Here is a 221,068-nt window from a genome sequence, read left to right as displayed (position 1 = left end):
TCGCGGACCGCCTGCGCGACCTGCACGTACGTGAGCGGCCACGCAGGGTCGTACGGGACGACAGTGACGCCTCCCTCGACCTTCGGCTCTGCTCCGGCGACGAACGCCTCGTCGGTCGTCTCCTGGTCGGGGACCTCGTACGGGCGCCAGAGGGGGTGGGTGCTCACGAGCCGATCGTACGGACGGCTTCGACGAGGAGGATCAGCGCAAGCGTCGCGTACACGCATGCGGCGACCACCGTCAGACCGGTCCCGGCGCGGCCGCGCGAGTCGAGGGCCCGTCCGAGGCGCCCGGCGACGATGCCGATCGTCACGTCGCAGACCAGGCCGACCACGAGGAAGAGCGTGCCGAGGGTGAGCATCTGGACGACGGTGCTGCCGTGGCCTGCGACGACGAATCCCGGGAGGAACGCGGCGAAGAACACGATGACCTTCGGGTTCGTCAGGTTCGTGAGCGTCGCCCGGACGAGCACGTCGCGGGTCGCGGGGACCTCGCCTGCTTCCGAGGTGTGGGAGAGGCCTCGGAGGGTGTCGACGGCGAGCCAGCCGAGGTAGGCCGCGCCGACGAGCTGGATCACGACGATGATCTCGGGGTTGAGGCGCAGCAGCGCGGCCAGGCCGAGCGCCGCCGCCGTCACGTGGACGACCATCCCGCACGCCATGCCGAGCGCCGAGACGACGCCGGCCCGCGGCCCGTGCCGCAGTGCGACGGCCGCGATGTAGGTGTTGTCCGGCCCCGGCGCGATCGTCACGGCGACGACGGCCAGGACGAAGGCGGGGAGGACGGACGGATCGACCATCGTTCTATTGTAACGCTTTTCAGCATGATGAGCGTTACACTCTCCGTATGCACGCTCTCGAGTCGGACGACCTCGTCACCCTGGTGAACGAGTGGGGCACCCGACCCCGCGAGGAGGCGGGCGAGGGCGATGAGGCGTTTCCGGACCCTCGTACGGCCGGCCTCGCCGCCAGCGAGGACACCGACGTCCTCGTCCGCACCGCCGACCGCCTCCACCCCGTCTTCGCCGCGCCGACACCGCGCGATCGCGTCCGGCAGCTCGACCGGCTCATCGCCGAGACCGGCGTGACCGTCCACCTACGAAGCGACGACGCCGGGCATGCCCACGAGGAGTGGGTGCCCGCGCGATCGGCCGACGCGTTGCTGGTCGCCGCCCTGCGCACGCTCGCCGACGTGGTGGTGCTCCGCGGGGCGCAGACGATAGGGGTGTGCGGCGGTCAGGAGTGCGTCGACGCCTGGATCGACAGTCCTCGTGGTCGACCGCGACGCTATTGTTCGACGCAGTGCGCGGGGAGGGCTCGCGTTGCTGCCCACCGCCGTCGATCGCGAGAGGACGCACGATGAGCGCGCTCCCGGAGCCCGTGTGGCCGGTGGTCGTGCTGGCGCTGATCAGCGCCGCCGACGCCGTGATGTGCATCAAGCCGGCGGCCTTCGTCCGCGAGTGCCTCGCCGACGTCCGGTTCCCTCAGCGGTTCTGGAGGCTTCTCGCGCCGGTCAAGGCCGCCGCGGCCGCCGGCCTCGTCGCCGGCATCTGGATCCCGTACGTCGGCATCGTGACGGTCGCCGCCTTGATCGCCTACTTCCTCGTCGCGATCTCGATGCACGTGCGCGCACGTGACCTCGGCCGCAACCTGTTCGTCAACGCCACAGGCATGCTCGTCCTGTGCGTCGGCACGCTCTGGTGGTCGTTCCTGTGAAGTACGAGGTCAAGGTCGACGTCAAGGCGCCACCCGAGGTGCTGTGGTCGGTCCTTGCCGACCCGAGCCACTGGCCGCTGATCAGCGACAGCTTCATCAAGGTCGAGCCGCAGGGCGCGGGTGGTCTGGAGCTGGGTGCGGTCTATCTCGTCCGGCAGCCGAGCATCCGGCCTATGAAGTGGACGGTGACCGAGCTCGAGCCCGGCACGGCGTTCACCTGGCGGATGTCGGTGCCGGGAGTGACGAGCACCGGCGCGCACCGGGTCGTCGCGCAGCCGGGGGGCTCGCGGCTCGAGCTGGTCCTCGAGCAGACAGGCTTGCTGTCGCGGGCGATCTCGGCGATGGGCGGTGCGCACTATCGCGCGCTCGTCGACCGTGAGGCCGCGACCTTCGCCGGGGCTGCGGAGCACCGCGCGCGCTGACGCCGCCTGCTCGGTCGACCGACCGCCGTGGTTAGTGTGGCCGGATGAAGACGACCGGCAGCACCGACCCGTTGCTCGGGTCTCGCGTGCACATCGCCGTGAAGGCCGCCGTCGCGGCCGCCGTGGCGTGGCAGGTCGGCAACTTGGTGCCGCCACCGGTCGGCGACTACGCCTACTACGCGCCGCTCGGCGCCGTCCTCGCCGTGCACCCGAGCGTCGCAGCCTCGCTGCGTGACTCGGCTCACCTGTTCACTGCCCTCGTCATGGGAGCGAGCGTGGGTGCCGGGTTCCATCTCCTCCCGGTCCCTGGCTGGGCGGCGATCGGGCTCCTGGTGCTGGTCGCCGTGCTGCTCGGCGGCTGGGACCGCCTGGGAGACCAGCGCAGCTGGGTGATCACGGCGGCGCTGTTCACCTACATCCTGGGCAACATCGACACCTCTGACTTCGTGTCGGGGCTCGTCGGGCAGGTAGCGATCGGCGCCGCCATCGGCTTCACCCTCATGCTCCTCCTTCCGCCGGTGCCTGTACGGGTGTCCGTGAAGCGGCTCGAGAACGTCGCGGACCTGGTCGCCGACCAGCTCGACGCGCTCGCAGACGCGCTCGTGACCACGCGGGACGATGAGGGAGCGCCGTGGCACGACCTCCCGCACGAGGTCCAGCCCGAGGCGCTGCGCCTGCGGGAGAGCTACGCCGCGCTCGACGACGCGCTGCGCGGCAACCTGCGTGCGGGCAGGTGGCGCGCGGTCGTCGCCCAGCAGCGCAGGACCGCGGACGTCATCGAGCGGGTCGCCGACCTGGCCGAGAACCTCACCTTCATGATCAGCGAGGTGCAGCAGTCGGACGGTCCGTGGCTGCGCCCGGGCGGGGATGCCGCGCGGACCGTCGCCGACACCCTCCACGACCTCGCGGCGGTCGTTCGTACGCTCGCGCGCGACCAGCAGGTGGCCGCAGCCGACGCCGCGACCGTGACGCGCTCGGTCGAGCGTGTCTCGGCTCTCGTGGCACAGTCCCTCGACCGCGGCGAAGAGGCCTTCCCTGGTGCGGCCGTGGTCGTCTCGCTCCGCCGGATCCTCGGTGCGCTGCCGGTCACCGAGGGCGCCGAGCCGCCGCCCGGCATCAGGCCGCTGTCGGCACCCGCCTGGCCACCGGGGCGGCGCCGTCGCTCACCCGGCCGTTGACGCGTCTTGTCAGCGCTCGACGGCCGAGCCACGCCGTTTGGCCTGCTTGCGGAACTCCTCCATGAAGACCTTGCGGATCATCGCGCTGTCGAGGACGCCGCCGACGCCCTGAAGCTCGCCCTGCGTGAGGCGCTCGCACACGCGTGTCCACGCGTGACCGACCGCGTAGGTGAGCGTGCCGGCGACGGCCGCGCTGATCGTGCTACCCACGATCGTCCCGGCGCCTGGGATCAGCTTCACCAGGCTCGTGACGGCCGTACGCCCAGCGACCGTCGCCGCCGCGGTGGCGGCCAACGACGCCGCCGTCGAGCGCTCCAGGCTCAGCCCGTACGTGTTCGCGATCGAGGCCATCATCGTGATCTGGATCGGGACGAGGACAGCCGCGTCGGAGAACGGGATCGGGCTGGCTCCGGCGGTCCCGGCTGCGCTCGTCGCGACCTTGATCGCGTCACCAGCCCGCTTGCGCTTGCGGGCGAGGTCGATGCGCTGTGCCGCGGTGATCGCCTCGGCTACTCCTTCTGGCGCACAGCGAAAGGTGGCATCGAGCAGCTCCAGGAGCCCGTGCGCGTCGTGCCCGGAGAACGGGTCACCGACGGCCATCGTGAGGAAGACCTTGCTGCGGTGGACCGGAAGCTCGCGCGCCTCGATCTCCGCGGCGAGCGCCAGTGCGTCCGGGTGGATGCGGCCGCCGACCTGTGGGACCTGGGTCATCACGAGCATGACTGGAACCCCGAGCCGCGCGAGCGCGCGGACGAACTCGGCCTCGGTGTCCTCGAAACGCCGGTCGCCTGCCCGTACGCAGAACCACGCGACGTGGAGCTGCTCCTCGAGCGGACGTCGTCGCATCCGCGAGACGTGGTCGGCGACCTCGGCGAGGATGGCGTCGTTGTCCACGCCGACCTCGAGCCCACGGGTGTCGAGCACGCCGAGGGTGCCGCTGCGGTGGAGATAGAGGTGCTCCTCGCGGGTCACCGGCTCGCCGATGCCCGTGGCGGCGATGTCGTCGCCGAAGATCGCGTTGACGAGCGTGCTCTTGCCGACGCCCGTCTTGCCGAAGATCGCCAGGTTGAAGCGTCCCAGCTTGCGCTGCTCGTTCTCCCAGGCTCCACGGAAGGCGTCGGCGAACCAGCGGTCGGTCGGTGTCTCGGGCACGTGACCAGCCTGCCAGAGGCGCGGTCACCTCACTGCGCGACGACGACCGGTCGCCGCAGGCGTCGCGGAGCGCGCAGGCCGATCGCGAGCCCGGCGACGACGACTGCGACGCCGACCCATACGAGCGCGCTCGGAACGTCTCCCGTGACGACGACACCGACGGCCGCCGCGGCGACGGGGGCGAGTCCGGTGAGCAGACCTGCGGCCGCGCTCCCGACGCGCGCCACGGTCGCGTACCAGAGCACGAAGGCGACCGCGGTCACCAGGACGGACAGGTACGCGATTGCGGCCCAGTCCACCGCGTCGAGGCGTCCGGCGGCGGTGGGGCCTTCCGTGACGAGTGCCAGCGCGGTGAACATCAGCGTCCCGATCACCACCGAGTGCACCGAGACACCCCATGGCCCGAGCCGAGGGAGCAGGGGGACGGCGAGAAGGGTGAAGGCCGCCTCGCATGCCAGCGCGAGCACGGCCCACGCGACACCTGCGCCGTCGGTGCGGCCTCCCCCTTGGACGAGGACGCTCCCCGCGGTGACGACCACCGCCGCGACGAGGATCCGGGCCGTCGGTGAGCGTCCCTCGAGGAGCGGGCCGACGACGCCGAGCACGACCGGGACTGAGGCGACCGCGACGGCGATGGCCGCGGGCTCGGCGTGCTCCGCGCCTCGGACGAGCGCGACGTTGAAGAGGACGAGCCCGGTGGCCGCGAGCAGACCGAGGAGGGCCCACTCGCGCCCTCGCGGCAGCGGGACGGGACGGCCCAGGATCCGGGCGATCCCGACGAGGACCGCAGCCGCGGCGGCGTACCGGAGAGCTTGCGGGGTCATGAGCGGTGCGTCGGTCAGGACGTGCGAGACGGCGACGCTGCCGCCGACGAGCGCCATGCCGAGGGCGCCAGGCAGGTATGCGGAGGCGTGGGGTGTGCTCGCGAGGTGCATACCTCCAGCGTCGAGGCCACAATGGACCGGTGGCCAGGTCCAAAGACTTTCCGTACGAGGAGACCAAACCGGGCGCGGACTTCCTCGGGCTCGACCTGACGGGCGTGGCGTCGGGGTCGCTCGCGACGTACCTCGCGGCGCAGATCCGCGAAGCGATCCTCGATGGTTCGCTGCCGATCGGCGCCCGACTCCCGGCGTCCCGGACCCTCGGTCAGGACCTCGGCGTGTCTCGGGGGGTGGTCACCGAGGCGTATCGGCGACTCGCCGACGAAGGGCATGTCGAGGGGCGCGGGCGGGCCGGGACGGTCGTCGTCTCGAGCCCCGTACGGCCAACGCCTGCGGCCGGTGGACGGGCGGCTTCACCGATCGCCGGCGCCGAGACGGCGGTATTCTCCGATCTCGACGGCGCCGACTTCGTCGACCGGCTCCGTGCCGCCCCCGCCCGGATCGACCTCTCGCCCGGTGTACCCGACCTGACGGCCTTCCCGAGAGCCGCCTGGCTGCGCGCCGAGCGGGAGGTCCTGACCGGCCGGAGCGCCGCCGACCTCGGGTACGGCGACCCGCGTGGGACCGCCGCTCTGCGCACCGCGGTCGCGCGCTGGCTTGCCCGCAGCCGGGGCATCCGCGTCGACCCCGCCGAGGTGCTCGTGGTGGCGGGCGCCGCACAGGCGTTCTTCCTCCTGGCGCACGTGCTCCGCGACGAGGGGGTCGTCAGGATCGGCGTCGAGGACCCGGGCTCGTTCGGCGCGCGGCAGCAGCTGCGTCGCCAGGGGGCCGACGTGGTCTCGGTGCCGGTGGACGACGACGGCGTACGGGTGGATGCCCTGCGGTCGAGCGGGGTCGGAGCCGTGATGCTGACACCGGCGCACCAGTTCCCGACCGGCGTCGTGCTGAGTGGGCCGCGCCGCCGCGACCTGGCCGGATGGGTCGCCGACGGCGGGCTCGTGGTGGAGGACGACTACGACGCCGAGCACCGCTACGACCGAGCGCCCGTGCCCGCGCTGCGCGGCACGCTGGGTGAGGCCGTCGCCTACGCTGGCAGCGTCTCGAAGCTTCTCGCGCCGGCGCTCCGTACCGGATGGCTGCTCGTCCCGCCGCGGCTGCACGCGCGCGTGCTCGCCCTGAAGCGCGACGTCGATCTCGGCAACCCCGTCCTCGGCCAGCTCGTCCTCGCCGCGCTGATGGAGTCGGGGGCGATGGAGCGGCACCTGCGGATCTTGCGGTCCCGCCACCGCCGGCGCCGCGACGCGATGGTGGCCGCGCTGGCCGAACGGCTCCCCGAGGCGCGTGTGCAGGGCGCGGCGGCGGGCCTGCACCTCGTCGTGACCTTGCCCGAGGGGATCGACGACCGGGCGGTCGCGGAGGAGGCGCTCGCCGGGGGAGTCAAGACGCACCCGCTGTCGTTGCACCGCCAACGGCCCGGCAGGCCTGGGCTCGTGCTCGGCTACGCGGCCAACGGGGCGGGCGCGGTCGACGACGGGATCGCCGTCGTCGCCGAGGCCGTACGGGGGGTACTGGACAAAACATGAGGGGAACCTCAGATACTGGGGGGGTGCAGCCACGTGAGATCACCTTCCCCTCCGTCGACGGACGGCGACCCTCGACGCCCGCCGTCCGGGGCGTCCTCGCCGATGCGACCCGCGACGTCGACCCGGACCTTGCGGACGACGTCGCCGCGGCGTCGTCGTGGCGCGCCGACTACGTCGGCCTGGTCGGACGCGCGACGGCGGCGTCCGCGCAGACGCCCAAGGCCGCGCTCGCGATGGCGCAGGCGGGCCTGAGGTCCGTCCACGAGCGGATGGTCGTCTCCGGGGCGGGAAGCGAGGTTCCGCTACGGGACTGGAGTGGTGACGGCGAGCCGTTCGCGACCGAGACCGTACGGGGCACGGCTCCTCGTGTGCCGGAGCTGCGCGTGCCGTACCGCGGACGCTCCCTCAGTGGCGGAGCCCTGCGCGACCAGCTCGCCCGGTGGCAGGCCGACGGGATCGTCGAGCCGTCCTTCGCCGAGGCGGTCGGAGAGGTCGTGGACCACCCCGAGTGGCTCGCGCTCGGCGGCCGTACGGTCGCCCTGCTCGGCGCGGGCGCGGAGATGAGCCCGCTCGGCCCGCTGTGCACGTGGGGCGCCGACGTCCTCGCCGTCGATGTCCCGGCCGCGCGTGTCTGGGACCGGGTGCGCGAGACCGCGGAGGGCGGTGCCGGCACTGTCTCGTATCCCGTCGAGGACGGCACCGCGGGGGCAGACCTGGTCTCGCGGACCGGCGACGTCCTCGCCTGGCTCCGGGAGGCGCATGACGCACGCGGTGAGGGGAGCATGGTCGTCGGGATGCACGCGTACGCCGACGGCGGCGCCCACGTCCGCGTCACGGCCGCCGTCGACGCGATGCTCTCCCGACTCACCGACGAGGACCCGGGCACCGCACTGGCCTACCTCGCGACACCCACCGACGCGTTCGTCGTGCCGGCCGACGTCGTGGCCGCAAGCACGCAGGCGTTCCGCGAGCGCGGCGCCGTCCGCTGGCTCCAGGCACCGTTGCGCGTGGCGAGCCGTGGACGGCTGTTCCTCCCGAACTATGCGACCGTGCTGCCGGACGGCACCGGTGTCGCCGACATCCTCGTCCCTCAGCAGGGCCCGAACTACGCGATGGCGAAGCGGATCCAGCGCTGGCGTGGCGTGGTCGCCGAGGACGCCGGGCAGCGCGTCTCGTTCAACGTCGCTCCCGCGACCTGGACGCGCTCGGTGACCAAGAACCGCCTGCTCGCAGCCGCCTACGCAGGGGCGCACCGGTTCGGCGTCGAGATCTTCGCACCGGACACGACCCGCACGCTGATGGCGGCGCTGCTCGTCCGCGACCTGAACCGGCCCGTCCCGGTGCGCGAGCACCCCGAGGAGCTCTTCGCCGACGGCGCGGCGCACGGGGGCCTTTGGCGTGTCGCGTACGAGCCGCGCTCGGCGCTCGGCGTGGCTGCCGTCGGTGGGCTTCCGTCCACGCTGCGACGCCGCTGAGAGCGCCGCAGGCGCGGCCGCCGAGGCTTGTCGGACCCTTCCCGTACGCTCACTGGCACGTCGGCGGAGAGGAGCGGTCACGTGTTCGTGCTCGAGGGTCACGTGGTCTGGAGTGCGTCCGACCTGACGCTCGCCTCGGAGTGCGAGTTCGCGTTCCTGCGCAGCCTCGACGCCCGTCTCCGGCGGGCTGCGCCGGTGGCGGCCGGCGACGACGCGATGCTGAGCCACATCGCCCGGTTGGGCGACGCTCACGAGGCACGTGAGCTCGACCGGCTCCGGCGTGCCCTGGGGGCGGACGCGATCGCCGAGATCGACCGTGTCGGTCCGCCGACCGTCGAGCGGCTGCGTGCGTTGCAGGAGACGACGCTTGCCGCCCTCTCGTCCGACGTCCAGGTGGTCTCTCAGGCCGGCTTCTTCGACGGCGAGTTCCACGGCTACGCCGACTTCGTCGAGCGCGGTGACGACGGCTGGGTGGTGTGCGACGCCAAGCTCGCCCGAGAGGCCCGGGCCAAGGCCCTGCTTCAGCTCGCCGCCTACGCCGACCAGCTCGAGCGCGCGGGCCAGCCGGTCGCCGCCACGGTCGTCCTGCTCCTCGGCGACGGCCGCAAGGAGTCGTTCCCGCTCGCCGAGGTGCTCCCGGTCTTCCAGGCCCGCCGAGAGCGGCTTCGTCGGCTTGTCGCCGAGCACCACGCCGAGGACGGACCCGTGGTGTGGGGCGACGAGCGCTATGTCGCGTGCGGTCGCTGTGAGGCGTGCGCCGAGGCAATCGCTGCCACCGGTGACGTCCTCGTGGTCGCAGGGCTGCGTGTTGACCATCGCAAACGGCTGCGTGCAGCCGGCATCTCCACCCTCGACGCGCTCGTCGCGTCCGCCGAGCCACCTCCTGGCATGCCGCAGGCGGTCTTCTCCCGGCTTCACGCGCAGGCCCGCCTCCAGCAGGCCCAGCGTGACGCGGGGCCCGGCGCCGACGGCCGGCCGCAGGTCACGTACGAGGTCGTCGCCCCGACCCACCTCTCGGCGTTGCCGCCACCGTCGCCGGGCGACGTCTTCTTCGACTTCGAGGGTGACCCGCTTTACCACGAGAGCGACCTGACCGAGTGGGGCCTCGAATACCTCTGGGGCGTGATGGAGGCTCCTGCGCCAGGGGAGAGCCGCGGCCCGTTCCTGCCGTGGTGGGCCCATGACCGCGTGGGGGAGCGGGCGGCGCTGGTCTCGTTCCTCGACTACCTCACCGAGCGGCGCGCGCGCTTCCCTGACCTGCACGTCTACCACTACGCCCCGTACGAGACGAGCGCCCTCAAGCGGCTCGTCGCCCGCTACGCCACCCACGAGCGCGAGCTCGACGCGCTGCTGCGCGCGGGAGTCTTCGTCGACCTGTACGCGGTGGTGCGAGGGTCCGTGCGCGTCTCGCAGCCTTCGTACAGCATCAAGAAGCTCGAGCCCCTCTATATGGGCTCCGACGAGCTGCGCGCCGGCGAGGTCCAGGCCGGCGACGCGTCGATCGTCGAATACCACGCCTATCGCGCGATGATCGAGGACGAACGGCTCGACGAGGCCGCCAAGAGGCTCGCCGAGCTCGCCGACTACAACGAGTACGACTGCCTGTCGACGCTGCGGCTGCGTGACTGGCTCCTGCGGGTCGGCGACGAGGCGGGAGTCGAGCCACGGCCCGCCCCGGTGCCGCTGCCGGCGTTCGACGCCGAGGACGAGGAGCCCGGAGACGACGCGGTGCTGGTCAAGGGCCTGCTCGACCGCGCCGGTCCCGTTGACCGTGGGGAGCGCTCGGCCGAGCAGCAGGCGTACGCAATGCTCGCCGCTGCGCTCGGCTACTACCGCCGCGAGTCGCTGCCCTTCTGGTGGGCGCATTTCGACCGGCTCCGCGCGCCGGCCGACGAGTGGGCGGCATCTCGTGACGTGTTCGTGGTCGAGTCGGCCGAGGTCGTCGAAGACTGGCAGGTCGAGGGCCGCAAGCTCGCCCGCCGCACCCTGCGCCTTGCCGGCGAGTGGGGTCCCGGCACGACGATCGGCAACGGTGACGGGGCCTTCCTCCTGTACGACCTGCCCGGTCCTGAGGGTGGCAAGACGTCGGTCGACGGCATCCGCGCTTACACACCGACTGTCGACGGCATCACGCCCGCCCCGCACGACGGCAACGACACTGACGCCTCCGACGCCGTGCTCGTCCGCGAGAAGGCGACCCGCGCGATCGGCCCGCACCCGTGGCTGCCGACCGCGATCACCCCGGGGCCACCGCCCCCCGCAGAGTCGATCACGGCCGCGATCGGCGAGTGCGCGGCTGCGTCCCTCGGGGGAGCGACGCTGCCCGCCGGACCGGCGTACGACGTGCTGGCACGTCGCACCCCACGGATACGGACACTCGACCGCCTCCCGCAGACAGGGGACGCGGTCGACGATCTCGTAGCGACGCTGCGTGACCTCGACTCCTCCTACGTCCCCGTCCAGGGGCCACCCGGCACGGGCAAGACCCACACGGCGGCGCGGGTGATCCGGCGCCTCGTCGAGGAGCACGGCTGGCGGATTGGCGTCGTCGCCCAGTCCCATGCGGTGGTCGAGCACGTGCTCGACAAGACCGTCGAGGCCGGTCTCGAGGCGGCGCGGGTCGGCAAGCCCAAGGCCAAGACGGCAGTCCCGGCGTGGACACGACTGCCCGACAACGGCGTGGCCGCCTTCCTTGAGGAGTCGGAGGGCACGGGCTGTGTGCTCGGCGGCACCGCGTGGGACTTCACCAACGCCGACCGCGTCCCGCGCGGCTCGCTCGACCTGCTCGTCGTCGACGAGGCCGGGCAGTTCGCGCTCGCGCCGACGATCGGGGTCTCGGTGGCGGCCCAGCGCCTGCTCCTGCTGGGCGATCCCCAGCAGCTCCCGCAGGTGAGCCAGGGCACCCACGGCGAGCCGGTCGACACGTCCGCACTGGGTTGGGTGATGGAGGGGCGCGCCGCGATGCCGGCCGACCTCGGCTACTTCCTCGGCACCACCTACCGCATGCACCCGCGGCTCTGCGAGGCCGTCTCTCACCTCGCGTACGAGGGAGCGCTCACCGCGCACCCGTGCACCTCTGAGCGCGACCTCGCAGGCATCGCGCCAGGCGTGGCGACCCAGCTCGTCGACCACCACGGCAACCGCACCGCCTCCGTCGAGGAGGCCGCAGAGGTGGCGGTGCGTGTGCGGGCGCTGCTCGGTACCTCGTGGAGCCCCGGCGGCGACGAGGCGCCGCGCCCGCTGGGCGAGGCCGACATCCTCGTCGTGGCTCCCTTCAACGCCCAGGTCCACCTGGTGCGTCGTGTGCTCGACGACACTGGCATCGACGGCGTACGCGTCGGGACCGTCGACAAGTTCCAGGGGCAGGAGGCGCCCGTCGTCCTCGTCTCCATGGCGGCGTCCTCACCCGATGACGTGCCGCGAGGGATGGGGTTCCTCCTCGACCGCCACCGCGTCAACGTCGCGATCTCGCGCGCGCAGTGGCGGGCCGAAATCCTCCGCTCCGACGCACTGACCTCCTACATGCCTCGCACGCCCGACGGTGTGCTCGAGCTGGGGGCGTTCCTGCGCGTGTGAGCGGACCATGAAGACGTCGATCGCGTCCTCGCCGTCGACGACGAACCCGTGCGCCTCGTACAGGGCACGGGCTCGGCTGCCTTGGAGGACGTTCAGCCTGAAGGGTCGCTCGTCGCCGTGCTCGGCGAGGGTACGTCCGAGCACCGCTGACCCGATCCCGAGGCCCTGGTAGTCCGCGCGGACGTAGAAGTGCTCGATCCACTGCGCGCCCTCCGTCGGCCGCAGCGCGATGAGACCCGCATCGACGCCGTCGACGACGATGACTCCGGTGTGCGCGGCGTCGAAAGCGTCCAAGAACCGGCGGCGCACACGCACGGGGTCGTACCGCCCGAGCCGCTCCAGATCGTCGCGCATCACCACAGCCCGCAGCTCGGCCATCCACTCAGCGTCCTCGGCTCGGCTTCGGCGCAGCGTCCACCCTGTCGTCACGGCACCATAGAACCAGGTCGCCCGCCGGGCGCGGCCGCGGAGCGACTCTTTGGTCGCGTACCGTATGCGCGTGAGCGATCAGTGGTCAGGCCAACCCTCGAACGGCCCTCAGCCCCCGTACGGACAGCAGCCGCCCCAGGGCCAGCCTCCCCAGGGGGGTCAGCCGCCCCAGGGTCCGCCCCCGCAGGGACCGCCACCCGGGTACGGGCAACAGCCTCCTGGCCCCTACGGCCAGCCCCAGCAGCCGTACGGTCAGCAGCCCCAGCAGCCGTACGGTCAGCAGCCGCAGCAGGCCTACTACGGTCAGGGCCAGCCGCCCACGGGCTCGGAGCCGAAGGGCAAGAACAAGGGCCTCCTCATCGGCCTCATCGGTGGCGCTGCCGTCCTGCTGATCGCCGTCGTGCTGGGCGCCGTGCTCCTGTTCGGTGATGGGGGCGGCGGCGCGTCGAACCCCGAGGACGCCACCAAGGAGTTCATCGCCGCGATCCAGGACGGCGATTGCGAGGCGCTCGTCGCGATCACGACCGACGACTTCCGCAACGGTGAAGGCGCCGACAAGTGCAAGGAGTCCCTGAAGGAAGAGGAAGGCAGCGAGGGCATGCTCAAGGCCCTGCGCGACGCGAAGTTCACCGTGAAGGACACCAAGGTCGACGGCGACGAGGCCACCTCGAAGGTCTCCCTGTCGGTGATGGGGACTTCCGTCGATCAGGAGGTCGAGCTCGTCAAGGAGGGCGGCTCCTGGAAGGTCGACGAGTTCGGCACGGCCGACACGCCTGACGTCGACGACCTGCCCGACACCGACGATCTCCCCGATCTCAACGAGGTCGAGCCGCCGACCCCCTGATCTCGATCGGACCGCACGACCTGACGCGCGCCGCAGCCGAGAAGGCTGCGGCGCGTGTGCAATTCCCCACCATGCCGCCGCTCGCGGCCAGAGACTGGTCCGATGGTGGCCGGGCGAGGGGTCGTGTTGTTGACGCTGGCGTCCGGCCAGTTCCTCATGACCCTGGACAGCTCGGTCATGAACGTCTCGATCGCGCAGGTCGCCGCCGACCTCGACACGACGGTGACCGGCATCCAGACCGCGATCACGCTCTACACGCTCGTCATGGCGGCGTTGATGATCACCGGCGGCAAGGTCGGCACGATGATCGGACGGCGCCGGGCGTTCGCGATCGGGTGCGTCATCTACGGCGCCGGGTCGCTGACGACCTCGCTCGCGCCCAACCTCGCCGTGCTCCTGATTGGTTGGTCGCTCCTCGAGGGCCTCGGGGCTGCCCTGATCATGCCTGCGATTGTCGGCCTCGTGGCCGCGAACTTCCCCTCCGAGGAGCGCCCCCGCGCGTACGGACTGGTCGCGTCCGCCGGCGCGATCGCCGTGGCTGCGGGCCCGCTCATCGGCGGCGCCGTGACCACCTACCTCACGTGGCGCCTGGTGTTCGCCGGCGAGGTCGTCCTGGTCGTCGGGATCCTCGCGCTGACCCGGCGGATCCACGACAGCCGTCGCGAAGGCTCTGTCCGCCTCGATGGGATCGGGTCTGTCCTCTCCGCGACGGGCCTCGCGCTCGGCGTGTACGGCGTCCTGCGGTCGGGGGAGTGGGGATGGGTCCGCCCCTCGCCCGACGGACCGTCCCTCCTCGGGATGTCTCCGACCGTCTGGTTCGTGCTCGGCGGCCTCCTCGTCCTGCGGGTGTTCTTCTGGTGGGAGGCTCGTACGGCCGCCGTGGGGCGTGAACCTCTCGTCGACGTGGCGATGCTGCGCAACCGCCAGCTCACCGGCGGCTTGACGATGTTCTTCTTCCAGTTCCTGGTCCAAGCGGGGCTGTTCTTCACGATCCCGCTCTTCCTGTCCGTTGCGCTGGGTTTGAGCGCGGTCGAGACGGGCGTCCGCATCCTCCCGCTCTCGCTCACGCTCCTGCTGGCGGCGGTCGCCGTCCCACGCCTCTGGCCGGGGGCCTCTCCGCGGCGGGTGGTCTCGTGGGGGCTAGGCGCTCTCCTCGCCGGGGTGACCTCGCTCGTGCTCGCCCTCGAGGCGGGTGCGGGGCCGGAGATCGTGACCGTACCGCTCCTGCTGGCTGGCCTCGGCGTCGGCGCTCTGTCGTCGCAGCTCGGCGCTGTGACCGTCTCGGCTCTGCCCGACACCCTGAGCGGGGAGGTGGGTGGTCTCCAGAACACCGCCACGAACCTCGGGGCATCGCTGGGCACGGCGCTCGCAGGCTCGGTCCTCATTGGCGCGCTGACGGCTTCGTTCATGGGCGGGATCCAGGCCAACTCCGCCGTCTCCGACGATCTCTCGGACCGCGCGGAGGTGAGCCTCGCGAGCGGGGTTCCGTTCGTCTCCGATAGCCAGCTCGAGGACGGCCTGGCGGAGGCAGGGATCCCGACGGCAGAGGCGAACGCGATCGTCGAGGAGAACACCGACGCGCGGATCGCGGGCCTGCGCGCGAGTCTGCTCGTCCTCGCGTTCTTCATCATGGCGGCGCTCTACTTCACCCGGCTGCTGCCGACTGTGCCTGCGGGTGCGCGGACCACCCAGGTGAGCGAGCCGTGATGGGTTGGCGGGGTGGGGCTCTGCCTTCGATCGCTGACGACCTGCGGCACCGACATGATGCGCGGCTGGTCCGAGCAACTCAATCGATCGGCCTTAATAACAGGCCCAGTGCCGCGCGCGAGGCACAGGGTGACCCAACAGGTCGAGGTAGGCGCGCATCCAAGAAGGCCCTCCGTGATCAGAAGGATCTGCGTGGCGCTCCCACACATAAAGGTTGCACTAAACCGGGGCGGCTTTCGGCTGAGCTGCGAGGATGTCGGCCATGTTCTGGCGAACTCTGACCCACCCCAGTGTGCGGGGCAGCATTGTCACGTTGGGGATTCTCGCGGCCCTTTCGACCATCCGTCCGATGCCGTGGTGGCTGTGGACCATCTCGGGTGGACTGACCGTTGCGTCGGTCGTCCAGGCCGTGCGAGCCGGAGACGTTGTCGACGCTACGTGAAATGCTCGCGGGGGAGGCCCTAGGCCAGGAGGGGAGGCGTGATGATCGGACGACGCCACCACCTCGTCGTCGACGCACCTGACCCGCAGGGGAGCGCCGCATTCTGGTCGGCGGTGCTCGGCGAGCCGGTCACCTACGACGACGGCGACTTCGTGGTCGTCTCGGTGGACGACCAGACCTCGGAGATGGCGTTCCAGCGGGCGCCCGGACTGCCACCGTCGACCTGGCCCGGCCCGGGGGTGCCGCAGCAGATGCACGTCGACGTCATGGTCGAGGACGTCACCTCCGCGGGGGAGGAGGTGCTCCGTCTCGGCGCCCGAGCGCTGGGGGGTGACGTGTACGCGGACCCGGCGGGCCACCCGTTCTGCCTCGTTCGGCGGCCGTCGTGGGCGACGCCGATCGAGAGTGACTCCGCCAGGTGACGCTGCGGCCGCCCGTGCCTGCAGCAACAGCCTCAAGAGGCAGGCGGGTCGAGACGAATGCCGTCATCCCAGGGGGCAAGTCTCTGAAACATGATGTCATCGCGCCATCGCCCGTTGATGTGGATGTGTCCTCGCGACAAGCCCACCTTCTTGAACCCATTCTTCTCCAGCACTCGACACGACGCGGCATTCTCCTCACGCGCAAACGCGTCAACTCGGTGCAGGCCGAGGGAGCCAAAGGCGATCTGCATCGCCTGCCTGGCCGCTTCGGTGGCGATGCCGCGGCCGCTGTACGGCTGTGCGACCCAATAGCCGAGTGAACAGCTCCGAAAGGGAGCTTGGAGGATGTTGTTCAGACTCACTCGCCCCACCAGACCTCCGTCCTCGAGGACTACTCCCGACCACATACGACCGCTCGTACATTCGCGCAGAGTGGTCTCGATCGCGTCAGCCTGACCGCTGTCCGTGTAGAAGGCATCGGGACGCTGCGGGTCCCAGTGCTTCAGGAAGTCCCGGTCACCCCGATACATCTCGGCGAGGCGTCGGCTGTCGTCACGATCGAGCGCACGGATCACGATGTCGGTCACTGCCCACCCGCCTTCTAGGGGTTTGTCGTTGTCATCAGACACTCTGGCGCTCCCGCCCCGGCAGGTCGTCGCCTGGGGGAGTCCTCGCACGCCGTCGAGGCAGCGGGGCAGGGCGAGGGGAGCGAGGCCGAACCTACACGGGGAGCGGGGACCGTCAGGCCCCACCTCAACTCGGGCGTGGCTGAGGCCCGAGCGGCAAGACGTGTGGGTCCTAGAACGACAGAAATAACAGGCCCAGCGCGACCTTTCGCCGGTGGTGCGCTCCACGAGAGGAGGCCAGCACCATGCCTCGCGCCATACATGCTCAGGGCGTCGCATCGAGGGCCTACAGGGTGGCCGCCGTCGTGTTCTGCCTGGTCCGACAGCCGGCGCGGAAGAGGCGAGCGACAGCACTGCTCCAAGTGGACCCTCCGCGAGGAGAGGTCGTCACAGCGACCGCTAACCTGATGCGACCTTTGGGAGGGAAGACGTGTCGGAGCTGGACCTGTTTCACGTTGCGCGGTGGGAGGATGCCGAGGAGAACGCCGCCCGGTGGCTCCGCCACTGGGGGTATCACGATGCGCTTGCGTCGCCGGGCGGGGCGGACGGCGGGATTGATGTGGTCGCCACCCACGCGGCCGCGCAGGTCAAGTTTCAGGCGTCGCAAGCCGGCAGGCCGGAAATTCAGCGGCTTGTCGGCGCGGTCGGTCGCGCTTCGACCGTTGATCTGTTCTTCTTCTGCGGGTCATCGTTCACGGCTCAGGCAATCAGTTACGCCGATGCGAACCATGTCGCCCTGTTCACCTACGACATCACCGGAGCGGTGCAGCCGGTGAACGGGTGGGCGGTCGAGGCCATGGAACGCGTCAGCGTGCCAGACGCCGACGACGGGGAGGACGTGTACGTCGACGAAGATGCCGGCACCGCGGCCGCTTCCGGCCTGAGGTTCGGCTCGTGGCTGGCGGGAGTCGTCTGCCTGTGGGTCGGCTCGTCTGCCGGTCTGGCCGGTGTCTACGCGGCCGTGGCTGAACGCGAGGGCACCTTCCTGCTTCCGCTCGTGGGGTTGTTCCTCATCCCGGTCGGGATCGGCTCGCTGAGCGTTGCTGTTCAAGCATCGCGTACCCCCCGGATGTGGACGGCAGCCGGCTGGATCGGGTTGCCGTGCGCCGCAGCCGGGATCGCGAAAGGTTTCCAGCTCGAGCCGTCGTTCGCGGCAACGGCGGCCTGCGCGGTCCTGCTGGTGATCTTGGCGAGCTTCGCGTTCTCGCATGTCCGACATGCCGGAGAGTCGACGCCGTGACCATCCCCTGCTGCCGGCGCCGCGGCGCCGGCAGCAGGGGGGATCGATCCTGAAGAGCGGCCGGTAACGGGAGCAGAAAAAAAGGCCCTCCGACACTGGCGAGAGTGTCGAAGGGCCTTGGTCGTTGTTGTGTCCGAGGGGGGACTTGAACCCCCATGCCCTAATACGGGCACTAGCACCTCAAGCTAGCGCGTCTACCTATTCCGCCACCCGGACTGGGTTGGTGACCGGCGCTGTGCGTCGTTCACCGTGCGTCAGAACTCTAGCAAACCACCCGCGGCGATCCCCAAACCGGGGTCCTCACTTTCACCGTTCCCTGTCCTGGCCAGGCAGGATGGGGGAATGACCGCCGACGTGCCCTCTCAGACCGCCCCCATCGACCCTGCCGCGGAGGTCGTCGAGATCTGCCGGAACCTCATCCGGATCGACACCACCAACACGGGCGACGACCGGGGCCCGGGGGAGCGCAAGGCCGCCGAGTACGTCGCGGAGCTGCTCGCCGAGGTCGGGCTCGAGTCCACCATCGTCGAGGTGACGCCCGGCCGTACGAACGTGATCGCCCGCTGGGAGGGCACCGATCTCTCGTTGCCGCCACTGCTCGTCCACGGCCACCTCGACGTCGTGCCGGCACAGGCGGGCGACTGGTCGTACGACCCGTTCGGGGGAGAGATCGTCGACGGCTATCTGTACGGGCGTGGCGCGGTCGACATGAAGGACTTCGACGCGATGGTCCTGTCGGTCGTCCGGGCCCGTCGACGCGCCGGGCTCGCCCCGCGTCGGACGCTCGTGCTCGCGTTCACCGCCGACGAGGAGGCCGGGTCGATCCACGGCGCCCACAAGATCGTCGACCACCACCGGGATCTCGTCGCCGACTGCACGGAGGCGATCGGCGAGGTCGGCGGGTTCTCGACCGACATCGGCGGCAAGCGGCTCTATCTGCTCGAGTCGGGCGAGAAGGGGCTGGCCTGGATGCGCCTGTCGGCCCAGGGAACCGCAGGTCACGGCTCGATGGTGCGCGACAACAACGCCGTCACAGCCATCGCGCGTGCGGTCGCTGCGATCGGCGACCACGAGTGGCCGTACGAGCCCGGGCCGTCGATGCAGATCCTCCTCGACAAGGTCCGTGAGCTCACCGGCGCCGCGGGCGCGTCGACCGAGGAACTGCTCGCCGAGTTCGGGCCCACCGCACGGATGATCCGCGCAGGGATGCGCAACATCTCCAACCCGACCATGCTCGACGCCGGCTACAAGGTGAATGTGATCCCTGGCGAGGCGCACGCGCACGTCGATGGGCGCTTCCTGCCCGGCCAGCAGGACGCGTTCCTCGCCGAGGTGCGCGGGTTGGCCGGCGACGCGGTGACGGTGGAGCCGCTGACGCTGCAGCCAGCCCTGGAATATCCGTTCAGCGGCGACCTCGTCGATGCCATGACGGTCTCGCTGCACGCCGAGGATCCCGAGGCCCACATCGCCCCGTACCTGATGTCCGGCGGGACCGATGCCAAGGCCTGGGACCGCCTCGGCATCCGCTCGTACGGGTTCACGCCTCTGCGGCTCCCTGCAGATCTGGACTTCACGGCGCTGTTCCACGGTGTCGACGAGCGGGTCCCGACTGATGCGCTCGAGTTCGGCGCGCGGGTGTTCCACCGGCTGCTCGACCTGGCGTAGGGGGTCGCGATACGCCTCGCGGCTCGCGCGGGCTACAGCGTGCTGCGGACGCGGATGATGCGCCTGCGCAGGATCACCCGGCGCCGTCCGTCGGGGAACAACCGCAGCCGGTCGATCTCCCAGCCGTGATGCTCGGCCGCGTCCGTGAGCAGCCGCCGCACCGCCTGGCGCGACTCCGTACGCGGCAACCAGAACCGCTGGAACTCGTACTCGGACAACACAGCCTCCGTTATCCCGCCTCCGCCGACACGTCGTCGAGTGCTTCGGCGATCTCGGTGGGGAGCACGACCTCCTCGACCGAGAGCGCTGCCTTCAATTGTGCCGCTGTCCGGGGCCCGATGAGGGCACTCGCCACACCTGGGCGATCTCGGACCCACGCGAGCGCGACCTCGATCGGGCTCAGCTGGAGTCCCTCGGCGGCGCGGCACACCGCCTCGACGACCTGCCGCGAGTCCGGGTCGAGGTACGGCTCGACGAACCCGGACAGGTGGTCGGAGGCCGCCCGCGAGTCCGCGGGGATGCCGTAGCGGTACTTGCCGGTCAGCACGCCACGCCCCAGCGCCGACCATGCGAGCACGCCGAACCCCAGCTCCTCCGCCGCGGGAACGACGTCGCGCTCGGGTTGGCGCGCGAGCAGGGAGTACTCGACCTCCGTCGCGACCACCGGCGCACCGAGGTCGCGCATCGCCTGCCGTGTGTGCGCGTACGCCGTCTGCCAGCCGGTGTAGTTGGAGACGCCGACGTACCGGGTACGGCCGGTGGTCACCGCGTGCTCCAACGCGGCGAGCGTCTCGTCCACGGGCACCCGCGGATCCCACCCCTGCACCAGCCACAGGTCGAGGTGGTCTGTGCGGAGGCGTGCGAGCGAGTCGTCCAGCGTGGCGAGCATCGCGCCGCGCGATGTGCCGGGCCGCCCGTGCGGGACGACCGAGCCGGCCTTGGACACCATGACCACGTCGTCGCGCCGCAGATCGGCGACCAGTGCGCCGATGAGCTCCTCGCTGGCACCCGCCCCGTACGAGGCCGCGGTGTCGATCAGCGTGCCGCCGGCGCCGAGGTAGGTCTTCAGGATGTCCGCGGCCTCGTGCTCGTCGGTGTCGCGCCCCCACGAGGCCGTTCCGAGCCCGACGCGGGAGACGGACAGGCCGCTGCGTCCGACGAACCGTTCCTGCATGTCACTCCTCGGTCAAGGCCCCTGTCAGCCTTGTCGGAAGGCTAGTCGAGGTGGGTGTCCGCGCCACGCTAGGCTCGCCCTGCGCATCGCGGTCCCCATCGATCAGGAGCAGGTCATGAAGCTGGGAGTCAACGTCGGGTACGTCGCCGGCCCGGACGTCGCCGAACGGGTTGAGACGGCGGTGTATGCCGAGACGCTGGGCTACTCGTCGGCGTGGGCGGCGGAGGCGTACGGGTCCGACGTGCCGACCCTTCTGTCGTGGATCGGCGCCAAGACGACGACCCTCGAGCTCGGCACCGCGATCCTGCAGATCCCCGCTCGTACGCCCGCGATGACGGCGATGACGGCCGCCACGCTCGACCGTCTCTCCGAGGGACGCGTGCGCCTCGGGCTGGGTGTCTCCGGGCCCCAGGTGTCCGAGGGCTGGCACGGCGTGAAGTTCGACAAGCCGCTGGCGCGCACGCGTGAGTACGTCGAGATCGTGCGCACCATCCTCGCTCGCGAGGAGCCGCTGAACTACGCCGGCGAGCACTTCACGCTGCCGCTGCCCGACGGCCCGGGCAAGCCGCTCAAGATCATGCTCCACCCGTACCGCACCGACATCCCGATCTACCTCGCCGCGGTCGGCCCCAAGAACCTCGAGCTCGCCGGCGAGATTGCCGACGGCTGGCTCGCGATCTTCTTCAACCCCGAGCAGGCCGCCGTCTCGACCGACCACCTCCGCATCGGGCGTGAGAAGGTCGGCAAGACGATGGAGGGCTTCGACGTGGTCCCGACCGTGCCGGTCGTGATCGGCGACGACCTGGAGGAGTGCGCCCAGATGGTGCGCGCCTACACGGCGTTGTACGTCGGCGGCATGGGTAGCCGCAAGCAGAACTTCTACAACGCGCTCGCCCGCCGGATGGGCTTCGAGGACGCCGCCCAGAAGATCCAGGACCTCTACCTCGACAGGAAGCAGGGCGAGGCCGCTGCGGCGGTGCCGTTCGAGCTCGTCGACCAGACGGCCCTCATCGGCCCCAAGGAGCGCATCGCCGAGCGCCTCCACTCGTACGCCGATGCCGGTGTCACGACGCTGGCGATCTCTACCTTCGGCTCCACGCACGACGAGCGCGCCCACGTGCTCCGTACGGTCGCTGACGCTCTCGAGACCTCGGGCCTCGGCGAGTGAACGACCTGCTCCAAGCGCTCGTCCTCGGCCTTCTCCAGGGCCTCACCGAGTTCCTCCCGATCTCGTCATCGGGCCACCTCGCGATCTTCCCCAAGTTCTTCGGCTGGGAAGACCCGGGGGCGGCCTTCACGGCGGTCGTCCAGATCGGTACGGAGATCGCGGTCATCCTCTACTTCTGGCGCGACATCTGGAACATCGCCGGCGGCTGGCTGCGCGGCCTGTTCAAAAGCGACGCCCGCGACACGCTCGAGTGGCGGATGGGCTGGTTCGTGATCGTCGGCTCCCTGCCGATCGTCATCCTCGGCATCACGCTCAAAGACGTCATCGAGAACGACTTCCGCAACCTCTGGGTGATCGCGACGATGCTCATCGTCATGGGCGTCGTGCTCGGCATCTGCGACAAGCTGGGTCGCCAGGACCGCACGATCGAGCAGCTGACCGGCAAGCACGCGGTGCTCTTCGGATTCGCTCAGGCGATGGCGTTGATCCCGGGCGTCTCGAGGTCCGGCGCGACGATCAGCATGGGCCGCGCCCTCGGCTACGACCGTGCCGCCGCGACGCGCTACGCGTTCCTGCTCGCGATCCCGGCGGTCGTCGGAGCGGGCCTGTTCCAGCTGCCGGAGATCCCCGGCGGCGACAACGCGTACGGCGTGGGCCCGACGATCCTCGCGACGGTCGTCTCGTTCGTGGTCGGCATCTCGGTGATCCACTGGCTCCTGCAGTACGTCAGCAAGCACTCCTACACGCCGTTCGTGATCTACCGGATCGGGCTCGGTGGCCTCGTGCTGGCGCTGCTCGCGACGGGCGTGATCACGGCCGGGACGTCGGTCGGATAGTCATCGTGCGTCGGCACCCAGGCTCTGGGTGCCGACGACCTTGACCAGCTGCAGCAGATCGGCGTCGCGTGAGCCTGGCGCAGCGGAGTAGACGATCACCGTCTGGTCCGTCTCGGGGAGCTCCAACGCGTCGCAGTCGAGCGTGACCGCGCCGACGGTCGGGTGCGTGATGGTCTTGCGGTGGCTGCGCCACACCTGTGACGGAGCGTCATCCCACAGCCGGGCGAACTCGGTGCTGTGCGCGCGGAGCTCGGCCACGAGCCGGCGCAGGTTGGGATCGTCGGGATACTTCGCCGAGGCCGCGCGCAGGCTGGTCACCGACTGGGCCGCGGTCCGTTGCGCCTCCTCCTCTGGGACCGAGACACGGCCCGGTTCCCCAGAGAACCGCTGGCGCACGATGTTGCGCTGCGTCAGCGGCTGCACGGAGAAGTCGCCGAGCAGGGCCGCCGCGAGCGGGTTCCAGGCGAGCACGTCTCCCTTGGCGCTCAGCACGACAGCGGGCTGGTCCTCGAGGCGCTCGAGCAGCCGGAGGATGCTCGCACGGACCAGCATCGGTACGTGTCCGTCGCGCGGCGAAGGAGCGCCGGCCAGGTCGAACATCTCCCGGCGCTCGTCGTCGCTCATCCGCAATGCCCGTGCGAGGGAGGCGAGGACCGATGGTGACGGGTGCGCGCCGCGCCCCTGCTCGATCCGCGTCACGTAGTCGACGCTGACACCCGCCAGGATCGCGACCTCCTCGCGGCGCAGGCCCGCCACCCGGCGACGTGGCCCCGCGGGCATGCCGACATCGGCGGGGGAGACCCTGCGGCGTGCGCGGACAAGCAGGCGGCCGAGCTCATGACGATCCACGTCCTCACCATGGCACGCAGCGGGGAGCGTCACCACGGCACAGCCTGGTACGACCCGTACCAGGACGAAGTGATCCTGGTACGAGGCCGCGGCGGCGACCAGGCTCGTGGCATGACAACGACAGCGACAACCACCACCACCGCCCTGGTCACCGGGGCGAACAAGGGGATCGGGCTCGAGACCGTGCGCCGTCTCGCTGGACTCGGATGGACGGTCTGGCTCGGCTCGCGTGACGCGGAGCTCGGGAGGAAGGCCGCGGAGCCGCTCCAGAGCGAGGGCCTCGACGTCCGCCCGGTCGTGATCGACGTGACCGACGACGCCTCGGTGGCCACGGCCGTCGCGACCGTCGAGGACGCGGGAACCGGCCTCGACGTGCTCGTCAACAACGCCGGGATCGGCGGTTCGTGGGCCGGTCCGGCGGACACGGTGCCCGCAGACTTCATCCCCGTCTTCGGCGTGAACGTCCTCGGCCCCGTCCGGGTCACGCACGCCTTCCTTCCGATGCTGCGAGCCTCCGAGCACCCCCGCGTCGTGAACGTGTCGAGCGGTGTGGGCTCCTTCGCCGTCACGTCGGACCCGAGCCGGCTTGAGTCCACCCTCGTCGGGCTCGTCTACCCGTCGTCCAAGGCCGCCCTCAACCTGATCACGACCATGTACGCCAAGGCGCTCCCGGAGTTCCGTGTCAACGCCGTCGACCCCGGCTACACCGCGACCGACCTCAATGGCCACAGGGGCACTCAGACCGTCGAGGAAGGCGCGGCCGCGAGCGTACGGGCGGCCATGGTCGACCCGCAGGGCCCGACAGGGGCGTTCTTCGGCCGCGACGGCTTCGTCCCATGGTGAGGGGTCACCGCCGGTAGGCCTCCGACTGCCGGCGCATGATCTCGCGCATCCTCGTCCCACGAGGCACGCCGTAGACGGTCCCGGGGAAGTCGAGCGTCTCCTGCACCGCCCAGAGCTTGTCGTGCCGATCGGGTGAGAACAGCTCCGCCGGACGCCCGGCGGCGATCCACCCGATCGGTACGACGGTGCCGGGCGCCAGGTCGGAGTTCACGACCCCGGAAGCAGCGAGGCGCCGGTCGCGAGGAACACCTCATCCTCGACCGTTGTCCCGTTCAGGTGTGTGTGCGGGCCCACGAGGACGGCGTCGCCGATGGTCGCCGGATGATCGGCGCGACCGCGGACGAGCGCGTTCTCCATCACCACCACGTCTGCCCCGATCACGATCGGGCCCAGGTCGCCATTGAGCACGGCGCCGTGGAGGACCCGCGATCCGGGGCCGACAGTGACGTCACCGGTGACGACCGCGCTGGACGCGACGGAAGCATCAGGATCGATTCGTGCCATCCGACGACGCTACAGCCATCCGGAGCGTTTGAAGGCGCGCCACAGCAAGGCCACCATCGCGACCATCGCGAGCAGCGTGAGCGGGTAGCCGAACCGCCAGTCCAGCTCGGGCATGTCGCGGAAGTTCATCCCGTAGACCCCCGCGATGAGGGTCGGTGCCGCGATCATCGCGGCGTACGCAGCGAGCTTGCGCATGTCGTCGTTCTGCTGGACGGAGATCTGCGTCGCGCGCGCTTGCATCACGTTGTCGAGCAGTCCGTCGAGCGACTCCATCGTTCCGCGTGCATGAGCGAGGTGGTCGGCGACGTCGCGGAAGTACGGGAGCATCCCCTTCGGCACCGAGATCGTCGCCCGCCGCCTCAGGACTTCCTGCAGCGGCGCGTGGATCGGCACGACCGAACGGCGGAACTCGAGCAGCTCGCGCTTGAGGAGATAGATCTGGGTGGTGTCCGCGCCCGACACGTCGTCGGAGAACACCGCGGCCTCCACGTCCTCGACATCGGCGGACAGCGACTCCGCGATCACCTCGTACTCATCCACGACGGCGTCGATGACGTGGTACGCCGCAGCGATCGCCCCGTACTGGGCGAGCGCCTGCTCCTTCTCCGCGCGCGCACGGACGCCCTCGAGCTTGGGCCAGTCGCCGTGGCGGACGACGATGACGTACCGGTCCCCGAGGAAGAGCGAGATCTCGCTCGCCTCGACACGCTCGCTCGCCTGGACGTAGCGCAGCGCGCGCAGGACGAGGAACGCCGATTCGGGGTACACGTCGACCTTGGGGCGCTGGTGCGCTGTGACGGCGTCCTCGACCGCGAGCGGGTGCAGCCCGAAGACCTTCTGGAGCTGGCCGAACTCCTCGTACGTCGGATCCTGCATGAACAGCCACACGAAGTCAGCGGGACCTGTGCATGCCGCCATCGCGTCGGCGAGGTCGTCGATCTGGAGGCCGGCGGGGAGCGAGGTGCCGTCGTGGTAGGCGGCGCAGTCCAAGATCACGCCTTCATTGTTGCCCCTCGCACGGCTCGCGGCCGGACTACGCTCGGGGCGTGCCGACCTTGATCCTCGTCCGTCACGGGCGGACCGATGCCAACGCCCAGGGCATTCTCGCGGGCCGGACGCGCGGCATCGGCCTGGACCCGACCGGCCGCACTCAGGCCGCACGCGTCGCCGAGCGCCTCGCGGCGGTGCCCCTCTCGCTCATCGTGAGCAGCCCGCTGATGCGCACGATGCAGACGGCGCGCACGATCGCCGAGGCACAGCCCGACACGGTCCCCGTACGCCGCGACGCGGGGCTCGTGGAGTGCGACTACGGCAGGTGGACCGGGCGGGCGATCACCGACCTCGCAAAGCAGCCGTTGTGGGCGAGCGTCCAGCAGCAACCGAGCGCCGTGGTCTTTCCAGGTGGCGAGGCGATGACGACGATGGCGGCACGCGCGGTCGAGACGGCCCGGCGCATCGACCGGCGGGTGGCGCGGCGCCACGGCGGCCGGGCGGTGTGGGTCGCAGTCAGCCACGGCGACGTGATCAAGGCCATCGTTGCCGACGCCCTCGGCACCCACCTCGACCTCTTCCAACGGATCGCCGTGAGCCCCGGGTCGGTCAGCGCGATCACGTACGGGACGCAGCGACCGACCGTCCACCACGTCAACGACCTCGGCTCGGATCTCAGCGGCCTCGTACCCCCGGCGGGCGACTCGAAGGCGGCCACCGGCGACGCTCCGGTCGGTGGTGGCGCGTGAGCGGGGACAGGAGTCGCCGCGCTCCGAGGCCCTGTCTAGGCTCGGTGTCATGCTGATCCACAGGTACGAACGCCCGCGTCGATTCGTCGCCGGCACGGTCGGGGTTCCTGGCGACCGGACGTTCTTCCTGCAGGCTAGCGACGGCGGCCGCGTCACGTCGGTCGGCCTGGAGAAGCAGCAGGTCGAGGTGCTCGCCGAACGCCTGGAGGCGCTCCTGGTGGAGGTGGAGGCGGCAGCCGGCGGAGGGCTTGGGCGAGCGGTCGACCTGGACCCCCTCGAGCAGCCGATCGAGGAGGAGTTCCGCGTGGGCGCGATGACCTTGGCGTGGGAGCCCGACACCGGCGAGGTCGTCGTCGAGGCGTTCGCGATGACCGACGACGACGAGAGCGAGGCCAGTGACGTGCTCGTCGTGACGATGCCGCCAGCGGTCGCGCTCGAGTTCGCCGAGCGTGCCCGCAGCGTGGTCGCGGCCGGACGGCCCACGTGCCCGTTCTGCGGGGGAGTGGTCGAGGCCGACGGCCATCTCTGCCCGCGCGCCAACGGCTTCCGCCGGGTCGCCCGTGACTGAGTTCGCAGCGTCGCGACGCTACGCGGCAGGCCACGGTGTCTCGGAACTGCTCGGCCGAGGCACGCTCGAGGTCACGGGCCGGCTCGTCGAGGCCTCCAACGGCACCTTCTACGGGCAGGTGTCCGACGGCTCGCGCTCGCTCGCGTGCGTCTACAAGCCCGTACGGGGGGAGCGGCCGCTGTGGGACTTCCCCGACGGCACACTCGCCGGTCGTGAGCGCGCCGCCTACCTCGTCTCCGAAGCCGCCGGCTGGCATGTCGTCCCACCGACGGTGATCGCCGACGGTCCGTTCGGACCGGGCATGGTGCAGTTGTGGGTCGACATCGACCCAGCGCTCGCCCAGATCGCCGTCGTGCCCGCCGGAGACGATCCGGAGGGCTGGTTCTCCGTGGTGGACGCGGTCGACGCTCGCGACCGCGAGGTGACGCTGCTGCACCGCGACACCCCACCGCTGCGGACGATCGCGCTGTTCGACGCGGTCGTCAACAACGCGGACCGCAAGGGCGGACACCTGCTGCCGGTCGACGAGACGGTGCTGGGCTGCGACCACGGGCTGACCTTCCACGTCGAGGACAAGCTCCGTACGGTGCTGTGGGGCTGGGCGGGTGAGGCGTTGGACGACGACGATCGCCAGCGGCTCGAGTCGCTGTCCGAGAAGGTCACGTCGGGACCGCTGCGCGCCGCCCTCTCCGACCTGATCAGCGCCGATGAGATCGCTGCCCTCTCCGAGCGGCTGGACCTCCTGCTCACGACCGGCCGCATGCCCACGCCGGGCGACCGCTGGCCGACGATCCCGTGGCCGCCGGTGTAGGGACCGCCTTATACCCTCGTGGCATGCGCGCCTGGACGTCCCCCGAAGTCCCCGACCTCTCCGAGCTCGGCCTCGGCCCCGGATCGGCTGTCCAGGTCCACGACACCGCGAGCGGCTCCCCGGTGCTCGTCGACCCGCAGGGCCGTGCCCGCATGTACGTGTGCGGCATCACCCCGTACGACGCCACTCATCTCGGCCACGCCGCGACCTACCTGACGTTCGACCTCCTGCAGCGCGCCTGGCGCGACCGCGGTCTCGAGGTCGTCTACACCCAGAACATCACCGACGTCGACGACCCGCTGCTGGAGCGCGCGACGGCGACCGGCATCGAGTGGACCGACCTCGCCGAGCGCGAGATCGAGCTCTTCCGCGAGGACATGTCCGCGCTGCGGATCCTCGCCCCGGACCACTACATCGGAGCCGTCGAGTCGATCGACCTGGCGATCGCGCTGATCGAGCGCCTGCGCGACCGCGGTGTGACATACGAGGTCGAGGGCGACGTCTACTTCTCCGTGCACGCCGATGCCAGCTTCGGCGAGGTCTCCGGCTATGACAGCGAGACCATGTTGCGGCTGTTCAGCGAGCGTGGGGGAGACCCGGACCGGCCCGGCAAGCGCGATCCGCTCGACTGCCTCCTGTGGCAGGCGGAGCGTCCGGGCGAGCCCTCATGGGAGAGCCCGTTCGGGCGCGGACGTCCCGGATGGCACGTGGAGTGCTCGTCGATCGCGCTCGAGACGCTGGGGCACGATTTCGACGTCCAGGGCGGCGGGACCGACCTGATCTTCCCGCACCACGAGATGTCGGCTTCTGAGGCGCAGGTCGCCACCGAGCAGCGGTTCGCGCGGGCGTACGTCCACCAGGCGATGGTGGCGTACGCCGGCGAGAAGATGTCCAAGTCGCTCGGCAACCTCGTGCTCGTGTCGCGCCTGCGCGCCGACGGCCATGACCCGATGGCGATCCGGCTCGCGGTGCTCGGGCACCACTACCGCACGGGCTGGGAGTGGGCGGACAGCGAGATCGTGGACGCCGCCAAGCGTCTCGGTCGGTGGCGCGAGGCCTTCGCTACGGGCGGGTCCGAGGCTGCTCCGGTCGTCAGCGCGATCCGTGACGCCCTGGCCCACGATCTCGATGCGCCGCGGGCGATCGCGGCCGTCGACGCGTGGGTCGATGCTGCGCTCGCGGTGGCTGGCGACGGCGTCCCGGGGGCAGGCCGTACGGTCGGCGCGGCCGTCGATGCGCTGCTCGGCGTCGTCTGACCTACACCTCCGCAACGCGTCCGCTCCTCGGCATAGAGTGAAGGGGTGAGCGAGCAGACCGAGTTCCCCACCGTTGTCGACCCGTGGTTCGTCGTCGCGTTCGAGGGTTGGAACGATGCTGCGGACGCCGCCAGCTCCGTGATCGACCACCTGGTGGAGTGGTGGGACGCCGACCTCATCGCGGAGATCGACCCGGACGACTACTACGACTTCCAGGTCAACCGCCCGCAGATCGGGACTGACGACGACGGGCACCGGACGATCACCTGGCCCACGACCCGCGTGTACGTGGCGCGGCCGGTGGGCTCCGACCGCGACGTGGTGCTCGTGCGTGGCGTCGAGCCGAACATGCGCTGGATCTCGTTCTGCGACGAGCTCGTCGCCATCGCCGACCGGCTGGCGAGCCATGCGGTCGTCACGCTCGGCGCGCTGCTCGCCGACACACCGCACACGCGGCCGGTGCCGGTGACGGGGACCACCAACGACCCCGAGCTCGACGCCCGCCTGAGCCTCGACGACTCCTCGTACGAGGGGCCCACCGGCATCAACGGCGTCTTTACGCTGGCCTGCGTCGCGGCGGAGCTTCCGACGGTCTCGCTGTGGGCCGCCGTCCCGCACTACGTGGCGCAGCCCCCGAGTCCCAAGGCGACGCTGGCGCTGCTGGGCTATCTCGAGGACGTGCTCGAGATCAGCCTGCCGATCGGTGACCTACGCGAGATGGCGCGGGCGTGGGAGCGCGGTGTCGAAGACCTCGCGAGCTCCGACGCCGACATCGCCGCGTACGTGGAGTCGCTCGAGGAGGCGCGCGACACCTCCGAGCTGCCCGAGGCCTCGGGCGACGCGATCGCGCGCGAGTTCGAGCGCTACCTCAAGCGGCGCTCGCGCGACACCGACTCCTAGCCCTGCAGTCTTTTCACCCACCCTTCGAGCCGAAGAGAGCCGATGACGACCAACGTCGACACCCGCCGTACGACCCTGCCCGACGCCGTCCTGTGGGACCTCGACGGGACGATCGTCGACACCGAGCCCGTGTGGCTCGAGGCGGAGTTCGCACTCGCTGCCCGCCACGGCGCGTCGTGGTCCGAAGAGGACGGACTCGCCCTCGTCGGCAGCGACCTGCTCGAGGCCGCGCGCGAGATCCGGCGTCGGATGGACCTCGTGCTGCGCCCCGAGGAGATCGTCGACGCACTCGTGAGCGAGGTCGCCTCGTACATGCGCGACGGCGACATCGCCTGGCGTCCAGGTGCTCGGGAGATGATCGCCGCGCTCACCGAGGCGGGAGTCCCGCAGGCGCTGGTCACGATGTCGTACACCGCCGTCGCAGAGCCGCTGGTCGCGCGGTTCACCGGCAGCACATTCAGTGCCGTGGTCACCGGGGACACGGTCTCGCGCGGCAAGCCGCACCCCGAGCCTTACCTCGCCGCCGCGGCGGCACTGGGGGTCGACCCGTCGCGATGCGTGGCGATCGAGGACTCCAACACAGGCACCCGCTCGGCGTCGGCCGCGGGCTGTCATGTGCTCGTGGTCCCCAACCTCGTCCCGGTCGATGCGGGGGAGCGACGCACGCACGTCGCGACCCTCGACGGCCTCACGCCGTACGACCTCGGACTGCTCCTGACCGGCTCGGACCCGCGAGGACGATAGCGTCGGGGCGTGACAACTCTCACGGTGGTGTGCACGTACGTCGCGCTGATCGGTGCGGGCATCATGTCCGGCGTCTACGTCGCCTTCTCCGTGATGGTGATGCCCTCGCTCGAGCGACGACCTCCGACCGAGTCCGTCGGCTTCATGCAGGAGACCAACCGCTTCGCCGTACGCCCGGCTTTCCAGCTCGCGTTCTCCGGTACGGCGGTGGTCGCGCTCGTGGTCGCGCTGGTGGCGTTCCTCGGCGACGGTGACGGCCGGTGGTGGGCGCTCGGTGGGTCCGCCGCCTACCTCGCCTCGATCGCCCTCACCGCGGCGTTCCACATCCCGCGCAACAACGCGCTCGATGCGGTGGACGCCTCCACGCCGCCGGCCGCGGCCACAGCATGGGCGTCGTTCTCGCCGCCGTGGACGCGTGGCAACCACGTGCGGGCGCTGATGTGCATCGCCTCGGTCACGGCCTACGCTGCCGCGCTCCGCTCCGGCTGACCCTCCGTCGCGCCGACCGGGCGCTCGTCCATGGCACGCCACTCCGGGCGCAAGCCGGTGAGGCTCGTCGTCAGCGCGTAGGCGATCCCGCTCACGAGAAGGACGGGAGCGAGCCCGACGGCCGTCACCGCCACCCCGGCGAGCACGCCACCGAGGGGCATCCCCGCCCAGGCCGCCGCGTCGGTCAGCGAACCGACCCGCCCGTAAAGGTGCGGAGGAACGCGCTCGAAGAAGACCGCGCTGAGGATCGGGTTGAGGAAGCCCGAGCCCAGGCCTGCGACGACGAAGACGACGAGGATCGCGGGCATCGGCACGTCGAGCAGGAGCACCAGGAAGCGCGGTGCCCCCGCGACGAGGAAACCGAGGAAGAAGACCGGGCGGCGCCTCATCCGGTGGGCGAGCGCGGAGGCGAGCAGGCTGCCGACGACCGCGCCCGCGCTCATGACAGTCAGGATGAGGCCCATCGCCGGAGCACCGTGGCCCGAGTCGTGCGCCCAGACCGGGAGGAGGACGGCCGTGAACGCGATGTCGAGCAGGTTGGTGATCGCGACCATGACGACCACCGCCAGGAGGAGGGGGTCGCGACGGAGGAAGGCGGCTCCCTCGGCGAGGCGTCGCAGGTACGGCGCCGCCTCGTTCTCGCCATCCTCGGTCGTTCGGGCCGTCGACGGCGCGGGGCCGCCCATGCCACGAGGGAGCGCGAAGCCCACGACGAGGGAGCCGAGAACGAAGCAGACCGCGTTGACCGCGACGCCCGCGATCGGACCTGCGAGAGCGATGAGGCCCGCCCCAGCCGCAGGGCCGAGCGTCGAGGCCAGGCGTTCGATGGTCCCGGACAGTCCGGTGGCCCGTACGAGCGGGATGTCCGCACGCTCGGCGGCCTCGGGAACCATGACCTCCTTGGCGAGGTCGCCCGGGCCGCGAGCCGCACCGACGACGGCGACCAGGGCGAGGAACGCCTCGAGAGGCAGGGCGTCGAGGGCGTACAGGACGGGGATCGTGGCTGCTGCGGCTGCGCTGACGAGATCGGTCGACCAGGAGACCACGCGCCCACCAACGCGGTCGATCCACGGCCCGGCCAGTGCCTTGACCAGGACGTACGGGGCGAGCTCGAAGAACGCGACGAGCCCGGTCGCGGTCGCGCTCCCGGTGGTGGCCAGGACGAACCACGGGAACGCGATCGCGGAGACGCGCGTACCGGTGTGGGCGACCGCCATCGCGACGAGCAGACCGGCGAGCGGCCTCGTACGACTCATGGCGTGTCGTCCTCGGGGCCGCGCTCGAGCTGAGGGAGCACTTGCACCACGACGGCGACCCGCTCGGCGCCTTCGGGATGCCTGCCACCGGGGACGTCGTACCGGTACTCCCTCACGAGCGCGTGCACCCGCGCATCCAGCGTCCGTGCTTCGTCAGGAGTCAGACGGAGCAGGTAGTCGCTCAGGTCCATCGCCTTGCGCCACGGCTCGGGCATGGTCGCACGTTCGTTGACCGTCTGCTGGAGCAGCATCGAGTAGCTCGCGGCGATCGAGTGGAGATAGGTGTCGACGTCGTCGGGAGAGACGTCGTCCATGTCCTCCTCGTCCAGGACACTCATGCGGTGCTCCGCGCGCCACCACCGATCGCGCGCGTTGCCTCGCGCCGTGTCTTCCGCGACCAGGCCCGCGCCGGCGAGCTGGCGGAGATGATAGCTCGCGGCGCCCGACGTGACGCCCAGTCGCTGGCCGAGGAGCGTCGCCGTCGACGGGCCGTGACGGCGCAGGGCGCCGAGGAGCTGGACACGGAGCGGGTGCGCCAGCGCCTTGAGGGCCGCAGTGTCGAGGACGACCTGGTGCGGTTGGGTGGCCATGGAGATCACCGTACGACTGCAAAGGTTTCTTTGCAAAGGTCTCTTTGCAATGCGCTCGCGAGTGCCGGGAGAGCGGCTCGCCGTCAGTCGGCGTCGGCGACGCTCTCTGCGGGAGAGTGCACCGCGGGCTCGAGCGGCAGCGTCTCGCGCTCCGGCAGCGGGGGCGGGGTGCCGCCCCACTCCGGACACAGCGCCTTGTGGTCGCACCAGCCGCACAGCACGCTCTTGCGGGGGCGCCACTCGCCGGTCGTCGCCGCACGCTCGATCGCCGCCCACAGCGCGCGGAGCTTGCGCTCGGTCGCAAGCAGGTCGTGCTCGTCGGGGGAGTAGCGGAGGATCTCCTCGTTGCCGAGATACATCAGCTGGAGCAGCGCCGGGATCGTCCCTGTCGTCCGCCACATGACCAGCGCATAGAACTTCATCTGGAACATCGCCTTGGCCTCGAACACCTCACGAGGTGCACGGCCGGTCTTGTAGTCGACGACGCGCACCTCGCCGGTCGGGGCCACGTCCACCCGGTCGACGTACCCTCTCAGCAGCAGCCCGCCGTCGATGACCGTCTCGACGTACTTCTCACGCTCGGCCGGCTCGAGACGCCGCGGGTCCTCGAGGGTGAAGTAGGAGCTGAGCAGCTCGCCCGCGCTCTCCAGCCATGCGGCGAGTGCCGTCCCGTCGTCGAAGAGACCGGCCACCTCGGGCTCGACCTCGCGCAGACGGTCCCATGCGGGGCCCACGAGCGACCGCGCACGCTCCAGCGTCCGCTCGGCGGCCGGCGCGTCGAACAGGTCCTCGAGGACGGCGTGGACGAGGGTCCCGCGCACCGCCTCGACCGTCGGCTCCTGCGGGAGACGGTCGACGACCCGGAACCGGTAGAGGAGCGGGCACGTCATGAAGTCGGATGCCCGGCTCGGGGACAGCGACCCGACCACGTCGACCCCGTCCACCACCGTGCGCTCGGCCGTCTGTGCCCTCATGCCCGTCAGCCTAGGCGAGCCGACCGACAGTCCGGCTGTGCCACGACCCGATACGGTGGAACACGTGACCGCGTCGTCCACACCCCCCACGCCGAACCGTCCGCCCGGGACCTTCCGCATCGGCGAGATCGGGGGGATCGACGTTCTCGTGCGCTCCTCCTGGCTGCTCGTCGCGGTTCTTATCGCCTTCGTGCTCGCCCCCACGATCGAGGCGATCGCCCCGGGCCTCGGTGCTCTCACGTACGTCGCCGGCCTGGCCTTCGCGGTGCTCCTCTACCTCTCTGTCCTCCTGCACGAGATCTCCCACGCGCTGGTGGCCAAACGGTTCGGCTACGACGTGCGCTCGGTGACCCTCAACTTCCTCGGCGGGGTGACCGAGATCGAGGGGGAGCCCGACACCCCTGGTCGCGAGTTCTGGATCGCCGTCGTCGGCCCACTCACCTCGCTCGCCGTCGGCGCCGCCGCCTGGGGCGCCTCGTTGCTGCTGCCCGACTCCGGCCTGCTGCTGTTCGCGTTCCGTGCGCTTGCACTGGCCAACCTCGTGGTCGGCGTCCTCAACCTTCTGCCGGGGCTGCCGCTCGACGGCGGACGGGTGTTCCGCGCGATCGTCTGGAAGGCGACGGGCAACCCGTACGCGGGCACGGTCGCGGCCGGCTACGGCGGTCGCGCGATCGCGATCCTTGCGCTCGCCTTCCCGTTCCTCGCACGCGAGGTGCTCGGCTGGGACATGACGATCCTCGACTACGTCATCGCCTTCGTGATCGCGATGTTCCTCTGGACGGGCGCGACCCAGGCCATGCTCGCCGCTCGGCTCAAGCGTGGACTCCCGTCACTCACCGCGCGCGGGCTCGCCCGTCGGGCGGTCGACGTCCCCCGCAGCACGCCGGTCGCTCAAGCCATCGAGCAGGCGCGTCAGGCCGGGGCGGGCGCGATCGTGGTGCACGGCCCGACAGGCACGATCGACGGCGTCGTCGACGAGCGCGCCGTCCTCGCCACACCCGAGGCGCGACGCCCGTGGGTCGACGTCGGAGCACTAGCGCGTACGCTCTCCCCGGGCCTCACGCTGCCCGTGGACCTGGCCGGTGAGCCGTTGATCCGCGCGCTGCAGCAGACGCCGTCGAGCGAGTACCTGGTCGTCGACGGCGAGAGCCTGTACGGGGTCCTCGTCACCGGCGACGTCGACCACGCCTTCGCGGCGCGGGTCCGCGACGGGGGCAAGCAACGAGACGCAGGAAGGCACACGCATGGATGAGCGCCTCTCGGGGGTGCACCGCGGTCCGATGGCGGCCGGTGAGTGGGTTCGCCTCACCGATGCCAAGGGTCGTCGCCACAACATCCAACTCGAGGTGGGCAAGAAGTTCTTCACGAAGTTCGGGGAGATCGCCCACGACGACCTGATCGGGCAGCCGGAGGGGATTGTCGTCACGTCGTCGCTCGGCGGCCAGTACCTCGTGTTCCGGCCGCTGATGCACGAGTACACCACCTCGATGCCCCGCGGCGCGGCGGTGATCTACCCGAAGGACGCGACGCAGATCGTCACGTTCGCGGACATCTTCCCCGGTGCGCGGGTGCTCGAGGCCGGCGCCGGCTCGGGTGCGCTCACGACGTTCCTGCTGCGCGCGGTGGGTGAGGACGGTCTCGTCCTGTCCTTCGAGCAGCGCGAGGACTTCGCCGAGATCGCGACCCGCAACGTCGAGCAGTTCTTCGGTGGCCCCCACCCGGCGTGGCGCCTCACGGTCGGCGAGCTCGGCGAGAGCCTCGCCGAGACCGACCTCGAGGTCGACCGCATGATCCTCGACATGGTCGACCCCTGGGAGTACGTCGCGCTCGCGGGCCGGCTGCTCGCTCCCGGCGGCATCCTGTGCTGCTACGTCGCGACGACGACACAGATGTCGCGCGTCGTCGAGACGATCCGCGCGCACGGCGAGTTCGCCGAGCCTTCTGCCTGGGAGACCATGCAGCGCGGCTGGCACCTGGAGGGTCTGGCGGTGCGTCCGGAGCACTCGATGAACGGGCACACCGCGTTCCTGGTCACCGCCCGCCGGATGGCGCACGGCCAGCGTGCGCTCGCCAAGAAGCGGCGGCCCGCCCCGGGCGCGTACGGGCCCGACTACGCCGGACCTCGCCCCGTCGACCTGCCCGAGTGACCTGAATCACATCGTTCGGATCTCTTTCTGATCAACCGCGCGCCGACGCGAGCGGATCGCCACTCCGTGCGGGTAGTGTCGACTCACGAGGAGCCAGCACGCCGCGCCATGGGTCGACCCCGGGCGGTGTCCGGGGCTGACGGTGTCGTGGCCTTCGCGGGAGGTACGACATGAGCGAGTTCGACCACAGCGACCGGCGTCCGCCTGAGACCGAGCAGACCGTGCTCCAGCAGCAGGCGGAGATCGACTACCTCCGCGCGGAGGTCGAGCATCTCCGTCGGCGCCTCGCGACCGGCCGCCTGGACTCGTCGATGGACTCGAGGCTTGCTGAGACCGAGGCTCGGCTCGCTGCGGTGACGGCTCAGAACGCCCGCCTCGGCGACACCCTGCGCGAGGCTCGCGATCAGATCCTCTCCCTCAAGGAGGAGGTCGACCGACTCGCGCAGCCTCCGACGGGCTTCGGCACGTTCATCCAGCACAACGACGACGACACCGTCGACGTGTTCACCGGAGGCCGCAAGTTGCGGGTCAACGTGAGCCCTTCGGTCGAGGTCGAGGACCTCCAGAAGGGCCAGGAGGTCATCCTCAACGAGGCGCTCAACGTCGTCGCCGCTCTCGCGTACGAGCAGGTCGGCGAGGTCGTGATGCTCAAGGAGCTGCTCGCCGACGGCGACCGCGTCCTCGTGATCGGCAACGCCGACGAGGAGCGGATCGCCCGCATCGCCGACTCCCTGAGCGACGAGAAGCTCCGCGCCGGCGACTCGCTGCTGCTCGACTCGCGCGCCGGCTACGTCTACGAGCGCGTGCCGAAGTCCGAGGTCGAGGAGCTGGTCCTGGAGGAAGTGCCCGACATCGACTACTCGAGCATCGGCGGCCTCCAAGGTCAGATCGAGTCGATCCGCGACGCCGTCGAGCTCCCGTACCTCTACCCCGAGCTCTTCATCGAGCACGAGCTGAAGCCGCCCAAGGGCGTGCTCCTGTACGGTCCGCCGGGCTGCGGCAAGACCCTGATCGCCAAGGCGGTCGCGAGCTCGCTCGCCAAGAAGGTCTCGGCGAAGACGGGGGAGGAGGGCCGCTCCTACTTCCTCAACATCAAGGGCCCAGAGCTGCTCAACAAGTACGTCGGCGAGACCGAGCGCCACATCCGACTGGTCTTCCAGCGTGCGCGCGAGAAGGCGTCTGAGGGCACGCCGGTGATCGTCTTCTTCGACGAGATGGACTCGTTGTTCCGCACCCGCGGGTCGGGGGTGTCGTCCGACGTCGAGAACACGATCGTCCCGCAGCTGCTGAGCGAGATCGACGGCGTCGAAGGCCTCGAGAACGTCCTGGTGATCGGCGCCTCCAACCGTGAGGACATGATCGACCCGGCGATCCTGCGACCCGGTCGGCTCGACGTGAAGATCAAGATCGAGCGGCCCGACGCGGAGTCGGCACGCGACATCTTCTCCAAGTACCTCACGGCCAACCTCCCGCTCCACGAGGACGACCTCAAGGAGTTCAGCGGCGACCGGACGGCATGCGTCAACGGCATGATCCAGCGCACCGTCGAGCGGATGTACGCCGAGTCCGAGGAGAACCGCTTCCTCGAGGTGACATACGCCAACGGTGACAAGGAGATCCTCTACTTCAAGGACTTCAACTCGGGCGCGATGATCCAGAACATCGTCGACCGCGCCAAGAAGATGGCCATCAAGGACTTCCTCGAGCTGCGCCAGCGGGGGCTGCGCGTCCAGCACTTCCTGCAGGCATGCCTCGACGAGTTCAAGGAGAACGAGGATCTCCCGAACACGACCAACCCGGACGACTGGGCGCGGATCTCCGGCAAGAAGGGCGAGCGGATCGTCTTCATCCGTACCCTCATCTCCGGCAAGCAGGGCAGCGAGCCGGGCCGCTCGATCGACACGGTCGCCAACACGGGTCAATATCTCTGAGCGCAGGGGGTGGGCGACGTCGCACAATGTGTCCGTGACGACGCCCACCACTCCTGCACTCGACATCCGCGTCGTGCCCTACGACCACGCGGATGCGACGTTCCTCATCGACGAGGTGCAGGCGCTCTACGCCGAGCGCTACGGCATCCATGACGTCAGCCCGAGCGACCCTGCGGAGTTCCACGCTCCCGGCGGGTTGTTCGCCGTGGCGTACGACGGCTCCGGCCAGCCCGTCGCCACGGGCGGCTGGCGGATGCTCGGGGACTGGCGTGCCGAGGTGCGTCGGATGTACGTCCGTGAGGCCGTACGTGGTCAGGGATACGCGCGGCGCGTCCTCGCCTGGCTCGAGGAGACCGCGCGGGCCGCCGGGGCGACGACGATGGTGCTGGAGACCGGCCAGCCGCAGCCGGAGGCGATCGCGCTCTACCGGTCGGCCGGCTACTCCGAGGTCGCGCCGTTCGGCTACTACGCGGACGATCCTCAGTCGCTCTTCCTCGGCAAGGCCCTCGGCGGCTCATGAACACCGACAGCGTCGTCCACATCGTGGACCCTATGTCCGGTGGTCGGACCTCGACTATCCTCGGACGGGTGTCGGCCACAGCGAACCTCCGCCCTGATGCGACCGCCGAGCTGACTGAAGCGCTCCGGTCGCGCATCCTCGTGCTCGACGGCGCGATGGGCACCGCGATCCAGCGCGACCGTCCTGACGAGGCCGGCTATCGGGGCGAACGCTTCAAGGACTGGCCCCGCGACGTCCAGGGCAACAACGACTTGCTGTCGCTGACCCAGCCGGCGCTCATCGCCGAGATCCACCGTGAGTACCTCGACGCGGGTGCCGACATCGTCGAGACCAACACCTTCAATGCCACCGCGATCTCGCTGAGCGACTACGGCATGGAGGACCTCTCGTACGAGCTCAACCACGCCTCTGCGCGCCTCGCTCGTGAGGTCGCCGACGAAGTCGCCGCCGCGAGCGGACGGCCCCGCTACGTCGCCGGGGCGCTCGGCCCGACCTCGCGCACGGCCTCCATCTCGCCCGACGTGAACGACCCGGGCGCACGCAACGTCACGTACGACGCGCTCGTGGCCGCCTACGCGACGGCGACCCGCGGTCTGCTCGACGGCGGTGCCGACCTCCTCGTCATCGAGACCATCTTCGACACGCTCAACGCCAAGGCGGCCATCTTCGCCGTCGAGTCGGTGTTCGCCGACCACGGGCGCCGCTGGCCGGTCATCATCTCGGGCACGATCACCGACGCGTCCGGACGCACTCTGTCAGGCCAGGTGACCGAGGCCTTCTGGAACTCGGTCCGCCACGCCCAGCCGCTGCTCATCGGACTCAACTGCGCGCTCGGCGCCAAGGAGATGCGGCCGTACATCGCCGAGATCGCCCGCGTCGCGGACACCTTTGTCAGCTGTTACCCGAACGCTGGCCTCCCCAACGCCTTCGGCGAGTACGACGAGGCGCCCGACGAGACGGCGGCGATCCTCGCCGAGTTCGCCGAGGCCGGCTTCGTGAACCTCGTCGGCGGCTGCTGCGGGACCACACCCGCGCACATCGCGGCGATCGCACGCGAGGTCTCGCACAAGGCGCCACGCGTCCCGCCGGAGACCACCCCGGCGCTGCGGCTGGCGGGTCTGGAGCCGGTGACCGTCGTCGAGGACACGCTCTTCGTCAACGTCGGCGAGCGCACCAACATCACCGGCTCGGCCCGCTTCCGCAACCTCATCAAGGCCGGTGACTACGGCTCTGCCCTCACGGTCGCCCGCCAGCAGGTCGAGAACGGCGCGCAGGTCATCGACGTCAACATGGACGAGGGCATGATCGACGGCGTCGAGGCGATGGTGCGGTTCTTGAACCTCATCGCGTCCGAGCCCGACATCAGCCGCGTCCCGGTGATGGTCGACTCCTCCAAGTGGGAGGTCATCGAGGCCGGGCTCAAGTGCGTGCAGGGCAAGCCGATCGTCAACTCCCTCTCCATGAAGGAGGGCGAGGAGGCGTTCGTCGCGCACGCGCGTCTGTGCCGCCGTTACGGCGCTGCCATCGTGGTGATGGCGTTCGACGAGGACGGCCAGGCCGACAACCTCGAGCGCCGCAAGGAGATCTGCGAGCGGGCCTACAAGCTCCTCGTGGACGAGGTCGGCTTCCCCGCCGAGGACATCATCTTCGACCCGAACGTGTTCGCGGTCGCGACGGGCATCGAGGAGCACGCCGAGTACGGCGTGGACTTCATCGAGGCCACCCGCTGGATCAAGGAGCACCTCCCGTACGCGCTCGTCTCCGGGGGCGTCTCCAACGTGTCGTTCTCGTTCCGCGGCAACAACGCCGTGCGTGAGGCGATTCACGCCGTGTTCCTCTACCACGCGATCAGCGCCGGGATGGACATGGGCATCGTGAACGCGGGGGCGCTGGAGGTCTATGCGGAGGTGCCCGACGTGCTGCGCGAGCGCATCGAGGACGTCGTCCTCAACCGTCGGCCGGATGCGACCGAGCGCCTGCTCGAGATCGCGGGCGACTTCGCGAAGGACGGTGCGGCCAAGGAGGTCGCCAACGAGGAGTGGCGCGCGCTCCCGGTGTCCGAGCGGATCACACATGCCCTTGTGAAGGGCATCGACGCGTACGCCGAGTCCGACACCGAGCAGCTGCGCCAGGAGATCGCGGCCCGTGGCGGACGTCCGATCGAGGTCATCGAGGGCCCGCTGATGGACGGCATGAACGTCGTCGGTGACCTGTTCGGCGAGGGCAAGATGTTCCTCCCGCAGGTCGTGAAGTCGGCGCGCGTCATGAAGAAGGCGGTCGCGCACCTCATCCCGTACATCGAGGCCGAGAAGCAGCCGGGTGACGCCGAGCGCACTAACGGCAAGGTCGTGATGGCGACCGTGAAGGGCGACGTCCACGACATCGGCAAGAACATCGTCGGCGTCGTCCTGCAGTGCAACAACTACGACGTCGTCGATCTCGGCGTCATGGTGCCCGCCCAGAAGATCCTCGACGCCGCCAAGGCCGAGAACGCCGACGTCATCGGGCTGTCCGGTCTCATCACGCCGTCGCTCGATGAGATGGTGAACCTGGCGAGCGAGATGGAGCGTCAGGGCTTCGAGATCCCGCTGCTCATCGGAGGCGCGACGACCTCACGCGCGCACACGGCGGTCAAGGTCGACCAGAAGTACCACGGTCCCGTCCTCTGGGTGAAGGATGCCTCGCGTTCCGTCCCTGTCGTGGCGGCGCTGCTGTCCGACGCACAACGTCCCGGGTTGCTGGCCGAGACCGACGCCGATTATGCGTCGCTGCGCGAGCGTCACGCCGCACGGCAGACCGGTCGCCCGCTGCTGCGGCTCGAGGAGGCGCGTGCACAGGCGACGCCGATCGAGTGGAGCGGCTACCTCCCGCCGCGCCCGCACATGATCGTCCAGCAGGCGCGCGACCTGTGCTCCGGGCCCGGCTGCGACCACCGTCACGACGGGCGCGTCCAGCTCGTCCGGACGCTGACCGACTATTCGCTGGAGGAGCTGCGCGAGTACATCGACTGGCAGCCCTTCTTCAACGCGTGGGAGATGCGCGGCCGCTTCCCGGACATCCTCCACAACCCGTCGACGGGGGAGGCCGCCCGCAGGCTCTACGAGGACGCGCAGGCGATGCTCGACCAGCTCATCGCGGAGAAATGGATCCACGCCAACGGCGTGTTCGGGCTGTTCCCTGCAAGCCAGGTCCCCGGCGACGACATCGAGGTCTACACCGACGAGTCGCGGACCGAGGTGCTCACGACGCTGCACCAGCTACGTCAGCAGGGCGAGGGCCGCAACGGGTCCGCACGCAAGTCCCTCGCCGACTTCGTCGCACCCAAGGAGTCCGGACTGCGCGACTACGTCGGTGCCTTCGCCGTCACGGCGGGCCTGGGCGCCGCGGACAAGATCGCCGAGTTTAAGAAGAACCTCGACGACTACAGCGCGATCCTGCTCGAGTCGCTGGCCGACCGGCTGGCCGAGGCGTTCGCCGAGCGGCTGCACGAGCGCGTTCGCAAGGAGTTCTGGGGCTACGCGCCCGACGAGTCCCTCACGAACGAGGCGCTGATCAAGGAGAGCTACGCCGGCATCCGTCCCGCTCCCGGCTACCCTGCGTGCCCGGAGCACACCGAGAAGCGGACGATCTGGGAGCTCCTCGACGTCGAGCGCAACACCGGCATCGAGCTGACCGAGAGCATGGCGATGTGGCCCGGTGCCGCCGTCAGCGGGCTGTACTTCTCCCATCCCGACTCGCAGTACTTCGTGCTGGGCCGGATCGGCCGCGACCAGGTCGAGGACTACGCCGAGCGCAAGGGCTGGACGGTGGCCGAGGCCGAGAAGTGGCTCTCGCCCAACCTCGGCTACCGCACCGAGGACGACTAACGCACGCCCGGGACGTCATACGTTCCGGGGCTCCGCACCCTCAGAATGTATGACGTCCCGGGGACTGTGCCCTCGCGCGCAGCCACGGGCCCACGAGGGCGCGCGAGTCGGGGACGAGCGGCCAGTCGGGGTCGTCCAACCGCGCGACGACTTCCTCCAGCGCCATCCAGCCGCCCCATGCGACCTCCTCGGGCTGCCAGCGCACCTCGCCGCTCCAGTTGTCCACGAGATAGCCGAACGCCTCGTACGACGTGTGTGCGTCCTCGTACGCGCCGGTGAAGATCGGTACCAGCGGCACGCCGGACACGCCGAGCTCCTCGGCGACCTCGCGTACGGCCCCCTCGTACGGGCCCTCGCCGGCCAGCAGGACGCCACCGGCGCACACGTCGCACATCCCCGGATAGACGTCCTTCGTCGTCGTACGCCGGTGCACGTACACCCGCTCGTCGGGGTCGAGCACGACCACCGCCGTCGCCGCGTGGTGCAGATTGTCCCGCCGCACGAGCGCGCGCGGAGCACTCCCGCAGGGCAGGCCGTCGGTGTCGTACAAGGCCACGATCTCGTCCATGGCGGCCATCATGACAGCGCGTGATCCCAGGCCAGGGGTCCCTGGTGGCTAGGCTGGCGACATGACGGTGCGACGGGTGATGGGATCCGAGGTCGAGTACGGCATCTCGGTGAAGGGGCAGCCCACGGCCAACCAGATGGTGGCGTCGACGCAGGTCGTGAACGCGTACGCCAGCGCTCACGGGCTGACCCGTCGCGCCCGCTGGGACTTCGAGGAGGAGAACCCGCTCCGCGACGCGCGCGGGTTCGACCTCAGCCGCGACCGCGCCGACCCGACCCAGCTCACCGACGAGGACCTCGGGCTCGCCAACGTCATCCTCACCAACGGCGCGCGCCTGTACGTCGACCACGCACACCCTGAGTATTCGACGCCCGAGTGCACGACGCCGCGCGACGTCGTCCTCTGGGAGAAGGCCGGCGAGCTCGTCATGCAGCGCGGCGCCGAGCTCGCGTCGCGGATGCCAGGATCACCCGGGCTGCTGCTCTACAAGAACAACGTCGACAACAAGGGTGCCTCGTACGGGGCCCACGAGAACTACCTGATGCGTCGCGACGTGCCGTTCGGCGCGATCGTCGAGCATCTGACGCCGTTCTTCGTCTCCCGCCAGGTGGTGTGCGGCGCCGGTCGGGTCGGACGGCAGCAGGACGGGTCCGAGAGCGGCTTCCAGATCAGCCAGCGTGCCGACTACTTCGAGGTCGGCGTCGGCCTGGAGACGACGCTCAAGCGGCCCATCATCAACACCCGCGACGAGCCGCACGCCGACCCGTCGAAGTATCGCCGCCTGCACGTCATCATCGGCGATGCCAACCTCTCCGAGATCTCCGCCTACCTCAAGCTCGGCACGACCTCGCTCGTCCTCGCGATGATCGAGGCGGGGTTCCTCGGCAGCGGTCTCGAGCTCGCCCAGCCGATCAACGCCCTCTACGCCATCTCCCACGACCCCTCGCTGCGCACCACGGTCAACCTCGCCGACGGTCGTACGGTCACCGCGCTCGACCTGCAGTGGGCGTACCTCGAGAAGGCGGTCGCGTTCGTCGAACAGGCCGACGACGCCGTCGACCTCGGTGCCGGCCAGACCAAGGACGTGCTCGACCGCTGGGAGTCGGTGCTGACGCGCCTCGGCAGTGACCCGATGGGGCTGCGTGAGGAGCTCGACTGGGTCGCCAAGCTGGCGCTACTGGAGTCCTACCGCGAGCGCGACGGCCTCGACTGGGACCACGCCAAGCTGCACCTCGTGGATCTCCAGTACGCCGACCTGCGCCCGGAGAAGGGCCTCTACCACCGCCTCGTACGGTCGGGGCGCATGAAGCGCCTGCTGTCCGACGCGGAGATCGAGCGCGCTGTCACCGAGCCGCCCGAGGACACCCGCGCCTACTTCCGCGGCAGCTGCCTGTCGCGCTACCCCGACGCCGTCGCCGCAGCGTCGTGGGATTCGGTGATCTTCGACCTCCCCGGACGCGACACGCTGCAGCGGATCCCGACCATGGAGCCGCTTCGAGGCACGCGCGAGCACGTCGGGCGCCTGCTGGAGGAGTGCGAGACCGCTCAGGACCTGTTCAACGCGCTCACCCGGCGCTAGACGTTCGTCTCCCGCGAAGTCGCACCCCCCTCGTCACCCCTGCGGTATAGGGTCGAGACCACGGCACGACAGCCGACTCGAGGAGGTTGTGATGGCACGCGACGGCGGACAGCAGCACAAGACCACACGCAAGAGCACCGAGTCCGAAGAGGACGTCGAGGTCGCGCCCGCGGAGGACGTCGCCGAGCGCAAGGAGAAGCTCGACGACGACATCGACTCCATCCTCGACGAGATCGACGACGTGCTCGAGGAGAACGCCGAGGAGTTCGTGCGCAGCTTCGTGCAGAAGGGCGGACAGTGATGCTGCCTGAGGCCTTCCTGACCTCCGGTTCCTCCTCGTTCACCGAGTTTCTCGCGCGGCACCAGCCCGAGCTGCTGCCGTCCGCGCGGCTCGGAGAAGCGACGGTGACCCAGCAGATCACCCACGCGACGACGATCGTTGCCGCGACCTTCCCGGGCGGCGTCGTGATGGCGGGGGACCGGCGCGCGACGATGGGCAACGTCATCGCGCAGCGTGACATCCAGAAGGTCTTCCCTGCAGACGAGTTCTCCGCGGTCGGCATCGCCGGCACCGCGGGCATCGCCGTCGAGATGACGCGCCTGTTCCAGCTCGAGCTCGAGCATTACGAGAAGATCGAGGGCATCCCGCTCTCGACCGATGGCAAGGCCAACCGCCTGGCGACGCTCATCCGTAACAACCTCGCGATGGCGATGCAGGGCCTGGCCGTGGTGCCGCTGTTCGCCGCGTACGACCTCGACGCCGAGGTCGGCCGCATCTTCGTGTTCGACGTGACCGGCAACCGCAACGAGGAACGTTCGTTCCACTCGGTCGGGTCCGGTTCGATGTTCGCGCGCGGAGCCCTCAAGAAGCTCTACCGTCCCGATCTCAGCGAGACCGAGGCGGTGACGGCCTGCATCCAGGCGTTGTACGACGCCGCCGACGACGATTCCGCGACCGGTGGGCCCGACCTCACCCGTCGGATCTTCCCGATGGTCGCCGTCATCACCGCCGACGGCTACCACGCGTATGAGGACGACACGACGGCCGCGATCGCCGACCGGGTCATCGGTGGGCGCATGACACGGCCCGACGGCCCCTCGGCCCCGGTCGAGTAGCCCTCCTGATCCGCACCCGTCGTCGTCCCTGAACCAGAGAGGAATCCCGTGAGCGCAGGGTTCTACGTCTCGCCCGAGCAGCTGATGAAGGACCGCGCGGACTTCGCGCGCAAGGGCATCGCCCGCGGCCGCAGCGTCGTGGTCGTCCAGTACGCCGACGGCGTGCTCTTCGTCGCCGAAAACCAGTCCAACGCGTTGCACAAGATCAGCGAGATCTACGACCGGATCGGGTTCGCCGCCGTCGGACGCTACAACGAGTTCGAGAACCTGCGGATCGCCGGCGTCCGCCTCGCCGACCTGCGTGGCTACTCGTACGACCGCAGCGACGTCACCGGCCGAGGCCTCGCCAACGCGTACGCCCAGACGCTCGGCACGATCTTCTCCTCCGGCGGCGAGAAGCCGTACGAGGTGGAGCTGTTCGTCGCCGAGGTCGGGACGACTCCCGAGCTGGACCAGATCTACCGGCTGACGTACGACGGCTCGGTGGCGGACATCCAGGGCCACGCCGTGATGGGTGGGCAGGCGGAGTCGGCCGAGGGCTATCTCAAGGACCACTACACGGCGGGGCTCGACCTCGACGGTGCGATCGTGCTGGCGGCCAAGGCGCTCGGCCACGAGGACACCGCGCCGCGGACCATCACCGCTGACCAGCTCGAGGTCGCGGTGCTCGACCGTACCCGCAGCCAGCCCCGCAAGTTCAAGCGGATCTCGAACGCGCAGGTCGAAGCCGGGCTCGCCGCAGGCTGACCTCGAGGCGTACGCACCACGTCAGCGACGGCGCCCGTACGCCCGCATGGTCAGCGGCGCGAAGATCGCGATCATCACCGCGGCCGCGATGAACGTCCACACGACCTCGTCGCCGACGGAGTCGCCGGACATGAGACCACGAACGGCGTACACGGCGTGCGAGATGGGGTTGACCTCGACGAACGCCTGCAGCCACTCGGGCATCGTCTTGGGATCGACGAAGACAGGGCTCAGGAACGCCAACGGGAACAGCACCATCATGCTGATGCCCATGACCGACTGCGGGCTGCGCGCAAGCAGCCCGACCCATGTCCAGAGCCAGCTGAACGCGAAGCAGAACACCATCAGCACCACGACGCCCAGCAGGACGCCGATGACGCCGCCGTCCGGCCGGTAGCCGAGGATCAGACCGAGCGTGACGACGAAGAGCGAGGCCAGGGTGTAGCGGACGGCGTCGCCGAGGAGTGCACCGACGAGCGCCGACGGCCGCCAGATCGGCAGCGTACGGATGCGGTCGAAGACGCCCTTCTCGATGTCGGTGTTGAGCGCGACGCCCGTGTACATCGTGATCATGACGACGGTCTGGACCAGGATGCCTGGCAGGAGGAACTGGAGATAGGCGCTCGTCGAACCTGCGATGGCTCCGCCGAACAGGTACGTGAACATCAGCACCGAGATGATCGGGAACAGCGTCACGTCGAAGAGCTGCTCGGGGACGTGCTTGATCCGGAGGATGGCGCGCCAGCCGAACGCCAGTGTCGTCGTCACGGCGTTGGCGCGCGGCGGGCGCGGCCCGGAGGCGAGGACGGCGTCGAGCTTCTCGGCGACGATCGGGGTGTCGGTGGTCGTGGTGGTCATGCCACCGCTCCTTCTGTGTCGGAGGCCTCCACGGAGACCTCGGCGTCTTCGGCGGTGTGGCCCGTCAGAGCGAGGAAGACCTCGTCGAGGGTCGGCTGGCCGTAGCTGAAGCCGGCGAGCTCGACGCCGTCAGCAGCCAGCGTCGCGAGCGCCGCCGGCACCTTGGACCGGTCGTCGACGCGACCCGTGACGTCCGCGGGATCGCTGCCGGGGAACACCTCGTCGCCGAACGCACGGGTGAGGATGTCGATCGCACGGGTGCGGTCGGCCGGGTCGTGCAGGTGGACGTGGAGGGCACCGGACCCGACCGACGCCTTGAGCTGGCTGCTCGTGCCCTCGGCGATGATGCGGCCGGTGTCGATGACGGCGATCCGCTCCGCGAGCTGGTCAGCCTCGTCGAGGTACTGGGTGGTGAGCAGGACCGTCGTGCCGCGCGCGGTCAGGGCGCGGACGATGTCCCAGACCTGGTTGCGGCTGCGCGGATCGAGGCCCGTCGTCGGCTCGTCGAGGAACAGCAGCTGGGGCGTGACGACGATGCTCGCCGCGATGTCGAGGCGCCGCCGCATGCCACCGGAGTAGCGCTTGACCTGCTTGGTGGCGGCGTCGGTCAGGCCGAATGCCTCGAGGAGGTCGTCGCACCGCCCGCGCGCCTGCTCGCGAGAGAACCCGAGCACGCGTCCGAGGAGCTGGAGGTTCTCGCGGCCGGTGAGGTCCTCGTCGACCGAGGAGTACTGGCCGGTCAGGCTCACCAGGCTTCGTACGGAGTCAGGGTCACGCGCCACGTCGTGCCCGAAGACCTTTGCAGAGCCGCCGTCAGGTTTGAGCAGCGTCGCCAGGATCTGGATCGTCGTGGTCTTGCCCGCGCCGTTGGGTCCAAGGAACCCGTAGACACCGCCCTCAGGCACGCGCAGGTCGATCCCGTCCACCGCGCGCTTGTCTCCGAACGTCTTGACGAGCTCTTGCGTCTCGATCGCGATCCCGCTGTCCATGTCCCTCACCCGGTCGTTGCCTCATCGAACTATTCCTGTTAGGAATACCAACACCCTCGCACAGGGGTACGACACTTCTCGAACGAATAACTCATCGATGCGGCGCTGCGCAGGTCCCAGTGGCCCGCGCACTTCAGGCATAGGGTGGTGACGTGGACCGACGGATCTTCGGGATCGAGAACGAGTACGGCGTGACGTGCACGTTCCGGGGACAGCGACGCCTGTCGCCGGACGAGGTGGCGCGCTATCTGTTCCGCCGGGTCGTGTCCTGGGGGCGCAGCAGCAACGTCTTCCTGCGTAACGGCGCCCGGCTCTATCTGGACGTCGGCAGCCACCCGGAGTACGCCACCCCGGAGTGCGACGACATCGTCGAGCTCGTGACCCACGACAAGGCGGGGGAGCGGGTCCTCGAAGGGCTTCTGCTTGACGCCCAGACGCGGCTGCGCGAGGACGGCATCCTCGGCGACATCTATCTCTTCAAGAACAACACCGACTCCGCCGGCAACTCGTACGGGTGCCACGAGAACTACCTCGTCTCTCGCGACGGCGAGTTCAGCCGGATCGCCGACATCCTGATCCCGTTCCTGGTGTCGCGCCAGATCATCTGCGGCGCAGGCAAGGTCCAGCAGACTCCGCGGGGGGCGATGTTCTCCGTCTCGCAGCGCGCCGAGCACATCTGGGAGGGCGTCTCGTCAGCGACGACGCGCTCGCGCCCGATCATCAACACCCGCGACGAGCCGCACGCGGACGCCGAGCGCTACCGCCGTCTGCACGTCATCGTCGGCGACTCGAACATGAGCGAGACGACGATGCTGCTCAAGGTCGCGACGACGCACCTCGTCCTGCAGATGATCGAGGCCGGCATCCCGATGCGCGACATGACCCTCGACAACCCGATCCGCGCCATCCGTGAGATCTCCCACGACATGACGGGGCGCCGCAAGGTCGCGCTCGCCAATGGACGCGAGCTCTCCGCGCTGGAGATCCAGTCCGAGTACCTCACCAAGGCGCGCGCCTTCGTCGACCGGTTCGACCCTGACAACGCGGTCTCCGTACGGGCGCTGGAGCTGTGGGAGCGCACGCTCAAGGCCGTCGAGTCCGAGGACCTGTCGCTGGTCGAGCGCGAGATCGACTGGGTCATCAAGTATCGGTTGCTCGACCGCTACCGCGAGAAGAACAACCTCACGTGGAGCCACCCGCGCATCGCGCAGATGGACCTCGCATACCACGACATCCTGCGCGACCGCGGTCTCTACTACCTGCTCGAGCGTCAAGGGGCGGTGGCTCGGGTGACCGACGACCTGGCGATCTTCGAGGCGAAGTCCAAGCCCCCGCAGACCACGCGGGCCCGCCTGCGCGGCGAATTCATCAAGCGTGCACAGGAGCGACGGCGCGATTTCACCGTCGACTGGGTGCATCTCAAGCTCAACGACCAGGCCCAGCGCACCGTCCTTTGCAAGGACCCGTTCCGGTCGCACGACGAGCGCGTCCAGAAGCTCATCGACGGCATGTGAGAGAGCCGTTCAGACTCCTCATGGTTTTCTGAGGTTCGTCGGCTACCGTTGCAGTCGTTGCCCTGACTCCGAGTGATTGGTACCGCCGCGTGCGCCGCCTAGCAGCCCTGATGATCGCCCCGCTCCTCGTCTTCACTGCCGCCGCCTGTGGTGGCGGAGACGACGAATCCGACGCGGGCACCTTCGATGACGTCACCGTGACCGGCAAGGTCGGTGAGGCGCCTGAGGTGAAGGACGCCAAGGGCGTCGAGGTCGACGAGATGACCAGCCGCGTCATCACCGAGGGCGACGGCCCGAAGGTTGCCGAGGGCGACAACGCCACGATGAAGTACGTCATCATCCAGGCCAAGGACGGCAAGGAGATGGGCGGCACGTTCGAGACCGAAGGCGACAGCGCCACCACGCTCGACTCCACCCAGGACACCATCCTTGCCCCCGCGCTCGTCGGCAAGCCCTACGGCACCCGCGTCCTGATCGGTCTCACCGGCAAGGACCTCGGGCAGACCGAGGGCGAGAACGCCGACGACACGCTCCTGGTCGTCGCCGACGTCCTCTCCAAGTGGGAGGCACCCAAGGTGACGGGCACGATCGCCGACGTCAGCGTCTCGGGCAAGGGCGACGCAGAGCCCAAGATCACCCTGAAGAAGACGCCGCTGGTCGTCGCCAAGACCGAGTCGAAGGTCCTCACGCCCGCCAAGGGCAAGAAGGCTGAGACCGTCAAGGCGGGCGACTCGGTCTCCGTCCGCTACGTGGGCGTCAACGGCCGTGACGGCAAGACCTTCGACAGCTCGTACAAGTCCGGCGGCACCGTCGACTTCGAGCTCAAGGAGGGCCAGATGATCCCGGGCTTCATCACCGGCCTCGTCGGCAAGAAGATCGGTGACCGCGTTCTCATCACGATCCCTTACACCGATGCGTACGGTGCAGCCGGTCGTCCGGACGGCGGCATCAACGGCGGCGACACGCTCGTGTTCGTGGTCGATCTCGTGAAGAAGGCCGCACCGGCGGCCACGCCCACGCCGTAACGGCGCGCGCCCGTCCTCCTCGTCGGGTCCGGCACGGTAGTTCTCCGACGATGTAGTTTGTTGGCTGACCTGCTGGTCCGACCCGACGAGGAGTATCCGGTGGCACCACGCACGACCGAGCGGCTGATGAACCTCCTCATCGCGCTCCTGGTGACGCCGACCTCTCTCCCCAAGTCCCGCATCCGTGAGGTCATCGAGCCCTACCGCGGCCAGTCCGACGCCGCGTTCGACCGGATGTTCGAGCGGGACAAAGACGCACTGCGGACCATCGGCATCCGCATCGAGGTGGGGGAGACCGAGTCCTACCACGGCGTCGAGCCGGGCTACCGGATCCGTCGAGAGGACTTCGAGCTCCCGCCGATCGACCTCGAGCCCGCGGAGGCTGCCGTGATCGGCGTCGCCGCACGGGTCTGGCAGAGCGCGCGCCTCGGTGACGCGACCGCCGTCGCCCTCCGCAAGCTCGTCGCCGCAGGCGTCCCCGTCGATCCCGACGCGCTCTCCGGTGTCGAGCCCCGCCTCGCCGCGAGCGAGCCCGCCTTCGAGGCGGTCTGGGACGCGGTCGTCACCCGTACCCCCGTCACCTTCCTGTACGAACGTGCCGATGGCGCACGCGCCCAGCGGGTCGTCGAGCCGTGGCGCGTCGTGTCGTGGCACGGCCGCTGGTATCTCGTCGGCTACGACCGCGACCGCGCCGACCAGCGCCTCTTCCGTCTCAGCAGGGTCGTCGGAGACGTCGAGGCCGCCGGCGCGTCGATGGAGTTCGACGTGCCGGACGACGCGGACGTCCGCGAGATCGCCGCCTCGCTGTTTCCCGCCCCGCCCACGTCCGACGCGGTCGTACGCGTACGCAAGGGCCGTGGCCTCGGGCTGCGGCGCCGCGCCACGACCCAGGAGCCCGGCGACGAGGGCTGGGACGTGATCGAGGTGCCGTACGGCTCGGCCGGCGAGCTGGCCTCCGACATCGCCTCGTACGGGCCCGACGCCGTCGCCGTGTCTCCTCCCGAGCTGCGCACCGAGGTCCGTGACCGCCTCGCCCGCGTCCTGGAGGTGTCGAGCCGGTGAGCCCGTCCGCGAAGCAGATCGAGCGGATGCTCGCACTCGTCCCCTATCTGCGCACGAACGACGGGGTTCCCGTCACCGAGGTCGCCGAGCTGTTCGGGGTCCCCAAGGCTCAGATCGTCAAGGACCTCAACGTGCTGTGGTTCTGCGGACTGCCCGAGGCGGTGTCCGGCGAGATGATCGATGTGGACATGGACGCGCTCAACGCCGACGGTGTCGTCTACATCGACAACGCCGACTTTCTGAAGCGGCCGCTGCGCCTCAACGGCTACGAGGCCGCGTCGCTGATCACGGCGCTGCGCGCCCTCAAGGAGACCGTCGCCGGACGCGATCTGGCGGCGCTGGAGTCCGCGCTCGCCAAGCTGACCGCGGCGACCGGCGACGCCGACCTCGGCGCGGGCGCGGCCGAGGTTCTCGTCGAGGACGCCGAGTCACAGGTCCACGAGCGGGTCGCTGAGGCGCTGCGCCAGGGACGCCGACTCCACCTCCAGTACCGCGTCGAGTCACGCGACGAGCTGACCGACCGTGACGTCGACCCGTTGCGGCTGATCACCGCGGAGGGACGCCTCTACCTCGAGGGTTGGTGCTACCGCGCGCACGACGTGCGGCTCTTCCGCCTGGACCGCGTCGAGCGCATCGAGATCCTTGACGACGCCGTGGCGGAGCACGAGGGGGTCGAGCCCCGCGACTACGCCACCCGACTGTTCCAGCCGCACGACGACGCGTACGAGGCCGTGGTCGCGTTGCACCCCAACGCCTTGTGGGTTCGGGAGTATGTCGACCACACTGAGCTCGGCACCGACGAGGATGGTTGGGTCCGGATCAAGGTCGTCACGGGTGACGAGGCGTGGCTCAAGCGCTTCGTCCTTCGCGCCGGAGGTAATATCCGTGTGGTGGAGCCCACACGTCTCGCCGAGCAGATAGTCAGCGAGACTCGTGCTTCACTTGCGGCGTACGATGCCGAATGAAGGCTCAGCCCGCACTGAGAAACTGAGGTCACTATGTTCAAGCAGATCGGCCCGATGGAGATCGTCCTCATCCTGGCCGTCCTCGTCCTGCTCTTCGGTGCGAAGAAGCTCCCCGAGCTCGCTCGGGGATCCGGTCGCGCGCTGCGGATCTTCAAGTCCGAGACCAAGGGCCTGATGGACGACGACGACAAAACAAGCTCGGCCAAGGCCGTCGAGGAGAAGCCCGCCACGCTGCCGTCCGACGTGGTGCAGCCGACCACGTACGACAAGCACCCCGACACGCCCTGACCTGACCCGTGGCCCTTATCTCGAGGGGGAAGCGGCCGGCGCCGGCCACGTCCCCTGATGGCACGATGCCCTTAGCGGAACACCTGCGCGAGCTGCGTGACCGTCTCCTCAAGGCCGTCCTCGCGATCGTCGCGGGCACGGTGCTCGCGGCGTTCTTCTACGACCAGCTGCTCGAGCTGCTCACGGGACCGTGGGAGCGGGCGATCGAGAACCTCCGCGACAGCGGCCACCCAGTCGACGCCAAGCTGACGTTCCCCGGCATCGCCGAGCCATTCACCTTCGCGATGAAGATCTCGTTGGTCGCCGGGCTGGTCATCTCGAGCCCCGTCTGGCTCTACCAGATCTGGGGCTTCATCGTTCCCGCGCTGCACCGAAGTGAGCGCCGCTGGACGGCACTCTTCTGCGCGATCGCGGGGCCGTTGTTCATCGTCGGCTTCATCACCGGCTACTACGTGCTGCCAAAGGGCATCGAGCTCCTGATCTCGTTCACGCCGGACGGCGTCGCCAACCTGAACTCGCTGTCGGACTACCTCAGCTTCGTGCTGCGGATCCTGCTGGTGTTCGCAGTGGCGTTCGAGATCCCGCTGTTCGTGATCCTGCTCAACGCGATGGGCGCGGTGAGCGCAAAGCAGCTCGCGAGCGCTCGGGCATGGATCATCGTCGGCACCTTCGTCTTCGCCGCGGTGGCGACGCCGTCGACCGATCCGATCACGATGCTGTTCCTTGCGCTCCCGATGACCGTGCTGTTCCTCATCGCCGAGGTGATCGCGCATCTCGTCGACCGTCGACGCGCCAAGCGCGCCGCAGCCGAGGGCCTGGCAGTCTCGGACGACGAGATGTCGGAGATCGTCGTCGAACGCAACCTCGACGACGACAGGCCGAGCGACCTGGACGACGACGAGACGGGTGGCTCGCACCCGGCCCCGTAGGCTGGAGGCATGACCTCACCGGCGGAGCGCTATTCCCAGTTCCGGGCCGCGCAGGCCAATCCTCTCCTCGCCGAGTTCGCCGGACTGTACGACTTCAGCCTCGACGACTTCCAGATCGAGTCGTGCGAGGCGTTGGAGGCGGGGCACGGCGTGCTCGTTGCCGCGCCGACAGGCTCCGGCAAGACCCTCGTCGGTGAGTTCGCCGTCCACCTCGCGCTCGCGACCGGGCGCAAGTGCTTCTACACGACGCCGATCAAGGCGTTGTCCAACCAGAAGTTCCACGATCTCGCGGAGCGCTACGGCGCCGACCGCGTCGGGCTCCTGACCGGGGACAACACGATCAACGGCGAGGCGCCGATCGTCATCATGACGACCGAGGTGCTGCGCAACATGCTGTACGCGGGGTCCCGCACGCTCGCGGGCCTGGGCTACGTGGTGATGGACGAGGTCCACTACCTCGCCGACCGGTTCCGCGGCGCGGTCTGGGAGGAGGTCATCATCCACCTGCCGGAGTCGGTGCAGGTGGTCTCGCTCTCGGCGACCGTCTCCAATGCCGAGGAGTTCGGCGACTGGCTCTCGGAGGTCCGCGGCGACACCGTCACCGTCGTCTCCGAGCGCCGCCCGGTGCCGCTCTATCAGCACGTCCTCGTCGGCAGGCGCCTGTACGACCTGTTCGAGGAGGATCCCGCCGCCGGCGGGCGGGTCAACGGCGAGCTCGAGCGCATCGCTCGCGACGAGTGGCGCATGCGCCAGGTCGGACGCGCGGGTGGCGGCCCAGGCAAGCGCGGCAAGCGCGGGCAGTCGTACGGGGCCCACCGCCATCGCTCGCGCCACTTCACGCCCAACAGGGTCGAGGTCCTCGACCGGCTCGACGCGGCCGGGCTGCTGCCGGCGATCACGTTCATCTTCAGCCGTGCGGGGTGCCAGGCCGCGGTCGAGCAGTGCCTCGCGTCCCACCTGCGGCTGACGACTCCCGCAGAGGAGCGCGAGATCCGGGCGTACGTGGAGGAGGCGACGGCGTCGCTGCCGAGCGCCGACCTCGGCGTCCTCGGCTACCCGGCGTTCGTCGAGGGGCTGGCCCGTGGCGTCGCGGCGCACCACGCGGGGATGCTCCCGACGTTCAAGGAGATCGTCGAGCACCTGTTCAGCGCGGGGCTCGTCAAGGCGGTGTTCGCGACCGAGACGCTGGCCCTCGGGATCAACATGCCGGCGCGCTCGGTCGTCATCGAGAAGCTCACGAAGTGGAACGGCGAGACGCACGCCGAGGTCACCGCAGGGGAGTACACCCAGCTCACCGGCCGGGCCGGACGTCGTGGCATCGACGTCGAAGGACACGGCGTCGTCCTCTGGCAGCCAGGCCTCGACCCGAAGCACGTCGCGGGCCTCGCGTCGACCCGTACGTATCCGCTCCGGTCGTCGTTCCACCCCTCGTACAACATGGCCGTCAACCTCGTCCACCAGGTCGGCCGCGCGACGGCACGCCAGATGCTGGAGCAGTCGTTCGCGCAGTTCCAGGCCGACCGTCAGGTCGTCGGCCTCGCGCGGCAGGTGCACAAGGCCGACGAGGCGCTCGCCGGGTACGCGGAGGCGGCGGCGTGCTCGCAGGGCGACTTCATGGAGTACGCGTCGCTGCGCCGGCGCGTGAAGGATCTCGAGCAGGCCGCGTCCCGCAAGCGTCGCTCTGCGCACGCCGACGACGTCGCGGCCTCGCTCTCACGTCTGCGGCCGGGCGACGTCATCGCCGTGCCCGCAGGTCGCTGGGCCGGCTGGGCGGTCATCCTCGATCCGGGAACCAGCCAGGACCGCAGCGCACCGCGCCCGTTCGTGCTCACCGCCGACCGGCACGCGCGGCGCCTCGGTCTCGTCGACTTCCCGACGCCGATCGAGGCCACGACGCGGATCCGGGTGCCGAAGTCGTTCAACGCCCGCAACCCCCAGCAGCGCCGCGACCTCTCGTCGACGCTGCGATACAAGACCCGTGACCTCGACCTCCCGAACTCGCGCCGGAGCAAGGGCGCGCCGGTCCACGACCCGCAGATCGACGAGCTGCGCACGGAGCTCAAGAACCACCCGTGCCACCAGTGCCCCGACCGCGAGGAGCACGCACGCTGGGCCGAGCGCTGGTTCCGGCTGGAGCGCGACACGAGCAACCAGCGGCGCCGCATCGAGCAGCGCACCAACACCGTCGCCCGCCAGTTCGACCGGGTGTGCGAGGTGCTGGACGAGCTCGGCTACCTCGACGGCGACACCGTCACACCTGACGGTCAGAGGCTGCAGCGGCTCTACTCCGAGCTCGACCTGCTGGCGGGGGAGTGCCTGCGCCGCGGTATGTGGGACGAGCTGGAGCCCGCCGAGCTCGCCGCGGTGCTGAGCGGACTGACGTACGAGTCACGCAATCCCGAGGGCGACGGTCCTCCGCAGTTCCCGCGTGGACGGTCGGCGATCGTGGCCGACGAGATGAGCCGTACGTGGGCCGAGCTGGAGCAGGTCGAGCGCTCGCACCGGCTGTCGTTCCTGCGGCGGCCCGACTTCGGCTTCGCGTGGACGGCGTGGCAGTGGGCCTCGGGCCATGACCTCGACGAGGTGCTGGAGTCCAACGACATCGCCGCAGGCGACTTCGTACGGGCGGTCAAGCAGCTGCTCGACGTGATCGAGCAGGTCGCGGCCGCGGCGACGGACAAGGGGCTGCGGTCGAAGGCACGCGCCGCCGCCGACCTCCTGCGCCGCGGCGTCGTCTCGTACACCTCCGTCTCCGAATAGCCCGCGGGTCACTGGCTGCCGGCGCCGGGTCAGTCTCCGAGGATCTCTTCGATCCGCTGCACCTTGGCGGCGAGCTGACCCGTGTGCCCCGGACGGATATCCGCCTTGAGGACGAGCGACACGCGGGGCGAGACTGCGGCGACCGCTTCGACGGCACGCTTCACGACGTCCATGACGTCGTCCCAGTCACCCTCGACGTTGGTGAACATGGCGTTTGTCTCGTGCGGCAATCCGCTTTCGCGGACCACTTCGACGGCGCGCGCGACTGCCTCGGCGACCCCGCCGGTGTCGTCGGCGGTCGAGGGGCTGATGCTGAACGCTGCGATCATCGCCTCAGCGTACGAGGCGTGCCAGAAGGTGACCCGGCAGTGGCAGAGAGGGACCCGGGAGCGTCGGAAAGGGACCCGCGGCGTGAGCGGGGTGTCACCTCCGGCCGTTACCGTGCGGGTATGCCCGGACAGAAGCTGCTGCTGCTCGACTCCGCCTCGCTCTACTTCCGCGCGTTCTTCGGGATGCCGGACAGCCTCAAGGCGCCCGACGGCACGCCCGTCAACGCCGTCCGCGGGATGCTCGACTTCGTGGCGACCCTCGTCGACACCACCCGGCCGGCCGCGATGGCGGCCTGCTGGGACAACGACTGGCGTCCGGCCTGGCGGGTCGAGCTGATCCCGTCGTACAAGGAGCACCGGGTCGAGCAGGTGACCGAGACCGGCCCCGACGTCGAGGAGACGCCCGGCCTGCTCGACGTCCAGGTCCCGGTCATCGCCCGTGCGCTGCAGATCCTCGGCATCCCGATCGTGGGTGCTGACGGCTACGAGGCCGACGACGTGATCGGCACGCTCGCCACGACGTGGGACGGTCCGGTCGACATCGTCACCGGCGACCGTGACCTCTTCCAGCTCGTCGACGACGCCCGCGGCGTCCGCGTGCTCTATCCGGCGAAGGGCATGAGCAAGCTCGAGTATGTCGACGCCGGGTGGATCCACGACCGGTACGGCATCGAGCCGACGCAGTACGCCGACTTCGCGGTGCTGCGCGGCGACCCGTCCGACGGCCTGCCGGGGGTGGCGGGGATCGGCGAGAAGACCGCCGCCTCGCTGCTCACCTCGTACGGGGATCTCGACGGCATCCTTGCCGCCGCGGCCGATCGTCATGCCAAGGTCGCACCCCGCGCCCGGACCAACCTGCTCGCCGCGGCCGACTACCTCGCGGTCGCTCCCCGCGTCGTCGAGGTCGCCCGCGACCTACCGCTCGACGTCGACCTGACCCTCCGTCCGGTCTCGACCGAACAGGTCCGTGAGATGGCCGAGCTCGCCGAGGCGTGGGGCCTCGGCCGGCCTGCCGAACGCGCGGTCGCCGCTCTCACAGCACCCTGACTGCGCCCGCGACGGCGCGGGTAGTGTCGACGTCATGAGCACCGACATCACCCGCCGGCTCGATGCCGCCCGTACGGCCGCCGCTGAGGCCGGCGTCGACGCCCTCCTCGTGACCCCGGGAGCGGACCTCCGCTACCTCACCGGATTCGCGGCGATGCCCCTCGAGCGGCTCACCTGCCTCGTCCTTCCGGTCGAGGGCGATCCGGTGCTCGTGCTGCCCCGCCTGGAGCTGGCGATGGCGCTGGAGGCCGGCGTGGACAGCCACGACATCGTCCTGCACGGATGGGGCGAGACCGAGGACCCATTCGCGGCAGCGGCCGCGCCGCTCGAGGGGGCGCGCCGCGTCGCGGTCGACGACCACATGTGGGCCGAGCGGGTGTTCGCGTTCCGCTCCGCCCTCCCCGGTGCCGAGCAGGTGCTGGCCAGCCCGGTGCTGCGCGGGCTGCGGCTGCGCAAGACGGCCACCGAGGTCGACGCGCTGCGCGAGGCCGGTGCGGCGATCGACCGAGTCCACAGCCGTGTAGGGGAGTGGCTGCGTCCTGGGCGTACCGAGCGCGAGGTCGGCCGCGACCTCGCCGAGGCGATCCTCGCCGAGGGTCACGAGTCGGTCGACTTCGTCATCGTCGGTTCGGGCCCGAACGGCGCGTCGCCGCACGCCGAGGTCAGCGACCGCGTGATCGAGGCCGGTGACCCGGTCGTCATCGACATCGGCGGCACGATGCCGTCGGGCTACTGCTCGGACTCGACCCGCACGTACGTCGCGGGTGGGACGGCACCGGCCGAGCTCGTCGCCTTCTACGAGGTGCTCCAGCGCGCCCAGGAGGCGCAGTGCGCGCACGCACGGCCGGGCGTCACCGCCGGGTCCGTCGACACGGTCGGGCGCGACCTCATCGACGCCGCGGGGTTCGGCAAGGCGTTCCTCCACCGGACAGGGCACGGGATCGGTCTGGAGACGCACGAGGAGCCCTACATCGTGACGGGCAACGACCTCGTCCTCGAGCCGGGGATGGCGTTCTCGATCGAGCCGGGCATCTACCTCGAAGGCAAGTACGGCGCACGCATCGAAGACATCGTGGTCACCACCGACGACGGTCTCGAGCGCCTCAACCTGACGTCTCGCGACCTCGTCGTGATCGACTGAGCATCTCTGTTTCGTCCATCTCTGTAGGTGAGCGGGCCCCTCGGCCGGAGGGCGACGTGTATATCCTGTCCAGCGTGGAGGAGACCGACGCGCAGATCGTCCGGCTGCTGTCTGTCGACGGCCGGATGTCTTTCACCGACCTTGGCCGCGCCACGGGACTGTCCACGAGCGCGGTCCACCAGCGTGTCAAGCGCCTGGAGGCGCGGGGTGTCATCACCGGCTACCAGGCACGGCTCGACCACGACGCGGTCGGCCTCGCGCTGACGGCATTCATCTCGATCCGGCCGATCGATCCGAGCCAGCCTGACGACTCGCCAGAGCGACTGCGTCACCTCGACGCGATCGAGTCCTGCTACTCGGTGGCTGGCGAGGAGAGCTACGTGCTCATGGTGCGGGTCGGCACCACAAGTGACCTAGAGACGTTGCTCGCGGAGATCCGGGCGGCCGCGAACGTCTCGACACGGACGACCATCGTCCTCTCGACCCCGTACGAGAACCGCCCGATCGGAGGCTGACCCTGCATGGCCGATGTGGCCACCTACACCGTCCGACGTGTCGTCGAGCCCGAGCCAGAGCTGCTCGACTCGCTGCACGCACTCATCACGCGACTGGTGGAGGAGGGGGCAGCACTCGGCTGGCTCGAGCCACCGAGCCGGTCCGACGTCGGCGACCTTCTCGGTGATCTCGTCCACGAGAGCGACCTCGACGACGCCTGCCTGGCGGTGGCCGAGGACCCCGAGGGACGGGTCGTCGGCTTCGCCTACTGGTCTCGCCGGATCGGCGAAACCGAGCAGCCGCACGCCGACATCGGCCGCGTCGCCGTCTCGTCCGACGCGCGCGGGGGCGGGCTCGGCCAGCGGCTCGTCACCGAGCTGATCGACTACGCACGCAAGGCCGGCATCGAGATCCTGACGCTCGACGTACGCGGCAACAACCACGCGGCGATGGCGCTGTACGAGCGGCTGGGCTTTCGCGAGTACGGCCGCATCCCCGACTTCGTGGCGATCGGCGACCAGCGCTGGGACAACGTCTACTTCTGGCTGGACCTGCGCCCCGACGAGCACGACCTGACCCTGCACGGCGACACTCCGACCGGGCCCGGTGCCTCCGAGGTGCGGTGATGTCGGCGACTCCCGGGCGGGTGCTCCATCGTGGTCTGCGGGTCGGAGGTCTCCCGCACCTGGTTGCGCTCGCCGTCGAGGACGGCGCGCTCGCCTGGGTCGGGCCCGATGCGGAATCCGCGGCGTGGGCCGACGGTGCCGACGAGGTCGTGATGATGCCGGGGGTCCTGGTGACTCCCGGCTTCGTCGACGCGCACGTGCACCTGGAGATGACCGGCCATGCGATGCGGGGCCTCGACCTCGCCGGCTCGCGGTCGCGTGTGGAGGCGCTGCAGCGGCTCGCCGCCCACGTCTCACGCGTCGACGACCTGGTCGTCCACGGGCACGGCTGGGACGACAGCGACTGGCACGACGGGTCGCTGACCGGGGCGGACCTCGACCGCGCCGCGGAGGGGCGCGCGGTCTATCTCGCGCGCGTCGACGCACACTCAGCCGTCGTGTCAGCAGCGCTCGTGACTCGGGTGCCTGCGCTCCGCGGCCTCGACGGATGGCAGGGCGACGGCAGGATCGAGCGCGACGCCCACCACCTCGTACGCGGCTACCTCGAGACGGTTCCCGATCTCGGGGACCGCAAGGCGTCGATCGCGACGGCACTTCGGGCCGCGGCGGCCGCCGGCATCGTCTCGGTCCATGAGCAGGCCGCGCCTCACATCGTCCCGCTGGACGACCTGGCGAGCATCCGCGCGCTCAGCGCCGAGCGTGTGCTCCCGCACGTGGTCACGTACTGGGGTGAGGCCGGCGCCTTCGAAGCCGCGCGCGAGCACGGCGTGACAGGCCTCGCCGGCGACCTGAACGTCGACGGCTCACTCGGCTCTCATACGGCGGCGCTGCACGCGCCGTACGACGACGACCCGACAACGAGCGGCCACCTCTACCTCGACGCCGACGCCGTCTGCGCCCACGTCGTCGCCTGCACCCGCGGGGGCCTGCAGGCAGGCTTCCACGTGATCGGCGACCGGGGGAGCGAGGCGCTGGTCGCCGGGCTGCGGCAGGCGCGCGACATCCTGGGCACCGACAGCCTCCGCTCGGCACGGCACCGCGTAGAGCACCTCGAGATGCCCTCAGGAGCCCATCTGGAGCTCCTCGCGCAGCTCGGGGTCACTGCCAGCGTCCAGCCTGCGTTCGACGCCGCATGGGGCGGTGACGACGGCATGTACGCAGCCCGAGTCGGACGTGACCGGGCTCGGCGGATGAACCCGTTCGCGGCGATGGCGGCGATCGGGGTCCCGATGGCGTTCGGGTCCGATGCACCAGTCACGCCCTTCGCGCCGTGGAGTGCGATCAGCGCGGCGACGCAGCCACGCTCGGGCGGTCGCGGACTCTCGGTGCCCGCCGCGCTCCATGCGCACACTGTCGGCGGTTGGCACGCCGCCCGCATCGACGGAGCGGGCACGCTCGACGTCGGGGCGCCTGCCCATCTTGCGTTCTGGGAGGTGCCGCCCGAGGCGGATCCGCTGGAGGCTGCGCTCGCAGGCGAAGCACGGTGCGTACGCACAGTCGTCGCGGGCCGTGTCGCGTATGACGCGATCACCTCCAGTAGGCTTGACGGTTGACAGCAGCGCCGAGGTTCGGCACTGTCGTACGAGATCGCCTCTCGGATGCCGGCGAGTATCACGGGGAGAGGCCCAACGCCAGAGGCCCTGGCGCCCACTAGACAACAGCGCGAGCTGGTCCGAAGGGTGTCAGGCCTCTGGCGGATCACGTTCTCGGGCTCTCCCGGTCGGGCAGCGACGGCCGTTCGGTAGCGTGGTGCCGTGCCGCACGTCTTCTCTTCCCTCGACCGGACCTGGCTCCGACGGACCAGTTCAGCCGTGGTCGCGGGGCTGATCGTCTCCTGCGGCTTCGCGCCCCTCGAGCAGTCCTGGCTCGTGTGGCCCGGTCTCGTCCTCTTCGTTGTGGCCCTTCGCGGGGCGACCCCGGCTCTCGGCGCCTGGCTCGGATGGGTCTTCGGTACGTCCTTCCTGCTCGTGCTGCTCAACTGGGTCCTGGTCTTCGACGTGCCGGGCGCCTATGTCGCGCTGGCCGCGTTCGAGGGACTGTTCTACGCGGGGTTCGGCGCCGTGTTCGCCGTCCTCGTACGCCACCGCGCGTGGCCGCTGCTTGGCGCGCTCGCGTGGATGGCCGCCGAGATGCTGCGCAGCCTCCTGCCGTTCGGCGGGTTCCCGTGGGGGCGGCTGGCCTTCGCCGCCGTCGACACCCCGCTCGCCCCACTGGCGCGGTGGCTCGGCGTTTCTGTGCTGTCGGGCGCGGTGTTCCTCACGGCCGCGCTCGTCGTGTGGGCCTTCACGCGCCGCAGCGCCGACGCGGGCCGCGTACGCCGCCTCGTCGTCGGTGCGGTCTCGATCGCCGCGGTGTTCGCGCTGGGAGCGGTGCTGCCCGTCGGACTCGCGGGGGAGGGGCGCTCGCTCCAGATCGCCGTCATCCAGGGAAACGTCCCCGGCACCGGGGCGCAGTGGTACGGCGAGCAGCGCGAGGTCCTCGAAAACCACGTGCGCGTGACCTCGCAGTATGCGGCGCGGGTGCACGCGGGCGAGCTGCCGCAGCCCGACATGGTGCTGTGGCCCGAGAACGCCTCTGACATCGACCCGATCACGGACGTGGCCGCGGGCGAGATGATCGCCGGCGCCGCACGGGATGTCGGCGCGCCGATCCTCGTCGGCGCCATCCTTGACGGCCCCAGCGACGGCACCGCGTACAACGCCTCCGTCGTCTGGGACCCGGAGACCGGGCCCGGTGACCAGTACGTCAAGCAGCACCTCGTGCCCTGGGGCGAGTACGTGCCGATGCGGGGCTTCTCGGAGTGGCTCGTGCCGCTGCTCGCGGAGGAGGTCCCGCGCGACATGCTCTCCGGCGACGAGTCGGGCGCGGTGCGGATCGGCGACGGCGTGGTCGGGACGATGACGTGCTTCGACGTCGTGTTCGACAGCCTCGTCCGCGACGCGGTCCTCGACGGTGCGGAGATGCTCGTCGTGCAGACCAACAACGCGACGTTCACCGGCACGCCGCAGCCGGAGCAGCAGTGGCAGATCTCGCGCCTGCGGGCGATCGAGTCCGGCCGATACGTGGCCGTGCCGTCGACGAACGGGATCAGCGGAGTGATCGGTCCGGACGGTAGCGTGCAGGCGACGGCGCCGGAGCAAGAGCCGGCGTACCTCTCCGAAGAGGTCCAGGTCGCGACCTCGGTCACCACGGGGACACGGTTCGGCGTGTGGATCGAGCGTGCCTCGCTCCTCGTGGTCGGCGCTGTCCTGGCCGTGGGGATGCTGCGGCGGAAGGTGCGACGCCGGTGAAGACTCTCGTGATCGTCCCGACGTACAACGAGGCCGACAACGTCGTCCCGCTCGTCGGACGCGTCCGCAAGGCCACCCCCGACGTGGACGTGCTCGTCGTCGACGACGGGTCGCCCGACGGTACGGGCGAGCTCGCCGACAAGATCGCCGCCGACGACCCGCAGGTCCAGGTCCTCCACCGCACGGCCAAGAACGGCCTCGGCGCCGCGTACCTCGCCGGCTTCGCCTGGGGTCTCGAGCGGGGGTACGAGATCCTGGTGGAGATGGATGCGGACGGCTCGCACCAGCCCGAGGAGCTCTACCGCCTGCTCGACGTCGTCGAGGCCGGCGCCGATCTGGTGCTCGGGTCGCGGTGGGTGCCGGGCGGCGACGTCGTCAACTGGCCCGTACGCCGGGAGGTGCTGTCGCGCGGGGGCAACCTCTACACGCGGCTGGCCTTGGGGTTGCCCCTGCGTGACGCAACGGGCGGCTATCGAGCCTTCCGGGCCGACGCGCTGCGGGAGATCCTCGACGGGGGAGTCGCCTCACAGGGCTACTGCTTCCAGGTGGATCTGGCGCGACGGGCCGTGCGCGGCGGGTTCGACGTGCGCGAGGTCCCGATCACGTTCGTCGAGCGGGTCGCCGGTGAGTCCAAGATGGACGGCGCGATCGTCCGCGAAGCGCTCTGGCGGATCACGGCGTGGGGTGCGCGCGACCGGACAGATTGGCTGCGCCGCGTACGCTCGAAGCAGGACGCCTGAACCTGCGGTCGAGGTCGCGGGCGAGGAGGGGATGAGGACATGACGGTACGTCGAGGAGTCGCGGCGACGTTCTTGCTGCTGCCCGTCATCGAGATCGCGCTCGCCGTCGCGGTGAGCAGCTGGATCGGCGTCGGAGCCACCATCATCTCGCTCATGGCGCTGTCGCTCGTGGGCATCGTCGTGATCCGCGAGACCGGACGCCGAGGCTGGCAGGACCTGCGTCTGGCCGCTCGCGACGGCGTTCCGCCCGAGGGAGGCAGCGGCCGCGGTCTGACGATGCTCGTGGGCTTCCTGTTCGCGGTGCCTGGTTACCTCACGGCGGTCGCGGGCGCGCTGCTGCTGCTCCCGCCGGTCCGCAAGGCGGTGCGCACGCGCAGCCGTCGCTGGGCCGAGCGTCAGGGCACGTGGGTCGTGAGCGAGCAGTTCCAGCGCCGTACGAGCGGGCATGCGACCTCGCCCACCGTCGTCCAGGGCGAGGTCGTCGACGACTGACGCCCGCGGCTCAGTCCCTCGGTGCGTGCCGGTCGTGGTGGTCCAGCAGCGTGCCGAGAAGCGCCGTGAAGCGCACACGTTCATCCGGTGACAGCGGAGCGAGCAGCGCTTCCTGGGTGTCGGCCAGCTGCGTCTCGAGGCGCCGTAGCTGTCGTGCTCCAGAGCTGGTCAGCGAGATGACGTTGCGCCGTCGATCCGAGGGGTCGGGCGCGCGCTCGACCATCCCGTCGTCGGCGAGCTCGGTGATGGTGGCGACCATGTCGCTGAAGTGGATGCCGGTGCGGCGGCCCAGCGTCGCCTGGCTGGCCGCGCCGAACTCGTCCAGCGTCGCCAGCACACGGTAGTGGTAGCCGCGGGCACCGACGGACGAGAACGCGTCAGCCAGCAGCCGGTGCGCATGGTGCGCAGTCTGGGAGAGCAGCCAGCTCGGCAGGCTCCTCCACGTCGCAGGCCTCTCCGGGGATGAATCCTCCATGGAGCGAGTCTAAATCAGATCGTTAGGGCGACTAACGATTGGGTAGGTTGGGATCCATGATCACTCCGTACTGCATCGACGTCCCCCAGGCCGACCTCGACGACCTGAACGACCGGCTCGCCCGTACGCGCTGGCCCAACGAGGTCGCCGACGCCGGGTGGGACTACGGGTTCCCGCTGGCGCGGCTCAAGGAGCTGGCCGAGCTCTGGCGCACCGGCTACGACTGGCGTACGCACGAGGCCGCGCTCAACGAGCTCCCGCAGTTCACCACGGAGATCGAGAGTCAGAACATCCACTTCGTCCACGTACGGTCTGCCGACCCGGACGCGCTCGCGCTGATCCTCACCCACGGGTGGCCCGGCTCGTTCCTGGAGTTTCTCGACGTGATCGAGCCGCTGTCGCGCGACTTCCACCTGGTGATCCCCTCCATCCCGGGCTACGGCTTCTCCGGTCCGACCCACGAGCGGGGCTGGGACGCCGCCCGGGTGGCGCGAGCCTGGGCCGAGCTGATGTGCCGTCTCGGCTACGACCGCTACGGCGCGCAGGGGGGCGACTTCGGGGCCGGCATCTCGATGGCGCTCAGCGCGGTCGCCCCCGAGCAGGTGGTCGGTGTGCACGTGAACTACCTGCCGACCCGGCCGGATCCGGACGTCGAACTGTCAGCAACCGACGAGGCCCGGCTGGACAAGGTTCGACAGCTGATGGCGGCACGCCCGCCGTACCAGGCCTTGCAGGCGCTCACTCCGCAGACGATCGGCTATGCGCTGACGGACTCGCCGGTCGCTCAGCTGGCCTGGATCGCCGAGCGCTTCGCGCAGTGGATGGACCCCGGCTCGCCGGTCAGCGACGAGCGGATGCTCACCAACATCTCGCTGTACTGGCTGACCGCCACCGCGGCCTCCTCGGCACGACTGCACCGAGACACCGCGCGACAGGCCGCGCCGTGCCCGGTCCCGCTCGGCGTGGCCGTGTTCGCCCACGACATCACGCAGTCGGTGCGGCCGCTGGCCGAACGGCTGTACGACATCACGCACTGGTCGGAATTCGAGAGCGGCGGTCATTTCGCTGCGATGGAGGTGCCCGAGCTGCTCGCCGAGGACGTCCGGGAGTTCTTCTCGCGAGTGCGCGCGGAGTGACTCGCGGGCAAAGAGAAGCCTGGGCCGTACCACGGGGGGACGGTACGACCCAGGCGATCAGGGGATCTCGAACAGGTTCCCGAGAATGTGGAACCGCTTAGATCATGCGGTGCGCTTGCGCGCCTTGGCCTTCGTCTTGGCCTTGGCCGGGCGGTGCAGGTGAGCCGGACCGATCTCACCGGCCCGCAGCAGCTCGAGCCGCTCGGTCAGGATCTCCTCGAGCTCGGGGATCGAACGCCGCTCCAGCAGCATGTCCCAGTGCGTACGAGGGGCCTTGACCTCCTTGTGCTCCGGCTCGCTGCCGTCGACGAGACGCCCCATCTTGCCGCTGCGCGGGTCTTCCCACTCAGCAGGAAGCTCGGCGTCGTCGGCCATCGTGACCGTGAACGTACGGCCGTCGGGCAGGACGTACTCAACCTCTTGACGCGGGGCCATCTCCACGCCACGCTCATCCTCGAAGCTCTGGGTTCCGAGGCGCGCCCCCCGGAGTGCGCGTTCTGCCATCACTGCCCTCCCGACTCAATCAAACGTCTGATGCGTACGGCACGTCTGTCCGTTTCCGTACGCCCTGTCCAACGTATCGGGGGCTCGTGAGATTCCCCTGAGAGCCCACCGTGTCGTACGACACGCCCGCTCTCAGACGGACTGGGGCACCTCGCGCCCGGCCTCCGTGATCGCACGTCTTGCGTCCAGACGCACCAGAAGCACGAATCCGATGACGAAGAACGCGATCAGCGCGAAGATCGCCGGCCGATACGACCCGGTGAGCTGGTGCACCAGACCGAAGACCAGGGTACCGAGCCAGCTCGTCCCACGCTCGGCGGCCTGGTAGAGCGAGAAGTACTCGGCTTCTCGTCCCGCCGGGATCATCTGGGAGTACAACGACCGCGACAGCGCCTGTGTTCCGCCCATGACGATACCGATCCCGGTCGCGAGGACGAGGAACGGCACGACCTCGCCCTCAGGCATCACGTAGCCGCAGGAGACGATCACCATCCAGACGACGAGGCCGCCCATGATCGTCCGGCGCGCCCCCACCCGCTGCGCGATCACGCCGAACGACAGCGCACCGGCGATCGCGACGAACTGGACGAGGAGGATCGTCGCGATGAGCACCTCGGCGGAGAAGCCGAGCTCCTTCTGGCCGAAGATCGACGCCGAGTAGATGACCGTCTGGATGCCGTCGTTGTAGAAGAGGTAGGCGACGAGGAAGAGCATCGTCTGCGGGTAGTTCTTGAGGTGCTTGAGCGTGCTCCACAGCTGGCCGAAGCTGCGGCGTACGAGGGCACCCTCCGTGCGTTCCTCGCCGTCCGGCAGCGCCGTCGGCGGGTGGTCCCGCAAGCCTCGGTAGGCGATGACGGTGAAGCCGCCCCACCACAGGCCCGCCGACAGCAGGCTGATCCGGACCGCCGTGTCGGTGCCGATCGCGTCACCCGCACCGAGGACGAGGCCAAGGTTGAGGAGAAGCAGGAGGCCGCCGCCGAGGTAGCCGAAGGCCCACCCTCGCGACGACACCCGGTCTCGCTCGTCGGGTGTGGCGACGTCGATGAGGATCGCGTCGTAGACGGTCAGCGAGGCGCCCATGCAGAGGTTGGCCACCACGAGCAGCACGGCCCCGAGCTCCCAATTGCTGCCCGCGACGAAGAACATCGCGCACGCGGCCGCCGCGCCGGTCCAAGCGAACCTCGCCATCAGTCGACGCTTGGACGTGACGCGGTCGGCGACGGCACCGACGATCGGCAGCACCAGCGCGGACAGCAGCGTGGCGAAGGTGACGACGTAGAAGACCAGCGACCCCGCCGACAGTCCCAGCCCGAACAGGTCGATGTTCGCGTGGCACGGGTTGTCGGTCGTCCCGACCCGTCCGCACGCGTCGCGCTCGGCGACGGAGGTGAGGTAGGGACCGATGAGCACGGTGCCGACGCTCGTGATGTAGGCCGAGTTGGCCCAGTCGTACCAGTACCAGGCGCGCTGCTCTCGGCGGCGCCCCAGGGCGGTGCCGGAAGCGTCAGCGGAGTTGGCGACGGTCATTCGGGGGCTCCTCCAGTCCACTGACCGCGGGCGGTCAGGACGTCGCGCAGGACGTCGATCCGGTCGCTCATCAGTCCGTCCACCCCGAGGTCGAGGAGGCGCTCCATCTCTGCGGCGTCGTCGATGGTCCACACATGGACCGCCAGCCCGAGGTCGTGCGCAGCACGGACGAACCGCGGCGTCACGATCTCCAGCCAGCCTCGCCGCGTCGGAACCTGCACGCAGGCGACACCCGACGCACGGATCCGCGGGAGCACCCGCCACGGGTGCGCCATCACCCGCGCGATCTCCGGCGGCGACGCCGAGGTGGCCAGGCGAGGGGCCAGCGCCCGGATCCGCGCGAGACGCCGGTGGGAGAACGACGCGAGGCAGACGCGTCCCTCAGCACCGGTGTCGGTGATCGCCTGCAGGGTCGGGGCGATCGCCGCGGTCTCCTTGACGTCGATGTTGACGTACACGTTGGGGAACGCCGCGAGCATGTCGCTCAGCAGCGGGACCGGCTCGCGCCCACCGATGCGGGCCTTGTGCACCTCGTCGGCGGGAAGCCTGGCGAGGACGCCTGCCCGGTCGGTCGTCCGGTCGAGCGAGGCGTCGTGGAACGCGAACACGGTGCCGTCGGCCGAGGTGCGCGCATCGGTCTCGAGGTAGCGATAGCCGAGCCGGACCGCGTTCTCGAAGGCGGCGAGGGAGTTCTCGATGCCCCGGTTAGGGGCGTAGTGCGCACCCCCGCGGTGCGCGTACGCCAGCGGGGTCGGCGAAGCGCGGAACGGTGGCACCGGGTCGGTCACGGGGCCAGTATGCCGCCCCAGGGTTCACGAACCAGGGTGCTTGGCACACCTCGTACGGGGCGAGATCGGGTGAGGCTGGACGACGCATCAGCACCGACCGATGAGGATGAGCATGACTGCACGTACCGCCACCCACCCCGTACGACGGGGAGTGCCACTTCTCGGAACACTGACACTCGCTGCCGGGCCGAGGCGGCGATGCTCGCGGGTCAGTCCCGAGGGATCGCGGACCGTATCGGCGCGGCCGGTGTCTCGCGACATCTCGAGGACGTCGCGCCGCGGACGGACTCGGACGGCGAGAGCGGGTCACCCGTGGACCGACTCTCGACTGCCGAACTGTCGGTGTGCGAGCTCGCCATGTCGGGCTCGACCAACCGCCAGATCGCCGAGCAGCTGTTCCTCAGCATCAAGACCGTGGAGTGGCACCTGTCGGCGAGCTACGCGAAGCTGCGCATCCGCTCGCGCAAGGAGCTCGGCGAGCACCTGGGCGCGGCGGTCGAGTAGGGGTCTCGATACACCGGCTCGTTCCTCGCCGGCACTCGACCAGCAGGGGGTGGCCGAGACCCTGCCGCTCAGATGTCGCGGAAGGTCTCGATCTCGGCGCCCAGGGCGTTGAGGCGCGCAGCGAGATCTTCGTACCCGCGGTTGATCACGTAGACGCTGCGCAGCACCGACGTCCCCTTGGCCGCCAGCATCGCGATCAGGATCACGACGGCCGGTCGCAGTGCCGGTGGGCACACGAGCTCGGTGGCGCGCCAGCGCGTCGGACCCTCGATGAGGACGCGGTGCGGGTCGAGGAGCTTGACGTTCGCACCGAGTTTGTTGAGCTCGGTCAGATAGATCGCGCGGTTCTCATAGACCCAGTCGTGCAGCAGCGTCGTCCCGGAGGCCGTCGCCGCGATCACCGCGAAGAACGGCAGATTGTCGATGTTGAGTCCGGGGAACGGCATCGGGTGGATCTTGTCGATCGGCGCGTGCAGCACCGACGGGTACGTCGTGATGTCGACGAGGCGGGTGTGGCCGTTCTCGGCGAGGTACTCGTCGCTGCGGTCGTAGGTGAAGCCCATCTCCTCCAGCAGCGCGAGCTCGATCTCCATGAACTCGATCGGCACACGACGCACGGTGATCTTCGACTCGGTGACGATCGCCGCGGTGATCAGGCTCATCGCCTCGATCGGGTCCTCGCTCGGCGCGTACTCGACGTCGACGTTGATGCGCGAGCGACCCTTCACACGAAGCGTGGTCGTCCCGATGCCCTCGATCTCGACGCCGAGGCGCTCGAGGAAGAAGCACAGGTCCTGGACCATGTAGTTGGGGCTGGCGTTGCGGATGACGGTCTCGCCATCGTGCCGCGCAGCGGCCAGTAGCGCGTTCTCGGTGACGGTGTCGCCGCGCTCGGTGAGCACGATCGGTCGTACAGGGGAAACCGAGGGGTCGACGGTCGCGTGATAGCTGCCCTCGGTGGCCTTCACCTCGAGCCCGAACGGGCGCAGCGCGGTCATGTGCGGCTCAACCGTGCGCGTGCCGAGGTCGCAGCCACCGGCATAGGGAAGATCGAACGACTGCTCGCGGTGCATCAGCGGGCCGAGGAACATGATGATGCTGCGCGTACGGCGTGCAGCGTCGGCATCGATCGACGACAAGTCGAGGGTCGTCGGCGGGATCAGCTCGAGGTCGCCCTCGTCGCCGATCCAGGTCGTCTTGAAGCCGATCGATTCCAGCACCTCGAGGAGCCGGTTGACCTCCTCGATGCGGGCTACCTTGCGCAGCGTGGTGCGGCCCTCGTTGAGCAGCGCCGCACACAAGAGGGCGACGCCGGCGTTCTTGGAGGACTTCACATCGATGGAGCCGGAGAGCTTGGTCTCGCCAACGACGCGCAGGTGGCTAGGGCCTGACGTGCCTAGCGCCACAAACTCGGAGTCGAGCGCGGCACCGATGCGCGCCAGCATCTCCAGCGTGAGGTTCTGCTGGCCCTGCTCGATGCGGTTGACCGCACTCTGGCTCGTCTTCAAGAGTTGAGCGAGCTCCGCCTGGGTCAGGCCGCGATGCTTCCGCGCGTCGCGAATGAGGTTCCCGATCCGGGTCAGGTAGTCGTCAGTCATGTGCTCCACCGTATCTCACATGTGAGATAGATCGTCGAATATCGGGGTGTTCCGCGTGTCACGTGACGCAGGTGCCTGACCCGAGAACAGACACCCGCCACCACCGTACGGGGTGGTTCAATGGCGCGATGAGCAACCCCTCTGTCGTGTCGGCGACCGGACGCGAACGGCCCATCGATCCTTTCGTCCACGCGCTCCCGAAGGCGGAGCTGCATGTCCACCTCCTCGGCGCCGCGTCCGTGGAGACCGTCCTCGGGCTCGCACGTCGGCATCCCGAGGTCGGGGTGCCGGTCGACGAAGAGGCGCTTCAGGAGTTCTACCGGTTTCGTGACTTCGCGCACTTCATCGAGGTCTACATCCAGACCAACCAGCTCGTCACGACGCCGCAGGACGTCGAGGACCTCGTCGCGGGCGTCGGTGCGGACATGGCGGCGCAGAACATCCGCTACGCCGAGCTCACGGTGACGCCTGACAGCCAGCTCCTCATGGGGATCGCTCCCGACGCGCTCGCCGAGGCCCTCACGCGAGGCCGTGCGCAGGCCCGTACGAGCGGCGTCGAGCTCGCGTGGGTGTTCGACATCCCCGGAGAGCTCGGACTGCCGTCGGGGGAGCGGACGATCGACTGGGTCGAGCGGCACGCACCCGACGGCACCGTCGGCTTCGGGCTCGGCGGTCCCGAGATCGGTGTCGAGCGGCCGCAGTTCGCGGAGGTCTTCGCGCGTGCACGGGCGCTTGGGCTCAAAAGCGTCCCGCACGCAGGGGAGACCACGGGACCCCAGACCGTACGGGACGCTCTCGACGCGCTCGGCGCCGTACGGATCGGGCACGGCATCCGCGCCGCAGACGACCCGGCGCTGGTCGCAGAGCTGGTCGAGCGCCAGATCCCGTTGGAGATCGCACCGACCTCGAACCTGTGCACGGGCGCGGTCGCCTCGCTCGACGAACACCCCTTCCCGGCGCTGCGCGACGCCGGCGTCCTCGTGACGCTCAACAGCGACGACCCCGGGATGTTCGACACGACGCTCGAGCACGAGTACCAGCTCGCTCACGACGCGTTCGGGCTGAGCCTCGCCGACCTCGCCGATCTGGCGCGTGCGGCGGTCGATGCCTCGTTCGCGGCAGGCGACGTCAAGCTGCGGATCCGCGACGAGATCGACGCCGTCGTCGCCGAGCTGCTGCTGGAGTCCTGACCTGGTCGTGGCACGTCGGGCCTCAGACCGTCAGACGTCGAACACCAAGCCGAGGGCGTACGTCGTCACCATCGCCAGCGCCCCACCGATCACGGTACGGAGGGTCGCGCGGGCGGGAGGTGCGTGACCCATGCGCGCGCTGATCCACCCGGTCAGCACGAGCGCGATGATCACGGCGCCGAAGGTCACCGGGATCCGCGCGGTGACCAGGACCAGCACGATCGCGAGCAGGGGGAGCATCCCACCGATCGCGAACGAGACGATCGAGGCGACCGCCGCATGCCAGGGGTTGGTCAGCGCCTCGGGGTCGAGGTGCAGCTCGGCATCGGCGTGCGCGGCGAGCGCATCGCCCGCGCTCAGCTCGATCGCCACCTGCCGGGCGAGATCCTCGCTCAGCCCCTTGTCGACGTACTCCTGCGTCAGCTCGGCGAGCGCGGCTTCGGGGTCACGCGTGAGCTGCTCGCGCTCGGCGTCCAGGAGTGCGCGCTCGGTGTCGCGCTGCGTGCTCACCGACACGTACTCGCCCGACGCCATCGACAGCGCTCCCGCGGCGAGTCCGGCCAGCCCCGAGGCCAGGATGACCGGGACCGACTTCGTCGCGGCGGCCATCCCGATGACGATCCCGGCGGTCGAGACGATGCCGTCATTGGCGCCCAGGACCCCGGCGCGCAGCTGGTTCAGCCACCCGCCGAGGTCCTGCTGGCCCGACTCGGGCGCCGCAGCACTCACCTCACACGCTTGTGGTCCCGTCCTGCCCGAGAAGCAGCGCCTGCTCGACCCCGCCCATCTCGGCCACGCGCCCCCAGTAGACGAGGTACGCGACGTCAGAGATCGTGCAGTCGTGGATCGGGAACACGACCCGCGGCGCCACCGCCCGTACGAAGTCGACCGTCTCGCTGACCTTCGCCCAGGGAGCGCTGAGGGGCACGGCGAGGACGTCGACGTCGCGCGGCACCGACGCGTACGAGTCGCCCGGGTGGAACAGACGGGTGCCGTCGGCCTCGACGAGGATGCCGACATTGCCGACCCGCGGCATGTCCGGGTGGATCACCGCGTGCTCGAAACCAACGCCCGTGAGCGTCATCGACCGGCCCAGCTCGACGGTGACGTCGGCGGCGGTCGGCTCCCAGACCCCGAGCCCTTCGAGCGCCGCGACCGTCTGCGGCTCGGCGAGCAGCCGCGCGTCGGGGTTGCCCGCGAGCAGCCGCTCGATGCGGGCCGGGTCGACGTGGTCGGGATGCTGGTGGGTGACGACGATCGCGTCGAGACCGGTGAGGTCGAAGACCTCCTCGCGGCTGAAGGTGCCCGGGTCGATCAGAACCCGGTGCGGGCCGGACTCGAGGAGGAGGGCGGCGTGGCCGAAGCGCGTGATGTCCATGAGGCCATTTACCCACAGCACACGAGATAGCGTCGCGACTAGGCTTCTGGACATGCAGGAGCGCGAGATCCTCACCTGGGACCTGTACGGCACGGCGATGCGCCAGCTCGCGCAGACGGTCACGGACAGCGGGTTCGCGCCGACGATCGTCCTCGGCATCGCGCGCGGCGGGCTGATCCCTGCCGGCTCCCTCGCCTACGCGCTCAACTGCAAGAACCTCTTCACGATGAGCGTGGAGTTCTACACCGGCGTCGACACCCGTCTCGACGTGCCGGTGGTGCTCCCGCCCTTCCTGGACACCGCCGACCTCACTGGCGCAGACCTGCTCGTCGTCGACGACGTGGCCGACACCGGCAAGACGCTGGAGCTCGTGCACGCCTTCTGCGCCGACCACGTCCGGTCCGTGCGCACGGCGGTGATCTACGAGAAGCCGCGCTCGGCGATCAAGTCGGACTTCGCGTGGCGCAGGACGGACGCGTGGATCAACTTCCCGTGGTCGAGCGAGCCGCCGGTCGTGCGGCGTACGGGCGTCGTCGACGCCTGAGCGCCAAGCGCCTAGGGACGGCGGGCGACCACCTCGAGCATGGGGCCGCTGTAGCGCTCGCTGAGCAGCGCCCACCCTCGCAACAGACCTGCGCTCGTCGCGGTGAGCCGCGCGGCCAAGAGGCCACCGGGACGCAGCGCCTCGACCACCCGCGGCCACAGTGTCGGACCGGCGTCGCCGAGCAACGCCGTCCGGGTGAGGACGAGATCGGCGTCGGGGAGACGGCTCATGCGGGGGAGCGTGCCGACCACGGTCGTGAGCCGATCGAGCGCGGCGACGTCAGCGGCGGCGCGGACACGCTCGTGGACCTCGGGGTCCTCGTCGATGCCGATGACGGTCCATCCGAGCCCGAGCAGCGCGGTCGCCTCGACCCCGTTGGGGCACCCGATCACGACTGCCGTACGGCCGGCGCCCGCGCCAGCGAGTGTCAGCGCGGTCGAGCACAGCGGGGGCACGGTCGAACGGGGAATGCCGACCCTGGGGGAGGTGTCATGTCGCACGCGATGATGCTGTCACGGTTCGGTGACCGGTGTCGCGTGTGCGGCGGCGCGGTGCGCGACTTCCGTGTCCGAGTTGGAACATTGGCGCGCGCGTCGTCCGCCCTGCAACCCATAACTCCCCGACCTCGTTTGCCGCTAGCGTCCGAGGTCACACTGGTGCCCCCGAGGAGTCACAATGCGTCAGCCTCAGAGACTCACCTACCCCGTCGTGGCAATGCTCAGCGCTCTCGTCCTCCTCGGCGCCGAAGGCGCGCCAGTCCATGGCGACGAAGCAGAACCGGCCTCTGAGAGGGCGCCGGTCGTCGAAAGGTCGGAGGGTCTCGGCCCGGACCCCCTGGCACTCGACGGCCCCGTGCCCACCGCCGTCCAACGGGCTGTTGGTCAGCGAGTCACCGCACTTCTCTCGCCGGACGGTGAGAAGCGTTCCGACGGGGTTCCCGTTGGGCTCGACCACGGCGTGATCGGCGTGATCGGAAGCACGGCGGAGGGCTACACGCTGGTGGTGACTAAGGAGACTGACGGCAGGGCGCTCGTCGCGAAGCTCACCGCCCGCCTGCCGAAGGAGGCAGCGGAGGGACTCGAGGTGCGAGTCTCCGAACGCTCCGCCGACGAGCTTCGCGAAGCGTGGCACGCCGCCTTCGAGCCGCAGAAGTGGCGTACAGCGATCGCCTCAGACGTCGCCGGGATGGCGGTGGAGCTCGACCCGGAGCGGGAGGCGGTGGTCGTGACGCTCGGCGGAGAGCCGCCGCGTGAGGGGCGCCTCGACACGCTGGCGCAACCGCTGCAGGGCGTCGACGCCGGATCCGTCGTCGTCGAATACGGAGGAAAGGCCGGACGCGCCTCCCGAGCAGCCGACAGCGCCCCGCACTGGGGAGGGGCCAGAATCACCAAAGCCAGCGGCGCTTCTTGTACTGCGGGGTTCACTGCCCGCGGGAAGACCACCGGCACCTACTACTCGGTGACGGCCGGACATTGCGGCGCGAACGGCACCGACTGGCACTCCGGGTCATCTTTCTACGGCACGACCGCGGGCCGCGCGGACTACCCCGACTATGACCAGGCGCGTCTCGGTGGCTCCACGTACTCGCCGAACATCTACACCGACGGACTCGACAGCTTCTCCTCGAGGGTCGTGACGGGCGCGAACAACGGCGCGGTCGGAGACTCCGTCTGTGCCTCAGGCCAGGTCACCAAAGCGATCTGCGGCATCGAGATCAAGGCGCTCGACGCGACGTACTGCGACAACCCCGGTGTCGAGTCGACATGCACGTACTACCTCATGCGCGGCCGTCGTGACGACGACAAAGTGATCGTCCGCGACGGCGACAGCGGTGGCCCGGTCTACCAGCGCAACACCTCGCTGCCCCGTGCCTCGATCCGCGGGATGGTGATCGCATACGACCTCAGCGGTGTGCGCCTTTACGCGGAGCGCTACACCTCGATCTCCGACCACCTGAACGTCACGGCCGTCACTGCCGGCTGACCGCGAGGCGTCAGGGCGTCGGGGCGTCGGGGCGTCGGGGCGTGAACAATGGCGCGACAGTCCACCCCGAGGAGACCTGATGTCCGTGATGCGCTCGATCGTCCTGTTCGGCGTGGCGGCACTTTTCGAGATCGGGGGCGCCTGGCTCGTGTGGCAGGGCGTGCGCGAGCATCGCGGATGGGCCTGGATCGGCGCCGGTGTGCTCGCGCTCGGTGCGTACGGGTTCGTGGCGACGCTGCAGCCCGACGCGAACTTCGGTCGCATCCTCGCGGCGTACGGGGGCGTGTTCGTTGCAGGGTCGCTGGTGTGGGGGATGGTCGCCGACGGGTTTCGGCCGGACCGGTGGGACGTCGCCGGCGCGATGGTGTGCCTGGTGGGAGTCGCGCTCATCATGTACGCACCGCGAAACGCCTGACCTGCCGTCCACGAGCCGATAGTCTCCCGTTCGTGAGGAGCCCGCGGGGGATGCCGGCGCAGACGCAACGAATGTTCGCCCTTTCCGCCGCTGCCGTCCTCGCGGTGGCCGCGCTGGAGCGCGAGGCCGCCGTCGCGTGGCCGGTCCTGCTCCTGGCCCTGGCCGCGTGTGGTGTGCGCTGGGCACGCGTCGTCTTCGCGTTCGGCGCCGCGTTCTGGGCGGTGTTGGCCGTCTGGGGTTGGGGCTACGTCGTCGTGCACGGGGGCTCGATCGCCGCTGACGAGGCGCGCATGCTCGCCGCCGTGACGATGTACGCGGTCGCGCTGCTCGGCGTGACCTCACCGGTCGTCAAGCAGCGGGTCGGCGCTCAGCCCTCGCTGCGGACGATCTCGCAGTCCGCGCCCGGATAGACCAGAGCCTCGTGCCCGTCGTCGAACCGCACGACGTACGGTGGCTGCCCGTCGTCACCTCGTACGGTCACGATCTCTCCGCTGTGGTCGGGTGCACCGACCGTACGGCCGTGGAAGCGGATCCGTTCTCCGACTGTTGCGTGCATGCCCTCACCCCCTCCCGCCAGGCTACGGCGAGAGAGGGCGAGGGGTAAGCCCGGCGAGTTGGTCAGCCCTGCGGGACGCGGTCGAGGAACCCGGCGATGTAACTCATGCGGCCCTCCGGCGACAGCAGTGCGACATCGGCGCCGACGATCGTGTCGGGCGAGCCCTCGGGACCAAGGTTCCAGGTAAACCGGACGAGGTCGTGGTGGCCGTCCACGAGGTCGCCGGGCGTGAAGCGCATCCCTGGCAGCTGGGCCTGGAGCGCCCCAACGAGATCGGACAGTGCCTCACGGCCGGTCACGGCCGCCTGCGGGTCGGTGTAGGAGACGTCCGGCGTGAACGTACGGTCGGCGAGGGTTGCACGGGCATCCGCGTCGGTCTCATTCCAGAACGCCAGGTAGTCCGCGAGGAGCGTCTCATACGGCGTCGTGGTCAGCTCGGTCATCGGTCGGTCCTTCCGTAGGGAGCCGCCGTGCGGCTCGGTCGAGGCTCCACCGTGACGGGGGAGAGGGAGGCGTGTCGATGACCTCGGAGGTCATGGTCGCTGATCGGCGGATGCGTCAGAGTGGACAACGTGACGATGCAGACGGAGACGGCACGGGCCGGAACGGACACCCTGGGAGACCAGCTGCGGACGTGGCGGACACGGCGGCGCTACAGCCAGCTCGCGCTGTCGTCGGAGACTGGGATCTCGACCCGCCACATCAGCTTCGTGGAGACCGGCCGCTCTCGGCCGAGCAGCGACATGATCCTGCGCCTGGCCGACGCTCTCGACGTGCCGACACGTGACCAGAACAGGATGCTGCTGGCCGGCGGCTTCGCACCTGCCTTCCCGGAGCGGCCGCTCGACCACACCGACCTCGAGGCGGCGCGCGCCGCCGTACGCGAGGTGCTCGTCGCGCACGAGCCGTACCCTGCGCTCGCCGTCGACCGGCTCTGGAACGTCGTCGACGCGAACGCCGGCGTCGCCGCTCTGACGTCGCTCGCGTCGCCCGCCCTGCTCACCGGCCAGGTGAACGCGCTGCGGCTCACGCTTCATCCGGACGGGCTCGCGCCGCACCTCGTGAACCTCGCGCAGTGGCGCGTGTCGGTTCTCGCCGGCCTTCGTCGCGGAGCCGAGGCGCGGGGCGACGACGAGATGTTCGCGCTCCACGACGAGCTCGCGGCGTACGAGGTGCCCGCGGGTTCGGACGAACGCGGTCCCGCCGGCGGTCAGGTGTTCGTCCCGATGATCGTCCGGGTCGGAGACGACGTGCTGACGTTCTTGTCGATCATCTCGACCTTCGGCACGCCGGTGGACGTGACGGTGGCCGAACTGGCGATCGAGACCTTCGTGCCCGCCGACGACGCCACACGCCAGTGGCTCGGTGCGAACGTCAGCACCACTGCCATGGGTTGAGACCCGCACGAATTGACCTCAGCAAAGCGCTTCCCAGCAGGTATACACATGGTGTATACCTGCCGACATGGCTCTCGCGCACGTCCTTCTCGGCGTCCTCGCTCGGCGTCCCGCGCACGGTTACGACCTCAAGCACGAGTACGACACGTGGTTCCCGTCGGCGAAGCCGCTGGCGTACGGGCAGGTCTACGCGACGCTCGCCCGGCTGGTCCGCGACGACGCGGCCGAGGAGGTCGAGACCGTACCGGGCAGGGGGCCCGAGCGGATCGTGTACGCGATCACCACGGCCGGCTCCACGATGCTGAAGGAGTGGCTCGCCACGGCGGAATCACCGAGCGGATACGGAGCCGATGAGCTCGTCCGCAAGGCCGTCACCGCGCTGCGCACCAGCACCGACGCCGCTGGGTTCCTCGCGAGGCAGCGGGCCGCTCATCTCGATGCCATGCGGCAGCTCACCCACGAGCGGTCGGCGATCCACGACATGGCACAGCGCATCGCCGTCGATCACACCATCGCCCACCTCGATGCCGACCTGCGCTGGCTCGAGGCGGCATACGAACGGGTCGCAGAAGCGCAGACCCCACGATGACGCCCACCCCGTACGAAGGAGCCCCCATGACTGACCCTCTCGTCGCCGCGACCGGCCTGCACAAGGCTTTCGGGCGAACGGTGGCACTCCGCGGCGCCTCACTGACGATCGAACCCGGCGAACGGGTCGCGATCACCGGGCCGTCCGGCAGCGGCAAGTCGACGCTGCTGCAGTGCATCGCCGGCGTGATCGCGCCCGAGGCGGGCACCGTCACGTTCGACGGGACCCGCGTCGACGCTCTGTCGGCTGACGATCGGACGCGCCTGCGGCGGCGCGAGATCGGTCTCGTGCTGCAGTTTGGACGCCTGGTCCCAGAGCTGACCGCGCTCGAGAACGTCGCGCTCCCGCTGCTGCTCGAGCGCAGAGATCGTCACGCGTCGGCGACCGTGGCCCGCGGATGGCTCGCACACCTGGGCGTCGAGGAGTGTGCCGAGTCGCTCGCTTCCGACCTGTCCGGGGGAGAGGGGCAGCGCGTCGCGATCGCTCGCGCGCTGATCACCGCACCGAAGCTGGTGCTCGCCGACGAGCCGACCGGCGCCCTGGACACGGTCGGCGCCGAGCGGACGATGCAGGTCCTCGTAGAAGCGACGGGAGACATCGGTGCTGCGCTCGTGGTCGTCACCCACGACAACCGTGTCGCCGCCTTTGCGGACCGCGAGGTCGTGCTGCGCGACGGCCGTACAGATGCCGCGAAGGTCGTCGCGTGACCCGCCTGCCGGTGATGATTCTGCAGACCAGCGGGATCGGACGCGCCCTGCTCATCGCCTTCACCACGGGCGTCGCGAGCACGCTCCTGCTCGTCGCGGCGTCGTATGTCAGGCTGTCGTTGGTCAGCGAGTACGACGCGTCGATGCACGGAGAGCACCTCTTCGGGCCGATCGGTGATCCGGGTACGCGCGGCGGTGCCACGTTCGCTGTGGTCCTTATGGTCGTGCCTTTCGCGCTGCTCCTGGACCAAGCGGTCCGTCTCGGGTCGAGCGGCCGCGAGGCTCGCTACCGGGCGCTCGCGATCGCCGGAGCGACGCGCCGTGACCTCCAGCGCTGGGGAGCACTCGAGGTTGCCGCACCTGCGCTGGTCGGCGCGGTGCTCGGGATCGGCGGCTTCGCCGTCCTGCGATGGCTCCTGAACGGTGAGCGCATGAGCGGTACGGGCGGGTTCGTCCCGACGACGGTCGGACCTGGCGTCGCGACGCTCGTGGTGGTCGGCGCGATCGTCGCCTACGCCGTACTCGTAGGGGCGCGATCGGGCACTCGTGTTGCTGCCACCACGGCCCGACGGCCCCGTCGGCCACCACGCACGTGGCCGGGCCTTGCGCTCATCGCGATCCCCGTGCTTGCACTGGTGCCGACCGCCGCGTCGCAGGTCGCCACGCTCGCCCTACTCGCCCTCCTCGTGATCGGCCTTGCCCTCCTCGCGCCGGCCGCCACCTACCGGACTGCTGCCCTGCTCCGGCCGTACGCCTCGACCGCGGCTGCGCTGCTGGCGTGCAGACGGTTGCAGTCCGATCCACACCCCGCGGGACGCGCTGCGGCCGCCACCGGTGCGATCGGTCTCGTGACGGGCACGGCAGCGGTTCTCGTGGGCGAGGTCGTCGGCTACGCACCGGACGGCTCCGACGGCGAGCTCACGGTGTCGCTGCTGATCGTCGCCGTCGCGGTCCTCCTGGCCCTCCTCGTCGTCGCAGGCACCCTCGCCGTGCGGTCAACCGAGCTGATCCTCGACCGTCGCCGCGAGATGGCCGCGCTCGTGGCGACCGGTGTGCCGACCTCGACGATCATCGACTCGCAACGCATCGAGGCACGGATCGCGACACTCCCGCTCGGCATCGTGGGGGTGCTGCTCGGCGGCGCTGGCTACGGGATCTTGACAAACCCGACCGCGTACGTGGTCGTGATGGTCGTCGCCTCGGTGATCGTGACGACGCTCCTCATCCTCGTCGCCAGCGCACTGGCGGTGCGTCTCGTACGGCCGTGGGTGCTTGCCGCGACCTCTCCGGAGCAGCTTCGTACGGAGTGAGCTCAGGCAGGGTGTGCGTCAGGCCGCCATCGGCGCGACAGTGGGGAGAGCCCAGCCGAGACGACGGAGACCCACGATGGCGACACGACTCAACCCGTACCTTTCCTTCCGCGACCAGGCGCGCGACGCGATGACCTTCTACCAGGGCGTCTTCGGTGGTGAGCTGACGACGGCCACGTTCGCCGAGTACGACGCGAGCGGGGATGCCGCGGAGGCCGACCGCCTGATGCACTCGATGCTCGTCACGCCGTCGGGCCTCGTGCTCATGGGCGCGGACACGCCCGCCGAGATGGGGGAGCCGACACCCAACGGCACCGTCTCCCTTAGCGGTGACAACAGCGACGAGGCCGAGCTGCGTGCGTACTGGGACGCGCTGTCCGAGGGCGCGTCGATCGCGGTGCCGCTGTCCGTGGCCCCGTGGGGCGACGCCTTCGGGATGCTCACCGATCGATACGACGTCGGATGGCTGGTCAACATCGCCGGCCCCGCATGACGGTTAGGCAGTCACGAGGACGACGTCCGTGTCCTGCCCCGGCCACCGGCCGCGCAGGGTCGCGGCGCCGTCCGCCGCCTCCCCGTCGAGCACCCGTCGGACGACGACCGTCGTGGGCCCCGCGTCGATGACGCTGACATGGGCGTCGCTGGCCGCGGACAGGGAACCGATAGCCGGGACTGCCGTACGAGGGCCGCCGCTCCCGGACACGAGGGTCGTGGTCTCGCGCGGCACGAGCCCGGTGTCGGTCTCGAGGACCTCGTCGGCCTGATGGCCGCCGGTGAGGATCGCCGTGAGCACCGCCGTCACGTATACCGGGTCCCCGCAGCCGTCGTAGATCCAGCGCGGGCCGAGCACGGAGTGCTCCATCGTCCCCACCAGAGCGTCGTCCGCCCCCACGAGCGGCGCCCCACGATAGGTCAGCGGCACCTGGAGCACGGGGCCTTCGCCACGGCGTACGAGGAGCGTCTCGATGCCCACCTCTCCGGCGGGGTCGTCGAACCGGTAGGCGCCCACGCGCTCGAGCGGCCCTCCACCCGCGGACCTGCCCCACGGCTGCCGCGGCACCCACTCCTCGAGGAGCTCGAGCTTTGTCGGACGGATATCTGCTGTCTGGTGGATGAGGGCCATGCCGCCATCCCACCACGCGGCTTGCTCAGTCGGAAACGACTCCGGTGTTCTGGCAGGCGGTCAGCAGCCAGCGGCCCTCCTGCTTGGACATTACGTAGAGCGGCGCGCCCTCGCTCTCCTCGCCGGGCGTCAGGTAGCGCTGGCGCACCTTGACGGCCGCGACGTCCGGGCGGATGAAGAGCACGTGCACCACCTCGTAGGCGACTTTGCCGTCCCACTCGGCCGCCGGGAGGACCTGGCGGGTGAACGCCGCGATCTCGTCGAGGCCGATGAGCACCTTGCCGCCTCCCGTCGTCCAGATCGCGTCAGGGTGGAAGAGGGTGAGGAACTCGTCGGGGTCCTTGTGCTGCTGGGAGTGCTCGACCGTGGCCACGACCTGCGCGATCGCGTCGAGGTCTGCCGTACGGGGTGCGGTTTCGGTGGTCATGAACACCACCGTGCAACCTCAAGCGCCCTCGAGGTCAAGCGGCGGGTGCGCCCTCGCCCGCCTCGACGGCCTCCGCCACCTCGGCACGCTCGGCGTCCCGCTCCTCTCGGTAGCGCTTAAACGAGTACGCGACGGCGGACACCCACAGGGCGACGATGAGGACGTACACGACCGACCGCGCGTCACCCGGCGCATCGATCCAGTCGCTCTTGAGGAGCGTACGGACGTTGGTGAGGATGATCAGACCACCGACGAGCGAGCCGAGGACGCGCGGCGGGATGTGGCGCACCAGCCACGCCGCGATCGGCGCGGCGATCATTCCGCCGATGAGGAGCGCGAGCGCCCACGAGTAGTTCACGCCCTGCGAGCCGATGCCGACGATGAAGCCGAGGCTCGCGGCGACCGCCACGAGGAACTCCGAGGTGTCGATCGAGCCGATGGTCTTGCGGGGCTCGAGCCGGCCGCTCGCGAGGATCGCCGGCGTGCCCACGGGGCCCCAGCCACCGCCACCCGTCGAGTCGATGAAACCGGCGACCAGGCCGAGCGGGGTGAGGAAACGCTTGCGCAGCGGCTTGCCGAGGTTGCCCTTCGGAAGTCCCGCGACCGTGAACCGCGTGAGGATGTAGAGACCGAGCGCGAGCAGGATCAGCGACATCAGGGGAGCGGCCATCTCGGTGGAGAGGCTCGACAGGAACGTCGCGCCGGCGAAGGCGCCGAACGCACCCGGGATGCCGATCTTGGCGACGACCTTCCAGTCGACGTTACCGAAGCGCCAGTGCGCAGCGCCAGAGACGAGCGTGGTCCCGATCTCCGCGAGGTGAACGGTCGCCGACGCCGCCGCGGGGTTCGTCCCGATCGCGAGCAGGAGCGTCGTCGATGTCACGCCGTACGCCATCCCGAGGCTGCCGTCGACCAGCTGGGCTCCGAGGCCGACGAGCGAGAGAAGGATCAGGCTTCGCATTGACTCTCCATAAGATCTCTTAAGTCACGTGGTTCGATAAACATAACCAGATTTTTGCTCATGCTGCAAGAAAGTCGTCCGCTAGCGTTTCGCCGTGGATCGCGAGCAGATGGTGGCGTACGTCCGGGCCCGGCGCGACGGCGTCGTGACGACCGTCGGACCGGGCGGGGCACCGCAAGCGGCGTACGTCGAGCTGACGATGACGGCACGTGGGGAGGTCGTCTTCGACGCGCGCGCCGGCTCCCGCAAGGTCGCGAACCTGCGCCGGGACCCTCGTGTCGCCCTGGTCGTCGGGGGCTCGGACGGGACGACGCTGCAGGGCGAAGGCGAGGCCGACGTCCCGACCGGCCACGATCGCGCGCGATGCGTCGAGGCGTACGTCGCGGACCTGCCTCAGTACGAGGCGTCGCTGTCCGTCAGCGGCATCGTGCTGCTCCGGATTCGGCTCACCTGGGCTCGGCACGCCGACCACCGGGCAGACCCGGCCGTGATCGAGGACATCGACGTCACTTCAGGCTCGGGGTGATCATGCCCCGTCCGTCAGTGCCTCAGAAGCCGTTCGGCCAGCAGCGCGACGCCGACCCCGATCGCGGTGTAGAGGAGGCCGCACGTCACGACGTAGAGAAGCCCGAGGGCGCCGATCCGCAATCGAAGGTCGTCAAGGCCTTCACCCACATCCAGGCGCCGTGCCTCACCACAGCGGGCCGGCCGGCAGGTGCCCCGGTCGGCATGCACTGCCGGCCTCCAGCGACTTCCCCGAAGCCGCGGAGCTCGTCACGCGCCTGTACGAACGGCTCGGGTTCGACACCGTCGACAACAGCCCGTTGAGTGAGTCGTGGCGCAGCAATCCTGGCCAACCCGCGTGGATCGCCCACAAGCACCAGACCGGGCACAAGGGGGGGCCGCCCGGGTCAGCGCTTGACGCGTGTCACCCAGTACGGAGTGTCCGGCGTCGGCGGCGTCGTGAACCTGGCGTTCGGCAGATAGAGCCAGCGCCCGAACGAGGCCACCGTGGTCGGCACGTCGAAGTCCGGATCGGTGATCACCTTCACGAGGCGACCGCTCCGTCCCTTGCGGTCCAGCGTGAGGACGGCGATCTGGTTGAGCCGGTTCTGGACGACGTACAGGGTGCGCCCCTTCAGCAGCATCCCGTCGCCGTTGACGAGTGACGTGTCGCCGAGGTCGACCTTGCGGGTCTTGCCGGTGCGCTTGTTCACGCGGTGAAGCTCGCCGAGCGTCGAATTCACCACCAGGAGCGCCTTGCGGTCGGGCGTCTGCGTGATCCCGTTCGCGGCGAAGCCCGTGCCCTGGACCCAGTCGCCCGACAGCGGCAGCGTCACCACGTCGGACGGATCGCCCGGACGTCCGTTGCGGCGCAGCGGCACGCCGTACAGCTGAGGCTGCGACGAGTCGGTGAACCACGCCTTGCGCTTGGTGAGGACGACGTCGTTGACGAACGAGGCCGCCCTGGTGAACGTGTACGAGGCGATGATCTCGCCCGTACGGGAGCTGACGACGCGGCCGTCACCCGCCGGCCCTCCGGCGACGAAGAGCCGCTTGTGCCGGTCGGACTTCATCCCGACCGACGGCGTCCCGGGACCTTGGCTGATGATCTCCCCGGCGCCTGTACGGAGGTCGACCTCGTAGATGTCTCCATCGGCACGTGACCCGAACCACGCGGTCGGTCCGGGACCGAGTGCGATGCCTTCGGGCAGGAAGCCGTCGGGGAGCTCGAGGCGGTCAGGAAAGGCCTGCGCGGTGGCAGGAGGTGGGGCGAGCACTGCGGTGGCGAGCACGGCGGCAAGGGCGAGTACGAGCTTTCGTGGGTGCATGGTCGTCACTCCTCGTGACCGGGGAGGGGGACTCCGCCACCGTAACGAGGACGGGCGCAGAGTGCCAGGCTCAGTCGAGGACCCCGCTGAGGTCGAGGCGCGCGAGTCGCTCGGGACCAGAGAGCACGTCGATCGCGACGATCTTCCTGTCGGTGACCGTGAACGCCATGACGACCTGCGCCTCGCGACGCGGGACCACGATCACGCCGGCGGCTCCGTTGACGAGGACGTGGTGCACGAACGGCAGAAGCCGACTGGTCGTGACCGCCTGCGAGGAGACCGCCGCAGCGCCGCGCCGCGCGACCCGAGCATGCGGAACGCGACGGCGCGCAGCCTCGGGTGCTGCGCCTCGAACGCGTCCTCGAGCCACCTGTCGTCTGCTCCGAGCCGGTCCTGGTCCGTCACTGGTCACTCGCTTCCGTACGAGAGGACTCGCCATGAGCACCGTGCCGACCGTCGTCGTCATCGTCGCTGCCGCGTGGACCGCCTTCTCCGGTGTCGGCGTGCTGACCCGCCGGGCATTCATCGTCGACAACCTCGCCACGGCGACGTGTCTGAGCCTCTACTTCGTCGGAGCGGTCACCGTCGTACGGGCGCACGCGTACGGGCACGTGCTGTTCCCGCTGCTCACCTCGTACCGGCTGTCGCTGCCGACTGGCTCCTCGCGACCGCGGGCTGAACGGACGAGGCGGTAGAACAGGGGAGTGACGACCTGGGACACCGAGACCGCCGGAGTCGTGGGGCTGCCGTCCGGCCGCCTCGTACGGGGTCGCGGCCTGCGGGCAGCACGCGAACCCGGTGACGAGCCGACGCTCGCCGTCCATCTCACCGGCAAGCGACCTTCCGCGCGGCCATGGGAGCAGCGCTGGATCCTGTGGCGTGACTTCTGGGTGCCGTCCGATCCTGACGAGGCGACGTCGACGCTGCGTGAGGCGTACGACCGCGCTCCGGACGCGCGCGTCGAGATCGGCTGCGGCGGCGGCATCGGTCGTACGGGGACGGCCCTCGCCGTGCTGTGCGTGCTGGACGGGATGGAGCCGGATGCCGCGGTGGCATGGATCCGGGCGCACTACCACCCTCGAGCCGTCGAGACGCCCTGGCAGCGGCGCTTCGTCCGCCGCGTCAGACGAGGCTTGCCATGAGGCCGCCGTCGAGGACGTAGCTGCTCCCGGTCACCCACGTCGCGCGATCCGACGCCAAGAAGCAGGCGACTTCGGCGATGTCCTCCGGTGTGCCGAGGCGCCCCTGCTTCGCGGCGACCAGGTCACCGAACGGCACCTGCGTCGCGCCCTCGAAGTCAGGTCGGAGCCGGTCGACCATGCTGGTGTCGGCGAATCCCGGGCACACGGCGTTGACGCGGACGCCGGAGGCGCGGAGCTCGACCGCCGCGACGCGCGTCATCTGGATCAACGCGGCCTTGGTCGCGCAGTACGACCCGAGCAACGGGCTGCCTCCGAGACCGGCGATCGAGGAGATGTTGACGATGTTGCCGCCGGACTCGATGAGGTGTGGGGTTGCCGCCTTCATCGCGACGAACGGGCCGCGGACGTTGATGGCGAAGATCTTGTCGAAGCTCTCCGTGGACTGCTCGACCAACGGGCTCGAGACTTCGATGCCGGCGTTGTTCACGAGGACGTCGAGCCCACCGAGGATCTCCACCGCTGATGCGATCGCCGCCTGGACCGCCGCTTCGTCGGAGACGTCGCAGTTCGCTGTTCCCGCTGCGCTGAGCTCGGCGCGCGTCGCCTCGGCGGCGTCGGCGTCCACGTCGCTGATGACGACCTGAGCCCCCTCGGCGATGGCGAGGGCGGCGATGGCACGCCCGATACCCCTCGCCGAGCCGGTCACGAAAATGCGCTTGCCGTCGAGCTCTGACATCGGGGCCTCCTGGGTGTGTCGGGTGTCAGGAGGCTAACGCGCGGGTTCGCGGTCGGCTGACCAGATCGCGCAGCCCAGATCAGGCAGCGCCGTCGGCCGGGGCCCTCACGGCGTCCGCACCCGCGGGTTCGGGCTCCCATCGCAGGAGGTCACCGGGCTGGCACTCGAGCACCTCGCACAGCGCCTCGAGGGTCGTGAACCGTACGGCCTTGGCGCGGCCGTTCTTGAGCACGGCAAGGTTCGCCGGGGTGATGCCGACGCGGTCGGCCAGCGCGCCCACGGACATCTTGCGCCTGGCGAGCATCACGTCGATGTCGACGACGATCGGCATCAGATCACCTCGTCGAGCTCGGACTGCAGATGCGTCGCCTCGGCGTCACGGGCCACCGCCTGAGCGAGCAGAGTCCGCAGGACCAGGACGAGCAGCGCGACGCCGGCGACCATGAGACCGACACCGCCGACGAGGAGGACGATCCCGGGTGCGACCGCTTCGCCGGGAGCGAGGACGACGCCGAGCGCGAAAGTGAGCAGCGACGCGACGGCGACCGCGCCGACGATCACGTCGACGTAGCGGAAGGACGCGGGCGAGAACACCGTGCCGCGACCCACCATCGTGAGGAGCCGCCACACGCAGACCATGACGACCTGCGTGGTGACGATCCCGAGGAGCACGACCACGACGGCGGGCACCCGTACGGCAGTCGGCGCCTCGTTCAGGTCGACCGCGAGCAGCGGCACCATGACGACCTGGACGAACAACGAGCCGAGCAGGCCGAGGACGAGCACGACGCGCAGGGCGAGAACGGTGAGCTTCCCCATGGCGCACCTCCTATCGAATGATGATCTGAATCTATCGTTAATCGATATGCCGCGACAACCCTTCGTTCCCCATGGCACGATCGGCAGGTGACTACTGCCGAGGAGCAGCGTCTGCGCGACCTCGCGCAGCTGCGCCGTGTCCGCGACCGGATCGACCGCGAGTACGCCATGCCTTTGGACGTCGAGGCGCTCGCTCGCGGCGTCAACATGTCGGCCGGTCATCTCAGCCGCCAGTTCCGAGCGGCCTACGGCGAGTCGCCGTACTCCTACCTGATGACCCGCCGGATCGAGCGGGCGATGGCGCTGCTGCGGCGCGGCGACATGAGCGTCACCGACGTCTGCTTCGAGGTCGGCTGCTCGTCCCTCGGCACCTTCAGCACGCGGTTCACCGAGCTGGTCGGCGTCCCCCCGAGCACCTATCGCGCCGAGGCTGCGAACGCGTCGGCGGAGACTGAGACCACCGACGAGATGCCGTCCTGCCACACCCGGCAGGTGACGAGGCCGATCAGGAATCGAGAAGCACGTGGGCCCGGGACGCCACTAGCGTCGTCCTCATGAACATCACCATCCACTACGCGTTCCTGCCGCACACCGACGCCGACGCCGCTCTCGACTTCTACCGCGACACGCTGGGGTTCGAGGTCCGCAACGACGTCGGCTACGAGGGGATGCGCTGGCTCACGGTCGGTCCTCCGAACCAGCCCGAGACCTCGATCGTCCTCCATCCGCCGGCCGCCGACCCCGGCATCACCGACGAGGAGCGTCGCGTGATCCTCGAGCTGATCGCCAAGGGCTCGTACGGCTCGCTCGCGCTGGCTACCGACGACCTCGACGGACTCTTCGAGAAGCTCGTGGCCAGCGGCGCCGATGTCGTGCAGGAGCCGACCGACCAGCCGTACGGGGTCCGTGACTGTGCCTTCCGCGACCCGACCGGCAACCTCCTTCGCATCAACCAGAGCTGACATGGCCGACACAGCGACGCTCGCGCTCGATCACACGACACTCGGGGTCTCCGACGTCCGTACCGCGCACGACTTCTACACGGCGGTCTTCTCGTCCGCGCCTGTTGCCGAGCTGGCGGCAGACGTGGGCGCCGAGTCGGCCGTACGGGGCGGCGCACGGATGCTCAAGCCCGCTAAGAAGGGCTTCTTCGGCGGACTCTCCACGGTCTTCGAGGCCCCGGACGGCACGATCTAGAAGGTCGCTTGCGTGTGACAGACGGTGACCGGATTGGCCCCTAGGGTGGACCGAGGACGCCGCCCCGCTGACTGCATGGAGAGACGATGACGAAGGCCACCACGGCGAGCACGGACCCGTCTGCGCACGTCGCCGACAACCACGACCTGATCCGCGTGCAGGGCGCGCGCGAGAACAACCTCAAGGACGTCAGCGTCGAGCTGCCGAAGCGTCGACTCACCGTGTTCACCGGCGTCTCCGGATCCGGCAAGAGCTCCCTCGTGTTCGCCACGATCGCCGCCGAGTCTCAGCGGATGATCAACGAGACCTACTCGGCCTTCCTCCAGGGATTCATGCCGTCGCTCGCGCGTCCCGAGGTCGACCATCTCGAGGGCCTCACCACGGCGATCATCGTCGACCAGGAGCGGATGGGGGCCAACCCTCGGTCGACCGTTGGCACTGCCACTGACGCCAACGCGATGCTGCGGATCCTCTTCAGCCGTATCGGCACTCCGCACATCGGGCCGCCGACCGCCTTCGCGTTCAACGTCCCGACCCGCACGGCGAGCGGGGTCATGAAGACGGAGAAGGGCGGCAGAGAAGAAAAGTCGGTCGTCCGCAACGCGGTCTACCAGGGCGGCATGTGTCCGCGCTGCGAAGGCATGGGCGCGATCAGCGACTTCGATCTGACGGCGCTGTACGACGACTCCAAGTCGCTCGAGGACGGCGCGTTGACCGTCCCCGGCTACAGCATGGACGGCTGGTACGGCCGGATCTTCAGCGGCGCGGGGCTCCCGATGGACAAGCCGATCGCGAGCTACACCAAGAAGGAGCTGCAGCTGCTCCTCTACGCCGAGCCGACCAAGATCAAGGTGGAGGGCACCAACCTCACGTACGAGGGACTGATCCCCAAAATCCAGAAGTCGATGCTCTCCAAGGACGTCGAGGCGATGCAGCCCCACGTGCGCCGCTTCGTCGAGCGCGCGATCACGTTCACAACCTGCCCCGACTGCGACGGCACCCGGCTCAGCAAAGAGGCGCTCTCGTCCAAGGTCAACGGCAAGAACATCGCTGAGCTCTGCCAGATGCAGATCAGTGACCTCGCCGTGTGGATGCGCTCGCTCGACGAGCCGGGCGTCGCGCCGCTCGTCGCGGGCCTGCAGCACCTGCTCGACGCGTTCGAGGACATCGGCCTGGGATACCTGAGCCTTGACCGTCCGGCCGGAACGCTGTCCGGCGGCGAGGCGCAGCGGACCAAGATGATCCGCCACCTCGGCTCGTCGCTGACCGACGTCACGTACGTCTTCGACGAGCCCACCATCGGACTGCACCCCCACGACATCGAGCGGATGAACAACCTCCTGCTCCAGCTGCGGGACAAGGGCAACACCGTCCTTGTCGTCGAGCACAAGCCGGAGACGATCGCGATCGCCGACCACGTGGTCGACCTCGGTCCGGGCGCCGGCACCGCGGGCGGCACGATCTGCTTCGAGGGCACCGTCGACGGATTGCGGGGGAGCGACACCACCACCGGGCACCACCTCGACGACCGGGCGGCGCTCAAGGAGACCGTACGGAAGTCGACCGGGGCGCTCGAGGTCCGCGGGGCGTCGACCCACAATCTCCAGGACGTCGACGTCGACGTGCCGCTGGGGCTGCTGTGCGTCGTGACCGGCGTGGCCGGCTCCGGCAAGAGCTCGCTGATCCACGGCTCGATCGCCGAGCGCGACGGCGTGGTCGTCGTTGACCAGGGCGCGATCCGCGGCTCCCGCCGCAGCAACCCGGCCACGTACACGGGCCTGCTGGAGCCGATCCGCAAGGCGTTCGCCAAGGCCAACGGTGTGAAGCCGGCACTGTTCAGCTCGAACTCCGAGGGCGCGTGCCCTGCTTGCAAGGGCGCCGGTGTGATCTTCACCGAGCTCGGGGTGATGGCGACCGTCGAGTCGACGTGCGAGGAGTGCGAGGGCCGTCGCTTCCAGGCCTCGGTTCTCGAGTACACCTTCGGCGACCGCAACATCGCCGAGGTGCTGGCGATGTCGGTGACCGAGGCCGAGAAGTTCTTCGGCGAGGGCGAAGCCCGTACGCCTGCCGCGCACAAGATCCTCGACCGACTCGTTGACGTCGGCCTCGGCTACCTCAGCCTCGGCCAGCCGCTCACGACGTTGTCGGGCGGCGAGCGCCAGCGGCTCAAGCTGGCGACGCAGATGGCCGAGAAGGGTGACGTGTACGTCCTCGACGAGCCGACCACCGGCCTCCACCTCGCCGACGTCGAACAGCTTCTCGGTCTGCTCGACCGCCTCGTCGAGTCGGGCAAGTCGGTCATCGTCATCGAGCACCACCAGGCGGTCATGGCGCACGCCGACTGGATCATCGATCTCGGTCCCGGCGCCGGGCACGACGGCGGCAAGGTCGTCTTTGAAGGCACGCCAGCCGACCTTGTCGCCGCCCGCGCGACGCTGACGGGGGAGCACCTCGCGGAGTACGTCGCCGTATGACGCTGCGACGGGGGCGCCGTCAGACGTTCGCCGACGAGTTGAAGGGTCGAAGCGCGCTACCGCAGGCGGGCCGAAAGCACCGGATGTTCACGCAGTTCGGCATCTACGTCTGCGAACCGCGGCGCGGTCAAGAGTTTTGCCCGCCCGCGTGACGACCACCCGCAGGCTTCAGGCGGTCTCCCACACGAAGCCGTCGGGGTCGGTGAACGTGCCCGCGTCGTTCACGAGGGCGATCCGGTGCGATCCGCTGCCGTCGACGGGCACTCCGGCGTCCTTCGCCAACGCCTTGCGGCCGTACAACCCGAGCTTGACGTGGCCCTCCGGCGCCTTGAACTCGACGTACTTCTTCCCGAAGCTCCGCTCCACGGCGAGGCCGTGGTCGACGTAGAACTGCTTGGTGGCGGCGACGTCGGTGGCACCGATCAGAAGGACGACCTCGTCGATCTCGCGTACCGGACGCCCCTTCTCCTTCTTGGACGGTGACGCAGCTTTCCAGATGGCCCCGTCCGGTGCCTGCACGACACCGCCGTACCCCCACATGCTCTTGGCGGCCGGTCTCAGCACCGTGGCCCCGGCCGCGAGCGCGGAGTCGAGGTAGCTGTCAACCGACGACGGCTGGGGGAGGACGAGCGACAGCGTGTAGGCGCGGAAGCCACTGGTCGGGTCGTCGCCGTCGCGGACCGACAGCAGCTCGCCGAGACCGAACGCGGCGTCGTAGAAGGCGCGGCCGGCCGCGGGGTCGGACGCCTCGAGCGTGAGAGATGCGATCGATGTCATGAGGTGCTCCTTCAGCGGATGTCTCGTCCGGACGGACGATGACGATGTCTTCACGCTAGGAGGGGAGCGAGGTTCGGTGCTTCTCGATTCGTGACCGGTTGGGGGAGCCGCTCACGGAAGAGTCAGCCGGACGCCTGCTTCCTCAGCTGTGTACGCGTCGCGGAGCGCGTTCGTCCGTACGAGATCGGCCTCTGCTCGCGCGCGGTCGGTGAAGTCGACCCGTGCCGTCCAACGACGCGCGAACGACAGCGCAGCAATCAGGCCGGGGTAGTTCTCGTTGTGGGTCGCGCCCTTCAGCGCCGACAGATAGTTCAGCCGGTAGACGGTCGGGATGACGATGCGGACCTCTCCGGCTCCGGCCAGCTCGGCGTTCATCATGACGCGGGCGACGCGCCCGTTGCCGTCGGCGAACGGGTGCACCTCGCTCACGACGAACATCAGGTAGGCCGCACGGGCGAACGGGCTGATCAGCCGTGCGCCGATGTCGAATCCCTCTTTCAACGTGCCCTCGACGAGCTCGGGTGCGACGAAGTAGGTCTCACCTGCACGGTTCGCCCGCTTCTTGAAAGTGCCGGGTGCCATCGTCGGCCGACCGGCCATGAGGATCGCGTGCCGGCGCCGCAGCAGGTCGAGGAGCTCGTCCGCGGTCGACGGCCGCTGGCGCATGACCTCGTCGGAGGACGTCAGCTCGTATGTCCCGAGGATGTCGTGGGCGTCCTCCGGGCGCTGCTCGGGGACGACGTCGTCGAAGACGATCTCCGCCGCCTCGTCCAAGGTGAATTCGGTGCCCTCGATGTAGTTGGAGAAGTAGGCCTCGTAGAACGGCAGCAGCGTGCGCCGCGTGGCGTCGTCCGGGAGCGCGGGCACGCTGTCCGGCGCCAGCGTGTCGAGATAGTCTGCGAGCCGGGTGAACACGTCTGCGCGGCGGCGGTCGTACGGCTGGCCCTTGGCGCGCGCGACGAGCTGCGGTGTCTGCAGGATGTCGGTCGGACGCGTGTTCATCGCCGCCCCGACGAGCTTGTCGAGGAGGTCGAGCTCGTGCTGCCGCCCGAGGAAGGGCGCGAGGGCGCGCGCGTCGTCGCGGAGCTTGTTGATGGCCTCCTCGCCCCGCCCGGCGAGGATCTCGTCGATCCACAGCTCGACCTCGGCTCGGGTGAGCGTCCTCGCTACGCGATCCTTCGCCGGTCGGGTCGGGACGAGGTTGTCGAGGATGCCGCGAGCGGGCCCGGCGAGCCACACCTCGCCGGGGAGCGCGAAGTCGCCCGGCATCGCCGACGGCCCCTGTCGCGGGACGACGGTGACACCCGCCAGCTTCAGCTCCGTACGACGGGGGTGGACGACGAAGAGGAATCCGTCGGTCGGCAGCCCGTTCGTACGGGCGGACCGGTCGGCGATCACGGCCCCCGGGAAGCGCTTGGCGACGATGGTCCAGAGATGCTCGCGGACGAGCTGCTCAGTGGTCTTGTCGACGTCGGGGGAGTAGATCCCCGTGCCCAGCTGGACGAGACGCCCCGCCTTGTGGGCGCGCGAGATCTTGTCCTTGTCGCTGTCGGCCGAGAAGACCACCGAGGGAAAATCGGTCGCCATGACTACTCCTCACGATTGGCCTGCGGGATGCAGGTTTCCTCGCAGCGTACCGCTCGCGTGCGACAAAATCTGATTCCAGGACAGCGAAAGACAGATTTCATCGCGGTTTATGCGACTTTTCTCGTATCCCAGACGGGCGGTCAGCGAGCCGTGAGAGAGGCGATCAGGTCGCGTACGCGTCGTTCGATGTCGTCCCGGATGCCGCGGACGACATCGAGTGGCTGGCTGGCCGGGTCGTCGAGGTTCCAGTCCTCGTACCGCTTGCCGGGATAGATCGGGCAGGTGTCGCCGCACCCCATCGTGATGACGACGTCGGCGCGAAGGACGTCGTCGGGGGAGAGGAGTGACGGCTGGTGGGCGGTGATGTCGATGCCTTCCTCACGCATGGCCTCGACCGCTACGGGATTGAGCTGGTCGGCAGGCTCGGAACCCGCGGACAGGACCTGGACGGCGTCCCCGGCGAGATGCTGGAGGAAGCCCGAGGCCATCTGGGAGCGTCCGGCGTTGTGGACACAGACGAAGAGGACGATCGGCGGCGCGGTCATCTGACCATCTCCTGCGGGTCGGTACGGGGACGGAGGGCGAGTGCGGCATAGACGAGGGCAACCAGGACGGGCACCTCGATCAGCGGACCCACGACGCCTGCCAGCGCCTGGCCCGAGGTGGCTCCCCACGCGCCGATCGCGACGGCGATGGCGAGCTCGAAGTTGTTGCCGGCAGCGGTGAACGCGACGGTGACGGTCCGCGCATAGCCGAGCCGTGCCACTCGTGCGGCGACCCAGGCGATCGCGAACATCGCCACGAAGTACGCCAGCAGGGGCAAGGCGATGCGCGCGACGGCCCACGGGTTGCGGGTGATGGTGTCGCCCTGCAGCGCGAAGAGCATGATGATCGTGAAGAGCAGACCCCACAGCGCGAGAGGGCTGATCCGGGGGAGGAAGGTGTCCTCGTACCAGACTCGGCCCTTGAGACGCTCGCCGAGCAGCCGGCTGCCGAAGCCCGCCGCGAGCGGTACGCCGAGGAAGACGACGACACTGAGCGCGATCGCGGCGAGGCTGAACTCGGCTGTCGTGGTCTCGAGCCCGAGCCAACCAGGCAGGGTCTGGAGATAGAACCACCCGAGTCCGGCGAAGGCGACGAGCTGGAAGACGCTGTTGACCGCGACGAGGACGGCGGCGGCTTCGCGGTCGCCGCACGCGAGGTCGTTCCAGATCAGCACCATCGCGATGCAGCGCGCGAGTCCGACGACGATCAGGCCTGTCCGGTACTCGGGGAGGTCTGGCAGCAGGAGCCAGGCGAGCGCGAACATCAGCGCCGGCCCGACGAGCCAGTTGAGGACCAGCGAGAGCGTGAGGAGGCGCCGGTCGGCCAGCACCGTACGGGTCTGGTCGTACCGGACCTTGGCCAGCACCGGATACATCATCACCAGGAGGCCGAGGGCGATCGGGGCACTGACCGAGCCGACCTCGAGCCCCGCGAGCGCGTCGTCGAATCCGGGGACGAGGCGGCCGAGCAACAGGCCTGCGAGCATCGCTGCGCCGATCCAGAGCGGGAGCCAGCGATCGGTGGCCGACAGTCGCCCGGCCGCGGGGACCGGGCGACTGTCGAGAGTGCCGCTCTGGGTCATGCGCTCGGCTTCACGGCCCGGATGATCGCGCTGTGCATCCCGGCTGCCGCCTCGTGGGTGAACTCGACCTCGGCGTCGACGAAGCCCGCCGCCGCCAGCCCGTCGAGATACTCCGTACGGGACAGGGCGCCGGCGATGCAGCCCACGTACGAGCCACGCTCAGCACGGTCGGCCGACGTGAGGTGGTCCTCGGCGACCACGTCGGAGATGCCGATGCGACCGCCCGGCGCCAGGACGCGGAACATCTCGGAGAGCACCTTCGGCTTGTCGACCGACAGGTTGATCACGCAGTTGGAGATCACGACGTCGACTGCAGAGTCGGGAAGGGGAACGTCCTCGATCGTGCCCTTGAGGAACTCGACGTTCTGCGCCTCGGCCTTTTCGGCGTTCGCGCGGGCGAGGTCCAGCATCTCGTCGGTCATGTCGACGCCGTACGCGAACCCTGTCGGCCCGACACGGCGAGCGGAGAGCAGCACGTCGATCCCGCCGCCCGAGCCGAGGTCAAGAACCTTCTCGCCCGGGTTGAGCGCGGCGACCATCAGCGGGTTGCCGCATCCCAGGCTTGCGGCCAGCGCCTCGGCGGGAAGAGCTGCGGCCTCGTCGGCGGAGTAGAGCCCGGCTCCGAAAGCGTTGTCGACCTCGGCAGCGGGACCTCCGCAGCACGAGCCCGTGGCAGAGTCCGTGGGAGACGCAGCGGGGGAGCAGCACGAGTCCGCCTCCGTCGCCTCGAGGATGAGCGTGTTGCTCGCGCCCGCACGGACCTTGACCGCGGCCTCGGCGTAGCGCCGGCGAACCTCGTCGACCAGCGCGTCGTCGGTAGCACCCATGGGAAACCCTCCAAGTGATTGATGAACGTCGATACATAGACGATTACCGATCTATCGATCAATGTCAATACGTGTGGCAGACTGGTCTCATGGCCACCATGCTTCCGCTCGTCGACACCCCAGCCGCCGCTTGCTGCTCGACGTTGACCGGGGGCGTCCTCAGCGAGGACGACGCGGCGACGCTGGCCAAGATGTTCAAGGCGCTCGGCGATCCGACACGCGTCCGGCTCCTGTCGATGATCGCCGCCAACGCCGACGGCGAGGCGTGCATCTGCGACCTCACCGAGCCGGTCGGCCTCAGCCAGCCGACGGTGTCGCACCACATGAAGCTGCTGGCAGAGTCGGGCCTCGTGACGCGCGAGCAGCGAGGCCGCTGGGCGTACTACCGGGTGGTCGAGACTGCGCTCGACTCGCTCGGGGCGTCACTCACCAGCCGTCGCACCTGATCTCACGCGCCGCACCCGTTCGAAATCGTGGTGCACCCGTTCGAAATCGTGGTGCACTACCCGGCCGCCTGCCCGTAGGTTCGAGCAAGCGCCGAGCAGCACGGCTCGGCAGAAGGAGAGATCGCGCCGATGCCCGCTGCCATGATCGAGGTCCGCCGCCAGTACACCGAGGCAGAAGAGGTGGGCCTCGTCGAGGCGGTCCACGGCGCGCTCGTCGCCGCCTTCCGCATCCCCCAGCAGGACGGGGAGGTACGCCTCGTGGTGCACCAGCCACACCGATTCGCCGTCTCGCCGACGCTTTCGCAGCCGGAGCTCGCTGCTCTCGTGACGATCGACTGCTTCGCCGGCCGCTCGGTGGAGGCCAAGCGTGCCCTCTACACCGAGATCGTCACCCGTTTCGGCGCCTTTGGTATCCCGCGCGACCACGTCACGATCACCCTGCGGGGGAGTGCTGCCGAGAACTGGGGCATCCGCGGGGGGCAGGCCGCGTGCGACGTCGACCTCGCCTTCGACGTGAACGTCTGACCCGAGTCAGGACGCCCCGTCGCGGTGACGGACCTCCTCAGCCGTCGGGTGGCGGTCGATGTACTCCTGCCCGGAGAGTTTCTGGATGGCGGACATCAGGCCGTCCGCCGCCTCTCGCCAGGCGATCGGATCTTCGGCGCGGTGGCGCCAGGCACTCAGGTCGAGCGGATCGCCGAGGTGCACCTCGGTGCGTCCTCGTCGCCAGCGACCCCGCCCGGGAGCGTCGACCTCCCTCGTACCGAGGATGCCGACCGGCACGACGACGGCCTCGGGTGTCTGCAGCGCCACCCGCATGACCCCCGTACGACCACGGTAGAGGCGACCGTCGGGGGAGCGGGTGCCCTCGGGATAGATCACCCACACGCCACCGCGGGTCAGGACTTCTCGCGCGGCGTCCAGGGCTGCGTCAGCACTGCCCTCGCCGGACCGCTCGATCGGGATCTGACCGGTGGAGCGGCACAGCGTCCCGTAGAGCCGGCCACGCAGACCGCCCTTCGCGAAGTAGTCGCGCTTCGCCACGAACGTGACGCGACGGGGGACAGCAGCGCAGACCACCAGGGAGTCGATCTCGCTCAGGTGGTTCGGCGCCAGAACCACGGGCCCGTCGGGCATCTGGCCGATCAGAACCGGACGCGTGAACCAACGCACCACTGGGCCGAGCAGGACGTACTTGAGAAGCCAGTACACGCAACCTCCTGAACAGTGTCTGGTTGTGGATTCTTGCAGGTGAGCTAGACACTGCCTAAGTGGCGACACGCGACGAACTCGTCGAAGCGGGGGTAGACCTCCTCGAGAGTGGGGGACTGGCCCACCTCACCCTGCGGGAGATTGCTCGTACGGCGGGAGTCTCGCACGGCGCACCACGGCACCATTTCCCGACGTACGAGAGTCTCCTCGCGGCGATCGCACGCAGGGGAGTCGAGGATCTCGACGTCGAGCTTGCACCGATCCTGAGGGATCCGGACCCAGTACGGGCGATCCGCGGAGCGGCTCAGCGCTATGTCAGTTTTGCCGCTGAACGTCCGGACATGTTCGAGCTGATCGGGAGGCAGGCCCTGCTGGCCGGCGCTGGGGGCCATCTGCGTTCGGTCGCCGGCGAGTGGTTCCGCGTGCTGGGCGGACGGATCCACGAGCTAAGCCCTGACGCCGACAACCGCCATGTGGTCGCGCTGTGGAGCGGGGTCCATGGACTGGCAACCCTCATGAGCCGTCGATCTGCCGAGGCAGTCACCGAGAACGAACCCGACTCGAATGCGGTCATCGAGATCCTGGTCAGCGGCCTGCTCGCTCAGCTCGCTCTCGACCCCGCTAAGGAGCACCGCCCATGATCCTCCCGAAGGTCCGAGACCCTCGCTTCATCACGATCCGCCGTGGGGGGACTCTCACCGATTCCGACCACCACCTTCTCGCTCTGTGGGCGGCCTCGTGTGCGGAGCATGTGCTTGATCTCTTCGAGTCGGTCCGGCCCGAGGACCCACGGCCGCGGCAAGCAATCGAGCACGCACGTGCCTGGGTGCGCGGCGAGATCAAGATGATGGAGTCTCGCTCGGCGGGCGGCCATGCCATGGCGGCCGCGAGAGACCTGAGAGGTGCGGCCCGCCATGCCGCGTATGCCGCCGGTCAGGCCGGGGTCGTCGCGCACGTGGCCGCGCACGAGCTCGGGGCGGCTGCGTACGCGATCAAGGCCGTACGCGCGGCCGCCTCGGACGGGGGCGGCGATGCTGTCGGGCGGCTTGAGTGCCGCTGGCAGCGAGACCAGCTCCCCGAGGCGATTCGGGAGCTCGTCCTCGACGACCAGCGGCTGCGCAACGACCTCTGCTGGTCGGTATTCGACTGCTGAAGCGCCGCAAATGCTCGGACGTCGCTGCCGAACCTGAACGCGACGAGGGTGGCGTCCGTCCATGTTCGGCCTGTGAAACGAGTCCTCAGCATGTCTGCGAACACTGCCGATGTTGTCGATGCTCTGGCGGCCTCCGCCCCTGGGCATCGATGGCTCGTCGCCGTCGACTGAGTAGATGCCAGCGGGAAAACGACGTCGCTGAACGTAAGTGGCCGCCCTGTATCGACGCCGGCGTCCATCAGTGGCGTGACGCTTGTGCGTGAGCAACTGCACTTTGAAGCAGCCGGACGCACGAGCGTTTTCGAGCACGCGAGCGAGCATCGCCGCGCAACGCCCCGGCGCCGGTGCTCGTACGCGACGACAACCGCCTCGATGAACGCCGTGGGTAGGCAGTCGTACGTGATGTTCGGCAGCACGCCAAACAGGCTGTCCCGACCGCTCTTGCGGGGAGTGGGGCAAGGGCCCACGTAGGACGGCCGGGAGATCGGACTCTGAGGCCGGGCGAATCACGTAGTGCGTGCTCATTCGGTAAGCCTCATCGAAGCGAACTCACGATTCCAGGGCCACCAGGAGTTGATGAGGCGGGAGGGGCGCCGTCAGCTACCTTCGCCTCATGGACTTGGTGCGACGGATCGCAGCACGGGGGAGCGAGTTCCTGCTCTTTGCCTTGACTCCTCCTCGGATCACGGTCACTCCTGAGCGGGCCCAGGAGATCGCCGACGTGACACAGAAGCGCCTGACTCCGCTGGGCCTCGATGGTCTCGTCCTCTACGACATCGACGACGAGAGCGATCGCAATGCGAAGGAGCGACCGTTTCCCTTCCTGCCCACCATCGACCCTGCAACCTTCCGAGGACAGCACCTGAAGGACTGGAGCACGCCGGTCGTGGTGTATCGGGCTGTCGGCAAGTACGGGGAGAGTGATCTCCGTGCGTGGTTGGAAGCCCAGGACGCGGACCACGCACTGACGGTGTTCGTCGGCGCTTCGTCCCGCCACAAGCAGTCGTCGACCTCGCTTGTCCGCGCCCAGGAGCTGTGGGCGCAGACACGACCCGATCTGCCGCTCGGGGGTGTCGCGATTCCGGAACGGCACACCCGCCGAGGCGAAGAGCATCTGCGTCTGATCGCCAAGCAGGAAGCCGGGTGCTCCTTCTTCGTCACGCAGGTCGTCTACGACGTCAACGCAGCGAAGAACCTGGTATCGGACTATGGCTACGAGTGCGCCGCGCGGGGCCTCGAGCCCGTGCCGATCGTATTCACGTTCTCGGTGTGCGGTTCCCTCAAGACGCTGGAGTTCCTCGGCTGGCTCGGCGTCGACGTACCCCGCTGGATCCAGAACGACCTGCGCCACGCGGACGACACGCTTCAGGCGTCGTACGAGCAGTCACTGGGCGCGGCTCGTGAACTGATCGGATACTGCCGACGTATGGGAGTTCCGTTCGGCATCAACGTGGAGAGCGTCTCGATCCGTCTTGCCGAGATTGAGGCCTCAGTGGACCTCGCCCAGGAGCTCGAACGCGAGCTTCGTCCCTAGGGTCCAAGCGTCAGATGAGGCCAGTCGGATCTCCTTCTCCACTCCCGTCGACGGTGCGCCGATAAGCGACATTATGTCAGGTTGTACGTTCTCTGCACACTCTCAACATGCAAGTTGCGGTCCCCTGGGTTCACTCGTGTGGGCGTGCACAGCCCTTCAAGGCGTGCTGATCCTGACGCCCCGAACCGGAGACATTCGTACGCCGACGGCGCGCTGGGCTCGACGCGAAGGCCGGCTCGGCGTGCCGGTTCATTTCACCGCGCTGTTTCCGTTCATTGCCCCAGACAAGATCGACTCGACCACGACACCGCACGGCGGCGTACGTTATGTAAGGCAAACGCGGTGACCACCCCTCCAGCAGTCCCCTTGCTCAGCTGGCGCTGTCTTCGTCGTTGCGGTTCGCGGCTGCTTCGCGGTCACGGAGCATGCGTTCGACCGCGTACGACGCGTGAGTGTCGTCGATCCGGAACCGCTCCTTGTTGTAGCGCTGCGTCGTCCGCGGATCGGCATGGTCGGCTGCGTCCTGCACTCGATGGAGCGGAACGCCGGCTTCGAGCGCGAGGGTGATGAACGTGTGGCGCAGGCTGTGAGGGCTGATCTTGTCGGCGTCTTCGATGCCCGCGTCGACTGCTGTCTTCTTGATCAGTCGACCGGCGGCCCGCCGGTCCAGCCTCCCGCCACGTGACGTCATGAACACCGGACCGGTCACTCGGTCTCCGACCAGCTCACCAAGCGCCTCCCAGGTCGGCGTCGTGAGCACCACGCTCTTGCGAGCGCCGCCCTTTCGGGTGATCGTCGCGATCCGGTGCTTGCCCCGCCGGGAGAAGTCTTCGACGTCGAGGCCGAGCGCCTCGGAGATCCGTAGCCCGTCGTGGGCAAGAAGGACCATCAGGGCATGTGCTCGAGGTCCACGCTGTCGCGCTGCGTCCAGCAGTGCTGTCACCTCGTCTTCGTCCAGCCCGAGCGTCTGCGAGTCCTGAGGGACCTTCGGCCGTCGCAGGTGCACAGTCGGCGAGACGGCGATCGCGTCCTCGACGACGGCGGTTCGGTAATACCCCGACAGCGTCGAGCATTTCCGAGCGATCGTCGCGGTGCTCGCGCCATGGACGGTCCGCAGCTCGTTGACGTACAGGTCGATGTGGGAGCGACGAACCGCGAGCGGATCCAGCGCGCGTTCTACGCACCACGCGAACCAGCCGCGCAGGTCCCGTTCGTACGCGGCGATGGTGTGCGGTTTGGAGTACTGGAGGAGGAAGCGGGCCGCAAGCACAGCCGGCCGTGATGCTTCAGGTACGCGGTCGATCGGGACGAGGAGAACGTTGTCGGCTGCAGCGTGAGCCAGCGGCGCCGGAGGAGCTGACAGCGTCACGGGGGTCGGTAGCGACAACGGTGGTCTCCTTCGCACGGCAAGCCTGTCCCCCAGAGTTTCCCATCGGTCCCCCCGGCCCCGCGCAGCGCAGCGCATTTCTCCGAACTCACCACCGTCGCGAGGCTTTTTACCCCATAACCGTGATTATGGGGTAACTCCTGAAGGTAACGAGCCCATAAACTAACCCATGTAAATAAACCCACCCCGCGATGGGTACGAGCGGGTTTAATACGAGTTGGTTTAATTGGACTGTGGCCGACATGACAACACCAGAACGCGAACCCACTCCCCCGTCCATTCGTTGCGCGTGGCTCGACTGCGACCGCGACAGAGCTCCCCGCCAGGGCGGACGGGGGCCAGCCCGTATCTACTGCGAACTGCCCGACCCGGTCACCGGCACGCCGCACAACGCGAACAACGCAGCACGACTCCCGAGACGGACCCGCACACCAGGGCCGACACGCGCAACCCCTGCCCCGCCTCACCCCGATGTGGTCGACGAGGACTCGATTGATGCCTTCGCTGCGACCAGCTCGACCTTGAACCGCGCCAACGATCTGGCCGGAGTCCTCGGCCAGATCGTGAGCCAGCTCACGGACTACCTCCGCACCGCAGCCGACCCCGACCTCGCCGAAGCCCAGATCAAGCTTGTCCAGGCCAACGCCGACGAGAGCGTCGCTGTGGCGAAAGCCGAACTCGCTCGCGCCGAGTCACGCATCGGCGAGTTCAAGACCGCGCTCACCAATCGCGAACGAGAAGCAGGCGAGGCCGTGGCCGCGCTCGACGCGGCCAACGCGGAGCTCTCACAAGCGCACAAGGACCTCGAGGGCACCCACGCCGACCACGAGACGACCAAGACAGAGCTGAAGGAGACAACTGGTCAACTTCTGGTTGCCCACGACGCGATCACCGGACTCGAAGACCAGCTTGAGACCACCCGCCGCGAGGTCCGCGAACGCGACCAGACCATCGTCACTCTGAACGACGAACTCGCTGCGACTCGTGAAGCAGCCGGGGCGGCAAGGGCAGACGCCGACCGCTGGCACACCGAGGCGACGGCGGCGAAGAACGAAACCAGATCCGTCATCGAGCTCCTCAACTCCAAGACCATCGAGGTTGAGACCGCGAACGCCAAGGCCGCGACAACGACCGCGCAGCTCGAGGAACGGACCGCTGCGCTCGCCGACATCCGTGAGCAGGCGACCCACTGGCGCAAGGCGACCGAGACGGCCCAGGCGCAGACCGAGTCCGTTCGTACGGCCGCGGAGACGGCCCGTGGCCAGACTGACTCGGTTCGCGCAGAGCTTGCCGAGGAGACGCGACGTACCCGTGAGCTCGCCCAGCAGGTCGCCACGCTCGAGGAGCGGCTCGTCGCAGCATCGCAAGCGGCCGAGAAGGCTAAGAGTCGGGAACAGAAGCGCTGAAACCTCCGACACCTGGGAGCCCTCGTACTCAATACGAGGTCTCCCAGGTGTCGCGTTGCGGAACACACACCAGCGCTTGCGATTCTCAACGAAGTTGGTGGCACCCTCGGGGTCCCGCTGCAAGGATGACGCCCATGACGGCCGACGACGGGACCAATGATCATTGCGTCTTCTGCGCCATCGTGGATGGCGATGCCGAGGCCAGCGTGGTTCATGAGGACGAGCAGGCTGTCGTGTTCATGGATCTGAACCCGGTGACACCGGGCCATCTACTCGTCGTACCTCGCCGCCACGCTGCAGGTCTTGAGGACCTTGACGAGGAGACCAGCACGCATGTTTGGCGTCTCGCTCATCGCCTGGCCCGCGCCTTGCGTAGGTCAGGGTTGCGTTGCGACGGCATCAACGTGTTCATGGCCGACGGAGAGGTCGCATTCCAGGAGGTCTTCCACTTCCACCTGCACGTGATTGCGAGGCATGCAGGAGATGGCTTCACGATCAACGCAGATTGGAAGCAACGATCACGGAGCCTTCTCGACACCGACGCGAGCGCCATCAGGAACGCGCTCGTCAACTCGTGACACTCCCCTGCCCGCGTCGACGCCGCCGTCCACTAGCCTCCCGTTAGGTCGTTCGAGGAACTGAACATGAAGGCAACATCGGTTCTCATCGGTGGGATCGTCGCGACACGAGAATCCAGCAGTCCAAGGGATAGCGCAACTACCTCCCCCGCTCCACCCGCGTTGCTGAGCGCGAGACCTCAGCGCGCTCATCAAGTTCGGCAGAGGTGCGCACGGTGGTCGATCGCGTCGACCAGGACGACGTGGTCGTCGTCGAGGATCTTGACCAGCACGCGATAGTCCCCACGACGTGCTGATCACTCAACGGCTTGGTGACCCGGTGCGGATTCTCCCGCAGGGAGCTGGTCACGAACTCTGTTCGGCAGCCGGGCGAGGTCGCACTGGGCATGCGCAGTGAGCTCAACCCGCCACGTTGGCTCACGCACCGCAGCACCGTCAAGCGTGACTCCAGATCTCGGACGCCATCAGCACCGCCGCCGGCCGCCCATGGCAGGTGATCGTCACGATCTCGTGGGTCGCCTCGGCCTCTTCGACCAGACTCGACAGCTTGTTCCCAATTCACTCGGGCCTGCGAATTCACCCACGCAGCGCCTGGTTGAGCCGTGCCGCCTGACGCGTGAGGTGATCGCGCTCGGCGAGGTTGGTCGCGACCCGCGCTGCGTCGGCGTACAGCCTCGCCGCCGCCGGCAGGTCCCCCGCCTTCTCGTGAAGGTACGCCGACGCCGCCGTGTGCCGCGGCAATCCAGGATCGACCTCGGCCAACGTCGCGAGCCCCGCCTGGGCACCATCAGCCTCTCCGACGGCGACGGCCCGGTTGAGCGCCACGACGGGACTTCCCGTGAGCCGCAGCAGCTCGTCGTACCAGCTGACGATCTGCACCCAGTCGGTCTCCTTGGCGCGTGGCGCGTCGGCATGCAGGGCGGCGATGGCAGCCTGGGCCTGGTACTCCCCCAGCCGGTCACGACGCAACGCCGCCTGCACGACGTCGACCCCCTCCGCGATCAGTCGGGTGTCCCACAGGGTCCGGTCCTGCTCAGCCAGCGGTACGAGGCTGCCGTCAGGCCGGATCCTGGCCGGTCGCCGCGCGTGGTGCAACAGCATCAGCGCCAGCAGCCCGGCAGTCTCCTCGTCCTCGGTCATCGACGCGAGCTGCCGCGTGAGCCGGATCGCCTCGGCCGCCAGGTCGACGTCGCCCGTGTAGCCCTGGTTGAAGACCAGATAGAGCACCCTCAACACTGTCGCCAGATCCCCGGGCGACTCGAACCGTACGCCGCTGACCGTCCGTTTGGCACGGCTGATCCGCTGCGCCATGGTCGCCTCGGGTACGAGGTACGCCTCAGCGATCTGCCGGGTCGTCAGGCCGCCGACGGCGCGCAGCGTCAGCGCCACCGCCGACGCGGGAGTCAGTGACGGGTGCGCGCACAGGAAGTACACCTGCAGCGTGTCGTCGCTCGACGCCGCAGGTCCGGGTGTCGGCTCGTCGTCGACCCGCCGCTCCCGCTCACGTCGCGACGCCTCCGACCGGTGGGCGTCGACGAACTTGCGCCAAGCGACCGTGACGAGCCACGCCTTCGGATCGGCCGGCGGCCGGTCCGGCCAGGACTGCGAGGCCTGGACGAGTGCTTCCTGTACGGAGTCCTCGGCGGTCGCGAAGTCCACTCCGCGGCGGACGAGGACGCCGATCACCGCGGGTGTCAGCTCCCGTACGAGCAGCTCGTCCATCACCTGATCCGTCCTGGCCGAACCGGTCACTCGGTGACCGTCGGCGGCTCGCTCAGGAAGGGACGGAGCTCGAGCCACTCGTGGATCGGCTTCCCACCGGCTCCCGGCGCTGCCGACAGCTCGCCCGCGAGCTCGAGCGCTCGGTCGTACGAGTCGACGTCGATCACCATCCAGCCCGCGATCAGGTCCTTCGTCTCCGGGAACGGACCGTCGGTCACCGGCGGCCGCCCCTCACCGTCGTACCGGACGAACGTCCCCTCGGGTGCGAGAGCCTGACCGTCGACGTACTCCCCGGTGCCCTCGAGCCGAGAGGCGAAGTCGGCCATGTACTGGATGTGGTTCGTGATCTCGTCCGGTGTCCACTGGCCCATCGGGACGCTGTTCACGGCCTCGGGGGCGCCGCGATAGTGCTTGAGAAGCAGGTACTTCGCCATGATGATCTCCTTGATGCGCTACGGCCGTGGTGGCCGCGTCTGCCCCTGGGACGGAGCCGCCGTGCCGTTCTCGACATCGGTACGGCGGCAACTTACGCCTTATCGCGTTGCGGGGCACTCCTCCACGTGCCTAACGTCGGGCGATGACCAGCCAGCTCTTCGCCCTGACCTTCGACGCGCACGACCCGCTCCGCCTCGCGCAGTTCTGGGAAGGTCTTCTGGGTGGGGAGGTGACTGGCTCCCCCAGCGACGGCATCACGCTCCTCCCGAGCGAGGATCCCGGGTTCCGACTCCAGTTCGCACCGAGCGAGCAGAGGAAGGTCGGCCAGAACCAGACCCACTTCGACCTGACGAGCGCGTCCCTCGAGGAGCAGCAGCAGACGGTGGCGAGAGCCCTCGAGCTCGGTGGCCGCCACCTCGACATCGGTCAGCTTCCAGAGGAGGAGCACGTGGTGCTCGCCGATCCGGAGGGCAACGAGTTCTGCGTGATCGAGCCGGGCAACCACTTCCTCGCCGACTGCGGCTTCATCGGGGCGCTCTCGTGCGACGGCTCGCAGGAGGTCGGCTACTTCTGGAGCGAAGCGTTGGGGTGGCCGCTGGTGTGGGACCAGGACCAGGAGACCGCGATCCGTTCGCCGCACGGCGGCCCGAAGGTCACCTGGGGCGGTCCTCCCCTGATGCCGAAGACGGGCAAGAACCGGCTGCACTTCGATCTCGCTCCCCCGGCCGACGGCGATCAGCAGACGGAGGTCGACCGGCTCATCTCCCTCGGTGCGACGCGGCTCGACATCGGGCAGGGTGACGTCGACTGGGTCGTGATGGCTGATCCCGACGGCAACGCGTTCTGCGTGCTGGCGTGATCACGTCTGACGCCGAGGTCGCGATCGCGGCCGCAGAGGCCGGCGCCGACGTGGTGCGCCGTGACTACGGACGCGAGCACGTCCGCCACATGAAGAACGCCGCCGACTTCGCCACTCAGACGGACCTCGACGCAGAGGAGGCGATCCTCACGGTCCTCTCGCAGCACCGTCCGCATGACAGTGTTCTCGGCGAGGAGCGCGGGACGGCCAGCAGTGCCGCCGCCACACGACGTTGGCTCGTCGATCCGCTCTGCGGGACGCTCAACTTCGCCGCCACCACCCCGCTCGTCGCCGTCAACGTCGCGCTGACCGATCAGGGCGCTGTCACCGCTGCGGCCTCCGCCGACCCGGTCACCGGTGAGCTCTTCTGGACGGACGGCGACCGCGCGTTCCGGCGGTACGAGGACGAGGACGTCCCTCTTCAGCCCACCGCGCTCTCGATGCTCGTCGACGTGAACTGCGACGGGCCTCTCGATCGGCCGTTCGTCGGTGGGAAGCTGGTGGCCGACGCGCGGCGTACGTCTCGGACGGGCAGTTCCGGGACAACCTCCACGTCGCCGCGGGCATCGCGATCTGCGAGGCAGGAGGCTGCGTCGTCAGCGATCTCGCCGGGGATGCCCTCCACACCGGGCGGGGCCTCCTCATCTCGGCGGACGACGTCACGCACCAGGCGCTGCTCGAGGTCGTCCGCCCTCACCTGCTGGCGATGCTCGCGGCGCCCGAGCCGCTCAGTGCCAGTCGCTGATCCGGACGTCGTTCGGCGCGGGCTCGCCCTCCCCCGTCTCCAGCATCGACTTGAGACTCAGCAGGAACGTCGCCCACTTGGTGCTGCAGTGGTGCATGAACTCCACCGGCTCGCGCCAACCTCGGTGGGCGAACATCACGATGGTGAAGTCACCCTCTGTACGGAGGTCCCAGCTGATCTGCGTACCGACCCACTCCTCGGGACCGTCGATCACCTCCCAAAGGACGTGCTCGGCCGAACGCGTGTCGACAACCTTCATGTCGAAGCCGCCGAACGGTGGGAACCGGAACTCCAAGACCCCTCCAGTCGTCCCGTCGCCACTCGTGTCAGCGGTCCACCAGCCGGCGAGTCCTTCTGCTGTCGTCAGTGCCTCGTACACCGCGTCGCGCGGTGCCGTCATTCCCACTCGGTGCAGGATGTCTACCATCGTTCTCTCCTCTTGTCGGTGCGGCCGCGGTCGCGGCCACGTCACGCTCGCTTCGTCTTCTCGATCGCCTCGGCGATCTGCTTGATCCGTCGCAGCCGCGCGTCCCATGTGCTGCCGACGGCGTTGAGCTGCACCACAGCGCGCTCGAGCTGGGCCTCATCGACCCGGTAGCGCCGCTCGCGCCCCAACGGCGTCCCCTCGACCAGCCCCACGCGATCGAGCACGCCCAGGTGCTTCGAGACCGCCTGCCGCGTCACCGGAAGCTGCTCACTCAGTGAGGTCGCCGTGCCGGCGCCGTTGGCCAGCAGGAGGTCGAGCAGCTGCCGCCGGGTCGGGTCACCGATGGCCGACCACAGGTCGTCGTCGATCGCACCGGTCATCGTGCTGACACCAGGTCTTCGGCGTACGAGCCGAGCCTCGGGACGTACAGGTCCCAGCCGGCGACGTGGTCGTTGTACTGCTGCTCGAGGACCGCCGCCTCCCAACCCCGTTCACGGAACCCCGTCTCGGTGAGCTTGAGCAGCGTGCCTGATCCGGTCGGGACGAGCTCGAAGGTCACGAGCAACGAGTTGCCGTCGACCGCGCGCTCCCCCGCCGGGTGCGTCCACCGGAAGGTGAAAAGCCGAGGCGGCTCGACGACGAGGACGGTCATCGCGCTCACCTGAGCCCGCGGATCGTCCCCCTCGGCCCACACGAGCTCCCCCGACATGCCAGGCGTCGGCTGCACGTCGGACTCGGCGTACCACCACTCCCGCACATGCTCAGGCTGGCTGATCACCTCGAACACCACCTCGGGCGGCGCCTCGATCTGGATCTCGCGCTCGATGCTGGCGTACTCCATGGCGTCTCCCGTTATTCGCAACCTTTGGTTGCTCCTTACGGTACCGCCGCATCTCGCGATGCGCAACCATCAGTTGCGCAAAGGTGCGGCGAGCGTCAGGAACCGAACGCCACGTCGGCCGCGTCCACGACGGCGGCCGTACGACCGGGAGCCGCCTGGAAGCCCCAGTAGAGGTTGGTGTGGGCGATGACCCCTGGTGCCGGCGGCGCACCGGGGATGTCGCTCGTCGTGTGCGCGTCGCCGACCAGCGTGACGTCGTACCCGCGGGCGAACGCACCGTGGATCGTCGACCGGATGCACGCATCGGTTTGCGCTCCGGCGACGATGAGTGCGCCGACAGCCGTCCGCGCAAGCACGTCCTCGAAGTCCGTGGCCTCGAACGCGTCCTGGTAGTGCTTGTGCACCACCGACTCGCTCTCCCCCGGCACGAGCTCAGGAACGTACGCCCAGTCCTCGCTCCCCTCGACGAGGTGGTCGTCGGAGTGCTGCACCCACATGACGGGGACGCCCGCTGAGCGGGCGCGGTCGACGAGCCCAGCGATGTCGGCGACCACGCGGTCGCGGTCGTGGGCGTCGGCGACGACACCGTTCTGGACGTCGATCACGACCAGGGCCTGGTTGGGGCGATCGGACAACGTGGTCATGGGGTGCTCCCTCCGGCGGCCGGCGGGCCCGGCCTTGCGGCCACGCTAACCCTCGCCTCTGACAGTGGTGAGGACCCAAGACCGGGACGCAAACCGGGACTCCTCGGACACTCGCCCGGCTAGCGTCGGCGCATGGGACTCGACGCCGACTACCCCGCCGTGGTCACGACCGGCACGCAGCCCGTCGCCGTCTGGGACGGCGCACGGCACGTCATCGACCATCTCGCCCCTCCCGACGGGCCGGGCTCGCACGCGAATGTGACGTGCTGGATCGACCGCGCGAACGGCCGCTGGTATCGCACGCTCTGGAATTTCGGGCTGCCGGCAGGATCCTTCGCGTACGTCTCTGCCGACTTCACGCACGTCTTCCATCCTGGCAACCGCTTCCCGCTGCACGAGTGCGCGACGACCTCGGATACGCCCGGCCCGCGCTGGCGCGTCAATCCGTGGCTCGTCAGCGTCGCCGTGACCGGGGGTGTGCTCGCGGCGGCAGCGGCCCTCAAGAAGCGCCGTCGCGTACGACCACCCGGCCGCCCCGTGCCGCCCGAACCACCCGAGTCACCGCACGGCCTCGAGTGACCGAACGCCGTCGCTCCGTCGTCGATCAGACCGGGTACGGCACCCGCCGGCGGGCGTCCTTCAAGACCGTCGCCCACCAGTCGAGCTGATCGAGCATCGCCTTCGCGTACACCGCCGTCTGCTCGTCGTTCGGCAGACCGGCGTCCATGTCGAAGTTCAGGAAGTAGTTCGGGAAGGACAACCCGTCGCGGATCGTCACGGCGTGCAGCTCGGTCAGCACGTTCTCGAGGTGGAGCACGGCATGGCGTCCGCCGGCTGCTCCCCCATAGCTCACGAACGCCACGGGCTTGGCCGTCCACTGGGTGAAGTGCCAGTCGATCGCCGCCTTGAGTGACGCGGGATAGCTGTGGTTGTACTCGGGGGTCACGATGACGAATGCCTCGGCGGCGTCTAACCGCTCCGTCAGTTCGAGCATCCCCGCCGGTCGCGGGTAGGCCTCCCCCGCGAGCTTCGGCGACTCCGCAGGCAGAGCCAGTGGGACATCGGCGTCCGCAAGATCGACCACGTCGACCTCGAAACCACCGTGTGCGCGTGCCTGCTCGGCGACCCATGAGGCCACGACGGGACCGAAGCGACCCACTCGGACACTGCCGACCAGGATGACAAGTCTGCTGTTCTCGCTCATGTCTCCAGCGTGGAGACAACGGCGCGCCACAACCAGACCGCGCTCAGGCTGGCCCCCACAGGGCCACCTTCGTACGAGGGAGTACGGCGCGCACCGCCGTACTGTGGTGGTCATGAGCACGCCCCTCGGCGACTTCGTCCGCGCACGTCGCGACGCCACGAAGCCGGAGTCGCTCGGCCTCCCGTCTGGCGACCGGCGCCGCACTCCCGGCCTGCGTCGCATGGAGCTGGCCGCGCTCGCCGGCATCAGCGTCGAGTACCTCACCCGCATCGAGCAGGGGCGCGACCGCAACCCCTCGATCCAGGTCGTGCACGCCCTCGCCGAGGCGCTCCAGCTCGACGTCACCGACCGAGAGCACCTGCACCACCTCACCAAGGCGACGTCCGGCGAGTGCGTCAGCGTGGTCCCGCACCAGACATCGGTGCGGCCGGCCGTCCAGGCGATCCTCGACCAGCTCGAGCCCGGCATCGCCGCGGTCGTCAACCGGATCGGTGACCTCCTCTCCCACACATCTGGCTTCGACCGGCTGGCGCGTCCCCTCGGCGTGCTCGACGGAGCGGAGCCAAATCTGACCCGCTTCGTCCTCACCGACAAGAGAGCACGCCACGCGTTCCCCGACTGGGAACGCATCGCCGACGAGCGCGTGGCGGAGCTGTGGCAGGGCCCCGCGACGGATCGTTCGAGGTCGTTCACCGCCGAGATGGCGGCGGTCGCTGGGGACGATTTCACCGGCCGCCTCAGCGGTCACACGGCGGTGTCCCGCGGCACCCAGCAGTGGCTCCACCCGGTCGCAGGCGAGCTGCGCCTGGACTGCGAGGTCCTCGAGCTGCCTGCTGCCGACAGTCAGCAGATCATGGTCCTCGTCCCCACGGACGACCCGACCGCGGCCGCGCTCGAGTCGCTGCGCCTACGCGCCGCCGGCACGCTGCGGGCCGTCTGACCTGGCCACAACCATGGCGCCACCGATCGGCCTAGGCTGAGCGGATGCTCACCTCCACCACCGATGTCGCCGTCGTCGGCGCAGGGATCGTCGGCCTCGCGACCGCGTACGAGCTGACCCGCGCGGGTGCCTCGGTGACCGTGTACGAGGCCGGAGCCCCTGGGGGCGGACAGTCCGCCGGTGACGCGCGGATCTTCCGGCATGCCCACGTGGACGCACGTCTAGCCGGCTTCGTCACCCGGTCGCGCGCGATCTGGCGGGAGTGGAGCGACACCTTCGGCACCGAGCTCGTCTCCCCGGACGGAGCGGTCGCGCTCGGCCCAGCCGTCGAGTCTCGGATGCAGGTGCTCCGCACGTTGGCCGACGTCACCGTACGTCCGCTCGACGCCGCCGAGCTCCGCGCCCGCCTTCCCCTGCTCGCCCCGTACGACGGACCCGCGATGCTCGACGAGACCGGTGGCGCCATCCGTACGCGCGCCGCCGTGACGCGCCTCAGCGCCGCCCTCGGTGACGCGCTTGTCCGTGACCACGTCCTGACTCTGCGACGGACGGCGAGCGGGACCGTCGAGGTCCGCACGGGCACCCGCCGCGGCACGCACGCGTACGTCGTGGTCTGCGCAGGCCTCGGCACTGCCCCGCTTGCGCACGGCATCGGCCTGTCGCTTCCGGTCCAGGTGTCGGCGCACGTGCGGGTCACGTTCGCCGTGCGCGAGGCCCCGCCACGCCGCCTCGCCACGCTCCAGGACTCCAGCGGCGCCTTCGGAGAGGAGGGCGTCTACGCGGCACCCGTCCCCGACAACAGCCGGTACGGCGTCGGCCTCGCCGCGTCGGTCCCTGTGAACGACGACGGCCGGTCGATCGATCCAGCAGCGCTGGACGCCCTCGCGACCCGAGCCGCCGACTACGTCCGCGTCGCGCTGCCGGGGCTCGACCCGACGCCGGTCGGGCACGTGCACTGCTGGGTCACGACACTCCCCTGGGGCGACGACGGAGTCGCGGTGTGGGAGGACGACGGGATCGCCTTCGTCGCTGGCCACAACCTCTACAAGCAGGCGCCCGCGCTCGGCGTCGAGCTCGCCGCCCTAGCGATGACGGGGACCCTGGCCGACGAGCTGCGCCCCGCGGCACGCCTCGGGCGCGACTGAGCGCGCCCCGACCAGCCTCAGCCTCAGGCGTCGATCTGGTCCCGCCGCGCCTCGACGATCCGTACGGCGAGGTCGGCGGGCAGCGGGGCGTCCGGCTGGAACCTGATCGTTCCCTTCGCCGTGTCGTACGAGGCCAGGTCGTCCTCGAACTGCGCGACAACGTCGCTGCTGAACGGGAAGAGCGACAGGTGCTTCTTCGTCGACATCACACTGACCAGGGGTTTGCCCCGGTAGACGAGCGCCGGCATCCCATAGCCCTTGCCCTGCTCGGCGTCGGGAACCGCCTCAGCGACCGCAGCGTACACACCGGCCACCACGGAGCGGCGCGGCTCCTCGAGCTCTGACACATAGTCGTCGACCGTTCCCATCGGGCCAGCGTAGGTGCGGTGACGTCTACTCGCTGGGCGTGCGCGACGCCGCCACCGGCCCGGCCCACCCATAGACGCGCGAGAACCGCACGGTCACGAGGACACGACGCTCCGCGACCATCGCCGCCCGGAACTCGTCCCAGTCGGGGTGCTCGCCTCGTACGGCCCGGTAGTGGGCGACGAGGGCCTCCACCGCCGCATCCTCCGGGTGGGCCGCCGCCGGACCGACCTCCGCGTCGCCCTCTCCGACCGCGTACGACGCAAGCTCATCGGTCGTCGCGTAGTAGCTCGCCCGCGGGTCACGCTGGAGGTTGCGGACCTTCGCGCGGTCGGCAGTTGTCGAGATGAGGACGGCATCGGCCTCCGGGTCGTACAGGTGCCCGACGTTCGACAGCTGCGGCCGCCCGTCGCGCTTGAGCGTCACCAGCACACCGCGCCAGGACCCGGCAAAGATCTCCCTCAGGTCATTCACGGCGAGATCCTTCCATGCGCGGGCTCGTCGAGCGAGCGAATACTCAGGGCTGTCGCGCCAGCTGTGCCGCGTACACGTCGGTGTCGACGTTGCCCCCGGTGACGACGACACCGACGATATGGCCGGCGTTGCGGTCGCGCTCCTGCGTGGCGGCAGCGGTGGCCGCGGCTCCCGCACCCTCGGCGACGTTGTGGGTCGTCCGGTACAGCAGCCTCATCGCGTCGGAGACCTCGTCGTCGCTCACCACGACCACCCGCGAGATCCCGTCGCGGATCAGCGCGAGCGCCTCCGCCACCGGCGTACGGCACGCCATCCCGTCGGCCAGCCGTGTCGTCACCGGCGTGGACACCAGCGCGCCCGCCTCCAGCGAGTCCGCGTACGCCCGCGCACCCGCGGACACGACCCCTACCACCTCGGCGCGGTGCCCGAGCGCGGCCTTCGCCGCGAGCATCCCGCACGCCCCGGAGCCGAGCCCGATCGGGACATAGACGACGTCGAGGTCGGGCACCGCCGACAGATACTCCAGCGCGTACGTGCCCGCTCCGGCGACCAGCCACGGGTGGAAGTTGGGCGCGAGCGCGATCCCCCGCTTCGTGGCGAGGGCGCGTGCGTGCTCGAGCGAGTCCTGGAAGTCGTCTCCGTGCTCGATCAGCTCGGCGCCGAGCGCCTGCATCGCTGCGTTCTTCTCGCGGCTGTTGCCCCTCGGCACGACGACGGTGGCGGGAATACTGCGGCGCCCCGCCGCGTACGCGAGCGCCTGCCCGTGGTTGCCGCGCGTCGCCGAGACGACGCCCGTGGGCAGCGCCCCGCTGCGTGCGAGCCGGTCGAAGTAGACGAGCGCACTGCGCGCCTTGAACGCCCCGAGCGGCGTGTGGTTCTCGTGCTTGGCCCAGACCGTCGCGCCCAGCTCCTCGCTGAGCAACGGCCATACCTGCTGCGGCGTCGGCGCGAACGCTGCACGCACCGCGCGGGTGGCGTCGAGCAGGTCGGCGTGGTCAGGCAGGCCGGTGGCGGTTGGGCACGGTGTCAGTAGACGTACTCATCTGCTGATGATGCCACCGTAGGCCGATGAGTTCGCCCGTCCGGAGGCGTCCACCCTTGACCACCGACCTACGAGGAGATCCATGCGCACCGTGTACGCGTTCCTGCTGACGTCCGTCGACGGCTATCACGCTGACGCAGCCGGAGGGACGGACTGGTTCGACATCGACGAGGAGTTCGAGGAGTACTCACGCGCTCAGGGTGACCACATCGACACGATCGTGATGGGACGCGTCACCTTCGAGATGATGGCGGCCTACTGGCCGACCCCGCAGGCGTACGACGCGGACCAGGTCGTCGCCGGCTTCATGAACGACCTCCCCAAGGTCGTGGCCTCACGGACGATGACGACGCACTCCTGGGGTCCGACGACGTTCGTCGCCGACGACATCGCGGGGCACGTCCGTGCGCTCAAGGAGAAGCCGGGCAAGGACATCGCGATCTTCGGCAGCTCCTCTCTCGTCGCGAACCTGCTCCCGACGGGGGTCGTCGACGAGCTGCGGATCATCGTCGACCCGGTCGCGCTCGGCAGTGGTGTCCCCGTGCTCTCCGGCCTCCCGGGGCCGATCCCGCTGCGCCGTACAGACGTGCGCGTGTTCGACAACGGCCATGTCGTGCTGACGTACGCACCCGTGCTGAGCTGACGTCAGAGCGCGATGCTCACCGGGAAGGTCGCGATCCACGCGATCGCGCCGATCAGGACGAGATAGCCGGCGATGATCATCACCGTCTGCAGCCGGCGACTGCCGATCTTGGTGCTCATGCCCGCAAAGAAGAGCGCGACGGCGTACAGGACGACGGTGAGCACGTAGTTGCTCGCGCGCTGGATGTCCTCCCTCACCTCGGCCGCCGAGGCCTCCGCCTCCCGGTCGAGCTGGTCCGCCTTCTTGTCGGCGGCGAGGGTGTACTCCGGCATCGCGAACGGCGTCGGGGGCGCGGTGGCGTCGGTGAACGGGTCCGTCGCCCTCCAGGCCTCGAACGCCGTCCGGAACTCAGGCCGGAACCTCGCCTCGAAGAACGCCGCGAGCTGCGGCTCACCGCTGCGGTCGGCATCGACCCATGCGATGAAGGTGGCGACGTCGATCTCGGTCTGGGCCTCGGCCAGACCCTGTTCCCGGGCGGCCTCCACCCGGATCGCGCTGGTACGGCTCGCCGCCTCCGCCTGCTCGCCGTGCCAGCGCGTGGCCTGGTAGCTGCTCCACGACGTGGCGACCGCCGCCACCACCAGCAGCACGGTCACCGCGAGCTCGCGGAGCATGCTCGCCTGCTCAGAGGGCGCGGCCATGGCTGTCGCAGAGCTCAGGCGGGTCGATCCCTGCAACCTCGACGGCGGCGGCGATCAGCCGCAGGGACCGCTCCATCGCGACCGGCTCGAGCCTGCCGACGCCGTCCCCGTGAGGGTTGTCGAAGAACACCAGCAGGAGCAGGAGCAGGGTGATGACGACGGTGACGCTGCCCATCAGCATCGCCTGGGTCCTTGCACGCTCGGCCCGGTCGGCGAAGAACAGCATGTAGCCGAAGATCACGGCAGCGATGACGAACAGCCCGATCCAGATCGGGAGCGGCACGACACCTTCGACGCCGTGCACCCGGTCGATCCGCGCCTGCTCCCGCGCATCGGTCTGATCCATCCACCGGTCGTACGCCGACCCCTCGGCCGCGGTGGCCGGCTCGTAGGCGCGCATCGTCCGGAACATCTCGGCGCCCCAGGGGTTGAACGCGTCCCCGAGAGTGCCCTTATCCATCGCCGGCCACTCCGAGTCGATGACCGACCGGGCGTAGCAGATCAGCATCGCGGTGAGCTCCTCACCGCGCTCGGAGGGCAAAAACTGGGCGGTCTCGACCTGTTGCACGACCGACAGCGCCTCAGTCTCGGCACCGGTCCGAGAGGCGTCGTACGACTCAAACGCGAGGAAGATGATGAACCCGAGGATCACCGCGAACCCGGTCGCGAGCACACCGAACACGCCCGACGCACGGTCGCCGTCGGCGAAGTAGCTGCCCTCGGGAGCGTGGCGCCGGACCAGCAGCATTGTGGTCACGGTGCATGCCGTCACGAGCACGACGACGAGCGCCCCGATGAACAGGTTCACGCCGCCCCCTTCCCCGCTGCCCCCCACATCGTCCGTCGACCGTGGGTGGTCGACATCACCCGTGCGGGATGAGCTATGCCCCGCAACCGCCCCTTCCCTTCGGTGCAAAACCCACCGACTTCCCTACCGGCGGCGTGTTCTTGCGGCGTCGGGCCTGTTATTTGGTAGTATCCGAGTTGTGCTTCCACAGAACTGGGACTCCGCCCTCGGGTCCGTTCACGCTGCTGTCGAGAGCCTCATCCGCTCGGTGAGCCCCTCGCGTCTACGGCAGCTGCGTTGGGTCGAACGCGAGCTCGCTCTCGCCACGGCAACCGGCGAACTCCCCTCCCCTGCTCGTGGCGACATCGCGGAGCTCTTGAGCTCCACCGTCGTCGGCGCCTACCTCGACCTCGCCGAGGCCGGCGCGCTTCGCTCCCGTGAACGACGCGACGGTTCGCGCTCGAGCGCGTCCAGCAGCCAGATCCGGCTGCGGTGCCTGCTGATGATCGCCGAAGCCGCCGCTGTCGACCCCTCGCACCTGCGGACCTCCGCCGAGTTCGCGCGTCGGCCGGTCGTCCCGCAGCGCACGGTCGCACAGCTTCAGGAGCAGCTTGCCGGGCTTGCCGAGGCGGCAGCAGGATCGCGCCCGGGCGCGCTGGCGATTCACCGCTTGAGGGCGGTGATCGGCGTCGTCGTGGACACCGGCACCCGCGCGGGTGAGCTGTGCCAGATGACGACCGAGGACGTCGACCTGGGCGAGAGCACCCTGCGTGTGCGGCGCCGGCCCCAACGGTCGACGACGCAGCGTCCCGAGTCACTGCACCCGCTGAGCGGGCCGACGGTGGCGTCGCTGACGTCGTGGCTGCAGGTCCGCGCCTCGCTCGTCGGCGCGCTCCAGGGCGGTGCCGTGAACGCGCTGTGGGTCTCGGTACGCGCCAACCACGTCCCGCCCGGGCGTCCCGTTCCCGCAGGGATGCCCCTGCAGCCACGGGGTCTTGCTCGCAGCTACCGGCGCGAGGTCGAACGGCTCAACGACGAGCACGCCGGGGCACCCGGCTGGCAACCTCTCCCCCTCCGCATGGAGCTGCTGAGGCGAAGCGTCACTCCGGAGCCGGAGATTGCGCCAGCCTCCGCGCTCCACGAGTCCGTGAACGTATCCACCGGAGGTCCTGAGGGAACGCACAGGCACGCTCGCTAGGCTTCACGCGTGAGTGACATCGGAGGAATCGCAGGCTTCGCGGCCGACCTGATGGAGTGGCTCGGTGCCCCCGGAGCAGGCCTGGCGGTGGCGTTGGAGAACCTGTTTCCGCCGATCCCGAGCGAGGTGATCCTCCCGCTTGCCGGATTCACCGCCAGCGTCGGCGACATGAACCTCGTCGCCGCGATCGTCTGCACCACCATCGGGTCGATCGTCGGCGCACTCGCGCTCTACTGGATCGGCCGATGGTTCGGCCGTGACCGCCTGTACGCAGTGGTGGCCCGCATGCCGCTGGTCAAGGTCACCGACGTCGAGAAGACCGAGGCGTGGTTCGCCAAGCACGGGACGAAGGCGGTGTTCTTCGGCCGGTTCGTGCCGATCTTCCGCAGCCTCATCTCGATCCCCGCCGGTCTCGAACGCATGCCGCTGCGCGTGTTCCTCACGCTCACCGCCGTCGGCAGCCTGATCTGGAACACGCTCTTCATCATGCTCGGGTACGCCCTGGGGTCACGCTGGGAGACCGTCAGCGACGTCGTCGGCACGTACTCCAAGGGCGTGCTCGTGCTCGTCCTGGTCGGCGTGGTCGCGTTCCTCGTGGTCCGGCTCGTGCAGCTGCGCAAGCGCCGCCAGGCAGGGCTCCCGGAGGAGCCGTGACCGGCAGGTCTCAGGAGTTGGAGGAGATGTGCTCGATGAGCGCCGTCGTCGACACCGACGGCGTGCGCGGGAAGTAGACGACCTCGCAGAGCTCGGCGAACTCGTCGAACCGGCCCTTCCAGTCATCACCCATCGCGAGCACGTCCGCGCCGAACTTGCGGATGTAGTCACCCTTGAGCTCGAGGCTCTCTTCGAGGAACACCTCGTCGACGACCCCCAGGGCCGACACGATCTCAAGTCGCTCGTCCTGGGTGAAGACGGGCGCGCGCCCCTTCTTGCGGATGTTGAGCGCGTCGGCGGACACCCCCACCACGAGTCGGTCACCCAGCTCAGCGGCGCGCTGGAGGATGCGGACGTGGCCGACGTGGAAGACGTCGAACGTGCCAAAGGTGATCACCGTGCGTTCGCTCACGGCGTCGAGGTTACCGCCCAGTCACGAGGCGCCCTCGCGGGGGGCGCCCCGCGGACACCGCGTCAGCGCGTACGACGGTTGAGGCGGCGCGTCCGGACGACCCACCACATGCCGACGATCGGCAAGATGAGCGGGATGTAGCCGTAGCCTTCGCCGAAACCGCTCCAGACCGTCGCGTCCGGGAAGAGCTCGGGATCGATGACGGTCAGCGTCCCGACGACCAGCACACCGACGAGCTCGACGCCGATGGCGACTGCGGCTACCGTCTCCGAAGTGCTCCCTCGGCGTGCGAGGGCGACGGTCGCGACGATGTAGACGACAGCCGCGAAGGCCGAGAGCAGGTAGGCGACCGGAGCGTCGTCGAAGTGCAGCACGAGCTGGACTCCGCTGCGCGCGGTCGCCGAGATCGCGAACACGGCATAGACAGCGACGAGCATCCGCCCGAAGCCGGACCCGGTGTGAGCGCGCTCGGTATCAGGCATGACCGCTCCAGAGCTGGACGAGACGAGCGACGAGGACCGCGACCGTGAGCATGCCCACGACCACGACGCCGGTCCCCCACCGGCTCTTCTCCGAGACCCCCCAGATCACCGCGGCCGGCGGGATGAGCACGCACGTGATCAGGTAGCCGACGAACGTCACGCCCTCGACGTCGCGTGAGGTGCTGGCCAGGGCGACGCATCCCGCGACGGTCTGCACGATCAGCAGGAGCTCGAGCGCGGCGGCAGCATAGAACAACGGGTTGTCCACTGGCCGGTTGCGGACGAGCAGGTACGCCGCGTAGCCGGCGACGGCGATCGAGGCGAGCGCGACGAGCCAGGCGAACCAGAGAGCCACGGGCAGGTCAGCCCTGCGACGGGCGGAACGCGGCCTGCCCGGTGAGGGCCTGCCCGACGATCAGCGTGTGCATCTCGGACGTGCCCTCGTACGTGAGCACGGACTCGAGGTTGTTCATGTGACGGATCACCGGATACTCCAGCGAGATGCCGTTGGCGCCGAGGATCGTGCGCGACGTGCGGCAGATCTCGAGCGCCTCACGGACGTTGTTGAGCTTGCCGTAGCTGACCTGCTCCGGGCGCAGACCGACCGCGTCCTTACGGCGCCCGAGGTGCAGCGCGAGCAGGATGCCCTTGTTGAGCTCGAGCGACATGTCGGCGAGCTTGGCCTGCGTGAGCTGGAAGCCCGAGATCGGCGCACCGAACTGGGTCCGCGTGCCGGCGTACGCCCGCGCCGCCTCGAAGGAGGAGCGCGCGGCGCCCATCGCGCCCCACACGATCCCGTAGCGCGCCTCGCTCAGGCACGACAGCGGGCCACGCATGCCGGTGACCTCGGGAAGGACGGCGTCGGCGGGGAGCCGGACGCCGTCGAGGACGAGCTCGGCCGTGACGGACGCCCGTAGCGACATCTTGTGCTTGATGGTCGTGCCGGTGAACCCCGGTGTGTCCGTCGGGACGACGAAGCCACGGACGGTGCCGCCGTTGCCCGCCTCACCGGTCTGCGCCCAGACGACCGCGACGTCGGCGATCGAGCCGTTGGTGATCCACATCTTGGCGCCATTCAGGATCCAGTCACCCCCGGCGTCCTGCCGCGCGACCGTCCGCATGCTCGCGGGGTCCGAACCGGAGTCGGGCTCGGTCAGGCCGAAGCAGCCGATCGCTTCGCCGGTCGCCATCCGCGGGAGCCAGGTCTGCTTCTGGTCCTCGCTGCCGAAGGCCCAGATCGCGTACATCGCGAGCGAGCCCTGCACGGACACCATCGAGCGGATGCCCGAGTCGGTCGCCTCGAGCTCCAGGCAGGCGATCCCATACGCGGTGGCGCTCGTGCCCGCGCAGCCGTAGCCCTCGAGGTGCATCCCCAGCAGCCCGACCTTGCCGAACGACCGCATCAGGTCGCGCGCGGGGAGCTCTCCGCTCTCGAACCACTCCGCGACGTACGGGTCGACCTCGTCGGCCAGCATGCTGCGGACCGTGTCGCGGATCGCGATCTCCTCCGGCTGGAGGAGGTCATCGATCCCCAGCGGGTCGTACGAGTCGAGCGCGGGCGGGCGACGAGTGCTCATGCCCCCGATGCTAGTCCCGGGCTCGTCGCCACCGGACATAGGCTGTGGTCATGACCGCACCCACCGGCAGGAGGCGTGTCGTCGAATGGGTCGACGGGGTCGCCCGCGCTCACGACGACCGGCTCATCGCCGAGGAGCCACTCGAGATCCGGGTCGCCGCGCCGGGCGCGCGGGACCGCCGGCTCGGGGTCACGATGCGCACACCGGGCCACGACTTCGCACTCGCAGCGGGCCTGGTGCTCTCCGAGGGCGTCGTCGCAGGTCGTGACGAGATCGCGGGCATCGCCTACTGCACTGACGCTCGGCTCGCCGAGGAGCAGCGGTTCAACGTGGTGACCGTCGCTCTTGCCGCAGGCCCCGCCCGCGACTGGCAGGAGCGCTCGCTGCGCGCGACGTCGGCCTGCGGGGTGTGCGGCACCGACTCGCTCGACGAGGTCGCGGACCTCGTGGCGCGGCTGCCCGTGCGTCCTGCCTCGCGCTGGGACCCGTCCGCGCTCGCTGTGCTCCCCGACCTGCTGCGCCGCCACCAGCAGCACTTCGACCGTACGGGCGGGGCGCACGCCGCGGGCCTGTTCCGTCCCGACGGCAGCGTGGTCGTGGTCCGGGAGGACGTCGGGCGCCACAACGCCGTCGACAAGGTGGTCGGCCATGCGCTTCTCGAGGGAGGCCTCCTCGGGGGCGACGCGGCACTCAACCTGGCGCTGTGCACCAGCGGGCGGATCGGGTTCGAGGTCGTCCAGAAGGCTGCCGTCGCCGGGTTCACCGCCGTCGTCGGAGTCGGGGCTCCGACGACGCTCGCGGCTCGGCTGTGCGACCAGGCCGGTCTGACGTTGGCCGGCTTCGCGCGCGACGGACGCGTCGTCGTCTATGCGGACGGCGACCCGAGCACGACCTAGGGTGAGCCGCATGGAATCCCGCGACACCTTTCTCTTTGGTGGCGATTTCCCGGTGGCACGGATCGGTTTCGGCGCGATGCAGCTGCCGACCGCCCCGACCGACGCCCGTACGACCTCCGTGGCCGTCCTCCGGCGCGCCGTCGCACTCGGCGTGACGCTGATCGACACGGCACATCTCTATGGGTGGGGGGCGAACGAAGAGCTCGTGGCCGAGGCGCTGCGCCCCTACCCGGACGACGTCCTCGTCGCGACCAAGGTGGGGGTCGTCAGGGATCCTGTGTCAGGCGACTGGGGATACGACGCACGCCCCGAGTCCCTCAGGAGTCAGGTCGATGAGGCACTGCGTCGCCTCGGCACCGAGCGCCTCGGGCTCCTCCAGCTGCACCGCCTGGACCCGCAGACTCCCCTCGTCGACCAGGTCGGCACGCTCGGCGACCTGCGACGCGAGGGCAAGATCGCGCGGATCGGCCTCTCGGAGGTCACCGCCGACGAGCTCGACGCGGCGCGTCAGGTCGTCGAGATCGCGAGCGTCCAGAACCACTACAACGTGTTCGACCGCGCGTACGAGCCGGTGCTCGCCGCCTGCGAAGGAGCGGGCATCGCCTTCCTCCCCTGGCGACCGGTCGCCGGGGCGATGGCCGACACCCCTGCGTCTGCGGTCGTGGTCGAGATCGCCACCGAGCTCGGCGCGAGTCCAGCACAGGTCGCGCTCGCCTGGCTCCTCGCACACTCCCCTGTCATCGTCCCGATCCCCGGCACAAAGCAGATCTCCCACCTCGAGGGCAACGTCCGGGCGGGCGATCTCGTCCTGACGAACGCCCACGTCAGCCGCCTGGACGCCCTGAACGACACGCGATCACCAGCACCGTCCTAGACTTCCCCCTCGTGCACCAGGACCCCTCTGCTCCCCACGTCGTGATCGTCCCGGCGATGGGCGTCCCGTCGCCCTACTACCGGACACTCGCCGCCGCGCTCGACGCGATCGGCTGGACCTCCTGCACGATGGCGGCCCGCGGGATCGACCGTGACACGCAGGCGCCGTCGCGCGGCCACGACTGGGGCTACGCCGAGCTCGTCGAGGCCGTCGCGGACCACGTGTTCAAAGTCCGCACGCAGCATCCGGAGACGCCGATCGTGCTTCTCGGCCACAGCTTGGGCGGCCAGGTGTCGCTCGGCTACCTCCTCGACGGCGGAGCAGCGGACGGGCTGGTCCTGGCGGGAGCGTCGGAGCCGTGGTTCTGGCACTACCGCGCGCGTTCGTGGGGCATCTGGGCGCTCGCCGCGTCGGTGCCGCTGATCAGCGCTCTCTACGGCTACTGGCCACGGTGGGGCTTCGGAGGCCCGCAGCCTCGCACCCTCATGCGCGAGTGGGCGCGGTTCGTGCGGCGTCGCCGCTTCCCGTACCCGAGCGGGCCGTTGCCGGTGGGCAGGCTCCACGTGCCCACGTTCGTGCTGCAGGTCGAGGGCGACATGCTGTCCGTCCCCCGCTCGGCGCGTGCGCTCGCCCGCGTCGTACGGGACGACGACGTGACGTGGTGGGACTACCGGCTCGCCGATGCCCCCGACGATGCACGGATCGACCACCTGGCGTGGGCGAAGGCGCCCGCGCCGGCGGTGGCCGCGCTCCAGGACTGGTGGGCACGGGAGCGCTCCGAGGTCACGGCCGGCTGACGCTCAGAGCGCCCTCGTCCCGAGCGACCGTGCCGTCTCGGCGAACGCCCGCACCTCGGCGGTCTCACGGTCAGCCCTCCAGGTCAGCACCCACTCGGTGTCGGGCACGTCCATGATCGGCACGTACGTCACACCCGGCATCGTGTAGAAGTGGCGCACGTGGGCGTTCAGCGGGGTCACGCCGTCCCCGGCGGCCACGCGGGTCAGGATCTCGTGGAACGTCCGCACGCCGCGCCCACGCCGGATCGGCCGCCCGGCGGGCGTACGGCGTGGCAGCATCGCCTGCTCCCAATAGCTCGGGACGTCGGCGCCCGCGTCGAACGCCGTCTCGTCGCCGAGGACCTCGAGGGAGACCGCCTCCTCTGCCGCGAGCGGGTGGTTGGTCGCGACGGCGAGGACCCGCCCCTCGGTGAGCACCCGTGGGCCGATCCGTACGTCAGGCTCCTCCACCGGCAGCCACGTGACCTGGACGTCCACCTCGCCGCGCCGCAGCCGCCCGAAGGGGTCGCTGAAGTGGAACTCGCGAGGCTCGACCGAGCACCCCGGATGGCGTGCGACGAACGCGTCGACGACCGGGCGCATCTCGTGGCCGACCGCGCCCATCGTCGCCAGCGTCAGGACGCCCTCCGGGACCTGGCAGGACCGGCTCGCGAGAGCCAGCCCTGACTGGATGAGCTCGTACCCCTGCCGCAGGTCGTCGCGCAACCGCGCCCCGACCGGGGTGAGGCGCACCTGCCGGCTGGTCCGCTCGAACAGCACTGTCCCCATGCGCCGCTCCTGCTTCGCGATCGCCTGGCTGACCCGTGCCTGGGACACGTTCAGGCGGTCGGCCGTACGTCCGAAATGGAGCTCGTCAGCAAGGGTCAGGAAGATCTCGATGTCCCGCAGCTCCACCGCCGTACGCCCTCCGCTCACATCACCTGTGGGTTATCGATCCTCCCAGGACTTGTCGTTGTTCCGCCCACTGCCCCGCAACCAGGCTGGAGCCATGAGACGACTCACCTACTTCATCGCCTTGTCGATCGACGGGATGATCGCCGGGCCGAACGACGAGTTCGACTTCTATCCGTCCTCGGACGCCTACAGCGCGTGGATGCTCGACGAGTACCCCGACGTCCTGCCCGCCGTCGGCCGAGAGCAGCTCGGGCTGACCGAGGCCCCGAACCGCCACTTCGACACCATTGTGATGGGGCGCCGGACGTACGAGCCGGGCCTGGCGCTCGGCATGACGAGCCCCTATCCGCACCTGCGCCAGTACGTGGTCTCGACGCGGCAGGAGGAGCTCGCCGACGACGTGACGTACGTCCGCGAGGACCCGGTGGCGCTCGTCAAGTCACTCAAGGCGGAGGACTCGCCGCTCGACATCTATCTGTGTGGCGGCGGACTGCTCGCGGCGACGCTGCTGCCGGAGATCGACCGGATGGTCGTCAAGCGCTACCCGGTCGTCGCGGGTGCCGGGATCTCGGCGTTCGGCGGGGGCCCCTTCGCGCCGACACCCTTCGACCTCACCGACCTCAAGACGTTCCCCGGCGGCAACGCCGTGCTCACCTATGACCGGACCTGAACCCGGACCACCCGATCGGCGGAGCGAGGTCCAGCCGGTCGGAGGATGTGCCGACGCCTCGCCACACGATGGGATGACAGGTATGACGACGACATCCGCGCCCGCCATCGAGGTCCGTGGCCTGCGCAAGACGTACGGCCCGGTGGTGGCCGTCGACCATGTGGACCTCACCGTGTCCGAGGGCGAGATCTTCGGCGTCCTCGGACCCAACGGCTCGGGCAAGAGCACGACCGTCGAGTGCATCGCGGGTCTGCGACGCCCCGACGCGGGCTCTGTCCGCATCCTCGGGCTCGACCCGGTGACCGACCGCGACGCCGTGAAGCGCACCGTCGGAGTGCAGCTGCAGAGCGCCGGACTCCAGGCCAAGCTGCGGGTCCGTGAGGCGCTCGACCTGTTCGCGTCGTTCTACGACGACCCGCGCGACCCTCTCGAGCTGGCGACGCGCCTCGGGCTCGGCGAACGCCTGGACCACCCGTGGCGCAAGCTGTCCGGCGGCCAGCAGCAGCGGCTCGCGATCGCGCTGGCCCTGGTCGGACGCCCGAAGGTGGCGCTGCTCGACGAGCTCAGCACCGGACTCGACCCGCGCTCGCGGCGCGAGGTGTGGGAGCTCGTCGAGGAGATCCGTGCGGAGGGGACGACCATCCTGCTCGTCACGCACCTCATGGAGGAGGCGCAGCACCTGTGCGACCGGATCGCCCTCGTGCAGCGCGGACGGATCCTCGTCACCGACACCCCTGACGGGCTGATCGGTCGTACGGCGGCGCCGTTGATCATGTCGTTCGTGCCTGACCGGACGCTCGACGTCGCGGCGCTCACCGCCCTCGGCGGGGTGTCCGACGTGATGGAGCGCAGCGGGCGCATGCAGGTCGCGTGCGACGACACGGCGGTTCTCGCCGTGCTCGACCGGCTGCGCGACGAGGGTGTCCGACCGGAGCACCTGCGCATCTCCGAGTCGTCGCTCGACGAGGCCTACCTCGACCTGATCACTGCCGACGCCGATGCCAGCGAGTCGGATGCCACCGCGAAGGAGACCGTCCGATGAGCACCACGACCACTTCCCCCGCCGTCGCGATGCTGCGGACCGAGGGCCGGCTCATGCTCCGCGAGCCGGGCACGATGTTCTGGATCGTGCTCTTCCCGACGATCCTGCTGTCGATCCTCGGCGCGATCCCGTCGTTCCGGGAGCCCGACGAGTCGCTGGGGGGCATCCGGGTCATCGACCTCTACGTGCCGATCGCGATCCTGCTGTCGGCGATCATGGCGTCGCTCATGTCGATGCCGGCGGTCATCTCGACCTACCGCGAGAACCAGGTGCTGAGGCGCTACGCGACCACCCCGGCCAAGCCGACGCACATCCTCATGGCCCAGTGGGCGATCCACGGGGCCGGCATCCTCATCGGATCGCTGCTGGCGGTCGCGGTTGGGCGGATCGTCTTCGACGTCGCCCTTCCGGGAGCCCCGCTGACCTACCTCGGGCTGTTCGTCCTCGCCGTGCTGGTCAACCTGTCGCTGGGCGGCCTCATCTCCGGGCTGGCGCCGACGGCGAAGGCCTCGGCGGCGATCGGCACCGTCATCTTCTTCCCGTCGATGTTCACAGCCGGTGTCTGGGTGCCCGTGACCGTCCTGCCCGGGCTCCTCGGCGACATCGTGGCCCTCACACCGAACGGGGCCGCAGTGCTCGCGCTCGACGAGGCGGCGGCCGGTCGTGTCCCCGACATGCTGCACGTCGTCGTCCTGGTCGCGTGGACTGTCGGGCTCGGCGCGCTGGCTGCGCGATACTTCCGTTGGGAGTGAGCGCGACGAGGCGACGACGTGAGCGGAAGGCTGGGATGAACGATCTCTCGGAACAGATCGAGCGTCGCTGGGCGACGCTCGTCCGTTATGCGCCCTATCCGCTCCTGGCGCTGTCCTTAGCCCTCGCCATCCCGCTCGCTCAGGCGATCGGGACCACGGACCGGCTCCCGCTCCTGGCAGCGCTCGCGGTCGTCGCCGCAGCCGCCCACTGGTGGTGCGTCTCCCGTCGCTGGGGTGCACCGCTCGACGACTGGCTCGGACGGACCTACGTCATCGTCCGCACGGTGTTCGCGTTCGTGCTCTCCTGGTTGAACCCGTTCTTCTGCATCTACGCCTCGATCGGCTACTACGACGCCTCGGTCTATCTGCGGCGACGCGGGACCTGGGCGGTCCTGCTCGTGACGGCGGTGACGATGGCAGGCTCCCAGGCAGGTGGTTGGCCACCCAAGAGCGTCGGCCAGGCCGCCGCCTTCGCCGGCCTGTTCGTCCTCAACGCCGGGCTCGTCTGCCTGTTCACGGTCATGTCGCACAACGAGACCGAGCTCGCCGAGGAGCGCTCGTCGACGATCTCCGAGCTTGAGCGCACCAACGCCCGGCTCGAGCAGGCGATGCGAGAGAACGCCGCTCTGCAGGAGGCCCTCGTGGCACGAGCGCGCGAGGCCGGCAGGCACGAGGAGCGCGAACGGCTGGCCGCGGAGATCCACGACACGATCGCGCAGGGGCTCGCCGGGATCGTGACGCAGCTCCAGGCAGCCGACGACGCGTACGACGATGCCGCCGCCGCCGCCCACCGCAAGCGCGCCGCCGAGCTCGCCCGTGCTTCCCTCGACGAGGCGCGACGCTCGGTGCATGCGCTCGCGCCGGCCGCGCTCGACCATCTCGACGTCCTCGAGGCCGTACGGGCGCGGGCGCACGAGTGGTCGGCGGAGACCGGCGTCCCCGCCGAGCTCGTAGTGACCGGCGAGCCCGAGCCGCTCTCCCCCGACACCGAGGCCCTCGTGCTCCGCGTCGTCCAGGAGTCGCTCACGAACGTCGGGCGCCATGCCCAGGCCTCCCGCGTCGGCGTCACGCTGTCGTACGCAGAGGGCGAGGTCGTGCTCGACGTGCGTGACGACGGGCACGGGTTCGACCTCGCGGCGCCACGACAGGGCTCCGACGGCGCTCACGGGTTCGGGATCGACGGGATGCGCCGACGCGCCCTGCGGGCCGGTGGCGCGCTCGTGGTCGAGTCCGAGCCCGGCGGCGGGACGGCGGTCTCACTCCGCGTACCGTCGGGGGTGCGATGACCGCGCCCGTGCTGCGCCTGCTGCTGGTCGACGACCACCCCGTGGTCCGCGACGGACTGCGCGGCATGCTCGAGGCCTCCCCCGACTTCGAGGTCGTCGCAGAGGCGTCGGACGGCCCGACCGGTGTGCGGCTGGCGGTGTCGCTGCGCCCGGACGTGATCCTCATGGACTTGCGCATGCCCGGCGGTGGCGGTGTCGCCGCGATCGCCGAGCTCGCTGCGCAGCAGATCCCCAGTCGCGTGCTCGTCCTCACGACGTACGACACCGACCGCGACATCATGGCGGCGCTCGACGCCGGGGCCACGGGCTACCTCCTCAAGGACGCGCGCCGCGACGACCTCTTCGCCGCGATCCGGTCCGCGGCACGTGGAGAGTCGGTACTGTCACCTGCCGTCGCGACACGGGTCGTGTCGCGGGTGCTGGCCCGCTCCCAGGAGCTGAGCGGACGAGAGACCGAGGTGCTCGCGCTCGTCGCACGCGGCCGCTCCAACCGTGAGATCGCGAAGCTGCTCTTCGTGAGCGAGGCGACCGTCAAGACGCACCTCGGGCACGTCTACGAGAAGCTCGGCGTCAAGGACCGCGCTGCCGCGGTCGCAACCGCGTACGAGCGCGGCCTGCTCGGGGGGCCTTGACGTTCGTCCCGACATCACGACCCGACATTTCACCCCCGTATCGGGGGGCGAATGTCGGGTCGTGATGTCGGGATGTTCGTCAGGCGCCGGGGATCGGGACGGACGGGTCGTACGGGATGCGGGTGTAGCAGAACGTGCCGATGTCGAGGTGGCTGATCGTGCCGTCCTCGCGTCGGACCACCCGCAGCGTCTCGCCGAGCTGGTAGCCGGACAGGCCGGTCCACGTGTCCGCTCCCGCCGGCGCGAATCGAAACGCGCGGCCTCCGTCGGCCGCGAGCGAGAGGACCTTGCCGTCGTACGCCATCGTGAACGGATGATGGCCCCAGTGCCAGGTGCCGAGCAGCTCGCGCACCCCGTCGGGAAGCTCGCCGGTCGGCGTCCACTCCGGCACGATCACCGGCTCGTGCGCGAGCACCGTCTCGATCAGCGTGCGTGGCAGGCCACCCACGTCGAGCCCGTACGCCGTGTTGGCCAGGACCACGGCGCCGACCCCGCTCTCGCGGTCCACCCACGCCCCCGCGAGGAACCCGGGCATCGATCCGCCGTGACCGGCCAGCACGCGCTCGCCCGCGACCGGCAGGCGCACGCCCAGCCCGTACGATTCCGTGCCCCTCTCGTCAGGGTCACCGGACTGCGGCGTCGTCATCGCCGTGATCACGCGGTCGCTGAGCAGCGTCGGGCGGGCGAGCTCGGCGAGCCACAGGCACAGATCGGCCGGCGTGCTCCAGAGCTGGCCTGCCGGCGCCATCGCACCCGTGACCTGATGCGGCTCCGCGACGAGCATCCCCGTCAGCGCCTCGACCGCATAGCCGTCGGCGTACGGCGTCACCGCGTCGTACGTCGTACGGGTCATCCCGAGCGGGACGAGGATACGGTCGGCGAGGACGTCGTGCCACGGCGCACCGCGCAGCCCCTCGACGACGCGACCGAGCATCGCGTACGACAGGTTGGAGTAGTGGTGGCGCTCGCCCGGCGACAGAACCAGGGAGGCGTCGGCGTTGGCGGCCGCCAGCTCCTCGTACGACCCGCCGGGGCTGCGCTCCCACCAGGGGCCGGCAGGCTCCGCCGGGAGGCCGGCGGCGTGCGACAGTAGGCCGCGGATCGTCGCCTCGGTGAACGGGCCCTCAGGGACGTGCTTCCCGACGGTGTCCGCGAGGTCGAGCACGCCCTCGTCGACGAGCTGCATCACGAGCGCGGCGGTGAGCATCTTGGTGAGAGACCCGATGCGGTACTGGGTGTCAGGCGTCGGGCGGCGGTCCTCACCCTCTCGCACCGCCGTGCCCCGGACGCCGGACCACACCACGTTGCCGTCCCGGACGACCGCGGCGCTCAGCGACGGGACGCGACTGCCCGCTTGCGCAGCGGCGATCGCCGTCTGGAGGTGGACGGCGGTCGACGGGAGGATGGGGGGCGTCTGCGGCTGCGAAGTCACTCCGCGAATGCTTCCGGAGGAGGGCATGCGCACGCAAGGTTGCGGTCCCCGTACGCCTGGTCGATGCGGGCGACGGTGGGCCAGTACTTGTCGACGTGGCTCCCCGACGGGAAGGCGCCCGTGTCGCGGTCGTAGGCGCGGTCCCACTCCCCTGCCAGCGCCTTGAGCGTGTGCGGGGCACGACGCAGCGCACTGTCCGCCACCGCGACCTCGCCGCGCGTGACCGCGTCGATCTCCTCGCGGATCGCGATCATCGCGTCGCAGAACCGATCGAGCTCGGTCAGCGACTCGGACTCGGTCGGCTCGACCATGAGCGTGCCAGAGACCGGGAAGCTCATGGTCGGTGCGTGGAACCCGTAGTCGATCAAGCGCTTTGCCACGTCGTCGACGCTGACGCCGCTCGCCTTGGTCAACGGGCGGACGTCGAGGATGCACTCGTGCGCGACCAGCCCGTGGTCTCCGGCGTAGAGCACCGGGAAGTGCTCGCCCAGCCGGTGCGCCACGTAGTTCGCGTTGAGGACGGCCACCGACGTCGCCTCGGTCAGCCCCTTCGCCCCCATCAGCGCCACGTACGCCCACGAGATCTGCAAGATGCCCGCCGATCCGTAGGGAGCCGAGCTGATCGCACCGATGCCCACGCGGTCCTCGGCCAGCGGTGCCATCGGGTGACTCGGCAGGAACGGCTTGAGGTGCGCGGCGACCGCCACGGGGCCGACGCCCGGTCCGCCGCCGCCGTGCGGGATGCAGAACGTCTTGTGCAGGTTGAGGTGGCTGACGTCGCCGCCGAACTCGCCCGGCTTCGCGTGCCCGAGGAGCGCGTTGAGGTTCGCACCGTCGACGTACACCTGCCCGCCGGCCTCGTGGACGATCTCGCACAGCTCGGTGATGCCGTGCTCGTACACGCCGTGCGTCGACGGGTACGTGACCATGATCGCGGCGAGGTCGTCGGCATGCTCCGCGCACTTGGCGCGCAGGTCGTCGAGATCGACCTCGCCGTCGTCGGTAGCCTTGACGACGACGACGCGCATGCCCGCCATCACGGCCGACGCAGCGTTGGTGCCGTGCGCGGACGACGGGATGAGGCAGAGGTCACGGGCCTCGTCACCACGGCTGCGGTGGTAGCCCCGGATCGCGAGCAGGCCCGCAAGCTCGCCTTGCGACCCAGCATTCGGCTGGACGGACACGCCGGCGTACCCCGTGACCTCCGCGAGCCACGCCTCGAGCTGCTTGACGAGCCGCAGCGTGCCCTGGGCGTCCTCGGCCGGGACGAACGGGTGCAGGTCGGCGAAGTCCGGCCAGCTCACCGGCTCCATCTCGGTCGTCGCGTTGAGCTTCATCGTGCACGAGCCGAGCGGGATCATGCCCCGGTCGAGGGCGTAGTCGCGGTCGGCCAGCCGCGTGACGTAGCGCAGCATCTCGGTCTCGGAGTGGTGAGTGTTGAAGACGTCGTGGGTGAGGTACGAGGAGGTACGCGGCGGCGCCGCCTCCAAAGCATCGGTTGCCCTGCCCTCGACGGTCGGCAGGTCGAGGTCCGTGGCACCGAAGGCCTCCCACACTGTCTCGAGATGCGACGGCGTGGTGACCTCGGACGTGGTGATCCCGACGTGGTCGGCGTCGACGCGCCGCAGGTGGATCCCTGCCGCGCGGGCGGCGCTCACGACGTCGTCGGCGCGTGCGGGCACCCGGGCGACCACCGTGTCGAAGAACGTGTCGTGCACGACCTCGACCCCGTGCTGTCGTAGGCCCTCCGCGAGGACGGCCGCGCTGCGGTGGACGCGGTACGCGATCTGCCGCAGGCCCTCGGGGCCGTGGTAGACGGCGTACATCGACGCGACCACAGCGAGCAGCACCTGTGCCGTACAGATGTTGGACGTCGCGCGGTCGCGGCGGATGTGCTGCTCGCGGGTCTGCAGCGCGAGCCGGTACGCCGGGCGCCCCTCGGCATCGACGGAGACACCGACCAGCCGGCCGGGGAGGTGGCGCTCGAGGCCGTCCTTGACCGCGATGAAGCCGGCGTGCGGGCCGCCGTAGAACATCGGTACTCCGAACCGCTGGCTCGATCCGACCACGACGTCAGCGCCGAGCGAGCCCGGGGACGCGAGCAGCGTGAGCGCGAGCGGGTCGGTCACGACGACGGCGAGTGCGCCTCGCTCGTGCGTCGCGGCGATGACCTCGCTCGGGTCGGCGATCGCGCCGTCCTCGCGCGGGTAGGCGATCAGCGCACCGCACAGGTCACCGTCTGGCAGACCCTGCGAGAGGTCGGCCTCGACCAAGGGGATGCCCATGGCCTCGGCGCGGGTACGGACCACGGCGAGCGTCTGCGGGAGACAACCGGTGTCGACGACGAACGGCTTGTCAGCGTTGCCGCGGACGGCGCGGCGCGTCAGCGTCATCGCCTCGGCCGCGGCCGTGCCTTCGTCGAGCAGCGACGCGTTGGCGGTCGGTAGGCCGGCAAGGTCGGCGACCATCGTCTGGAAGTTGATCAGCGCCTCGAGCCGGCCCTGAGAGATCTCGGGCTGGTACGGCGTGTAGGCGGTGTACCAGCGCGGGTCCTCGAGGACGTTGCGCCGGATCACCGGCGGCGTCACGGTCGGGTGGTAGCCCAGGCCGATCATCGCCACACCAGGGTTGTTCTGGTCCGCCAGGGTGCGCAGGGCGGCGGTCACCTGCGGCTCGGACAGGGCGGGAAGCAGCGACAGCGTCTCGCCGAGGTGGATCCCCTTCGGCACGGCGGCTGCCATGAGGTCGTTGAGGTCGCGGTAGCCGAGCGCCTCGAGCATCCGTGCCTGCTCGGCCGCGTCGGGGCCGATATGGCGGCTCGAGAACGGCGCAACGCCGGCAAGGTCGCTCAGACGTGGGATCGTGGACTGGTCGCTCATTCGCGAACTCCCGCAGGCTCGGGTGGGGTCGGTCAACAACCCTCCCCCTCTGTTACGCGACGATGCGCTTCAGAGTGCCTGGGTCACGCGGTCCTGGTGCCTGAGAGGTTCCGGGGAGGAATTGCCCCTTCGGCGCCGTGACGCTGCACGGGCTCTCCCGCGTGACGTGCTCGGCCGTACCCAGTCAGGCTATCAGCCGACGCGACGTGACTTGCTCAACCGACGCGCCGACCACGGCGACGCTGCGCCAGCTCGTCCGACGGGTCGTCCGACACGGCGCGCTCGCTCGGGAGCTCGGAGAGGGTGCCCTCGATCTCGCGCCAGACGCCGCCGATCGCGATGCCGAAGACGCCCTGGCCGCCGGCGAGGAGATCGATGACCTCATCGGTGGAGCGGCACTCGTAGACCGAGACGCCGTCGCTCATGAGCGTCACCGTCGTCAGGTCGTCCGTGCCTCGCTCACGCAGGTGCTGGATCGCGGAACGGATCTGCTGCAGCGAGATGCCGGCGTCGAGGAGGCGCTTGATGATCTTCAGCAGCAGCACGTCGCGGAACGAGTACAGCCGCTGGGTGCCAGAGCCGCCGGCGCCTCGGATGGACGGCTCGACCAGGCCCGTGCGGGCCCAGTAGTCGAGCTGTCGATAGGTGATGCCGGCCGCGCTGCACGCCGTCGGACCACGGAACCCCGAGTCCTCTGGCAGCGCCGACACGTCGTCGTCGAACAGGAGGCCCTGGTCGCCGGCCGCCGCGCGTGCCGCATCGACACCTTCGTACGGGGTCGAATCTTGCTTGCCGCCCACCGGAGCCCTCCGTCTCACCGTCATCTGCCCGTTCAAACTAGGGCCGGACCCCGAGGTGGTCAACGACATCCGCCGCGACTCGCCGGAGCGACCCTCAACCTCAACTCAAGGATGAGGCGCCTATCACGACCCTCCCTCCTCGAAGTCCTCGGGGGTGATCTCGTCGAGGAACTCGCGGAACTTCTCGACCTCCGCTTCCTCCTCGTCAGGCACTCCCACGGAGGACTCGGTCAGGACGTCCTCGTCGCAGTAGATCGGGGTGCCGGTCCGCAGGGCGAGGGCGATGGAGTCCGACGGACGCGCCTCGACCTCCACGCCCGAGGCGAACACCAGGACGGCGTAGAAGACGTGGTCCTTGACCTCCGTGATGCGAACCTCGACGAGCTCGTCGCCCATCGCCTCGATGACGTCTTTGAGGAGGTCGTGCGTCAACGGACGCGGCGGGACGACACCCTGCTGCGCGAACGCGATCGCGGTCGCCTCGACCGCGCCGATCCAGATCGGTAGATAGCGCGGCCCCGAGACCTCCCGGAGCAGCACCAGAGGATTGTTGGTGGGCATCTCCACCCGAACGCCTACGACATCGAGCTCGCGCACGGTCTCAGACTACCCCCGACGACGGAGTCCGTTCTTGACGAGCATCGAGTGGAGCACCACGGAGAGAGACGCCACGTGATGGGCGGCCTCGTCGGCGCTCGCAGCGGCACCGACGTCGCGGCGGCGCCTGAGCGGCTCGACGATCTGCTCCACGATCCCGACCTCGCGGTCGGCTGCAGTACGGAATGCGCGCAGGTGGCGCGGCCCCAGACCGAACCCCGCGAGGTCGCCGAGCGTCTTGGCGATGACGACGTCGGACTCCGAGTAGGTCTCTTGCGAAGGCGCGATGAGCCCGTACTGCTCGGCCTCGGCTAGCAGGTCGCTCTCGATGCCCGACGCCTGGAGGAGCTCAGCCCTCCGGAAGCGCATCTCGTGGGGGCCACCGGTGAACGTCTCGGCGCTCGGGAGGCCGTCGGAGGACATGATCACGCGCGGCACCTGCAGCACGCCCTCGTCGTCCGCTCCGACGATCCCGTGATCGAGGTCGTCGAGCTTCTGACGGATCACCTTGAGCGGCCAGTAGGTGTCGCGCTGGACCCGCAGGACGAGGTGCAGGCGCTCCACGTCGGCACGCGAGAACTTGCGGTAGCCGGCGGGCGTGCGCTCAGGCTCGACCAGCCCCTCGGTCTCGAGGTAGCGGATCTTGGAGATCGAGACGTCAGGGAAGTCCGCGCGAAGCTCGTCGAGCACCTCTCCGATGCTCAACCGGGCGGCGTTCGGCGCGGCCTGCGTCACGCTAGCCTGCCTCAATCACGACGTGGAGCCCTTCGCAGCGCTCGGGTAGTAGACCAGCCGGAACTTGCCGATCTGAACCTCGTCACGACTGTTGAGCCGCACGTCGTCGATGCGGTCACGGTTGACGTAGGTGCCGTTGAGGCTGCCGACGTCGCTCACCGTGAAGCCGCCCTCGGACCGACGGAAGAGCGCGTGCCGACGAGACACCGTCACGTCATCGAGGAAGATGTCGCTGTCGGGGTGACGACCCGCCGAGACCTCGTCGGTGTCGAGGAGGAACCGCGACCCCGCACTCGGGCCACGCTGGACCACCAGGAGGGCTGACCCGGGCGGCAGCGCGTCGAGCGCCGCGGCGTCGTCCGCGCTCAGGCCGCCGCCCGACCCCAGATCAGGGTCGGAGGTCGGCGGGAGCGAGATCGTGGACGTCGTCTCCGACGGGCTCTCGGGGACGTCCGGTGTCGGATCGTCCTCGTTCGTGCGCGACATTGCGGGGATCCCCTTCGCTACTCTCAACCGGTACTCGAGGTTGACGCTGTTGCACTGAACCTACGTGCCTGCTGGGGGGCGGTCAACCGACACACCACAGCAGCTGGAGCCCGTTCAGGACTCGATCGACGCTCCGTACGCGGCAGCGTCCATCAGGCCCTCGAGAGCACCCGGATCGGCGATCCGGATGGTCATCAGCCAGCCCTGTCCGTAAGGGTCCGAATTGACCGTCTCGGGCGTCGCCTCGAGGGAGTCGTTGACCGACACGACCTCGCCGGAGACGGGCGCGAACAGGTCGCTCACCGACTTCGTGGACTCAAGCTCGCCGACGACCGCGCCGGCCTCGACCGCCTCACCGGCAGCCGGGAGCTGGAGGTAGACGATGTCTCCGAGCTGGTCCTGGGCGTAGTCGGTGATGCCGACCGTGGCGACATCACCGTCGAGGCGTACCCACTCGTGGTCCGCGGTGTACTGGAGGTCTTCGGGGATCACGGCGTACTCTCCTCGTCGTCAACGTGCGGGCCGAGCGTACTCGGCCTCGCGTTCCTCGGCCAGTGCGGTCACCTCGAGCGAGTCTGTCTGCTCGACGTTGACCTCTCCTCCGAGCGCCTCCACCTGATCGGCGAGACCCCCTCGGAACATCACTGCCTGGTCCAGCGTATGGGAGTCACCGATCGCCTCGATCACGAAGGGGCGCTTCACCTCACGACCGTCGATGCGGACGACGCCGTTGGAGGAGTCGGTGACGTACGACTGCGCCACTACGCGGACGACGCCGTTGACTTGGATGGCCTCCGCACCGGCGTCCCGCAGCTCCTCGATCGCGTTGAGCAGCGTGCTGGCGCCCACGGTCTCGTCCGGGTCCTCCACGGTGATCACCACGCCGGGCCCGACGACCGGGACGGTGCCGGCGAGGATCGCGAGCGCGTCCGCCGCGCGGCGCGTCTCCTCGACGGCCGCCTGGTTGCGCTCGGAGTCCTGCTGAAGGCTGCGCTGAGTCGCAGCGAGCTCGGACCGCTGCTGGGTCAGACGGTCGTCAGCGCCGTCGAGCGTCTGGAGGAGCGTCACGAGCTCGTCGCGTCGCATGCCGGTGTACTCGTCGTCGTTGGTCGAGCGCACCTGTGTCACCGCGGCGAACCCGAGCAGCAGGAACAGCACCGCGACGACCCACTGGCCGCGCGACGGCCTGCCCGTGAGCGCGTGACGGACGCGCGCCCAGGCCTTCGAGGTATCGGGCGCCGGGTCGCGGTCAGCCATGGCTGCGCCTATGCATGGCTGCACCTATGCATGGGCTGTACCTATGCATGGAAGAGATGCCTCCGGATCGCTGCGGCGTTGGAGAAGATGCGAATCCCCAGGACCACGATGACACCCGTCGACAACTGGGAGCCAACGCCGAGCTGGTCGCCGACGAACACGATGAGCGCCGCGATGAGCACGTTGGAGATGAAGGAGACGACGAACACCTTGTCGTCGAAGCGCCCGTCGAGGTATGCGCGGATAGCGCCGAACACGGCGTCGAGGGCAGCGACGACCGCGATCGGGAGGTATGGCTGGAGGCCGGCGGGGACGCTGGGCTCGAAGAGCAGGCCCAGCGCGATCCCGATGACCAGACCAAGGACGGCGATCACTTGTCCGACACCTCCAGGACCTTGGCGTGACGGATCGTGGTCGCACGTCGAGGCGCTCCGGGCAGCGTCGCCTCGTCACGCTCGGTCACGTCGAAGCGCATGTCGAAGTTCTCCTCGTAACCTGCCCAGAGCTGGGCCGCGGGTGTGTCGATGAAGTTCCCCGGAAGCGTACGCGGACTGCCGATCGCGGTCACCACATATGGGCTGGTCAACGAGCGGTAGTTGACGGTGATCCCGTCTCCGGCGGCACGGATTGACGACATCGAGGTCAACCGGTTGCCGTTGATCGCGATCGCCTCGGCACCGGACTGCCACAGACCGTTGACGAGCATCTGAAGGTCCTTGTCGCGCACGCGTCCCTCGGGCTTGTCGTCGGCGTCGTCGGCGCTGTCGACCACCACGCGCAGAGCTGGACCGGTCACCGCCACAGTCCCCACGACCGCGCCCTGCTCCTTCGCACGGGCCAGAGCCTCGGCGCCGGACTGCTCGCGGCGTAGGCGTGAGACGGCGTTCGTGAGCACGCTGACCTCCTCCTGATGGGTCGCGATGTCGTCCTTACGCTGCTCGATCTGCTTGATCAGCACGGCCCGCTCGCTCTCGGCGGCCGGGCGGCCGGCGCGGGTCTCGAGGACGGCGAGCGTGATCAGGAGAGCGAAGAACGCGACGACCGCCACCGCCGCGATCCGACCCCGGCGGGTCGGCTCGTGCGGCGCGTGCGTGTAGTAGTCGTCGTCGAGCGGGCGGTCGGTGATGTTCTGGAGCAGAGTCATGGAGTTGCCCGTCACGTCTGCTGACGGCACTGTCCCCGATATCGACCCTGTCGTCATCCCTGCTCGGCGGCCCGCCACGTATGGCTCCTCAGCGCGCCTTCACCGGAGGCACGGTCACCAGGAGGCGGCGTACCTGCCAGACGTACAGGAGCCCGGCCCACCAGTAGAGGCCGACGCCCCAGATCGCGAACGCCCAGCCGAACACGTTGGCGAGGCCGGCGACCGTACCGGTGTCGTCGCCGAGCAGCAGGAGGGGGAATGCGTACAGCAGCCCCGCCGTCGCCGCCTTGCCGAGGAAGTGCACGGGTAGCGAACTGTAGCCACGGGTGCGCAGGAACGGCACTAGCGCGAAGAGCAGGACGTCGCGCAGCGGCAGAAGGATCGCCAGCCACCACGGGATGATGTCGCGCATCGCGAGGCCGAAGACGACAGCCAGGATGTAGAGGCGGTCGGCGATGGGGTCGAGCAGCGCCCCGACCTTGGACATCTGGCCGAGCCGGCGGGCGAGATAGCCGTCGAGATAGTCGGTGAAGCCGGAGACGACCAGCACGACGAGCGCCAGCACGTCGGCCTCCGGGCCGAGGACCAGCCACAGGAACAGGGGCACCCCGAGCAGGCGGACGAAGCTCAGCGCATTGGGGATGGTCAGGACGCGCTCGGCGCTCGAAGCGTTCGTGGCGGCGGTCACTGGTTTCCTTCGGGTTCTTCGTCAGCAGGCAGGTGCGACAAGGTCGGCGGTCACAAGACTAACTGCTCGCCCACGCACACCCGGGGGTCGCCTGGTGAACCCCTCGCTTGCACCGGTGTCTGGGCTGAGAGACTGTGAGGACAACTCAAGAGAATCGATGGAGGACACGTGGCTGAGTACACCCTGCCCGATCTGCCGTACGACTACGGAGCTCTCGAGCCGTACATCTCCGGCAAGATCATGGAGCTGCACCACAGCAAGCACCACCTCGCCTACGTCAACGGTGCCAACACGGCACTGGAGCAGATGGCCGAGGCGCGCGACAAGGACTCGCTCGGGACGGTCAACCTGCTCGAGAAGAACCTTGCGTTCAACCTCGCCGGGCACGTGAACCACTCGGTGTTCTGGCCGAACATGTCGCCCGAAGGCGGCGACAAGCCGGTGGGCGAGCTGGCGGCGGCGATCGACAACTACTTCGGGTCGTTCGACAAGTTCCGCGCGCAGTTCGAGGCCAGTGCCCTCGGCATCCAGGGCTCGGGCTGGTCGATCCTCGCGTGGGAGACGCTCGGCCAGCGGCCGATCATCTGCCAGCTGTACGACCACCAGGGCAACCTGCCGGTCGGGCTGGTCCCGCTCCTCATGCTCGACATGTGGGAGCACGCGTTCTACCTGCAGTACCAGAACGTGAAGGCCGACTACGTCAAGGCCTGGTGGCACCTCGTCAACTGGGCGGACGTGCAGGCGCGCTTCGAGGGCGCGCGCACGAACACGACGACGCTCTACACGCCGTAGCCCCGCTACGTCGTGAAGGGCTAGCCACGCGGAGCCCGGTCGGACGACTCCGGCCGGGCTTCGTCGGCTTCGGGGACGGGCTTGTCGGGTGCAGGCTTCTGCGGCGCCTTCTTCTGAGGCGACGGGCGCCCGGCCAGTCCGGCGAGATAGGCGTTGTATGCCGCGAGCTCGGCGCCGTCGTTCTTGCTCGCGTTGCGGTCGTGCCGTACGGCGTCGCGTGCGTCAGATCGGAACCACTGCACGAACAGCGCCCCCATCACGAGCACCAGCGGCACCTCGCCCATGGCCCACGCGATCCCGCCGCCGAGGTATTGGTCGGACAGCAGGTCGGTCGCGTACGGCCGCTCGAGCTGGTTGTAGTACCCGCTGGCGATGACGCTGGTCATCGCCATGAGCGTGATCGAGAAGAACGCGTGAAACGGGATCGTGACGAGCAGGATCACGAAGCGCCACAGCGGGGCGATCCGACGTGGCGACGGATCGATGCCGATGATGACGTAGTAGAAGAGTGAGCCGGCCGCGAGGAAGTGCAGCTCCATCAGGCCGTGCCCGACGTGGCTCTCCATCGCGGTCTCGAAGATCGGCGTGAAGTAGAGCCCGTACAGGCTGCCGACGAAGATCGCCGTCGCGAACAGCGGGTGTGTCACGACGCTGACGAAGCGGGAGTGCAGCAGCGAGACCAGCATCTGGCGCGGTGACACGTCGCCCTTGCCGCGCGGGCCCGGGAGCGTGCGCAGGGCGAGCGTCACCGGAGCACCAAGGATCAGCAGGATCGGCGCGACCATGCTGAGCATCATGTGCGAGACCATGTGCGCGCTGAAGAGCACGTGCGAGTAGACGCCGAGCCCGCCGAAGGTCGCCCACGCGACCATCACGAGGCCCGCCATCCACGAGATCGTGCGGCCGACCGGCCACCGGTCGCCGCGACGGTGCATCACCAGCAGGCCCTTGACGTAGAGCGCGAGGCAGAGCCCGGCGACGGCGAGACCGACGCCGTTCGGTGTGAATCCCCAGAGCAGACGCCACAGCGTCGGCTCCGGCGGCAGCGGGCCGCCGAGGATCGCGTTGACGGTGGTGTCGTACAGGTCGTCCGGGCGTGGCGTCGGGGTGCGCGAGAGCGCCACTGCCACGGCCACGGTCATGCCCATGACGATCAGCTCGACCGCGGCGATGCGCAGGAAGAGGCGGCGCGCCGGGCCGCGGACCGCCGCGTCGTCCGACAGGCCGTCGGCTTGCTCGAGCGAGGTGACCGTACGGCGGCGGTGGACGAGGCCGAGACCGGCGAGGACGACCAGGGCGAGGACCTTGAGACCGATCAGCAGGGCATAACGGGAGTCGAGGTCGGACAGGCCCTGGATGCGGGTCGCGGCGTTGACGACGCCGGAGACGGCGAGGATCGCCACGCACCACACCGCGAGGGTGGAGAACCGCGTGACGGCTGCAGGAAGGCGACGGCTTCCCATGAGCGCGACCCACGCGAGGCCGGCGAGTCCGCCGACCCACAGCGCCGCGCCCACGAGGTGGAGCAACATGCTCACGATCGCGAGGTCGTGCGCGCCTGCGCCCGCGGAGTGGCCCGACATCGCCTGCGGAACGAACCCGCCGAGGGCGAGCCCGAGCAGCAGCGCGGCCGCCCTGACGCTGAAGGTCCGGCGGGCGAGGACGGCGACGAGCAGGGCGATCACAATCTGCGCGAGCTGCGCGCGGCCCGTCTCAGAACCCGTGCCGTACTCGGTGAAGAGGTTCCACGAGAGCGCCGACGGGGGCGTCCCGAAGAGCTGCGAGGTGCTGAAGAAGAACAGCACGAGGGTCGCGCCTGCCCACGCGAACGCCGTGGTCGACGCCACGCGGACCGAGCGCGCCGCAAGGCCCTGCACCTCGCGGGCGCTGGAGGGGAGGAGAAACGCCGCGGTCGTGAGGAACCCGACCGTCGCCAGCCCGGCGAGGTCGGAGAGCACCCGCGTAACCATGAGCGCCCATCCGGTGAACACACCCGGATCGGGTATGCCGAGCGGGGCTGTTGCCGGAAGCGCGGCGCCCAGCGCCAAGGCCACGTACAGGGTGGCGAACGTGGCCAGGAACGCTCCGACGGCCCAACGTACCGGCGCGGTCATCACGCGTCCTCCTTGTCTTCGCGCCGCCGGGGCCACAGCAGCAGCGCAGCGGCAGCGATCACACCGGCAGCCCCCCACAGGAAGTGGGCCCGGTGTTCGTGCACGAACCCCGCCCCGGTGTCCTCGTCGTCCTCGGCGCGGGTCTTCTCGACGGTACGCCCCTCGGTCACGGTGACGTACACCGAGCCGTCGATGGGGTGCCCGTCGGCGGACACGACGCGGTAGGAGATGCGGTACTCCCCCGCGATGTCGGCCGGGTTGGTGGTCGCACGGACGCTCTTCCCGTCCGTCCGGGCCTCCCCCGAGGCGACCTGGGTGCCGTCCGGCGCCTCGGCGACGACGTACGCCGGGGTGGTCACGCGCTCGTTGAAGGTCAGGACGATCTCGTCCGGCAGGATCGCCACGGTGGAGCCGTCCGCGGGCGTCGTGGAGACGAGGACGGCGTGGCCGACCGCCGTCGGGCTGCTGAGGACCAGCAGCCCGACGGCGGTCACGCAGGCGAGCACGACGTGGCGCAGGCCGCGTGCGGCCGTGCTCGTCAAGGTTGAGCTCATCGGGAGCGTGGCCCCCTGCGGACGAGGCTGGCCACGAGGGCCCCGACGGCGAGCGCCAGGACGGCGATGCCGCCGACGAGCCAGCCGTCGACGCCGCCGGAGTCCTCGGACTCCGCGGCGTCGTCGTCGGTCTCGGCGTCCGTGGCTCCGTGGGCGCCGTGCCCGTCCTCGGCGTCGGCGAGCGCCACCACCGGAGCAGGACGATCGGGCTCCTCGCCGCTCTCGGGCGTCGGCTGGTCCCAGGCGGCCGTCGTGCCGTCGGAGTACGTCTGGGTGGCCGGGAAGGTGAGGGTGTCGACGTCGGTCGGCAGCGGCCCGACCCGGAGGTCGAACACGTCGAACTCGCCCGGCGCGATGCCGGTCCCCTTCTCGGCGGTCCAGGTGACGGAGGTGCCCTCCACCTTGCTGACGGTCCACCCGGGCTTGGTCTTGGTGGCGACGTACTCGAAGTCGGCGCCCTCGGGGAACGTGACGGTAAGGGCGGTCGTGCTGGCGGTGTCGGACTCGGTCGGGACGCGGAACGAGAGGGTCGCCCAGCCACCCTTCGCCGCGTCAGGGGCGTCAACGCCGACGTGCGCGGACGCGGGTGCGGCAGTGGCGAGGACGAGAGCTGCGGCTCCGGCGAGCATGCCGGAGGGCAGGACGAGCTTGTTCATGTGAGGAGGTGTCTCTCTGCTCAGGGGGTCGTGTGCACAGCCGTCAAGCGCGTGCGGGCGGACCACGGCGCCACAGCGCGGCACCCAGCAGGAGATGGTGGAGGCGTACGGCCGGGGCACCGGTCACCGCCGGAGCGACGTCGACGGCGAGGCGGGCCGGCAACGTACGCACCGCGTACGCGAGCCGGCGCACTGGCCTGCTCACGAGCAGGTCGGTCAGCGACCACAGCGCCCTTTCGCCGTGTCGCAGCAGCGCCACGGTCGCGACCGTGGCGAGGGCGTGCCCGAGGAGCATCGCACCTGCGGAGACCGTGGCAGCGCCCTGCTCGGGCGGCGCGGCCAGCGCGCACCACAGGTGCACCCCGCCCTGGACACCGACGACGAGCGCCGTCAGCGTACGAACGGTCCAACGGTGTGCCGCGAGCCGGTGCGCGAGGAGCGCCGCCGCCACGACGGTGAAGGCGATCGCGGCACCACCGGGAGCCGCTCCCCCACCGGCGAGGTGGCCGAGGAGCGCCACGCAGACGGCCAGGGACGCAGCCACCCCCGCGCGGACGGCACGCCAGGGGCGGCGTGACGTGGCGGGCGTGGTGGTGCTCACGCGCGTCAGCCTAGTTCACAGGTCAGGAACTGTGCACCAGGTCGCCGGGCGCCTAGCCTGGGGTATGACCCACTCCACATCCGCCGACCTGGTCGCGCTCGACGAACGGTGGACCACGCACAACTACCACCCGCTGCCCGTGGTCATCCACGAAGCGTCCGGCGCGTGGGTCACCGACGTCGATGGCCGGTCCTACCTGGACTTCCTCGCGGGCTACTCGGCTCTCAACTTCGGGCACCGCCATCCGGCGCTTGTCGCGGCCGCCGTCGAGCAGCTGGGGCGGGTGACTTTGACGTCGCGGGCGTTCCACCACGACCTGCTCGGTGCCTTCTGCGAGGAGCTGGCCGCGCTCACCGGCACGGAGATGGTCCTGCCGATGAACTCCGGCGCCGAGGCGGTGGAGTCGGCGATCAAGGTCGCCCGCAAGTGGGCGTACGAGGTGAAAGGGGTCCCCGACCCGACGGCGACGATCGTGGTCGCGAGCGGCGGCTTCCACGGGCGGACCACAACGATCGTCTCGTTCTCGGACGATCCGGACGCGTACGGCGGGTACGGGCCGTACACGCCGGGGTTCGTCCGGGTTCCGTACGGCGACACCGACGCGCTCGCCGAGGCCGTCGACGAGCGAACTGCGGCGATCCTGCTGGAGCCGATCCAGGGTGAGGCAGGGGTGACCGTGCCGCCGGTGGGCTATCTGGCCGCCGCACGGAGGATCGCCGACGACGCAGGGTGTCTGCTGGTCGCCGACGAGATCCAGTCGGGGCTCGCACGGACCGGTACGGTGCTCGCGCTCGAACACGAGGGTGTGACGGCCGACCTCTCGACGCTCGGCAAGGCGCTCGGCGGCGGGATCGTGCCCGTGTCGGCCGTGGTGGGACGGGCGGACGTGCTGGGCGTGCTGCGGCCGGGGCAGCACGGCTCGACGTTCGGCGGGAACCCGCTCGCGTGCGCCGTCGGGCGTGCGGTCGTGGGGTTGCTGCGGACGGGTGAGTTCCAGGAGCGGTCTCGGGTGCTCGGCAAGCACCTCCACGCACGGCTCGATGCGCTCGTCGGCCACGGCGTGGACGGCGTACGGGGGCGTGGGTTATGGGCGGGGATCGACCTCTCCCCCGGCGGGCTGACCGGGCGGGAGGCAGCGGTCGCGCTCGTGCAGCACGGTGTGCTCTGCAAGGAGACGCACGGGCGCACGCTGCGCATCGCGCCGACCCTCGTCGTGACCGAGTCCGAGCTCGACCAGGGCATCGACGCGTTGACGGCGGTCGTCGGCGCCTGAGGGTCCACCCGCGACGGGCACGTGGGCGCCAGGGCACCAACGCACGGACGTGCGCTCGGCTCGTCGCCAACGCGCCCCGACACGTCACACGAGGGACACGAGCGCGAAAGAGTGCAGCGCACGGTGAGCCCTTGCGGGCCGAGGGGCTCGGGGTGACCGCGCGGCAGCTCGTGGACTCCCTGGAGATGCCGCGTGCCACCACGTACCGGCTGCTCGAGCACCTCGTCCAGTGCCCCGACGTCACCGGGTTCGCCCTTGGGCGACGGGTACGAGACCTGGCGCGGGCAGCGGACGCCCGCGGCGAGGAGGTTGAGTCGTGACGCCTCAGAGCCCGTCCGCGAGTCGGCGCAGGTAGTCGATCTCGACCGTCTGCTCGCGGATGATGTGTTGGGCGATGCTCTTCGTGAAGGAGTTGTGGTCGTTGCCCAGGTAGCCCTTCGACATCGCGACCGCTCCTTCGTGGTGCGCGATCATCAGCGCGAGGAACGACATCTGAGCCTCGGCCGTCGGGAGGCCGCGCAGCGCGTCGACTCTCGCCTCGGGCACCATGCCGGGCATGCTGGCAGCGTCGTGGACGTGGTGGCCCTGAGCGAGCTCAGGCAGCGAGGCCACCCAGGCGTCGATCCACGCGGTCATCGTGGTGATCTCGTTGCGCTGGTCCTGCGCGATGAACCGCGCGGCCGCCGCGACGCGCTCGTCGATCCCGTCGTGAGCGAGCACGTTGCGGCTCAGCTCGACAGCCTGATCGTGGTGCAGCACCATCTCGGCCGCGAACGTCATGTCGGGGCGCTCGGGGATCTGCGCCTTCTCGAGCTCGGGGAAGGTCGTCACGGTTCCCCATGGCCGCTCGACCGTCCCCGCGGAGGGCGCCGAGGCCGAGCCGCCCCCGAGCTGGACGGTCTCCGGCGCCTCGCTGCTGCAGCCCGCGAGCGTCGCGACGGCGGCAAGCAGCACGCAGAGCGCGACGGCGACGCGGCGAGGACGCACGAGGGCCTCCTGGAGGGGTGGGCGCGACACACCGTACCGTTCCGAGACCGGCGCAGACCCCGGATCGGCGGCTCAACGTAGCCGTCGGGCCAGCCGCTCAGCGTCGTACGGGGCCCGGCCGTCGGCGTCGTTGTCGAAGTACACCCACGTCTCGACGTCCCACCCGCGGATCCGCTCAGCCCAGCGGCGGAGGCGATGGTCGGAGTAGCCGCCGTGGTAGAGCTGCGTGTGGCCGTGCAGGCGGACGTACGCAAAGTCCGCCGTCGCCCGCTCGAACAGCGGCCACGCGCCCGCGCCATCAGAGACGACGAGGGCGATTCTGTGGCTGCGAAGGATTTCCGTGACCTCGTCGATCGCCTGGGCGCTGCGGACCTCGACGGCGTGCGTCAGCGGCAGGCGTGCCCCGTACGAGCGAGGCAGCATCGCGCAGAACGCGTCGAGGCGCTCGGGCGTCGGTGCCCCCTCCGCCGGGAGCTGCCAGAGGAAAGGGCCGAGCTTCTCGCGCAGCGCCAGGACCCCCGAGGCCATGAAGGTGGCCAGTGGCTGCTCGGGCTCGCGGAGCCGGCGCTGATGCGTGAGAAAACGGCTGCCCTTGACCGCGAAGCGGAAACCGTCCGGCGTCGTGTCGTACCACCGCTCGTACGTCGTCGGCCGTTGCAGCCGGTAGAAGCTCGCGTTGACCTCGACCGTGGCCAGGCGCGACGCCACATAGCCGAGCTCGTCGCGCCGCGGCAGGTCGTTCGGATAGTAGTCGCCGTGCCACCGGGCATAGCTCCATCCCGAGATGCCGACGTGGACCGGCGGGCTCGCCATACCCGCCACCGTAGGCACCTACCGGCAAGTAACATGGCCACCATGACAGAGCCACGCGTCCTGCTCACCGTCGACGACGCCATCGCGCACGTCACGCTCAACCGCCCCGAGAAGCTCAACGGCGTCGACATCACGATGTTGCGCGAGCTCGTCGCGACCGCCCGCCGTGTCCGCGAGGACCGCACCGTCCGCGCCGTCGTGCTGCGCGGCGAGGGCGACGCGTTCTGCGCCGGTCTCGACTTCGCCTCGGTGATGAGCAGCCCGGCGACCATCGTGCGCTCGTTCGTCCCGAACCCGCTGCGTGGTCAGAACCTCTTCCAGCGTGGCCTGTGGGTGTGGCGCGAGCTGCCGGTGCCGGTCGTCGCGGTGGTCCACGGCCACTGCTACGGCGCGGGCCTCCAGCTCGCCACCGCGGCTGACTTTCGGTTCACCACGCCTGACGCGCGCTGGTCGGTGCTCGAGGCGAAGTGGGGCCTCGTACCAGACATGAGCGGCACCGTCAGCCTCCGCGAGCTCGTCGGCGGCGACGTCGCGCGCCGCCTGACGATGACCGGTGAGGTCGTCGACGGGACGACCGCCCACGCGCTGGGGCTCGCCAGCGGCGTCGCGGACGACCCCGAGGTGCCCGCGCGCGAGCTGGTCGAGGCGCTCATCGCCCGCTCCCCCGACTCCGTCGCCGCCTCCAAGGCGCTGCTCAACCGCACGCGCCACGCCTCGCCGCGGCGCGCCTTCGCGGTCGAGCGACGCCTGCAGCTCGCGATGCTCTTCGCGAGGAACACCGCGATCGCCCGCGCGGCGAACGCCAAGAAGGAGCAGCCCGAGTTCCAGCCGCGCAGCTTCGGCAGCTGACTCCCGGCGGCCTCACGCCTCCTTCGCGAAACGGAGCAGCTGCGGGAGGTCGAACGTGCCGTCGTCGCGAGCCATCGGCGCCTGCGGCTTCCAGTTGGGCTCGACGCTGAGGTACGAGAGAGGGTCCTCGTTGAGCATCCCGAGCAGAACCTCGGCGACGATCCGCCCGCCGACGGGCCCGAGCGTCTTGCCCGCGGCCAGCACCTCGGCCTCCTTGAGGATGTAGAACCATAGCGGCGGGTGCATCCTCAGGTCCTCGCTGAGGTCACCGATGCCCAACGTGTCGGCATCGAGCGGGTCGATGCCCATCGCCCGGGCCACCGTGTTGCCTGCCGGCAGCCCGAGCGCGACACCCCGCTGGAGGTTGCGCTCGGCGAGCGCGTGCGGCGGGTGCGCCGCCACCGACAGCGGAAGATCGGCCAACGGCCTGGCCAGCTTCGTGTCGATGGGCAGCGACGGCTGGGGCGGGGTGTCGGCGCCCGGCATGTCGACCAGGAACTTCCACTCGACCGCCCACTGGGGAGGCAGTCGCCGGAAGCCGTTGAGGTTCGACAGCTCGTCCGGCGGCAGCTCCGGCCCGAAGATCGGGATCGGCCCCTGGTCGCCTCGCGCGTTCTTCACGAAATCGTTGATGTCGTAGCGGCCCCGGATCATCGAGTGCCCGAACCGGTACGCCGCGACCGCGAACTCCACAGGAATGTACGCGGTGTTGGCCGGCCGGTAGAACTGGAACGACGGGCGTATAAGCGCGATCGTCGAACCGTTCGGGTCGGCGACGTAGGTCTCGGTGCGCAGGATGTCGTCGATGACCGCCTGGCCGACGATGCGGCGCAGGAAGTCGTGCACGACGACCCACTGGTAGTGCCAACGGACGAGCCGCTGGGTCTCCTTGAACGCGTCGTCCCCGGTCAGGGGCGTGGTCGACCCCACGACGTCGGCGACCCGGTTGTGGAACTGCAGCATGGTCAGGTGGAGCTGGGACACGAGGAGGTTCTCGTCGTTGCGCGGGTCTCCGGTCAGGGCGCGACCGAAGAAGACCTCCTCGCCGGCGCGCTGACGCGGCTCGTTCCGCGGCAGATCCGGGCCGGCGCCGCTGGTCTCGCCTGGGACGACGCCGACGTCCTCGCCGAGGCGCATCTTGGTGACGGGTCCGGAGTCGTCGTACAGGTACGGCTGGTCGGCGGGCCCCCGGCCGTACAACGAGTCGAGGTCGAACCTCGGGGTACGGAAGTTGTGGAGAGCGTCCGGGTCGTTTTGGCGCCGAAGGCTCGACACCGGGTCGAACGTGACGTCGTGGTCGACGAACTGCCCGAAGTAGGTGTAGCCGGACGGGATGTCGGGGTTCTCGGGCGGCGGCCCGGCCGGTTCGACCATCCGCAGAGCCAGTGCCGTCATGTCGTCGGCGGTGTGCGCGAAGACCGGCAGGTGGCGGAACATGCGGCCGAACCGACCAGTCTTGAACGACGACGACGGGATCACGTCGACGCCGCGCTGAGGCGTCCCGTGATGGATCGGCTTCGTCGGCGTCGTGGGCTCGGGTGCGGGCGGCGGAGGTGGCTCCTCAGCGGTGGAGGTCTCCTGCCCGATGGTGGTTGCCATGGTGTTCTCCTCGCGTGGTGAGTTCCCGAGAACGCCGGCACATCGTGCGTCGGCGTGGCGACTCCCGGGGCGAGCGCACCATCAACCAGCGTCCCCCCACGCGAGGGTCAGGGACAGTGAGGTTGCAAACGGACGTAATCAGACAGGAGGGTCCAGACGGGTCGTCAGCGTCGAGTACGACCTTCACCCACGAGGTCGACGGCCAGCAGGCTTCGGATCTCCTCGTACGACAGGCCGCTCGCGATGAGGTAGTGGAGCTTGGCGAACGCAGCCTCCGTCGTCATGCAGCCACAGCTCACCACCCCCTGCTCCAAGAGCCCGCGGCCCGCGGCGTAGCGGCGCAGGTCGACCGCAGCCGCCGGTGTCTGGCTGACCGCGACGACGGGGATCTTTGCCTCGCGCAGCGCCGCGAGGCGCTCGAACGCGACCTTGTCGGCCGGCGCCGTCCCCCCGCCGAAGACACGCAGCACGACACCGGACGGCTGGCGTGACCACATGAGCTGGTCGTGCCACTGCTCGAGACTGACGGTCGCGAGGGCGACGAACCGGTCCTCGTCGTAGCCGTGGAACCCACCCAGCGGGAGATAGAGCGACAGCCGACGGCTCGTCCCGAGCACGCCCGCGAACCCGTCGAGGTCGGTGGTGGACTGCTTCCAGAGGGTCGCCGCCGCACGCACCTGTCCGGCGAAGGCCAACGACACGCCACCACGACCTGCCTGGACGGTGTCGAGCGCGAGGCGGAGGTTGTCGGCCACGTCGCTGCCGGGCTCGGACGGACCCCGCTGGGCGCCGGTGAGCACGACCGGGCGCGGCGCGTCAGCGAGCGCGAGGGCGAGGGCAGCCCCGCTGAACGCCATGCTGTCGGTGCCGTGGACGACGACCACGCCGGCCACCGACGGCAGCGCGGCGCGGATCTGGCGGTGCCAACGCGTCCAGTCGGCGGGCCCCATCTCAGCGCTGTCACGCAACGGATGGTCGAGCACGACGTCAGCGCGTACCTGGCGCGCGACCGACCAGGCATCCACGATCGCCCGCAGGCCGTCGACTCCCTCGGCCGTCACCGCCAAGCCGTCGGCGCCGCCGCCCATGGTTGCCGTGCCACCCGTGACGAGGACGAGCACCCCGCGCGGACCCGCCAGACCCATCGTCGACGTGCTCACGAGCCTGCCTCGATCTGGCCGCGGCGCACCACATCAGTGCGGATGATGCCGGTGCGGACGTCGAGCACCGGCCGGTAGCGGTCGTAGAGGGTGACGATCAGTGTCAGGAGGAACACGAAGAAGAAGCCTGCTGTCAGGAAGAAGCGTTCACGAGTGGGGACGAGGGTGCTCGCCGCGACGACGAGACCGATGTTGACCGCGGAGAGGACGAAGAACGCCGCCGCGACCGACTGAAGACCGCCGCCGCGGCGCGCGGTCCACAGGCCGATGAAGGAGTTCACCACGATCAGCACTCCACAGCTGACCGCGATCTCCACCGGCGTCGCGGTCACGCTCGGGACGATGTTCGCGATGATCATACTGACGAGCGCGACGATGACGATCTTCTCCAGCAACCAGCTGTCGAGGACCCTGCCACGGGCGACCCGCAGGGCCGCGCGCTCGCGTTCGTCGTCGATCGCGTGCGGGAGCGGACCGGCGGCGAACTGCCAGGCGTGGTCGGGCGGAGCGAGGCGCGGGCGTACGACGAACCAGAACACCGCGGCCAGTGCGAGGACCGTCAGCACCAGCGCCGGAGTGAACCACGGGACGTCGCGCATCGTGTCGGTGAGATCGAGCTTGAGGACGTGGATCCACGCCTCCTGCGGAATCTTGATGACGATCCAGATCACCGCCGCCGCCGCGATCCACCACCGCAGCGAGAAGCGCTTCGGATCCCATCGCGTACGGACGATCTCGTAGAAGATGAAGAAGTACTCGAAGGTGTTGGGGAAGATCAGCAGCAGCCAGCGGTGCGTCCCGCCCGTCAGCTCGAAGATCGTGGTGCCGACCAGGCGGTAGAAGAACAGGAACCGCGCGACCTCGAACGCCGGCCGGCTCGTCCAGTTGCGCATCGTCGCGACGTACGCGAGCGCGAGGTAGTAGATGTCCAGCGCCTTGTCGTAGCTCTGGTAGTGCGAGAGGTCGAGCGACGTGAAGGTCTGGAAGATCGTCTGGTCGACACCGTCGAGCAGCATGCACGCGACGATCGCCGGGAGCGGGTACTTGAAGACGAGGAGCGGGACGAGCAGCCTCGCCACCACCACCGCCCAGAACACGACCTGATCGAGCGAGTCACCGCCCATGCGCACTCCCCTTGTCGTCGGGAGGCGCTATCACGCGCCGCCATCGTTCCGCGGTCGTGATCCTAGTCGTGGACGCCGGTCCGTGGCAGGTTCGCACACATCCGATTCAGCGTCGTCTCTGCGCGGACGCGGTCGAGGAACGCCAGCTGGGCGGTCTTGTCCGGCAGCGTGATCTGCCGTCCGCGCTCGAAGCCGAGCATCTCCAGGACGGCGAGCGAGCGCGCGTTGCGCACGTCCGGCTCGACCACGATCCTGCGGGCACTCGGCGGTCCGAGCACGAACCCCACGAATGTTCGCAGCAGGATCGCCCACTGCTCCTCGCGCGTCGCGACGTGCTCGCCGAGGAAGAAGTGCATCCCGACGTCGCCTGACTCCGGCTCGTAACACTCCCCCACCGGGTCGTGCTCGGGCAGATAGGTCTGGAGCAGCATGAACGGCACGTCGTCGCGGCAGACCAGGAACGCGTGGTGCGTCGTGAGTCCGTCGACGTACGCGTAGAGGTCGCAGAGCTCCTGCGCGGTCAGCCCCTGCAGTCCCCAGAAGCGCGCGCGTGGCGCGGTCATCCACGGGTGGATCGTCGTGAGGTCGCCCTCGGGATCGAGGACGCGGACCGTGACGGTCCCGAACCCGTCGACGACGTCGGTACGCAGGACCTCTCCCCGTGTGCCGGTGATCAGGCGGTCGTCCGCGGTCGTGCTCACAGCAGGTCCTCCTCGACGAGTGCGTCCCAGGCGGTGACGACCGGGCTCGACCCAGCCGCCAGCCAGGTCGCGAGCTGATCGGTGGCGTGGGGGCTGTCCGCATCGCCGGCCGCGCCGAACGGGACTCCCCACCGGCTCGCATCGCGGTCCGAGAGGTCCCAGATCCAGCGCGCCACCGAACCACGCCAGCAGACGTCGCTCACGCCAGGGGTGCTCGCCGTGGCGCGGACGGTGTCGCCGTCGCCCGACAGGCCCGTCCGTTCGAGGGCGGCGAAGGTCGCGCCCGGCACTCCGTCGAGCACCCGCACCGGGTCCAGCAGATGGGTGTCGCCCCAGGTGCTAGGCGCACGGACCGACGCGACCTCCTCCAGCGCACCGCGGACGAGCGAGGCGGTGTCGATCCCGAGCGTCGCCGCTGCGCCACGACCGTCCAGCAGGGCGTGCAGCCCCTCACCGACGCGGGCACGGACGTCCATCCACGGCGCATAAACCGCGCCCATGCCGTGGGGCTCGTGCAACGGTGCGAGGACGGGGAGGGCAGCGATCCGACGGACGAGCGCTGCGCGCCACGCGGCGTACGCGCCCGCCTCGGCGCTGTCGGCGAGCATCTGGCGGTCCCATCGCTGCAAGCGGCTGACGAGGTCCTGTGCGGCAGGACTGAGGGCCTCGTCGGCGGCGTCGGGCAGATGACGAAGCAGCGCGTCGGCGCCGAGCGAGACGGTGTCACCGTGGATCTCGGCCATGTCGTCGACCCCGACCTGCTCACCCGCGAGATCGGCGAGGCGGGCACGGATCCGCGCTGCACGGTACGGCGGGGCGTAGGCGTAGCCGAGTGCGAGGGCAGGGTCGTCGGGTCGCTCGTTCGCGTCGACGGCGCGGTCGCCCACCGAACGGGCGGGTGGCACCGGCTGCCAGGAGACGTCGTCCGCGCCCTCGCCCCACCCCTCGCGCGGGAGCCGGCGCGCCGCACCGCCCGTGTCGGGGACCCGCCCGACGGTCCGGCTCAGCACCGTCCCCTCACGATCGGCGACCAGCAGCCGGTTGACGGGATCGATCCAGCGCTCGTACGCCGTCGCCACGTCCTCGGCGGTGCGCGCACGCAGCAGCGGACGCATCGCGGCGATCCCGAGGTCGGCGCTCGCTCGCGCCGGGAACCGCGCAGACAGCGCCGGCATCTCGTCACCGCTCGCGGGCAGCGCCTCGAGCTCCGCGACGACGACCCCGCGCACCGTCTCGACCCACGGCACCTCCACCGCGGTGTCGGTGTCCCGGACGAGGACCTGCTCCCACCCGGACTCGGCCGGCTCCCACCCGGACTCGGCCGGCTCCCAGCCGCCTGGCCCGTAGGCCTCGACGCCCCCGTCGGGAGTGCCGCGGAGTCGCTCGCGGAAGACGTCGATGTGGTGCGCCATAGCGTTCGTGATGCCCCATGCGACCGAGCCCGCGTGCCCGAAGTGCGCCACGCCGGGCACACCGGGGAACGCCAGCCCGACGACGTCGACGCCCGGACAGGCCAGCCGCACCTGTTGATAGACGCCCGGGATCTCCAGGACGCGGTGCGGGTCGCCCGCGAGGATCGGCAGCCCCGTACGGGTCAGTGCGCCGTGCACCGCCCACGCGTTGCTCCCCGAGCCGCCCGCATCGGCCTGGAAGAGGTCGACGACCTCCTCACCGTGGGTGCGCGCGAGCGTGCGGTGCACGTGCTCGCGCCACAGCAGCGCCGGCAGATCAGAGAAGAGGACGTGGGCGACGTGCAGGATGCCGAGCGGCGCCCAGTCAGGCCACCGCGCCTCGGGGAGGACAGCGTTGACTCCCGCGACGTACGCCGCGACCCACTCCTGATCCTGCGCGTCGAGCCGCTCGTACGCGGTGCGGGCCGTGTCGGCGAGCCGGGCCTGGCGCGCGAAGCGGTCCCACGGCACCCCGCCCTCCCCGATGTGCTCGGCGAGACGACCCTCCGTACGCCAGTGCTCGACCTGGATCTGGCCGCCACGGTCGTGAGCCGTCACCCGCCCCTGGGCTTCAGCCAGCGCGAGCATCGACTCCGCGCGCAGGTGTGGCACGCCGTACGAGTCGCGGAACAGTCGCGCGGTCATGCCGGCACGGCGACCGCGCTGCGGGCGATCGGGTTCGCGAGGGTGCCTGCATAGATCAGCGAGTCCGACTGGCTCGCGAGGTCGACCATCTGCAGCGTGTTGCGCAGCTGGAGCCGGTTGAGGCACGAGTGGGCGAACCGGTCGGCACGCAGGTCCACCCGCGGCGCGAGCCCCGGGTGCTCCGCGGCGTGCCGGTCCACGCACTCGGCGACCAGCGCCCAGAAGCGACTCTCGGGCAGGACGCCGTCGACGTGCAGGATGCCGGCGAGGTGGCGCAGGACGCCGTCGAACACGTCGGTGAAGATCGCGAGCGCCTGCTCGTCGGCGTCGACCGGCTGCCGGATCCGGGAGACCTCCTCGGGCAGGTCACGATCGCGGAGCACCACGACCTCCTCCCCCACGTCCTTCATGAGCGCGCGGCGCGGCACGTGGTCGGCGATCACGAGGATGACGTTCTCGCCGTGCGGCATGAAGGCGAGGTCGTGCGCGAGAAGGCAGTGGACGACCGGCCGCAGGTAGGCGTGGAGGTACTGCGCGACCCACACGTCAGCACTGAGGCCCGACGCGCGGATCATCGCGGTCGCGTAGGCGTGGCCGTCGCGATCGCGGTGGAGCAACGACGCCATCGTCGCGAGGCGCTCGTCCGCACCGAGCCGCGGCACTGGGCTCTCCCGCCACAGCGCGGCAACCATCTTGCGGTGGGCCGAGGGTGTCGACGTGCGGTGGTACACGTCGCCGGTATACCCGATCGACGCGCGCTCGCGCAGCACCTCGAACTGGCATGCGGCGAGTGTCGGGTCGGCACCGACCAGTGCGGCGACCCAGTCGTTGATCGCCGGGGTATGCCGCATGTACGCCGGGGAGAGCCCGCGCAGGAACCCCATGTTCTGGATGGCGAGCGCCGTCTTCACGTAGTGACGGTCCGATCGCGACAGGTTGAACATCGTCCGGATCGACTGCTGCGCCTGGTAGGCGTCGGCCCCCGGACCGAGCGGCACCAGGTCACACCGCGCCACGTCCGGCGCGAAGGTGATCGCCAGCCGCGTGTCCCACTGCCAGGGGTGGACGGGCAGGAGCCGGTACGCCGCAGGGTCGAGCCCCTGGTCCGTGAGACGCGAGGCGAAGCGCGCGCGCTCCTCGGCGTCGAGCTCCCCCTCGTACAGCGACGTCTCGTCCAGCCCGTCGCCGATCGCCAGGTGGGAGACCTCACGCCGTACAGCGACCCACTGCAGCGAGAACGGGCGGCCTACCTCCGGGGCGAACCGCTCGTACGCGTCGAGCCCGAATCCGATGCGGCCGTTGTTGGCGACGAAGCCGGGGTGGCCCTCGGTCATCGCGGACTCGACCGTCTGGAGATCGGCGGTGAGCAGCTCGAGCGCGGACGGCCCTCCCTGGTGGATCTTGTACGCCGCGGCGGCGAGCGTTGCCGCGATCTCCTCGAGGTAGGTCGCGAGGAGGGCGTCGGGGATCTCCAGGAGCGGCTGCAGCTCGACCACGAGCTCGGACGCGTCGAGCATCCGCGGCACGCCGTCGACCGTACGGGTCAGCGAGGCCTCGTCGATGGCCCAGTGCTCAAGGCGCAGCTGCTGCGCGCGGAAGCGGTAGACGACGGTGCGGTCGGCGAGCGCGACCTCGTACGTCCCGGAAACGTCGTCGGCAGCGGTCGCCCCGTCGACGCGGACCGGAGCCAGCAGACGCTCGTGGGCAAACTCCGCGAGAGCCTTGGCGACGAGGTGCCGCTGGGCCTCGGCCATCGTGCGCGGGTTCAGATGGGGTGCGGGGTGGGTCATCGTGCTCCTCCTGCGAGCGTGCTGCGGGCGAAGTCGTCGCGGGTGCAGACCGACAGCCGTGCGATCTTGTCGCCGAGCCGGACCTCGCGCAGGCCACGGAAGCCTGCCTCGGCGTTCTTGCGGGCGATCGCCTCGTTGCGGACGTCCGGCTCGACCACCACGCGCAGGGCGCCGAGCGTGTCGAAGCAGAGCCGCATCACGCTGGCCATCACCGCCCCGGTCAGGCCGCGACGAGGGTGCTCGCCCGGTGCGGACACGAGCACGTGCATGCCGAGGTCGCCCGGCTGCGCGTCGTGGACGTCGGTGAGCAGCACCTTCGCGGGGTCGTACGTCTCGGCGAAGAAGGTCGGCGTCCCCTCGACGGACCCCAGCCACGCGTCCTGGTGCGGGTCGGCGTCGAGGCCGTCGAGGTAGCGGCGCACCTGCGCCTCGTCGAGGTCGGACATCTGCCAGAACGCGGCGTGCGGGTCGGCGAGCCAGCGTCCGACGAGCGCCGCGTCGCGCGAGGGGACGACACGGTCGATCGCGATCTCGCCCACCGCCGTCGCGACGACGAGGGAGGGTGTGCGCGCGGTCATCGCAGCCTCGCCTCCTCGCGGGCCTGCGACCGTACGGGGCTCGCGTCGGCGGGCAGCCCGAACTCCTGGAAGGCGATGCGCTGCTCGATCGGATAGACGTCGCGACCGGTGATGGCGGCGAGGATCGTCGAGCTGCGCCACGCCCCGAACCCGAGGTCCGGAGCCGTGATGCCGTGCGTGTGCTCCTCACCGTTCTGCACGAAGACCCGGCGCCGCTCGCCGTCGACGGCGTAGTCGCGGCTCACCGCGAACCTGCCGAGCTCGTCGAACGCAAGCAGGTCGCGGATCGGCTCGAGGCACCCGGGCACGCTCGCCGCGTACCCGGTCGCGAGCACGAGCGCGTCCGTACGTCGCTCGTACTCCTCGCCGAGCTGGTCGTGCCGCAGGCGCAGGACGTACTCGTCGCCGGTCCACGTCGCGTCGACGAGCGCGGTGTCGGTGAGCAGGCTCGTCGGGGCGGGCCCGTCGACGCTCTTGCGGTAGAGCGTGTCGTAGATGTCGTCGACGAGGTCGCCGCTGATGCCCTTGTAGAGCCCGCGCTGCTCGCGGCCGAGGAGCTCGCGCAGCTCCAGCGGCAGCCCGTGGAAGTGGTCGGTGTACTCCGGCGACGTCATCTCGAGCGTGAGCTTGGTGTACTCCATCGGGAAGAAGCGCGGCGAGCGCGTGATCCAGTCGAGCCGGTACGTCTCGGCGCGGGTGTCCTCGAGCAGGTCGCGGTAGATCTCAGCCGCGGACTGCCCGCTCCCGACGATCGTGACGCTCCCCGCGTCGCGCAGCGCCTCGCGATGCCTCAGGTAGTCGGCGCTGTGCAGCCACGGGCCGCCGAGGTCGCGCGCTGCCGGCGGCACCGTCGGACGGGTGCCGGTGCCGAGGACGACGTGCCGAGCCCGGTACGTCTCGGTCTCGCCGTCCGCACGCCGCGCGCGTACGACGTACGTGTCGTCGTGCGGGTCGTGCTCGACGGCCTCGACACGCCGCCCCCAGCGCAGCGAGTCGAGCTGGCCAGCGGCCCAGCGGCAGTATGCGTCGTACTCTGCGCGCAGCGGATAGAAGCTCTCACGGATGTAGAACGGGTAGAGCCGACCGGTCGCCTTGAGGAAGCTCAGGAACGAGTACGGCGAGGTCGGGTCGGCCATCGTCACGAGGTCGGCCAGGAACGGAACCTGGATCGTCGAGCCCTCGATCATCATCCCGGGGTGCCAGCGGAACTCCGGTGACTCGTCGAGGAACAACGCCTCGACGTCGTCAAGCGGGTCGGAGAGGCACGCGAGCCCGAGGTTGAACGGGCCGATCCCGATGCCCACGAGGTCGTACGTCATCGCGCCCCCGCCCCCTGCGGATCGAGCGGTCGCCACGCCTCTCGTGCGCGCTCTCCCTCTTCTTTCACGACGTCCAGCACACCCCGTACGTCCTCCACGGTCGCGTCCGGGTTCAGCAGGGTGAGCTTGAGGCACGGCCGCCCGTCCACGACGGTCTTGGCGACCAGCGCGCGCCCGGAGGCGAGCATCGCTGAGCGGATCATCGGGACGAGCCTGTCGGCCTCGACGTCGGGCGTCCCCCACGGCTGGTAGCGGAACAGCACCGTGCTCAGGTCGGTCCGGGCGAGGAGCCGGAGGTCGGGGTCCGCCTCGACGACCCGATGGACGTCGGCGGCCAGGTCGAGCACGCGGTCGAACATCGCGCCCACACCGTCCGCCCCGAGCGCACGCAGCGTCGCCCAGAGCTTGAGCGCGTCGAAGCGCCGTGTCGTCTGCAGGGACGTGTCGACCTGGTTCGGCTCCTCGGCGCCCTCGGGGTTGAGGTAGTCGGCGTGCCATCCGGACCTGGTGAGGTCGGCCCGCTCGCGGACGACGATCGCGCTGGACGAGACCGGCTGGAAGAAGGTCTTGTGGAAGTCGACCGTCACCGAGCGGGCGCGCTCGATCCCGGACAGCAGGTCACGGCGCGTGGGCGAGACGAGCAGGCCTCCTCCGTACGCGGCGTCGACGTGCAGCCACGCGCCGTAGGACTCGCAGACGCCGGCGATCGCGTCGAGCGGATCGATGCACCCGCGGTCGGTCGTCCCCGCCGTGGCGACGACGGCCATCGGGATCTGGCCGGTGCGCTCGATGACGTCGAGCGTCATCCGCAGCGCGGCGGGATCCATCCGGCCGTCGGCGTCGGTGGGGACCGCGACGACGGCGTCCTCGCCGAGACCGAGCAGCAGCGCCGACTTCTGGACACTGAAGTGGCTGGTGTCGGTGGCGACGACGAGCATCCGCTGCTGGAGCGCGGCGCGGTCGGCCCCGGTGAGGAGGCCGGTGCCGTGCACGGCCAGCGCTCCCTCACGAGCGAGGAAGAGCGCGTGCAGGTTCGACTGGGTCCCCCCGGAGGTGAACACGCCGCTGCCGTGCGCATAGCCGATGCGGCGCGCAGTCCACGCGATGAGGTGGCGCTCCATGAAGGTCCCGACGGTCGACTGGTCGTACGTGTCGACCGACGTGTTCACAGCGGCGAGGACCGCCTCCGCCGCGATGGCGGGGACGGCGACCGGGCAGTTCAGGTGTGCGGCGTACGCCGGATGGTGGAACCAGACCGCATTGTCGACGAACATCTCGTCGATCTCGCGCAGTGCGGCGGTGTCGCCGACCGGTGGGGCGTCCAGGTCGACGGCGGCGACGAGGCCCTCGAGCGTCTCGCGGGGTTCCCCGGAGAAGGGGGCGGATCGTTCGGCGACACGCGCGGCCAGTCGGTCGACGACGGCGTGAAGGGTGTCGGCGTAGCGTGCGGAGGTGGCGTTCGTCAGCAGCGACGAGGTCATGCGGGCTCCTCTGGCTCTCGGTACGGATGTCGTTCCAGGCGGCGCGGGAGACGCGCTTAATTAGGTTTGGCTTGCCTAAGTTAGCGCACCTCGGCATTGCCCGCTCGCGCACTGCTTCACATCGCATACGGTGGCGAGGTGAGTTCCCAAGACAGTTCGCGAGAGACACCCGACGGGGTGCACGACAACACCCGCACCGTCGAAGCCGGCGTCGTCACCGACTTCCGCGACCGGATGACGTACGGGGGCTATCTCGACCTCGACACGTTGCTCTCCGCGCAGCGTCCGGTGAGCAGCCCCGAGCACCATGACGAGCTGCTGTTCATCGTTCAGCACCAGACGACCGAGCTGTGGCTCAAGCTGGTCCTGCACGAGCTGGAGAGCGCCTGCCGGCTTCTGCGCGCGGACGAGCTCGGACCCGCGCTCAAGCGGATCGCGCGCGTCAAGCACGTGCAGGCGACCCTGGCCGAGCAGTGGTCGGTGCTGGCGACGCTGACGCCGTCGGAGTACGCGCAGTTCCGTGGGGTGCTCGGCAACGCCAGCGGCTTCCAGTCGTACCAGTACCGCGCCGTCGAGTTCGTCCTCGGCAACAAGAACGCTGCGATGCTCAAGGTCTTCGACGCCGAGCCCCGGCACCAGGCGATGCTGCGACGCGTGCTGGAGGAGCCGACGCTGTACGACGAGCTGCTGCGCTACCTCGCACGGGCGGGCTACCCGATCCCCGAGTCGGTGCTGACGCGCGACGTGACGAAGGCGTGGACGTTCACGCCGGAGCTGGTGCCGGTCTTCACCGCGATCTATGCCGACACCGAGGCGAACTGGTCCGCGTACGAGACGTGCGAGGAGCTCGTCGACCTCGAGGAGAACTTCCAGCTCTGGCGCTTCCGCCACCTGCGCACAGTCGCGCGGATCATCGGGCACAAGCGCGGCACGGGCGGGTCGAGCGGCATCCCGTTCCTGCAGCGTGCGCTCGACCTCACGTTCTTCCCCGAGCTCTTCGCCGTACGGACCGAGATCGGCAGCTGAGGTGAGCGTGCCGCGGGTCGTCGACCACCACGTCCACCTCCAGCTCGTCGACGTCGCGGCACTGACACGCAGCGACCTGGGCGGAGTGGTCGACCTGGGTGCGAACCCGTCGGTAGTGGCCGGGCTCGCGACGTCGTTGGCCGCGGCGGGCGGGCTGCAGGCCACCTATGCGGGGGCGTTCCTCACCGCGCCGGGCGGATACCCGAGCGACCGGCCGTGGTGCCCCGAGGGCGCCGTCCGCGCCGTCCGCTCCCCCGGTGATGCCGGCGTCGCGGTGGCAGAGCAGGTGTCGTACGGGGCGACCGTCGTCAAGGTGACGCTGCACGCCGACGCCGGGCCTGTGCTCGACGAGGGGACGCTGTCCGCGGTCGTCGCGGCGGCACACGCCTACGAGCTGCCGGTCGTCGCTCATGTCGAGGGCATCGGGATGACGGCGCGTGCACTCGCCGCCGGTGTCGACGCCCTCGCACACACGCCGTGGACCGAGCGGGTCGACGACGCGCTCGTGGACGCTGCCGTACGGGGTGGTCAGTGCTGGATCTCGACGCTCGCGATCCACTCGGGTGACCCGACTGCGGAGGTTGTCGCGGTCGACAACCTCGCGCGCTTCCACGCCGCAGGCGGCCGGGTCCTCTATGGCACCGATCTCGGCAACGGCGACCTGACGCTCGGGGTCAACGCCGGCGAGGTCGCCGCGCTACGCCGCGCAGGCCTGGACGACGCCGCGCTCGAGACCGCGCTCACCGACCCCTGGCCGGGGTGAGCCGGCCAGCAGCGTGCGGAGCAGCGGCCACCAACCTGCAGGCCGAAGGCCCACCGACCGACTTGCCGAGGCCCTGCCCGCACGCCAAGCGGTCCTGCTGCGCGTCTGCTCAATCCTCGCCTCGGCAGAAGGCAGTCGGGCTCACGCGCCCACACACCGCCATCGTCCACTCGACGTCCTCGACGTAGGGCTTGCCGTCGACCTCGTAGCGCACGCGAAGGCCTTCTATGGAGTTGCCCCTGTCGGTCGCCGCCAGCACCACCATCAGCTCCTGGAAGCCATCAACGTACGGGTCGTTCGGGCATCTCGTCGCTATTCGTGCGCCTCCGGCCGGTTCGACCTCTTGGCCTGGAGCCTGCCCGAACTCCTGCTCGGGGTTGCCCGTCAACGAGTGGACCGGGATGACGTCGTCCTCGGCCGCCTGCCGCGAGACCGTCCTCACGACCGCCCGGATCGCTTGATCGTTCTGCCGTCCCGCGTACTCGACGCGGTCGATCACGGCGTACCCGTCCTCGAGACAGGGAAGAACGCCACCGAACATTCCTTCCCACGAACCCCCACGTTCGGGCGGGTAGAGTCCAACCGCTCCCGGGAGCATGTCGATTCGCATGGGCCCATCTCCACCGGCCTCTGGCACCTCGTCGGGTGAACACGCGGACACCAGCAAGATCAGCGCAATCACTCTGCCAAGAATCCGCATACTATAACTTCTTGTGCATCACTTTGCCGGCGACGGCCGGATCGCCATTGTTCCCGCACATTCGCCCCTTCCGGCGGAGATTATACGTCAGCCGACTTTCTTTCGTGTACTGACGACTGATCGAGAGGTCGAACCCTACAACGCTCTTGAATTTCACCGCCGAACCATACTTGTACTCTTTGCCCTTTGAAGAGAACCGGTGCCACGGGCCGGGGTCAACGACGGCACAACGTGTCCAGTTAGGACGTTTAATGCCAGTGTTTGAGATCGCTCCGCCCACCTCATTAATTGGCCTCCAATACGTTTCGCGGCGCGTGATCATGCCGGGAACACTGCAGATCAACTCCCACTTCCGATACCTCACCTGAATTTGGTAGGACCGGGATGCCTTTTTGGGAAGGTACTCCTTTGCCCACCCGCCGGACGCAAACGACGATCCACTCTCGTGCCATCCCCCTCCCTCCGTCATCACAGAAAGAGCAACGCCATAGCTCGCGCCTGACGAACTCGTGATCGACATTGTTCCTGTCGCATCATCCGTCGGATAGGTCGTGCCAATTGTCACCCAGGGAGTCTTGTACTCATCTCGCCAGACCCCTTTACATCCGGACCTGGCCGCCGCCGCACCAACGGGGTCTACATACATGCTTGTCGGGAGCACTGATGCGGCACGGATCTCACCGGCGCCGTTTACAGCGACGGGTTCTGCAATCTCCACCGCGCGACTAGACGCGGATGTGGACGGCCTGGTAGTCGATGCTGGCGCCAACGTTAGTGCGGGGTCCGCTGTGTCATCCACGTCCGCCCACGCCGCACCCTCTTGGCCCTCGACCGCGACAACCCGCACGGACGTGTGAGTCTGCCACGACTTGCTGGACGACGAGCCGATGATTTGGAGATTGATCACACCGCCGGATGAAACGCTACTCGCCGCAACCTCAGCCGGATTCATCCGAACAGTGAATTGTTCGCCCTGTGTTGTGATCTCTGCGTCCCTAAGCTCGACCATCGGTGCCTCGATATCAGGCGGTGCCGTTTGGCCATCACTTGGGTCGACGTAAACGGCCACGCTCTCCACGTCCTCGGGCGCTTCTCCTGTTACCAAAACAGGATCACATGGTGCGGATTCACAAGGGAGCGCATCCAGACCCAGGACGGTGTCGTCGGGAGGCACATCCACCATCACGCCTGCGAACCAGCCTTGGGTGGTGAGGACGACGTCGAGGGTTCCGGTGGTGTTGTTGCTGATGGCGATGGTGCCATCGCCGGAGAGTTCGATGATGGCGGTGGTTTGTTCGGGGACGCCGGTGTAGGTGGAGCGGAACCCGACGTTGGAGGTGCCGTTGTTGTCTTCGAGGTCGGCGTTGTAGACCGACACGCTGCCGGGTGCGGACCAGTTGAACGCAGACACGGTGGCAGCGACGGCCATGGCGGTCCCGTCTTCTGGGATGCCTGCGAGTCCTGCGGCTTGAACGGTGCGGACTTCGCCGGGTTGGAGTCGGCCGTCGTTGGTGCGGGAGTCGTAGAAGGGTGCCCGGGTTAGCGGGGTGAACCCGCCGCCTTCGCTTCCGGCGGTGAAGTAGCCCTGGACGTCGATGATCACGTCGGCCGATCCGGGAGCGAGTCCGAGGTTGATCTTGCCGGCGTTGGTTCCGGTGCCGAGCGCGAGGGTCATGCCGGAGTCGCTGTAGCGGCCGGTCTCGTAGTTGAGCGAGACGGGCTGGGCGGCGATGTTGGTGCCGGCGGGGCCGAGCTTGAGGGCGCCGTCGGCGGTGGAGTTCGCGACCCGGACGTTGGCGAACACCGCGACGGCGTCGGCGGGGATGTCGGCTTTGCCGGCGATCTGGGCGGTGTAGGTGGTGCCGGCGTTCAGCAACGCCTTCGGTAGACCGACGCCGTCGTTGGTGCCGACCAGACGGGTTGGGGCGGTTGGGACGAACCCGCCGGAGGCTCCTTCGGGCACGGTGTCGGTGAAGTACCCCTGCACGTCGACCGTCAGCCCGGCGGGCTGGTTGTTGGTCGTGATTGTGATCGTCCCTGCGGCGTTCGGCCGCACGATCACCACGTTCGAGACCGCAGAGCCGTCCGCTCCGACATGCATGATCGAACCGGTGGACTCGGTTGGGTCAGTGCGGGCGAAGATGCTGGTGACGCCAGTCGAGCTGAAGGCCGAGACATCAACAACCACCGCGCTGACACCGCTCGACGGGACGCCAGCGATGCCGGTGACCTGGATGGTCTTGGGCGACGTGGGAGTGACCTTCCCCGACTCCAAGCCACCCCACGCATAGACGTTCGTCGGCGTCACCGGGACGAACGCCCCACTAATAGGTGCTTCACCGCCTGCGCAGGCTGCAAAGACGCTCCGGACAGACCGGCGGCAAACACGCCGACAGACACCGCAAAAGCGGCGAAACGCGCACGAGTCAACGTAGTACTCCTTCAGGGATGCCCCACAAGCGGACGCTGCGCGAGGACCGTAACAGTGCCGGTGGGCCACAGGGAGGAGAATGGTCATCTATTCCGTCCTGCCCAGGCGCCCACCGTCGGACCGCCGAACGGCGTTCTGTCAGACTCGGCACCGGCCATGCCCGTGCTGCCAGTCCTGAGGAGAGCCGATGAGCATCACCGTCCCCGCCCTGGCCACCCCGTCCGCCGGTGCCGCCTTCGCGCGCACGACCGTCGAGCGTCGCGAGCTCGGTGAGCACGACGTCCTCCTCGACATCGCGTACGCGGGCATCTGCCACTCCGACATCCACCAGGCGCGCGGGGAGTGGGGCGCGTCGATCTTCCCGATGGTGCCCGGCCACGAGATCGCGGGCGTCGTGCGCGCGGTCGGCGACGGTGTCACCAAGCACGCCGTCGGAGACCGCGTCGGCGTCGGCTGCTTCATCGACTCCTGCCGTGAGTGCCCGAACTGCCTCGCGGGCGAGGAGCAGTTCTGCGAGCGCGGCAACGTGGCGACGTACAACGATCGGTACGCCGACGGCGCTCCCACGTACGGCGGCTACTCGACGCAGATCGTGGTCGACGAGAACTACGTGCTCGGCATCCCCGAAGGCATCTCGCTCGACGTCGCCGCTCCCCTGCTGTGTGCCGGCATCACGACGTACTCGCCGCTCAAGCACTGGGGTGCCGGCCCGGGCGTCAAGGTCGCCGTCGTCGGCATGGGCGGGCTAGGACACCTCGCCGTCAAGATCGCGCACGCGCTCGGCGCCGAGGTCACCGTGCTCAGCCACACGCTGTCGAAGAAGGAGGACGGCCTGCGGTTCGGTGCCGACCACTACGAGACCGGCGACCGCGACACGCTGCGCCGCCTGCGCGGGTCGTTCGACCTCATCATCAACACGGTCTCGGCCGACCTCCCGGTCGACGCCTACCTCCGTACGCTCGCGCTCGACGGCACGATGGTGTTCGTCGGCGCGCCGGAGAACAAGCAGCAGTTCGCCGCCTTCTCCCTGATCGGCGGCCGTCGCAGCCTGGCCGGCTCCAACATCGGCGGCATCCGCGAGACGCAGGAGATGCTCGACTTCTGCGCCAAGCACGGGATCGGTGCCGAGATCGAGACCATCACCGCCGACGACGTCGACAAGGCGTACGACCGGGTCGTGGCCTCCGACGTGCGCTATCGGTTCGTCATCGACACGGCCACGATCCCGGCCTGACGCGCGCCGAGGGCGGATCATGCAGGGATGACCGTCCTCGCCGTCGTCTTCGCCGCCCTGGCCGCGGCGCTCCACATCTGGATCTTCGTGATGGAGTCCGTGCGGTGGGAGCACCCGAGCACCCGCCGTACGTTCCAGATGAGCGCCGACGAGGCCGCCGCGACACGGGAGATGGCGTACAACCAGGGGTTCTACAACCTCTTCCTCGCGGTGACCACCCTCGCGGGGCTGGCGCTCCTCGGCACCGACCAGACGTCGGCCGGGCGTGCGCTCGTCTTTGCTGGGTGCGGCTCGATGGTCGCGGCAGCCGTGGTGCTGGTCGCGCGCTCGCCGCAGCGGCTGCGCGCTGGCGTCGCACAGGGAACGATCCCGCTCCTCGCCGTCGTCTCTCTTGCCGTTGCCACCGTCGGCTGACGTCGACGCTCACGTCAGCGGTGTCATGGTGTGGCGGTTCCGGTGGTGCTCGAGGGGGCCCACCGGGGCGCGCTTGGGCGTCCGAGCCAGCTGCACAGCCAGACCACGCAGATAGTCGCGGAGCCGCTGCCGATGGACCCGCTCATGGTCCTCGACCCACGTGTCCGAGCGTCCGAGCGTCCGCCAGAACGTGTAGCCCCCGTGTCCGTCGGGGCGGATCTCCAACCTCCCGGTGTGCACGGCCACGTGGCAGCGCCGGCAGAGGCCGACAAGGTTGTCGAGATCGGTGCGGCCGCCGTCGCGATGCCACCAGGCGACGTGGTGCAGGTCGAGCGAGGTGTGGCGACAGCCCGGACCGGCGCAGCGGCCCTCCTGGCGCACCCGCACGGCATCACGCTGCTTGCCCGTCGCGAGTCGGCGCCTGCGCCCCACGTTGAGCACTGCGGCGTAGGGCGTCGGCCCGCCGGTCGTCCCGTGGGTCAGGATCGTCGTGTGGTCGGACCCGCACGCAAGGAAGCCGTACAGGTCGGGCCCGATCGCACCGACCCCGTCCAGCTCCGGCGGCGCGGCTCCCGGCTGACCTGACAGCCATGTGGCGTCAACGGTCACGTGGACCTGCGGACGCGCACGGTGAGCACCGGGGAGCCCCTGCGCCAGCGCGGCATCGACGAGGTCGCTCAGCACGTCGATGCGTCGCTGCGCCGGTGTCCGGAGGTCGGCGAGCGCGGCGTCTTCACCAGCAGCGCCCGCGTCGCCGTCCGCCGCACAGGCGTCGATCCGGGGCGCGGATGCTCCCGTGAGCAGCGCCTTCAGCCGCGCACCGAGATCGAGGTCGACGAACCCGGTCACATGGAACCCGTCGCCGGCACGGGCGACCTGCAGGTCATGCCTATCCATGCCTCGCTGCCACGCCGCGTCGAGCCGCTCCGGATGGACGATCTCGTCAAGCCGGGTGATCGCCCGCCCGAGCTCGGACGGGTCGGCCTGCTTGGCCAGGGGCAGCAGGACGGTATCGGTCGCGTCAGCGAAGAGTGCGTGGTCGATCTTGCGCAGACCGCTCGTGAACTGCGCGACGTGTTCGAGACGCACCTCGCCGGCCAGCATCGCGTCACCCACGGCAGGGAGGCGACGCATGGTGTGCCCCGCGGCGCGCAGCGTGGCAGCGACGCGGTTGCTCAGCCGAAGCTCCCGACGCGCCCACGCCACCGCCGACGAAGCGCCCTCGTCGGCGTAGCCACCCGAGTCGTCGAGCTGCGCGAGCAAAGCCGCACGCAGCCCCTCCATGCGATCGGCCATCGCCTGGACCTGACGCAGGGCGGCGCGGGTCTGTGCGCCGTCGGCGAGGGCCGTCGGCTGCGCACTCACTGCCTCGAACGCCTGCGCCCAGGCACTGTAGGTCCCTGCATCGAACATGTGTCCATCCTGACGGCGATCACCGACGCCAAGAAGAGGACGTGCGACGACTGTGGACGGGGCGCGATGTCCACAGGGGCCTCGTGCACGGATGCCCGTTCAGCCGATCGCGGCAGCCATCCGCTCGACGATCTCGGTCAGGATCGCGCGCGACGTCGCCGTCGTGATCCGGACGTACCCCTCGCCACCCGCGCCGTACGGGAGCCCCGACCCGAGGGCCACCCTCGCCCGCTCCAGCATCACCGCGGCGGGGTCGTCACCCAGGCCGAGCGCACGGCAGTCGAGCCACGCGAGGTAGGTGGCGTCCGGACGGTTCCACCGCACCCCGGGCACTCGCTCCTCGAGCTCGCTCGCGAGGTGGTTGCGATTCTCGACCAGGCCACGCAGCGCCGCGTCGAGCCACTCGCCCCCGTCTCGCAGCGCCGCGGTGTGCGCGACGACGCCGAGCTGGCTCGCACCGTGGCCGACCACCTCGGGCATCCGCGCCAGGTCAGACGCGGCCTCCGGGCCCGCGAGCAGCACCGCCGCCTTCGCGCCCGCGAGGTTCCACGCCTTCGACGCCGACATCACCGTGAACGCGTCGTCGGCGCCGTCGACCGAGAGGTACGGGGTGAAGCTCGCGCCGTCGAGCACGATCGGCGCGTGGATCTCGTCGGCCACCACCCGTACCCCGTGCTCGCGGGCCAGGGCCGCGACGCCGGCCAGCTCCGTACGCGTGTGGGCGATGCCGGTGGGGTTCTGCGGGTTGCACAGCAGGTACGCCGCCGCCCGCCCGCCCGCGCTCGCCCGCGCGAACGCCTCCCCCAGCACATCGAGGTCGAGGCGTCCGTCGGCCCCGAGCGGGGCCTCGACGACCTCGCGGTCGGCCTTCGCCATGAAGTCGAAGAACGGCGGGTACACCGGTGGGCTCACCACGACCGCCGCCCCCGACTCGGTGACGAGGCGTACGGTCTCGCTCAGCCCGGTCATGACGTCGGCGACGAGCAGCGTCCGCTCGACCGCCACGCCGTCCCAACCCCACCGCTTGGAGGCGAACGCCGCCAGCGCCTCGGCGTACCCGTCCCCGAACGCGTACCCCGTGTCGCCTCGGCGAACGGCGTCGGTGACGGCGCGGACCACCGGCTCGGCAAGGTCGACGTCCATCTCGGCGACGAACGACGGCAGCACGTCAGGCGGGTACAGCCGCCACTTCACGCTCGTGCGCGTACGGAGGTCGGCCAGGGTCAGCTGCTCGAACGGGTTCGGAGTGCTCACCCCTCCATCCTTACCGAGCCGCGGTCAGGCGGGCGACACGGCGCGGGTTCACGGCGTCCCGGTACGACCCGCGCGCCGGCCGCACCTCGAGGTGCAGGTGCGGCCCGTCGGGCGCGCCGCGAGCACCGCTTCGCCCGATCAGGTCGCCCTTGCGCACGCGCTCTCCGTGCTTCACCGCCCGCGACCGCAGGTGCCCGAGGAGGATGTCCCTGCCTCGCGAGCGGAGGATGACGGCACGGTTCCCGTACGCCGAACCGAGCCCGCGGGTGACGACGCGACCCGACACCCCGGCGTACACGCGCGTCCCCTTGGGCATGTCGAGGTCCAGCCCGTGGTGGAAGCCGCGCCCGCCCGCGCAGCGCGACGAGGCGGGATACCACGGCGCGCGGGTGCAGCCGTACGGGATCATCGTGCGGTGGGCGCCGGCGAACCACGGCGACGTGGAGCAGCGCTTGTCTTTCGTCCAGAACCGCTTGACCCCCGACGGCGTCCGCCGTGGGCCGACCTTGCACGCAGGTGCCGCGCGAACCGCCGGGCCCGCCTCCCACGGCCCGATGCGGACCGTCGTGCCGTTGCCGATGTCCAGCGACTCCGTCGTGGTCGCGGCGACCGGCTCCTGCCCGCGGGCGAGCTGGAGCACAAGAACGGTGAGGCGCTCGGTCTCAGCGCCGGCGAGGTCCCCCGTCCACTCGAGGTTCGCGTACGCCTCCCCTGCGGGTCCGAGGGTCACCCGGTGCACGCGCGTGTCCTCGCCGGTGCGCTGCCGCTGCGCCGCAAGGAGGTCCAGCGGTGCACCGCTCTCCCCACGGCCGCCGATCCCGGGGAAGCCGCGGACGACGCACGTCGAATCCGAGTCGTTGCGGAGGGCGACGCGGGTGAAGCGGTGCCCGAGCGCCGGCTCGATCGGGGTCAGGGCGAGCGATATGTCCTCGGGGGCACAGGAGCGTGCGGTCGACGTCCCGGACGCCGGCAGGGCGAGGAGGTCGGCGGTCGCGTCCGCCGGCACCGTGGTGGCCGGGGCGTCCACGGACGGCGTCGTCGTCGCCGTCGAGGGCGAGGGCGAAGGCTGAGCGGCAGGCTCGTCGGTCGGGCCCGCGCACCCCGCGAGGAAGAGCAGCAGGGTCACGAGGAGCGGTACGGACGTACGTCGCATCTGGGCAACCTACGCCGGTCGCGGCTCGCGGGCGCGATGCGGCTCCCGCAGGAAGAGGTAGAGCGGCAGCGCCAGGGACAGCCCGACGAGGCAGCTCGCCGGCAGGACGAGCCACCATCGTCCAACCGCCAGCTCTCGCGCGTCCCGCCACGACCACACCCAGAAGACGACCAGCGAGATCAGCACGTCCACCGCGAAACCGCCCGCCGCGCCATTGGTGAACAGGGACTGGGCGAAGAGCGGGAGGTCCACCCCCTCCTCGGCGAAGAAGGCACCGAAGAACACCCACGGGACGATCGTGCCGACGACGGCGGCGCACGCGTAGAAGAGCCTCATGGCGCCAGTCTCGTCCACCACCTGTTCAGCGCGTGCGGTCCCAGTACGCGACATGGCTACGGTGGAGCCACTCGTCGACCCAGCGGCGGTCGGGCTCGGCAGGGACCGTCGTCCGGGTCGAGAGGGCGACGAGCCGCGCCTCCGCGCGGTCGATCCGATCGAGCACCTCCGCCTGCGCCACCTCACCCCGTCGCACCGCGCGGAGGTACGCGCCATCCTCGTCCGGCACCGGCAGGGTGATGCGTCCCTCCGTCATCAGCTCGACGCCCTGAAGCCCGAGGCGGAGCGCGTGCATGGCGAACTTCGTGTCGTAGCCGTGACGAGCCACCAGCTCGGGCCGGTTGGTCCGCGCGCCGACGCCGCCGGTCATCGCTGCCCGCTGCGCACGGAGGTATCCGAGGAAGCGCCCAGCAGCCAGCCTGGAGACGAACCGGTGCGCGTTCGCGACGAGCTCGGCGCCCGCCTCGTCGCGGAAGACGACCTCCTCGTCGGGGACGAAGAGCACGAGGAGGACCGTCGGGTTCCCCGAGACCGCGAGGCGGCACCACTTGCGTGCCGAGTACACGATCACGTCGAGGTCCCCCGCGCCGGACCTGTTGGCGAGCCCGCCGGGCTGGTCCCACACGGTGTGCCGCTCGTACTGCTCGAACCGCAGCCTCGCACGCGCGTCGAGGCCGCTCGGCACGCGCGCCAGCCCGGTCACGAACGACTGCGGCTCGAGGCAGATGCCCATCTCGTCGCGATCGTCCTGACCGCTGATCGCAGTGCCGTGGACGCCCGACCCGACCTGGGTCCTGAGGATCAGTCCGTCCTCGGCGATCCGTCGCGCCTCCTCGGAGGCGTGCGGATGGGCGTACGCCGGGGGAAGCGTCCGGTCACCGGCGACCACGGTTGCGCTGCTCACGCAGGGACCGTAGCCGCCCCGCCGTGTCGAAGCATCCGGTTTCTCCGGCGTCAGGCGTCCGCGTACTGCGCGACCAGCTCCGCGCCGATCCGCGCGAGCTCAGCACGTACGGCGTCGCCCTCGACGACCTCGACCCGCGCACCCCACCCTGCAAGCTGCTCGGCCACCGAGACCGCCGTATGGGCGGCCACGCGCACCCGGACGAGCCCGTCGGGTCGCGGCTCTCCCGGCTCGCAGTGCTGACCGAAGTGGTCGCGCAGGACCGGCACGAACCGCACCTCGGTGAGCACGACCGCGGCGACGGGCGAGCGTCGCGCCTCCATCGTCGCGACCACCTCGTCCCACGCCTCCTCCAGTGCCAGGCCGTCGGGGCGCGCCGAGGGTTCGTCGGTGACCTCGGCGGACGCGACGCGGTCGACGCGGAACGTCCTCCTCCCCCGCTCCGTCCCGGCGATCAGGTACCAGCGGTCGTCCTTGTCGACGAGCCCCCACGGGTCGACGAGCCGCTCAGTCGCGCCGGCCCTGCCCTCGTACGAGAGGCGGACCCGGCGACGCCGTACGACCGCATCCTGCAGGCGGTCCACCAGCGGCGGGCGCTGCCGGTCGGTGCCTCCCCACGGGGTCGCGTCGACGTGGACCGCCTCCGCGGCGGCTTCGGCGTCCGCCCTGAACGTCTGCGGAAGCGCCCGGACCAGCTTGCGCAGCGCCGACCGCAGCTCGGGCGCACCCGACGCGGCCGGGCCGGCGAGGAGGAACAACGCGCGTGCCTCCGGGGCGGTCAGCCCCGTGAGGTCCGTACGGGCTCCGCCGACGAGCGACCATCCGCCGCCGCGACCGGGCTGCGGATAGACGGGGACACCCGCGGCGGCCAGCGCCTCGAGATCGCGCCGAGCAGTCGCCACCGACACCTCGAGCTCCGTGGCGACCTCCGCGGCCGTGACCCGACCACGCGACTGCATGAGCAGGAGGGTGGCGACGAGTCGGTCCGCACGCATGTCTCACACTCTCTCAGAAAAGTGCTCAATTGGTGAGCACTTCAACGCAGAGGATGGATCTATCGGCCACGACAGAAAGGCACCACCATGCTTCGCGGACTCGCTACCGTCAGCTTCTTCGCCACCGACCTCCCTGCCGCACGCGACTGGTACGCCGAGGTGCTCGGCGTCGCGCCGTACTACGCCTTCCCGAACGCCGAGGCACCCGGCTACGTCGAGTTCCGGCTCGGCGACCATCAGCACGAGCTCGGCCTCATCGACGCCCGGTACGCCCCGCCCGGGCAGACCGAGCAGCCCGGTGGCGCCATCGTGTACTGGCACGTCGACGACCTGCAGGGCACGCTCGACCGTCTCCTCGCCCACGGCGCGACCGAGCACCTCCCGGTCACCGCACAGGGCGACGGCGAGGGGTTCGTCACCGCCTCGGTCATCGACCCGTTCGGCAACATCCTCGGGATCATGACCAACCCGCACTACCTCGAGATGCTCAACAAGATGACGGCGACGGGGTCACGCGCCTAGATTGCGAAGGTGATGTTCGACGTCGCCGCGCAGTCGTACCAGCGCTTCATGGGGCGGTTCTCCGAGCCGCTCGCGGACCGGTTCGTCCTCCTGGGCGACGTCCAGGCAGGACAGCGCGTGCTCGACGTCGGATGCGGCATCGGAGCGCTCACCGCACGACTCGCCGCGGTCGTCGGCGAGGACGCGGTCGCCGCGGTCGACCCGTCGGCACCGTTCGTCAACGCCGTCCACGCACGCCTTCCGCAGGTCGACCTCCACCGGGCCTCGGCAGAGGACCTGCCCTTCCCCGACGGTCGCTTCAACGCCGTCCTGGCCCAGCTCGTCGTCCATTTCATGGCCGACCCGGTCGTCGGGCTGCGCGAGATGCGGCGGGTCGCTGCTCCGGGCGCCCAGGTGGCCGCGTGCGTGTGGGACCACGAGGGCGGCACCGGCCCGCTCTCGACGTTCTGGAGCACCGTCCACGACCTCGATCCCGACGCGCCGGACGAGTCTGGGCTGGCGGGCAGCCGCGAGGGTCACCTGTCGGAGCTCTTCGCCGAAGCCGGGTTCGCCGACCCCGAGCCGTCGGCGCTGACCGTCACGGTGCCGTTCGCGACCTTCGACGAGTGGTGGGAGCCGTTCACGCTCGGCGTCGGCCCCGCGGGCGCGTACGTCGCCGATCTCGCTCCCGACGGCGTCGCCGAGCTCCGCGAACGGTGTCGGGCCGCCCTCCCCACGCCTCCGTTCGACGTGCCCGCGACCGCGTGGGCCGTACGGGCGCGGTCCTGAGCCTTCGCCTCAGCGCAAGGGCCTGAAGAACTCGCGCACGTCGGACACCCACAGCTCGGGCACCTCCATCGCCGGGAAGTGGCCGCCGCGCTCGAAGTTCGACCAGTGCGCCATCTGCCCGCCCGGGTCGGCCAGCGCACGTACGGTGGTGTCCGCGGCGAACACGGCGTAGCCGGTCGGCGGCCCCGCAGGCGCCTCCCATCCCTCGGACCCGTGCCCCGATCCGTCGCCCTGCGCCGCCATCATCTGCCGCCACGCCGCGATGCCCTCGTAGCCGGCGTGCGCCGAGGTGGCACCGGCCTGCCGGAACCAGTTCAGCGAGACGTTCGTGAGGAGCTGGTCGCAGTCCACCGCCTCGTCGGGCAGCTCGGCCGCGGGATCGGTCCACTCGTGGAACTTCTCGACGATCCAGGCCAGCTGCCCGACCGGCGAGTCGGTCAGCGCGTACGCGATCGTCTGCGGCCGCGTCGCCTGGAGGTGGAAATAGCCGAGTCCCTCCTCGCGGTACTCGTTGAACCGCACGATGCGGTCGCGGTCCTCCCCTTCGAAGTCGTCCGGGTCGAGCGACGGGCCGAACGGCGTCCCCGCAGCCGTACCGGTCAGGTGCATGCCGACGACCTGGTCGGGAGCGATCATGGCGAGCATCCCCGCGACACCTGCTCCGGCGTCGGTCGCCTGGAGCCCGTACCGTGCGTAGCCGAGCCTGCGCGTGAGCTCGGCCCACGCCTGCGCGACCTGGAAGAGGTTGCCCCACCCCACGTGCAGCGGCGTGGACAGACCGTACCCCGGCAGCGTCGGCACGACGACGTCGAAGGCGTCGGCAGAGTCTCCACCCGACGCCTTCGGGTCTGCGAGCGGCGCGAGGACTCGCACGAACTCGACGGACGAGCTCGGCCAGCCGTGCGTCACGACCAGCGGCATCGCCCCGGGCTCGGGCGAACGTACGTGGAAGAAGTGGACGTCCTGCCCGTCGATGGTCGTCACGTACTGCGGGATCTCGTTCAGGCGGGCCTCCTGGTCTCGCCAGTCGAAGTCGTTCAGCCAGTAGTCCGCCAGCCCTCTGAGGTAGTCGGGAGGTACGCCCCGACTCCAGTCCGAGCCGGCCGAGAACTCGGGCCATCGCGTCCGACGGAGCCTGTCGTGCAGGTCGTCGACGTCGCTCTGGGGGATGTCGATCCGGTACGGCCGAATTGCTGCGTTCTCGTCCATCCCGCGACCGTAGAAGTGCTTGCGGACGACGTGCTTCCGCGTTCAAGGCAGGATGGACGGGTGCTCTCGACGTCGGCACGCCTCCTTCGTCTCCTGTCGCTGCTGCAGTCGCAGCGTGACTGGACGGGCCCTGCGCTGGCCGAGCGGCTCCAGGTGAGCACCCGCACCGTCCGGAGCGACGTCGGCCGGCTGCGCAGCCTGGGCTACCCGGTGGAGGCCTCTCCGGGTGTCGCGGGCGGCTACCACCTCGGACCCGGCGCCGCGCTCCCCCCGCTGCTCCTCGACGAGGATGAGGCACTGGCGGTCGCGATCGGGTTGCGTACGGCCGCCGGTGGCGTCGCAGGGTTCGAGGGGACGGCGCTGCGCGCGCTGGTCAAGCTCGAGCAGACCCTTCCCGCACCGCTACGCCACCGGCTCGAAGACCTCGTGGCCGCAACGGTCGCCCTGCCGGCGGAGTCCTCGGACGTGCCGGTCGACCGCCTCACCGCCATCGCCGACGCCGTCCGCTGCCGTGAGGGCGTGCGGTTCTCGTACGAGGCGGACAACGACGCCTCGACCCTCCGTACGGCCGAGCCGCACAGGCTGGTCCACACCCGTGGCCGCTGGTATCTCGCGGCATGGGACGTCGACCACGCGGCCTGGCGGACGTTCCGGGTGGACCGCATGCGCCTGCGGACGCCGAACGGTCCGCGCTTCGTCCCCCGCGACGAGCCCGAGGGCGACCTCATCGGGTTCGTCGAGCGCGCGGTCGGCACGGCGACCTGGCAGGTCCGGGCCCGCGCGCACGTCCGCGCCCCGGCCGCGCGCATCATCGCGCGCGTGCCACCCGCGGTGGTCGTCGAGGAGGTCGACGCGACGACGTGCATCGCCCACGTGGGCTCCGACTCCTCGGACCAGCTCGCGCTCTGGCTCGGGCTCCTCGACGCCGACTTCACCGTCGACGGGCCCGCCGACCTCGCACCCGCGCTGCGCCGTGTCGCCGCCCGGTACGCCCGCGCCGCCGACGCGGCTGGCACCGTGGAGGCATGAGCGAAGACAGCTGGTTCGGGTGGCGAGGGCGGCAGATCGCGTGGAGCAGGCGCGGGCAGGGACCGGCACTCGTGCTCTGCCACGGGACACCGTGGTCGTCGGCCCTGTGGCGGCCCTACGCCGAGGCTCTGGCCGAGGACTTCACCGTCTACGTGTGGGACATGCCCGGATACGGGAGGTCGTCCAAGAACCCCGACCACGATGTCGACCTGGGTGTGCAGGGCGAGGCCTTCGTCGCGCTCCTCGCCCACTGGGGTGTCGAGCGGCCTCACATGGTCGCGCACGACTACGGCGGTGCGGTGGCCCTGAGGGCGCACCTCCTGCACGGCGTGCCGTACGCGTCGCTGTGCCTTGTCGACGTCGTCGCGCTGCGCCCGTGGGGGTCGGCGTTCTTCCGGCTCGTCAAGGAGCACGCCGACGTCTTCACGCAGCTGCCACCGCAGATCCACCGTGGGGCCGTCGAAGCGTACGTCGAGACCGCCAGCTACCGAGGGCTTTCCGGGGAGGCGCTCGCGATGCTCGTCGACCCGTGGCTCGGCGACGAGGGGCAGGCGGCGTTCTACCGTCAGATCGCGCAGGCCGACGAGCGGTACACCGCGGACTTCGAGGGCCTGCTGGGGACGGTGACCACGCCGACGCACGTGGTGTGGGGCACGGACGACACCTGGATCCCCGTCGACCGCGCGCACCGGCTCCACGCGGCCATCCCTGGGAGCACGCTGACGACCGTGCCGGGCGCGGGTCATCTGATCCCGCTCGACGCCCCGGTCGTCCTCGCCACCGCGCTGCAGCGCTGGCTGAGCGCCCGCCGGAAATCATAGATCCGATATCATCGCGTCGTGGCGAAGACGCTGAGCGAGAAGCTCTGGGACGAGCACGTCGTCCGAACCGGAGACGGCGAGCCGGATCTGCTCTACGTCGACCTCCACCTCCTCCACGAGGTGACGTCGCCGCAGGCGTTCGAGGGGCTTCGTCTCGCCGGGCGCCCCGTACGACGTCCCGACCTCACCCTGGCCACCGAGGACCACAACGTCCCGACCCACGACCTCGACAAGCCGATCGCCGACCTCCTGTCGCGGACGCAGGTCGAGACGCTGCGCCGCAACTGCGCCGACTTCGGCGTGCGGCTGCACCCGATGGGTGACATCGAGCAGGGCATCGTGCACGTGGTCGGGCCACAGCTCGGCCTCACTCAACCGGGCATGACGGTCGTCTGCGGCGACTCCCACACGTCGACGCACGGCGCGTTCGGTGCCCTGGCATTCGGTATCGGCACCAGCGAGGTCGAGCACGTACTCGCTACGCAGACGATCCCGCAGGCTCGCCCTCGCACGATGGCCGTGACCGTGACCGGCGCGCTGCCACCCGGCGTCACCGCCAAGGATCTCGCGCTGAGCCTGATCGCTCGTACGGGCACCGGCGGCGGGCAGGGCTACGTCGTCGAGTACCGCGGACCCGTCGTCGAGGCGCTCTCGATGGAAGCCCGCATGACGCTGTGCAACATGTCCGTCGAATGGGGCGCGAAGGCCGGGATGATCGCGCCTGACGAGACCACGTTCGCCTATCTGCACGGGCGACCGGAGGCGCCGACCGGAGCACCGTGGGACACCGCCCTCGCGTACTGGCGGAGCCTGGCGACCGACCGCGACGCCACCTTCGATCGCGAGATCACCGTCGACGCCACCGCACTGACCCCCTTCGTCACCTGGGGCACCAACCCCGCCCACGGCGTACCCCTCGGATCGGTGGTGCCGTCGCCAGACGACTTCGAGGACGCCGATGCGCGCGCGTCGGCGTCTCGTGCGCTCGACTACATGGGTCTGACCGCGGGCACTCCCCTGCGCGACATCGCCATCGACACCGTCTTCGTCGGCTCGTGCACCAACGGACGCCTCGAGGACCTGCGCGCGGCGGCCGCCGTGCTCGACGGCCGCCGCGTCGCCGAAGGCACCCGACTGCTCGTCGTCCCCGGCTCCGCCCGCATCCGGCTCGAGGCCGAGGCCGAGGGGCTCGACCGCGTGTTCATCGACGCCGGCGGCGAGTGGCGTGGCGCGGGCTGCTCGATGTGCCAGGGCCTCAACGCCGACCGTCTGAGTCCGGGCGAGCGCAGTGCCTCGACGTCGAACCGCAACTTCGAGGGACGCCAGGGCAAGGGCGGCCGCACCCATCTGGTCTCGCCACTGGTGGCCGCCGCGACGGCGGTCGTCGGTCGGCTCGCCGCACCCGCGGATCTCCCGCCCGCCTGACCGTACGGACTGCCCATACGGTCTCTCGTCACGGTTGGCCCGCCTGCTGAGCCCGCTCCGGAGCCTCCACGGGCAGCGCCACGACCCGCGCCTGCGGGACCGCGATCTTCGCGAGCGCGTCAACGCCCGCCCGCGCCGTCATCTCCTGGCGCGTGCCGAGCGAGAGGTTGAGCACGATGAGCAGCGCGACGACCACCCTCGTCGAGAGCTCGCCGATGAGCACGCTCACGACGACGACGGCTTCTCGGCGGCGATCTCGTTCGGTCCGTACGAGGCGAGCCTCAGCTCCGCCTCCACCACGGACAACCCGGTCGTGGCGTCCGACCCCGCGGCGTCGACGACCTTGTCGGCGCTGAGGACGTACGGAGGCGTCTGTGTCTCGGGCGCTGCGGGCGGGATGCATCCGATGTCGCTGAAACCCTGTTCCCGCGACATCATATTGGCTTATCATCTGTTCAGATATGAGGGATGTTCTGCGAGAGGAACAGGCATGAGGGTGGGCGTGGTGCTGGGCACGGGGCACGGCGAAAAGGGCACGACGGGGGCGGTCGTCGACGATCTGCTCGCGCGGATGCGCCAGCGCACCGACATGGAGGTCGACCTCGTCCGTACCGACGAGCTCGCGCTGGGGCCGAGCTGCCCCGCGTGCCTGGCCTGCATGACCGCCGGCGAGCAGGCGTGCCCCAACAACGACAACGCGGCACCCGCCCGCGCGGTGATGGACACCGCCGACCTCGTGATCTTCGCGACGCCTGTCCACAGCTTCACGCTGTCGGCGACGATGAAGCGGTTCGTGGACCACTTCGCCTACCTGATCCACCGCCCGCGCTACTTCGGGACGCCGGCCGTGCTGGTCTCGACCGCCGCAGGGGCCGGGCACGACGCCGCGCTCGGCTATCTCAAGACCGCGATCCGCCGGTGGGGCTTCCACACGGTCGCCGAGCTCGGTGTCAACGGGCCAGGCCTCGAGAAGGCCCCGTACCGCGCCAAGGTCGACCGTGCGCTCGACGAGATCGCGAGCACCGCCGTGCAGGCCGTCCGCGACGGAGGCGAGCCCACTCCGACGACCTCCGACCTGATCGGCTTCCGCGTCGCCCGCCTGCTCGTCGAGTCCGGCCGCGACGACGGTCCGGTCGACGCCGCGTACTGGGACGAGCGTGGCTGGTTCGACGCCGACTGGTTCACCGACGCCAAGGTGCCGCGCGTCGCCAACACCGTCGCGGGGTTCGTGGAAGGCCGCATCCGCAAGGGCATCGCCAACGGGTCTGCCAAGCCGTACCGAGGCTGAGCGATGACCCTGACGATTCCCGCCGTCGCGGCGGCGCCCACCCTCACCGCGCCCGATCCCCTGGGTCGGCGGCGCCGTCGACGCCGCAACACCGCGATCCTCGGCACTCTCGCGGGCCTCCTCGTGGTGAGCGCTGTGGTCGGCGTGGCGATCGGGCCGGTGACGGTCGCGCCGGGGGACGTCGTCCGGATCCTCACCGGACACCTGTTCGGCTGGTCGGGCGACAGCGTGGACGCGGCCGCCGACGCGATCGTGTGGGAGGTGCGTCTCCCCCGCGTGCTGCTCGGTATCGGCGTCGGCGCCGGGCTCGCCGTGTGCGGCGCGGCCCTGCAGGCGATGGTCCGCAACATGCTCGCCGACCCCTACCTGCTGGGCATCAACTCCGGCGCCTCCAGCGGCGCGGCCGTCACGATCCTCTTCGGCATCACGCTCGGCCTCGGCGAGCACGCACTTGCCGGCAGCGCCTTCCTCGGCGCACTCGCGGCGTCGGTGCTGGTCTTCGTCGTCGCCCGCGCCGCCGGACGGATCACGTCCGTACGCCTGCTCCTGACCGGCGTCGCCGTCGGCTACGCCCTGTCGGCCGTGACGAGCTTCCTCGTCTTTGCCTCAGGCTCCGCCGAGGGCGCCCGTTCGGTGATGTTCTGGCTGCTCGGCTCCCTGGCGCTGGCCCAGTGGGGCGGACCGTTGGCCGCCCTGGTCGTCGTCGTGCTCCTGACGGTGGTCGTCCTGTCCTTGTGGTCAGGCCGCCTCGACGCGCTCGCGGTCGGCGACGAGACGGCGCTCGCGCTCGGCATCGCCCCCACCCGCTTCCGTACGCAGCTGCTCGTCGTCGTCGCGCTGTGCGTCGGCGTGATCGTCGCGGCGTCCGGGGGCATCGGGTTCGTCGGACTGGTCGTCCCGCACCTCGCCCGCCGTCTCGTCGGCGCCGCGCACGCGTGGGCGATCCCCGCGTCAGCTCTGCTCGGCGCGATCTTCCTGCTGTGGGCGGACCTGCTGGCCAGGATGCTCCTGCAGCCGCGCGAGCTGCCGGTCGGGATCATCGCCGCCCTCGTCGGCGCCCCGTTCCTCCTCTTCCTCATCCGGCGCCTCCACCCGTCGTCCTGATCTCCCACCCTCCGATCCCCTCGTCCCGAAGGAGCACCATGAGCCCCCGGCCCCTCCACCTCGCCGCGGCCGCCGCGCTGCTGTCCCTGCCCCTCGCCGCCTGCGGTGGTGCCGCCTCCAGCGACGAGGCCGCCGCAGCGTCGCCCGGATTTCCCGTCACCGTCACCAGTTGCGGGACAGAGGTCACCTTCGACGCGCCGCCCGAGCGGGTCGTCCTGCTCAAGGGCTCAGCCGTGTCGTACCTCCACGAGCTCGGTGTGCTCGACCGCGTCGTCGCGCGCGCCGGCGCCTACCCCGAGGCGTACTACGACCGGGAGACCCAGGACGAGCTCGACGCCATCCCGCTGCTCACCGACGAGCTCGACTCCTCGGGTCACGTGCAGATCTCCAAGGAGACGGTCCTCGCGCAGAAGCCCGACCTGGTGCTCGGCGAGACCGACACGCTGGGCCACGAGACGCTCGACGCGCTGGGCATCGCACAGCTGGAGGAGCCGGGCCTGTGCCCCGAAGGACTCGCGGACCCGGGCTTCGACGACATCGCCTCGCGCATGACGACGTACGCGCAGGTCTTCGGCGTCCCCGACCTCGGCGAGAAGGCTGCGGCCGCGGTGACCGACCGCGTCGACGCGATCACCTCCGACATCGCTGCGGCCTCCGACGGCAAGGCGCGTACGGCGGCGGTGCTCTACCCGACCGTCGGCGGCGGCGCGACCTACGCGTACGGCACGCGCTCGATGGCTCAGCCCCAGCTCGAGGCCGCCGGGCTGACGAACGTCTTCGGCAACGTCGACGAGCGCCTGTTCGAGGTGTCGGTCGAGGAGCTCGTCGGGCGCAATCCCGACGTGCTGATCCTGCTCCACTCCGACGGCGACCCTGCGGCCGTGAAGGAGGCGGTCACGTCGCTCAACGGTGCCGACAAGATCACGGCGGTCGCACGCGACGAGATCCTGGTGCAGCTCTTCAACTTCACCGAACCGCCCAGTCCTCTCTCGATCGACGGCCTCGAATCGATCGTGGAGCGCTTCGGCCAATGATCCGCGCCTCCGGCATCGCCTTCTCGTACGGGTCGCGCACGATCCTGTCCGGGATCGACCTGGCCGCACCTCACGGCCAGGTCCTGGGACTGCTCGGCCCGAACGGCAGCGGCAAGACCACGCTGCTGCGGACCCTCCACCGCGCGCTGGTGCCTCGTACAGGCTCGGTGCTGATCGACGACGACGACCTGCGACGCCTGTCCGCGCGGGAGATCGCACGAAGGGTCTCGGTCGTCGTGCAGGAACCGCCGGGAGACCTCCCGCTGCTCGTGTCGGACATGGTCCTCCTCGGACGTACACCGCACCGGTCGACGTTCGGGCGAGCAACCGACGCGGACGACGCGGTGGCCGCCGCCGCGCTCGAGCGGGTGGGGGCGCTGCAGCTGGCCGGGCAGCCGTTCGACGGCCTGTCCGGCGGGGAGCGGCAACGCGTGCTCATCGCGCGGGCCCTCGCCCAGGAGTCGACCCATCTGCTGCTCGACGAGCCGACCAACCATCTCGATGTGCGCTACCAGCACGAGGTGCTCGACCTCGTGCGCGACCTCGCGGTCAGCGGCCACCACACCGTCGTCGTCGTACTGCACGACCTCAACCTCGCCGCCGCGTACTGCGATCAGGTGCTCCTGCTCCAGACGGGGCAGGTCGTCGCGCACGGCGCCCCGAGCGAGGTCCTCACGCCGGCGACGCTCGAGCCGGTGTACGAGGTCGACGTGCGCCGGGTCCCCCTCGACGACGGGTTCCAGCTCGCCTTCCGCCCTCGTCGGGCGACCGTCACAGGCGAGGGTCGACCGGCTCCGACTCCAGCGCCAGGACCGCGAAGACAGCCTGGTGCACCCGCCACAGCGGATCGCGATCGACGAACCCGGTGAGCGCGTCGAGGCCGAGCCCGTGCTCGCGCAGGGCGAGCTGGCGCTTCTTGCCGAGGTGTCGATCACGCAGCGTGTCGAGGGCATCGGTGTAGTCGGGTCCGTAGATGATCCGCAGGTACTCGCGACCCCGGACCTTCAGCCCCGGCTGCACGCGCCGCCCCTCGACGAGGTGGGCGGGCTTCACGACCATGCCTTCTCCCCCGGCGTCGGTGAGCTCGCGCCACCAGTCGACCGCCGCCGCACGCTCCTGCTCGGAGGCGAGATCCACAAACCGGTGCCGCGTCGGCGCGATCAGAGCGTCGTCCAGGCGACCGAGCTGCTCCAGGTGCCACGGGTGCGGCTCTGTCAGCGCGAGCGCCCTCCCCTCGGAGGCGAGGATCTGGAACGGCGCGTACGTGAGGCCCTCGAGCCCGTCGGTAGGTCGGACGTACGCCGCGTATGCATCGCTGAACGCCTCGGCGTTGGCGAGCCGGCGGCGCGCACGCTCGGCCAGCCGCTCGACGTCGCGACCGCGCGATGCTGCCTGCTCCAGGACAGCGAGAACCTCCGGCAGGGCGTGTCGTGCGGCTGCCCCGACGGAGGCGTACTGCGAGGTGATGAGGTCGCGCGCCTTCGCCGACCACGGCAGGAGCTCTCCGTCGAGAGCGACCCAGTCGGTCTCGAGAGCCGCGAACAGCGGTGCCGCCGCCTCGCGCAGCCGATCGACGAGCGGGCCGGTGTCGGCGAAGAACGGCCGGCCGGTCCGGGTGTACACCGCGCCGGTGGAGCCGTCGCCGATGCCGAACCGCCGCTCGGCAGTCTCGGGATCCTTTGCCAGGACGGCGATCGCGCGCGAGCCCATGTGCTTCTCCTCGCACACGACGCGCTCGACCCCCCAGCCGGCGTACTCCTCGAACGCCTGCTCGGGGTGCTCCAGAAAACCGTCCCGCCTCGAGGTCGAGCCAGGCGACATCGTGGGCGGCAGATAGACGAGCCACCGAGGGTCGACGGCGAACCGGCTCATGACCTCGAGCGCGGCGGCGGCGTTCTCCTCGGGGATCTTGACCTTCCCTGCGTGCCTCGTCTCCAGCCAGCGCGTTCCCGTGACGTCGTTGATCGACAGGGCGAGCGGCTCGCGGTCGACGGGGGCCGGTCCCAGCGGCCTGGCAGGGGCGTACCACTCATCCTCAGCGGGGACCGACACGATCTCGCGCTCGGGATAGCGCAGGGCCGTCAGCGCCCCGCCGAAGACGACGCCCGTGTCGAGACAGATCGTGTTGTTGACCCACTCCGCCCGCGGGACCGGTGTGTGCCCGTACACGACCGTCGCCCGACCGCGGTACTCCTGCGCCCACGGATAGCGGACCGGCAGCCCGTACTCGTCGGTCTCGCCCGTCGTGTCGCCGTACAGCGCGAACGCGCGCACCCGCCCGGACGTACGGCCGTGGTACGCCTCCTTGAGGCCCGCATGAGCGACCACGAGCCTCCCGTCGTCGAGGACGTAGTGGCTGAGGAGTCCGTCCATGAAACCGAGCGCGGCCTTCCGGAAGTCGTCGCTCTCCCCCTCGAGCTGGGCCAACGACTCGGCGAGGCCGTGAGAGACGGTGACCTTAGAGCCTCGCAGGGCACGCACGAGCTTGGCCTCGTGATTGCCGCTGACGCACAGCGCGACTCCGTCGGCCACCATGCCCATGACGAGGCGCAGCACGCCGGGGGTGTCCGGCCCGCGGTCGACGAGGTCGCCGACGAACACCGCCGTACGGCCCTCGGGGTGCGAGGCGCCGACCGCGTGGCCGTCCTCGTCACGCAGCAACCACCCGAGATCGGTCAGCAGCGTCCGCAGCTCCGAGGCGCACCCGTGGACGTCGCCGATGACGTCGAACGGCCCGCGGAGATCCGTCCGGTCGTTCCACGCACGCTCGCGCACGATCTCCGCCGACGCGACCTGGTCCGTCCCGCGCAGCACGTGCACGCGGCGGAAGCCTTCCTTGGAGAGACGACCCAGCGAACGCTGCAGGTCGCGCTGCTGCCGAGCGACGACGTGGCGCCCGAAGTCGCGGTCGTCGCGGAGGGCGTTGCGCTCGGCCGCGAGCGACTCGGGCACGTCGAGCACCACGGCGTCGACCAGCACGTCGTGACTCTTGGCGAGCGCGACGAGCGCCGCCCGTGCCGCCTTCTGCACGTTGGTGGCGTCGACCACGGTCAGCAGGCCGCGGCGCAGGCGCGTCGCCACGATGTAGTGCAGGACGTCGAAGGCGTCCGGCGTCGCGGACTGGTCGTTCTCGTCGTCGGCCACCAGGCCGCGGCAGAAGTCGCTGGACAGGACCTCCGTGGGTTTGAAGTGCGTACGGGCGAAGGTGGACTTGCCGCTGCCGGAGATCCCGATGAGCACCACCAGCCCTTTCGCGGGGACCGTGATCTGCGTCGTGCCGGTCTGCTCAGTCACGGGTTCCTCGCTGGTTCACGCGGTGCTGGTCAACGCTGTACTGGTCATCGGCAGCGCCCCTCACAAAGACGGCCATCTGGGTCGGAGCGCCGAGGACGTCGTCGTGCTCGCCGATGCCGCGCCGCTCCACGACATAGCCGTAGGTCGCGGCGACACGGTCCGACCACGCGGCGAACTCCGCCCGATCCCACTCGAATCGATGATCGCGATGGCGCATGCCGCTGAGGCCCTCATACCGGACGTTGAACTCGCGGTTCGGGGTGGTCACGAGGACCGCTCCGGGCTTCGCCGCACCGAAGATGACGCGTTCGAGAGCCTCGAGCCGCGACGGATCGACGTGCTCGACGACCTCCATGAGGACAGCCGCGTCATAGCCGGCGAGCCGCGGATCCTCGTACGTCAGGGCGCTCTGGAAGAGCGTGACGCGCTCCGCCTGACGCTCGCTCATCCGCTCGAGGTGCAGCCGGCGCGCGGCGTGCTGAAGCGTCCTCACCGAGACGTCGGTGCCGGTGATCCGGGTGAACGACGGAGTCGCGACCAGGCGCTCCACGAGCTGACCAGGCCCGCAGCCGAGATCGACGACCGACCTGGCCCCCAGCTCGAGAAGCGCCTGATGGACCGCGTCGTGGCGCTGGGTGTTGAGCGGGATCCGCACGGCCTCCGGCTGCAGCGCCTCCTCGTCCTCCGCGGGCGCGACCGCGTCCTCAACGTCGTCGCCGAGCTCGGCCAGGCGGGCGAGGGCCACCCGGGTCAGGGCACCTTGTCGTCCCAGGTAGCGGCGGGTGATGAGCTCCTGGTCTGGGTGCGTCGCGAGCCAGCCCTCGCCCGAGCGCAGGAGCTTGTCGACCTCGTCCGGCCCCTGCCAGTAGTGCTTGGACTCGTCGAGGACCGGCAGGAGCACGTGCAGCTGGTTGAGGGCGTCTGCGAGCCGGACGTCGCCGGTCAGGCGGAGCCGCACATATCGCGAGTCACCCCACTCCGGGAAGCGCTCGTCGAGCGGGATCGCCTCCGCCTCGACCGTCCACCCCAGCGGCGCGAAGAGGCGGTGCGCGATCGTGGGACCGCCTCGACACGGAAGCACCGGGATCGCGATCTCGAGCGGGATCGCGCGGTCGGCCAGCTCCTGGCGCGCCTGGCAGCGCCCGCTGCGCGCCGTGCTGAAGACATGGGCCATGGCCACACCGAGCAGGGAGGAGGCCGCGTACGACCGGTCGTTGACGTACTGCGCGAGGCTGAAGTCCGGCGACCCCTTCGCGCGGGACCGAGCAAGTCTCACCGGGTCGACGTCAAGCATGAGCGCAGCGGTGCACCGGTCGTCACTCGCCTCTGGGTAGAACACAGTCGCGACACCGAACGACTGCCGGAACTCCTGCACCTGGTCGGGGTGCTTGTGAAGGAGGTAGCCGAGGTCGGTCGCCGGCTGGAGAGTCGTCGAGACTGTCAGGAGCACGCGGTCAGTCTCGCGTACCGGCGCTACCGGTTTTCACGACTTCGACGAACTGATCACGCTGACGCCGCAGTAGCGTGAACGACGAATGCCCGTCCGCTCGCGAAGGAGACACCATGTCCAAGCCGCCGCTGCCCGACGAGGCGATCGCCCTGCTGCGCCGCCCCAACCCCGCCGTTATCGCCACGCTGCGCAAGGACGGCTCCCCTGTCACGACGGCCACCTGGTACCTCTGGGAGGACGACGGTCGCGTCCTCGTCAACATGGACGAGGGGCGGGTGCGGCTCACGCACGTGCGCCACGATCCGCGTGTCAGTCTGACCGTCCTCGCGGAGGACGGCTGGACGACCCACATCACGGTGCTCGGCCGGGTCGTCGAGATCAAGGATGACGACGGGCTGACCGACATCGACCGCATCTCGTCGCACTACACCGGCCATCCCTACAGCAACCGCGATCGGGGGCGGGTCAGTGCGTGGATCGAGGTCGACCGCTGGCACGGCTGGGGAGCCCACAAGGACAGCAACCAGACCGGATGACCCCACCGCCTCGCGGGCTGGGTTAGCGTACGCGCATGACTGACGTCGCCGTAGTACGGCATCCTGTCCCCACGCTGCTACGGCGCCTCGACATCGCAGCCAAGCTCCTTCTCGTCCTGATGCTCGCGACGGCGCTCGCCTTCCCAGCGTTCGGCAACCTGGAGGACAAGGGCGCAGTCGCGCGGGCGATCACTTACCCGGCGCTCGCCTTCGCTGTCCCGGTCGTCTGGCACGTGTGGTGGCGCGAGCGTGCGTCGTTCCCGTGGCTCGCGGACTTCCTCATCACGATCACCTGCTTCACGGACATCCTCGGCAACCGCATGGACCTGTACGACGCCATCGTGTGGTTCGACGACTGGATGCACTTCATGAACACCGGGCTCCTCGCGGCGGCGGCGATCCTGCTGACCCTCCCCCGCAGCGCGACCCTCGGCGCGACACTCGAGCGGGCTCTCGCGTTCGGCGCGACGGCGGCGATCGTGTGGGAGCTGGCCGAGTACTTCGCGTTCATCAGCAAGTCCGCCGAGCGCCACAGCGCCTACACCGACACGCTCGGCGACCTCACGCTCGGGACCCTCGGGTGCCTCGTCGCGGCTGTCGTCATCCACCTGGCGTGGCGCCACGGGAAGCTGCGAACCTCAGCTCCGCAGCTCGAAGCGGCCATCGCGCCGGTCGGGCAGCCGACACCCTGAGAGACGCGCGTTTGCGTCTCACTGCACGAATACCTGTACATAAACTCACTACCCGGCGAATCTGACCTGGCCCAGCCTCCCGCCGTCGTAGGAGTTCAGTTGTGGAGCCCGAGATTCCGTCGTACGGTCGTCGCCCTCGCAGCGGCCATCGTGGTCGCAGCACCGGCCATGGTGGCGCAAGCGTCGCTGGCCTCGGCATCCGGTCCGCCGCGGCTGGCCACCGTCGCAAAGAAGTGCGTGCAGAGTCCCCTCTTCACCCAGGAGGTCCGCGCTGTCGAGGCCGTCGCGACGAAGATCGCCGGCACCCCGGAGGTACGTGAGGCGCGCGCGGCGATCGCACAGGAGTGGCGGACGAAGCTCGAGGCCAAGGTCGGTCCGTTGAGCCGACAGGCGAAGGAGCGGCTCGACCTCGCCACGCGCGAGCTGGTCTTCACGTACGCCCAGCGTGCCGCCAACAACGATCCCGCCTCTCCGAAGGTGTCGTGGGTCGAGTCGCCTCCCCACACCTGGAACGGCGCTCGCGTCCAGGGCGGTCGGTACGCCGGCGACAACCCAGACACGATCTATCGCATCGTGCCGATCGACGGCGCCTCGCGCTACGTGATCCGCGGCCAGGTCCAGAAGGTCAGGCCCGTCCACGCGGTCTTCGAGCTGACGAACGACGGCGATCGGGTGGCCGCCACGGACACGATCGAGCTGAAGGATCTCGTGACCCGTGCGGACGGCAGCTTCACGATCACCATCGACTCCGAGCCTGACGCCGGACGTCCGAACCACCTCCAGACCAACCCCGGCACCGTCCAGTTGTTCATCCGCGACACGCTGTCCGACTGGGGCACGCAGACTCCCGCGACGCTCTCGGTCGAGCGCATCGCCGGTCCGCCGTCGGCCGGACGGTCGTTCCGTACCCTCGTCGACGAGACCGTCCGCACGGCGCGAGCCTCGGGCACGTTCTGGATGGACTACTTCGTCCTCTTCGCGTCGTTCTCCACGCCGCCGAACGTCGTGCCCGAACCGACGAAGGGCGTCGCGTCGATCTCTCGCTCGACCGGCAACTTCGACCTCGACGACGTCGAGGCCCTCGTGATCACCACGCGCAAGGGACCCGCGACCTACACGGGAGCCACGGTCCAGGACGTCTGGACGATCACCCCGGACTACTGGGACGAGCAGACAAGCCTTTCCAGCGGCCAGTCCGTCGCCAACCCCGACGGGACCACCACGCTCGTCGTCTCGCCGCGCGACCCCGGCGTCCACAACTGGATGAGCACCGGCGGTCTCGCGCAGGGCACCTTCCTCCTGCGCTGGCAGGGCGCGTCGCTGCTCTCCGACACCAGCGGGAAGCCGTTCGTCACGTCGCGCGTGGTGAAGCTGGCCGACCTGCGCACGGCGCTCCCCGAGGGCACCGCGTACGTCTCGCGCCGCGAGCGCTCGGTGCAGCTGCGTGAACGTCAGGCCGGCTTCGCACGCCGGATCGCGACCTGCGGCCGCTAGCCGTGTCTTAGACGAGCTCGGGCTCCGGACCGGCATGGGTGAGCATCTGGTCAGGGTCGAGACGCGATCTGCCCCACCTGCCGTGGACAGCGTTGTACTTGCCGCCGATCTCCAGGTCGCGCGAGACCGAGATGTCTCCCACCAGCCACGGCAGCCAGCCGGTGCGCTCAAGGTACGGGCGGACGCGGTCGGCCGTCGCAGCGGAGTCGGCGGCGAACGCGAGCACAGCGGGCGGCTCGTGGTCAGCGCCCTCCCCGATCGCGGTGGTCGCCAGGTTGGAGAAGGCCTTGACGTGCCCCGTCCCGCTGGGCAGGAGGGTCGCGACGAACTCCCCCGCGGACCCTTCGCGGGGCGTACGAGGGACGATCCCCGCCGGAGTCACGTCGAGCGGGTTCGAGACATCGAGGAGGACCTTGTCGGCCAACGATGCTCCGAGCTCGCCGATCACGGCACGCTGAGCAGAGTCCCAGAGCGTCGCGAGGATCACGAGCTCCTGTCCGTCGACCGCCTCGGCGAGGGTCGAGGCGACGGCGACCTGGGCGCCGACGGCGACGGCGCGCACCGCACCGGCGGCGGCCGCTGCCTTGGCGGGGCGGTGGTGGTAGAGGGTCACGTCGACGCCGTGCGACGCGAAGAGCCGGGCGATGGCAGTGCCGTGGCGTCCGGGGCCGATGAGGGCCAGGGAGTTCATCTCATGCCTCCGATACGGGCAGGTGGGGGTTGTCGGAGAGGTCGAGGACGAGCTTTCCGCGGGCGTGCTTGGCGTCGAGGCGCTTGTGTGCCTCGACGATCTCGGTGAAGGGCAGGGTCTCCACCGGGAGCCGCAGCGTCTCCGCCGCGACGCCGTCCAACAGCTCGCGCAGCTGCGCGGTGCTGTGCTGCACCCGCACGAGGCGGATGCCGTGCGACACCATCGTTTCCGGCACGAGCGTGATCGCTTTCCCGCCGGCAGCAGCGACCGCGACGGCCACGTCTCCCGCCTCCTTCGAACCGGCCAGGTCGATCGAGGCAGCGAGGGCACGACCGTCCGCGACCGCCGCGATGCGGCTGGCCAGCCCGGGCCCGTACGACACAGCGAGGGCGCCGAGTGCGCGGAGGTGGTCGTGGTTCGCCTCGCTCGCGGTGCCGATGACCGTGAGACCGCGCGCGAGCGCCAGCTGGGTGAGCATCGTGCCGACGCCCCCGGATGCTCCATGGACGACGACGACGTCTCCTTGCCGCAGCGGCAGCGCGTCGAGCGCGGAGAGCGCCGACTGACCGACACCGCTCAGGCCGCCCGCGAGCGCCCAGTCGACGTTCGCCGGCTTGGGATGCAGGCGCGAGCCGTCGGTGGTGACCAGGTCCGCGTCAGCGCCTTGGGCTCCCCAGCCGATGACCTCCTCCCCGACCTTCCATGCCCGGTCGTTCGACTCGGCCACGACTCCGGCGAACTCGGTCCCCAGCACCATCGGGACACTCCCACCGAAGGTGCCGGCCCGGCGTCGGGCGTCGACGGGGTTCAGACCTCCCGTCCGCACCGCGACACGAACCTGCCCACGTCCGAGCGGAGGAGTCTCGTGCTCTTCGATGGTGATGACGTCGGGAGGACCGAAGCGACGAACGACCGCGATCCGACTGATCTGCGACATGGCGTTTGCCTTTCTCACGCGCAAGGGCGCCACGATGGCGCTATATCTGTAACTACAGATATCCGGATTCTCTTCCCCGCAGTTGAGACGTTCCTCGTTCGCTACGCAGGCGGGGCAGAAGTGACGCCCTCGTGCGCCGCCAGTCGGCGGGCGAAGGCAAGCAACGGCGCGAGGTCGGCGTCGTCGATGAGCGGCTCGAACTCGCGGGCGAGGCTTTCGGCATGGGCGTCGGTCGCCCGCTCGACCAGCTCGGCTCCCCGCTCCGTCAGCACCACCTGGACGACCCGTGCATCCTCCGGGCTCTCCACGCGGTCGACCAGCCCCGCCTCGCACAGGCGACTGATGAGGTGCGAGGCCGAGCCCGAGCTGTAGACGAGCGAACGCGCCAGCTGTGTGGCCTTGAGCGTGTGTCCTGGCGCCTCCCACAGCGAGAGAAGAGCCTCGTACGAAGGGACCGTGAGGCCGAAGTCCTTCTTGAGCTCGGCGGCGAGGCCGGTCAGCATCGAGCGCTGACCCAGCAGCAGACCTCGCCAGATCTCCTGACGGGGAGTCAGGGGGTCGCGCATGACAGGCTCCGATCTCGCGACATCACGTACCGCCTCATTCTCTCTGTATCGACAGAGAGCGGGCCTGCGTCACTCCGCATCGGCGAGCCAGGCCCGGCAGAGCCACCACGCGTCCATCGCCCCGAACGTGCCGAGCGGATCGATCCCGGTGACGTGGGTGAACCGCTGCACCCGGTTGCGCACCGTGTTGGCGTGGACGAAGAGGACCTCCGCCGCCGCAGCGGTGTCCCGGTCCGCCTCCAGCCACGCGCGCACGGCGAGCGCAACCGGTTCGGCACTGGGCCCGAGCTCGCGCCAGGCCGCGAGGTGCTGGGTGAGCAGCGCCGCGGTCAGATCGGTCCGGGAGAGCACGGCCACCACGCTCGCGACCTCGCTGACGTGCACCGGGCCGGTCCGACCGATCGCCTCGGCGGCAGGGACGGCGGCGACGGCGAGCCGGTGCGCCGTACCAACCTCCTCGGCACCGACCGGTCCGGCGACACCGACGACCACGTCACCACCGGCATCACGACGGGCAGACGGGCGGCTCGACACGACGGCGACGACGGTGTCACCGAGGGACGCCGAGAGCGACACGGCCCGGTCACTGCGCAGAAGGCGCAACGCCTCCGTCGCACGTGGGTCACCGTGGCGTGCCACCAGCACCCACAGACCGCCCGCGTACGGCAGCCCGGCCTCGGCCGCGGCCAGGGTCGCCGCGGAACCGCCCTCCAGCAGCCGCCGCATGACCTCCACGTCGCGATCTCGCCGGACTGCGGTCTGCTCGGCACGCGCGTCGCGGTGCGCGCGGATCAACCGTGAGCGGACGGCCTCGGCCCAGTCGTCGTACAGCTCACGCGCGTCCAGCAGCTGACCTGCTCCGACGTCCTCGGCCTCCGCTATCTCGCGGGCCCGCGCCCAGATGGCGCGCTCGGCAACGTGGATGGCGCCGAGCACCACCTCGATCGGGATCCCCTGAGTGGCGCGGGTGACCGCCAGCTCCTCGACGAAGGCCAGCTCTGCCTCCGTCGGGCCCCGGCGCGCGGCGAGCGCGCGCGTGGCGGCCATCAGCAGGGCTCGCGTGTGGCCGGCGATGTCCGCCACAGGGAGCGAGGCCACCTCGGCGACCATCGAGCGTACGCCGGTGACCACCTGCGGCAGCAGGTCTTCGTCCCGCATGACCCGCTCGATGAGATCGATGAGTCCGGACCACTCGTCGGTCCGCGCTCCGACTCCTCGTGGCATCGGCACCCCGCCTCCGTTCCCTTGTGGCGTGGCACAACCTTATGCAGAAACTCGGTGACGAGGGCCACAGGGATACCGCTGGTCGGCGTCTACGGTTGTCCCGGACCACATCGGTCCGTGTCGCCGAACAGGAGCTCGTGCATGACCCACCCCGCCCGCGTCGCCGTGATCGGCGCCGGAGCCGCCGGCCTCACCGCCACCAAGGCACTGCTGGATGTCGGCGCCGACGTCGTCACCTACGAGAAGGGTGACCGTCCCGGCGGCCTGTGGGTTCGCGGCAACAGCAACGGCCTCTCCCCCGCGTACGACTCCTTGCACCTCAACACCAGCAAGGGACGCACGGAGTTCGCCGACTTCCCGATGCCCGCAGAGTGGCCGGACTACCCGTCGGCGGACCTGGTCGCCGGCTACCTCGCGGACTATGCGCGCACCTTCGGCGTCCTCGAGTCGATCCGCTTCGATGCCGCGGTCGCGGCGGTGGAGCGCGAGGACGACAGCACATGGACCGTCACCACGGCGTCCGGCGACGTCGACCAGTACGACGCAGTGGTCGTGGCCAACGGGCACAACTGGGACCCGAAGTGGCCGTCGCCCGCCTACCCCGGCCACTTCGACGGCACGCAGATGCACGCCCACGACTACCGCAGCGCCGACGTCTTCCGCGACAAGCGGGTCGTCGTGGTCGGGATGGGCAACTCCGCGATGGACATCGCCGTCGACGCCTCGTACGTCGCCGAGGCTCCGGTGCTGCTCTCCGCCCGCCACGGCGTGCACATCCTCCCGAAGTACCTCTTCGGCCGCCCTGCCGACGCCACCGGCGGCGCGATCGCCGCGCTGCCGTGGCGCGTGCGCCAGCGGATCGCGGAGACGTCTCTGCGCCTGGCCGTCGGACGACCGGAGAAGTACGGCCTCCCTGCCCCGTCCGGCGGGTTCTTCCAGAACCACCCCACGATCAGCGACACGATCCTGCACCGGCTCACCCATGGTGCGGTCGAGGCCCGTCCCGGCATCGCGCGGCTGGACGGAGATCGCGTCGTCTTCACCGACGGCCGTACCGAGATGGTCGACACCATCGTGTGGGCGACCGGATACCGCGTCACGATCCCGTTCCTGTCGCCGCGCTGGCTGGGCACGAACCCCGAGGCCATGCTGCTGCACCATCGCGTGTTCCACCTCGAGGACCCCAGCCTGGCCTTCGTCGGCCTGATGCAGTCGACCGGAGCGGCTCTGCCCGTCGTCGAGGCCCAGGCCAAGCTGTTCGCGGCGTACGTCGGCGGGGACTACGCGCTGCCGACGCCCGACGAGCGCGACCGTGAAGCCCATCGCGCACTGGACGAGGCCAAGGACAGGTGGGGTGACAAGCGGCCCGCGATGCGCATCGACTTCGACCGGTACGTCGCCGCGGTCCCGCGCGAGATCGAGGCAGGCCGTCGCCGTCTCGCCACCGGCACCGAGGGCTTCGCCGCGCGTCCCGTGGCGGTGAACGCATGAGCCGCCGTGATGCCACCGGGCTGCGCGTGCTCGTGACCGGCGCGTCGGGGACCTTCGGTCGCGCCCTGTGCCAGGAGCTCTCCGAGCAGGGTGCCCACGTCGTCGGCCTCGATCTGGCGCCACGCGCCGACGACCCGGTCGAGGTGCTGGCGTGCGACGTCACCGACGACGCTGCTGTCCCCGCAGCGGTCGCCAAGGCTGTTGAGCTCCTGGGCGGTCTCGACGTCCTGGTGAACAACGCCGGCATCGGTGGGCCCGCGCCCGCCGAGCTCGCACCCGGTGACGAGGTGCGCCGTCAGCTCGACATCAACCTGCTCGGCACCTGGCGCGTCACCGCAGCCTGCACCGAAGCGCTGGTCGCCTCGCGTGGCCGGATCGTCATGGTCGCTTCGCGGATGGCGGTGATGCAGCTGCCGCTCGCGGCCGCGTACGGCGCGTCGAAGCGCGCAATGGTCGCCTACGCCGACGCGCTTCGCCTCGAGCTCGGCACCCATGTCGGCGTCACCTGCGTCTACCCCTCGTCGGTACGCAGTCCGATCCACGACTCGACCGCAGCGGCCGGGCTCTCCCTCGAGGGGATGAGCGCGTACGAGCCGCTCGAGGGCGTGGTCGCAACCGTTCTGCACGCGGCGCTCTCACGCCGCCCCCGGCGCGACCTGCCCACCACGCGTCGCGGCGCGATGGAGTTCTTCCTTGCCCGGCACCTCCCCGCTCTCACCGACCGGATCGTCTCGCGGACCTTCTCCGAGCGTGTCCGCTCCGGGGCGTTCGCCGGAGCCGATCTGGCGGCCAGGGCAGTCGCGCGTCACCGCGAGGCCGCCCGGTGACGGCCACACAGACCCCCGGACCCGTACCCGTCAGTCGTGCAGCAGAGGCGTCCCCCCGCGCCCGTCTGCCGCACCTGGCGGCGTACGGGTCCGGGTCGCTCGGGATGGGCGTGTGGGTCACCGTTCCCGGACTTCTGCTGCTCTACTTCCTGACCAACACCCTCGGGGTCAGCCCGCTCGTGGCCGGTCTGGTGCTCCTTCTGCCGAAGGTCCTCGACGCCGTCGTGCACCCGACATTCGGCACGTGGTCGGACCGCCAGGCCCGCCGCCACGGCCACCGGCGCGGGATGATGCGCCTGGGCCTGTTACTCGCCGTGGCGATGGGCGCGATGTTCGCGGTGCCGTCGGGGCTGACCGGTCTCTCGGCCGCCCTCTGGGTCGGCTTCTTCTACATCGTGGGCAACCTGCTCTTCGCCGCCTTCCAGGTGCCGTACCTGACAGCCCCGTCGGACCTCAAGGTCGGCTACCACGAGCGCACCCGCGTCTTCATGGTGCGGATGGTGATGCTCACCGTCGGGCTCCTGGCCGCCGGCGTCGCGGCTCCCGCGCTGGTCGCGGACCACGAGCGGGGCAGCTACGTACGGATGGCGCTGCTGCTCGGGGTGGTGATGGTGGTCAGCGGCGTGGTGGCGATTCGCGGCGTACGCCGCCTCACCGAGACCTGCGGCTTCCGCAGCCCGGACGCGGAAGCACACTCCACGCGGGCCGACCTCGCGCTCGCCTGGCAGGACCGTGACTTCCGCCTGCTCGTACTCTCCTACCTGTTCACCGGCGCCACCACGCACCTCGTCTTGGCGGCGGTGCCGTTCTACGCCGAGTACGTGCTCGGCAGCAGCGGGCTGACCGCAGTGCTCATGGGCGCCTTCCTCGGACCGGCCGTCTTCGCCTCCCCGATCTGGCTGCGGGTCTCCCGCCGGATCGGCAAGCAGCGCGGGCTGCTGCTGAGCCAGCTGATGTTCATCGTCGGGACGGCGGCGCTCCTGGCCGGTGACCAGCTCGGCGTCGCCATCTCGGTGGCCGTCGTGGTCGTGCTCGGCGTCGCCTTCGCGGGCCTGCAGCTCTTCGCGTTCTCGATGGTCCCCGACGCCGTGGCTGCCGCCGAGCAGCGCGGCTCGTCCCGCGCCGGGGCGTACACGGGCGTGTGGACCGCGACCGAGGCCGTGGGCACTGCGATCGGGCCGTACGTCTACTCCGCCATGCTGGCGATCGGCGGCTTCGCCGCGGCCGTCGACGGCGACAGTGTGGCGCAGCCGGACTCCGCGCTCAGCGCCGTCCTGATCGGGTTCACCGCCGTCCCCGCCGTGCTGATGACGATCGCCCTGCTCATCCAGCGCCGGTGCCGGCTAGACCGGTCCGCTCCTCTGACGTGAGCGAGGAGGTCCTCCTCGGCCTGGCCCTGCTCGGCATCCTCGTCGGCGCGCTCGCGCAGGCCGCGACCGGGATGGGGTTCTCGCTCGTCGCCGCCCCCTTCATGGTGACCGCGCTGGGACCCCGCGAAGGGGTGGCGGCGACCGTGCTGCTCGCCGTGTTCGCCTCGACGGTGCCGCTCGTTCGCGACCGCAGGGAGGTCCAGCCCGGTGCGGTGACGCGGATGCTGCTCCCTACGCTGGTCTGCACGCCGCTGATCGCCTGGGCCGTGCGCGACGTGGAGACGCGGTGGCTCGCGTTGGCCGGCGGTGTCGGCGTCGTCATCGCCGTCGCGCTGATCGCGAGCGGTCTGCGCTCCCGGTGGCTCGGCACACCGCAGGCCGCTGTGCTCACCGGCGCCACCAGCGCGGCGCTCAACGTCGTGGGGGGCGTCGGGGGTCCCCCGATCGGCCTGTACGCCGCAAACGCCGGGTGGGAGCCTCAAGTGATGCGCGCCAATCTCACGGCGTTCTTCCTCGTACAGAACCTCGTGACCGCGCTTGTCCTCGGCGTCCACCTTCCGGGTGTGCCGCAGCTGGCCGTGCTCGGCGTCGGCACCGCCGCCGGGATGCTGCTCGCGAGCCGCCTGACGCCGTCGCGCGTACGGACCGGCATCCTGGCGCTCTCGCTGCTCGGCGGGCTCGGGCTCGTCGGCGGCGCCCTTTAGCGGCGAGCCGAGACCCGGTTCAGCACTGCTGCCAGCGGCTCCGGCACACGGTCGGGCTCCAGCGCTTCGACCAGCAGCGCGGCGTAGCGCGACTTGCGTCCCGCCCGCACTCCGAGGAAGCGCCGCAGCACCGCTTCTTGCGTCCAGTCGCGCTGGGCGGGCATGCCCGCCAGGAGCCTCAGCGAGTGCGGCGTCGAGACCTGCTCTGACCAGTCCGCGCCGGAGCTTCGCCTCCTCAGGGGCGTCGAAGAGGCCGGCGAGCCGGACGCCGAGCCCTTGCGGGCCGTACCGCGAGGCAAAGCCCGCGTGTTCGTGATCCCGCCCATCGCGACCACCTCGATGCCCTCAGCGCCGAGGTCACGGCACCATTGCGCCACTGCGTCCTGAGCCCGTCAACCGACTTCGCTCGCGATCGCGTCGTACGAGTCCCGAGACTCGTGGACGTCGTCCATGTGCGCCTCTGCCCAGCCCTTCAGAGCCATCATGACGTGCTGAAGGGATGCGCCCAGATCTGTCAGCGCGTAGTCGACGGTCACCGGCACGGTTGGAGTGACCGTTCTCGTCACGAGCCCGTCGCGCTCGAGCGTACGAAGAGTCTGCGTCAGCATCTTCTGGCTGACCCCCGCGATGCGTCGCGCGAGCGCCGAGTACCGCAGGGGTCCCTCCTCCGCCAGCGCCGCGAGCACGAGCGCCACCCACTTGTCCGAGATGCGCGCGAGCAGTTCCCGGCTCGGACAGCCCGCGAGGAAGGCGTTGTACTCGGCCTTTGCGCTGCTTCGGCGCTGGGCCGCAGTGGTCGTCGGCATCAGAGCTCCTTCCGTGCGCACTTGCCAGCATCTAACGCACTTTTGGGTGCCTACTTCCCAACAGAGAGCGTGTGGAGCCAGTCTGGACTTCGGCACACGCCACCACAACCCCACCGAGGAGAATCATGGACACCACCGCGACCTTTCGCACCGCCGTCGTCCGCGTGCCTGCTGGACCAGCGTCTGTCGAGCTGATCGACGTACCCCGACGCGAGCCGGGTGCCGGACAGGTCCGGGTACGGATCGAGGCCGCGTCGGTCAACCCTGCGGACGTGTGGGTCACCGACGGCTTCTTCCACTCGATCGGCATGATCAACCAGCCTGATCACGCCGGGCTCGGATGGGACTTCGCCGGCGTGGTCACGCAGGCAGGAGCGGACGTCACGCTGCCCGTCGGCGCGCGCGTCGCCGGGATCGTGCCGGGGTTCGACCGCGACTTCGGGACGTACGCGGAAGAGGTCGTGGCCGACCGGGACTGGATCGCCGTCGTTCCCGACGACCTCGAGCTCACCGCCGCTGCCATCGTCCCCCTCAACGCGCTGACGGCCGACCAGATCGTCGACTTGCTCGGCGACGGCGACGGCCAGCGCCTGCTCGTCACCGGAGCAGCCGGTGCCGTGGGCTCCTTCGTCGTCCCGCTGGCCCTCGATCGCGGCTGGGTGGTCACCGGGCTCGCACGCACCGGCGACGAGTCCTTCGTCCGTGGTCTCGGCGCCGAGTTCACCTCCGAGTATTCCCACGGCTGGGACGCCGTCGCAGACACTGCACTTCTGCAGGCCGAGGGCGCCGCTCTCGTCCGCGACGGCGGAACCTTCGTGGGAGTCCGTCCCACCGACGTGCCTTCCCCAGGGCGCGGCATCTCCGCTCGTGCCGTGTCGGTCGCGCCCGACCCGGATCGGCTTGCGACCCTGCTGCAGCTCGCTGACCGCGAGGTCCTTCCGACCCGGATCGCCGACGTCCTGCCTCTCGAGAAGGTCGTCGAGGCCCTCCAGCGCGTCGCCGCAGGAGGCCTCCGCGGACGGTACGTCCTCGTTCCCTGAACCAGACTCTTGCAGGTGACGTAGCGTCAATCCCTACGCCACCACGGCGACGTCAGACAGGAATGTCCCGGGACACCGATCAAACGGCGTCCCGGGACATCGATTTCTGTCGGGCTGACAGGATTTGAACCTGCGACCCCTTGACCCCCAGTCAAGTGCGCTACCAAGCTGCGCCACAGCCCGAGACCCAGAGCAACCGCTCCGAACCTGCGAAGCAACCCTAGCAGCCACAGTTGCCGTTCCCGACACCGGCCAGGGCCGCTCAGGCCAGGGGCCACCACGCCGGCAGCAGCAGCCGATAGCGCTCGGCGAACGCGTCCACGCTCCGCGGCTCCGGCCCTTCGAGCCAGGCCTCGATCGCCCCCCCCGTCCCGTACGCGACGTAGCGTGACGCGACCGCGACCGTCGCCCTGTCGTACGGCGCCGGCACGCGTCGCCCTCATCACCGGCGGCGCGAGCGGCATCGGTCGCGCCACCGCGATCCGGCTCGCCAGCGAGGGCGGCACCGCCGTCGTCGCCGACGTCCAGGACGACCTCGCCAAAGAGGTCATCGCCCAGATCGAGGCAGCCGGAGGCGCCGCCCGCGCGCTGCACCTCGACGTCACCAACGAAGACGAGTGGACCGAGGCCGCGGGGCATCGGTGACTCCGATCCGATCGAGGAGACCTCGTACGACACGTGGCGGAGAGTCGGCGCGGTGACCGATACGAGCGTCTTCCTCGGGACGAAGGCTGCCGCCTCCGCGCTCAAGGCCTCCGGCCACGGCGCCGTCGTCAACACCAGCTCGATCTTCGGCATCTCGGGCGAGTTCGGGACGGGCCCTGCGTACGCCGCCGCCAAGGGCGCGGTCCGAACCCTCACGAAGAACACCGCGCTCGGCTGGGCGACCGAGGGCGTTCGCGTGAACTCGATCCACCCCAGGTTCATCGAGACGCCGATCCTCGGTGACACCGACCGTACGATGCTCGCCGCGGCGGCACCGATGCAGCGCGTCGGTCAGCCGGAGGAGATCGCCGCGGGGATCCTGTTCCTCGCCAGCGACGACGCGTCCTTCGTGACCGGCGCCGAGCTGGTGATCGACGGCGGCTTCACCGCCCGCTGACCCGCGGGAGCCTCCAGTCCGCCACGAGCGGAATCGCCTCCCCGACGGTTCCGCTCGTGGCGTTCGACGTCGTACGGTCACGGCATGCGCACACCGGTCGTCCTCCTGCCCGCCCTCGGCGAGACACGTGACGACTGGACGGAGATCGCGCCGACACTGGCACAAGACCACGACGTCCACGCCCTCGACCTGCGCGGTCACGGCCAGGCCGCGTGGGAACCTCCATACACGTTCGCCCGCATGCGCGACGACGTCATCCGGACGCTCGACGATCTCGGCCTCGACGAGCTCGACCTCGTCGGCCACTCCCTCGGGGGTGCGGTGGCCTGTCACGTCGCGGCGGCACAGCCCGACCGCATACGACGCCTCGTGCTGGAGGACGTGGGCGCGCTCCGCCCTCGCGTGCCGCAGTCGCCCGACCGCCCGCCGGGCCCGCTGCTCTTCGACTGGGACATGGTCCTGTCGGTACGGCGTCAGCTCGACTCCCCCGACCCGACCTGGCGCGACGACCTTGCGCTCATCGCCGCGCCGACGCTCGTCCTCGCCGGCGGCCCGGACAGCCCCGTCCCCGACGAGACGATCGACGAGCTCGTGAACCGCGTCCCCGACGCGCGGCGCGTCACGATCCCGGTCGGCCATCTGATCCACCGCGCGGCGCCGCAGGCCTGGCTCGACGCCGTCGTCCCGTTCCTCGCGCAGACGTAGGACCCGACAAGAAGACCCGACGTCGCACCCCTCAATCAGGGGTGCGACGTCGGGTCCTTCGGTCGGGATGTACGTCAGCGGCGCTTGCGCTTCTCGCGCACGCGCTGCGTCAGGTGGATCGGCGAGCCCTCGAACCCGTACTCCTCGCGCAGGCGGCGCTCGATGAACCGCAGGTACTGGTCCTCGAGCTTGCCCGACGTGAACAGGACGAACGTCGGCGGAGCCACACTCGCCTGCGTCCCGAACATCACCTTGGGCTGCTTGCCGCTGCGGACGGGGTGCGGGTGCTCGGCGACCAGGCGACCGAGGAACGCGTTGAGCAGGCCGGTCGGCACACGGGTGTACCAGCCGTCGAGCGCCGTGTTGAGCGCCCGGACGACCCGGTCCACGTGCCAGCCGGTCAGCGCCGTGATGTTGACGCGCGGCGCCCACTGGACCTGGACGAGCTCGCGGGTGATCTCGCGGTCCAGATAGTAGCGACGCTCGTCGTCGACGAGGTCCCACTTGTTGAACGCGATGACTAGCGCGCGCCCGGCCTCCTCGACCTGACGGATGATCCGCAGGTCCTGCTCGGAGATCGACTCGCTGGAGTCGAGGACGACGACGGCGACCTCGGCGCGCTCGATCGCGGTGGTCGTACGGAGGCTCGCGTAGTACTCGTGGCCCGACGCCTCCTTGACGCGCTTGCGGATGCCGGCGGTGTCGATGAACCGCCACACCTCTCCCCCGAGCTCGACGAGCTCGTCGACGGGATCGACGGTCGTGCCGGCGACGCTGTCGACGACGACGCGCTCCGACCCGGCGAGCTTGTTGAGGAGGCTCGACTTGCCCGCGTTGGGCTTGCCGACGAGCGCGATGCGGTGCGGGCCCTCGTCCTCGTCGTCAGTCTCCTGCGGCGCCTCCGGAAGCACGTCGAGGATGATGTCGAGCAGGTCGCCCGCTCCGCGCCCGTGCAGCGCGGAGACCGGGAACGGCTCGCCCAGGCCGAGGTTCCACAGACCCGCGGCCTCCAGCTCGCCGCGCTCGTCGTCGACCTTGTTGGCGACCAGGATGACGGGCTTACCCGAACGCCGCAGGACCTTCACGACCTCCTCGTCGGCGTCGGTGATGCCGACCGTCGCGTCGACGACGAACAGCACCGCGTCGGCGGCGGCCACGGCAACCTCGGCCTGAGCGGCGATGCGCTCGGCCAGGCCCTTCGCGTCCGGGTCCCAGCCGCCGGTGTCGACGACGGTGAACTCGCGGCCGCTCCACTCGGCGTCGTACGAGACACGGTCACGGGTGACGCCCGGCACGTCCTGCACGACGGCCTCGCGGCGGCCGAGGATACGGTTCACCAGCGTCGACTTGCCGACGTTGGGTCGGCCCACGACGGCAAGCACGGGGACGCGCAGCGCGCCCCCTTCGGTGGCAGTTTCGGTCATGAAGTGGTTCCTCCGAGATCGGGTACGGCCTTCGCCGCGAGACGAACGACCTCGTCGATCACCTCGTCGAGAGTCAGATGGGTCGTGTCGAGCTCGATCGCGTCGTCGGCCTTGGCCAGAGGCGACGTCGTACGCGAGGAGTCGATCGCGTCGCGTCGCTGCAACGAAGCGGCGGTGGCCTCGACGTGCGCGGCCTCCGACTGTCCTTGCTCCGCCGCACGGCGGGCGGCGCGCGCGGCGGTGTCGGCCACGAGGTAGAGCTTGAGCGGCGCATCCGGGGCGACGACGGTCCCGATGTCGCGGCCCTCGAGGACGATCCCGCCCGACGCAGCGATGGTCTCGCGCTGGAGGGCGACGAGCCGCTGGCGCACCTCGGGCACGCGGCTCACGTGGCTGACCGCGTCGGTGACCCGCTGGGTGCGGATCGGCCCGGACACGTCCACGCCGTCGGCCGCGATCGTCGGCGCCTGGGGGTCGGTGCCGGAGAGAATGTCGACGTCGGCCGCGGCGGCGGCGACGGCCACCGGGTCCTCGACGTCGACGCCCCGCTCGAGCACCGCCCAGGTCATGGCGCGGTACATCGCCCCGGTGTCCAGGTACGCCAGGCCGAGGCGCGTCGCGACGCCTCGCGCCGTGCTCGACTTGCCCGATCCGGAAGGGCCGTCGAGGGCGATGACTGCTGGGGGCACGGGGCCAACCTTTCTCACAGGGGTACTCGTTGAGCTGTTCTCATCGAGCTGTTCGTCATAGGTGCGTGGTCCATCCGCGCTCGGTGAGCGCGACGGTGAGCTCCTCGGCACGCTCGGAGCGCACCGCGATCTCGGCGACGCCCACCGGGCGGCCGAGGTCGTGGTCGATACGCAGGTCTTCGATGTTCACTCCCGATTCTCCCGTATCACGGAAGAGGCGCCCCAACTCGCCCGGCTGATCGGGCACCTGGACGAACACAGAGGTCAGCGCAGGGGTGAGCTCCTCGCCGTGCTTGCCCGGAATCAGGCGGGTCCCCGCGACTCCCCGGCCGAGCACGTCCTCGATCACGTGGCCCCGCTCGATGCCGTCCAGCAGCTCGTCGAGGTCGTCGCGCACGCCGCGCAGCAGCTCGGCCAGCGGGAGCCTGTTGGCGTGCAGGATCTGGCGCCAGAGCACGGGGTCGCTGGCCGCGATCCGGGTGACGTCACGCAGGCCCTGCCCGGCGAGGGCGAGGTGGTCGGCCGGGCCACCGTGCAGACGCGACGCGGTGAGGACGGACATCACCTGGGGCAGGTGCGAGACCCGCGCGACGGCGAGGTCGTGCTCGTCCGGCGGCATCTCGACCAGCGTGGCGCCCACGACGTGTGCGAGATCACGGACGCGTTCGAGGGCCACCTCCGACGCAGCCGCGTGCGGGGTCACGGCCCACGCCCGGCCCTCGAACAGCGTCTCTGAGGCCGCAGTCGGTCCCGAGCGCTCACTGCCGGCCATCGGATGGCTCCCGACGTAGCGCTCCAGCCCCTCCGTACCGGCCGACGCGAGCGCCTCGAGGGGCGGGAGCTTGACGCTCCCGACATCGGTGACCACCGCTGCGGGCCACTCCGCCAAGGCGTCCGCGACGACCTCGGCGACGAAGTCCGGCGGCACGGCGACGACGACGAGGGCCACGGACTCCGGCTCGTCCACGGTGCCGGCGCCGAGCATCTGGGCCGTACGGGCGTGGTCGTGCTGGAGGTCGCGCAGGTGCACCGGCACGCCAGCACGCGTCAGCGCGAGGGCGACGGAGGTGCCGACGAGCCCGCACCCCACCACGAGGGCGGGGCCGTCGATCGTACGGGGCTGGGCGTCGGCACTCACAGCCCCACGCTATCCAACAGGACCCCGAGCTCGTCCGACGTGAGCTCTCGGAGGTCGCCCGGCTTCATGCCGCCCAGGTGGATGCCCCCGAAACCGGTACGGGTCAGCCGGACGACGGGGTGGCCGACGGCGTCGAGCATCCTGCGGACGATCCGGTTGCGGCCGAGGTGGATGTCGAGCTCGACGATGCTGCGGTCGGCTGCCATCTGCTTCACGACGAAGCGGTCCACCTGGACAGGCCCGTCGTCGAGCGTGATGCCGTCGCGCAGCGTGCGGCCGAGGCCACGGGCGACCTGGCCCTCCACCTCGGCGACGTAGGTCTTGGTGATCTCGAACGACGGGTGCGCCATCCGGTTGGCGAACTCGCCGTCGTTGGTGAGCAGCAGCAGCCCGCTGGTGTCGGTGTCGAGCCGGCCGACGTGGAAGAGCCGCTCAGGACGGTCGGCCGCGTACGAGGACAGGTCCGGGCGGCCCTGCTCGTCGCTCATCGTCGAGACGACGCCGCGGGGCTTGTTGAGGACCAGATAGACGTGGTCCGACGCGGGCGGGATGCGCTTGCCGTCGACGTGGATCACGTCCGTACGGGGGTCGACCCGGCGCCCCATCTGGGTGACGACCTCGCCGTTGACCGACACCCGGCCGCGCTCCATGAGGATCTCGCAGGCACGCCGCGAACCGACCCCTGCCTGGGCCAGCACCTTCTGCAGACGGATGCCTTCGGGCAACTCGCTCACGCGTCCTCCTCTGTTCCTTGTACGTCCGCCGGTCGAGCCTGTCCAGACCCCTCCACCGGCGCTCCGAGACCCTCCGGGTCGCCCATCTCCTCCATCTCCGGCAGGAACGGCGCCAGGTCGGGCAGCTCGTCGAGGCTGCCCAGCCCCATCCGCTCCAAGAAGTACGGGGTGGTCGCGTACAAGACCGCCCCTGTCTCATTGTCGGCGCCGGCCTCCGCGACCAGACCACGGGTCACGAGCGTGCGCATGACGCCGTCGACGTTGACGCCGCGGATCGCCGACACGCGCGCCCTCGAGATCGGCTGGCGGTAGGCCACCACGGCCATCGTCTCCAGCGCCGCCTGGGTGAGCCGTGCCTGCTGCCCGTCCAGGACGAACCGCTCCACCGCGCCGGCATACGTGTCGCGGGTGGAGAACCGCCAGCCGCCGGCGACCTGCCGCAGCGCGAACCCGCGCTCCTCGTCGTCGTAGGACCGTGCGAGCTCGACGAGCGCGGTCTCGACATCGGCGGGCGGGTGCCCCACTGCCGAGGCGAGCGTGAGGTGGTCGAGCGGCTGGTCGGCCACCATGAGGACCGCCTCCAGCGCAGGGCGCAGCGGGTACGCGGGCGCCTCCGCGCCACTCGGCTCCGTCGCGTCAGTCTCGTCCATCGCCATCCTCACCTGCGGCCTCCTTGGCCGCCTCGTCGTCTTCGTCGAACTCCGTGCTGACCTCGACCTCACCGTCCTCGGATCCCGTCCAGCGGATCGTCAGCTCCCCCAACGGGGTCACCTGGTCGAACGCGACGACCCCCTCACGGAACAGCTCGAGCAGCGAAAGGAAGCGCGCCACCTTCGTGAGCATGTCCGGGGCGTCCGCGACCAGCGTCCGGAACGTCAGCGACGTCCCGCGGCGCAGCCGCTCGACCACCACGACGGCCTGGTCCCGCACGCTGACCTGCGGGGCGTGCAGATGCGCGAGCGACACGAGCGGCGGCACCTTGGGCTGCATCGCCTTCGCGGCGAGCATGGCCAGCTCCTCCGGACCGACGCTGATGAGCACCTCGGGCAGCAGCGTCGCGAACCGCTCCTCCAACGCCACGTCGCGGGGGAACCGCTTCGACTCCTCCTCGAGCCGTTCGCGCATCCGTGCGGCGACCAGCTTGAACGCGCGGTACTGCAGTAGGCGCGCGAACAGCAGGTCACGCGCCTCCAGGAGCGCCAGGTCGTCCTCGTCCTCGACGTCTGCCTGCGGCAGCAGCCGCGCGGCCTTCAGGTCGAGCAGCGTCGACGCGACCAGCAGGAACTCCGTAGTCTGCTCCAGGTCGCCGTCCGGACCCATCGCCTTCAGGTGCGCGATGAACTCGACGGTCACCTTGGACAGTGCGATCTCGGTGATGTCGAGCTTGTGCTTCGCGATCAGCTGCAGGAGCAGGTCGAACGGCCCCTCGTACGCGTCGAGGTGGACGACGAACCCTGTCGAGCTCGCCTGCTCGCCGACCTCGGGTCCGCTCACGTGGCCCCGAGTCGTCGGGCGAGCTCGCTGTCGGCGCCGTTCTCGTCGTAGTCGGCCAGCGCCATCGCGAGGGCGACGCGGATCAGCCGGCCCCGGTCGAGGGTCTGGCCGAGGTCGCGGCGCAGCTCGAGGCGCGTGTGCTCGAGGTCGAGCAGCTCGTCCGAGGTCATGTAGACCGTGACCTTGCTGTCGTGCTTCACCCGTCCGCTCGAGCGTCCCGAGGAGGCACCGTCGTCGGTCGACGCGTCGGCCGCGGGAGCAGCCTCCGACGCGGCCTCAGCGGTGGTCGGTCGGAAGAGCTCGTCGGCGCCAGGCAGCTTCACACGCCGGGGCACCGGACGAGCACCTCCCGCGCAAGCTGACGATAGGCATCGGCACCCGGAGAGTCGGAGGCGAACTCGGTGATCGGCTCGCCCGCGACCGTGGCATCGGAGAACTTCACCGTACGCCGGATCACGGTGTGGAAGACCTTGTCGCCCCACCCGTCCACGAGCGTCTGGAGCACCTCACGGCTGTGCAGGGTGCGGCTGTCGTACATCGTGCCGAGCAGACCGATGATCTCGAGATCGAAGTTGGTCCGCTGGCGCACCTTCTCGATGGTCTCCTTGAGCAGGGCGACCCCGCGCAGGGCGAAGTATTCGCACTCCAACGGGATCAGGACGCCGTCGCAGGCGGTCAACGCGTTCACGGCGAGCAGGCCGAGCGACGGCTGGCAGTCGATGAGGATGACGTCGTAGTCGTTGAGCACCGGGCGCAGCATCCGCGCGAGGGTCTGCTCGCGCCCGACCTCGTGGACCAGGTGCATCTCGGCGCCGGACAGGTCGATGCTGGACGGCAGCAGGTGCAGGTTGGCCGTACGGGTCTTGAGGAGGACGTCGGACACCTCGACGTCGTCGTGCATCAGCAGGTGGTAGACCGTCGCGTCGAGATCGTGCGCGGGGAAGCCCAGCCCGACCGTCATCGACGCCTGAGGGTCGAAGTCGACCAACAGCACGCGCCGGCCCGTCTCGGCCAGCGCGGCACCGAGGTTGATCGCCGTGGTGGTCTTGCCGACTCCGCCCTTCTGGTTGCACAGGGCGATGACATAGGCGGGACCTCCGCTCGGGGGGCCCGGCTGGGGGAAGTCAGGTAGGGGGCGGCCGGTCGGCCCGTTCTTGGCGCTGGTCGACGGTCCGAGGTCGCCGAGCAGATCACTGGTGTGGTTCATGCGCACTCGATCCCATGAAGATGGCTGTTTGGACTCTAGCAAGTCGACAAGTCTCCTCCGCCACGCCGCGCGGAGTGTCGGCGTACGCCCCGCAATTTGACGGGTTTCCCACCCTTTGCTGCACCCGATTCGGTGGATAACCCGTCAAATCGCGGGGCGGAGGTCACGCGGGGCGGGAGGTCACGCGAGGGCGCGCGGGTGGGCCGTCGCGTACACCTCGCGGAGCTTGTCGATCGTGACCAGCGTGTAGACCTGGGTGGTCGTCACCGACGCGTGCCCGAGCAGCTCCTGCACCACGCGGACGTCGGCGCCACCGTCGAGCAGGTGCGTCGCGAACGAGTGGCGCAGGGTGTGGGGCGACACGTCGACCGCGATCCCGGCCCGCTGAGCCGCCTTGGCCAGCACCGTCCACGCGCTCTGCCGCGACAACCGTCCACCGCGCGAGTTGAGGAACATCGCTCCTCCGTTCTCGCGGGCGCTCACCAGGCTCGGCCGCACGTCAACGAGGTACGACCGAACCGCGTCGACGGCGAACCGTCCCACCGGCACGACGCGCTGCTTGCCGCCCTTGCCGCGCAGTAGCACCTGAGCGGACTCCAGGTCCAGGTCGTCGACGTCGAGCCCGACGGCCTCCGAGATCCGCGCCCCCGTGCCGTACAGCAGCTCGAGCAGCGCGCGGTCACGGGCCGCGAGCCCCGTACCCGCCGATCCCGCCGCGTCGAGGATCGCCTCGACCTCCTCGACAGCGAGTGCCTTGGGCAGCCGGCGTGGCGGTGTGGGCGGCTTGACCTCGGCGGCCACGTCCCGTCCGACGGTGCCCTCGCGCACGGCGAACTTGTGGAACCCGCGCGCCGCGACGAGCGTCCGCGCCGCGCTCGGGGCGGACAGCGGCACATGATCCTCGTCGCCCTCGCGCAGGTGCACGAGGAACTCGGTGACATCTACCTCCGCGATCTCGTCGACGCCCTCGATGCCGCGGGCGTCGAGGTAGGCGACGTAACGGCGCAGGTCACGCCGGTACGACGTCAGCGTGTTGGCCGCGAGGCCGCGCTCGATCGCGAGGTGGCTGAGGTACTCCTCGACGAGTCGACCGACGGGGGTCCGGTCGTCGTCGGCCACCTAGGCCACGACCTCGTCCGGTGTCACGTACGCCAGACCGTGCGCCTCGGCGACGCCTTCGTTGGTGACCCGCCCGTCGTGCACGTTCAGTCCGGCACGGAGGGCGGGATCGGCCCGCAGCGCGTCGCGCCAGCCGGCGTCCGCCAGCGCGAGCACGTACGGGAGGGTCACGTTGGTGAGCGCGTACGTGGAGGTGTGCGGGACGGCGCCGGGCATGTTGGCCACGCAGTAGAACACCGACTGCTCGACCACGAACGTCGGCTCGACGTGCGTGGTGGGACGCGAGTCTTCGAAGCAGCCGCCTTGGTCGATCGCGATGTCGACGAGCACGCTGCCCGGGCGCATCGCGGCGACCATCTCGTGGGTGACCAGACAGGGGGCCTTGGCTCCGGGCACCAGCACGGCCCCGATGACGAGGTCGGCGTCGGCGATCGCGCCCTCGACCTGGTAGCGGTTGGACGCCACGGTCTGCATACGACCACCGAACTCGATGTCGAGCTGGCGCAGGCGTGCCACATTGATGTCGAGCAGCGAGACCCGCGCGCCCATCCCGAGAGCGACAGCGGCCGCGTTGCGTCCGGAGACGCCGCCGCCGAGGACGACCACGTCGGCGGGGTGCACCCCGGGCACACCGCCCATGAGCACACCGCGACCCTCCGGCGCCAGGAGGTGGTACGCGCCGACCTGCGCCGAGAGCTTGCCGGCGACCTCGCTCATCGGCGCCAGCAGCGGCAGCGCGCCGTCGGCGGTCTGCACGGTCTCGTACGCGATCGCGGTCGTGCCCGACTCCACCAGCGCGTCGGCGCACTCACGCGACGCGGCGAGGTGGAGGTAGGTGAAGAGCACCTGGTCACGTCGCAGCCGTGCGTACTCCTCGGGGATCGGCTCCTTGACCTTGAGCACCAGGTCGGCGGCTGCCCAGACGTCGTCGGCACCGGGCAGGATGTCGGCCCCGGCACGGACGTACTCGTCGTCGGGGATCGACGAGCCTTCCCCCGCACCGGCCTCGATCAGCACCTCGTGCCCGGCCTCCCGCAGCTCGCGCACCCCGGCGGGGGTGATCGCGACGCGGTACTCGTGGACCTTGACCTCGCGTGGGACACCGACCTTCATCGTGCTCTCCTCCCCGGGCCGCCCGTCATGACACAGCCGATCCTAGGCGTCGGCACCCCTGTGTGCCCTCGCGTGGCACGCGAGGAGGCCGGCGACCGCGAGCGCGTTGGTGATCCGGCCGTCGAGCACGGCCGCGACCGCGTCCTCCAGCCGAACCCACACTGCCGTCATGTCGGCCTCTTCGTCGAGCCGTTCCGTACGGGCGTCGTCCGAGACCGCCTCCAGCCCGCGCGCCCAGAAGACCTCGACGCGTTCGTCGGTGAAGCCCGGCGACGAGCGCAGCGTCACCAGCGGCTCCCACGACGAGGCGACCAGGTCGGTCTCCTCGGCGAGTTCACGGACCGCTGCCTCACGCGGCGCCTCGCCCGCCACGTCGAGCAGGCCCGCCGGGAGCTCGACCAGGCGGTGGCGTACGGGATGGCGGTACTGCTCAAGGAGCAGCACCCGCCCCTGGTCGTCCGTCACGACGATGCCGACGGCGTCGTCGTGGCGCACCGTGGTGCGGTGGACGGCACCACCCTCGGGCGTCTCGACCTCGTCGAGGACCACGTCCACGAACGACGACGCGAACGGGGTCTCGCTCGCGCGGACCGGCCACGACTCGGCACGGTCGCCGAGCCGCTCGCCCGCACTCAGCAGGAGGCCGGGCAGGTCCGGGTGAGGGGCCCTGCCCGGGCCCGCTGCCGCCGTGCTCACGCGTGGGTCTCGGCCGGACGGCGCCGCAGCCCCGACTCGTCGACGGGCAGCCGCATCTCGCGCTGGCGGTCGATCGCCGCCGCGACGAGCCCCGCGAACAACGGGTGCGGACGGGTCGGGCGCGACCGCAGCTCGGGGTGGGCCTGAGTGCCGACGTAGTACGGATGCTCCTCGCGCGGCAGCTCGACGAACTCGACGAGGTGGTTGTCGGGCGAGACACCGGAGAACTGCAGACCGGCCTTCTCGAGCGCGTCGCGGTAGCCGTTGTTGACCTCGTAGCGGTGCCGGTGCCGCTCAGAGACCTCGGTCGCCGCGTACGCCTCGGAGACCACCGAGCCTGGCGTCAGCCGCGCCGCGTACAGACCGAGGCGCATCGTGCCGCCGAGGTCGCCGGCGCCCTCGACGAAGGCCTCCTGCTCCGCCATCGTGGCGATGACCGGTTGATCGGTCGCCGGGTCGAACTCGGTCGAGCTCGCATCAGGGATGCCGGCGCGCTGGCGGGCGTACTCGATGACCATGCACTGCAGGCCGAGACACAGACCCAGCGTCGGAACCTTGTGCTCGCGTGCCCAGGTCAGCGCGCCGAGCTTGCCCTCGATGCCGCGGATGCCGAAGCCGCCGGGCACGCAGATCGCGTCGACGTCGCCGAGCCACTGCTGGGCGCCGGCCGGAGTGCTGCACTCGTCTGACGGCACCCACTTCACGCGGACCTTTGCCTCGTGCTGGAAGCCACCTGCACGCAGCGCCTCAACGACCGACAGGTAGGCGTCCGGGAGGTCGACGTACTTGCCGACGAGCGCGACCGTGACCTCCTCCTCGGGCTCGTGGACGCGGCGCAGCAGCTGGTCCCACTGGGTCCAGTCGACGTCACGGAACGGCAGGTCGAGGCGCCGGACGACGTACGCGTCGAGGCCCTCGGCGTGCAGCACCTTGGGGATGTCGTAGATCGACGGCGCGTCGGCCGCCGTGACGACCGCTTCGGCGTCGACGTCGCACATCAGCGAGATCTTGCGCTTGACGTTGGCCGGGATCTCACGGTCGGAGCGGCAGACGATCGCATCGGGCTGGATGCCGATGGAGCGCAGCGCGGCGACCGAGTGCTGGGTCGGCTTGGTCTTGAGCTCACCCGACGGACCGATGTACGGCACGAGCGAGACGTGGAGGAAGAAGCAGTTGTCGCGTCCGATCTCGTGGCGGACCTGCCGTGCGGACTCGAGGAACGGCTGCGACTCGATGTCGCCGACCGTGCCGCCGATCTCGTGGATCACGACGTCGACGTGCGGACCGCCCATCGAGAGCATGCGGTCCTTGATCTCGTTGGTGATGTGCGGGATCACCTGGACCGTGTCGCCGAGGTAGTCGCCGCGCCGCTCGCGCGCGATGACCTCGGAATAGACCTGGCCCGTGGTCACGTTGGCGCGACCGACGAGGTCCTCGTCGAGGAAGCGCTCGTAGTGACCGATGTCGAGGTCGGTCTCCGCGCCGTCGTTGGTGACGAACACCTCGCCGTGCTGGAACGGGTTCATCGTGCCCGGGTCCACGTTGAGGTAGGGGTCGAGCTTCTGCATCGTGACCCGCATGCCGCGGGACTTGAGCAGCCGGCCGAGACTGGAGGCCGTGAGCCCCTTGCCCAGGGAAGAAGCTACGCCGCCGGTGACGAAGACGTGCTTGGTGGGCACCGAGTTTGCCAAGAGAACTCCCGTGATCGTGTGGGCGGTCATTGGAACGCTGCGCGCCTGACGACTGCACCTCTGGAGGAAGCAGCCCGACCAGTGCACACGCTCACGGAATTCCACCCTACCAACTCCCGCCAGCGCCGAGGGAAGCCACGCGCACGACGACGCGCCGCTGTGACCTGCGGCGCACCCGGTCGTACGGTCACGCGGCCGGCGGGAGCGGGCCACCGTCGGCGCCGGCGGTGCCGAAGTGGCCGACGGTGCCGGCGGCCTCGCGCTGCAGGGCGAGGACCGTCGCCACGTCCCCGAACGGGACGCCCACGATGTCGACGGTGGAGACGGAGTCGGCGGCGACGCCGTCTCGTACGGCCTCGACCGCTCCCCCGCGGACACCAGACCCGACCGGTCCGGCGACGAGCGTGCCTGTCCCGGCCGTGTCCAGCCCGGCGGCGAGCGTCGTGAGCAGCTCGCCGCGGCCCGACGAGAAGGCCTCGCTCGATCCGGCCACGATCACGGCGAGCTGCGCGCGGTGGGTCGGCATGGGGTCGGAGACGAGCAGGTCGCCCTCAACGAACGCCGACACGATGGTCTGGGCATGCGCGTCAGGGGGCGACGTCTGCGTCGCCGACAGGCCTCGACCGAGCGCAGTGGCGACCAGCTCGTAGTTGGCCAGCCCCTTGGCCTCGGTGTCAGGGACGCCCTTCAGCGCCTGCTGGGCGATGCCGCTGGCGAACTGCCGGTCGGCCGGGTCGAGGAGGCGGTCGGTCAGCGCCACCGTCCCCACGACCGAGCCGCCGGCCGCACGGAGCGCCGTGCCCACGGCGTCGACCGAGCTCTTCGGCACGCCGGGGAGGGTGACGACGACGACGGACTTGCCGGTGAGACGGCCGGCGACGGGCGTGGTGCCGAGCGACCCGCGGTATGCATCGGCGACCTTGCGAGCGGCGGTGTCCTCAGGAGTCGCCCTCGGTGCGGGACGATCCGCCGCAGCAGGCTCCGGCTCCGCGCCGGCGAGCACACCGGTTCCGAGGGCGATGCCGCCGGCCAGAGCGATGACGAGGGAGGCGCCGACGACGACGAGCGAGCGGATCGGCATCAGCCTCGGATCTCCTGAACGGTGGAGGTGATCTGGTCGCGGGCTGATTCGAACCACTCCGCCCCGACTGCTGTCGTCGCGAGCGCCGCGCCCAGCGCGACCATGGCGACGAAGAGGACGAGGAGCACCTGGAAGAGCGTGAACCGCGGCCGGTGCAGCCCGACCATCGCCCGCGCGTCGACGAGCTTCGCGCCCAGGCGCAGCCGGGTGAGATAGCGCGTCGCGCCGCCGGAGCGCGCGGAGTCGAGGAACTCGTCGAGGCTGCCGAAGCCGCCCACCGTCACGACCACCCGCGCACCGCGCGCGTCGGACAGCAGCAGCGCTGCCTCCTCCGAGCCGCTCGTGCCGGGGAACTCCACCGCCGTCCGCTGGAGGCGCTCCAGGCGCTCCTCGGTCTCGAGGTGGCGGCGGGACTCGGTCACGACGACCTCTCCCGCGACGCGCAGCGTACGGTCGCTCATCTGCGACATGTCGCCGACCACGACCGCAGGGTCGTAGCCCGCGGTGACCAGGGCATCCGCGCCGGAGTCGACACCGATCAGCACCGGTTTGCGTTCCTTGAGGTAGCGCTTCATCGTCTTGAGTTCGCTCGCCGCCTGCGGGCCGGGAAGCACGACGACGACCTCGCGGCCATCCAGGGACGTTGCGAGCTCGGGGACACCGACGCCCTCGAGCAGGAGGGCGTGCTCGCGACGCAAGTACTCGCCGCTGTTGGCCGCCAGCGTCTCGAGCTGGACGGACATCCCCGTACGGCCTCGGCTCAGCATCTGCTCAACGAGCTCGTCGTCGAGCAGCGTGCCCTCGGCGAGGACGTCCTCTCCCCGTACGAGCGTGGCGCCGTCGAGACCGACCTTGTCGCCGTCCTTGACGCGTGTGAACAGATCGGTGCCGACGGCATCGAGCAGCGGCACCCCCGCACCGACCAGGACCTGAGGCCCGAGGTTCGGGTAGCGGCCGGTGCTCGTCGGCACGACGTTGACCACGGCGACGGCACCACGCGAACGCAGTGCCTCGGCGGTCGTACGGTCGAGGTCCGGCAGGTCGACGACGGCGACGTCGCCGACGCGAACGCGACGCACGTCACGTGCGCTGCGCACGAGGCGTGCGGGCCCCGTGACGTCGAGCTCGGTGTCAGGGGCCGTCCGGCGAAGGTTCAGCAGGCTCACTGTCGTCATGCTGCCACCGCGGGCTCCACGAACCCTGCAGGACGCGCCCCGGGCGTGTTCCGACCCCGCTCAGCGCAACGCGCGGTCCTCGGCGGCGAGGTCGACGAGCTCGCGAGCGTGCGCCTCAGCGGTCGCAGAGCCCTCGAGCCCGGCCAGCATCCGCGAGAGCTCGGCCACCCGCTCGTCGTCATCGAGGAGCGCGACCCCGCTGGTGGTCACGGTGCCGTCGTCGGACTTCAGCACGTGGTAGTGCCGGTCGCCGAACGCCGCGACCTGCGGGAGGTGCGTGACGACGAGGACCTGGGCGTTAGCGGCGAGTCGGGCCAGCCGCCGTCCGACCTCGATCGCCGCCTTGCCACCGATGCCGGCGTCGACCTCGTCGAAGACGAACGTGGGGACGCTCGCCTTGTCGGCGAGCACGACCTCGAGGGCGAGCATCACCCGCGAGAGCTCGCCGCCGCTGGCCCCCTTGGCGAGGGGTCGAGGCGCGGCGCCAGCGTTGGCCGCCAGCAGCAGCTCGACGTCGTCGACACCGTCCGGGCCCAGGTCGGACGGCTCAGGGGTCTCGGGGGTAAGGACCTCCACCGCGATCCGCGCGTGCGGCATCGCGAGCGCCTCCAGCTCAGAACCAACCGCGGCGGCGAGCCGTCCCGCGGCGTCGCGGCGCCGCTTGCTGATCTCGGCGGCCCGGGCGAGGAGCTCGCCCTCGAGCGCGACGACCTCGTCGCGCAGCGCCGCGATCCGCTCGTCGTCGCCCCGGAGCGCCTTGGTCCGCTCCCGCGCGTCCTCGGCCCACCGCAGCACGTCGTCCAGCCCCGGACCGTACTTGCGGGTCAGCCCCGCCAGCGCCGCTCGCCGCTCCGAGACCGCAGCGAGGCGGGCCGGGTCGACCTCGACACCGTCGGAGTACGACGCGAGCTCGGCCGCGACGTCGCTGACCGTGAAGCGCACCTCCTCCAGGCGACGTGCCTGGACGTCGAGTGCCGGGTCGTGCTCACGGACCCCGTCGAGGAGCGCACCGGCCCGGCCGAGCAGGTCGAGGACGTCGGCGTCGTCGTCGACCTCCGACAGCAGCGTGTGCGCCTGTGCGGCGGCCACCACCAGAGACTCCGCGTGCGCAAGGCGACCCTCCTCGATGCGCAGGGCCTCGTCCTCGCCCTCCTCCGGCGCCACCCCGGCGATCTCGTCCAGACCGAACAGGAGGACGTCGAGCTCGCGCAGCCGCTCCTGGCTGGCAGCGACGAGCTCCTCGTGCGTACGCCGGGCCTCTTGCAGCCGCGCGTACGCCGGCGCGTACTCCTCGAGCATCGCCGCGACATCGCCGAACCGGTCCAGCGCCTCGCGCTGCGCGCCCGTACGGAGCAGACGGTGCTGGTCCGACTGGCCGTGCACGGCGACGAGCTGCTCGCTGACCCGCGCGAGCACGCCGGCCGGAACCGAAGAACCCCCGAGGTAGGCCCGTGACCGCCCGTCGCGGCCGATGGTGCGGGCCACCACGAGCTCGTCGCCCTCCAGCTCGGCGGGCGTCTCGGCGAGCACCGCGAGGACCGGCGCGAGACCACCGACGTCGACGGTCGCCTCGACACGGAGCCGGTCGGCGCCGTGGCGGACGAGCCCCGCGTCGGCACGGGCACCTCTCAGCAGGCCCAACGCCGTCACGACCATCGTCTTGCCGGCACCGGTCTCGCCGGTGATCACGGTGAGGCCGGGGCCCAAGGACAGCTCAGCCTCGGCGATGACGCCGAGCGAGGACAGTCGGATCTCCTGCCACACGGGCTATGCCTCCTCGGTGCGCCGAAGGGCCGCAGCGCCTCGCCAGCCGCTGACGGGCAGGTCGAACTTGCGGACGAGCCGGTCGGTGAAGGGGGCCTGGTGCAGCCGGGCGAGCCGGATGGACTTCTCACCCTGCCTGACCTCGACACGGGCGCCCGGCGGCAGCTCGTACGTCCGCCTGCCGTCGCACCAGAGCACCCCGGACGCCGGCGCCTCGGGGATCACCTGGATCGCCAGGAGCGACGTCGGAGAGACGACCATCGGGCGGGCGAAGAGGGCGTGGGCGCTGATGGGGACCATCAGCAGCGCCTCGACCTCGGGCCAGACGACCGGGCCGCCGGCGCTGAAGTTGTAGGCCGTGGAGCCTGTCGGGGTCGCACAGACGACGCCGTCGCAGCCCCAGCGAGAGACGGGGCGGTCGTCGATCGCGACGATGACCTCGAGCATCCGCTCGCGGGAGGCCTTCTCGACGGTGGCCTCGTTGAGCGCCCAGCTGCGCGCAACCTCGCGATCGTCGACGAAGACCCGCGCGTCGACGGTCATCCGCTCTTCGACCGTGTAGTCACGGGCCACGACGCGTCGCACCGTGTAGTCGAGGTCGTCGACGTCCGCCTCGGCGAGGAACCCCACGTGGCCGAGGTTGACCCCGACGAGCGGCGTGCCGCACTCGCGGACGAGCTCGGCCGCCCGCAGGATCGTCCCGTCGCCGCCGAAGACCACGGCCAGCTCGCAGTCACGCCCGGCGTCGACCGTCACGGGCACGACCTCGGCGTCCGGAAGCCCCCAGCGCTCCAGCGCCGCGGCGTCCTCGTTGACGACCCTGACGGCGATCCCCTCGGCGACCATCGCCTGAGCGAACTCCGCGGCGACCTTGTTGGCCTCTTCGCGCCCCGTGTGGGCGAGGATCAGCACGCGTCGCGTGCCGGGCATCGAGGATTCGGTGCTCATCGCTGCTCCCCTCCACTCGGCCGGCCCAGCGGTCCCGCGTCCACCGCAGCGCGCACCTCGTCCTCGGTGACTGCAGCGGCGTCGCGCCGGAACCACCCAAAGTACTCGACGTTGCCGGTCGGGCCGGGCAACGGGCTCGCCGCCACCGCGCGGGTCCCCCAGCCCGTCGCCGCAGCGGCAGCGCAGACCCCGAGGACGGCGTCGACGTGAAGATCCGGGTCACGCACCACGCCCTTCTTGCCGACGCGATCCTTTCCCACCTCGAACTGCGGCTTGACCATCAGCACCATGTCGCCGTCGTCCACGCAGACGCGGGCGAGGGCAGGCATCACGAGCGTCAACGAGATGAAGGACAGGTCGGACACGATGAGATCGACGAGACCGCCGAGCGCCTCGGGCTCGAGGTCACGGACATTCGTCCGGTCGTGGACGTCGACGCGAGGATCCTGCTGAAGCGCCCACACGAGCTGGCCGTAGCCGACGTCGACCGCGACGACCTCGCGTACGCCACGCCGCAGCAGGACGTCGGTGAACCCGCCGGTGGACGCGCCCGCATCGAGGCACCGACGACCCTCGACCGTCAGGCCGAGCGGCTCGAAGGCCTCGAGGGCCCCGAGGAGCTTGTACGCCCCACGAGACGCATAGCCGGGGTCGCTCTGCGCGTCGCGGACCACGATCGCCTGGTCCGTGGTCACCTGGGTCGCCGCCTTGCCCGCCCGTGCGCCTGCCACGGACACGCGCCCCTGCGCGATCAGGTCGCTGGCCTGCTCGCGCGACCGGGCAAGTCCGCGGCGGACGAGCTCGGCATCGAGGCGCAGGCGCCTGCTCACGGGGCCTCGGGCCGTGGGGGCGTGGGGCCAGGCGGCGTCGGCGGGCGAGGACCGGGGGCCTGGCCCGCGGTCTGCAGCACCTCACGCAGCTTGGCGTGGACCGCCTCGTACACCTCGAGGTGCGACTCGACGGGCAGGTCGGCCAGCCGCTCGAGGTCGCTCAGCACGGCGTCGACCCGTGGGTCGCGTGCAGGCTCGTCGTGGTCTGCGGCTCCGCCTTCGGTCATCGCGTGCTCCTTCGTGTCGGCCTGTCGATCATCGCACTCCCCACTGACCGAGCGCGTCACGCACGTCGGAGACGTCGAGTCGGTCGAACGTCTCGCCCCCGACCTCGTCTCGGTGGTGCCATGCCAGGGCCACCGCCGCTCGAAGGAGGTCGACGGCGGCCTGTGCATCCTCCGGCGCGGCGGAGCCGTCGACGACGAGACGACCCTCGTGCCACAGGACAGCGGAGCCTCCGCACCGCGCCGCCTCGAGACCGTCGACCGTGACGGCGCGCTGAAGCAGTGCCAGCCCACGGAGGTCGGGTGCGAGGAACGTCGGCCGCGCGTACGCCGTGGCCGCGACGACTGTGTCGAGGTCGCACACGCCGGTGAAGACGAGGAGGCTGTCGCCGCCGACGTTGTTGGCGCCCTCGATGTCGGTGTCGAGCCGGTCGCCGACCACGAGCGGGTGCTCGCCCCCGACACGAAGGACGGTCTCGTCGAAGAGCGGCGCGTACGGCTTGCCGGCGACCTCCGGGACGCGGCCCGAGGCCGTCGCGACGGCGGCGACGAGCGTCCCGTTGCCGGGCGCCATACCGCGCGCGGTCGGGATCGACCCGTCCATGTTGCTGACGATCCAGGGGATGCCGCTCGCCGCCGCATACGCCCCCTCGGCGAGCTGCGCCCAGTCGAGCTCGGGTGAGAACCCCTGGACGACGGCTGCCGGCGCGTCCTCGGCGCTGCTCACCGGTACGAGACCGTGCTCCTGGAGAGCCTCGACGAGCCCCGCCCCTCCGACCACCAGCACCCGAGAGCCTCGAGGAACGGCGTCGGCGACCAGTCGCCCGGCTGCCTGAGCCGACGTCACGACGCTGTCGTCGTCCGTCGGCATCGCGAGTCCGCGCAGCTTCGCGACGACGTCGGACGGCGTACGAGAGGCGTTGTTCGTCACGTACGCCAGCCGCATCCCGGCATCCGCGGCCTCGGCGAGCGCGTCAGCAGCATGGTCGACGGCGTCCTCGCCGCGGTAGACGACCCCGTCGAGGTCGAGCATCGCCACGTCGTACGCCTCGCGCAGCGCGGTGTCGCACGCCACCAGGGTGTGGACGGCGCGTCGGCGAGGATCAGGGGGATTCGTGTGGTCAGACATCGCCGACCAGCGTAGGCCCCGCAGCACTGGCCTACGATGCACCGGTGGACAACGGCGTGATCCGCCCTTTCAGGGCTGTGGGTTTCCGGGGCGGCGACGAGGTCGTCTCGTCCCGCACCTATGTGCCCGGCGTCAGCTGGTCCCACCTCCCGGCGGAGCTGCCCGCGCACCACGTTCTCCGACTTCTCGAACCCGCCTTCCGCGACAACGACCCCCAGACAGCAGCGAGGACGGCGGAGGCTTGGCTCGCCGACGGAGTCCTCGGCGAAGATCCCGAGCCGGCGATCTACGCCTCCCGCACCGTCGAGGACGGCCGCGAGGCGCTTGGGGTCATGGCACTGGTCGACCTCGAGTCCGGACGGCTGCGTCCCCACGAGGACGTAATCGCCGCGTACGCGATCCGGCAGGCGCGCCTCGCGGAGGCGACCCGCGCCCAGTGGGAGCCGATCACGGCGTACACGACCGACGCGCCGGTCGCGCCGCTGCTCGACACGGTGGTGTCCCGTCCCGCCGACCACACGGCGCACGCCCCCGGGCGCAGCGACGAGGTCTGGGCGGTCTCCGACCCCTCGATCACCGCCGCGCTCGCCGCGCGCCTCGCTGAGCAGTCGCTCGTGATCGCTGACGGCCACCACCGGTACGCGGCCTGGCGGACGTCGCCCGAGCGTGCAGGGCGCTTCGCGCTCACCCTCGTCCTCGACCGGCCGTCGGTGAGCGTCGGACCGATCCACCGGGTCGTCTCCGACATGGATCTCGACGAGGCGCTCAAGGGACTCCCGCTGCCCGTCGTCGAGCTCGCAGACGCCGATGCGGCCGAGGGATTCGTCTCCGTCGGAGAGTCGCGATGCGTCCTGACGGACGGTCGTCGTTTCCTCGGCGTGGATGCGTACGAGTGCGCGCCGCGCTGGGTCGAGGACGTCTTCACGCCGCACCACGGTCTCGAGTCCGACGCGGTCGCTTATGACCCGGACCTCCGTGGCGCCGCCAGAGCAGCTGAGGAGGCCGGCGGTGTCGCTCTGCTTCTCGCCACCCCGACGCTCGCCACGGTCACCCGCGCCGCGACGTCGGGGCGGCTGCTCCCCCACAAGTCCTCGTGGTTCCGCCCGAAGCCCCGCGTGGGCATGGTCATGCGCCGCTGGGACTGAGCACCAGCTCGTCTTCTGCGGGACCCGCGAAAGATGCCGGGAGGGAACGCAAAAATGACCGTAGGCCGTCACCATTGGTGACGGCCTACGGCCTAAATATTGTCCGGCGGCGTCCTACTCTCCCACACAGTCTCCCGTGCAGTACCATCGGCGCTGAAGGGCTTAACTTCCGGGTTCGGAATGTTGCCGGGTGTTTCCCCT

Annotated in this window: 242 protein-coding genes, 2 tRNA genes, 1 rRNA gene, 1 pseudogene and 1 riboswitch (1 of these 247 cut by a window edge); of the genes and pseudogenes, 116 read left to right on the top strand and 130 right to left on the bottom strand. The window is 70.1% G+C overall.

The features are described from left to right. Both HCT63_RS07575 and HCT63_RS07570 read right to left on the bottom strand, forming a co-directional pair. On the bottom strand, positions 1-167 hold the 5' end (the start) of the coding sequence (locus HCT63_RS07575; protein ID WP_208322332.1) for a GrpB family protein. It extends 463 nt beyond the left edge of the window; 167 of the gene's 630 nt are visible here — the first part of the coding sequence; the start codon lies at positions 165-167; its stop codon lies beyond the left edge, outside the window. Beyond that, a complete protein-coding gene (locus tag HCT63_RS07570) occupies positions 164-799 on the bottom strand; it encodes a LysE family translocator (protein WP_167002857.1) in 636 nt (211 codons plus the stop codon). Before HCT63_RS07570 ends, HCT63_RS07575 begins: the two co-directional genes overlap by 4 nt. A gap of 47 nt (positions 800-846) precedes the next feature. Between HCT63_RS07570 and HCT63_RS07565 the strand changes: the two genes are divergently transcribed. Genes HCT63_RS07565 through HCT63_RS07550 form a run of 4 tightly spaced genes read left to right on the top strand, consistent with a single transcriptional unit; the run spans position 847 to position 3,315 of the window. After that, complete coding sequence (locus HCT63_RS07565; RefSeq protein WP_167002855.1) at positions 847-1,362, top strand: CGNR zinc finger domain-containing protein; 516 nt, start codon at positions 847-849, stop codon at positions 1,360-1,362. Continuing rightward, on the top strand, positions 1,359-1,715 hold the full coding sequence (locus HCT63_RS07560) for a DoxX family protein (protein WP_167002853.1): 357 nt from the start codon (positions 1,359-1,361) through the stop codon (positions 1,713-1,715). The genes HCT63_RS07565 and HCT63_RS07560 overlap by 4 nt, the downstream gene beginning before the upstream one ends. Continuing rightward, a complete protein-coding gene (locus tag HCT63_RS07555) occupies positions 1,682-2,137 on the top strand; it encodes an SRPBCC family protein (RefSeq protein WP_167002851.1) in 456 nt (151 codons plus the stop codon). The genes HCT63_RS07560 and HCT63_RS07555 overlap by 34 nt, the downstream gene beginning before the upstream one ends. Before the next feature lie 44 nt (positions 2,138-2,181). Further along, on the top strand, positions 2,182-3,315 hold the full coding sequence (locus tag HCT63_RS07550) for a hypothetical protein (RefSeq protein WP_167002849.1): 1,134 nt from the start codon (positions 2,182-2,184) through the stop codon (positions 3,313-3,315). A 9-nt stretch (positions 3,316-3,324) separates the two neighbouring features. Here HCT63_RS07550 and HCT63_RS07545 read toward each other — a convergent pair whose 3' ends face one another. Then, complete coding sequence (locus HCT63_RS07545) at positions 3,325-4,467, bottom strand: DUF697 domain-containing protein (RefSeq protein WP_167002847.1); 1,143 nt, start codon at positions 4,465-4,467, stop codon at positions 3,325-3,327. Positions 4,468-4,496: 29 nt separating this feature from the next. Further along, positions 4,497-5,402 carry a DMT family transporter gene (locus tag HCT63_RS07540; RefSeq protein ID WP_167002845.1) on the bottom strand — a complete coding sequence of 302 codons (906 nt, stop codon included), beginning with the start codon at positions 5,400-5,402 and terminating at the stop codon, positions 4,497-4,499. A 29-nt stretch (positions 5,403-5,431) separates the two neighbouring features. On the opposite strand from HCT63_RS07540, the gene HCT63_RS07535 reads away from it, so the two are divergent. From HCT63_RS07535 to HCT63_RS07525, 3 genes are all read left to right on the top strand, one after another. Continuing rightward, a complete protein-coding gene (locus HCT63_RS07535; RefSeq protein WP_243842938.1) occupies positions 5,432-6,931 on the top strand; it encodes a PLP-dependent aminotransferase family protein in 1,500 nt (499 codons plus the stop codon). A gap of 23 nt (positions 6,932-6,954) precedes the next feature. After that, positions 6,955-8,406 carry a hypothetical protein gene (locus HCT63_RS07530; RefSeq protein ID WP_208322331.1) on the top strand — a complete coding sequence of 484 codons (1,452 nt, stop codon included), beginning with the start codon at positions 6,955-6,957 and terminating at the stop codon, positions 8,404-8,406. Between the two features lie 81 nt (positions 8,407-8,487). Beyond that, a complete protein-coding gene (locus HCT63_RS07525) occupies positions 8,488-11,982 on the top strand; it encodes a bifunctional RecB family nuclease/DEAD/DEAH box helicase (RefSeq protein WP_167002838.1) in 3,495 nt (1,164 codons plus the stop codon). A 39-nt stretch (positions 11,983-12,021) separates the two neighbouring features. Here the strand turns inward: HCT63_RS07525 and HCT63_RS20240 are convergent. After that, positions 12,022-12,336 (bottom strand): annotated as a pseudogene (locus HCT63_RS20240) (GNAT family N-acetyltransferase); the annotation flags it as partial. A gap of 145 nt (positions 12,337-12,481) precedes the next feature. Between HCT63_RS20240 and HCT63_RS07520 the strand changes: the two are divergent. The 3 genes from HCT63_RS07520 to HCT63_RS07510 all read left to right on the top strand — a co-directional run bounded on the left by HCT63_RS07520 (position 12,482) and on the right by HCT63_RS07510 (position 15,826). After that, a complete protein-coding gene (locus HCT63_RS07520; RefSeq protein ID WP_208322330.1) occupies positions 12,482-13,255 on the top strand; it encodes a DUF4878 domain-containing protein in 774 nt (257 codons plus the stop codon). Between the two features lie 123 nt (positions 13,256-13,378). Beyond that, the gene (locus HCT63_RS07515) at positions 13,379-14,962 is read left to right on the top strand and encodes an MFS transporter (RefSeq protein WP_243842937.1); all 1,584 of its coding nucleotides are present in this window, start codon (positions 13,379-13,381) and stop codon (positions 14,960-14,962) included. Positions 14,963-15,445: 483 nt separating this feature from the next. Beyond that, complete coding sequence (locus HCT63_RS07510) at positions 15,446-15,826, top strand: VOC family protein (RefSeq protein ID WP_167002832.1); 381 nt, start codon at positions 15,446-15,448, stop codon at positions 15,824-15,826. A 32-nt stretch (positions 15,827-15,858) separates the two neighbouring features. Here HCT63_RS07510 and HCT63_RS07505 read toward each other — a convergent pair whose 3' ends face one another. Continuing rightward, entirely contained in the window at positions 15,859-16,413 is a 555-nt protein-coding gene (locus HCT63_RS07505) for a GNAT family protein (RefSeq protein ID WP_167002830.1), read from the bottom strand. A gap of 469 nt (positions 16,414-16,882) precedes the next feature. On the opposite strand from HCT63_RS07505, the gene HCT63_RS07500 reads away from it, so the two are divergent. Then, the gene (locus HCT63_RS07500) at positions 16,883-17,692 is read left to right on the top strand and encodes a restriction endonuclease (RefSeq protein ID WP_167002828.1); all 810 of its coding nucleotides are present in this window, start codon (positions 16,883-16,885) and stop codon (positions 17,690-17,692) included. Positions 17,693-17,822: 130 nt separating this feature from the next. Here the strand turns inward: HCT63_RS07500 and HCT63_RS07495 are convergent. Then, positions 17,823-17,908: transfer RNA gene (locus HCT63_RS07495), tRNA-Leu, on the bottom strand. 126 nt (positions 17,909-18,034) lie between these two features. Between HCT63_RS07495 and HCT63_RS07490 the strand changes: the two genes are divergently transcribed. Beyond that, positions 18,035-19,357 carry a M20/M25/M40 family metallo-hydrolase gene (locus tag HCT63_RS07490; RefSeq protein WP_167002827.1) on the top strand — a complete coding sequence of 441 codons (1,323 nt, stop codon included), beginning with the start codon at positions 18,035-18,037 and terminating at the stop codon, positions 19,355-19,357. Between the two features lie 32 nt (positions 19,358-19,389). Here HCT63_RS07490 and HCT63_RS07485 read toward each other — a convergent pair whose 3' ends face one another. Together HCT63_RS07485 and HCT63_RS07480 are read right to left on the bottom strand one after the other, a co-directional pair. Then, positions 19,390-19,575 carry a DUF5703 family protein gene (locus tag HCT63_RS07485; RefSeq protein ID WP_167002825.1) on the bottom strand — a complete coding sequence of 62 codons (186 nt, stop codon included), beginning with the start codon at positions 19,573-19,575 and terminating at the stop codon, positions 19,390-19,392. An 11-nt stretch (positions 19,576-19,586) separates the two neighbouring features. After that, on the bottom strand, positions 19,587-20,531 hold the full coding sequence (locus tag HCT63_RS07480; RefSeq protein WP_167002823.1) for an aldo/keto reductase: 945 nt from the start codon (positions 20,529-20,531) through the stop codon (positions 19,587-19,589). 115 nt (positions 20,532-20,646) lie between these two features. On the opposite strand from HCT63_RS07480, the gene HCT63_RS07475 reads away from it, so the two are divergent. Beyond that, positions 20,647-21,699, top strand: coding sequence for an LLM class F420-dependent oxidoreductase (locus HCT63_RS07475; protein ID WP_167002821.1), 1,053 nt, complete (start codon positions 20,647-20,649; stop codon positions 21,697-21,699). Further along, the gene (locus tag HCT63_RS07470; protein WP_167002819.1) at positions 21,696-22,535 is read left to right on the top strand and encodes an undecaprenyl-diphosphate phosphatase; all 840 of its coding nucleotides are present in this window, start codon (positions 21,696-21,698) and stop codon (positions 22,533-22,535) included. The genes HCT63_RS07475 and HCT63_RS07470 overlap by 4 nt, the downstream gene beginning before the upstream one ends. Here the strand turns inward: HCT63_RS07470 and HCT63_RS07465 are convergent, their stop codons facing one another. Further along, complete coding sequence (locus tag HCT63_RS07465; protein ID WP_167002817.1) at positions 22,536-23,384, bottom strand: helix-turn-helix transcriptional regulator; 849 nt, start codon at positions 23,382-23,384, stop codon at positions 22,536-22,538. Between HCT63_RS07465 and HCT63_RS07460 the strand changes: the two genes are divergently transcribed. After that, entirely contained in the window at positions 23,373-24,227 is an 855-nt protein-coding gene (locus HCT63_RS07460; protein ID WP_243842936.1) for an SDR family oxidoreductase, read from the top strand. The two genes, HCT63_RS07465 and HCT63_RS07460, sit on opposite strands and share 12 nt — an antisense overlap. A gap of 4 nt (positions 24,228-24,231) precedes the next feature. Here HCT63_RS07460 and HCT63_RS20415 read toward each other — a convergent pair whose 3' ends face one another. Genes HCT63_RS20415 through corA form a run of 3 tightly spaced genes read right to left on the bottom strand, consistent with a single transcriptional unit; the run spans position 24,232 to position 25,727 of the window. Beyond that, complete coding sequence (locus HCT63_RS20415; RefSeq protein ID WP_243842935.1) at positions 24,232-24,438, bottom strand: hypothetical protein; 207 nt, start codon at positions 24,436-24,438, stop codon at positions 24,232-24,234. Further along, complete coding sequence (locus HCT63_RS20410) at positions 24,435-24,731, bottom strand: hypothetical protein (protein ID WP_243842934.1); 297 nt, start codon at positions 24,729-24,731, stop codon at positions 24,435-24,437. Before HCT63_RS20410 ends, HCT63_RS20415 begins: the two co-directional genes overlap by 4 nt. A gap of 9 nt (positions 24,732-24,740) precedes the next feature. Continuing rightward, the gene (corA, locus tag HCT63_RS07450) at positions 24,741-25,727 is read right to left on the bottom strand and encodes a magnesium/cobalt transporter CorA (RefSeq protein WP_167002815.1); all 987 of its coding nucleotides are present in this window, start codon (positions 25,725-25,727) and stop codon (positions 24,741-24,743) included. 50 nt (positions 25,728-25,777) lie between these two features. Between corA and HCT63_RS07445 the strand changes: the two genes are divergently transcribed. Genes HCT63_RS07445 through HCT63_RS07415 form a run of 7 tightly spaced genes read left to right on the top strand, consistent with a single transcriptional unit; the run spans position 25,778 to position 31,238 of the window. Further along, positions 25,778-26,470, top strand: a complete 693-nt coding sequence (locus tag HCT63_RS07445) for an MSMEG_4193 family putative phosphomutase (RefSeq protein ID WP_182397085.1) — start codon at positions 25,778-25,780, stop codon at positions 26,468-26,470. Positions 26,471-26,519: 49 nt separating this feature from the next. After that, positions 26,520-27,038, top strand: a complete 519-nt coding sequence (locus tag HCT63_RS07440; RefSeq protein WP_167002811.1) for a DUF3090 family protein — start codon at positions 26,520-26,522, stop codon at positions 27,036-27,038. After that, positions 27,031-27,849: an SCO1664 family protein gene (locus tag HCT63_RS07435; RefSeq protein ID WP_167002809.1), complete on the top strand. Its 819-nt coding sequence runs from the start codon at positions 27,031-27,033 to the stop codon at positions 27,847-27,849. Before HCT63_RS07440 ends, HCT63_RS07435 begins: the two co-directional genes overlap by 8 nt. A gap of 23 nt (positions 27,850-27,872) precedes the next feature. Continuing rightward, positions 27,873-29,105, top strand: a complete 1,233-nt coding sequence (mshC, locus tag HCT63_RS07430; protein WP_167002807.1) for a cysteine--1-D-myo-inosityl 2-amino-2-deoxy-alpha-D-glucopyranoside ligase — start codon at positions 27,873-27,875, stop codon at positions 29,103-29,105. A gap of 45 nt (positions 29,106-29,150) precedes the next feature. Beyond that, positions 29,151-30,005 (top strand): PAC2 family protein, encoded by an 855-nt coding sequence (locus HCT63_RS07425; RefSeq protein WP_167002805.1) that lies wholly within the window; start codon positions 29,151-29,153, stop codon positions 30,003-30,005. 42 nt (positions 30,006-30,047) lie between these two features. Beyond that, positions 30,048-30,749, top strand: coding sequence for an HAD family phosphatase (locus HCT63_RS07420; protein WP_167002803.1), 702 nt, complete (start codon positions 30,048-30,050; stop codon positions 30,747-30,749). Between the two features lie 9 nt (positions 30,750-30,758). Next, a complete protein-coding gene (locus HCT63_RS07415) occupies positions 30,759-31,238 on the top strand; it encodes an anthrone oxygenase family protein (RefSeq protein WP_167002801.1) in 480 nt (159 codons plus the stop codon). Here HCT63_RS07415 and HCT63_RS07410 read toward each other — a convergent pair. The 3 genes from HCT63_RS07410 to HCT63_RS07400 form a co-directional block, all read right to left on the bottom strand. Then, positions 31,211-32,494, bottom strand: a complete 1,284-nt coding sequence (locus tag HCT63_RS07410) for an MFS transporter (protein ID WP_167002799.1) — start codon at positions 32,492-32,494, stop codon at positions 31,211-31,213. The two genes, HCT63_RS07415 and HCT63_RS07410, sit on opposite strands and share 28 nt — an antisense overlap. Next, a complete protein-coding gene (locus HCT63_RS07405; RefSeq protein ID WP_167002797.1) occupies positions 32,491-33,084 on the bottom strand; it encodes a helix-turn-helix domain-containing protein in 594 nt (197 codons plus the stop codon). Before HCT63_RS07405 ends, HCT63_RS07410 begins: the two co-directional genes overlap by 4 nt. An 83-nt stretch (positions 33,085-33,167) precedes the next feature. Continuing rightward, complete coding sequence (locus HCT63_RS07400; protein ID WP_167002795.1) at positions 33,168-34,058, bottom strand: PD-(D/E)XK nuclease family protein; 891 nt, start codon at positions 34,056-34,058, stop codon at positions 33,168-33,170. A 64-nt stretch (positions 34,059-34,122) separates the two neighbouring features. Here HCT63_RS07400 and HCT63_RS07395 point away from each other — a divergent pair, with 64 nt between their 5' ends. The 5 genes from HCT63_RS07395 to metH all read left to right on the top strand — a co-directional run bounded on the left by HCT63_RS07395 (position 34,123) and on the right by metH (position 42,522). Further along, on the top strand, positions 34,123-35,310 hold the full coding sequence (locus HCT63_RS07395) for a site-2 protease family protein (protein ID WP_243842933.1): 1,188 nt from the start codon (positions 34,123-34,125) through the stop codon (positions 35,308-35,310). Further along, positions 35,303-36,205, top strand: a complete 903-nt coding sequence (locus HCT63_RS07390; RefSeq protein WP_167002791.1) for a tRNA (adenine-N1)-methyltransferase — start codon at positions 35,303-35,305, stop codon at positions 36,203-36,205. The genes HCT63_RS07395 and HCT63_RS07390 overlap by 8 nt, the downstream gene beginning before the upstream one ends. A 170-nt stretch (positions 36,206-36,375) precedes the next feature. Next, positions 36,376-38,136 (top strand): proteasome ATPase, encoded by a 1,761-nt coding sequence (gene arc / locus HCT63_RS07385; protein ID WP_167002789.1) that lies wholly within the window; start codon positions 36,376-36,378, stop codon positions 38,134-38,136. Positions 38,137-38,170: 34 nt separating this feature from the next. Then, entirely contained in the window at positions 38,171-38,656 is a 486-nt protein-coding gene (locus tag HCT63_RS07380) for a GNAT family N-acetyltransferase (protein ID WP_208322329.1), read from the top strand. A 68-nt stretch (positions 38,657-38,724) separates the two neighbouring features. Next, positions 38,725-42,522 (top strand): methionine synthase, encoded by a 3,798-nt coding sequence (metH, locus tag HCT63_RS07375; protein WP_279587728.1) that lies wholly within the window; start codon positions 38,725-38,727, stop codon positions 42,520-42,522. A gap of 40 nt (positions 42,523-42,562) precedes the next feature. Here metH and HCT63_RS07370 read toward each other — a convergent pair whose 3' ends face one another. Then, a complete protein-coding gene (locus HCT63_RS07370; RefSeq protein WP_208322328.1) occupies positions 42,563-43,090 on the bottom strand; it encodes an NUDIX domain-containing protein in 528 nt (175 codons plus the stop codon). A gap of 61 nt (positions 43,091-43,151) precedes the next feature. Here HCT63_RS07370 and dop point away from each other — a divergent pair, with 61 nt between their 5' ends. The 4 genes from dop to prcA all read left to right on the top strand — a co-directional run bounded on the left by dop (position 43,152) and on the right by prcA (position 46,532). Further along, positions 43,152-44,669, top strand: a complete 1,518-nt coding sequence (gene dop, locus HCT63_RS07365) for a depupylase/deamidase Dop (RefSeq protein ID WP_167002784.1) — start codon at positions 43,152-43,154, stop codon at positions 44,667-44,669. A 91-nt stretch (positions 44,670-44,760) separates the two neighbouring features. Next, a complete protein-coding gene (locus HCT63_RS07360; protein ID WP_208322327.1) occupies positions 44,761-44,970 on the top strand; it encodes a ubiquitin-like protein Pup in 210 nt (69 codons plus the stop codon). Then, positions 44,970-45,785 (top strand): proteasome subunit beta, encoded by an 816-nt coding sequence (gene prcB, locus HCT63_RS07355; RefSeq protein ID WP_167002782.1) that lies wholly within the window; start codon positions 44,970-44,972, stop codon positions 45,783-45,785. The genes HCT63_RS07360 and prcB overlap by 1 nt, the downstream gene beginning before the upstream one ends. A 48-nt stretch (positions 45,786-45,833) precedes the next feature. Beyond that, positions 45,834-46,532: a proteasome subunit alpha gene (prcA, locus tag HCT63_RS07350; protein WP_167002780.1), complete on the top strand. Its 699-nt coding sequence runs from the start codon at positions 45,834-45,836 to the stop codon at positions 46,530-46,532. 21 nt (positions 46,533-46,553) lie between these two features. Here prcA and HCT63_RS07345 read toward each other — a convergent pair whose 3' ends face one another. Further along, a complete protein-coding gene (locus HCT63_RS07345) occupies positions 46,554-47,390 on the bottom strand; it encodes an ABC transporter permease (RefSeq protein ID WP_167002778.1) in 837 nt (278 codons plus the stop codon). Then, positions 47,387-48,379, bottom strand: coding sequence for an ATP-binding cassette domain-containing protein (locus HCT63_RS07340; protein ID WP_167004764.1), 993 nt, complete (start codon positions 48,377-48,379; stop codon positions 47,387-47,389). The genes HCT63_RS07345 and HCT63_RS07340 overlap by 4 nt, the downstream gene beginning before the upstream one ends. 152 nt (positions 48,380-48,531) lie before the next feature. On the opposite strand from HCT63_RS07340, the gene pafA reads away from it, so the two are divergent. The 7 genes from pafA to HCT63_RS07305 all read left to right on the top strand — a co-directional run bounded on the left by pafA (position 48,532) and on the right by HCT63_RS07305 (position 56,922). Beyond that, positions 48,532-49,893 carry a Pup--protein ligase gene (gene pafA / locus HCT63_RS07335; protein WP_167002776.1) on the top strand — a complete coding sequence of 454 codons (1,362 nt, stop codon included), beginning with the start codon at positions 48,532-48,534 and terminating at the stop codon, positions 49,891-49,893. A 110-nt stretch (positions 49,894-50,003) separates the two neighbouring features. After that, the gene (locus tag HCT63_RS07330) at positions 50,004-50,918 is read left to right on the top strand and encodes an FKBP-type peptidyl-prolyl cis-trans isomerase (protein ID WP_167002774.1); all 915 of its coding nucleotides are present in this window, start codon (positions 50,004-50,006) and stop codon (positions 50,916-50,918) included. A gap of 99 nt (positions 50,919-51,017) precedes the next feature. Next, positions 51,018-51,980, top strand: coding sequence for a WYL domain-containing protein (locus tag HCT63_RS07325; RefSeq protein WP_167002772.1), 963 nt, complete (start codon positions 51,018-51,020; stop codon positions 51,978-51,980). Beyond that, positions 51,977-52,945 (top strand): WYL domain-containing protein, encoded by a 969-nt coding sequence (locus tag HCT63_RS07320; RefSeq protein WP_167002770.1) that lies wholly within the window; start codon positions 51,977-51,979, stop codon positions 52,943-52,945. The genes HCT63_RS07325 and HCT63_RS07320 overlap by 4 nt, the downstream gene beginning before the upstream one ends. A 33-nt stretch (positions 52,946-52,978) precedes the next feature. Next, entirely contained in the window at positions 52,979-53,233 is a 255-nt protein-coding gene (gene tatA, locus HCT63_RS07315) for a Sec-independent protein translocase subunit TatA (protein WP_167002768.1), read from the top strand. A gap of 65 nt (positions 53,234-53,298) precedes the next feature. Continuing rightward, the gene (gene tatC, locus HCT63_RS07310; protein ID WP_167002766.1) at positions 53,299-54,162 is read left to right on the top strand and encodes a twin-arginine translocase subunit TatC; all 864 of its coding nucleotides are present in this window, start codon (positions 53,299-53,301) and stop codon (positions 54,160-54,162) included. A gap of 9 nt (positions 54,163-54,171) precedes the next feature. Continuing rightward, positions 54,172-56,922, top strand: coding sequence for a DEAD/DEAH box helicase (locus HCT63_RS07305; protein ID WP_167002764.1), 2,751 nt, complete (start codon positions 54,172-54,174; stop codon positions 56,920-56,922). A gap of 29 nt (positions 56,923-56,951) precedes the next feature. Here the strand turns inward: HCT63_RS07305 and HCT63_RS07300 are convergent, their stop codons facing one another. After that, a complete protein-coding gene (locus tag HCT63_RS07300) occupies positions 56,952-57,251 on the bottom strand; it encodes a thiamine-binding protein (RefSeq protein WP_167002762.1) in 300 nt (99 codons plus the stop codon). A 120-nt stretch (positions 57,252-57,371) separates the two neighbouring features. On the opposite strand from HCT63_RS07300, the gene HCT63_RS07295 reads away from it, so the two are divergent. The 8 genes from HCT63_RS07295 (at position 57,372) to HCT63_RS07260 (ending at position 65,082) form a co-directional block, all read left to right on the top strand. Beyond that, positions 57,372-58,298 (top strand): 5'-3' exonuclease, encoded by a 927-nt coding sequence (locus HCT63_RS07295; protein WP_167002760.1) that lies wholly within the window; start codon positions 57,372-57,374, stop codon positions 58,296-58,298. Between the two features lie 34 nt (positions 58,299-58,332). Next, complete coding sequence (locus HCT63_RS07290) at positions 58,333-59,439, top strand: Xaa-Pro peptidase family protein (RefSeq protein WP_167002758.1); 1,107 nt, start codon at positions 58,333-58,335, stop codon at positions 59,437-59,439. A 74-nt stretch (positions 59,440-59,513) separates the two neighbouring features. Further along, the gene (locus HCT63_RS07285) at positions 59,514-59,954 is read left to right on the top strand and encodes an Lrp/AsnC family transcriptional regulator (protein WP_208322326.1); all 441 of its coding nucleotides are present in this window, start codon (positions 59,514-59,516) and stop codon (positions 59,952-59,954) included. Between the two features lie 6 nt (positions 59,955-59,960). Then, positions 59,961-60,560: a GNAT family N-acetyltransferase gene (locus HCT63_RS07280; protein WP_167002756.1), complete on the top strand. Its 600-nt coding sequence runs from the start codon at positions 59,961-59,963 to the stop codon at positions 60,558-60,560. Next, complete coding sequence (locus HCT63_RS07275; RefSeq protein ID WP_167002754.1) at positions 60,560-62,113, top strand: amidohydrolase family protein; 1,554 nt, start codon at positions 60,560-60,562, stop codon at positions 62,111-62,113. The genes HCT63_RS07280 and HCT63_RS07275 overlap by 1 nt, the downstream gene beginning before the upstream one ends. Positions 62,114-62,314: 201 nt before the next feature. Next, positions 62,315-63,850, top strand: coding sequence for an apolipoprotein N-acyltransferase (gene lnt, locus HCT63_RS07270; RefSeq protein WP_167002752.1), 1,536 nt, complete (start codon positions 62,315-62,317; stop codon positions 63,848-63,850). Continuing rightward, positions 63,847-64,590 (top strand): polyprenol monophosphomannose synthase, encoded by a 744-nt coding sequence (locus HCT63_RS07265; RefSeq protein WP_208322325.1) that lies wholly within the window; start codon positions 63,847-63,849, stop codon positions 64,588-64,590. Before lnt ends, HCT63_RS07265 begins: the two co-directional genes overlap by 4 nt. Before the next feature lie 39 nt (positions 64,591-64,629). After that, complete coding sequence (locus HCT63_RS07260) at positions 64,630-65,082, top strand: FxsA family protein (RefSeq protein WP_167002748.1); 453 nt, start codon at positions 64,630-64,632, stop codon at positions 65,080-65,082. 10 nt (positions 65,083-65,092) lie between these two features. On the opposite strand, the gene HCT63_RS07255 is transcribed toward HCT63_RS07260, so the two are convergent. Continuing rightward, positions 65,093-65,557: a MarR family transcriptional regulator gene (locus HCT63_RS07255; protein ID WP_167002746.1), complete on the bottom strand. Its 465-nt coding sequence runs from the start codon at positions 65,555-65,557 to the stop codon at positions 65,093-65,095. Between the two features lie 56 nt (positions 65,558-65,613). Here HCT63_RS07255 and HCT63_RS07250 point away from each other — a divergent pair, with 56 nt between their 5' ends. Continuing rightward, the gene (locus HCT63_RS07250; RefSeq protein ID WP_167002744.1) at positions 65,614-66,693 is read left to right on the top strand and encodes an epoxide hydrolase family protein; all 1,080 of its coding nucleotides are present in this window, start codon (positions 65,614-65,616) and stop codon (positions 66,691-66,693) included. Between the two features lie 102 nt (positions 66,694-66,795). On the opposite strand, the gene HCT63_RS07245 is transcribed toward HCT63_RS07250, so the two are convergent. The 3 genes from HCT63_RS07245 to HCT63_RS07235 all read right to left on the bottom strand — a co-directional run bounded on the left by HCT63_RS07245 (position 66,796) and on the right by HCT63_RS07235 (position 69,512). Next, entirely contained in the window at positions 66,796-67,197 is a 402-nt protein-coding gene (locus tag HCT63_RS07245; protein WP_167002742.1) for an RNA polymerase-binding protein RbpA, read from the bottom strand. 132 nt (positions 67,198-67,329) lie between these two features. Further along, positions 67,330-68,724, bottom strand: a complete 1,395-nt coding sequence (locus tag HCT63_RS07240; RefSeq protein ID WP_167002740.1) for an MFS transporter — start codon at positions 68,722-68,724, stop codon at positions 67,330-67,332. Continuing rightward, positions 68,721-69,512 (bottom strand): glycerophosphodiester phosphodiesterase, encoded by a 792-nt coding sequence (locus tag HCT63_RS07235; protein WP_167002738.1) that lies wholly within the window; start codon positions 69,510-69,512, stop codon positions 68,721-68,723. The genes HCT63_RS07240 and HCT63_RS07235 overlap by 4 nt, the downstream gene beginning before the upstream one ends. Positions 69,513-69,824: 312 nt before the next feature. Between HCT63_RS07235 and HCT63_RS07230 the strand changes: the two genes are divergently transcribed. Next, positions 69,825-70,016, top strand: coding sequence for a helix-turn-helix transcriptional regulator (locus HCT63_RS07230; RefSeq protein ID WP_167002736.1), 192 nt, complete (start codon positions 69,825-69,827; stop codon positions 70,014-70,016). Positions 70,017-70,084: 68 nt separating this feature from the next. On the opposite strand, the gene HCT63_RS07225 is transcribed toward HCT63_RS07230, so the two are convergent. Beyond that, complete coding sequence (locus HCT63_RS07225; protein ID WP_167002734.1) at positions 70,085-71,614, bottom strand: UDP-N-acetylglucosamine 1-carboxyvinyltransferase; 1,530 nt, start codon at positions 71,612-71,614, stop codon at positions 70,085-70,087. 128 nt (positions 71,615-71,742) lie between these two features. Between HCT63_RS07225 and add the strand changes: the two genes are divergently transcribed. After that, a complete protein-coding gene (gene add / locus HCT63_RS07220) occupies positions 71,743-72,804 on the top strand; it encodes an adenosine deaminase (protein ID WP_167002733.1) in 1,062 nt (353 codons plus the stop codon). Between the two features lie 30 nt (positions 72,805-72,834). On the opposite strand, the gene HCT63_RS07215 is transcribed toward add, so the two are convergent. Both HCT63_RS07215 and HCT63_RS07210 read right to left on the bottom strand, forming a co-directional pair. Further along, positions 72,835-73,533 (bottom strand): VIT family protein, encoded by a 699-nt coding sequence (locus tag HCT63_RS07215; protein WP_167002731.1) that lies wholly within the window; start codon positions 73,531-73,533, stop codon positions 72,835-72,837. Between the two features lies 1 nt (position 73,534). Further along, positions 73,535-74,182, bottom strand: a complete 648-nt coding sequence (locus HCT63_RS07210) for an MBL fold metallo-hydrolase (RefSeq protein ID WP_167002729.1) — start codon at positions 74,180-74,182, stop codon at positions 73,535-73,537. A 52-nt stretch (positions 74,183-74,234) separates the two neighbouring features. On the opposite strand from HCT63_RS07210, the gene HCT63_RS07205 reads away from it, so the two are divergent. Next, entirely contained in the window at positions 74,235-74,726 is a 492-nt protein-coding gene (locus HCT63_RS07205; protein ID WP_167002727.1) for a phosphoribosyltransferase, read from the top strand. 11 nt (positions 74,727-74,737) lie between these two features. Here the strand turns inward: HCT63_RS07205 and HCT63_RS07200 are convergent, their stop codons facing one another. Then, complete coding sequence (locus tag HCT63_RS07200; protein WP_167002725.1) at positions 74,738-75,226, bottom strand: methyltransferase domain-containing protein; 489 nt, start codon at positions 75,224-75,226, stop codon at positions 74,738-74,740. 502 nt (positions 75,227-75,728) lie between these two features. Here HCT63_RS07200 and HCT63_RS07195 point away from each other — a divergent pair. The 3 genes from HCT63_RS07195 to HCT63_RS07185 all read left to right on the top strand — a co-directional run bounded on the left by HCT63_RS07195 (position 75,729) and on the right by HCT63_RS07185 (position 77,534). After that, a complete protein-coding gene (locus HCT63_RS07195; RefSeq protein ID WP_167002723.1) occupies positions 75,729-76,709 on the top strand; it encodes a S1 family peptidase in 981 nt (326 codons plus the stop codon). 79 nt (positions 76,710-76,788) lie between these two features. Further along, positions 76,789-77,124, top strand: coding sequence for a YnfA family protein (locus tag HCT63_RS07190; RefSeq protein WP_167002721.1), 336 nt, complete (start codon positions 76,789-76,791; stop codon positions 77,122-77,124). A gap of 71 nt (positions 77,125-77,195) precedes the next feature. Further along, positions 77,196-77,534, top strand: a complete 339-nt coding sequence (locus HCT63_RS07185) for a hypothetical protein (protein ID WP_167002719.1) — start codon at positions 77,196-77,198, stop codon at positions 77,532-77,534. Here HCT63_RS07185 and HCT63_RS07180 read toward each other — a convergent pair. Together HCT63_RS07180 and HCT63_RS07175 are read right to left on the bottom strand one after the other, a co-directional pair. Then, entirely contained in the window at positions 77,492-77,680 is a 189-nt protein-coding gene (locus HCT63_RS07180; protein WP_167002717.1) for a DUF1918 domain-containing protein, read from the bottom strand. The genes HCT63_RS07185 and HCT63_RS07180 overlap by 43 nt on opposite strands. 62 nt (positions 77,681-77,742) lie before the next feature. After that, on the bottom strand, positions 77,743-78,123 hold the full coding sequence (locus HCT63_RS07175) for a nuclear transport factor 2 family protein (RefSeq protein WP_167002715.1): 381 nt from the start codon (positions 78,121-78,123) through the stop codon (positions 77,743-77,745). A gap of 135 nt (positions 78,124-78,258) precedes the next feature. On the opposite strand from HCT63_RS07175, the gene HCT63_RS07170 reads away from it, so the two are divergent. The 5 genes from HCT63_RS07170 (at position 78,259) to HCT63_RS07150 (ending at position 82,176) form a co-directional block, all read left to right on the top strand. Continuing rightward, positions 78,259-79,077, top strand: a complete 819-nt coding sequence (locus HCT63_RS07170) for a helix-turn-helix transcriptional regulator (RefSeq protein WP_167004758.1) — start codon at positions 78,259-78,261, stop codon at positions 79,075-79,077. 67 nt (positions 79,078-79,144) lie between these two features. After that, positions 79,145-79,666 carry a PadR family transcriptional regulator gene (locus HCT63_RS07165; RefSeq protein WP_167002713.1) on the top strand — a complete coding sequence of 174 codons (522 nt, stop codon included), beginning with the start codon at positions 79,145-79,147 and terminating at the stop codon, positions 79,664-79,666. A 26-nt stretch (positions 79,667-79,692) separates the two neighbouring features. Next, entirely contained in the window at positions 79,693-80,373 is a 681-nt protein-coding gene (locus HCT63_RS07160) for an ABC transporter ATP-binding protein (protein ID WP_167002711.1), read from the top strand. After that, on the top strand, positions 80,370-81,683 hold the full coding sequence (locus HCT63_RS07155; protein ID WP_167002709.1) for a hypothetical protein: 1,314 nt from the start codon (positions 80,370-80,372) through the stop codon (positions 81,681-81,683). Before HCT63_RS07160 ends, HCT63_RS07155 begins: the two co-directional genes overlap by 4 nt. A gap of 76 nt (positions 81,684-81,759) precedes the next feature. Beyond that, entirely contained in the window at positions 81,760-82,176 is a 417-nt protein-coding gene (locus HCT63_RS07150; protein WP_167002707.1) for a VOC family protein, read from the top strand. Positions 82,177-82,179: 3 nt separating this feature from the next. Here HCT63_RS07150 and HCT63_RS07145 read toward each other — a convergent pair whose 3' ends face one another. Genes HCT63_RS07145 through HCT63_RS07135 form a run of 3 tightly spaced genes read right to left on the bottom strand, consistent with a single transcriptional unit; the run spans position 82,180 to position 84,194 of the window. Then, a complete protein-coding gene (locus tag HCT63_RS07145; protein WP_167002705.1) occupies positions 82,180-82,806 on the bottom strand; it encodes a hypothetical protein in 627 nt (208 codons plus the stop codon). Positions 82,807-82,831: 25 nt separating this feature from the next. Next, complete coding sequence (locus HCT63_RS07140; RefSeq protein WP_167002703.1) at positions 82,832-83,233, bottom strand: SgcJ/EcaC family oxidoreductase; 402 nt, start codon at positions 83,231-83,233, stop codon at positions 82,832-82,834. Positions 83,234-83,267: 34 nt separating this feature from the next. Beyond that, on the bottom strand, positions 83,268-84,194 hold the full coding sequence (locus HCT63_RS07135; RefSeq protein ID WP_167002701.1) for a sulfite exporter TauE/SafE family protein: 927 nt from the start codon (positions 84,192-84,194) through the stop codon (positions 83,268-83,270). A 94-nt stretch (positions 84,195-84,288) separates the two neighbouring features. On the opposite strand from HCT63_RS07135, the gene HCT63_RS07130 reads away from it, so the two are divergent. Next, positions 84,289-84,720: a pyridoxamine 5'-phosphate oxidase family protein gene (locus HCT63_RS07130; protein WP_167002699.1), complete on the top strand. Its 432-nt coding sequence runs from the start codon at positions 84,289-84,291 to the stop codon at positions 84,718-84,720. Between the two features lie 14 nt (positions 84,721-84,734). On the opposite strand, the gene HCT63_RS20675 is transcribed toward HCT63_RS07130, so the two are convergent. From HCT63_RS20675 to HCT63_RS07120, 3 genes are all read right to left on the bottom strand, one after another. Next, positions 84,735-84,869 carry a hypothetical protein gene (locus tag HCT63_RS20675; protein WP_255490710.1) on the bottom strand — a complete coding sequence of 45 codons (135 nt, stop codon included), beginning with the start codon at positions 84,867-84,869 and terminating at the stop codon, positions 84,735-84,737. 236 nt (positions 84,870-85,105) lie between these two features. Further along, the gene (locus HCT63_RS07125) at positions 85,106-86,026 is read right to left on the bottom strand and encodes a superoxide dismutase (protein WP_167002697.1); all 921 of its coding nucleotides are present in this window, start codon (positions 86,024-86,026) and stop codon (positions 85,106-85,108) included. A gap of 70 nt (positions 86,027-86,096) precedes the next feature. Next, positions 86,097-86,396, bottom strand: coding sequence for a hypothetical protein (locus HCT63_RS07120; RefSeq protein ID WP_167002695.1), 300 nt, complete (start codon positions 86,394-86,396; stop codon positions 86,097-86,099). A 67-nt stretch (positions 86,397-86,463) separates the two neighbouring features. Between HCT63_RS07120 and HCT63_RS07115 the strand changes: the two genes are divergently transcribed. Next, positions 86,464-86,721: a hypothetical protein gene (locus HCT63_RS07115; RefSeq protein ID WP_167002693.1), complete on the top strand. Its 258-nt coding sequence runs from the start codon at positions 86,464-86,466 to the stop codon at positions 86,719-86,721. A 9-nt stretch (positions 86,722-86,730) separates the two neighbouring features. Beyond that, positions 86,731-87,168 carry a protein-tyrosine phosphatase family protein gene (locus HCT63_RS07110; protein ID WP_167002691.1) on the top strand — a complete coding sequence of 146 codons (438 nt, stop codon included), beginning with the start codon at positions 86,731-86,733 and terminating at the stop codon, positions 87,166-87,168. Here HCT63_RS07110 and HCT63_RS07105 read toward each other — a convergent pair. From HCT63_RS07105 to HCT63_RS07095, 3 genes are all read right to left on the bottom strand, one after another. Further along, positions 87,149-87,904, bottom strand: coding sequence for an SDR family oxidoreductase (locus HCT63_RS07105; RefSeq protein WP_167002689.1), 756 nt, complete (start codon positions 87,902-87,904; stop codon positions 87,149-87,151). The genes HCT63_RS07110 and HCT63_RS07105 overlap by 20 nt on opposite strands. 79 nt (positions 87,905-87,983) lie before the next feature. Then, complete coding sequence (locus tag HCT63_RS07100; RefSeq protein ID WP_167002687.1) at positions 87,984-88,235, bottom strand: helix-turn-helix transcriptional regulator; 252 nt, start codon at positions 88,233-88,235, stop codon at positions 87,984-87,986. Then, a complete protein-coding gene (locus tag HCT63_RS07095) occupies positions 88,235-88,723 on the bottom strand; it encodes a DUF2975 domain-containing protein (protein WP_167002685.1) in 489 nt (162 codons plus the stop codon). The genes HCT63_RS07100 and HCT63_RS07095 overlap by 1 nt, the downstream gene beginning before the upstream one ends. Positions 88,724-88,810: 87 nt before the next feature. Between HCT63_RS07095 and HCT63_RS07090 the strand changes: the two genes are divergently transcribed. From HCT63_RS07090 to HCT63_RS07075, 4 genes are all read left to right on the top strand, one after another. Further along, a complete protein-coding gene (locus HCT63_RS07090; RefSeq protein ID WP_167002683.1) occupies positions 88,811-89,281 on the top strand; it encodes a helix-turn-helix transcriptional regulator in 471 nt (156 codons plus the stop codon). Further along, complete coding sequence (locus tag HCT63_RS07085; RefSeq protein WP_167002681.1) at positions 89,278-89,685, top strand: VOC family protein; 408 nt, start codon at positions 89,278-89,280, stop codon at positions 89,683-89,685. The genes HCT63_RS07090 and HCT63_RS07085 overlap by 4 nt, the downstream gene beginning before the upstream one ends. A 1-nt stretch (position 89,686) precedes the next feature. Next, positions 89,687-89,920: a hypothetical protein gene (locus HCT63_RS07080; protein WP_167002679.1), complete on the top strand. Its 234-nt coding sequence runs from the start codon at positions 89,687-89,689 to the stop codon at positions 89,918-89,920. Positions 89,921-90,006: 86 nt separating this feature from the next. Beyond that, positions 90,007-92,394, top strand: a complete 2,388-nt coding sequence (locus HCT63_RS07075; protein ID WP_167002677.1) for an excinuclease ABC subunit UvrA — start codon at positions 90,007-90,009, stop codon at positions 92,392-92,394. Positions 92,395-92,562: 168 nt separating this feature from the next. Here the strand turns inward: HCT63_RS07075 and HCT63_RS07070 are convergent, their stop codons facing one another. From HCT63_RS07070 to arsM, 5 genes are all read right to left on the bottom strand, one after another. Then, positions 92,563-93,171 (bottom strand): glyoxalase, encoded by a 609-nt coding sequence (locus HCT63_RS07070; protein ID WP_167002675.1) that lies wholly within the window; start codon positions 93,169-93,171, stop codon positions 92,563-92,565. Between the two features lie 111 nt (positions 93,172-93,282). Beyond that, positions 93,283-94,758 carry a Fic family protein gene (locus tag HCT63_RS07065; protein WP_167002673.1) on the bottom strand — a complete coding sequence of 492 codons (1,476 nt, stop codon included), beginning with the start codon at positions 94,756-94,758 and terminating at the stop codon, positions 93,283-93,285. Positions 94,759-94,898: 140 nt separating this feature from the next. Next, entirely contained in the window at positions 94,899-95,303 is a 405-nt protein-coding gene (locus HCT63_RS07060) for an arsenate reductase ArsC (protein WP_167002671.1), read from the bottom strand. Beyond that, positions 95,300-96,385, bottom strand: coding sequence for an ACR3 family arsenite efflux transporter (gene arsB / locus HCT63_RS07055; RefSeq protein WP_167002669.1), 1,086 nt, complete (start codon positions 96,383-96,385; stop codon positions 95,300-95,302). The genes HCT63_RS07060 and arsB overlap by 4 nt, the downstream gene beginning before the upstream one ends. Continuing rightward, positions 96,382-97,212, bottom strand: a complete 831-nt coding sequence (arsM, locus tag HCT63_RS07050; protein WP_167002667.1) for an arsenite methyltransferase — start codon at positions 97,210-97,212, stop codon at positions 96,382-96,384. Before arsM ends, arsB begins: the two co-directional genes overlap by 4 nt. An 89-nt stretch (positions 97,213-97,301) precedes the next feature. Between arsM and HCT63_RS07045 the strand changes: the two genes are divergently transcribed. Both HCT63_RS07045 and HCT63_RS07040 read left to right on the top strand, forming a co-directional pair. Beyond that, positions 97,302-97,658 carry a metalloregulator ArsR/SmtB family transcription factor gene (locus HCT63_RS07045; protein WP_167002665.1) on the top strand — a complete coding sequence of 119 codons (357 nt, stop codon included), beginning with the start codon at positions 97,302-97,304 and terminating at the stop codon, positions 97,656-97,658. A 129-nt stretch (positions 97,659-97,787) separates the two neighbouring features. Next, entirely contained in the window at positions 97,788-98,183 is a 396-nt protein-coding gene (locus HCT63_RS07040; protein ID WP_167002663.1) for a tautomerase family protein, read from the top strand. A 6-nt stretch (positions 98,184-98,189) separates the two neighbouring features. Here HCT63_RS07040 and HCT63_RS07035 read toward each other — a convergent pair whose 3' ends face one another. Next, the gene (locus HCT63_RS07035) at positions 98,190-98,870 is read right to left on the bottom strand and encodes a lysophospholipid acyltransferase family protein (protein ID WP_208322324.1); all 681 of its coding nucleotides are present in this window, start codon (positions 98,868-98,870) and stop codon (positions 98,190-98,192) included. Between the two features lie 59 nt (positions 98,871-98,929). Between HCT63_RS07035 and HCT63_RS07030 the strand changes: the two genes are divergently transcribed. The 3 genes from HCT63_RS07030 to HCT63_RS07020 all read left to right on the top strand — a co-directional run bounded on the left by HCT63_RS07030 (position 98,930) and on the right by HCT63_RS07020 (position 101,557). Further along, positions 98,930-99,511 carry a TetR/AcrR family transcriptional regulator gene (locus tag HCT63_RS07030; RefSeq protein ID WP_167002660.1) on the top strand — a complete coding sequence of 194 codons (582 nt, stop codon included), beginning with the start codon at positions 98,930-98,932 and terminating at the stop codon, positions 99,509-99,511. After that, positions 99,508-100,023 (top strand): putative immunity protein, encoded by a 516-nt coding sequence (locus HCT63_RS07025; RefSeq protein WP_167002658.1) that lies wholly within the window; start codon positions 99,508-99,510, stop codon positions 100,021-100,023. Before HCT63_RS07030 ends, HCT63_RS07025 begins: the two co-directional genes overlap by 4 nt. 721 nt (positions 100,024-100,744) lie before the next feature. Then, positions 100,745-101,557, top strand: coding sequence for a methylenetetrahydrofolate reductase (locus HCT63_RS07020; protein WP_243842932.1), 813 nt, complete (start codon positions 100,745-100,747; stop codon positions 101,555-101,557). A gap of 370 nt (positions 101,558-101,927) precedes the next feature. On the opposite strand, the gene HCT63_RS07015 is transcribed toward HCT63_RS07020, so the two are convergent. Beyond that, positions 101,928-102,944 carry a tyrosine-type recombinase/integrase gene (locus tag HCT63_RS07015; protein WP_167002654.1) on the bottom strand — a complete coding sequence of 339 codons (1,017 nt, stop codon included), beginning with the start codon at positions 102,942-102,944 and terminating at the stop codon, positions 101,928-101,930. A gap of 191 nt (positions 102,945-103,135) precedes the next feature. On the opposite strand from HCT63_RS07015, the gene HCT63_RS07010 reads away from it, so the two are divergent. Continuing rightward, the gene (locus HCT63_RS07010) at positions 103,136-104,350 is read left to right on the top strand and encodes a hypothetical protein (RefSeq protein WP_167002652.1); all 1,215 of its coding nucleotides are present in this window, start codon (positions 103,136-103,138) and stop codon (positions 104,348-104,350) included. A 134-nt stretch (positions 104,351-104,484) separates the two neighbouring features. Continuing rightward, positions 104,485-104,928, top strand: a complete 444-nt coding sequence (locus HCT63_RS07005) for an HIT family protein (RefSeq protein ID WP_167002650.1) — start codon at positions 104,485-104,487, stop codon at positions 104,926-104,928. Positions 104,929-105,504: 576 nt separating this feature from the next. Here HCT63_RS07005 and HCT63_RS06990 read toward each other — a convergent pair. Together HCT63_RS06990 and HCT63_RS06985 are read right to left on the bottom strand one after the other, a co-directional pair. Then, positions 105,505-106,650, bottom strand: coding sequence for a sigma-70 family RNA polymerase sigma factor (locus tag HCT63_RS06990; protein WP_167002648.1), 1,146 nt, complete (start codon positions 106,648-106,650; stop codon positions 105,505-105,507). 26 nt (positions 106,651-106,676) lie between these two features. Further along, positions 106,677-107,084 (bottom strand): YciI family protein, encoded by a 408-nt coding sequence (locus HCT63_RS06985; protein WP_167002646.1) that lies wholly within the window; start codon positions 107,082-107,084, stop codon positions 106,677-106,679. A gap of 143 nt (positions 107,085-107,227) precedes the next feature. Here HCT63_RS06985 and HCT63_RS06980 point away from each other — a divergent pair, with 143 nt between their 5' ends. Then, entirely contained in the window at positions 107,228-107,944 is a 717-nt protein-coding gene (locus HCT63_RS06980) for a VOC family protein (RefSeq protein WP_167002644.1), read from the top strand. 421 nt (positions 107,945-108,365) lie between these two features. On the opposite strand, the gene HCT63_RS20230 is transcribed toward HCT63_RS06980, so the two are convergent. The 5 genes from HCT63_RS20230 to HCT63_RS06955 form a co-directional block, all read right to left on the bottom strand. Then, positions 108,366-108,641: a hypothetical protein gene (locus HCT63_RS20230; protein ID WP_167250999.1), complete on the bottom strand. Its 276-nt coding sequence runs from the start codon at positions 108,639-108,641 to the stop codon at positions 108,366-108,368. 31 nt (positions 108,642-108,672) lie between these two features. Further along, positions 108,673-109,116 carry an SRPBCC domain-containing protein gene (locus HCT63_RS06970; protein ID WP_167002641.1) on the bottom strand — a complete coding sequence of 148 codons (444 nt, stop codon included), beginning with the start codon at positions 109,114-109,116 and terminating at the stop codon, positions 108,673-108,675. A gap of 41 nt (positions 109,117-109,157) precedes the next feature. Continuing rightward, positions 109,158-109,496, bottom strand: a complete 339-nt coding sequence (locus tag HCT63_RS06965; protein ID WP_167002639.1) for a metalloregulator ArsR/SmtB family transcription factor — start codon at positions 109,494-109,496, stop codon at positions 109,158-109,160. Next, the gene (locus HCT63_RS06960; protein ID WP_167002637.1) at positions 109,493-109,957 is read right to left on the bottom strand and encodes an SRPBCC domain-containing protein; all 465 of its coding nucleotides are present in this window, start codon (positions 109,955-109,957) and stop codon (positions 109,493-109,495) included. The genes HCT63_RS06965 and HCT63_RS06960 overlap by 4 nt, the downstream gene beginning before the upstream one ends. 95 nt (positions 109,958-110,052) lie before the next feature. After that, positions 110,053-110,601 carry an isochorismatase family protein gene (locus HCT63_RS06955; protein ID WP_167002635.1) on the bottom strand — a complete coding sequence of 183 codons (549 nt, stop codon included), beginning with the start codon at positions 110,599-110,601 and terminating at the stop codon, positions 110,053-110,055. Positions 110,602-110,733: 132 nt separating this feature from the next. Between HCT63_RS06955 and HCT63_RS06950 the strand changes: the two genes are divergently transcribed. Further along, the gene (locus HCT63_RS06950) at positions 110,734-111,180 is read left to right on the top strand and encodes a hypothetical protein (protein ID WP_167002633.1); all 447 of its coding nucleotides are present in this window, start codon (positions 110,734-110,736) and stop codon (positions 111,178-111,180) included. A 25-nt stretch (positions 111,181-111,205) separates the two neighbouring features. Here HCT63_RS06950 and HCT63_RS06945 read toward each other — a convergent pair whose 3' ends face one another. Further along, complete coding sequence (locus HCT63_RS06945; protein WP_167002631.1) at positions 111,206-111,805, bottom strand: NAD(P)H-dependent oxidoreductase; 600 nt, start codon at positions 111,803-111,805, stop codon at positions 111,206-111,208. A gap of 112 nt (positions 111,806-111,917) precedes the next feature. Here HCT63_RS06945 and HCT63_RS06940 point away from each other — a divergent pair, with 112 nt between their 5' ends. Together HCT63_RS06940 and HCT63_RS06935 are read left to right on the top strand one after the other, a co-directional pair. Beyond that, positions 111,918-112,745, top strand: a complete 828-nt coding sequence (locus HCT63_RS06940) for a helix-turn-helix transcriptional regulator (protein ID WP_167002629.1) — start codon at positions 111,918-111,920, stop codon at positions 112,743-112,745. A gap of 44 nt (positions 112,746-112,789) precedes the next feature. Continuing rightward, positions 112,790-113,890, top strand: coding sequence for an FAD-binding oxidoreductase (locus HCT63_RS06935; protein ID WP_167002627.1), 1,101 nt, complete (start codon positions 112,790-112,792; stop codon positions 113,888-113,890). A 23-nt stretch (positions 113,891-113,913) separates the two neighbouring features. Here HCT63_RS06935 and HCT63_RS06930 read toward each other — a convergent pair whose 3' ends face one another. From HCT63_RS06930 to HCT63_RS06920, 3 genes are read right to left on the bottom strand one after another with little or no spacing between them, the layout of a single operon-like run. Next, positions 113,914-114,258: a DUF1801 domain-containing protein gene (locus HCT63_RS06930; RefSeq protein ID WP_167002625.1), complete on the bottom strand. Its 345-nt coding sequence runs from the start codon at positions 114,256-114,258 to the stop codon at positions 113,914-113,916. 25 nt (positions 114,259-114,283) lie between these two features. After that, positions 114,284-114,730, bottom strand: coding sequence for a PPOX class F420-dependent oxidoreductase (locus HCT63_RS06925; protein WP_167002623.1), 447 nt, complete (start codon positions 114,728-114,730; stop codon positions 114,284-114,286). Positions 114,731-114,773: 43 nt separating this feature from the next. Further along, the gene (locus tag HCT63_RS06920; protein WP_279587740.1) at positions 114,774-115,733 is read right to left on the bottom strand and encodes a threonine dehydratase; all 960 of its coding nucleotides are present in this window, start codon (positions 115,731-115,733) and stop codon (positions 114,774-114,776) included. Between the two features lie 121 nt (positions 115,734-115,854). Between HCT63_RS06920 and HCT63_RS06915 the strand changes: the two genes are divergently transcribed. Next, entirely contained in the window at positions 115,855-116,415 is a 561-nt protein-coding gene (locus tag HCT63_RS06915; protein ID WP_167002621.1) for a dihydrofolate reductase family protein, read from the top strand. A gap of 2 nt (positions 116,416-116,417) precedes the next feature. Here HCT63_RS06915 and HCT63_RS06910 read toward each other — a convergent pair whose 3' ends face one another. After that, complete coding sequence (locus HCT63_RS06910; RefSeq protein ID WP_167002619.1) at positions 116,418-117,029, bottom strand: hypothetical protein; 612 nt, start codon at positions 117,027-117,029, stop codon at positions 116,418-116,420. Positions 117,030-117,039: 10 nt separating this feature from the next. Continuing rightward, the gene (locus HCT63_RS06905; RefSeq protein ID WP_167002617.1) at positions 117,040-117,864 is read right to left on the bottom strand and encodes a hypothetical protein; all 825 of its coding nucleotides are present in this window, start codon (positions 117,862-117,864) and stop codon (positions 117,040-117,042) included. Positions 117,865-118,042: 178 nt separating this feature from the next. Here HCT63_RS06905 and HCT63_RS06900 point away from each other — a divergent pair, with 178 nt between their 5' ends. Continuing rightward, on the top strand, positions 118,043-119,041 hold the full coding sequence (locus tag HCT63_RS06900; RefSeq protein WP_167002615.1) for a site-specific integrase: 999 nt from the start codon (positions 118,043-118,045) through the stop codon (positions 119,039-119,041). A 9-nt stretch (positions 119,042-119,050) separates the two neighbouring features. Then, complete coding sequence (locus HCT63_RS06895) at positions 119,051-119,695, top strand: DedA family protein (protein ID WP_243842931.1); 645 nt, start codon at positions 119,051-119,053, stop codon at positions 119,693-119,695. A gap of 10 nt (positions 119,696-119,705) precedes the next feature. Here HCT63_RS06895 and HCT63_RS06890 read toward each other — a convergent pair whose 3' ends face one another. From HCT63_RS06890 to HCT63_RS06875, 4 genes are all read right to left on the bottom strand, one after another. Continuing rightward, positions 119,706-120,107, bottom strand: a complete 402-nt coding sequence (locus tag HCT63_RS06890; protein ID WP_167002613.1) for an adenylyltransferase/cytidyltransferase family protein — start codon at positions 120,105-120,107, stop codon at positions 119,706-119,708. A gap of 62 nt (positions 120,108-120,169) precedes the next feature. Then, positions 120,170-120,589: a hypothetical protein gene (locus HCT63_RS06885; RefSeq protein ID WP_167002611.1), complete on the bottom strand. Its 420-nt coding sequence runs from the start codon at positions 120,587-120,589 to the stop codon at positions 120,170-120,172. Further along, entirely contained in the window at positions 120,582-120,944 is a 363-nt protein-coding gene (locus HCT63_RS06880; protein WP_167002609.1) for a hypothetical protein, read from the bottom strand. The genes HCT63_RS06885 and HCT63_RS06880 overlap by 8 nt, the downstream gene beginning before the upstream one ends. A 7-nt stretch (positions 120,945-120,951) precedes the next feature. Further along, the gene (locus tag HCT63_RS06875) at positions 120,952-122,166 is read right to left on the bottom strand and encodes an acyl-CoA dehydrogenase family protein (RefSeq protein WP_167002607.1); all 1,215 of its coding nucleotides are present in this window, start codon (positions 122,164-122,166) and stop codon (positions 120,952-120,954) included. 50 nt (positions 122,167-122,216) lie between these two features. Between HCT63_RS06875 and HCT63_RS06870 the strand changes: the two genes are divergently transcribed. From HCT63_RS06870 to HCT63_RS06860, 3 genes are read left to right on the top strand one after another with little or no spacing between them, the layout of a single operon-like run. Continuing rightward, positions 122,217-123,062, top strand: coding sequence for a formate dehydrogenase accessory sulfurtransferase FdhD (locus tag HCT63_RS06870; protein WP_167002605.1), 846 nt, complete (start codon positions 122,217-122,219; stop codon positions 123,060-123,062). Between the two features lie 10 nt (positions 123,063-123,072). Next, the gene (locus tag HCT63_RS06865) at positions 123,073-123,936 is read left to right on the top strand and encodes an aldo/keto reductase (protein ID WP_167002603.1); all 864 of its coding nucleotides are present in this window, start codon (positions 123,073-123,075) and stop codon (positions 123,934-123,936) included. A gap of 11 nt (positions 123,937-123,947) precedes the next feature. Next, positions 123,948-124,733, top strand: a complete 786-nt coding sequence (locus HCT63_RS06860; RefSeq protein ID WP_167002601.1) for an alpha/beta fold hydrolase — start codon at positions 123,948-123,950, stop codon at positions 124,731-124,733. 3 nt (positions 124,734-124,736) lie between these two features. Here the strand turns inward: HCT63_RS06860 and HCT63_RS06855 are convergent, their stop codons facing one another. Continuing rightward, positions 124,737-125,648, bottom strand: a complete 912-nt coding sequence (locus HCT63_RS06855) for a LysR family transcriptional regulator (RefSeq protein ID WP_208322322.1) — start codon at positions 125,646-125,648, stop codon at positions 124,737-124,739. 73 nt (positions 125,649-125,721) lie between these two features. Between HCT63_RS06855 and HCT63_RS06850 the strand changes: the two genes are divergently transcribed. From HCT63_RS06850 to HCT63_RS06830, 5 genes are all read left to right on the top strand, one after another. After that, positions 125,722-126,297 (top strand): dihydrofolate reductase, encoded by a 576-nt coding sequence (locus tag HCT63_RS06850; RefSeq protein WP_167002599.1) that lies wholly within the window; start codon positions 125,722-125,724, stop codon positions 126,295-126,297. Between the two features lie 82 nt (positions 126,298-126,379). After that, positions 126,380-127,339 carry an ABC transporter ATP-binding protein gene (locus HCT63_RS06845; RefSeq protein ID WP_167002597.1) on the top strand — a complete coding sequence of 320 codons (960 nt, stop codon included), beginning with the start codon at positions 126,380-126,382 and terminating at the stop codon, positions 127,337-127,339. Beyond that, positions 127,336-128,091, top strand: a complete 756-nt coding sequence (locus HCT63_RS06840; protein ID WP_167002595.1) for an ABC transporter permease — start codon at positions 127,336-127,338, stop codon at positions 128,089-128,091. The genes HCT63_RS06845 and HCT63_RS06840 overlap by 4 nt, the downstream gene beginning before the upstream one ends. Before the next feature lie 35 nt (positions 128,092-128,126). Beyond that, on the top strand, positions 128,127-129,377 hold the full coding sequence (locus HCT63_RS06835; RefSeq protein WP_167002593.1) for a sensor histidine kinase: 1,251 nt from the start codon (positions 128,127-128,129) through the stop codon (positions 129,375-129,377). Next, positions 129,374-130,009 (top strand): response regulator transcription factor, encoded by a 636-nt coding sequence (locus HCT63_RS06830; RefSeq protein ID WP_167002591.1) that lies wholly within the window; start codon positions 129,374-129,376, stop codon positions 130,007-130,009. Before HCT63_RS06835 ends, HCT63_RS06830 begins: the two co-directional genes overlap by 4 nt. 79 nt (positions 130,010-130,088) lie before the next feature. Here HCT63_RS06830 and HCT63_RS06825 read toward each other — a convergent pair whose 3' ends face one another. The 11 genes from HCT63_RS06825 to HCT63_RS06775 form a co-directional block, all read right to left on the bottom strand. Further along, complete coding sequence (locus tag HCT63_RS06825; protein ID WP_243842930.1) at positions 130,089-131,441, bottom strand: serine hydrolase domain-containing protein; 1,353 nt, start codon at positions 131,439-131,441, stop codon at positions 130,089-130,091. Then, positions 131,438-134,320 (bottom strand): aminomethyl-transferring glycine dehydrogenase, encoded by a 2,883-nt coding sequence (gene gcvP, locus HCT63_RS06820; RefSeq protein ID WP_167002587.1) that lies wholly within the window; start codon positions 134,318-134,320, stop codon positions 131,438-131,440. Before gcvP ends, HCT63_RS06825 begins: the two co-directional genes overlap by 4 nt. Positions 134,321-134,398: 78 nt before the next feature. Next, positions 134,399-134,490: riboswitch (glycine riboswitch) on the bottom strand. A 45-nt stretch (positions 134,491-134,535) separates the two neighbouring features. Continuing rightward, entirely contained in the window at positions 134,536-135,144 is a 609-nt protein-coding gene (locus HCT63_RS06815; RefSeq protein WP_167002585.1) for a MerR family transcriptional regulator, read from the bottom strand. Positions 135,145-135,243: 99 nt separating this feature from the next. After that, on the bottom strand, positions 135,244-135,717 hold the full coding sequence (locus HCT63_RS06810) for a bifunctional nuclease family protein (RefSeq protein ID WP_167002583.1): 474 nt from the start codon (positions 135,715-135,717) through the stop codon (positions 135,244-135,246). A 9-nt stretch (positions 135,718-135,726) separates the two neighbouring features. After that, positions 135,727-136,452, bottom strand: a complete 726-nt coding sequence (locus HCT63_RS06805) for a MerR family transcriptional regulator (protein WP_208322321.1) — start codon at positions 136,450-136,452, stop codon at positions 135,727-135,729. A 15-nt stretch (positions 136,453-136,467) separates the two neighbouring features. Further along, positions 136,468-136,938, bottom strand: a complete 471-nt coding sequence (locus tag HCT63_RS06800; RefSeq protein WP_167002581.1) for an FHA domain-containing protein — start codon at positions 136,936-136,938, stop codon at positions 136,468-136,470. A 114-nt stretch (positions 136,939-137,052) separates the two neighbouring features. Continuing rightward, positions 137,053-137,430, bottom strand: coding sequence for a glycine cleavage system protein GcvH (gene gcvH / locus HCT63_RS06795; protein ID WP_167002579.1), 378 nt, complete (start codon positions 137,428-137,430; stop codon positions 137,053-137,055). Between the two features lie 18 nt (positions 137,431-137,448). Continuing rightward, entirely contained in the window at positions 137,449-138,195 is a 747-nt protein-coding gene (locus HCT63_RS06790) for a DUF881 domain-containing protein (RefSeq protein ID WP_167002578.1), read from the bottom strand. A gap of 41 nt (positions 138,196-138,236) precedes the next feature. Further along, complete coding sequence (locus HCT63_RS06785; protein WP_167002576.1) at positions 138,237-138,569, bottom strand: small basic family protein; 333 nt, start codon at positions 138,567-138,569, stop codon at positions 138,237-138,239. Further along, entirely contained in the window at positions 138,566-139,339 is a 774-nt protein-coding gene (locus HCT63_RS06780) for a DUF881 domain-containing protein (protein WP_167002574.1), read from the bottom strand. The genes HCT63_RS06785 and HCT63_RS06780 overlap by 4 nt, the downstream gene beginning before the upstream one ends. 88 nt (positions 139,340-139,427) lie before the next feature. Further along, the gene (locus HCT63_RS06775; RefSeq protein WP_167002572.1) at positions 139,428-140,027 is read right to left on the bottom strand and encodes a CDP-alcohol phosphatidyltransferase family protein; all 600 of its coding nucleotides are present in this window, start codon (positions 140,025-140,027) and stop codon (positions 139,428-139,430) included. A gap of 168 nt (positions 140,028-140,195) precedes the next feature. Between HCT63_RS06775 and HCT63_RS06770 the strand changes: the two genes are divergently transcribed. Next, positions 140,196-140,819, top strand: coding sequence for a superoxide dismutase (locus HCT63_RS06770; protein ID WP_167002570.1), 624 nt, complete (start codon positions 140,196-140,198; stop codon positions 140,817-140,819). Positions 140,820-140,839: 20 nt separating this feature from the next. On the opposite strand, the gene HCT63_RS06765 is transcribed toward HCT63_RS06770, so the two are convergent. Genes HCT63_RS06765 through HCT63_RS06750 form a run of 4 tightly spaced genes read right to left on the bottom strand, consistent with a single transcriptional unit; the run spans position 140,840 to position 144,744 of the window. Continuing rightward, positions 140,840-142,933 (bottom strand): cytochrome c oxidase assembly protein, encoded by a 2,094-nt coding sequence (locus HCT63_RS06765; protein ID WP_167002568.1) that lies wholly within the window; start codon positions 142,931-142,933, stop codon positions 140,840-140,842. Then, positions 142,933-143,475, bottom strand: a complete 543-nt coding sequence (locus HCT63_RS06760) for a copper resistance CopC family protein (RefSeq protein ID WP_167002566.1) — start codon at positions 143,473-143,475, stop codon at positions 142,933-142,935. The genes HCT63_RS06765 and HCT63_RS06760 overlap by 1 nt, the downstream gene beginning before the upstream one ends. A gap of 8 nt (positions 143,476-143,483) precedes the next feature. Continuing rightward, complete coding sequence (locus HCT63_RS06755) at positions 143,484-144,143, bottom strand: YcnI family protein (protein WP_167002564.1); 660 nt, start codon at positions 144,141-144,143, stop codon at positions 143,484-143,486. A gap of 43 nt (positions 144,144-144,186) precedes the next feature. Beyond that, on the bottom strand, positions 144,187-144,744 hold the full coding sequence (locus HCT63_RS06750) for a hypothetical protein (RefSeq protein WP_167002562.1): 558 nt from the start codon (positions 144,742-144,744) through the stop codon (positions 144,187-144,189). Positions 144,745-144,808: 64 nt separating this feature from the next. Here HCT63_RS06750 and rocD point away from each other — a divergent pair, with 64 nt between their 5' ends. Next, positions 144,809-146,017, top strand: a complete 1,209-nt coding sequence (rocD, locus tag HCT63_RS06745) for an ornithine--oxo-acid transaminase (protein ID WP_167002560.1) — start codon at positions 144,809-144,811, stop codon at positions 146,015-146,017. A 131-nt stretch (positions 146,018-146,148) separates the two neighbouring features. Then, positions 146,149-146,337 (top strand): helix-turn-helix domain-containing protein, encoded by a 189-nt coding sequence (locus HCT63_RS06740; RefSeq protein WP_347877925.1) that lies wholly within the window; start codon positions 146,149-146,151, stop codon positions 146,335-146,337. A gap of 4 nt (positions 146,338-146,341) precedes the next feature. Here HCT63_RS06740 and HCT63_RS06735 read toward each other — a convergent pair whose 3' ends face one another. Next, positions 146,342-147,004, bottom strand: coding sequence for a DUF305 domain-containing protein (locus tag HCT63_RS06735; protein WP_167002556.1), 663 nt, complete (start codon positions 147,002-147,004; stop codon positions 146,342-146,344). Between the two features lie 72 nt (positions 147,005-147,076). Beyond that, positions 147,077-147,817, bottom strand: coding sequence for a DUF72 domain-containing protein (locus HCT63_RS06730; RefSeq protein WP_167002554.1), 741 nt, complete (start codon positions 147,815-147,817; stop codon positions 147,077-147,079). A 42-nt stretch (positions 147,818-147,859) separates the two neighbouring features. On the opposite strand from HCT63_RS06730, the gene HCT63_RS06725 reads away from it, so the two are divergent. After that, positions 147,860-148,666 carry a crotonase/enoyl-CoA hydratase family protein gene (locus HCT63_RS06725; protein WP_167002552.1) on the top strand — a complete coding sequence of 269 codons (807 nt, stop codon included), beginning with the start codon at positions 147,860-147,862 and terminating at the stop codon, positions 148,664-148,666. Positions 148,667-148,678: 12 nt separating this feature from the next. Here HCT63_RS06725 and HCT63_RS06720 read toward each other — a convergent pair whose 3' ends face one another. The 9 genes from HCT63_RS06720 to HCT63_RS06680 form a co-directional block, all read right to left on the bottom strand. Continuing rightward, entirely contained in the window at positions 148,679-150,265 is a 1,587-nt protein-coding gene (locus HCT63_RS06720) for a heme peroxidase family protein (RefSeq protein WP_167002550.1), read from the bottom strand. Between the two features lie 164 nt (positions 150,266-150,429). Then, positions 150,430-151,425, bottom strand: a complete 996-nt coding sequence (locus HCT63_RS06715; RefSeq protein ID WP_167002548.1) for an asparaginase domain-containing protein — start codon at positions 151,423-151,425, stop codon at positions 150,430-150,432. Then, entirely contained in the window at positions 151,422-152,549 is a 1,128-nt protein-coding gene (locus HCT63_RS06710; protein ID WP_208322320.1) for a hypothetical protein, read from the bottom strand. Before HCT63_RS06710 ends, HCT63_RS06715 begins: the two co-directional genes overlap by 4 nt. A 62-nt stretch (positions 152,550-152,611) precedes the next feature. Next, complete coding sequence (locus tag HCT63_RS06705) at positions 152,612-153,250, bottom strand: GNAT family N-acetyltransferase (protein ID WP_208322319.1); 639 nt, start codon at positions 153,248-153,250, stop codon at positions 152,612-152,614. Beyond that, positions 153,247-155,346, bottom strand: a complete 2,100-nt coding sequence (locus HCT63_RS06700; RefSeq protein WP_167002546.1) for a penicillin acylase family protein — start codon at positions 155,344-155,346, stop codon at positions 153,247-153,249. The genes HCT63_RS06705 and HCT63_RS06700 overlap by 4 nt, the downstream gene beginning before the upstream one ends. Next, positions 155,343-157,136, bottom strand: coding sequence for an IucA/IucC family protein (locus tag HCT63_RS06695; RefSeq protein WP_167002544.1), 1,794 nt, complete (start codon positions 157,134-157,136; stop codon positions 155,343-155,345). Before HCT63_RS06695 ends, HCT63_RS06700 begins: the two co-directional genes overlap by 4 nt. Then, positions 157,133-157,714 carry a GNAT family N-acetyltransferase gene (locus HCT63_RS06690; RefSeq protein WP_167002542.1) on the bottom strand — a complete coding sequence of 194 codons (582 nt, stop codon included), beginning with the start codon at positions 157,712-157,714 and terminating at the stop codon, positions 157,133-157,135. Before HCT63_RS06690 ends, HCT63_RS06695 begins: the two co-directional genes overlap by 4 nt. Further along, positions 157,711-159,033: a lysine N(6)-hydroxylase/L-ornithine N(5)-oxygenase family protein gene (locus HCT63_RS06685; RefSeq protein WP_167002540.1), complete on the bottom strand. Its 1,323-nt coding sequence runs from the start codon at positions 159,031-159,033 to the stop codon at positions 157,711-157,713. The genes HCT63_RS06690 and HCT63_RS06685 overlap by 4 nt, the downstream gene beginning before the upstream one ends. Then, complete coding sequence (locus HCT63_RS06680) at positions 159,030-160,514, bottom strand: aspartate aminotransferase family protein (protein WP_167002538.1); 1,485 nt, start codon at positions 160,512-160,514, stop codon at positions 159,030-159,032. The genes HCT63_RS06685 and HCT63_RS06680 overlap by 4 nt, the downstream gene beginning before the upstream one ends. Before the next feature lie 138 nt (positions 160,515-160,652). Here HCT63_RS06680 and kynA point away from each other — a divergent pair, with 138 nt between their 5' ends. Beyond that, positions 160,653-161,540 (top strand): tryptophan 2,3-dioxygenase, encoded by an 888-nt coding sequence (kynA, locus tag HCT63_RS06675; protein WP_243842929.1) that lies wholly within the window; start codon positions 160,653-160,655, stop codon positions 161,538-161,540. A 1-nt stretch (position 161,541) separates the two neighbouring features. Beyond that, on the top strand, positions 161,542-162,303 hold the full coding sequence (locus HCT63_RS06670) for a hypothetical protein (RefSeq protein WP_208322318.1): 762 nt from the start codon (positions 161,542-161,544) through the stop codon (positions 162,301-162,303). Between the two features lie 109 nt (positions 162,304-162,412). Here the strand turns inward: HCT63_RS06670 and HCT63_RS06665 are convergent, their stop codons facing one another. Both HCT63_RS06665 and HCT63_RS06660 read right to left on the bottom strand, forming a co-directional pair. Beyond that, positions 162,413-162,985 (bottom strand): hypothetical protein, encoded by a 573-nt coding sequence (locus tag HCT63_RS06665; protein WP_167002534.1) that lies wholly within the window; start codon positions 162,983-162,985, stop codon positions 162,413-162,415. Positions 162,986-163,004: 19 nt separating this feature from the next. Further along, the gene (locus HCT63_RS06660) at positions 163,005-165,311 is read right to left on the bottom strand and encodes a hypothetical protein (RefSeq protein WP_167002532.1); all 2,307 of its coding nucleotides are present in this window, start codon (positions 165,309-165,311) and stop codon (positions 163,005-163,007) included. A gap of 310 nt (positions 165,312-165,621) precedes the next feature. Between HCT63_RS06660 and HCT63_RS06655 the strand changes: the two genes are divergently transcribed. Together HCT63_RS06655 and HCT63_RS06650 are read left to right on the top strand one after the other, a co-directional pair. After that, entirely contained in the window at positions 165,622-166,668 is a 1,047-nt protein-coding gene (locus HCT63_RS06655; protein ID WP_167002530.1) for an NAD(P)-dependent alcohol dehydrogenase, read from the top strand. A gap of 27 nt (positions 166,669-166,695) precedes the next feature. Next, positions 166,696-167,082, top strand: coding sequence for a DUF1304 domain-containing protein (locus HCT63_RS06650; RefSeq protein WP_167002527.1), 387 nt, complete (start codon positions 166,696-166,698; stop codon positions 167,080-167,082). Between the two features lie 9 nt (positions 167,083-167,091). Here the strand turns inward: HCT63_RS06650 and HCT63_RS06645 are convergent, their stop codons facing one another. The 6 genes from HCT63_RS06645 to HCT63_RS06620 all read right to left on the bottom strand — a co-directional run bounded on the left by HCT63_RS06645 (position 167,092) and on the right by HCT63_RS06620 (position 173,137). Continuing rightward, a complete protein-coding gene (locus tag HCT63_RS06645; protein WP_167002525.1) occupies positions 167,092-168,495 on the bottom strand; it encodes an HNH endonuclease in 1,404 nt (467 codons plus the stop codon). Between the two features lie 99 nt (positions 168,496-168,594). After that, positions 168,595-169,749 (bottom strand): aminotransferase class I/II-fold pyridoxal phosphate-dependent enzyme, encoded by a 1,155-nt coding sequence (locus HCT63_RS06640; RefSeq protein ID WP_167002523.1) that lies wholly within the window; start codon positions 169,747-169,749, stop codon positions 168,595-168,597. Positions 169,750-169,759: 10 nt separating this feature from the next. Then, positions 169,760-170,902: a peptidoglycan DD-metalloendopeptidase family protein gene (locus tag HCT63_RS06635; protein WP_167002521.1), complete on the bottom strand. Its 1,143-nt coding sequence runs from the start codon at positions 170,900-170,902 to the stop codon at positions 169,760-169,762. Positions 170,903-170,911: 9 nt separating this feature from the next. After that, positions 170,912-171,238: a DUF2834 domain-containing protein gene (locus HCT63_RS06630; RefSeq protein WP_167002520.1), complete on the bottom strand. Its 327-nt coding sequence runs from the start codon at positions 171,236-171,238 to the stop codon at positions 170,912-170,914. Between the two features lie 25 nt (positions 171,239-171,263). Further along, positions 171,264-172,142, bottom strand: coding sequence for a nucleotidyltransferase domain-containing protein (locus HCT63_RS06625; protein WP_208322317.1), 879 nt, complete (start codon positions 172,140-172,142; stop codon positions 171,264-171,266). 50 nt (positions 172,143-172,192) lie between these two features. After that, entirely contained in the window at positions 172,193-173,137 is a 945-nt protein-coding gene (locus tag HCT63_RS06620) for a WYL domain-containing protein (RefSeq protein WP_167002518.1), read from the bottom strand. Positions 173,138-173,224: 87 nt separating this feature from the next. On the opposite strand from HCT63_RS06620, the gene HCT63_RS06615 reads away from it, so the two are divergent. Further along, positions 173,225-173,659 carry a VOC family protein gene (locus HCT63_RS06615; protein WP_167002516.1) on the top strand — a complete coding sequence of 145 codons (435 nt, stop codon included), beginning with the start codon at positions 173,225-173,227 and terminating at the stop codon, positions 173,657-173,659. A gap of 12 nt (positions 173,660-173,671) precedes the next feature. Further along, positions 173,672-174,427: a methyltransferase domain-containing protein gene (locus HCT63_RS06610; RefSeq protein ID WP_243843002.1), complete on the top strand. Its 756-nt coding sequence runs from the start codon at positions 173,672-173,674 to the stop codon at positions 174,425-174,427. A gap of 9 nt (positions 174,428-174,436) precedes the next feature. Here HCT63_RS06610 and HCT63_RS06605 read toward each other — a convergent pair whose 3' ends face one another. Next, complete coding sequence (locus tag HCT63_RS06605) at positions 174,437-175,636, bottom strand: epoxide hydrolase family protein (protein WP_167002512.1); 1,200 nt, start codon at positions 175,634-175,636, stop codon at positions 174,437-174,439. Positions 175,637-175,696: 60 nt separating this feature from the next. On the opposite strand from HCT63_RS06605, the gene HCT63_RS06600 reads away from it, so the two are divergent. Genes HCT63_RS06600 through leuC form a run of 3 tightly spaced genes read left to right on the top strand, consistent with a single transcriptional unit; the run spans position 175,697 to position 178,911 of the window. Beyond that, positions 175,697-176,665, top strand: coding sequence for a WYL domain-containing protein (locus HCT63_RS06600; protein ID WP_167002510.1), 969 nt, complete (start codon positions 175,697-175,699; stop codon positions 176,663-176,665). Next, positions 176,662-177,486: an alpha/beta hydrolase gene (locus HCT63_RS06595; protein WP_167002509.1), complete on the top strand. Its 825-nt coding sequence runs from the start codon at positions 176,662-176,664 to the stop codon at positions 177,484-177,486. The genes HCT63_RS06600 and HCT63_RS06595 overlap by 4 nt, the downstream gene beginning before the upstream one ends. An 18-nt stretch (positions 177,487-177,504) precedes the next feature. Continuing rightward, entirely contained in the window at positions 177,505-178,911 is a 1,407-nt protein-coding gene (gene leuC, locus HCT63_RS06590; RefSeq protein WP_167002507.1) for a 3-isopropylmalate dehydratase large subunit, read from the top strand. Positions 178,912-178,939: 28 nt separating this feature from the next. On the opposite strand, the gene HCT63_RS20225 is transcribed toward leuC, so the two are convergent. Both HCT63_RS20225 and HCT63_RS20220 read right to left on the bottom strand, forming a co-directional pair. Beyond that, positions 178,940-179,140, bottom strand: coding sequence for a hypothetical protein (locus HCT63_RS20225; protein WP_208322316.1), 201 nt, complete (start codon positions 179,138-179,140; stop codon positions 178,940-178,942). Further along, entirely contained in the window at positions 179,137-179,349 is a 213-nt protein-coding gene (locus HCT63_RS20220; protein ID WP_208322315.1) for a cation-transporting P-type ATPase, read from the bottom strand. The genes HCT63_RS20225 and HCT63_RS20220 overlap by 4 nt, the downstream gene beginning before the upstream one ends. Before the next feature lie 52 nt (positions 179,350-179,401). On the opposite strand from HCT63_RS20220, the gene HCT63_RS06580 reads away from it, so the two are divergent. From HCT63_RS06580 to HCT63_RS06565, 4 genes are read left to right on the top strand one after another with little or no spacing between them, the layout of a single operon-like run. Beyond that, complete coding sequence (locus HCT63_RS06580; protein WP_167002505.1) at positions 179,402-180,199, top strand: NAD(P)H-dependent oxidoreductase; 798 nt, start codon at positions 179,402-179,404, stop codon at positions 180,197-180,199. Positions 180,200-180,202: 3 nt separating this feature from the next. Next, complete coding sequence (locus tag HCT63_RS06575) at positions 180,203-181,303, top strand: iron ABC transporter permease (RefSeq protein ID WP_167002503.1); 1,101 nt, start codon at positions 180,203-180,205, stop codon at positions 181,301-181,303. Between the two features lie 38 nt (positions 181,304-181,341). Beyond that, positions 181,342-182,337, top strand: coding sequence for an ABC transporter substrate-binding protein (locus HCT63_RS06570; protein ID WP_167002501.1), 996 nt, complete (start codon positions 181,342-181,344; stop codon positions 182,335-182,337). Further along, entirely contained in the window at positions 182,334-183,206 is an 873-nt protein-coding gene (locus HCT63_RS06565) for an ABC transporter ATP-binding protein (RefSeq protein ID WP_167002499.1), read from the top strand. The genes HCT63_RS06570 and HCT63_RS06565 overlap by 4 nt, the downstream gene beginning before the upstream one ends. Here HCT63_RS06565 and HCT63_RS06560 read toward each other — a convergent pair. Beyond that, positions 183,109-185,631: a polynucleotide kinase-phosphatase gene (locus tag HCT63_RS06560; protein WP_167002497.1), complete on the bottom strand. Its 2,523-nt coding sequence runs from the start codon at positions 185,629-185,631 to the stop codon at positions 183,109-183,111. The two genes, HCT63_RS06565 and HCT63_RS06560, sit on opposite strands and share 98 nt — an antisense overlap. Beyond that, positions 185,624-187,081, bottom strand: a complete 1,458-nt coding sequence (locus HCT63_RS06555; protein ID WP_167002495.1) for a 3' terminal RNA ribose 2'-O-methyltransferase Hen1 — start codon at positions 187,079-187,081, stop codon at positions 185,624-185,626. Before HCT63_RS06555 ends, HCT63_RS06560 begins: the two co-directional genes overlap by 8 nt. Positions 187,082-187,194: 113 nt before the next feature. Between HCT63_RS06555 and HCT63_RS06550 the strand changes: the two genes are divergently transcribed. The 3 genes from HCT63_RS06550 (at position 187,195) to HCT63_RS06540 (ending at position 189,803) form a co-directional block, all read left to right on the top strand. Continuing rightward, positions 187,195-187,617, top strand: coding sequence for a PPOX class F420-dependent oxidoreductase (locus HCT63_RS06550; protein WP_167002493.1), 423 nt, complete (start codon positions 187,195-187,197; stop codon positions 187,615-187,617). Positions 187,618-187,652: 35 nt separating this feature from the next. Further along, positions 187,653-188,309, top strand: coding sequence for a hypothetical protein (locus HCT63_RS06545; RefSeq protein ID WP_167002491.1), 657 nt, complete (start codon positions 187,653-187,655; stop codon positions 188,307-188,309). A gap of 99 nt (positions 188,310-188,408) precedes the next feature. Continuing rightward, on the top strand, positions 188,409-189,803 hold the full coding sequence (locus HCT63_RS06540) for a DUF1214 domain-containing protein (protein WP_167002489.1): 1,395 nt from the start codon (positions 188,409-188,411) through the stop codon (positions 189,801-189,803). Positions 189,804-189,810: 7 nt separating this feature from the next. Here HCT63_RS06540 and HCT63_RS06535 read toward each other — a convergent pair whose 3' ends face one another. The 4 genes from HCT63_RS06535 to HCT63_RS06520 all read right to left on the bottom strand — a co-directional run bounded on the left by HCT63_RS06535 (position 189,811) and on the right by HCT63_RS06520 (position 193,221). Next, entirely contained in the window at positions 189,811-190,494 is a 684-nt protein-coding gene (locus HCT63_RS06535) for an NAD(P)-binding domain-containing protein (RefSeq protein ID WP_167002487.1), read from the bottom strand. A gap of 1 nt (position 190,495) precedes the next feature. Further along, complete coding sequence (locus HCT63_RS06530; RefSeq protein ID WP_167002486.1) at positions 190,496-191,431, bottom strand: NADP-dependent oxidoreductase; 936 nt, start codon at positions 191,429-191,431, stop codon at positions 190,496-190,498. A 101-nt stretch (positions 191,432-191,532) separates the two neighbouring features. Further along, entirely contained in the window at positions 191,533-191,997 is a 465-nt protein-coding gene (locus tag HCT63_RS06525) for a MarR family transcriptional regulator (protein ID WP_167002484.1), read from the bottom strand. A 69-nt stretch (positions 191,998-192,066) separates the two neighbouring features. Continuing rightward, complete coding sequence (locus tag HCT63_RS06520) at positions 192,067-193,221, bottom strand: helix-turn-helix domain-containing protein (protein WP_167002482.1); 1,155 nt, start codon at positions 193,219-193,221, stop codon at positions 192,067-192,069. 141 nt (positions 193,222-193,362) lie between these two features. Here HCT63_RS06520 and HCT63_RS06515 point away from each other — a divergent pair, with 141 nt between their 5' ends. The 4 genes from HCT63_RS06515 to HCT63_RS06500 are packed head-to-tail and all read left to right on the top strand — an operon-like array spanning position 193,363 to position 197,613. Continuing rightward, positions 193,363-194,712: an NAD(P)-binding domain-containing protein gene (locus tag HCT63_RS06515; RefSeq protein ID WP_167002479.1), complete on the top strand. Its 1,350-nt coding sequence runs from the start codon at positions 193,363-193,365 to the stop codon at positions 194,710-194,712. Next, positions 194,709-195,539 (top strand): SDR family NAD(P)-dependent oxidoreductase, encoded by an 831-nt coding sequence (locus tag HCT63_RS06510; RefSeq protein ID WP_167002477.1) that lies wholly within the window; start codon positions 194,709-194,711, stop codon positions 195,537-195,539. The genes HCT63_RS06515 and HCT63_RS06510 overlap by 4 nt, the downstream gene beginning before the upstream one ends. After that, entirely contained in the window at positions 195,536-196,909 is a 1,374-nt protein-coding gene (locus HCT63_RS06505) for an MFS transporter (protein WP_167002475.1), read from the top strand. Before HCT63_RS06510 ends, HCT63_RS06505 begins: the two co-directional genes overlap by 4 nt. Continuing rightward, a complete protein-coding gene (locus HCT63_RS06500; protein WP_167002473.1) occupies positions 196,906-197,613 on the top strand; it encodes a sulfite exporter TauE/SafE family protein in 708 nt (235 codons plus the stop codon). Before HCT63_RS06505 ends, HCT63_RS06500 begins: the two co-directional genes overlap by 4 nt. On the opposite strand, the gene HCT63_RS06495 is transcribed toward HCT63_RS06500, so the two are convergent. Both HCT63_RS06495 and HCT63_RS06490 read right to left on the bottom strand, forming a co-directional pair. Further along, positions 197,610-197,939 (bottom strand): hypothetical protein, encoded by a 330-nt coding sequence (locus HCT63_RS06495; RefSeq protein WP_167002471.1) that lies wholly within the window; start codon positions 197,937-197,939, stop codon positions 197,610-197,612. The genes HCT63_RS06500 and HCT63_RS06495 overlap by 4 nt on opposite strands. Positions 197,940-198,005: 66 nt before the next feature. Next, positions 198,006-198,419, bottom strand: coding sequence for a helix-turn-helix domain-containing protein (locus HCT63_RS06490; protein ID WP_167002469.1), 414 nt, complete (start codon positions 198,417-198,419; stop codon positions 198,006-198,008). A 125-nt stretch (positions 198,420-198,544) separates the two neighbouring features. Between HCT63_RS06490 and HCT63_RS06485 the strand changes: the two genes are divergently transcribed. Beyond that, positions 198,545-199,459: an NADP-dependent oxidoreductase gene (locus HCT63_RS06485; RefSeq protein ID WP_167002467.1), complete on the top strand. Its 915-nt coding sequence runs from the start codon at positions 198,545-198,547 to the stop codon at positions 199,457-199,459. 109 nt (positions 199,460-199,568) lie between these two features. Here the strand turns inward: HCT63_RS06485 and HCT63_RS06480 are convergent. Then, positions 199,569-199,642: transfer RNA gene (locus HCT63_RS06480), tRNA-Pro, on the bottom strand. Between the two features lie 204 nt (positions 199,643-199,846). Here HCT63_RS06480 and HCT63_RS20670 point away from each other — a divergent pair. From HCT63_RS20670 to HCT63_RS06470, 3 genes are all read left to right on the top strand, one after another. After that, entirely contained in the window at positions 199,847-200,104 is a 258-nt protein-coding gene (locus tag HCT63_RS20670) for an SDR family NAD(P)-dependent oxidoreductase (RefSeq protein ID WP_220471296.1), read from the top strand. Beyond that, positions 200,097-200,561, top strand: a complete 465-nt coding sequence (locus HCT63_RS20665) for an SDR family oxidoreductase (RefSeq protein ID WP_347877937.1) — start codon at positions 200,097-200,099, stop codon at positions 200,559-200,561. Before HCT63_RS20670 ends, HCT63_RS20665 begins: the two co-directional genes overlap by 8 nt. An 84-nt stretch (positions 200,562-200,645) precedes the next feature. Next, the gene (locus tag HCT63_RS06470; protein ID WP_167002465.1) at positions 200,646-201,266 is read left to right on the top strand and encodes an alpha/beta fold hydrolase; all 621 of its coding nucleotides are present in this window, start codon (positions 200,646-200,648) and stop codon (positions 201,264-201,266) included. Positions 201,267-201,340: 74 nt separating this feature from the next. Here the strand turns inward: HCT63_RS06470 and der are convergent, their stop codons facing one another. The 19 genes from der to HCT63_RS06375 all read right to left on the bottom strand — a co-directional run bounded on the left by der (position 201,341) and on the right by HCT63_RS06375 (position 219,722). Then, positions 201,341-202,690 carry a ribosome biogenesis GTPase Der gene (der, locus tag HCT63_RS06465; protein ID WP_167002463.1) on the bottom strand — a complete coding sequence of 450 codons (1,350 nt, stop codon included), beginning with the start codon at positions 202,688-202,690 and terminating at the stop codon, positions 201,341-201,343. After that, positions 202,687-203,379: a (d)CMP kinase gene (gene cmk / locus HCT63_RS06460; RefSeq protein WP_167002461.1), complete on the bottom strand. Its 693-nt coding sequence runs from the start codon at positions 203,377-203,379 to the stop codon at positions 202,687-202,689. Before cmk ends, der begins: the two co-directional genes overlap by 4 nt. Before the next feature lie 55 nt (positions 203,380-203,434). Beyond that, on the bottom strand, positions 203,435-204,517 hold the full coding sequence (locus HCT63_RS06455; RefSeq protein ID WP_167002459.1) for a prephenate dehydrogenase: 1,083 nt from the start codon (positions 204,515-204,517) through the stop codon (positions 203,435-203,437). Beyond that, entirely contained in the window at positions 204,514-205,251 is a 738-nt protein-coding gene (locus HCT63_RS06450) for a pseudouridine synthase (RefSeq protein ID WP_167002457.1), read from the bottom strand. The genes HCT63_RS06455 and HCT63_RS06450 overlap by 4 nt, the downstream gene beginning before the upstream one ends. Further along, a complete protein-coding gene (gene scpB / locus HCT63_RS06445) occupies positions 205,248-205,901 on the bottom strand; it encodes an SMC-Scp complex subunit ScpB (RefSeq protein WP_167002455.1) in 654 nt (217 codons plus the stop codon). The genes HCT63_RS06450 and scpB overlap by 4 nt, the downstream gene beginning before the upstream one ends. Beyond that, on the bottom strand, positions 205,888-206,745 hold the full coding sequence (locus HCT63_RS06440; protein ID WP_167002453.1) for a segregation/condensation protein A: 858 nt from the start codon (positions 206,743-206,745) through the stop codon (positions 205,888-205,890). The genes scpB and HCT63_RS06440 overlap by 14 nt, the downstream gene beginning before the upstream one ends. Next, complete coding sequence (locus HCT63_RS06435; protein WP_167002451.1) at positions 206,742-207,080, bottom strand: hypothetical protein; 339 nt, start codon at positions 207,078-207,080, stop codon at positions 206,742-206,744. The genes HCT63_RS06440 and HCT63_RS06435 overlap by 4 nt, the downstream gene beginning before the upstream one ends. After that, positions 207,065-207,952 (bottom strand): ParA family protein, encoded by an 888-nt coding sequence (locus HCT63_RS06430; protein WP_167002449.1) that lies wholly within the window; start codon positions 207,950-207,952, stop codon positions 207,065-207,067. The genes HCT63_RS06435 and HCT63_RS06430 overlap by 16 nt, the downstream gene beginning before the upstream one ends. A gap of 180 nt (positions 207,953-208,132) precedes the next feature. Then, entirely contained in the window at positions 208,133-209,071 is a 939-nt protein-coding gene (xerD, locus tag HCT63_RS06425) for a site-specific tyrosine recombinase XerD (protein WP_167002447.1), read from the bottom strand. Next, positions 209,072-210,184 carry an alanine dehydrogenase gene (gene ald, locus HCT63_RS06420; protein WP_167002445.1) on the bottom strand — a complete coding sequence of 371 codons (1,113 nt, stop codon included), beginning with the start codon at positions 210,182-210,184 and terminating at the stop codon, positions 209,072-209,074. Between the two features lie 42 nt (positions 210,185-210,226). Then, positions 210,227-210,880 (bottom strand): NUDIX hydrolase, encoded by a 654-nt coding sequence (locus HCT63_RS06415; RefSeq protein ID WP_208322313.1) that lies wholly within the window; start codon positions 210,878-210,880, stop codon positions 210,227-210,229. Next, on the bottom strand, positions 210,877-212,601 hold the full coding sequence (locus HCT63_RS06410; RefSeq protein ID WP_167002443.1) for a CTP synthase: 1,725 nt from the start codon (positions 212,599-212,601) through the stop codon (positions 210,877-210,879). The genes HCT63_RS06415 and HCT63_RS06410 overlap by 4 nt, the downstream gene beginning before the upstream one ends. A gap of 157 nt (positions 212,602-212,758) precedes the next feature. Beyond that, complete coding sequence (locus tag HCT63_RS06405; RefSeq protein WP_167002441.1) at positions 212,759-213,652, bottom strand: copper transporter; 894 nt, start codon at positions 213,650-213,652, stop codon at positions 212,759-212,761. Continuing rightward, entirely contained in the window at positions 213,652-214,827 is a 1,176-nt protein-coding gene (steA, locus tag HCT63_RS06400; protein ID WP_167002439.1) for a putative cytokinetic ring protein SteA, read from the bottom strand. The genes HCT63_RS06405 and steA overlap by 1 nt, the downstream gene beginning before the upstream one ends. 60 nt (positions 214,828-214,887) lie before the next feature. Next, positions 214,888-216,591: a DNA repair protein RecN gene (gene recN / locus HCT63_RS06395; RefSeq protein ID WP_167002437.1), complete on the bottom strand. Its 1,704-nt coding sequence runs from the start codon at positions 216,589-216,591 to the stop codon at positions 214,888-214,890. 3 nt (positions 216,592-216,594) lie between these two features. Beyond that, complete coding sequence (locus HCT63_RS06390; protein ID WP_167002435.1) at positions 216,595-217,539, bottom strand: NAD kinase; 945 nt, start codon at positions 217,537-217,539, stop codon at positions 216,595-216,597. Beyond that, a complete protein-coding gene (locus tag HCT63_RS06385) occupies positions 217,536-218,369 on the bottom strand; it encodes a TlyA family RNA methyltransferase (protein ID WP_167002433.1) in 834 nt (277 codons plus the stop codon). Before HCT63_RS06385 ends, HCT63_RS06390 begins: the two co-directional genes overlap by 4 nt. Next, positions 218,366-218,596 carry a hypothetical protein gene (locus tag HCT63_RS06380; protein WP_167002431.1) on the bottom strand — a complete coding sequence of 77 codons (231 nt, stop codon included), beginning with the start codon at positions 218,594-218,596 and terminating at the stop codon, positions 218,366-218,368. The genes HCT63_RS06385 and HCT63_RS06380 overlap by 4 nt, the downstream gene beginning before the upstream one ends. 28 nt (positions 218,597-218,624) lie before the next feature. Then, a complete protein-coding gene (locus tag HCT63_RS06375) occupies positions 218,625-219,722 on the bottom strand; it encodes an HAD-IIA family hydrolase (protein ID WP_167002429.1) in 1,098 nt (365 codons plus the stop codon). A gap of 44 nt (positions 219,723-219,766) precedes the next feature. On the opposite strand from HCT63_RS06375, the gene HCT63_RS06370 reads away from it, so the two are divergent. After that, positions 219,767-220,867: a DUF1015 family protein gene (locus HCT63_RS06370; protein ID WP_167002426.1), complete on the top strand. Its 1,101-nt coding sequence runs from the start codon at positions 219,767-219,769 to the stop codon at positions 220,865-220,867. 101 nt (positions 220,868-220,968) lie between these two features. Here the strand turns inward: HCT63_RS06370 and rrf are convergent. Continuing rightward, a 5S ribosomal RNA gene (rrf, locus tag HCT63_RS06365) occupies positions 220,969-221,068 on the bottom strand; the annotation flags it as partial.

This window comes from Mumia sp. ZJ430, from assembly GCF_011751845.1.
Classification (GTDB): Bacteria; Actinomycetota; Actinomycetes; order Propionibacteriales; family Nocardioidaceae; genus Mumia.
This window is presented reverse-complemented; position numbering and strand designations above follow the sequence as displayed.

Bases quoted from the DNA above. Each gene is read 5' to 3' on its own strand.
- HCT63_RS07490 (WP_167002827.1), top strand. From the start codon at position 18,035: ATGACCGCCGACGTGCCCTCTCAGACCGCCCCCATCGACCCTGCCGCG.
- HCT63_RS07210 (WP_167002729.1), bottom strand. From the start codon at position 74,182: ATGGACATCACGCGCTTCGGCCACGCCGCCCTCCTCCTCGAGTCCGGC.
- HCT63_RS06680 (WP_167002538.1), bottom strand. From the start codon at position 160,514: ATGACCTCGTCGCTGCTGACGAACGCCACCTCCGCACGCTACGCCGAC.
- HCT63_RS06405 (WP_167002441.1), bottom strand. From the start codon at position 213,652: ATGCCGATCCGCTCGCTCGTCGTCGTCGGCGCCTCCCTCGTCATCGCT.
- arc (WP_167002789.1), top strand. From the start codon at position 36,376: ATGAGCGAGTTCGACCACAGCGACCGGCGTCCGCCTGAGACCGAGCAG.
- tatC (WP_167002766.1), top strand. From the start codon at position 53,299: ATGCCCTTAGCGGAACACCTGCGCGAGCTGCGTGACCGTCTCCTCAAG.
- HCT63_RS07290 (WP_167002758.1), top strand. From the start codon at position 58,333: ATGAGCACCGACATCACCCGCCGGCTCGATGCCGCCCGTACGGCCGCC.
- HCT63_RS06730 (WP_167002554.1), bottom strand. From the start codon at position 147,817: ATGGCGAGCCCGCCGGTCCACGTCGGCATCTCGGGATGGAGCTATGCC.
- HCT63_RS07145 (WP_167002705.1), bottom strand. From the start codon at position 82,806: ATGGCCCTCATCCACCAGACAGCAGATATCCGTCCGACAAAGCTCGAG.
- HCT63_RS06380 (WP_167002431.1), bottom strand. From the start codon at position 218,596: ATGACCGAAGGCGGAGCCGCAGACCACGACGAGCCTGCACGCGACCCA.
- HCT63_RS07280 (WP_167002756.1), top strand. From the start codon at position 59,961: ATGGCCGATGTGGCCACCTACACCGTCCGACGTGTCGTCGAGCCCGAG.
- HCT63_RS06885 (WP_167002611.1), bottom strand. From the start codon at position 120,589: ATGCCTGATACCGAGCGCGCTCACACCGGGTCCGGCTTCGGGCGGATG.
- HCT63_RS07075 (WP_167002677.1), top strand. From the start codon at position 90,007: ATGACGAAGGCCACCACGGCGAGCACGGACCCGTCTGCGCACGTCGCC.
- HCT63_RS07180 (WP_167002717.1), bottom strand. From the start codon at position 77,680: ATGCACGCAACAGTCGGAGAACGGATCCGCTTCCACGGCCGTACGGTC.
- gcvP (WP_167002587.1), bottom strand. From the start codon at position 134,320: ATGAGCGACCAGTCCACGATCCCACGTCTGAGCGACCTTGCCGGCGTT.
- HCT63_RS06635 (WP_167002521.1), bottom strand. From the start codon at position 170,902: ATGCGACGTACGTCCGTACCGCTCCTCGTGACCCTGCTGCTCTTCCTC.
- HCT63_RS06720 (WP_167002550.1), bottom strand. From the start codon at position 150,265: ATGGCAACCACCATCGGGCAGGAGACCTCCACCGCTGAGGAGCCACCT.
- HCT63_RS07440 (WP_167002811.1), top strand. From the start codon at position 26,520: ATGCTGATCCACAGGTACGAACGCCCGCGTCGATTCGTCGCCGGCACG.
- HCT63_RS06765 (WP_167002568.1), bottom strand. From the start codon at position 142,933: ATGACCGCGCCGGTACGTTGGGCCGTCGGAGCGTTCCTGGCCACGTTC.
- HCT63_RS06525 (WP_167002484.1), bottom strand. From the start codon at position 191,997: ATGCGCGACCCCCTGACTCCCCGTCAGGAGATCTGGCGAGGTCTGCTG.
- HCT63_RS07540 (WP_167002845.1), bottom strand. From the start codon at position 5,402: ATGCACCTCGCGAGCACACCCCACGCCTCCGCATACCTGCCTGGCGCC.
- HCT63_RS07160 (WP_167002711.1), top strand. From the start codon at position 79,693: ATGACTGACCCTCTCGTCGCCGCGACCGGCCTGCACAAGGCTTTCGGG.
- arsM (WP_167002667.1), bottom strand. From the start codon at position 97,212: ATGGGTGCTACCGACGACGCGCTGGTCGACGAGGTTCGCCGGCGCTAC.
- HCT63_RS06470 (WP_167002465.1), top strand. From the start codon at position 200,646: ATGCGCACACCGGTCGTCCTCCTGCCCGCCCTCGGCGAGACACGTGAC.
- HCT63_RS07340 (WP_167004764.1), bottom strand. From the start codon at position 48,379: ATGGACAGCGGGATCGCGATCGAGACGCAAGAGCTCGTCAAGACGTTC.
- HCT63_RS07080 (WP_167002679.1), top strand. From the start codon at position 89,687: ATGGCCGACACAGCGACGCTCGCGCTCGATCACACGACACTCGGGGTC.
- HCT63_RS06645 (WP_167002525.1), bottom strand. From the start codon at position 168,495: ATGTTCGATGCAGGGACCTACAGTGCCTGGGCGCAGGCGTTCGAGGCA.
- HCT63_RS06800 (WP_167002581.1), bottom strand. From the start codon at position 136,938: ATGTCGCGCACGAACGAGGACGATCCGACACCGGACGTCCCCGAGAGC.
- HCT63_RS06390 (WP_167002435.1), bottom strand. From the start codon at position 217,539: ATGAGCACCGAATCCTCGATGCCCGGCACGCGACGCGTGCTGATCCTC.
- HCT63_RS07410 (WP_167002799.1), bottom strand. From the start codon at position 32,494: ATGAGTCGTACGAGGCCGCTCGCCGGTCTGCTCGTCGCGATGGCGGTC.
- HCT63_RS06520 (WP_167002482.1), bottom strand. From the start codon at position 193,221: ATGCCACGAGGAGTCGGAGCGCGGACCGACGAGTGGTCCGGACTCATC.
- HCT63_RS06845 (WP_167002597.1), top strand. From the start codon at position 126,380: ATGACGACGACATCCGCGCCCGCCATCGAGGTCCGTGGCCTGCGCAAG.
- HCT63_RS07420 (WP_167002803.1), top strand. From the start codon at position 30,048: ATGACGACCAACGTCGACACCCGCCGTACGACCCTGCCCGACGCCGTC.
- HCT63_RS07045 (WP_167002665.1), top strand. From the start codon at position 97,302: ATGGCCACCATGCTTCCGCTCGTCGACACCCCAGCCGCCGCTTGCTGC.
- HCT63_RS07245 (WP_167002742.1), bottom strand. From the start codon at position 67,197: ATGGCAGAACGCGCACTCCGGGGGGCGCGCCTCGGAACCCAGAGCTTC.
- tatA (WP_167002768.1), top strand. From the start codon at position 52,979: ATGTTCAAGCAGATCGGCCCGATGGAGATCGTCCTCATCCTGGCCGTC.
- HCT63_RS06630 (WP_167002520.1), bottom strand. From the start codon at position 171,238: ATGAGGCTCTTCTACGCGTGCGCCGCCGTCGTCGGCACGATCGTCCCG.
- HCT63_RS06430 (WP_167002449.1), bottom strand. From the start codon at position 207,952: ATGAACCACACCAGTGATCTGCTCGGCGACCTCGGACCGTCGACCAGC.
- HCT63_RS06870 (WP_167002605.1), top strand. From the start codon at position 122,217: ATGACCGCACCCACCGGCAGGAGGCGTGTCGTCGAATGGGTCGACGGG.
- HCT63_RS06945 (WP_167002631.1), bottom strand. From the start codon at position 111,805: ATGAGCGAGAACAGCAGACTTGTCATCCTGGTCGGCAGTGTCCGAGTG.
- HCT63_RS06655 (WP_167002530.1), top strand. From the start codon at position 165,622: ATGAGCATCACCGTCCCCGCCCTGGCCACCCCGTCCGCCGGTGCCGCC.
- HCT63_RS06565 (WP_167002499.1), top strand. From the start codon at position 182,334: ATGATCCGCGCCTCCGGCATCGCCTTCTCGTACGGGTCGCGCACGATC.
- HCT63_RS06690 (WP_167002542.1), bottom strand. From the start codon at position 157,714: ATGACCGCGCGCACACCCTCCCTCGTCGTCGCGACGGCGGTGGGCGAG.
- HCT63_RS06875 (WP_167002607.1), bottom strand. From the start codon at position 122,166: ATGAGCACTCGTCGCCCGCCCGCGCTCGACTCGTACGACCCGCTGGGG.
- HCT63_RS06535 (WP_167002487.1), bottom strand. From the start codon at position 190,494: ATGAACTCCCTGGCCCTCATCGGCCCCGGACGCCACGGCACTGCCATC.
- HCT63_RS07560 (WP_167002853.1), top strand. From the start codon at position 1,359: ATGAGCGCGCTCCCGGAGCCCGTGTGGCCGGTGGTCGTGCTGGCGCTG.
- HCT63_RS06485 (WP_167002467.1), top strand. From the start codon at position 198,545: ATGGACACCACCGCGACCTTTCGCACCGCCGTCGTCCGCGTGCCTGCT.
- HCT63_RS06970 (WP_167002641.1), bottom strand. From the start codon at position 109,116: ATGGTAGACATCCTGCACCGAGTGGGAATGACGGCACCGCGCGACGCG.
- HCT63_RS06700 (WP_167002546.1), bottom strand. From the start codon at position 155,346: ATGACCGCGCGACTGTTCCGCGACTCGTACGGCGTGCCACACCTGCGC.
- HCT63_RS07330 (WP_167002774.1), top strand. From the start codon at position 50,004: ATGATCGCCCCGCTCCTCGTCTTCACTGCCGCCGCCTGTGGTGGCGGA.
- HCT63_RS07550 (WP_167002849.1), top strand. From the start codon at position 2,182: ATGAAGACGACCGGCAGCACCGACCCGTTGCTCGGGTCTCGCGTGCAC.
- HCT63_RS07345 (WP_167002778.1), bottom strand. From the start codon at position 47,390: ATGACCACCACGACCACCGACACCCCGATCGTCGCCGAGAAGCTCGAC.
- steA (WP_167002439.1), bottom strand. From the start codon at position 214,827: ATGACGACAGTGAGCCTGCTGAACCTTCGCCGGACGGCCCCTGACACC.
- HCT63_RS07300 (WP_167002762.1), bottom strand. From the start codon at position 57,251: ATGATCGCAGCGTTCAGCATCAGCCCCTCGACCGCCGACGACACCGGC.
- HCT63_RS06495 (WP_167002471.1), bottom strand. From the start codon at position 197,939: ATGGGCGGGATCACGAACACGCGGGCTTTGCCTCGCGGTACGGCCCGC.
- HCT63_RS06835 (WP_167002593.1), top strand. From the start codon at position 128,127: ATGAACGATCTCTCGGAACAGATCGAGCGTCGCTGGGCGACGCTCGTC.
- HCT63_RS07390 (WP_167002791.1), top strand. From the start codon at position 35,303: ATGGATGAGCGCCTCTCGGGGGTGCACCGCGGTCCGATGGCGGCCGGT.
- HCT63_RS07275 (WP_167002754.1), top strand. From the start codon at position 60,560: ATGTCGGCGACTCCCGGGCGGGTGCTCCATCGTGGTCTGCGGGTCGGA.
- HCT63_RS07570 (WP_167002857.1), bottom strand. From the start codon at position 799: ATGGTCGATCCGTCCGTCCTCCCCGCCTTCGTCCTGGCCGTCGTCGCC.
- HCT63_RS06605 (WP_167002512.1), bottom strand. From the start codon at position 175,636: ATGGACGAGAACGCAGCAATTCGGCCGTACCGGATCGACATCCCCCAG.
- HCT63_RS06790 (WP_167002578.1), bottom strand. From the start codon at position 138,195: ATGGCTGACCGCGACCCGGCGCCCGATACCTCGAAGGCCTGGGCGCGC.
- HCT63_RS06695 (WP_167002544.1), bottom strand. From the start codon at position 157,136: ATGACCCACCCCGCACCCCATCTGAACCCGCGCACGATGGCCGAGGCC.
- HCT63_RS06510 (WP_167002477.1), top strand. From the start codon at position 194,709: ATGAGCCGCCGTGATGCCACCGGGCTGCGCGTGCTCGTGACCGGCGCG.
- HCT63_RS07460 (WP_243842936.1), top strand. From the start codon at position 23,373: ATGACGATCCACGTCCTCACCATGGCACGCAGCGGGGAGCGTCACCAC.
- HCT63_RS20410 (WP_243842934.1), bottom strand. From the start codon at position 24,731: ATGGCACGAATCGATCCTGATGCTTCCGTCGCGTCCAGCGCGGTCGTC.
- HCT63_RS07005 (WP_167002650.1), top strand. From the start codon at position 104,485: ATGACGGCCGACGACGGGACCAATGATCATTGCGTCTTCTGCGCCATC.
- HCT63_RS07150 (WP_167002707.1), top strand. From the start codon at position 81,760: ATGGCGACACGACTCAACCCGTACCTTTCCTTCCGCGACCAGGCGCGC.
- HCT63_RS07510 (WP_167002832.1), top strand. From the start codon at position 15,446: ATGATCGGACGACGCCACCACCTCGTCGTCGACGCACCTGACCCGCAG.
- HCT63_RS07185 (WP_167002719.1), top strand. From the start codon at position 77,196: ATGTTCGCCCTTTCCGCCGCTGCCGTCCTCGCGGTGGCCGCGCTGGAG.
- HCT63_RS20220 (WP_208322315.1), bottom strand. From the start codon at position 179,349: ATGATGTCGCGGGAACAGGGTTTCAGCGACATCGGATGCATCCCGCCC.
- HCT63_RS06840 (WP_167002595.1), top strand. From the start codon at position 127,336: ATGAGCACCACGACCACTTCCCCCGCCGTCGCGATGCTGCGGACCGAG.
- HCT63_RS06490 (WP_167002469.1), bottom strand. From the start codon at position 198,419: ATGCCGACGACCACTGCGGCCCAGCGCCGAAGCAGCGCAAAGGCCGAG.
- HCT63_RS06580 (WP_167002505.1), top strand. From the start codon at position 179,402: ATGAGGGTGGGCGTGGTGCTGGGCACGGGGCACGGCGAAAAGGGCACG.
- dop (WP_167002784.1), top strand. From the start codon at position 43,152: ATGACGGTGCGACGGGTGATGGGATCCGAGGTCGAGTACGGCATCTCG.
- HCT63_RS06950 (WP_167002633.1), top strand. From the start codon at position 110,734: ATGGGACTCGACGCCGACTACCCCGCCGTGGTCACGACCGGCACGCAG.
- HCT63_RS06850 (WP_167002599.1), top strand. From the start codon at position 125,722: ATGAGACGACTCACCTACTTCATCGCCTTGTCGATCGACGGGATGATC.
- add (WP_167002733.1), top strand. From the start codon at position 71,743: ATGAGCAACCCCTCTGTCGTGTCGGCGACCGGACGCGAACGGCCCATC.
- HCT63_RS07095 (WP_167002685.1), bottom strand. From the start codon at position 88,723: ATGGGGAAGCTCACCGTTCTCGCCCTGCGCGTCGTGCTCGTCCTCGGC.
- HCT63_RS06710 (WP_208322320.1), bottom strand. From the start codon at position 152,549: ATGGGCGGTGACTCGCTCGATCAGGTCGTGTTCTGGGCGGTGGTGGTG.
- HCT63_RS06595 (WP_167002509.1), top strand. From the start codon at position 176,662: ATGAGCGAAGACAGCTGGTTCGGGTGGCGAGGGCGGCAGATCGCGTGG.
- HCT63_RS07370 (WP_208322328.1), bottom strand. From the start codon at position 43,090: ATGGACGAGATCGTGGCCTTGTACGACACCGACGGCCTGCCCTGCGGG.
- der (WP_167002463.1), bottom strand. From the start codon at position 202,690: ATGACCGAAACTGCCACCGAAGGGGGCGCGCTGCGCGTCCCCGTGCTT.
- HCT63_RS07240 (WP_167002740.1), bottom strand. From the start codon at position 68,724: ATGACCGTCGCCAACTCCGCTGACGCTTCCGGCACCGCCCTGGGGCGC.
- HCT63_RS06985 (WP_167002646.1), bottom strand. From the start codon at position 107,084: ATGGCGAAGTACCTGCTTCTCAAGCACTATCGCGGCGCCCCCGAGGCC.
- HCT63_RS07255 (WP_167002746.1), bottom strand. From the start codon at position 65,557: ATGGAGGATTCATCCCCGGAGAGGCCTGCGACGTGGAGGAGCCTGCCG.
- HCT63_RS06755 (WP_167002564.1), bottom strand. From the start codon at position 144,143: ATGAACAAGCTCGTCCTGCCCTCCGGCATGCTCGCCGGAGCCGCAGCT.
- ald (WP_167002445.1), bottom strand. From the start codon at position 210,184: ATGAAGGTCGGTGTCCCACGCGAGGTCAAGGTCCACGAGTACCGCGTC.
- HCT63_RS06830 (WP_167002591.1), top strand. From the start codon at position 129,374: ATGACCGCGCCCGTGCTGCGCCTGCTGCTGGTCGACGACCACCCCGTG.
- HCT63_RS07250 (WP_167002744.1), top strand. From the start codon at position 65,614: ATGATCACTCCGTACTGCATCGACGTCCCCCAGGCCGACCTCGACGAC.
- HCT63_RS07125 (WP_167002697.1), bottom strand. From the start codon at position 86,026: ATGCACCCACGAAAGCTCGTACTCGCCCTTGCCGCCGTGCTCGCCACC.
- HCT63_RS07295 (WP_167002760.1), top strand. From the start codon at position 57,372: ATGCCCGGACAGAAGCTGCTGCTGCTCGACTCCGCCTCGCTCTACTTC.
- HCT63_RS06960 (WP_167002637.1), bottom strand. From the start codon at position 109,957: ATGGAGTACGCCAGCATCGAGCGCGAGATCCAGATCGAGGCGCCGCCC.
- HCT63_RS07085 (WP_167002681.1), top strand. From the start codon at position 89,278: ATGAACATCACCATCCACTACGCGTTCCTGCCGCACACCGACGCCGAC.
- HCT63_RS06530 (WP_167002486.1), bottom strand. From the start codon at position 191,431: ATGTCGCAGATCAGTCGGATCGCGGTCGTTCGTCGCTTCGGTCCTCCC.
- HCT63_RS07405 (WP_167002797.1), bottom strand. From the start codon at position 33,084: ATGGCCACCCAACCGCACCAGGTCGTCCTCGACACTGCGGCCCTCAAG.
- HCT63_RS06610 (WP_243843002.1), top strand. From the start codon at position 173,672: ATGTTCGACGTCGCCGCGCAGTCGTACCAGCGCTTCATGGGGCGGTTC.
- HCT63_RS07040 (WP_167002663.1), top strand. From the start codon at position 97,788: ATGCCCGCTGCCATGATCGAGGTCCGCCGCCAGTACACCGAGGCAGAA.
- HCT63_RS07480 (WP_167002823.1), bottom strand. From the start codon at position 20,531: ATGCAGGAACGGTTCGTCGGACGCAGCGGCCTGTCCGTCTCCCGCGTC.
- HCT63_RS06375 (WP_167002429.1), bottom strand. From the start codon at position 219,722: ATGTCTGACCACACGAATCCCCCTGATCCTCGCCGACGCGCCGTCCAC.
- HCT63_RS06550 (WP_167002493.1), top strand. From the start codon at position 187,195: ATGTCCAAGCCGCCGCTGCCCGACGAGGCGATCGCCCTGCTGCGCCGC.
- HCT63_RS06865 (WP_167002603.1), top strand. From the start codon at position 123,073: ATGGAATCCCGCGACACCTTTCTCTTTGGTGGCGATTTCCCGGTGGCA.
- HCT63_RS07205 (WP_167002727.1), top strand. From the start codon at position 74,235: ATGCAGGAGCGCGAGATCCTCACCTGGGACCTGTACGGCACGGCGATG.
- HCT63_RS07360 (WP_208322327.1), top strand. From the start codon at position 44,761: ATGGCACGCGACGGCGGACAGCAGCACAAGACCACACGCAAGAGCACC.
- HCT63_RS06930 (WP_167002625.1), bottom strand. From the start codon at position 114,258: ATGGGAACGGTCGACGACTATGTGTCAGAGCTCGAGGAGCCGCGCCGC.
- HCT63_RS07070 (WP_167002675.1), bottom strand. From the start codon at position 93,171: ATGACATCGATCGCATCTCTCACGCTCGAGGCGTCCGACCCCGCGGCC.
- HCT63_RS06910 (WP_167002619.1), bottom strand. From the start codon at position 117,029: ATGCTCCGCGAGCTCGCGGTGACCGTGCTGCTGGTGGTGGCGGCGGTC.
- HCT63_RS06615 (WP_167002516.1), top strand. From the start codon at position 173,225: ATGCTTCGCGGACTCGCTACCGTCAGCTTCTTCGCCACCGACCTCCCT.
- HCT63_RS07060 (WP_167002671.1), bottom strand. From the start codon at position 95,303: ATGACCGCGCCGCCGATCGTCCTCTTCGTCTGTGTCCACAACGCCGGA.
- HCT63_RS06515 (WP_167002479.1), top strand. From the start codon at position 193,363: ATGACCCACCCCGCCCGCGTCGCCGTGATCGGCGCCGGAGCCGCCGGC.
- HCT63_RS07100 (WP_167002687.1), bottom strand. From the start codon at position 88,235: ATGCCGATCGTCGTCGACATCGACGTGATGCTCGCCAGGCGCAAGATG.
- HCT63_RS06935 (WP_167002627.1), top strand. From the start codon at position 112,790: ATGCTCACCTCCACCACCGATGTCGCCGTCGTCGGCGCAGGGATCGTC.
- HCT63_RS06575 (WP_167002503.1), top strand. From the start codon at position 180,203: ATGACCCTGACGATTCCCGCCGTCGCGGCGGCGCCCACCCTCACCGCG.
- HCT63_RS07115 (WP_167002693.1), top strand. From the start codon at position 86,464: ATGAGCACCGTGCCGACCGTCGTCGTCATCGTCGCTGCCGCGTGGACC.
- HCT63_RS06545 (WP_167002491.1), top strand. From the start codon at position 187,653: ATGACTGACGTCGCCGTAGTACGGCATCCTGTCCCCACGCTGCTACGG.
- HCT63_RS06410 (WP_167002443.1), bottom strand. From the start codon at position 212,601: ATGACCGCCCACACGATCACGGGAGTTCTCTTGGCAAACTCGGTGCCC.
- HCT63_RS06990 (WP_167002648.1), bottom strand. From the start codon at position 106,650: ATGGACGAGCTGCTCGTACGGGAGCTGACACCCGCGGTGATCGGCGTC.
- HCT63_RS07565 (WP_167002855.1), top strand. From the start codon at position 847: ATGCACGCTCTCGAGTCGGACGACCTCGTCACCCTGGTGAACGAGTGG.
- HCT63_RS07170 (WP_167004758.1), top strand. From the start codon at position 78,259: ATGCAGACGGAGACGGCACGGGCCGGAACGGACACCCTGGGAGACCAG.
- HCT63_RS06685 (WP_167002540.1), bottom strand. From the start codon at position 159,033: ATGACGTACGACCTCGTGGGCATCGGGATCGGCCCGTTCAACCTCGGG.
- HCT63_RS06725 (WP_167002552.1), top strand. From the start codon at position 147,860: ATGACAGAGCCACGCGTCCTGCTCACCGTCGACGACGCCATCGCGCAC.
- HCT63_RS06955 (WP_167002635.1), bottom strand. From the start codon at position 110,601: ATGACCACGTTGTCCGATCGCCCCAACCAGGCCCTGGTCGTGATCGAC.
- HCT63_RS06965 (WP_167002639.1), bottom strand. From the start codon at position 109,496: ATGACCGGTGCGATCGACGACGACCTGTGGTCGGCCATCGGTGACCCG.
- HCT63_RS06940 (WP_167002629.1), top strand. From the start codon at position 111,918: ATGAGCACGCCCCTCGGCGACTTCGTCCGCGCACGTCGCGACGCCACG.
- HCT63_RS07025 (WP_167002658.1), top strand. From the start codon at position 99,508: ATGATCCTCCCGAAGGTCCGAGACCCTCGCTTCATCACGATCCGCCGT.
- HCT63_RS06980 (WP_167002644.1), top strand. From the start codon at position 107,228: ATGACCAGCCAGCTCTTCGCCCTGACCTTCGACGCGCACGACCCGCTC.
- arsB (WP_167002669.1), bottom strand. From the start codon at position 96,385: ATGACCCAGAGCGGCACTCTCGACAGTCGCCCGGTCCCCGCGGCCGGG.
- HCT63_RS07190 (WP_167002721.1), top strand. From the start codon at position 76,789: ATGTCCGTGATGCGCTCGATCGTCCTGTTCGGCGTGGCGGCACTTTTC.
- HCT63_RS07140 (WP_167002703.1), bottom strand. From the start codon at position 83,233: ATGACCACCGAAACCGCACCCCGTACGGCAGACCTCGACGCGATCGCG.
- HCT63_RS07165 (WP_167002713.1), top strand. From the start codon at position 79,145: ATGGCTCTCGCGCACGTCCTTCTCGGCGTCCTCGCTCGGCGTCCCGCG.
- mshC (WP_167002807.1), top strand. From the start codon at position 27,873: ATGCGCGCCTGGACGTCCCCCGAAGTCCCCGACCTCTCCGAGCTCGGC.
- HCT63_RS07135 (WP_167002701.1), bottom strand. From the start codon at position 84,194: ATGCGAAGCCTGATCCTTCTCTCGCTCGTCGGCCTCGGAGCCCAGCTG.
- HCT63_RS06570 (WP_167002501.1), top strand. From the start codon at position 181,342: ATGAGCCCCCGGCCCCTCCACCTCGCCGCGGCCGCCGCGCTGCTGTCC.
- HCT63_RS06650 (WP_167002527.1), top strand. From the start codon at position 166,696: ATGACCGTCCTCGCCGTCGTCTTCGCCGCCCTGGCCGCGGCGCTCCAC.
- HCT63_RS07175 (WP_167002715.1), bottom strand. From the start codon at position 78,123: ATGACCGAGCTGACCACGACGCCGTATGAGACGCTCCTCGCGGACTAC.
- HCT63_RS06620 (WP_167002518.1), bottom strand. From the start codon at position 173,137: ATGCGTGCGGACCGACTCGTCGCCACCCTCCTGCTCATGCAGTCGCGT.
- rocD (WP_167002560.1), top strand. From the start codon at position 144,809: ATGACCCACTCCACATCCGCCGACCTGGTCGCGCTCGACGAACGGTGG.
- HCT63_RS07225 (WP_167002734.1), bottom strand. From the start codon at position 71,614: ATGACTGACGACTACCTGACCCGGATCGGGAACCTCATTCGCGACGCG.
- HCT63_RS06815 (WP_167002585.1), bottom strand. From the start codon at position 135,144: ATGACGGTGAGACGGAGGGCTCCGGTGGGCGGCAAGCAAGATTCGACC.
- prcB (WP_167002782.1), top strand. From the start codon at position 44,970: ATGCTGCCTGAGGCCTTCCTGACCTCCGGTTCCTCCTCGTTCACCGAG.
- HCT63_RS07260 (WP_167002748.1), top strand. From the start codon at position 64,630: ATGACGGTACGTCGAGGAGTCGCGGCGACGTTCTTGCTGCTGCCCGTC.
- HCT63_RS07065 (WP_167002673.1), bottom strand. From the start codon at position 94,758: ATGGCGACCGATTTTCCCTCGGTGGTCTTCTCGGCCGACAGCGACAAG.
- HCT63_RS06780 (WP_167002574.1), bottom strand. From the start codon at position 139,339: ATGACTCTGCTCCAGAACATCACCGACCGCCCGCTCGACGACGACTAC.
- scpB (WP_167002455.1), bottom strand. From the start codon at position 205,901: ATGGACGAGACTGACGCGACGGAGCCGAGTGGCGCGGAGGCGCCCGCG.
- HCT63_RS07400 (WP_167002795.1), bottom strand. From the start codon at position 34,058: ATGAGGGCACAGACGGCCGAGCGCACGGTGGTGGACGGGGTCGACGTG.
- HCT63_RS06915 (WP_167002621.1), top strand. From the start codon at position 115,855: ATGCGCACCGTGTACGCGTTCCTGCTGACGTCCGTCGACGGCTATCAC.
- HCT63_RS07105 (WP_167002689.1), bottom strand. From the start codon at position 87,904: ATGTCAGAGCTCGACGGCAAGCGCATTTTCGTGACCGGCTCGGCGAGG.
- HCT63_RS07475 (WP_167002821.1), top strand. From the start codon at position 20,647: ATGAAGCTGGGAGTCAACGTCGGGTACGTCGCCGGCCCGGACGTCGCC.
- HCT63_RS07305 (WP_167002764.1), top strand. From the start codon at position 54,172: ATGACCTCACCGGCGGAGCGCTATTCCCAGTTCCGGGCCGCGCAGGCC.
- HCT63_RS07010 (WP_167002652.1), top strand. From the start codon at position 103,136: ATGGGTACGAGCGGGTTTAATACGAGTTGGTTTAATTGGACTGTGGCC.